207 protein-coding genes and 1 pseudogene (2 of these 208 running past the window's edge) are annotated in these 230,686 nt (G+C 51.7%); 67 read left to right on the plus strand and 141 right to left on the minus strand.

What is annotated here, in order from left to right:
* On the minus strand, positions 1-436 hold the 5' portion of the coding sequence (locus IMCC3135_RS30165; protein ID WP_088920960.1) for a cysteine hydrolase family protein. Its footprint begins 170 nt before the window's first position; only the first 436 of its 606 coding nucleotides appear in the window; it begins with the start codon at positions 434-436; its stop codon lies off the left edge, out of view.
* A 142-nt stretch (positions 437-578) separates the two neighbouring features.
* On the opposite strand from IMCC3135_RS30165, the gene IMCC3135_RS30170 reads away from it, so the two are divergent.
* The gene (locus tag IMCC3135_RS30170; protein WP_088920961.1) at positions 579-1,559 is read left to right on the plus strand and encodes a GlxA family transcriptional regulator; all 981 of its coding nucleotides are present in this window, start codon (positions 579-581) and stop codon (positions 1,557-1,559) included.
* 82 nt (positions 1,560-1,641) lie between these two features.
* On the opposite strand, the gene IMCC3135_RS30175 is transcribed toward IMCC3135_RS30170, so the two are convergent.
* Entirely contained in the window at positions 1,642-2,340 is a 699-nt protein-coding gene (locus IMCC3135_RS30175) for an NAD-dependent deacylase (protein ID WP_088920962.1), read from the minus strand.
* A 58-nt stretch (positions 2,341-2,398) separates the two neighbouring features.
* Positions 2,399-2,989, minus strand: coding sequence for a phosphotransferase enzyme family protein (locus IMCC3135_RS30180; RefSeq protein ID WP_088920963.1), 591 nt, complete (start codon positions 2,987-2,989; stop codon positions 2,399-2,401).
* A 302-nt stretch (positions 2,990-3,291) separates the two neighbouring features.
* Here IMCC3135_RS30180 and IMCC3135_RS30185 point away from each other — a divergent pair, with 302 nt between their 5' ends.
* A complete protein-coding gene (locus tag IMCC3135_RS30185; RefSeq protein ID WP_088920964.1) occupies positions 3,292-3,741 on the plus strand; it encodes a universal stress protein in 450 nt (149 codons plus the stop codon).
* A gap of 31 nt (positions 3,742-3,772) precedes the next feature.
* Here IMCC3135_RS30185 and IMCC3135_RS34840 read toward each other — a convergent pair whose 3' ends face one another.
* The 4 genes from IMCC3135_RS34840 to IMCC3135_RS30200 are packed head-to-tail and all read right to left on the minus strand — an operon-like array spanning position 3,773 to position 6,926.
* Positions 3,773-4,063, minus strand: coding sequence for a M24 family metallopeptidase (locus tag IMCC3135_RS34840; protein ID WP_205737783.1), 291 nt, complete (start codon positions 4,061-4,063; stop codon positions 3,773-3,775).
* Between the two features lies 1 nt (position 4,064).
* On the minus strand, positions 4,065-4,949 hold the full coding sequence (locus IMCC3135_RS30190; RefSeq protein WP_205737784.1) for a M24 family metallopeptidase: 885 nt from the start codon (positions 4,947-4,949) through the stop codon (positions 4,065-4,067).
* Positions 4,950-4,980: 31 nt separating this feature from the next.
* Complete coding sequence (locus tag IMCC3135_RS30195; RefSeq protein ID WP_088920965.1) at positions 4,981-5,673, minus strand: GntR family transcriptional regulator; 693 nt, start codon at positions 5,671-5,673, stop codon at positions 4,981-4,983.
* A complete protein-coding gene (locus IMCC3135_RS30200; protein WP_088920966.1) occupies positions 5,670-6,926 on the minus strand; it encodes an aromatic ring-hydroxylating oxygenase subunit alpha in 1,257 nt (418 codons plus the stop codon). Before IMCC3135_RS30200 ends, IMCC3135_RS30195 begins: the two co-directional genes overlap by 4 nt.
* A 240-nt stretch (positions 6,927-7,166) precedes the next feature.
* Between IMCC3135_RS30200 and IMCC3135_RS30205 the strand changes: the two genes are divergently transcribed.
* From IMCC3135_RS30205 to IMCC3135_RS30215, 3 genes are read left to right on the plus strand one after another with little or no spacing between them, the layout of a single operon-like run.
* Positions 7,167-8,072: a dihydrodipicolinate synthase family protein gene (locus IMCC3135_RS30205; protein WP_088920967.1), complete on the plus strand. Its 906-nt coding sequence runs from the start codon at positions 7,167-7,169 to the stop codon at positions 8,070-8,072.
* A gap of 3 nt (positions 8,073-8,075) precedes the next feature.
* Entirely contained in the window at positions 8,076-9,584 is a 1,509-nt protein-coding gene (locus IMCC3135_RS30210) for an aldehyde dehydrogenase (protein ID WP_088920968.1), read from the plus strand.
* Positions 9,581-10,924 carry an NAD(P)/FAD-dependent oxidoreductase gene (locus tag IMCC3135_RS30215; protein ID WP_088920969.1) on the plus strand — a complete coding sequence of 448 codons (1,344 nt, stop codon included), beginning with the start codon at positions 9,581-9,583 and terminating at the stop codon, positions 10,922-10,924. Before IMCC3135_RS30210 ends, IMCC3135_RS30215 begins: the two co-directional genes overlap by 4 nt.
* 130 nt (positions 10,925-11,054) lie before the next feature.
* On the opposite strand, the gene IMCC3135_RS30220 is transcribed toward IMCC3135_RS30215, so the two are convergent.
* The 8 genes from IMCC3135_RS30220 to IMCC3135_RS30255 all read right to left on the minus strand — a co-directional run bounded on the left by IMCC3135_RS30220 (position 11,055) and on the right by IMCC3135_RS30255 (position 21,292).
* Complete coding sequence (locus IMCC3135_RS30220) at positions 11,055-12,860, minus strand: BCCT family transporter (RefSeq protein WP_088920970.1); 1,806 nt, start codon at positions 12,858-12,860, stop codon at positions 11,055-11,057.
* Between the two features lie 344 nt (positions 12,861-13,204).
* Positions 13,205-14,149, minus strand: coding sequence for an ABC transporter ATP-binding protein (locus IMCC3135_RS30225; protein ID WP_088920971.1), 945 nt, complete (start codon positions 14,147-14,149; stop codon positions 13,205-13,207).
* Positions 14,146-15,114: an ABC transporter ATP-binding protein gene (locus IMCC3135_RS30230; protein WP_088920972.1), complete on the minus strand. Its 969-nt coding sequence runs from the start codon at positions 15,112-15,114 to the stop codon at positions 14,146-14,148. Before IMCC3135_RS30230 ends, IMCC3135_RS30225 begins: the two co-directional genes overlap by 4 nt.
* A 1-nt stretch (position 15,115) precedes the next feature.
* Positions 15,116-16,576, minus strand: coding sequence for a chlorohydrolase family protein (locus tag IMCC3135_RS30235; RefSeq protein ID WP_088920973.1), 1,461 nt, complete (start codon positions 16,574-16,576; stop codon positions 15,116-15,118).
* On the minus strand, positions 16,555-17,748 hold the full coding sequence (locus tag IMCC3135_RS30240; protein WP_088920974.1) for an amidohydrolase family protein: 1,194 nt from the start codon (positions 17,746-17,748) through the stop codon (positions 16,555-16,557). Before IMCC3135_RS30240 ends, IMCC3135_RS30235 begins: the two co-directional genes overlap by 22 nt.
* A gap of 9 nt (positions 17,749-17,757) precedes the next feature.
* Positions 17,758-18,681 carry an ABC transporter permease gene (locus IMCC3135_RS30245; protein ID WP_205737785.1) on the minus strand — a complete coding sequence of 308 codons (924 nt, stop codon included), beginning with the start codon at positions 18,679-18,681 and terminating at the stop codon, positions 17,758-17,760.
* The gene (locus tag IMCC3135_RS30250) at positions 18,671-19,669 is read right to left on the minus strand and encodes an ABC transporter permease (RefSeq protein WP_088920976.1); all 999 of its coding nucleotides are present in this window, start codon (positions 19,667-19,669) and stop codon (positions 18,671-18,673) included. The genes IMCC3135_RS30245 and IMCC3135_RS30250 overlap by 11 nt, the downstream gene beginning before the upstream one ends.
* Before the next feature lie 54 nt (positions 19,670-19,723).
* Positions 19,724-21,292, minus strand: coding sequence for an ABC transporter substrate-binding protein (locus IMCC3135_RS30255; RefSeq protein ID WP_088920977.1), 1,569 nt, complete (start codon positions 21,290-21,292; stop codon positions 19,724-19,726).
* Between the two features lie 148 nt (positions 21,293-21,440).
* Here IMCC3135_RS30255 and IMCC3135_RS30260 point away from each other — a divergent pair, with 148 nt between their 5' ends.
* Both IMCC3135_RS30260 and IMCC3135_RS30265 read left to right on the plus strand, forming a co-directional pair.
* Entirely contained in the window at positions 21,441-22,136 is a 696-nt protein-coding gene (locus IMCC3135_RS30260) for a GntR family transcriptional regulator (protein ID WP_088920978.1), read from the plus strand.
* Complete coding sequence (locus tag IMCC3135_RS30265) at positions 22,133-22,795, plus strand: flavin reductase family protein (RefSeq protein WP_088920979.1); 663 nt, start codon at positions 22,133-22,135, stop codon at positions 22,793-22,795. The genes IMCC3135_RS30260 and IMCC3135_RS30265 overlap by 4 nt, the downstream gene beginning before the upstream one ends.
* 268 nt (positions 22,796-23,063) lie before the next feature.
* Here IMCC3135_RS30265 and IMCC3135_RS30270 read toward each other — a convergent pair whose 3' ends face one another.
* The 7 genes from IMCC3135_RS30270 to IMCC3135_RS30300 all read right to left on the minus strand — a co-directional run bounded on the left by IMCC3135_RS30270 (position 23,064) and on the right by IMCC3135_RS30300 (position 32,497).
* Positions 23,064-23,696, minus strand: a complete 633-nt coding sequence (locus IMCC3135_RS30270) for a hypothetical protein (protein WP_088920980.1) — start codon at positions 23,694-23,696, stop codon at positions 23,064-23,066.
* 175 nt (positions 23,697-23,871) lie between these two features.
* Positions 23,872-25,047 (minus strand): VWA domain-containing protein, encoded by a 1,176-nt coding sequence (locus IMCC3135_RS30275; RefSeq protein WP_088920981.1) that lies wholly within the window; start codon positions 25,045-25,047, stop codon positions 23,872-23,874.
* Entirely contained in the window at positions 25,040-27,358 is a 2,319-nt protein-coding gene (locus IMCC3135_RS30280; protein WP_088920982.1) for a DUF5682 family protein, read from the minus strand. The genes IMCC3135_RS30275 and IMCC3135_RS30280 overlap by 8 nt, the downstream gene beginning before the upstream one ends.
* Positions 27,359-27,431: 73 nt before the next feature.
* On the minus strand, positions 27,432-28,511 hold the full coding sequence (locus IMCC3135_RS30285) for an ATP-binding protein (RefSeq protein ID WP_088920983.1): 1,080 nt from the start codon (positions 28,509-28,511) through the stop codon (positions 27,432-27,434).
* Between the two features lies 1 nt (position 28,512).
* Positions 28,513-30,018 carry a DUF5691 domain-containing protein gene (locus IMCC3135_RS30290; RefSeq protein ID WP_088920984.1) on the minus strand — a complete coding sequence of 502 codons (1,506 nt, stop codon included), beginning with the start codon at positions 30,016-30,018 and terminating at the stop codon, positions 28,513-28,515.
* A complete protein-coding gene (locus tag IMCC3135_RS30295) occupies positions 30,018-31,337 on the minus strand; it encodes an SWIM zinc finger family protein (protein ID WP_088920985.1) in 1,320 nt (439 codons plus the stop codon). The genes IMCC3135_RS30290 and IMCC3135_RS30295 overlap by 1 nt, the downstream gene beginning before the upstream one ends.
* 197 nt (positions 31,338-31,534) lie before the next feature.
* Positions 31,535-32,497, minus strand: coding sequence for a phosphotransferase enzyme family protein (locus IMCC3135_RS30300; RefSeq protein WP_088920986.1), 963 nt, complete (start codon positions 32,495-32,497; stop codon positions 31,535-31,537).
* 264 nt (positions 32,498-32,761) lie between these two features.
* On the opposite strand from IMCC3135_RS30300, the gene IMCC3135_RS30305 reads away from it, so the two are divergent.
* Positions 32,762-33,211, plus strand: a complete 450-nt coding sequence (locus IMCC3135_RS30305) for a universal stress protein (RefSeq protein ID WP_088920987.1) — start codon at positions 32,762-32,764, stop codon at positions 33,209-33,211.
* A 3-nt stretch (positions 33,212-33,214) separates the two neighbouring features.
* Here IMCC3135_RS30305 and IMCC3135_RS30310 read toward each other — a convergent pair whose 3' ends face one another.
* The 27 genes from IMCC3135_RS30310 to IMCC3135_RS30440 form a co-directional block, all read right to left on the minus strand.
* Positions 33,215-34,645 carry an L-serine ammonia-lyase gene (locus tag IMCC3135_RS30310; protein WP_088920988.1) on the minus strand — a complete coding sequence of 477 codons (1,431 nt, stop codon included), beginning with the start codon at positions 34,643-34,645 and terminating at the stop codon, positions 33,215-33,217.
* A 215-nt stretch (positions 34,646-34,860) separates the two neighbouring features.
* Positions 34,861-35,568: an SMI1/KNR4 family protein gene (locus IMCC3135_RS30315; RefSeq protein ID WP_157736373.1), complete on the minus strand. Its 708-nt coding sequence runs from the start codon at positions 35,566-35,568 to the stop codon at positions 34,861-34,863.
* A 291-nt stretch (positions 35,569-35,859) separates the two neighbouring features.
* Entirely contained in the window at positions 35,860-36,402 is a 543-nt protein-coding gene (locus IMCC3135_RS30320) for an HD domain-containing protein (RefSeq protein ID WP_088920990.1), read from the minus strand.
* A 94-nt stretch (positions 36,403-36,496) separates the two neighbouring features.
* Complete coding sequence (locus IMCC3135_RS30325) at positions 36,497-36,889, minus strand: DUF2750 domain-containing protein (RefSeq protein ID WP_088920991.1); 393 nt, start codon at positions 36,887-36,889, stop codon at positions 36,497-36,499.
* A gap of 85 nt (positions 36,890-36,974) precedes the next feature.
* Positions 36,975-37,301: a low molecular weight protein tyrosine phosphatase family protein gene (locus tag IMCC3135_RS30330; RefSeq protein WP_205737786.1), complete on the minus strand. Its 327-nt coding sequence runs from the start codon at positions 37,299-37,301 to the stop codon at positions 36,975-36,977.
* A 570-nt stretch (positions 37,302-37,871) separates the two neighbouring features.
* Entirely contained in the window at positions 37,872-39,182 is a 1,311-nt protein-coding gene (locus IMCC3135_RS30335) for a hypothetical protein (RefSeq protein ID WP_157736374.1), read from the minus strand.
* 179 nt (positions 39,183-39,361) lie between these two features.
* Positions 39,362-39,793, minus strand: a complete 432-nt coding sequence (locus tag IMCC3135_RS30340) for an SMI1/KNR4 family protein (protein WP_088920994.1) — start codon at positions 39,791-39,793, stop codon at positions 39,362-39,364.
* Between the two features lie 309 nt (positions 39,794-40,102).
* On the minus strand, positions 40,103-40,915 hold the full coding sequence (locus tag IMCC3135_RS30345) for a cyclase family protein (RefSeq protein ID WP_088920995.1): 813 nt from the start codon (positions 40,913-40,915) through the stop codon (positions 40,103-40,105).
* Between the two features lie 20 nt (positions 40,916-40,935).
* A complete protein-coding gene (locus IMCC3135_RS30350; RefSeq protein WP_088920996.1) occupies positions 40,936-41,343 on the minus strand; it encodes a carboxymuconolactone decarboxylase family protein in 408 nt (135 codons plus the stop codon).
* Entirely contained in the window at positions 41,343-41,654 is a 312-nt protein-coding gene (locus IMCC3135_RS30355) for an aminotransferase class IV (protein ID WP_088920997.1), read from the minus strand. The genes IMCC3135_RS30350 and IMCC3135_RS30355 overlap by 1 nt, the downstream gene beginning before the upstream one ends.
* 25 nt (positions 41,655-41,679) lie before the next feature.
* Entirely contained in the window at positions 41,680-42,654 is a 975-nt protein-coding gene (locus tag IMCC3135_RS30360) for a quinone oxidoreductase family protein (RefSeq protein ID WP_088920998.1), read from the minus strand.
* 687 nt (positions 42,655-43,341) lie between these two features.
* Complete coding sequence (locus tag IMCC3135_RS30365; RefSeq protein WP_088920999.1) at positions 43,342-43,590, minus strand: hypothetical protein; 249 nt, start codon at positions 43,588-43,590, stop codon at positions 43,342-43,344.
* A gap of 274 nt (positions 43,591-43,864) precedes the next feature.
* Positions 43,865-44,716, minus strand: coding sequence for a hypothetical protein (locus tag IMCC3135_RS30370; RefSeq protein WP_088921000.1), 852 nt, complete (start codon positions 44,714-44,716; stop codon positions 43,865-43,867).
* A 93-nt stretch (positions 44,717-44,809) separates the two neighbouring features.
* Positions 44,810-45,844, minus strand: a complete 1,035-nt coding sequence (locus IMCC3135_RS30375) for a HEPN domain-containing protein (protein ID WP_088921001.1) — start codon at positions 45,842-45,844, stop codon at positions 44,810-44,812.
* Positions 45,845-46,099: 255 nt separating this feature from the next.
* Positions 46,100-47,008, minus strand: coding sequence for a hypothetical protein (locus tag IMCC3135_RS30380; protein WP_157736375.1), 909 nt, complete (start codon positions 47,006-47,008; stop codon positions 46,100-46,102).
* Between the two features lie 419 nt (positions 47,009-47,427).
* On the minus strand, positions 47,428-49,338 hold the full coding sequence (locus IMCC3135_RS30385; protein WP_088921003.1) for a P-loop NTPase fold protein: 1,911 nt from the start codon (positions 49,336-49,338) through the stop codon (positions 47,428-47,430).
* Between the two features lie 148 nt (positions 49,339-49,486).
* On the minus strand, positions 49,487-50,353 hold the full coding sequence (locus IMCC3135_RS30390; protein ID WP_236994850.1) for an IS3 family transposase: 867 nt from the start codon (positions 50,351-50,353) through the stop codon (positions 49,487-49,489).
* The gene (locus IMCC3135_RS30395) at positions 50,299-50,652 is read right to left on the minus strand and encodes a transposase (protein ID WP_088921005.1); all 354 of its coding nucleotides are present in this window, start codon (positions 50,650-50,652) and stop codon (positions 50,299-50,301) included. The genes IMCC3135_RS30390 and IMCC3135_RS30395 overlap by 55 nt, the downstream gene beginning before the upstream one ends.
* A gap of 99 nt (positions 50,653-50,751) precedes the next feature.
* Positions 50,752-52,005, minus strand: a complete 1,254-nt coding sequence (locus IMCC3135_RS30400) for a hypothetical protein (RefSeq protein ID WP_157736377.1) — start codon at positions 52,003-52,005, stop codon at positions 50,752-50,754.
* 156 nt (positions 52,006-52,161) lie between these two features.
* Entirely contained in the window at positions 52,162-52,980 is an 819-nt protein-coding gene (locus IMCC3135_RS30405) for a DUF6602 domain-containing protein (protein ID WP_088921007.1), read from the minus strand.
* A gap of 110 nt (positions 52,981-53,090) precedes the next feature.
* On the minus strand, positions 53,091-53,564 hold the full coding sequence (locus tag IMCC3135_RS30410; RefSeq protein WP_088921008.1) for a PIN domain-containing protein: 474 nt from the start codon (positions 53,562-53,564) through the stop codon (positions 53,091-53,093).
* A gap of 135 nt (positions 53,565-53,699) precedes the next feature.
* On the minus strand, positions 53,700-54,413 hold the full coding sequence (locus IMCC3135_RS30415) for a class I SAM-dependent methyltransferase (protein WP_088921009.1): 714 nt from the start codon (positions 54,411-54,413) through the stop codon (positions 53,700-53,702).
* On the minus strand, positions 54,403-55,008 hold the full coding sequence (locus tag IMCC3135_RS30420; protein ID WP_088921010.1) for a hypothetical protein: 606 nt from the start codon (positions 55,006-55,008) through the stop codon (positions 54,403-54,405). The genes IMCC3135_RS30415 and IMCC3135_RS30420 overlap by 11 nt, the downstream gene beginning before the upstream one ends.
* 168 nt (positions 55,009-55,176) lie before the next feature.
* Complete coding sequence (locus tag IMCC3135_RS30425; RefSeq protein WP_088921011.1) at positions 55,177-55,833, minus strand: MAE_28990/MAE_18760 family HEPN-like nuclease; 657 nt, start codon at positions 55,831-55,833, stop codon at positions 55,177-55,179.
* Positions 55,830-56,939, minus strand: coding sequence for a DUF262 domain-containing protein (locus tag IMCC3135_RS30430; protein ID WP_088921012.1), 1,110 nt, complete (start codon positions 56,937-56,939; stop codon positions 55,830-55,832). Before IMCC3135_RS30430 ends, IMCC3135_RS30425 begins: the two co-directional genes overlap by 4 nt.
* A 152-nt stretch (positions 56,940-57,091) precedes the next feature.
* On the minus strand, positions 57,092-57,916 hold the full coding sequence (locus IMCC3135_RS30435; protein ID WP_088921013.1) for an HNH endonuclease: 825 nt from the start codon (positions 57,914-57,916) through the stop codon (positions 57,092-57,094).
* A gap of 584 nt (positions 57,917-58,500) precedes the next feature.
* Positions 58,501-59,202, minus strand: coding sequence for a DUF3891 family protein (locus tag IMCC3135_RS30440; RefSeq protein ID WP_088921014.1), 702 nt, complete (start codon positions 59,200-59,202; stop codon positions 58,501-58,503).
* Positions 59,203-59,316: 114 nt separating this feature from the next.
* Between IMCC3135_RS30440 and cls the strand changes: the two genes are divergently transcribed.
* A complete protein-coding gene (gene cls, locus IMCC3135_RS30445; protein WP_088921015.1) occupies positions 59,317-60,741 on the plus strand; it encodes a cardiolipin synthase in 1,425 nt (474 codons plus the stop codon).
* A gap of 20 nt (positions 60,742-60,761) precedes the next feature.
* Here the strand turns inward: cls and IMCC3135_RS30450 are convergent, their stop codons facing one another.
* On the minus strand, positions 60,762-61,973 hold the full coding sequence (locus tag IMCC3135_RS30450) for an aminopeptidase P family protein (protein WP_088921016.1): 1,212 nt from the start codon (positions 61,971-61,973) through the stop codon (positions 60,762-60,764).
* A gap of 246 nt (positions 61,974-62,219) precedes the next feature.
* On the opposite strand from IMCC3135_RS30450, the gene maiA reads away from it, so the two are divergent.
* Complete coding sequence (gene maiA / locus IMCC3135_RS30460; RefSeq protein ID WP_205737787.1) at positions 62,220-62,876, plus strand: maleylacetoacetate isomerase; 657 nt, start codon at positions 62,220-62,222, stop codon at positions 62,874-62,876.
* A gap of 60 nt (positions 62,877-62,936) precedes the next feature.
* Here the strand turns inward: maiA and IMCC3135_RS30465 are convergent, their stop codons facing one another.
* The 8 genes from IMCC3135_RS30465 to IMCC3135_RS30500 all read right to left on the minus strand — a co-directional run bounded on the left by IMCC3135_RS30465 (position 62,937) and on the right by IMCC3135_RS30500 (position 71,477).
* Entirely contained in the window at positions 62,937-63,335 is a 399-nt protein-coding gene (locus IMCC3135_RS30465; protein ID WP_088921018.1) for a GFA family protein, read from the minus strand.
* A 57-nt stretch (positions 63,336-63,392) separates the two neighbouring features.
* Complete coding sequence (locus IMCC3135_RS30470; RefSeq protein WP_088921019.1) at positions 63,393-64,121, minus strand: SDR family oxidoreductase; 729 nt, start codon at positions 64,119-64,121, stop codon at positions 63,393-63,395.
* Between the two features lie 147 nt (positions 64,122-64,268).
* Complete coding sequence (locus tag IMCC3135_RS30475; protein ID WP_088922172.1) at positions 64,269-65,417, minus strand: DSD1 family PLP-dependent enzyme; 1,149 nt, start codon at positions 65,415-65,417, stop codon at positions 64,269-64,271.
* A 78-nt stretch (positions 65,418-65,495) separates the two neighbouring features.
* Positions 65,496-66,428: a DMT family transporter gene (locus IMCC3135_RS30480; RefSeq protein WP_205737788.1), complete on the minus strand. Its 933-nt coding sequence runs from the start codon at positions 66,426-66,428 to the stop codon at positions 65,496-65,498.
* A gap of 117 nt (positions 66,429-66,545) precedes the next feature.
* Positions 66,546-67,736, minus strand: coding sequence for an MFS transporter (locus IMCC3135_RS30485; protein WP_088921021.1), 1,191 nt, complete (start codon positions 67,734-67,736; stop codon positions 66,546-66,548).
* A gap of 182 nt (positions 67,737-67,918) precedes the next feature.
* Positions 67,919-69,094, minus strand: a complete 1,176-nt coding sequence (locus IMCC3135_RS30490; protein ID WP_088921022.1) for an NnrS family protein — start codon at positions 69,092-69,094, stop codon at positions 67,919-67,921.
* Between the two features lie 12 nt (positions 69,095-69,106).
* Positions 69,107-70,624: an aldehyde dehydrogenase family protein gene (locus tag IMCC3135_RS30495; protein WP_088921023.1), complete on the minus strand. Its 1,518-nt coding sequence runs from the start codon at positions 70,622-70,624 to the stop codon at positions 69,107-69,109.
* Positions 70,617-71,477 (minus strand): NAD(P)-dependent oxidoreductase, encoded by an 861-nt coding sequence (locus IMCC3135_RS30500; protein ID WP_088921024.1) that lies wholly within the window; start codon positions 71,475-71,477, stop codon positions 70,617-70,619. Before IMCC3135_RS30500 ends, IMCC3135_RS30495 begins: the two co-directional genes overlap by 8 nt.
* A gap of 238 nt (positions 71,478-71,715) precedes the next feature.
* Between IMCC3135_RS30500 and IMCC3135_RS30505 the strand changes: the two genes are divergently transcribed.
* Positions 71,716-72,606 carry a VOC family protein gene (locus tag IMCC3135_RS30505; RefSeq protein ID WP_088921025.1) on the plus strand — a complete coding sequence of 297 codons (891 nt, stop codon included), beginning with the start codon at positions 71,716-71,718 and terminating at the stop codon, positions 72,604-72,606.
* 56 nt (positions 72,607-72,662) lie between these two features.
* Here IMCC3135_RS30505 and IMCC3135_RS30510 read toward each other — a convergent pair whose 3' ends face one another.
* The gene (locus IMCC3135_RS30510) at positions 72,663-73,862 is read right to left on the minus strand and encodes a DegT/DnrJ/EryC1/StrS family aminotransferase (protein WP_088921026.1); all 1,200 of its coding nucleotides are present in this window, start codon (positions 73,860-73,862) and stop codon (positions 72,663-72,665) included.
* A gap of 12 nt (positions 73,863-73,874) precedes the next feature.
* Positions 73,875-75,182: a histidinol dehydrogenase gene (gene hisD / locus IMCC3135_RS30515; protein ID WP_088921027.1), complete on the minus strand. Its 1,308-nt coding sequence runs from the start codon at positions 75,180-75,182 to the stop codon at positions 73,875-73,877.
* 157 nt (positions 75,183-75,339) lie between these two features.
* On the opposite strand from hisD, the gene IMCC3135_RS30520 reads away from it, so the two are divergent.
* The 4 genes from IMCC3135_RS30520 to IMCC3135_RS30535 all read left to right on the plus strand — a co-directional run bounded on the left by IMCC3135_RS30520 (position 75,340) and on the right by IMCC3135_RS30535 (position 79,715).
* Positions 75,340-76,260: a LysR family transcriptional regulator gene (locus IMCC3135_RS30520; RefSeq protein WP_088921028.1), complete on the plus strand. Its 921-nt coding sequence runs from the start codon at positions 75,340-75,342 to the stop codon at positions 76,258-76,260.
* 113 nt (positions 76,261-76,373) lie between these two features.
* Positions 76,374-77,792 (plus strand): pyridoxal phosphate-dependent decarboxylase family protein, encoded by a 1,419-nt coding sequence (locus IMCC3135_RS30525; RefSeq protein ID WP_088921029.1) that lies wholly within the window; start codon positions 76,374-76,376, stop codon positions 77,790-77,792.
* 132 nt (positions 77,793-77,924) lie between these two features.
* Positions 77,925-79,052 (plus strand): RelA/SpoT domain-containing protein, encoded by a 1,128-nt coding sequence (locus IMCC3135_RS30530; RefSeq protein ID WP_088921030.1) that lies wholly within the window; start codon positions 77,925-77,927, stop codon positions 79,050-79,052.
* Positions 79,053-79,241: 189 nt separating this feature from the next.
* Positions 79,242-79,715, plus strand: a complete 474-nt coding sequence (locus IMCC3135_RS30535; protein ID WP_088921031.1) for a Crp/Fnr family transcriptional regulator — start codon at positions 79,242-79,244, stop codon at positions 79,713-79,715.
* Positions 79,716-79,728: 13 nt separating this feature from the next.
* Here IMCC3135_RS30535 and IMCC3135_RS30540 read toward each other — a convergent pair whose 3' ends face one another.
* The 13 genes from IMCC3135_RS30540 to IMCC3135_RS30600 all read right to left on the minus strand — a co-directional run bounded on the left by IMCC3135_RS30540 (position 79,729) and on the right by IMCC3135_RS30600 (position 93,678).
* Positions 79,729-80,133 carry a DUF1801 domain-containing protein gene (locus tag IMCC3135_RS30540; protein ID WP_088921032.1) on the minus strand — a complete coding sequence of 135 codons (405 nt, stop codon included), beginning with the start codon at positions 80,131-80,133 and terminating at the stop codon, positions 79,729-79,731.
* A gap of 42 nt (positions 80,134-80,175) precedes the next feature.
* On the minus strand, positions 80,176-81,414 hold the full coding sequence (locus IMCC3135_RS30545) for an ABC transporter permease (RefSeq protein ID WP_088921033.1): 1,239 nt from the start codon (positions 81,412-81,414) through the stop codon (positions 80,176-80,178).
* On the minus strand, positions 81,411-82,106 hold the full coding sequence (locus IMCC3135_RS30550) for an ABC transporter ATP-binding protein (protein ID WP_236994696.1): 696 nt from the start codon (positions 82,104-82,106) through the stop codon (positions 81,411-81,413). Before IMCC3135_RS30550 ends, IMCC3135_RS30545 begins: the two co-directional genes overlap by 4 nt.
* 106 nt (positions 82,107-82,212) lie before the next feature.
* Positions 82,213-83,265, minus strand: coding sequence for an efflux RND transporter periplasmic adaptor subunit (locus IMCC3135_RS30555; RefSeq protein ID WP_157736382.1), 1,053 nt, complete (start codon positions 83,263-83,265; stop codon positions 82,213-82,215).
* A gap of 129 nt (positions 83,266-83,394) precedes the next feature.
* Positions 83,395-84,159 carry a type II secretion system protein gene (locus tag IMCC3135_RS30560; protein WP_088921036.1) on the minus strand — a complete coding sequence of 255 codons (765 nt, stop codon included), beginning with the start codon at positions 84,157-84,159 and terminating at the stop codon, positions 83,395-83,397.
* Positions 84,159-85,190 carry a hypothetical protein gene (locus IMCC3135_RS30565; protein ID WP_088921037.1) on the minus strand — a complete coding sequence of 344 codons (1,032 nt, stop codon included), beginning with the start codon at positions 85,188-85,190 and terminating at the stop codon, positions 84,159-84,161. Before IMCC3135_RS30565 ends, IMCC3135_RS30560 begins: the two co-directional genes overlap by 1 nt.
* Positions 85,184-85,903, minus strand: a complete 720-nt coding sequence (locus tag IMCC3135_RS30570; protein ID WP_088921038.1) for a hypothetical protein — start codon at positions 85,901-85,903, stop codon at positions 85,184-85,186. The genes IMCC3135_RS30565 and IMCC3135_RS30570 overlap by 7 nt, the downstream gene beginning before the upstream one ends.
* Complete coding sequence (locus tag IMCC3135_RS30575) at positions 85,900-86,484, minus strand: hypothetical protein (RefSeq protein ID WP_088921039.1); 585 nt, start codon at positions 86,482-86,484, stop codon at positions 85,900-85,902. Before IMCC3135_RS30575 ends, IMCC3135_RS30570 begins: the two co-directional genes overlap by 4 nt.
* Positions 86,484-88,235, minus strand: coding sequence for a hypothetical protein (locus IMCC3135_RS30580; protein WP_088921040.1), 1,752 nt, complete (start codon positions 88,233-88,235; stop codon positions 86,484-86,486). Before IMCC3135_RS30580 ends, IMCC3135_RS30575 begins: the two co-directional genes overlap by 1 nt.
* A complete protein-coding gene (locus IMCC3135_RS30585) occupies positions 88,232-89,326 on the minus strand; it encodes a type II secretion system F family protein (protein ID WP_088921041.1) in 1,095 nt (364 codons plus the stop codon). The genes IMCC3135_RS30580 and IMCC3135_RS30585 overlap by 4 nt, the downstream gene beginning before the upstream one ends.
* Before the next feature lie 40 nt (positions 89,327-89,366).
* Complete coding sequence (locus IMCC3135_RS30590; protein WP_157736387.1) at positions 89,367-90,821, minus strand: GspE/PulE family protein; 1,455 nt, start codon at positions 90,819-90,821, stop codon at positions 89,367-89,369.
* Positions 90,818-92,566, minus strand: coding sequence for a pilus (MSHA type) biogenesis protein MshL (gene mshL, locus IMCC3135_RS30595; protein WP_088921043.1), 1,749 nt, complete (start codon positions 92,564-92,566; stop codon positions 90,818-90,820). The genes IMCC3135_RS30590 and mshL overlap by 4 nt, the downstream gene beginning before the upstream one ends.
* A 128-nt stretch (positions 92,567-92,694) precedes the next feature.
* Positions 92,695-93,678, minus strand: a complete 984-nt coding sequence (locus tag IMCC3135_RS30600; protein ID WP_157736392.1) for a hypothetical protein — start codon at positions 93,676-93,678, stop codon at positions 92,695-92,697.
* Positions 93,679-93,895: 217 nt separating this feature from the next.
* On the opposite strand from IMCC3135_RS30600, the gene IMCC3135_RS30605 reads away from it, so the two are divergent.
* Entirely contained in the window at positions 93,896-94,387 is a 492-nt protein-coding gene (locus IMCC3135_RS30605) for a tRNA (cytidine(34)-2'-O)-methyltransferase (RefSeq protein WP_335589288.1), read from the plus strand.
* Between the two features lie 109 nt (positions 94,388-94,496).
* Here IMCC3135_RS30605 and secB read toward each other — a convergent pair whose 3' ends face one another.
* Genes secB through IMCC3135_RS30620 form a run of 3 tightly spaced genes read right to left on the minus strand, consistent with a single transcriptional unit; the run spans position 94,497 to position 95,745 of the window.
* On the minus strand, positions 94,497-95,006 hold the full coding sequence (gene secB, locus IMCC3135_RS30610; RefSeq protein ID WP_088921045.1) for a protein-export chaperone SecB: 510 nt from the start codon (positions 95,004-95,006) through the stop codon (positions 94,497-94,499).
* Between the two features lie 19 nt (positions 95,007-95,025).
* Positions 95,026-95,316, minus strand: coding sequence for a glutaredoxin 3 (grxC, locus tag IMCC3135_RS30615; protein WP_088921046.1), 291 nt, complete (start codon positions 95,314-95,316; stop codon positions 95,026-95,028).
* 3 nt (positions 95,317-95,319) lie between these two features.
* Positions 95,320-95,745, minus strand: a complete 426-nt coding sequence (locus tag IMCC3135_RS30620; RefSeq protein ID WP_088921047.1) for a rhodanese-like domain-containing protein — start codon at positions 95,743-95,745, stop codon at positions 95,320-95,322.
* A gap of 178 nt (positions 95,746-95,923) precedes the next feature.
* On the opposite strand from IMCC3135_RS30620, the gene IMCC3135_RS30625 reads away from it, so the two are divergent.
* Positions 95,924-97,093, plus strand: a complete 1,170-nt coding sequence (locus IMCC3135_RS30625) for a cation:proton antiporter (protein ID WP_088921048.1) — start codon at positions 95,924-95,926, stop codon at positions 97,091-97,093.
* 127 nt (positions 97,094-97,220) lie between these two features.
* Here the strand turns inward: IMCC3135_RS30625 and IMCC3135_RS30630 are convergent, their stop codons facing one another.
* The gene (locus tag IMCC3135_RS30630) at positions 97,221-98,144 is read right to left on the minus strand and encodes a c-type cytochrome (RefSeq protein WP_088921049.1); all 924 of its coding nucleotides are present in this window, start codon (positions 98,142-98,144) and stop codon (positions 97,221-97,223) included.
* Between the two features lie 89 nt (positions 98,145-98,233).
* Positions 98,234-98,743, minus strand: coding sequence for a cytochrome b/b6 domain-containing protein (locus IMCC3135_RS30635; protein WP_088921050.1), 510 nt, complete (start codon positions 98,741-98,743; stop codon positions 98,234-98,236).
* 110 nt (positions 98,744-98,853) lie between these two features.
* On the opposite strand from IMCC3135_RS30635, the gene IMCC3135_RS30640 reads away from it, so the two are divergent.
* The 6 genes from IMCC3135_RS30640 (at position 98,854) to IMCC3135_RS30665 (ending at position 103,658) form a co-directional block, all read left to right on the plus strand.
* On the plus strand, positions 98,854-99,309 hold the full coding sequence (locus IMCC3135_RS30640; protein WP_088921051.1) for a hypothetical protein: 456 nt from the start codon (positions 98,854-98,856) through the stop codon (positions 99,307-99,309).
* Between the two features lie 418 nt (positions 99,310-99,727).
* Entirely contained in the window at positions 99,728-99,988 is a 261-nt protein-coding gene (locus IMCC3135_RS30645; protein WP_088921052.1) for a hypothetical protein, read from the plus strand.
* 99 nt (positions 99,989-100,087) lie between these two features.
* Positions 100,088-101,353, plus strand: coding sequence for an MFS transporter (locus tag IMCC3135_RS30650; RefSeq protein ID WP_088921053.1), 1,266 nt, complete (start codon positions 100,088-100,090; stop codon positions 101,351-101,353).
* A gap of 30 nt (positions 101,354-101,383) precedes the next feature.
* A complete protein-coding gene (locus IMCC3135_RS30655) occupies positions 101,384-102,067 on the plus strand; it encodes a paraquat-inducible protein A (RefSeq protein WP_088921054.1) in 684 nt (227 codons plus the stop codon).
* A 12-nt stretch (positions 102,068-102,079) separates the two neighbouring features.
* Positions 102,080-102,991 (plus strand): AEC family transporter, encoded by a 912-nt coding sequence (locus IMCC3135_RS30660; protein WP_088921055.1) that lies wholly within the window; start codon positions 102,080-102,082, stop codon positions 102,989-102,991.
* Positions 102,992-103,034: 43 nt separating this feature from the next.
* Positions 103,035-103,658, plus strand: a complete 624-nt coding sequence (locus IMCC3135_RS30665) for a LysE family translocator (RefSeq protein WP_088921056.1) — start codon at positions 103,035-103,037, stop codon at positions 103,656-103,658.
* 96 nt (positions 103,659-103,754) lie between these two features.
* Here IMCC3135_RS30665 and IMCC3135_RS30670 read toward each other — a convergent pair whose 3' ends face one another.
* A complete protein-coding gene (locus tag IMCC3135_RS30670) occupies positions 103,755-104,213 on the minus strand; it encodes a hypothetical protein (protein WP_088921057.1) in 459 nt (152 codons plus the stop codon).
* A 189-nt stretch (positions 104,214-104,402) separates the two neighbouring features.
* Here IMCC3135_RS30670 and IMCC3135_RS34385 point away from each other — a divergent pair, with 189 nt between their 5' ends.
* Positions 104,403-104,549 carry a hypothetical protein gene (locus IMCC3135_RS34385; protein WP_157736398.1) on the plus strand — a complete coding sequence of 49 codons (147 nt, stop codon included), beginning with the start codon at positions 104,403-104,405 and terminating at the stop codon, positions 104,547-104,549.
* Positions 104,550-104,647: 98 nt separating this feature from the next.
* On the opposite strand, the gene IMCC3135_RS30680 is transcribed toward IMCC3135_RS34385, so the two are convergent.
* Complete coding sequence (locus IMCC3135_RS30680; RefSeq protein ID WP_088921059.1) at positions 104,648-105,085, minus strand: MarR family winged helix-turn-helix transcriptional regulator; 438 nt, start codon at positions 105,083-105,085, stop codon at positions 104,648-104,650.
* Positions 105,086-105,321: 236 nt separating this feature from the next.
* On the opposite strand from IMCC3135_RS30680, the gene IMCC3135_RS30685 reads away from it, so the two are divergent.
* A complete protein-coding gene (locus IMCC3135_RS30685) occupies positions 105,322-105,909 on the plus strand; it encodes a LysE family translocator (protein WP_088921060.1) in 588 nt (195 codons plus the stop codon).
* Positions 105,910-105,997: 88 nt separating this feature from the next.
* The gene (locus IMCC3135_RS30690; protein WP_088921061.1) at positions 105,998-106,564 is read left to right on the plus strand and encodes an NUDIX domain-containing protein; all 567 of its coding nucleotides are present in this window, start codon (positions 105,998-106,000) and stop codon (positions 106,562-106,564) included.
* 13 nt (positions 106,565-106,577) lie between these two features.
* On the opposite strand, the gene IMCC3135_RS30695 is transcribed toward IMCC3135_RS30690, so the two are convergent.
* Positions 106,578-107,843, minus strand: a complete 1,266-nt coding sequence (locus IMCC3135_RS30695) for an aminotransferase class V-fold PLP-dependent enzyme (protein ID WP_088921062.1) — start codon at positions 107,841-107,843, stop codon at positions 106,578-106,580.
* A gap of 88 nt (positions 107,844-107,931) precedes the next feature.
* A complete protein-coding gene (locus IMCC3135_RS30700) occupies positions 107,932-109,785 on the minus strand; it encodes an O-antigen ligase family protein (RefSeq protein WP_088921063.1) in 1,854 nt (617 codons plus the stop codon).
* A gap of 427 nt (positions 109,786-110,212) precedes the next feature.
* Between IMCC3135_RS30700 and IMCC3135_RS30705 the strand changes: the two genes are divergently transcribed.
* Complete coding sequence (locus IMCC3135_RS30705) at positions 110,213-111,139, plus strand: YfaP family protein (RefSeq protein ID WP_088921064.1); 927 nt, start codon at positions 110,213-110,215, stop codon at positions 111,137-111,139.
* Positions 111,140-111,249: 110 nt separating this feature from the next.
* On the opposite strand, the gene IMCC3135_RS30710 is transcribed toward IMCC3135_RS30705, so the two are convergent.
* Together IMCC3135_RS30710 and IMCC3135_RS30715 are read right to left on the minus strand one after the other, a co-directional pair.
* Complete coding sequence (locus tag IMCC3135_RS30710) at positions 111,250-112,785, minus strand: YifB family Mg chelatase-like AAA ATPase (RefSeq protein WP_088921065.1); 1,536 nt, start codon at positions 112,783-112,785, stop codon at positions 111,250-111,252.
* Positions 112,786-112,913: 128 nt separating this feature from the next.
* On the minus strand, positions 112,914-113,276 hold the full coding sequence (locus IMCC3135_RS30715; protein WP_088921066.1) for a DUF805 domain-containing protein: 363 nt from the start codon (positions 113,274-113,276) through the stop codon (positions 112,914-112,916).
* Positions 113,277-113,577: 301 nt separating this feature from the next.
* Here IMCC3135_RS30715 and IMCC3135_RS30720 point away from each other — a divergent pair, with 301 nt between their 5' ends.
* Positions 113,578-113,892: a BON domain-containing protein gene (locus IMCC3135_RS30720; RefSeq protein ID WP_088921067.1), complete on the plus strand. Its 315-nt coding sequence runs from the start codon at positions 113,578-113,580 to the stop codon at positions 113,890-113,892.
* A 321-nt stretch (positions 113,893-114,213) separates the two neighbouring features.
* Here the strand turns inward: IMCC3135_RS30720 and IMCC3135_RS30725 are convergent, their stop codons facing one another.
* The 12 genes from IMCC3135_RS30725 to IMCC3135_RS30785 all read right to left on the minus strand — a co-directional run bounded on the left by IMCC3135_RS30725 (position 114,214) and on the right by IMCC3135_RS30785 (position 131,876).
* On the minus strand, positions 114,214-115,365 hold the full coding sequence (locus IMCC3135_RS30725; protein ID WP_088921068.1) for a FlgD immunoglobulin-like domain containing protein: 1,152 nt from the start codon (positions 115,363-115,365) through the stop codon (positions 114,214-114,216).
* Positions 115,362-116,264 (minus strand): TolB family protein, encoded by a 903-nt coding sequence (locus IMCC3135_RS30730; protein ID WP_088921069.1) that lies wholly within the window; start codon positions 116,262-116,264, stop codon positions 115,362-115,364. Before IMCC3135_RS30730 ends, IMCC3135_RS30725 begins: the two co-directional genes overlap by 4 nt.
* Positions 116,265-116,267: 3 nt before the next feature.
* Complete coding sequence (locus IMCC3135_RS30735) at positions 116,268-116,963, minus strand: hypothetical protein (RefSeq protein WP_157736404.1); 696 nt, start codon at positions 116,961-116,963, stop codon at positions 116,268-116,270.
* 89 nt (positions 116,964-117,052) lie between these two features.
* A complete protein-coding gene (locus IMCC3135_RS30740) occupies positions 117,053-117,520 on the minus strand; it encodes a hypothetical protein (RefSeq protein ID WP_088921071.1) in 468 nt (155 codons plus the stop codon).
* Between the two features lie 72 nt (positions 117,521-117,592).
* The gene (locus tag IMCC3135_RS30745) at positions 117,593-121,084 is read right to left on the minus strand and encodes an RHS repeat-associated core domain-containing protein (RefSeq protein ID WP_088921072.1); all 3,492 of its coding nucleotides are present in this window, start codon (positions 121,082-121,084) and stop codon (positions 117,593-117,595) included.
* Between the two features lie 24 nt (positions 121,085-121,108).
* Positions 121,109-123,379 carry a hypothetical protein gene (locus tag IMCC3135_RS30750; RefSeq protein ID WP_157736411.1) on the minus strand — a complete coding sequence of 757 codons (2,271 nt, stop codon included), beginning with the start codon at positions 123,377-123,379 and terminating at the stop codon, positions 121,109-121,111.
* 246 nt (positions 123,380-123,625) lie between these two features.
* Entirely contained in the window at positions 123,626-124,687 is a 1,062-nt protein-coding gene (locus tag IMCC3135_RS30755; RefSeq protein WP_088921074.1) for a chromate resistance protein ChrB domain-containing protein, read from the minus strand.
* Between the two features lie 495 nt (positions 124,688-125,182).
* Positions 125,183-126,466, minus strand: a complete 1,284-nt coding sequence (locus tag IMCC3135_RS30760; protein WP_088921075.1) for an RNA-guided endonuclease InsQ/TnpB family protein — start codon at positions 126,464-126,466, stop codon at positions 125,183-125,185.
* 231 nt (positions 126,467-126,697) lie between these two features.
* Positions 126,698-128,068 (minus strand): group II intron reverse transcriptase/maturase, encoded by a 1,371-nt coding sequence (ltrA, locus tag IMCC3135_RS30765; RefSeq protein WP_088919225.1) that lies wholly within the window; start codon positions 128,066-128,068, stop codon positions 126,698-126,700.
* A gap of 591 nt (positions 128,069-128,659) precedes the next feature.
* A complete protein-coding gene (locus tag IMCC3135_RS30775; RefSeq protein WP_205737789.1) occupies positions 128,660-129,847 on the minus strand; it encodes a CaiB/BaiF CoA transferase family protein in 1,188 nt (395 codons plus the stop codon).
* A complete protein-coding gene (locus IMCC3135_RS30780) occupies positions 129,844-130,680 on the minus strand; it encodes an IclR family transcriptional regulator (RefSeq protein WP_088921076.1) in 837 nt (278 codons plus the stop codon). The genes IMCC3135_RS30775 and IMCC3135_RS30780 overlap by 4 nt, the downstream gene beginning before the upstream one ends.
* Positions 130,681-130,724: 44 nt before the next feature.
* Positions 130,725-131,876, minus strand: coding sequence for a CaiB/BaiF CoA transferase family protein (locus IMCC3135_RS30785; protein WP_088921077.1), 1,152 nt, complete (start codon positions 131,874-131,876; stop codon positions 130,725-130,727).
* A gap of 257 nt (positions 131,877-132,133) precedes the next feature.
* On the opposite strand from IMCC3135_RS30785, the gene IMCC3135_RS30790 reads away from it, so the two are divergent.
* The 7 genes from IMCC3135_RS30790 (at position 132,134) to IMCC3135_RS30820 (ending at position 138,812) form a co-directional block, all read left to right on the plus strand.
* Positions 132,134-132,853: an SDR family NAD(P)-dependent oxidoreductase gene (locus tag IMCC3135_RS30790; RefSeq protein ID WP_088921078.1), complete on the plus strand. Its 720-nt coding sequence runs from the start codon at positions 132,134-132,136 to the stop codon at positions 132,851-132,853.
* 9 nt (positions 132,854-132,862) lie between these two features.
* A complete protein-coding gene (locus IMCC3135_RS30795; RefSeq protein WP_088921079.1) occupies positions 132,863-133,912 on the plus strand; it encodes a zinc-dependent alcohol dehydrogenase in 1,050 nt (349 codons plus the stop codon).
* A gap of 71 nt (positions 133,913-133,983) precedes the next feature.
* Complete coding sequence (locus IMCC3135_RS30800) at positions 133,984-134,976, plus strand: C4-dicarboxylate TRAP transporter substrate-binding protein (RefSeq protein ID WP_088922175.1); 993 nt, start codon at positions 133,984-133,986, stop codon at positions 134,974-134,976.
* A 66-nt stretch (positions 134,977-135,042) separates the two neighbouring features.
* Positions 135,043-135,540: a TRAP transporter small permease gene (locus tag IMCC3135_RS30805; protein WP_157736422.1), complete on the plus strand. Its 498-nt coding sequence runs from the start codon at positions 135,043-135,045 to the stop codon at positions 135,538-135,540.
* Positions 135,537-136,817 carry a TRAP transporter large permease gene (locus tag IMCC3135_RS30810; RefSeq protein WP_088921081.1) on the plus strand — a complete coding sequence of 427 codons (1,281 nt, stop codon included), beginning with the start codon at positions 135,537-135,539 and terminating at the stop codon, positions 136,815-136,817. Before IMCC3135_RS30805 ends, IMCC3135_RS30810 begins: the two co-directional genes overlap by 4 nt.
* A gap of 55 nt (positions 136,818-136,872) precedes the next feature.
* Positions 136,873-137,625 carry an enoyl-CoA hydratase/isomerase family protein gene (locus tag IMCC3135_RS30815; RefSeq protein WP_157736427.1) on the plus strand — a complete coding sequence of 251 codons (753 nt, stop codon included), beginning with the start codon at positions 136,873-136,875 and terminating at the stop codon, positions 137,623-137,625.
* Positions 137,622-138,812, plus strand: coding sequence for an ABC transporter substrate-binding protein (locus tag IMCC3135_RS30820; RefSeq protein WP_088921083.1), 1,191 nt, complete (start codon positions 137,622-137,624; stop codon positions 138,810-138,812). The genes IMCC3135_RS30815 and IMCC3135_RS30820 overlap by 4 nt, the downstream gene beginning before the upstream one ends.
* Positions 138,813-138,827: 15 nt before the next feature.
* Here the strand turns inward: IMCC3135_RS30820 and IMCC3135_RS30825 are convergent, their stop codons facing one another.
* From IMCC3135_RS30825 to IMCC3135_RS30845, 5 genes are all read right to left on the minus strand, one after another.
* On the minus strand, positions 138,828-139,814 hold the full coding sequence (locus IMCC3135_RS30825; protein ID WP_088921084.1) for an ABC transporter permease: 987 nt from the start codon (positions 139,812-139,814) through the stop codon (positions 138,828-138,830).
* A gap of 4 nt (positions 139,815-139,818) precedes the next feature.
* Positions 139,819-141,324, minus strand: coding sequence for a sugar ABC transporter ATP-binding protein (locus IMCC3135_RS30830; protein WP_088921085.1), 1,506 nt, complete (start codon positions 141,322-141,324; stop codon positions 139,819-139,821).
* The gene (locus tag IMCC3135_RS30835; RefSeq protein ID WP_088921086.1) at positions 141,325-142,266 is read right to left on the minus strand and encodes an ABC transporter permease; all 942 of its coding nucleotides are present in this window, start codon (positions 142,264-142,266) and stop codon (positions 141,325-141,327) included. It lies immediately after the preceding gene.
* Positions 142,267-142,342: 76 nt separating this feature from the next.
* Positions 142,343-143,296: a sugar ABC transporter substrate-binding protein gene (locus IMCC3135_RS30840; RefSeq protein WP_157736432.1), complete on the minus strand. Its 954-nt coding sequence runs from the start codon at positions 143,294-143,296 to the stop codon at positions 142,343-142,345.
* Positions 143,297-143,766: 470 nt separating this feature from the next.
* Entirely contained in the window at positions 143,767-144,630 is an 864-nt protein-coding gene (locus tag IMCC3135_RS30845; protein WP_088921088.1) for an AraC family transcriptional regulator, read from the minus strand.
* Between the two features lie 215 nt (positions 144,631-144,845).
* Between IMCC3135_RS30845 and IMCC3135_RS30850 the strand changes: the two genes are divergently transcribed.
* A complete protein-coding gene (locus IMCC3135_RS30850) occupies positions 144,846-145,364 on the plus strand; it encodes a YkgB family protein (protein ID WP_205737790.1) in 519 nt (172 codons plus the stop codon).
* Positions 145,365-145,478: 114 nt separating this feature from the next.
* Here IMCC3135_RS30850 and IMCC3135_RS30855 read toward each other — a convergent pair whose 3' ends face one another.
* Positions 145,479-148,889: a BACON domain-containing protein gene (locus IMCC3135_RS30855; protein ID WP_088921089.1), complete on the minus strand. Its 3,411-nt coding sequence runs from the start codon at positions 148,887-148,889 to the stop codon at positions 145,479-145,481.
* A gap of 442 nt (positions 148,890-149,331) precedes the next feature.
* Between IMCC3135_RS30855 and IMCC3135_RS30860 the strand changes: the two genes are divergently transcribed.
* Both IMCC3135_RS30860 and IMCC3135_RS30865 read left to right on the plus strand, forming a co-directional pair.
* Positions 149,332-150,729, plus strand: coding sequence for an autotransporter outer membrane beta-barrel domain-containing protein (locus IMCC3135_RS30860; protein WP_157736443.1), 1,398 nt, complete (start codon positions 149,332-149,334; stop codon positions 150,727-150,729).
* 61 nt (positions 150,730-150,790) lie between these two features.
* On the plus strand, positions 150,791-151,603 hold the full coding sequence (locus IMCC3135_RS30865; RefSeq protein WP_088921091.1) for an alpha/beta fold hydrolase: 813 nt from the start codon (positions 150,791-150,793) through the stop codon (positions 151,601-151,603).
* On the opposite strand, the gene IMCC3135_RS30870 is transcribed toward IMCC3135_RS30865, so the two are convergent.
* Together IMCC3135_RS30870 and IMCC3135_RS30875 are read right to left on the minus strand one after the other, a co-directional pair.
* Complete coding sequence (locus IMCC3135_RS30870; RefSeq protein ID WP_088921092.1) at positions 151,600-152,433, minus strand: hypothetical protein; 834 nt, start codon at positions 152,431-152,433, stop codon at positions 151,600-151,602. The two genes, IMCC3135_RS30865 and IMCC3135_RS30870, sit on opposite strands and share 4 nt — an antisense overlap.
* Positions 152,434-152,475: 42 nt before the next feature.
* Positions 152,476-153,162 carry a LysE family translocator gene (locus tag IMCC3135_RS30875; RefSeq protein WP_088921093.1) on the minus strand — a complete coding sequence of 229 codons (687 nt, stop codon included), beginning with the start codon at positions 153,160-153,162 and terminating at the stop codon, positions 152,476-152,478.
* Positions 153,163-153,897: 735 nt separating this feature from the next.
* Here IMCC3135_RS30875 and grxC (IMCC3135_RS30880) point away from each other — a divergent pair.
* Positions 153,898-154,170, plus strand: coding sequence for a glutaredoxin 3 (gene grxC, locus IMCC3135_RS30880; RefSeq protein WP_088921094.1), 273 nt, complete (start codon positions 153,898-153,900; stop codon positions 154,168-154,170).
* Between the two features lie 46 nt (positions 154,171-154,216).
* Positions 154,217-154,735, plus strand: coding sequence for a YkgB family protein (locus tag IMCC3135_RS30885; protein ID WP_205737791.1), 519 nt, complete (start codon positions 154,217-154,219; stop codon positions 154,733-154,735).
* An 88-nt stretch (positions 154,736-154,823) separates the two neighbouring features.
* Here the strand turns inward: IMCC3135_RS30885 and IMCC3135_RS30890 are convergent, their stop codons facing one another.
* The gene (locus IMCC3135_RS30890) at positions 154,824-155,513 is read right to left on the minus strand and encodes a spermidine synthase (RefSeq protein WP_088921095.1); all 690 of its coding nucleotides are present in this window, start codon (positions 155,511-155,513) and stop codon (positions 154,824-154,826) included.
* A 435-nt stretch (positions 155,514-155,948) separates the two neighbouring features.
* Here IMCC3135_RS30890 and IMCC3135_RS30895 point away from each other — a divergent pair, with 435 nt between their 5' ends.
* Together IMCC3135_RS30895 and IMCC3135_RS30900 are read left to right on the plus strand one after the other, a co-directional pair.
* Positions 155,949-156,446 carry a putative pterin-binding protein gene (locus IMCC3135_RS30895; RefSeq protein ID WP_088921096.1) on the plus strand — a complete coding sequence of 166 codons (498 nt, stop codon included), beginning with the start codon at positions 155,949-155,951 and terminating at the stop codon, positions 156,444-156,446.
* Entirely contained in the window at positions 156,443-158,266 is a 1,824-nt protein-coding gene (locus tag IMCC3135_RS30900; protein WP_088921097.1) for a hybrid sensor histidine kinase/response regulator, read from the plus strand. The genes IMCC3135_RS30895 and IMCC3135_RS30900 overlap by 4 nt, the downstream gene beginning before the upstream one ends.
* 213 nt (positions 158,267-158,479) lie before the next feature.
* Here IMCC3135_RS30900 and IMCC3135_RS30905 read toward each other — a convergent pair whose 3' ends face one another.
* The 9 genes from IMCC3135_RS30905 to IMCC3135_RS30945 all read right to left on the minus strand — a co-directional run bounded on the left by IMCC3135_RS30905 (position 158,480) and on the right by IMCC3135_RS30945 (position 171,209).
* The gene (locus IMCC3135_RS30905; RefSeq protein ID WP_205737792.1) at positions 158,480-159,424 is read right to left on the minus strand and encodes an ABC transporter substrate-binding protein; all 945 of its coding nucleotides are present in this window, start codon (positions 159,422-159,424) and stop codon (positions 158,480-158,482) included.
* A 40-nt stretch (positions 159,425-159,464) separates the two neighbouring features.
* Positions 159,465-160,466, minus strand: a complete 1,002-nt coding sequence (locus IMCC3135_RS30910; RefSeq protein WP_169727549.1) for an ABC transporter permease — start codon at positions 160,464-160,466, stop codon at positions 159,465-159,467.
* Positions 160,463-162,007, minus strand: coding sequence for a sugar ABC transporter ATP-binding protein (locus IMCC3135_RS30915; protein WP_088921099.1), 1,545 nt, complete (start codon positions 162,005-162,007; stop codon positions 160,463-160,465). Before IMCC3135_RS30915 ends, IMCC3135_RS30910 begins: the two co-directional genes overlap by 4 nt.
* A complete protein-coding gene (locus IMCC3135_RS30920; protein WP_205737793.1) occupies positions 162,007-163,152 on the minus strand; it encodes a Gfo/Idh/MocA family protein in 1,146 nt (381 codons plus the stop codon). Before IMCC3135_RS30920 ends, IMCC3135_RS30915 begins: the two co-directional genes overlap by 1 nt.
* Positions 163,152-164,207: a sugar phosphate isomerase/epimerase family protein gene (locus tag IMCC3135_RS30925; protein WP_088921100.1), complete on the minus strand. Its 1,056-nt coding sequence runs from the start codon at positions 164,205-164,207 to the stop codon at positions 163,152-163,154. Before IMCC3135_RS30925 ends, IMCC3135_RS30920 begins: the two co-directional genes overlap by 1 nt.
* 36 nt (positions 164,208-164,243) lie before the next feature.
* Positions 164,244-165,539, minus strand: coding sequence for a xylose isomerase (xylA, locus tag IMCC3135_RS30930; RefSeq protein WP_088921101.1), 1,296 nt, complete (start codon positions 165,537-165,539; stop codon positions 164,244-164,246).
* On the minus strand, positions 165,532-166,587 hold the full coding sequence (locus tag IMCC3135_RS30935) for a LacI family DNA-binding transcriptional regulator (protein WP_205737794.1): 1,056 nt from the start codon (positions 166,585-166,587) through the stop codon (positions 165,532-165,534). The genes xylA and IMCC3135_RS30935 overlap by 8 nt, the downstream gene beginning before the upstream one ends.
* A 126-nt stretch (positions 166,588-166,713) precedes the next feature.
* A complete protein-coding gene (locus tag IMCC3135_RS30940) occupies positions 166,714-167,766 on the minus strand; it encodes a metal-dependent hydrolase (protein ID WP_088921103.1) in 1,053 nt (350 codons plus the stop codon).
* A 5-nt stretch (positions 167,767-167,771) separates the two neighbouring features.
* Positions 167,772-171,209, minus strand: a complete 3,438-nt coding sequence (locus IMCC3135_RS30945) for an indolepyruvate ferredoxin oxidoreductase family protein (protein WP_088921104.1) — start codon at positions 171,207-171,209, stop codon at positions 167,772-167,774.
* A 163-nt stretch (positions 171,210-171,372) separates the two neighbouring features.
* Between IMCC3135_RS30945 and IMCC3135_RS30950 the strand changes: the two genes are divergently transcribed.
* Positions 171,373-171,822 (plus strand): Lrp/AsnC family transcriptional regulator, encoded by a 450-nt coding sequence (locus tag IMCC3135_RS30950; protein ID WP_088921105.1) that lies wholly within the window; start codon positions 171,373-171,375, stop codon positions 171,820-171,822.
* 135 nt (positions 171,823-171,957) lie between these two features.
* Here IMCC3135_RS30950 and betT read toward each other — a convergent pair whose 3' ends face one another.
* The gene (betT, locus tag IMCC3135_RS30955; protein ID WP_088922180.1) at positions 171,958-174,003 is read right to left on the minus strand and encodes a choline BCCT transporter BetT; all 2,046 of its coding nucleotides are present in this window, start codon (positions 174,001-174,003) and stop codon (positions 171,958-171,960) included.
* Between the two features lie 34 nt (positions 174,004-174,037).
* On the minus strand, positions 174,038-175,510 hold the full coding sequence (gene betB, locus IMCC3135_RS30960) for a betaine-aldehyde dehydrogenase (RefSeq protein WP_088921106.1): 1,473 nt from the start codon (positions 175,508-175,510) through the stop codon (positions 174,038-174,040).
* A 323-nt stretch (positions 175,511-175,833) separates the two neighbouring features.
* On the opposite strand from betB, the gene IMCC3135_RS30965 reads away from it, so the two are divergent.
* The 6 genes from IMCC3135_RS30965 to IMCC3135_RS30990 all read left to right on the plus strand — a co-directional run bounded on the left by IMCC3135_RS30965 (position 175,834) and on the right by IMCC3135_RS30990 (position 185,919).
* Entirely contained in the window at positions 175,834-177,195 is a 1,362-nt protein-coding gene (locus IMCC3135_RS30965) for a M16 family metallopeptidase (protein ID WP_088921107.1), read from the plus strand.
* Positions 177,196-177,398: 203 nt separating this feature from the next.
* Positions 177,399-179,540, plus strand: a complete 2,142-nt coding sequence (locus tag IMCC3135_RS30970; RefSeq protein ID WP_088921108.1) for a putative bifunctional diguanylate cyclase/phosphodiesterase — start codon at positions 177,399-177,401, stop codon at positions 179,538-179,540.
* 280 nt (positions 179,541-179,820) lie between these two features.
* Complete coding sequence (locus IMCC3135_RS30975) at positions 179,821-180,774, plus strand: hypothetical protein (protein ID WP_088921109.1); 954 nt, start codon at positions 179,821-179,823, stop codon at positions 180,772-180,774.
* A 216-nt stretch (positions 180,775-180,990) separates the two neighbouring features.
* A complete protein-coding gene (locus IMCC3135_RS30980) occupies positions 180,991-182,841 on the plus strand; it encodes a methyl-accepting chemotaxis protein (RefSeq protein ID WP_169727550.1) in 1,851 nt (616 codons plus the stop codon).
* A gap of 99 nt (positions 182,842-182,940) precedes the next feature.
* On the plus strand, positions 182,941-185,301 hold the full coding sequence (locus IMCC3135_RS30985) for a methyl-accepting chemotaxis protein (protein WP_088921111.1): 2,361 nt from the start codon (positions 182,941-182,943) through the stop codon (positions 185,299-185,301).
* A gap of 96 nt (positions 185,302-185,397) precedes the next feature.
* On the plus strand, positions 185,398-185,919 hold the full coding sequence (locus IMCC3135_RS30990; RefSeq protein WP_088921112.1) for a M48 family metallopeptidase: 522 nt from the start codon (positions 185,398-185,400) through the stop codon (positions 185,917-185,919).
* Positions 185,920-185,944: 25 nt separating this feature from the next.
* Here the strand turns inward: IMCC3135_RS30990 and IMCC3135_RS30995 are convergent, their stop codons facing one another.
* The 4 genes from IMCC3135_RS30995 to IMCC3135_RS31010 form a co-directional block, all read right to left on the minus strand.
* A complete protein-coding gene (locus IMCC3135_RS30995; protein WP_088921113.1) occupies positions 185,945-186,208 on the minus strand; it encodes a hypothetical protein in 264 nt (87 codons plus the stop codon).
* A gap of 101 nt (positions 186,209-186,309) precedes the next feature.
* Positions 186,310-187,590 (minus strand): sensor histidine kinase, encoded by a 1,281-nt coding sequence (locus IMCC3135_RS31000; RefSeq protein ID WP_088921114.1) that lies wholly within the window; start codon positions 187,588-187,590, stop codon positions 186,310-186,312.
* On the minus strand, positions 187,587-188,243 hold the full coding sequence (locus tag IMCC3135_RS31005; protein WP_088921115.1) for a response regulator transcription factor: 657 nt from the start codon (positions 188,241-188,243) through the stop codon (positions 187,587-187,589). Before IMCC3135_RS31005 ends, IMCC3135_RS31000 begins: the two co-directional genes overlap by 4 nt.
* Before the next feature lie 206 nt (positions 188,244-188,449).
* Entirely contained in the window at positions 188,450-189,313 is an 864-nt protein-coding gene (locus IMCC3135_RS31010) for a phytanoyl-CoA dioxygenase family protein (protein WP_088921116.1), read from the minus strand.
* A gap of 108 nt (positions 189,314-189,421) precedes the next feature.
* Here IMCC3135_RS31010 and IMCC3135_RS31015 point away from each other — a divergent pair, with 108 nt between their 5' ends.
* Positions 189,422-190,324: a LysR family transcriptional regulator gene (locus IMCC3135_RS31015; RefSeq protein ID WP_088921117.1), complete on the plus strand. Its 903-nt coding sequence runs from the start codon at positions 189,422-189,424 to the stop codon at positions 190,322-190,324.
* Between the two features lie 57 nt (positions 190,325-190,381).
* Here the strand turns inward: IMCC3135_RS31015 and IMCC3135_RS31020 are convergent, their stop codons facing one another.
* The 9 genes from IMCC3135_RS31020 to IMCC3135_RS31060 all read right to left on the minus strand — a co-directional run bounded on the left by IMCC3135_RS31020 (position 190,382) and on the right by IMCC3135_RS31060 (position 198,880).
* Positions 190,382-190,981 carry a LysE/ArgO family amino acid transporter gene (locus tag IMCC3135_RS31020; RefSeq protein ID WP_088921118.1) on the minus strand — a complete coding sequence of 200 codons (600 nt, stop codon included), beginning with the start codon at positions 190,979-190,981 and terminating at the stop codon, positions 190,382-190,384.
* 124 nt (positions 190,982-191,105) lie between these two features.
* Positions 191,106-191,933 (minus strand): hypothetical protein, encoded by an 828-nt coding sequence (locus tag IMCC3135_RS31025; protein WP_157736445.1) that lies wholly within the window; start codon positions 191,931-191,933, stop codon positions 191,106-191,108.
* A complete protein-coding gene (locus IMCC3135_RS31030) occupies positions 191,884-192,558 on the minus strand; it encodes an IS630 family transposase (RefSeq protein ID WP_088916798.1) in 675 nt (224 codons plus the stop codon). The genes IMCC3135_RS31025 and IMCC3135_RS31030 overlap by 50 nt, the downstream gene beginning before the upstream one ends.
* Positions 192,539-192,991, minus strand: a complete 453-nt coding sequence (locus IMCC3135_RS31035) for a helix-turn-helix domain-containing protein (RefSeq protein ID WP_157736446.1) — start codon at positions 192,989-192,991, stop codon at positions 192,539-192,541. Before IMCC3135_RS31035 ends, IMCC3135_RS31030 begins: the two co-directional genes overlap by 20 nt.
* A 92-nt stretch (positions 192,992-193,083) precedes the next feature.
* The gene (locus IMCC3135_RS31040) at positions 193,084-193,593 is read right to left on the minus strand and encodes a hypothetical protein (RefSeq protein ID WP_088917073.1); all 510 of its coding nucleotides are present in this window, start codon (positions 193,591-193,593) and stop codon (positions 193,084-193,086) included.
* A complete protein-coding gene (gene istB, locus IMCC3135_RS31045; RefSeq protein WP_088917074.1) occupies positions 193,590-194,381 on the minus strand; it encodes an IS21-like element helper ATPase IstB in 792 nt (263 codons plus the stop codon). Before istB ends, IMCC3135_RS31040 begins: the two co-directional genes overlap by 4 nt.
* Positions 194,362-195,903 (minus strand): IS21 family transposase, encoded by a 1,542-nt coding sequence (gene istA / locus IMCC3135_RS31050; RefSeq protein WP_088917075.1) that lies wholly within the window; start codon positions 195,901-195,903, stop codon positions 194,362-194,364. The genes istB and istA overlap by 20 nt, the downstream gene beginning before the upstream one ends.
* Positions 195,904-196,814: 911 nt before the next feature.
* Positions 196,815-197,303 (minus strand): EF-hand domain-containing protein, encoded by a 489-nt coding sequence (locus tag IMCC3135_RS31055; RefSeq protein ID WP_157736447.1) that lies wholly within the window; start codon positions 197,301-197,303, stop codon positions 196,815-196,817.
* 632 nt (positions 197,304-197,935) lie between these two features.
* Entirely contained in the window at positions 197,936-198,880 is a 945-nt protein-coding gene (locus IMCC3135_RS31060) for an L-lactate dehydrogenase (protein ID WP_088921122.1), read from the minus strand.
* 766 nt (positions 198,881-199,646) lie between these two features.
* Here IMCC3135_RS31060 and IMCC3135_RS31070 point away from each other — a divergent pair.
* From IMCC3135_RS31070 to IMCC3135_RS31080, 3 genes are all read left to right on the plus strand, one after another.
* Positions 199,647-200,123, plus strand: a complete 477-nt coding sequence (locus tag IMCC3135_RS31070) for a hypothetical protein (protein ID WP_157736448.1) — start codon at positions 199,647-199,649, stop codon at positions 200,121-200,123.
* Between the two features lie 216 nt (positions 200,124-200,339).
* Positions 200,340-200,786, plus strand: a complete 447-nt coding sequence (locus IMCC3135_RS31075; RefSeq protein ID WP_088921125.1) for a phage holin family protein — start codon at positions 200,340-200,342, stop codon at positions 200,784-200,786.
* Positions 200,783-201,685: a DUF3618 domain-containing protein gene (locus IMCC3135_RS31080; protein ID WP_088921126.1), complete on the plus strand. Its 903-nt coding sequence runs from the start codon at positions 200,783-200,785 to the stop codon at positions 201,683-201,685. The genes IMCC3135_RS31075 and IMCC3135_RS31080 overlap by 4 nt, the downstream gene beginning before the upstream one ends.
* A gap of 238 nt (positions 201,686-201,923) precedes the next feature.
* Here the strand turns inward: IMCC3135_RS31080 and IMCC3135_RS31085 are convergent, their stop codons facing one another.
* The 4 genes and pseudogenes from IMCC3135_RS31085 to ltrA (IMCC3135_RS31095) form a co-directional block, all read right to left on the minus strand.
* Positions 201,924-202,268: a RidA family protein gene (locus tag IMCC3135_RS31085; RefSeq protein WP_088922181.1), complete on the minus strand. Its 345-nt coding sequence runs from the start codon at positions 202,266-202,268 to the stop codon at positions 201,924-201,926.
* Between the two features lie 125 nt (positions 202,269-202,393).
* Positions 202,394-203,176 carry an RNA-guided endonuclease InsQ/TnpB family protein gene (locus tag IMCC3135_RS35135; protein WP_335589303.1) on the minus strand — a complete coding sequence of 261 codons (783 nt, stop codon included), beginning with the start codon at positions 203,174-203,176 and terminating at the stop codon, positions 202,394-202,396.
* 53 nt (positions 203,177-203,229) lie between these two features.
* Positions 203,230-203,658: pseudogene (locus IMCC3135_RS35140) on the minus strand (RNA-guided endonuclease InsQ/TnpB family protein); the annotation flags it as partial.
* 231 nt (positions 203,659-203,889) lie between these two features.
* The gene (ltrA, locus tag IMCC3135_RS31095; protein ID WP_088921127.1) at positions 203,890-205,260 is read right to left on the minus strand and encodes a group II intron reverse transcriptase/maturase; all 1,371 of its coding nucleotides are present in this window, start codon (positions 205,258-205,260) and stop codon (positions 203,890-203,892) included.
* Positions 205,261-205,852: 592 nt separating this feature from the next.
* On the opposite strand from ltrA (IMCC3135_RS31095), the gene IMCC3135_RS31105 reads away from it, so the two are divergent.
* Positions 205,853-206,944: a nucleoside hydrolase gene (locus tag IMCC3135_RS31105; RefSeq protein ID WP_088921128.1), complete on the plus strand. Its 1,092-nt coding sequence runs from the start codon at positions 205,853-205,855 to the stop codon at positions 206,942-206,944.
* 116 nt (positions 206,945-207,060) lie between these two features.
* Here the strand turns inward: IMCC3135_RS31105 and IMCC3135_RS31110 are convergent, their stop codons facing one another.
* Positions 207,061-208,317: a D-amino acid dehydrogenase gene (locus IMCC3135_RS31110; RefSeq protein WP_088921129.1), complete on the minus strand. Its 1,257-nt coding sequence runs from the start codon at positions 208,315-208,317 to the stop codon at positions 207,061-207,063.
* Between the two features lie 7 nt (positions 208,318-208,324).
* Complete coding sequence (locus IMCC3135_RS35680; RefSeq protein ID WP_169727595.1) at positions 208,325-208,423, minus strand: hypothetical protein; 99 nt, start codon at positions 208,421-208,423, stop codon at positions 208,325-208,327.
* A gap of 136 nt (positions 208,424-208,559) precedes the next feature.
* Between IMCC3135_RS35680 and IMCC3135_RS35685 the strand changes: the two genes are divergently transcribed.
* Together IMCC3135_RS35685 and IMCC3135_RS31120 are read left to right on the plus strand one after the other, a co-directional pair.
* Positions 208,560-208,706, plus strand: coding sequence for a selenium-binding protein SBP56-related protein (locus IMCC3135_RS35685; protein WP_205737797.1), 147 nt, complete (start codon positions 208,560-208,562; stop codon positions 208,704-208,706).
* A 479-nt stretch (positions 208,707-209,185) separates the two neighbouring features.
* A complete protein-coding gene (locus IMCC3135_RS31120) occupies positions 209,186-210,940 on the plus strand; it encodes a fibronectin type III domain-containing protein (RefSeq protein ID WP_157736449.1) in 1,755 nt (584 codons plus the stop codon).
* Between the two features lie 195 nt (positions 210,941-211,135).
* Here the strand turns inward: IMCC3135_RS31120 and IMCC3135_RS34850 are convergent, their stop codons facing one another.
* Both IMCC3135_RS34850 and IMCC3135_RS31130 read right to left on the minus strand, forming a co-directional pair.
* Positions 211,136-213,910 (minus strand): methyl-accepting chemotaxis protein, encoded by a 2,775-nt coding sequence (locus tag IMCC3135_RS34850; protein WP_157736450.1) that lies wholly within the window; start codon positions 213,908-213,910, stop codon positions 211,136-211,138.
* Between the two features lie 132 nt (positions 213,911-214,042).
* Positions 214,043-214,987, minus strand: a complete 945-nt coding sequence (locus IMCC3135_RS31130) for a tripartite tricarboxylate transporter substrate binding protein (protein WP_205737798.1) — start codon at positions 214,985-214,987, stop codon at positions 214,043-214,045.
* 619 nt (positions 214,988-215,606) lie between these two features.
* On the opposite strand from IMCC3135_RS31130, the gene IMCC3135_RS31135 reads away from it, so the two are divergent.
* Positions 215,607-216,677: an extracellular catalytic domain type 1 short-chain-length polyhydroxyalkanoate depolymerase gene (locus IMCC3135_RS31135; protein WP_088921132.1), complete on the plus strand. Its 1,071-nt coding sequence runs from the start codon at positions 215,607-215,609 to the stop codon at positions 216,675-216,677.
* Positions 216,678-216,924: 247 nt separating this feature from the next.
* Positions 216,925-218,541, plus strand: a complete 1,617-nt coding sequence (locus tag IMCC3135_RS31140) for a CotH kinase family protein (RefSeq protein ID WP_088921133.1) — start codon at positions 216,925-216,927, stop codon at positions 218,539-218,541.
* 14 nt (positions 218,542-218,555) lie between these two features.
* On the opposite strand, the gene IMCC3135_RS31145 is transcribed toward IMCC3135_RS31140, so the two are convergent.
* Both IMCC3135_RS31145 and IMCC3135_RS31150 read right to left on the minus strand, forming a co-directional pair.
* On the minus strand, positions 218,556-219,284 hold the full coding sequence (locus tag IMCC3135_RS31145) for a YczE/YyaS/YitT family protein (RefSeq protein WP_088921134.1): 729 nt from the start codon (positions 219,282-219,284) through the stop codon (positions 218,556-218,558).
* Positions 219,285-219,633: 349 nt separating this feature from the next.
* Positions 219,634-220,551: a LysR family transcriptional regulator gene (locus tag IMCC3135_RS31150; RefSeq protein WP_088921135.1), complete on the minus strand. Its 918-nt coding sequence runs from the start codon at positions 220,549-220,551 to the stop codon at positions 219,634-219,636.
* Here IMCC3135_RS31150 and IMCC3135_RS34395 point away from each other — a divergent pair.
* Together IMCC3135_RS34395 and IMCC3135_RS34400 are read left to right on the plus strand one after the other, a co-directional pair.
* Positions 220,485-220,832 carry a hypothetical protein gene (locus tag IMCC3135_RS34395; RefSeq protein WP_157736452.1) on the plus strand — a complete coding sequence of 116 codons (348 nt, stop codon included), beginning with the start codon at positions 220,485-220,487 and terminating at the stop codon, positions 220,830-220,832. The two genes, IMCC3135_RS31150 and IMCC3135_RS34395, sit on opposite strands and share 67 nt — an antisense overlap.
* Entirely contained in the window at positions 220,829-220,981 is a 153-nt protein-coding gene (locus tag IMCC3135_RS34400; protein WP_157736453.1) for a hypothetical protein, read from the plus strand. Before IMCC3135_RS34395 ends, IMCC3135_RS34400 begins: the two co-directional genes overlap by 4 nt.
* Before the next feature lie 40 nt (positions 220,982-221,021).
* Here the strand turns inward: IMCC3135_RS34400 and IMCC3135_RS31160 are convergent, their stop codons facing one another.
* Positions 221,022-222,614, minus strand: a complete 1,593-nt coding sequence (locus IMCC3135_RS31160; protein WP_088921137.1) for an FMN-binding glutamate synthase family protein — start codon at positions 222,612-222,614, stop codon at positions 221,022-221,024.
* 274 nt (positions 222,615-222,888) lie between these two features.
* Between IMCC3135_RS31160 and IMCC3135_RS31165 the strand changes: the two genes are divergently transcribed.
* The 5 genes from IMCC3135_RS31165 to IMCC3135_RS31185 are packed head-to-tail and all read left to right on the plus strand — an operon-like array spanning position 222,889 to position 226,238.
* On the plus strand, positions 222,889-223,062 hold the full coding sequence (locus tag IMCC3135_RS31165) for a hypothetical protein (protein ID WP_205737799.1): 174 nt from the start codon (positions 222,889-222,891) through the stop codon (positions 223,060-223,062).
* On the plus strand, positions 223,059-224,579 hold the full coding sequence (locus IMCC3135_RS31170) for a CHAD domain-containing protein (RefSeq protein WP_088921139.1): 1,521 nt from the start codon (positions 223,059-223,061) through the stop codon (positions 224,577-224,579). Before IMCC3135_RS31165 ends, IMCC3135_RS31170 begins: the two co-directional genes overlap by 4 nt.
* Positions 224,576-225,319 (plus strand): ParA family protein, encoded by a 744-nt coding sequence (locus IMCC3135_RS31175; RefSeq protein ID WP_088921140.1) that lies wholly within the window; start codon positions 224,576-224,578, stop codon positions 225,317-225,319. The genes IMCC3135_RS31170 and IMCC3135_RS31175 overlap by 4 nt, the downstream gene beginning before the upstream one ends.
* A 30-nt stretch (positions 225,320-225,349) precedes the next feature.
* A complete protein-coding gene (locus IMCC3135_RS31180) occupies positions 225,350-225,823 on the plus strand; it encodes a CYTH domain-containing protein (protein ID WP_088921141.1) in 474 nt (157 codons plus the stop codon).
* Complete coding sequence (locus tag IMCC3135_RS31185; protein WP_088921142.1) at positions 225,816-226,238, plus strand: NUDIX hydrolase; 423 nt, start codon at positions 225,816-225,818, stop codon at positions 226,236-226,238. The genes IMCC3135_RS31180 and IMCC3135_RS31185 overlap by 8 nt, the downstream gene beginning before the upstream one ends.
* 46 nt (positions 226,239-226,284) lie before the next feature.
* Here the strand turns inward: IMCC3135_RS31185 and IMCC3135_RS31190 are convergent, their stop codons facing one another.
* Positions 226,285-226,869 carry a hypothetical protein gene (locus tag IMCC3135_RS31190; RefSeq protein ID WP_205737800.1) on the minus strand — a complete coding sequence of 195 codons (585 nt, stop codon included), beginning with the start codon at positions 226,867-226,869 and terminating at the stop codon, positions 226,285-226,287.
* A gap of 233 nt (positions 226,870-227,102) precedes the next feature.
* Between IMCC3135_RS31190 and IMCC3135_RS31195 the strand changes: the two genes are divergently transcribed.
* Entirely contained in the window at positions 227,103-229,139 is a 2,037-nt protein-coding gene (locus IMCC3135_RS31195) for a putative bifunctional diguanylate cyclase/phosphodiesterase (RefSeq protein ID WP_088921144.1), read from the plus strand.
* Between the two features lie 284 nt (positions 229,140-229,423).
* Positions 229,424-230,686, plus strand: the 5' portion of a protein-coding gene (locus tag IMCC3135_RS31200; protein WP_088921145.1) for an MATE family efflux transporter. Its footprint extends 183 nt past the window's final position; 1,263 of the gene's 1,446 nt are visible here — the first part of the coding sequence; the start codon lies at positions 229,424-229,426; its stop codon lies off the right edge, out of view.

Raw genomic sequence — 230,686 nt, forward strand, 5'->3', positions numbered from 1 at the left:
GCACCGCATCACGGCTTGCACCAGCAACACAGGCGTGAGTCATCAAACCGCTGACAATTAGTGTCTTTATGCCTTTTGCCTTCAGCTGCGCGTCGATATCCGTCGTGGGAAATACACTGATTGAAGATTTACGTACAACCACATGATTGGTAGCGGGTTGAATATCGGGATGAAAAGCCACCGTCTGCCCATCCTCTGCAAAGATCGGCGCGCCCGCCGGGGTTACATGCTGTATATGAAACACGGGTATGCCCAAACCATCAGCCATATCGATCAACCGTTTTGCATTAGCAAGCGCCGTCTTGCCATTGGGAATAGGTAGCTTGCCAGTAAAATACTCGTTCTGAAAATCGATTACGAGCAATGCCGTGCTGTTGCGATCGATACTCTTGGCACTGGCAGCACCCAATAAAGCTCTGATGGTTGGATGAGTCATCCTATGTCCCCTGTCTCGTGTTGAATGGTGAAAAAACGAGAGCTTGATGCCGTACGGCCCTCGTTGTGTGTCACTACTCTATGGCTTATGCTTTGCCTGCAACAGCGTCCCAGAAGACAAGCTTCGATGAGATCGGGCCAAAATGACATCCACCGGTGAACACCGTATCGCCATCGTCGCATTTGATGGCATCAGCCCCTTTCATCTAGCCGTTCCCTGCACCGTTTTTGGTGACGATCTGGCGCGACTTGATGTACCACGCTACGACCTTGTCGTATGTGCTGAGAAGCTGGGAACCATCCCCACACAGTCGGTGTTTTCGATTGAAGTTTGTCATGATCTATCCGTGCTGGACACGGCTGACACCGTGATCATACCGACCTGGTGTGATTCAGACATACGTCCATCAGATGCGCTGCTTGATGCTTTACGCGGTGCCCATGCCAGAGGTGCTCGCATGGTGGGCCTATGCCTTGGCGCGTTCGTTCTGGCAGAGGCTGGTTTGCTTGATGGCCGCACTGCCTCCACGCATTGGGTGTGGGCGGATGAATTTGCCCGTAAATACCCCAGGGTCAGTCTCGACGTTGACGTGCTCTATGTTGATGAAGGCGATATCCTGACCTCAGCCGGCACCGCTGCGGCTATTGACTGCTGCATTCATCTGGTTCGATGTGATCACGGCGCCGAGGTGGCAAACCGTCTTGCTCGTCGTTTGGTGACAGCCCCGCACCGAAGCGGTGGGCAAGCTCAGTATATCGAGCAACCGCTTCCCAAGCCCATTGATAACGATCGAATTGCACGCGCTATTGTCTGGGCATCAGAGAACATTTCCACTTCGATCAGCCTGGATACGATGGCAGAGCATGCAGCCATGAGCCGTCGTAACTTCTCCCGACAATTCCGCAAGGCAACCGGCACGACGGTATCCCACTGGCTGCTGGCACAACGGCTGACACTGGCTCAGCGCCTGCTGGAGACCAGCGATCAGACTATCGACAACATCGCCTGCGATTCAGGGTTCACATCGACCGTCAGTCTCAGGCAGCATTTTTCCAATACGTTCTCGATTTCACCCAGTGCCTATAGAAAGCAGTTCAAAAACCAGGAGCCAACCGGTTGTTAGCGAGTTAGGGCTCGTGAAATAATCAAGTTTCACGATCCCTAAGGTAATACTCACCTTGTTTTCCAATCGGCCCACCAGGGGCTCAATCCGCTGGATTCAGAATCGATTCGACCCAGTCAGGCACCGTCTTGCTGGCTGGGCCTTCCAGGCTTTGCTTGAACATATTCGAACGGGTAGGCTTCAAATTCAGTTCAAGTGTGTGGGCGCCACAGGTATTGGCAATCTCACCAAACCCCGCTGCTGGGTACACCTCACCCGAGGTGCCAATGGCGGCAAAGATATCGGCTTCCATCAATGCCTGCTCTATTTCTTCCATGAACAAGGGCATCTCACCGAACCAGACTATATGAGGTCTGAGGGTGTTTTTGCTCTTGCAGTTCATGCAGACAGACTCGGTGGTGATGTCATGCGGCCAGGGCTGCACAGCGCCACAATCAGTACAACGTGCCTTGATCAGCTCACCGTGCATATGGATGACCTCTGCCCCCGCGCGTTCGTGCAGATCATCGATGTTCTGCGTAACCAAGGTTACTGCCCCCTTGTGCAAGCGCTGCAGACGTGCCAGAGCCTCGTGAGCCACATTGGGCACCACTGAGACAAGGCCTGCGCGTCGCTGATTATAGAAATTTTGCACCAGAGCCGGATTGCGTTCAAAGGCTTCAGGTGTTGCCACATCCTCGACGCGATGCTTCGCCCACAGCCCGTCTTCATCACGAAACGTGGCTATACCGGATTCTGCAGAAATACCGGCACCGGTGAGAATGAAGATGGAAGGTGTCATAACTTGTTATCCAAAAGATTGCGTTCTGGTCGGATCAATTATACGGACCGGAGTGGGACTACAAAACTGAATGTCGCTTCATCAGCTTGCCAATTCTTCCAAGCTGATGATCAATGAACTCATCGCTTGTCGCACGATGTCCAAAATCCCTGGCATTGCCCATGATCAGGGCCATCCACCAGATATGACGAATGACCACAAAGGTATCAATCAAAGAAAAATCTTCGTCGCCAATTTCGCGCTCAGAACGATACCCGTCCAGAAATGATGACCAGAGCTCACTTTGATTATCATCTCCGAAAATACCCCATTTGAAAGTCGCCAGTTCAAACACGCGAAAGCCAAAACCACAACAGTCAAAATCAAAATGCGTCAGCAGGCCTTCGCTTTCATGTACGTTGCAGCCGTGACAGTCACCATGGCAGAAGCCGACATCAAGACTCTTTATCGCAATGCTGTTCACCGCCCGTCGAAGCTCGTCCGCCGTTTCCTCAAGAAACGTCAGATCGTCCTTTTTGTTGCGTAGAAAAGGCTTGATGATGTTCACTGATTCATCCAGAAGATATTCGACTTCAAGTCTGGAACGTACATGCTCAGTCTCAAACCCATCGGAAAGATGATGCAGCTCAGCAACGGACGCCCCGAACAGTCGCCCGTTTGTAAGTGTCGTTTATTCCACGCTGCCAGAATTGACATGTCTGTGGATCTTCTATCAGATACTGTGGGACCAGCCTGGATAAAAGTTCACTTTCACAGGCTGTAGAATAACTAGCTCGAATTTCCATGCTCGCCGACCATCACGCATCGCTGACCGTATCTGATCAATCAAAGCCAATTGTTGCACAAAACTGATAGCGAACCAATTCAAGGCTTTTTTGTTCTATCTCAATAATCAATCATGGTATTCGCGTTAACTTGATTACTACGTGATGCAAATATGGGAAAGCTGATATGTTCGAGAAAATCGTTGTAGGCGTCGACGGCTCACCAGAGTCAGAACACGCTTTGCGCCTGGCATGTGACCTTGCTCAGAAGTACAGTTCCGAACTACATCTTGTACATACACCGCAACCACAAACAGTTGCATTTGCAATGGGAGCGGTAGCGGGTTACCACGCAGCCATGGCGATGCCCTCTTCAGAGGAAGTCGAGGTAGCTTGCGAAAAAATAGTGAGTTCAGCCAAAGCCATTGCAGAAGAGTGCAATCAGAAAATCACTCAAACACATACAGAACCTGGTGATCCCGCTGATCATATAATCGCCTGTGCAGAAGGCTGTGGCGCGGATCTGATCATAACTGGCCGCCGTGGGTTAGGCAGTGTCAGCTCCCTTCTTCAGGGCAGCACCTCTCAACGGGTCAACCACTTGGCAAAATGTGCTTGCCTTTCGGTTGTCAAATAGCAATCGTCTGGCGCACCATCTCAGAGCTCGCTCATTCCAGAAATCGCTGATCAAAGGGGTAGTGCGTCAGGTTTTCATAACCATCTTCAGTGATGACAAGCTGATCCTCAAGCTTGATACCACATGAGCCGCCGACCTCCCCTACATAGGCTTCGACACACAGGCATTGCCCAACCTCCAGCACGCCATCGTAACCGGAGTCTTCCAGGTCCTCGGGGTAGCGTATGGACGGGTACTCGTCACACAGGCCTACACCATGAAAGACCACGCCATAACGTTGATGACGATAGGGCTGATCCAGTCGATGTGCCGTTGCTGTCAACTCACGTTCGTGGGCCTGCCTCCTGGAACCACGGATTGGTACGCGGCCCCGAGCTTAGAATTCGGGTTTCAATCCATTCACCACCGCGAATATGGTTACCGCGTTGCAGCTCGGCCCACAACTCCACTTCACTCTTGCCCGGCTGAAGTATGGCCTGCATCTCGGCAATGCCCGCTTCACAACTGGCAATGGCGCAGCGCATGGCATTGATCTCATTTGAATTTTTTATCTTTCTGGCATGTTCGCTCACTTCCTGACCACTGCGCACCTCAATGCCCAGCTTCTCCAGTGCTCGCACGCCAATGAAATCCATGCGATCAACCGCGAGACGACGATTGTCGCCTGCGTGCTGGCGCATCAGATCGTCAACAACGTCAGCAAATTGCGCGGCATGTTCCTCTGAGCGATCACCCGACTCAAAATAGAAGAATGACGCGCCATGACGCACTTCCTTAACCAGAGGCAAGTGGGCGCTCAAATGCTCGCAGGTATGAAAATCCCACAACACCATGTAGCCACTGGCAGAAACGAAGCAGGCACGACAAGGATTATGGGTGGCCCATAGCTGCATATTAGTGCTGTCAGTCGCGTAACGAATGTTGAGCGGATCAAACATCAACAGTCCTGCGTAGTCACGAGCCTGTAACTCACCAACCAGCCTGGACAGACGGTATTCGCGCAGCTCAACCAGATTGGGTGGCTGGAGTCCCAATGCTGCCCATTCCTCAAAGGCAATATCAGAGGGGCCCGTCTCGACACGATCGGCGAGGTTGGGCGATCCATCCGGCAGTAGATCGTTCACAGTGACACGGCGCCGGGTGGGGTCTATCTTACGAATGAGGGGTGAGTATGGCGCACTGGCTACTGTCGGGATAACAAATGTCATGACCCTGGTCTCAAGAAGGATAGATGCGAGTTCAACTCGCCATATCACTCAACGGAATGGGCTCGGCATTGACGAACAGTTCTGCCTGCGAGCGTGATAACTCCCAATGGTCAAGCGTGACAGCCACGGCCTGCTCGGCATCTCCCTTATCGATGGCTTCCAGCATTTGATCATGTTGCTCAACAGCCAGCTTCAGTCGATTTCCTACCTTTGCGTTTTTTCTGTCATAGAAGGTATGCGCAATTCGTGCATGATCGACGAGCAGGCGCTGGAGGCTGATGGACAGATAACGGTTGTCAGCCATCTCACCGACCAGTGAATGAAAGCGATCGTTGAAATAAACCAGATCCTTGACCACGATCTTGTTCGCAGCCTGACGAAATCGCCCCTGCACCAATTTGAGTTCCTTCAACTGTACCGAAGTTGCGTTTTCCACAGCGAGCCTGGATATAGCAGAATAGATCATGGGAGCCGTCTGGAAGAATTCCTTCAGAGTCTTGTGATCCATGGGTGAAACATGGGCTCCCCGGTTATCGACAATGTCGATATACCCCTCTCCGGCCAGTTGCCGGAAAACATCCCGTAAAGGGGTCCTGGAAAGCCCGTACTCCTTACTGATCGACACTTCATCGAGATCGATGCCAGGCGCCAGATCCAGAGTCAGAATTCTGCGTTTGAGATCCAGATACAGCTTTTCCTTGTTACTTGTGCTGACCTTGTTCAATTTGTTCTCCGCAACAAGGGGCTTGCCAACGTCTCCGGCTGCTCACTGACTCGATTCTTCAGAGTCGTCGTATACCACTCGACAAACTGGATGACGCCGCTCTCATGCATGGCAGAATAAGGACCAGGCTCGTAGGCGGTCGACAGCACACCCTCCTGGCAATTCTCCACAACACGCTTGTCTTCCGAATTGGTATCCATCCAGACCTTAGTCAGATTCTCAAGCGAATAGTCTCGCCCTTCCTCAGCGTCCTTGTGCACCAGCCATTTGGTAGAGACTTCGGTTTGCGTTGGGCTGATCGGCGTCACCCGGAACAGTATGGTGTGATCCGACAGGAAGTGATTCCAGGTTGCCGGGTAATGGAACATCAGCAATGCTCCGGCATTTTTAAAAGAAAAATTACTCAGAGGCGGAGTCACGGCAACCTTGCCAGACATGGTGTAACTTTCCGCATCCCCAACCAGTGGTGTACGAACGTAGCGCCATGTGCCTGTATCATCAACCATATACTTCGAAGGTGCACCCGCCGCTTCACAACGAGCGATGTACTCAAGCGTCTCTGCATCCAGCCCCGTGTCATCACTGTTACCAATCACCGCCGGGTTGTCCAGAAAGGTGCGACACAGCGATGGGTGATTGCCGGAACAGTGGTAGCACTCCCGATTGTTTTCGAGCACCAATTTCCAGTTTCCCTCCTCAATGATCGTGCTTTCATGGGCGACCTTGGCATCAGCCAGACCATGAGGCGCCAGATACCGCGCAGACTGCTCGGCGAACTGATCAAAGTCCGGAGCTTGTGCGGCAAGGCAGATGAACACAAGGCCGCTGGCTTCACGACAATGAACGGGTTTCAGTCCATGTTGTGACGGATCAAAATCATCCCCCATGTCCCGGGCGAACAGCAGGCGACCGTCCAGTTCGTAGGTCCACTGGTGATAGGCACAAACCAGCTTGGGCGACGTTCCTTTTGCAGCGCTGCACAACGTAGAGCCGCGATGCCGACAAACATTATGAAACGCCCTGATCTCGCCATCAGCTCCCCGCACGATGATGACTGAAGTGCGCCCTATCTTGTGAGTGACATAGTTGCCGGTCTCGGGTATTTCGCACGCCGGTATTGCAAACAACCAATCCCTGTGAAAGATCATCTGCATATCCAGGTCAAAGAAAGCTGGATCGTTATAGAACTCCTGCGGCAGTGAATAGCCTGGCACCGAGGACTCTAATAGAGCAAGTATGTCAGTACGTAACATGAGTGAAAAACTCCACAAATTTAAAAAACAGGTTTAAAGAAAGATCCGCTAAGGGCTCGTATCCTTCTATCAGCATGAGATATCTCTTTTCATCGCATGACTACATACTATATGTATAATATATGTATACATCATTTTTTCAAATATCTCAAGAAACGTAAACCCCTACCCGGCCGATCAATATTCTTGTGGACGGCCGATCCAGCTCCTGAGCCCTCAATAAAGAGTGTCTGAACGCCGATGAAATTTGAAGGTATCTACACGCCGGTGATAACGCCGAGCGACACATTGGGACGTATCGACTATCCCGCATTGGAGAAACTCCTCGAACACCTGATCGCCAGTGGTGTACACGGTGTGATTTCCGGAGGGTCAACGGGTGAGAACTACTCACAGACCGTCGAGGAGAGGCTCAGTCTGGCCAGGTTTACACGCGAAGTACTGGGAGACAGAATCCCGTTGATCGTTGGCACCGGCACTATGCGCACGCCAGACTCGATAGCGCTTGCCGAAGGTGCAGCCGAAATGGGTGCCGACGCGATTCTTCTGGGAACGCCTCCGTATTCGGTACCAACGGAGCGCGAGAATGCATTGAATGCACTAGCCATTGACCGTGCTGCCAATCTTCCCATTGTTCTCTATAACTACCCGGGCAGAATGGGCGTGAGCATGGGCGAGGAATTTCTCGACCGTGTTGGCAGCTCCAGCAATGTGTGTGCAATCAAGGAAAGCTCCGGTGACATCAATCGCGTGCACCTGCTGGCACGTGACTATCCGCATATCCAGATGTCATGCGGCATGGACGATCAGGCATTGGAATTCTTTGCCTGGGGAGCTCGTAGCTGGATTTGCGCAGGCTCCAACTTCCTGCCCAAAGAGCACATCGCTCTGTATGAAATCTGTGCAAATCAGGGTGACTTCACCACTGGACGAAAAATCATGAGCGCAATGATGCCCCTGATGCGCGTCCTGGAGCAAGGCGGTAAATTCATTCAGTGCGTCAAATACGGCGTGGAAATGGCAGGCTTTCATACCGGCCCCATGCAGCCACCTTTAAAAGGTTTGAACAAGGATGAAAAGCGCCAGATGGAACAGGTAGTACGCGTGCTCAAAAACACCATTAACAACATCCAGGCGGGGGAATAAACCATGTCGACTCTATTGACACACTCCGAGTACGTAGCAATTGCCAAGTCGCTGACGCTGCCACAGAACGCCTTTATCAACAACGGCTATCGCCCTGCCATCTCCGGCAAAACGTTTGACACCACCAACCCTGCAACTGGCGACCTACTGACGCAGGTGGCGGCCTGCAACACAGAAGATGTGGATCTTGCGGTGGAAAAAGCCCGAGAAGCTTTCGATGATGGGCGCTGGTCCAGACTGGCGCCAGCGCAGCGTAAGGAAATCCTGATTCGACTGAGCAAACTGCTGGCCGACAACATCCATGAGCTGGCTGTGCTGGAAAGTCTCGACAGTGGCAAAACCATTCAGGATTGCGAGATGGTCGATCTGCCTGACACCATCGCCTGCATCAAGTGGCATGCCGAAGCCATCGACAAGCTCTATGATCAGGTCAGCCCTGCTTCGGATGATCATATAGCGATGATCGTGCGACAAGCGATAGGCGTAGTCGGACTTGTATTACCCTGGAACTTCCCCCTGTTGATGCTGGCATGGAAAATAGGCCCAGCTCTGGCAGCTGGTTGTTCAGTGGTCATCAAACCCGCTGAGGAAACATCATTGAGTGCCTTGCGTGTTGCCGAGCTGGCTCGTGATGCAGGCCTGCCCGCTGGTGTCTTGAATATTGTCACGGGAACGGGCGTCGATGTCGGTGAGCCTATCGGACGGCATCCTGACATCGATATGGTCTCGTTTACCGGCTCAACGGAGACTGGCAGACGCTTCCTGAAATATTCGGCAGAGTCGAACCTGAAGGAAGTCGTATTGGAGATGGGCGGCAAGAACCCTTGCATTGTCATGGATGATGCCGAAGATCTGGATGTTGTAGCCTCGCATGTTGTCAATGGCGCTTTCTGGAACATGGGTGAAAACTGCTCAGCCTCCTCACGTCTTATCGTACACAAGGACATCAAGGACTCCTTACTGGACAAAATCAAGGCGCATTTGCGTGAATGGAAAGTAGGAGATCCACTGAACCCTGACACGCGTGTTGGACCTCTGGTATCGAAAGAGCATTACAGCAAGGTGTCAGGCTATGTGCAGCAGGCAGCATCCGACAATATTCTGGTTGGCGGAAAAAGCAGCAACGGCACCCATATAGAACCCACCATTGTCGAATCAAGCGGTAGTGACGACCCTCTTTGCAACGAAGAGATCTTTGGCCCGGTACTCAGCGTCATCACGATCAGCAGTTTCGATGAGGCTATCAGTATTGCCAACAACACACCCTATGGTTTATCTGCGGCATTGTTCACCGCCAATGGCAAACGTGCATTGCGTGGCGCACGTGCACTGAACGCCGGCACCGTCACCATCAACAGCTTTGGTGAAGGCGATGTCAGCACACCCTTTGGTGGGTTCAAGCAATCTGGATTCGGTGGACGCGACAAATCGATCCATGCACATGATCAGTACACCCAGTTGAAAACCATCTGGATCGATCTGTCTGACAATGAAATAGAGTCGGTCAGTTGACCAGCTTCACCGCCAGTCGCCTTCCTAACCAGCCGGGACCCGCCGGCTGGAACTGCTTGCTGCCAGAAGCTCTGGCAGCACGGATACTGGAGCAAAGCGTCACGGCGGATGTAGCCATCATAGGCGCCGGCTTTGCCGGGCTTTCGGCAGCTCGTCGTTTGCTGCAGATCGACCCCTGCCTGAAAGTTGTCGTGCTGGAAGCTGGCCGCGTCGCACAAGGGCCGGCCGGGCGCAACTCAGGCTTCATGATCGATCTTCCCCATGATCTTTCATCAGATACCTATGTTGCAGAAGGCACTGCTGACGACACTCGTCAGATTTCTCAGAATCGTCAAGCGATCCGGTTTGCAGCCAGTGCTGCTGAAGAATACGCTCTTACAGCTGATACCTTCAATCCCTGTGGAAAGATCAACGCTGCGGCTACCCTCAAAGGTGAGAAACTCAATCAAGACTACGCCCGTCATCTGGCAGTCTTGAATGAGCCACACGAATGGCTGGATACTGCAGCATTGGTAGATCTCACGGGTAGTCACTATTATCGATCAGGGCTGTTCACTCCAGGCACTGTCATGCTGCAACCTGCTGGCTACATTCGAGGCTTGGCCAACGGCTTGCAGTTCACACACCCGACAGCCTTCAGCCTTTTCGAAAATAGTCCGGTTATCCGCATCGTTGGCAATGAACCTGGCTGGACACTGGAATGCCCGACAGGCAAAGTCATTGCTGACAAGGTCATCCTGGCCAACAACGGTCATGCCGAAAGCTTCGGCTTCTTCCAGAATAGGCTCTTGCATGTATTCACCTATGCAACCATGACAAAGCCATTTGCGCGTAATGCACTAGCCGGTAATCAGCAATGGGGCATTATCCCGGCGGATCCAATGGGCACGACCGTGCGTAGAATCAATGACGGTGATGCCAGTCGACTGGTGATACGCACACGATTTACCTACAATCCATCCATGCAGGTCAGCCCTCGGGAAGTGGCAGACGCTGCACAGCTATGCCGGAAAAAATACGACGCTCGCTTTCCAGACCTGAAAACAGTTGACATGCAATATGAATGGGCTGGACATCTTTGCCTGAGCTGGAACGGCGTTCCTGCTCATGGAGAGATAGAAAAAGGTATTTTTTCAGCGGTTTGCCAGAACGGTCTTGGTACCGCAAAGGGCACAATATCCGGCATATCCGCCGCCGAAATGGCTTGCGGAGTCGACACCGAGATTACCCGCTCCCTGGCAACCATGGACGAACCTCGACGACTTCCGCCAGCACCATTGACAACCCTGGGGGCCCGAACCACCTTGAAATGGAAGGAATGGCGGGCAAGCAGGGAGTGATAGACAGACAGACAGACAGGCACCTTGCAGTAGAGAAGTGAAAAAGTAGAAACAAAAAATCCGCAGCCTGAAGAAGACTGCGGAAGTTTTAACGAGCAACGATCAGTAATACCGTTGTTACAGCAAGGCCCTACTTGTCCCGAAGACTATCTCGATACAAGGCCTTGGTCAGCGATATGACCATGAGCCCCATGATGACGGTGAATGGCAAGGCTGCGATGATCATCGCACTCTTCAGTGCATCCAACCCTCCACCACCGGCTATCAGCAAGGTACCAATGACAAATGTCAACAGGACACCCCAGATGATTCGGTGCTTGACGCCCGTCTCTGCGCTCCCGCCTGACATGATCGTGTTCATGACCAGGATGCCCGAATCTGCTGATGTCACCAGAAATGTCAAGATCAACACCACGCACATGATAGTGATACCGGACAACAGGCCTCCCGACAGCATCACTTCAAGTGTTGCAAACAGTTTGGCGGTTACTGAGGCTGCAATGATTGACCCCTGAGCGACACCTGACAATTCAAGATCAATTGCCGTTCCACCCAGTATGGTCATCCAGGCAAAACAGACCAGCGATGGTGCAATCACGGCACCGAGGATAAACTCCCGTACTGAGCGCCCCTTGGAAATGCGCGCCAGGAACAGGCCAACGAACGGTGAAAACGCAATCCACCACGCCCAGTAGAATGTGGTCCAACCAGATTGCCAGCCAAACAGCCGCCCATCTGCGCCTGCCGCATAGAGACCTGCCGCCAATTCATCAGGACTTTCCAGCGCACTAACCGACTCCGGCAAAGCCTCACTGAAACTTGCAAGAGAACCCCAGGGATCGATACTGGCCGCAAACACAGCCGCCTGATCAGCCGCAGGCAAAGAGCCGATGGCCGACGGTGCTGTCGCCAGAAATCCCTCAAGCGTCTCAGGCCCGTACGATTCAAAAGACAAAGACAGGAAATGCAGAATGTAATCGAATAGTGCAGTGGCGTACGTTGTCATGGCAAACACGAAGGAGCCGAACACCACGAACACAAGCAACAAGACCAGCGACAGAACCAGATTGAGATTGGACAAGTACTTGACGCCACGCCCCACACCAGAAACAGCAGAGAGTATGGACAGCGTCATGACGACACAGAGTGCGGCGATCAAACCAACCTTGCTTGGTGCCGGCGTCTCTTCACCATTCATCAACCACTCCATGCCACTGATGGCATATATCCCGTCGACCAACTGGCTCACGCCAAAACCTATAGTGACTGACACCCCCAGGATGGTGGCCAGAACACCCAGAACATCGATGATATGACCTATAAAACCGTTGGCAAAACGTCCCAGAACAGGCGTCAGAGCAGAACGGATGGTCAAGGGCATGTCTCGCGTATAGGCATAGTAGGCCAGTGCCAGACCTGTAACGACATAGATTGCCCAGGCGTGAAACCCATAATGCAGGAAGGTGTAACGATAGGCCGAGGTCAGGGCGGCCTCTGTATTGCCTTCAACACCCCCGGCGACCGTGATGGGGTTCGATCCCCACAAACCCATCGGCTCTGCCGTGGCATAAACCATCAGCCCCACACCCAGGCCAGCACCGAACATCATCGAGAACCACGAGAAGTTGCTGAACTCCGGAGGCTCTCCTTCAGGCCCGAGCAACCGCTTGCCCGAAGAGGGAATAATGGCAACAGCAAAAAGAAACAAGGCAAAAATTCCGACAGAAATAATATAGAAGCTATTGAAGCCTTTCAGAAGGTACCAGTTCAGATCGGATAGCGTGCCGCTCGCGCTCAGGGGCCAGACCAGTGCCCAGATCACTAGAAGAGTAATGCTGATCTTGCTGATCAGCGCAATGGGCAAACTGTAGCCTTCATAGAACCCTGAGGGCGCCTTGTGAATAACGACGTCGGTAAACGGTGGTTTTACAGCCATGCTTCGACCTCCCTTGTTTCAAAGAGTATACATATTGTATTATGACGGCCAATTCCGCAAGAACTATCAGTGGAGAGATCCCCGCCGCTATCAAGGTCACTACATCCTTGTATTCAGTGATACCTGCATACCACTCATTGATGCATTCAGATCCGCTGCGCGCCATCTCGAGCCAAACTGCCCCGATCCTCGACTATCCAGCCTGACCACGCAGGCCCATTGTCATGACGCGTGAATTCTTCACGAGTGAGGCACCTACCGAATCATCGCCTTCCGAGACAGGAATGAATTCGCTATGGATTTCGGTGTACGGCCTATCCGCACTGAAACGTCACCAACTTTACCTAAACTGCAAAACAAGCGATCCTGCCCGCAAACTGATGTCTGTTACGCTCCGGTGTTTCCTGTAAACAGCGTTCGTGAACCAACGGGCAGCGCGGATTAAAACTGCAACCTGCCGGTGGATCAATCGGACTCGGAATTTCACCGGTCATGGCGGGACGATCCCGTACCGGGTTTGCCAGGTTGGGAATAGTGTCCAACAACAGGCGGGTATAAGGATGCAAGGGATTGTCGAATAGCTCCTGCTTGGGCGCAATTTCCACTATCTTGCCCAGATACATGACTGCAATAACATCAGCCATATGCCTGACAACCGACAGATCATGACTGATAAACAGATACGTCAAGCCATACTCTTTCTGCAGATTTTTCATCAAATTGAGAATCTGGGCCTGAACGGACACATCCAGCGCAGACGTCGGCTCATCACACACAAGAAACTCGGGCTCTCCTGACAGCGCTCTGGCAATCGAAATACGCTGACGCTGCCCACCCGAGAATTCATGCGGGTATTTGGAACCATCACCACTGCTCAGCCCCACCGTCTCAAGCAGTTCATTAACCCGGCGAGCAACATCGGGTCTGGACATGCCCGGCTTGAGCGTTCTCAATGGTTCAGCAATGATGCGCGACACCCGCCATCTGGGATTCAGGCTTGCATAGGGATCCTGAAAAATCATCTGCACTCGTGACAAATCCCCTCGATACACAATCTGCCCATCAGTCGGTGTCTGCAACCCGGTCGCCAGTTTGGCCACCGTGGACTTCCCACAACCACTTTCCCCTACTAACGCCAGGGTCTGACCTTTTTCAATAGAAAAATCCACACCTGCAACAGCATTCAGAAACTGTCGCGGCCGACGCTCCAGCACGCGATTAAGCCAGGGGGCTGAGACGTCGTAACTTCTTCTCAGCTCAACAGCTTCAATGAGCGGTAGTTCGTTCATGGCTTACTCTCATTATCGACGGACCAACAGGCAACCCCTGAGCGTGACAACTCAGGAACTTCAACAAGACAACGATCCATGCGCCGGTTGCAGCGTGGATTGAAAGAGCATCCGTCGGGTATATCAGTTAATCGCGGCATATTGCCTGGAATCTGGGAGAGCTCTTGCACATCACCGATCAGACTGGGTATTGCGCCCATTAACCCTACGGTGTAAGGATGCCGTGGCGCCTTGATCACAGCCTCGACCTGTCCGATTTCTGCAAGTCTGCCGGCATACATGACGGCCACCCGATCGGCGGTCTCGGCAATGACCCCCATATCGTGCGTGACCAGCATGACTGCCATGCCACGCTCCTTGCACAGGCGCTTGAGCAAACCGGTAATCTGCGCCTGTATGGACACATCCAATGCAGTTGTCGGTTCATCGGCAATGATCAAATCGGGTTCGGCACACAAGGCCAGAGCAATAACGACGCGCTGGCGCATGCCACCAGAGAACTGATGTGGGTAATGATCTATCCTCACCTGTGGCGCGGGTATTCCCACCTCATGCATCAGATCCAGTGCACGCTGACGGGCACCGTTTTTATCGATCGTCAGGTGCTGCCTGATGGTCTCAACCAACTGATCTCCGACAGTAAACAACGGGTTCAGGCTAGTCAGCGGATCCTGAAAGATCGCGGCCATGCGACGGCCCCGCAAGACACGTAGCTCGTCCTCGGCCATTTGGTCAATACGCTGGCCTGATAACCATATCTCGCCCTGAGCAATCCGACCCGGCGGCTCCAACAGCCCCAGAACCGCCATGCCTGTCATGGATTTTCCTGCACCGCTTTCGCCGACGATTCCCAGTATCTCGCCGCGCCTGATGGACAGCGAGACGCCATCAACGGCCGTCAGCACTCCCTTTCTCGTCGGAAACTCGACTCGCAAGTCCTCGACGACCAGAACGTTGTCAGTCATGCTATTCAGCTCGCGGGTAGCTTGTCGAAAATATGTCATCCACCGGCGGATGGTTCAGTGTCCGTTCCGGGTAGAGTGAAATGATCTTGTCGAACTGCTGCTGTGCCTGCACCCAGTCCGCATCGTTATCCACACCCGGAATCTCCCCGTCAACCAGAACATGTCGGCCATGGATGAAGACATTGCTGACATCCCGACCACTGCAGCCGGTCATCAGGCTTTGTACCGGGTCAGGCCCGCATAAACTGCGGTCCAGCTTGATGACAATGATATCGGCGCACGCTCCTGACTCAAGCTTGCCCAAATCAGGGCGTTTCAAAGCCGTAGCACCTCCCAGAGTAGCCGCATCGAACAGACTCTCACTTCGACAGCTTTCAACACCTGCGCTGTCTGCGGCACGATTCATGATGACGCCTTGTTGCAGATTCTGAATCATGTCAGGTGGCCAGGTATCGGTTCCCATGGCCAGCTTCATGCCACGGGCCTTGTAACTCATGAAGGAGTCAAGTGTGCTGCCATGTCGAGCCGATACCAGTGGACAATGCACAACTGTTACGCCGGCCTCCACGGCCAGCTCAATATCCGTATCGGTCATATGCACCCCGTGTGGCAGCAAGCAACCATCGGATAGAAAATTCAGCTTATCCAGCCACTCGATGGGTGTACTACCATGCATCTGCTGAATTAGCGCCAGCTCCGTCGATGACTGACAACAGTGCAACCTCACCGGTACGTTCAAGCGTTTGGCAGTCTCTGAGGTTCTTTTCAGAAGCTCAGCGGTACAGGTCTCAATACGATCCGGAGCCAACATGCCTCTGAGCAGCGGGCTGTCATTGTCCTCCATACGCTGGGCAAAGGCTGCAGCCGCCTCAAGCTCTGCCAGGCCTCGCTCTTCATCAAACTCGGCTACTACCTGGCCATTACTTTCCACCACCTGATTGCCGGTCCGATAAGCAGGCCCCAGATAAACGCGCAAGCCCAGAGCATCTGCCGAACGGGCCGCACTTTCAAACTCTGCCACCGTCTCGCCCCACGCTCTATAAAACAATGAGGCAATGGGCAGTGCGGTGGTAATGCCGTTACGAATCAGTTGAGAAAAGGCAAAGTGCTTCTGGAATGCCAGCTCCTCGGCTGAGTACATTTCGAACGGGCCTTTTTCGACATAGCTGCGCGGCCATACTCTGCCAGTGGAGGCAGGCGATGCATTGTCGTAGGATAAAATGGTGGTATCCAGATCCGACAACGCATCCAGATCGATAAATCCCGGGGATATGATCGCTTCACCATAGTCAAGGCGCTTATCCACAGGCCCTGTATAACCATGGCCCACATGCACAATGTGGTTGCCGCAAAAAACCACCTCAGCATGCTCATACACACAATGCTCGCCATTCGCATGCCCGATAACCCATCGAGCGCTCAGTAGCGTGTGCGTGGAGTTCACCGCGCCAGAAGCAGACATTCGCCATTCTCCGCTATCGTTTTACCCGCCTTTAAAACACGCTTGCGGGCCGGGCTGCTGACGATCATGTCTGTCAGGCTTTCACCATCCACCAATACGCAATCAGCATCGCAACCCGGTGCAATGCCGTAGTTATCAATATCCATGGAAATAGCACCACCATAGGTGCACACATCCAGCGCAATTTCCACTTCATCATCACGCCTGAAGTTATTTCTCTGCGCCAGGAACATGGCTCGATCCAGCATGCAGGCATTGCCAAAGGGCCCCCAGGTATCCCGAATACCATCAGAACCGGAGCAGACCACAACACCTGCATCACGCAGTTCTTGAATAGCCGGCGCCGTCACCGCAGCAGGGCCGGTGGTCATGATGCGAATACCGCTCTTGGCCAGCTGCTCGGTCAATTGCGCCACGTACTTGCGATCAGGCTGTCCCAGACAAAAAGCGTGGCTCACCACTACCTGATTCTGCATGCCCAAAGCTTGTGTGCGCTCAATGATCATCTCCATCGAAAAGCAGCCCATTTCACCGCGTTCATGCAGATGAATGTCGATCGGTTTGCCATAACGCTCGGCCAACGAAAACAGGGTGTCCAGATGCCCCTTGGGGTCACGATCAATGGCACACGGATCCAGGCCGCCCACCACTTCACAACCCAGCTTCATGGCCTCATCCATCAACTCCACCGTGCCGGGGCGCGTCATCATTCCTGACTGAGGAAAGGCAACCAGCTCGATATCGATCCAGCCACGCATTTTGTCCCGCGTTGCCATCACGCCTTCAATACCTTTCAAGCCGTGTACGGTATCTACATCCACATGGCTACGAATATGGGTACTGCCCTTGGCCATGGACACAATGGCCTGCCGTTCGCTTTGCACCTGCGGGTCCATCCCCAGAGGGATTTTTGACTCGCGTTCGTTGGTGATCTTGTCAACCAGCAGCGGGCCCACCTCATTGCGATACCAGGGCAAACCCAAGAGCGACTTGTCCAGATGCGTATGTGCTTCTATCAAACCGGGTATCAGAATGGCATTCTCACCATCGATAATCTCTATACCCTCCACAGGCGACTGCCCTGCCGCGGCAAATTTGCCATCGACGATCAGTACATCGGTGGCAGGGCCTGCCATGGGTCTAACGTTCTTCAATAATACAGAGTGTGTCATTACATTTACCTATCGAAGTTTGGGGTTCAAGGCGTCGCGCAACCAATCGCCGATCATGTTCACCGACAGCACGATGAGGCACAGTTGTATTGATGGAAACAGAACCACCCACCAAAGACCTGAAAAAAGAAACTGATTGCCAATGCGAATCAAGGTACCCAGAGAAGGCTGATCAGAGGGCATGCCTACACCCAGAAAACTCAGCGTGGCTTCCGACAGAATGGCCAGACCAAAATTGAGGGTGGCCGCTACCATGATGGGCGTCAGTGTATTGGGCAGGATGTGGTTCAGCAGAATTCGCCAGGGCCGCACCCTGATCAATCGCGCTGCCTGCACGTATTCTTTACTTTTCTCAACCATGGCAGAGGCACGCACCGTTCTGGCGTACTGAACCCAGGAAGGCACCGCAATCGCTACCACCAGGATCATGCTGGTCAGGGAATCTCTGACGCCTACCGGCAAGGTCTGGGCAGCCATGGCACTGATCAGAATGGCGATTAAAATAAACGGCATGGACAGCAACACATCACCCAGGCGCATCAATACATTATCAACCCAGCCCCCGTAGTAACCAGCGATGAGGCCCAGTGTCAGACCCACGCTCAATGCCAGTAGCACCGATAAAGCCCCGATAATCAACGAGGTTCGTGACCCATACAAAATGGCCGAATACAGATCTCGTCCCTGCACATCGGTACCCATAACATAGGGCATTGACCCGCCTTCCAGCCAGATAGGGGGCAGTTCCGAATTCATCAGATCCAGCGAGGCAAGATCGTACGGATTCTGCGGCGTTATCCACGGAGCAAAGACACTGGAGAGCACCACGATAGCCAGTAGAATAACGGCGAAGATAGCCGACGGACGCTGTGTAAAGCTCCACCAGAGCTCACTGTTTCGCCAGCGATTAATGGCAACCATCTCAATGGCCATTGGACGCTCCTCCTTTGACTGAGGCGTCATTACGCAGACGCGGATCAACGTACGCATAGGTAATATCCACCAGCGTATTGATAAGAACAAAAATGAATGCGACCACCATCAGATAGGCTGCCATCACGGGAATATCTACAAAAGTCACCGCTTGAATAAACAGTAAGCCCATACCCGGCCACTGGAAGACGGTTTCGGTCACCAGTGCAAAGGCAATCAAATTACCGATCTGCATACCGGTGAGTGTAATAACCGGCATCAGACAGTTGCGTAGCGCGTGTCGCCAATGCACCACACTCAATGGCAAGCCGCGCGCCCGGGCAAACTTGATGAAGTCCGAGCGGAGCACTTCCAGCATTTCTGCCCTGACCAGGCGCATTACCAGTGTGATCTGAAACAGTGACAAGGAGATGGAGGGCAGCACTAATGCCGCACGCCCGCTGGAGGTAAAAAAGCCGCTGCTCCACCAACCAATATCAACGGTATCTCCCCGCCCGAACGCCGGTAGCCAGCCCAGGGTCACCGAGAACACCAGTATCAACAAGATACCCACAACAAAGCTGGGCAAGGAGACACCGATAATCGAACCTAGCTGCAATCCATCAGCCAGTTTGCGCTCCTGATACACCGCAGTCAGCACCCCAAAAGGAATGCCGATAACCAGCGACAAAACCGTGGCCACAATGACCAGCTCGAAGGTGGCTGGAAACCGGTCTGCCAACAACACCATCACATCCTGTTGGTTGCGGTAGGAGATACCAAAATCCCCCTGTACCGCATTACCTACAAACCGGGCATATTGAGTCATCAAGCCATCGTTCAAGCCGAGCCGCTCACGCAGCTCGGCTCTGTCCGACTGGGTTGCCTGCTCATTGACCATCATCTCGACAGGGTCGCCGAAGAAGCGGAATATCATGAAGGCCAGAAAGGCGACGGCCAACATGACAAAAGCCGCGTTCAACAAACGTTTTAACAAGAATGCAAGCATGGTAGGAAGCAGGCTATTAGATGAAGAGCACGAGGATGTGTTTTAGATGCGGTACTACTTCATCGATGCGTACCAGAGGCGAGGCTTGTTATCCGGAAACAACGGCATGTCAGAGACATTCTTGGTTGTTGCCCAAACCATTGGCTGCTGATGCAAGGGAATCATGATGACTTCATCCTTGACGATTTGCAGTGCCTGGGTCTCCAGCGCAATGCGTTTTTCCAGGTCCAGCTCCGAACCGGCACTTTGCACTAACTTGTCCAGCTCCGGGTAGGACCAGTCGCCCCAGTTGAACACTCCTGAATTACCCTCTTTGCTGTGGAAAATCTGCAGCAAGGGGCTGTAGGCATCCAGCATCGGCAATGTTGCCCAACCCAGGGTGTAGACGTCGGCCTTGCCCGTGGTGCGCTTTGGGGTCTGTACCGCCTGTGGTGCAACATCCAGATTCGGTTTCAGACCAATTCGGCTCCACATGGCTGCGATGGCCTGACAGATCTGTTCCTCATTCACCAGACCGTCTTGCAGACAGTTGAAATCAAACTCCAGACCTTCTGGCACACCGGCTTCTGCCAGCAGTGCCTTGGCTGCATCCACATCAAAGGCAAAACGCTCATCCAGTGCTTCGGTATAACCGGGAATGGGCGGAGCTATGACGGCACCGGCATTACGGGACTTTTCGCGCATGACTTTCTTGCGCAGCTGTTCCATATCAATCGCCTGATACAGCGCCTTTCTGGCTCTGACATCCTTGAAGGGATTATCCAAACCACTCACCAGCTTGTCCCTAAAGCTCATACCCAGCATAACCGTACGCAAGTCCACGCCTTCTAGAACGTTCACATCAGGTGCGGCTGCCAATCTGGGCAAATCCTGAACCGGTGCATCATTGGTAAAGTTGATTTCACCTGACAACATGGCGGCCACTCGAGTAGCTGCAGAATTGACCGGCAACAACTCAAAGCCTGTCAGGTTATGTTCAGGGGTATCCCACCAGTCAGGGTTGACTACAAAGACGGTCTTGGCGTCAGGCTGACGACTCTCGACAATAAACGGCCCGGTGCCATTGGCGTTATAGGTGGCATAGCCTTCGGTGCCCGCTCCAATATCGGTAGGCAGCTCGGCATCATTCTCAACCATCCATTGTTTATCAAAGATATGGATGTTGGTCAGATCGTTCAGCAGTAGCGGATAAGGACCAGTGAGCACCACATCCACGGTCAGATCATCAACTACTTTCGAGCTCACATAGGCTGGAAGATTACCTTTCAGTGGAGAGGTTTCGTGACTGACCCGTTGCAATGAAGCAACCACATCTTCAGCGGTAAAGGTATTGCCGTTGTGGAATGTCACATCGGGTCGCAACTTGAAACGCCAGGTGATCTGATCGTCCAGAATCTCCCAGGACTCAGCTAGTGCTGGCTCTATTTTCAGGTTCTTGTCGTAACGAACCAGACCTTCATAGGTGTGGTTCAGCACATTGATGGTGAAGCTATCACCATAGGAATATGGGTCGAGTGAACCGATATCACGGCTCGCTCCCCACTTCAGAACATCGGCCTGGGCCGTAGAACATGCCAGCAATAGTGCTGCTGAGGTAAGGATGAATTTCGGTTTAAGTCGCATGGACGTCTCTCGTTTCCTGCACATCAGAAGTTCGGAGTAATTATCCTAGCAGGATCGTATACAAAATGGATTATTTTTTGTATACGTTTTTTTCTTATATAGTATCCTATCATCACAGACTCGCCTCACTCCCCCATCGCAAAGCAAGATGACGTCAGCTAAACAACCTTTTAACGGCATGATCGTCTATCAACGACTGCGCCGAGCTATCCTGGAACAGGCACTGCTACCGGGCACGCGACTCAGAGAAGATGCTATTGGAGAGCAGTTCGGCGTTAGTCGAACCATCGTGCGCCAGGCACTGGTCAGGCTCGAAACCGAACATCTGGTAGAAACTCAGCGCAATCGCGGATCGTGCGTGGCAGAACCATCTCTTGACGAGGCCGAGCAGATATTCGAGATCCGGCACTGCTTAGAGGGCGAAGTCATCCGTCGACTGGTTGATCGCATATCGGTAATTGGCCTGGAGTCGCTGGATTCACATGTAGCCCATGAGGCCCGTGTGCAAGGCAAGAATGGTCCGGCATCCATACGTCTGGCAGGCGAGTTTCATATCCTGCTGGCCGAACTCACTGGCAACAAGATTCTGGCCAACTACGTCTCAGAGCTTGTTACCCGCTGCTCACTGATACTGGCGATGTACAGCAGAAGCCACTCAAGTGACTGCGCGGTTAATGAGCACCGCAGCATCATTCAAGCTATTCGTGACAAGGACATCAAGAGCGCCATGACCATCATGGATCACCATCTGGGCGCAGTACAGGGTCGTGCTGATTTGTCCGGCGATGAAAAAGACAACCTTCAGTCAGTACTGGCTCGATACGCAGAGGACCCACCTGCATGACCCACACTCAATTCAATTTCGACAGCCTTAATCCGAAAGACATCTACAAACTGCTTATCGGTACGGTTGTTCCCCGCCCTATTGCCTGGGTCACCACAATCAGCACCGATGGCGTGCCGAATGCGGCACCTTACAGCTTCTTCAATTGCTTATCCTCTGACCCACCCATTCTTGCACTGGGAATAGAGAACAGAGTTGACCGCACATTCAAGGATACGGCCGCCAATATACGAAGCACCGAAGAGTTTACCGTCAACATCGTCGGGCGCTCGAACATCGATGCGATGAACATCACCGCAACCTCATTCCCGGAAGAGGTCAACGAGATGGAAAAAGCGGGCCTCACCATGATCGATGGTAGCTCGGTCGCCTGCCCACGAATTGCTGAAGCTCCCGTATCGTTTGAATGCAAACGTCACGTGGGGATTGAAGTCGGCAGCTCTCGCGAGATTGTTCTTGGCCTTGTTCTTCGAGCCTTCATTCGCTCGGATATCGTCAACCCGCAGAATCACCATACCGACCATGAAAGACTTGATGCCGTTGGCAGAATGGGTGGCCAGGGTTATGCGTTCTCGCAAGACTACTTCGATCTACCCGGCATGAGTGTTGAGCAGTTCGACTCCGGTCACTACCCGCGTTTCTCAGGAACGGAATCCTAGATTCGTTCGAAGCGACTAAACATTTGATTAAAGCCTTAGGGATCGTGAAACAATCCCTTTTGCCCTGCAATCCTATGTGTGCGCTCAGCGGCTGGATGAAGGTGTTGGTAGCTCCGCCTGAGGTGACTGTGATTTCAAATGTCACTTCTCTGCAAAGAGCAAAAGGTATTATGGTCAGAACCCCAACTTTGAACGCCACTTGTAGAGCTGGGCCGCACTCATGCCGTGTTAAAAGAACTCCATAACTCATTGATACCCAGCTGGGTTTTTACTGGTTGGAAACCACTGTGCCAAATACATCGTTGAGTGTGACCTGAACCTGCAGGGGTGTGCCTGAAGTATCGCTGCCAGGAAGAGCATCAAGAGTAAATGTCAATGGTTCGGAGGTCGAGTAATGATAGACATCGTCGCCCACAATCGTGGCAGACACGGTGCCCGTCGCAGAGTTCCACGTAGCATTACCACCGTCTATGGAGTCCACGACAACCGCGATGTGGGCAACGGGTGAACCTGGACTATTTCGTAGGGCCTCGATGAGCTCTTGGAGCGATCCAACAAGCGTGTAATCGCCAGCGCCTGATTCATTAGCTGCAATATTAATTACAGATCCCACATCAACGTTGGACCCAAAATTAAAACCGGTCGTAGAATTCGATGTTGATAGATACTCGGTTAGCGCGATTTGCTGCGATCGCTCAACATCGCCTGTAAAAGCAACCCCATCAACAGTCCAGCTTAGTCCAGAGGTAACGTCACCGGTTTCAGTCGTACTCTCAGCTTCGTTCTCAGTCGGGTTGAGCGGATTCGTGGTATCTGCAGGTTCACTGGATGAGCTACTACAGCCCAGTAACCCTCCAACCAATAATGCGGATACGACAATTTTTGAGATTCTGGCGATCATTCTACAATTCCATTCAGTAAAATTTTACTAGCTGAATTCAGCTTATCACTAACGGCAAGAGCCAAACGGATAGGCTCCACTAGCAATTATGCTAGTGCTTATGCTCATCAACTTTAAACATATCGCTATTACAGTCAGTAACAAAAGCTCTTTTGGAGTGGCATCCGATACTTGTTTATCGATCACCCCGTTCCGGCCGGGTCAGCTTCACCCCATTTGCTCGCGCCCAGAGCTGCAAATCCCGACGCGACAGACAGGCGGCCATCAGCTCTGGAAACTGATCTGGCGTACAGGCAAACACAGGGATACCGAGCGCGGCGAACTTGGCTGCATTGGTTTTACTGTAGTAGGGCTCACCCTCATCGCTCAATGCCAACAAGACGATCAGCTGCGCACCGCTGTCGATAATACGAGCCGCCGATTTAAGCATCTCGGCGGGGCTACCGCCCTCCTCCAGATCGGAAATAAGCACCATGGTGGTATCACCGGGCCGCGTTATATGACCGGCGCAGTATTCAATGGCTTTACGAATATCCGTACCACCACCCAGCTGTGTACCAAACAGAATATCAACCGGATCGCTGAGCTGGTCGGTCAAGTCGACGACCGCGGTATCGAACAGGACGAAGCGCGTACTCATGGCGGGCAAGGATGCCATGACGGCCCCGAATATCGATGAGTAGATTATGGACGCTGCCATTGATCCGCTTTGATCAATACACAGCACAACATCTTTCAACGATTGTCGTTTGCGACCATAACCCACCAGGGTCTCCGGGATAACGGTCTTGTATTCTGGCTGGTAGTGACGCAGGTTCTTCTTGATAGTGCGATGCCAATCAATCTCGCGCTGACGCGGGCGCGGGTTGCGCACATTTCGGGCAAGTGCCCCGGTGACAGCAGAACGCGTGGGCTGTTCCAGTTTGCGCAGCAGTTGATCAACCAGTCGGCGCACCACATGTCGTGCAGTTTCTCGGGTCTGTTCGGGGATCATGTGGTTCAACGACAGAATGGTTGAGACCAGATGCACGTCAGGTTCGGCGGCGGCCAGGGTTTCAGGCTCCAGTAGCAACTGCTTCATGTCCAGACGCTCGATCGCATCTTTTTGCATAACCTGTACAACACTTGAGGGGAAGTACTTGCGTATATCACCCAGCCAACGGGTCAACCGGGGGCTGGAGGCACCCAGACCCCCTCGGCGTGAGCTACTACCGCCTTGACTGGGATCGGTGTCATACAGTGCTTCCAGCGCCTGATCCATACGCTGGTCATCATCAGACAGACTGGGCTGTAGAGCACTGGCCGGTTCGCCCAGCATCAGGCGCCAACGTCGTTCGCGAGAATCAGTCATGGGCGGGAGGTGGCAAGTTCAATAGCGTGGTGACAGTGGTTAGTGCAGGCAAGGCCTGCTCAAAATCAATATCGAACGAAGGTGCCGTGACCGAACCGGCAACGGGGCTGGCATGCAAGCCTTTGGACTGAACCACCTGTCCTATCTGGCTTCGCTCGGGTCTGGAGAACTGACCAAAGGTGCGACGCAGCAGTGGCAGTATTTGCACAAAGCCCGACTCTGTCAGTGTTGGCAACCAGTCATCAACCAGCGCCAACAGGGCCGTATCGTGAACCAGTATGGCACCGCTGGCAGACAAAAAACCTTCCAGCCAGGCGGCAGAGTCTGCAGGCTCGTTGCCGCTTGACAAGGCGTAGCTGAACAGCGTGGCAATGGCCGGCTTTTCCAGCTCATTCGCATCACTCAGTAACCGTGTGGCGCAGCCCTTGGGTTCCGGACTGCTCGCCTCACTGTTGGCAACCGCTTGCAGACTACGCATGAAGGCTTGAGTCATGTCGTTGTCTTGCAGGGTATTCAAGGCCTCGGCATAGCGGCGCAGCAGTGCGACCAATGCACTGGCCTTGTCATCAGCCAGGCTGGCACTGGTCGGCACCAAGGCCACGTGAATACGTGTCGTCAGTTGCCCAAGCACATGCCACAAGGCTGTGCTGTCTGTCTTGCGAACATCACCGTAGCGCACAATGCGCACCAGGGCGGGTACCGCCCGCATCAACTCGACCGCATCGCTGGTGGAGGCCGCACTCTGGTTCAACTGATTAACCAGTATCGGCGCGATATCAGGTAAATCGGCTAATAAAGCGAGATCAAGGCGCTCGGTGATGGTTTCGATGCTGGCGTCACCGCCCTCGCTCAGCAGAGCCTGACCTGCCGCAAATTCAAGGGTATTGCCATAGCGCGAGGCATCCACAATATCCAACACAAATCCTGGCTGCCACTCCAGACGCCAGCTTTCCTTGAAGGTACCTTGTGTACGCGAATGGGTTTTCCTGCCATAGCGAATGGACAATGCCTGCAGTCGATGCAGGAAGGCACTGCGGTTGCGGCCTGATTCTTCACGCAGATCAAGTACCAGCTCACGCATTTCAGCGACAGGCTTTAAACGCAGGCGCTTCTGCGTTGCTTCAATATCTCGCTGCAAGGGCAGATTGGTAATACCCTCTGGCACCGTGCCCATCTTCTTGCCAATCAGCAGCGGCTTCTTCAGTAAAGCCAGTGGAGCCTGCTCTCCTGCACAGAATACGGTGCGAATGGCCTCCAGAGACTCGTCCAGACCCGGCTTGGGCCGACCACGCATACCCGCCAGAGACTCAGCCAGACGAGTGGCTTCGATGATAGAGGCCGGCGAACCTTCCAGATCCGCCTGACGAAGCACACGGGCCGCTTTGGTCATCCAGGTGGTAAAGGGATAGCGACGGCAGGACCACAGATGATCGTACCAACCCGGCGATCGAACACCTGCGCCGTAGCCACTCTCCGCCGCCAGCCGCTCATAGGTCCAGGGCGTCCAGGTGGCGGATACCTTGACCTTGGGCAACCCTTTGAGCAAGGCGTTGTCTTCACTGACCTTGGGCACGTTGGCCAGAACCGGGGCATGCCATGCGCCGCAAACAACGGCAATATTAGTAAAGCCATCCTTTTTCGCGGCACGAATCTGCCGTCGCATCCAGGCCTCGCGCTGCAAGGTGCGATCGGACTCGACGTTGGCAAGCTCGGCACGCAATGCCGTCACCGCTTCAAGAATGGCATCGAAAAAACTGGCCGAATCACTGCGCTCCTCCAACTTGTCATTCCACCAACGTTCGCCATCGGCATATCCGTCGGCGCGAGCAAAATACCCTAATGGGTCACCGGTTGGATCAACCCTCATGTCAGCAGTGGAATCCGTATTCGCCGCACTCGCCGCACCGGCCTCTTCAGCAGCAAAAGCATCCTCTGGCGATGACTCAACCCGCAACTCTGCCTCACGCTGCAATTCAGCAGCGACCTTATCGGCGGCTTGCAAGGCAAAACTGTGTGCAGCCGGCAAGTCCATGCTGCGCACCGGACAGTTGTTTTCCTGCGCCCATTGCAGCGCCTGCCATTCCGGTGAAAAACGGGCGTAAGGGTAGAAGGCTGCAATCTGCGGAGAATCCGCCTGATACAACAGCGCCGCAAAGGGCGGTTTCATCTCCGGGTTTGCCGCATCTGCCAGCAGGCTATCAACCTCCGCTGGTGCCTCTACCAGAATGGCATCAGGTTGTTGAGCTTCGAGTGCCAGCAACAGGCTGCGTGCGCATCCCGGCCCGTGATGACGGATACCATAGATTTTCATAGCGGAGCCCTAAGCAACTAAATGTCGCAGACTGCTTTCCGACGTTTCCAGATATGACATCGCCAACCTCCCTTCACAGTTGATCCCGGCAGGCGCGATAAAGATCACTCCAACCATTACGCTCCTTGATCACCGTCTCCAGATACTCTCGAAACACGGTAGGATCTTGTGAAGGATCTTTAACTACAGCTCCTATCATGCCGGTCGCCAGGTCATGCGCATTCATCTTGCCATCACCAAAATGACCCGCCAGACACAGACCATTGGTTACTACAGAAATAGCCTCGGCGGTGGACAAGGTGCCACTGGGGGATTTGATCTTGGCCTTGCCATCTTCTGTCATCCCCGATCGCAACTCGCGAAAGATGGTGACCACACGACGAATCTCTTCCAGTGCGGCAGGTTCGGCTGGCAGGGCCAATGCACTGGCCATCGACTCGACCCGCGACTGGACGATGCTGACTTCGATATCAAGACTACGCGGTAGTGGCAAGACCACGGTGTTGAATCGTCTTTGCAGGGCTGACGAGAGCTCGTTAACGCCACGATCTCGCGAGTTGGCGGTAGCAATCACGTTGAAGCCTGCCGTGGCCTGAACCTCTTGGCTGAGTTCGGGAATCGGCAGAATCTTCTCGGAGAGAATCGTGATAAGCGTATCTTGCACATCAGATGGAATGCGCGTGAGCTCTTCAATGCGGCACAACTTGCCATCGCGCATGGCATGCATCATTGGCGAGGGAACCAGAGCATCCATGGAAGGGCCTTTGGCCAATAGCTGCGCATAATTCCAGTTATAGCGTAATGCCTCTTCACCGATACCCGAGGTGCCTTGTATCAGCAACGTCGAGTCGCCGGTCACAGCAGCCGTCAGATGCTCCGAGACCCAGGACTTGGCAGTACCCGGCACGCCCAGTAGCAGCAAGGCCCGGTCGGTGGCAAGCGTGGCAACGGCCACCTCCATCAATCGCCGGTCACCAATGTATTTGGGCGATACCACGGTGCCATCTTCCAGGGTTGTGCCCAGTAGATAGTCAGTGACAGCCCAGGGTGACAGTTTCCACTGCGCAGGCCTGGGCCGCGTGTCGAACTTCTCCAGGGCAGTCAGTTCTTCGGCGTACAGCGATTCGGCGTGTTCACGCAAGACAGTCGTCATGTCATCTGGACTCGTTCGGTTCAACAAAATGCTTGAGATAGTTGTGGCGATATTCCAACGCTCGGGCAAACTCTTCACCAGAGGCTGATAAATCAGTAAACGTGCTTATTCTTTCCAGCAATGTCGCTATCTGCTGTCGATCACAGCAACCGGCCAAGGCAATGGCATCGGCTTTTGAAACGTTGCGCGATGCAGCAGTGCCGGGCCATTCACTGGCAACCCTATGCAGAACCAGATGCCGGTTGGCATTCAGGCTTGGCAAGAATTGTCGTAGCAACATCAGTCGCTGCTCATCAGACAACTTGAGAGGCTCGAGAAGATCTGCCACCTCGTTCGGCTCTAACGGGCTCAGCAGAGGCTCAAGCGCTTGATACAAGGAATTGACAGTGTCATGCTTTGCCAGGCGTTTGAGCAACAGCGCCAGAGTGCCAGCATGCGGATACAAGGAGGCTGCCTGCTGCCAACCCGCCACGATGGTATCCGCCCAGTCTGGATCAATGGTCAGTGAAAACGGATCATCATGCTCTAGTAGTGATGACCAAGCTTGAAGTGGAATCGCAGCAATCATCTGCGTCGCCCAAAATGCTTTGGCGCCTGTACCCGTGGGCGGTTTCTCACGAATCCCGTCTTCGAGCCATTGTGAATCAAAGTGATCTGGCGGATTGAAGAGCAGCTGTGTACGGCCCAGCAATTTGCTTTTCACCGTCAGCAAGGAGAGCGCTCGCTGCTCAGCTCGCACTCGAAAATCCGAACCGGGTATCTGCATCAGGGCTTTGGTTGCAAACCGGCGAGTGGCTTGACGGCGATCTTTCAAGGCACGTTGCTGCAACCAGTCTTCGTGTGCCGCATGCGGGTAATCTGCGACCAGCTCAGCAAAGCTTTCGCGCATGTCAGGTGAGTCCCCTGGCCAGGATTGCCCGATTGACTCGGCTGCCTGCTGCGGATCAAGCTTGAGTTGCTGCTCTAACCAGGCACGACGCTGACTAGGGGTACCCGTCTGCCACCACGCCCCATCCACCTGCATGTCCGCGTGTGAATCCAGCCAGGCCCATGTCTCGGACTGTGCGGCCAGCCAACGACCTCGAGACCCGACAATATCGGCAACAGCGAGGCGCATATTGACATTGGCACGGCCGAATTCCAGCATGGCCGGCAACAACCTGGGGGTGACGATATATCCACCGGCACGAGCAACATTAATCCATTCAATCAGCAACTGAGAAAATGGTCCTCGCATCAGATCCCAGGCTGCACGTGCAGCCGCCACCGGTATATAGGGTTGAGTCTCTGCCTGACAGGCTGATGGCAGTTCAACTGATGTCGCACGCCTACCCGCCCGCAAAGCCATGTCTTCCAATGCGGCGGCTTGCAACAAGGCAGCCGAGCGATCCGGCTGCTCGGCCAAAGCCTTCCAGGTGGCTTCCAACTGTGCATGCGGCGCTATCGAAAAGTCGTCGCAACGTTGTGTTCCAAGCAGTGCAGCTTTCAACAAAACGGACTGGCTCATTAAAATTGTTCTCGTAATGCAAACCAGGTCCCTTGATCATCAGCAGCATGCAAACGAATAACATGGCCATCCCACTCGCCCGCCAGCATGATTGCCTGACCACCTGAGATAGCCGTTACCATGAGCTGCTCTTCACGGGAGGCTTGCCAAGGCAGAGCCTGCGCCTCGTCATCCACCAGCATAAGCCTGCCACCGTCCATCACCGGTTGCACCTGGATCAGGCAGGGGAACCGGGTTTGCCAGGGGTTTGCTGCCAATGAGACCGATACCCGATGCAATAATTGCCTGATCGATTCGGCCGGCGCCGTAAGCTTTGTGTCCATGGCCACCTGTGCCGACTCATTGACCGCAATGGCTCGCTCAAGACCTGCCCCCGGGTAGAACGCCAGCTCGGTACTGACAAGACTGCCAACCGGCCAGAGTGAGACAGGTGCCGATCCGGGTGTACCGAATGACAACATCAAGGCCCACTGCTGATGGTTTCTACCGTAAAGCCAGTTTGAGAAAACAGTTAGCTTGTCAGCATGGGTGATGGTGCGATAAGCAACAAACCAGTCGTCCTGTAGACAGTGCCCCTTGAGTATGTCTTCTTTGGCGAGCTGCCAGCCTATACGCTGCTCAACCTCTGCCCGCAAGTCATCTGATAAGGATTCACGTTGCCGGTAACCATGTAGTAACAGGTAAAGCGAACCCATCTCATGTAAAAGACGTTGCTCCCAGTTCGTGCTGGCATGGGCAATTTCATCGAAGCGACGAACATGGCTGGCCAGACCCGGCGCCTGACAATCAACCAGTCGACGTGCCACATCATCCCAGATTGCGCCATCACTCAGACTGGCTTGCCCCAGGCCCTGACTCATCAGATCGAGCAGGAAACTACTTAGAAGATCAATACCTTCATCTATTCTTGCCCCACGCTTCTGTCGGCTGCGCGCTGCGGTTTCTTCGTTCTTGGGTTTGGCAGTGCTCTTCTTTTTCTCGGCTTTTTCCTTTCGCTCGGTGCGCGACTCCAACCAATCCCTGGCCCAATCGGGCATATCACCGGTCGTCAGTTTTGATAGATCCTCTGCAGCAATAAACATGAGACCCAAGGCATGCTTGCAAGGGAACTTGCGACTGGGGCAACTACATTTACTGGCAAAGTCAGCGACAGACACTTGGGTCTTGTACGGGTTCTTGCCAGAGCCCTTTGCCAAGCCCCACAACATGGTTTCGTTATGGCCAAGATCAGTCCACTTACTGGCAACCGCCAGCGCCTTGCCAGCTTTGAAGGAGGCAGCATCAGGCGCGAGCGCCGTTACTTGATCGGGTGAAATCATCTGAACTGGTTCAATAACTGTTGCCGAGCCGAGCCATATGAGGCAGCCTCAAACAGGAGTCATCGCCGATCATTTCAGTTTTCTTCACGCGTCCAGCTCCGCATAGGCAAGATAAAGGCTAACGGAAATGCCTGACCACGACAAGAGGTTTCCAATCATAGTCCCTTGAGCTTGCGACAAGGGCGAGTCTGCCAACTCTACCTTGCCTGCATCAGCTTTCTGACTTTTCCAAGCTGACGAACAATAAACTCATCGCTTGTCGCACGATGTCCAAAATCCCTGGCATTGCCCATGATCAGGGCCATCCACCAGATATGACGAATGACCACAAAGGTATCAATCAAAGAAAAATCCTCGTCGCCAATTTCGCGCTCAGAACGATACCCGTCCAGAAATGATGACCAGAGCTCACTTTGATTATCATCTCCGAAAATACCCCATTTGAAAGTCGCCAGTTCAAACACGCGAAAGCCAAAACCACAACAATCAAAATCAAAGTGCGTCAGCAAGCCTTCGCTTTCATGAACGTTGCAACCATGACAGTCACCATGGCAGAAGCCGACATCCAGACTCTCTATCGCAACGCTATTCACCGCCCGTCGAAGTTCGTTCGCCGTCTCCTCAAGATAAGTCAGATCGTCCTTTTTGTTGTTTAGAAAAGGCTTGATGATGTTCAGTGATTCATCCAGAAGATAATCGACTTCAAGCCTGGAACGTACATGCTCAGTCTCAAACCCATCGGAAAGATGATGCAGCTCAGCAACGGACGCCCCGAACAGTCGCCCGTTTTCCACATCATCATAATCCGGCTCTGAGCCCAGTGCGTGCGTTGTCACAACCGCATATCGCAAGCCTTCTGGCAAATAGACTTGTGAGACATACTCACCGTTGCGCCTGGCAATCGGACGAGCCACTTTCGCGCCACGCTTGCTCAGATAATTCAAAGCCGCGATTTCGAAGTCTATATCTTCTCTGGAACGCAGGCCGTGCCGGTAGAGGCGCAAAGAATAGATATCATCCGTGCAACAGACTCTGTACGTATCATTTATTCCACGCTGCCAGAATCGACATGTCTGTGGATCTTCTATCAGATACTCAGGGACCAGCCTGGATAGGAGCTCACTTTCGCTGGCTGTAGAATAACTAGCTGCAATTTCCATATTCGTCGACCATCGCTGTCAGGCAACTTCGGGGAAAATCACTGTAGCACCGTGCAACAGATTCCCCTATGACAAACTGGATCGATGAAAGGCACGTTTCGTGGAACAACCATCGACTGCAACCTCAATTGCCTGTTGATTCCCCGCAAAAAACTGTCGGGTTCAAGCCAATCGATTCAGACCTTTCTTGCTCTATCTCAATAATCAGCTGCGACATTCGCGTTAACTTTATTGTTACTTGATGCACATACGAGGAAAGCAGATATGTTCGAGAAAATCGTTGTAGGCATTGACGGCTCACCACAGTCTGAACACGCTTTGCGCATGGCATGTGATCTTGCTCAGAAGTACAGTTCTGAACTACATCTTGTACATACACCGCAACCACAAACAGTTGCCTTTGCAATGGGAGCAGTAGCGGGTTATCACGCGGCCATGGCGATGCCCTCTTTAGAGGAAGTCGAGGTAGCTTGCGAAAAGATAGTGAGTTCAGCCAAAGCCATTGCAGAGGAGTGTAATCAGAAAATCACTCAAACTCATACAGAACCTGGTGACCCTGCTGACCATATAATCGCCTGCGCAGAAAGTTGTGGCGCGGATCTGATCATCACGGGTCGCCGTGGGTTAGGCAGTATCGGCTCCCTTCTTCAGGGCAGCACCTCTCAACGGGTCAACCATCTGGCGAAATGCGCTTGCCTGTCGGTTGTTGAATAACCGTCAACACGCCGGAAAGTTTACCGCGATGCCACCCAGCGAGGTCTCTTTGTACTTGTGATTCATATCCAGACCTGTCTGGCGCATCGTCTCGATACAATTGTCCAGTGGCATGAAATGACTGCCATCTCCCCGTAGTGCCAGGGAGGCTGCAGAAACGGCCTTGACCGCCCCCAGCGCGTTGCGCTCTATACACGGTACCTGAACAAGGCCACCGGCCGGATCACAGGTCATGCCCAGATGATGTTCCAGTGCAATTTCAGCTGCATTCTCGATTTGTTCGTTGCTACCACCCAGCGCCGCACAGAGCCCGGCTGCAGCCATGGCAGAAGCTGACCCGACTTCACCCTGACAACCGACTTCGGCACCCGAGATGGATGCGTTGTGTTTGATCAGCCCTCCGATAGCTGCGGCGGTCAACAAGCAAACGATGACACCCTCGTCGTTAGCACCCACGCAATGGTCACGGTAATAACGCATGACAGCCGGCACAACACCGGCAGCACCGTTGGTTGGGGAGGTGACGACTCGCCCGCCGGCCGCGTTTTCCTCGTTCACGGCCATGGCATAGACAGCTAACCAGTCAGTCTCTGCATGCGGCTGCACCATGTTTTTGCCGCGTTCCGCCAGCAACTGCTGATGAATGGCACGCGCGCGGCGCTTGACGCCGAGACCACCGGGCAAAACGCCTTCCATCTGCAAGCCACGGTCAATACAGCCGTTCATGGCCTGACAAAGCGTGTCGAGTCGTTCGCTGAGTTTTTCACTACCCGAATGTGCAATCTCATTGGCCCGTTTCATTTCGGCAATGCGCAGCCCGGACTCCTTGCCCATGCGCAGCATCTCCTTGGCCGATCCGAACGGATAGGGATACCCCTGCTCCTCCTTCACCGCTTGCAGATCAGGACTACCACCCTTCAGTGAATCAGACAGTTCCGCATGCGTGACAACAAAGCCGCCACCTATCGAATAGAACGTTTCTGTCATCACCAGTGCCCCGCCGGCATCCAGGGCTTTGAACACCAGTCCATTGGCATGCCCCGGCAAGGCAGGTCCGTAGTCAAAGACAAGATCGGTAGCCGGATCAAAATCAAGATCATCCATGCCATCGACTGATATACGCCGGCTCTGCCGCACCTCGTTTTCCAGTCGCTCGGCGTCGTCCGGATCCAGGGTATCGGGCAGCAGACCTGTCAGACCGAGAATCACCGCCCTGTCTGTTGCATGACCTTTACCTGTAAAGGCCAGTGAGCCGTGCAAGGTCACTTCAATACGGGCAGGTTTGAGGGGCACAAGGTTCGGATCTTCTACCGATGCGTTCACCAGCTCGCGCAGGGCATCCATAAACCGCACAGCACCGGTCATGGGCCCCATCGTATGGGAGCTTGAAGGTCCGATGCCGATTTTGAAAATATCGAAAACGCTTAGAAACATATTTGCCCATGCCCGTTGTTGAAGTAGAGATCAGCACTTCAGAGTGCTCTTGTAACACAGGAGGCAGCCTCCCGGTGTTGGTTCGGCCCCGAAAGAATCAAACAGATTAGGGAAGCCATGGATGAGACATTAGTCTCCTCGATTTTCAAAGAGGGTGATGCAGCCCTCTCCCGCCAATTGACCAGAAAACAATTTCCTTATTATTTGTATCGAAGCTATTCCCTACCCCTTGCCTTGGCCAGTGCAATCTCCTCAGCCGATGGGGGTGTCGGCGGCTCCCAATTCCAATCCATATTGAATTCAACGTAGTCAGGCTGATCGAGAGCGTCATGCTTATCCCATGCAAATCGACCGGGCTGATTCGGGGGTATTTTCAATGCCGCCTGCGACATGAGCTCGGTCAGTGACTCAGCAATCAAGTGACGCTCGAAATCAGGCCCGACCTGGATGATTTGCCCAATGTGTCCACCGCTGGGAGGCGCTGTATCAACAGCGTAACCGTTGCCCTCGTCTGCTGAGGCGAACGCAAACCATGCAGGCCTCCAGTCGACAGCGGCAATGGGGTCTTCTGGTCGCAAGCCCCACGGCTCGAACGTACCCTCCTCCTCGAATATCGCGAGCCGCTCCTGGTGCTCGGCAAGCGCTTCCTGCAGCGACAGAAATCGAAAATGGCCAAACATGGCAGCCAAATTCTTGCCTGCATGAAATTGCGCCTGGGCCACTGGCGCCTCCCAAGGATTAATCTGCCCATCTGCAATGCGATAAAGCGCTTTTAGATCCGCTGGCAGATCGAACCCGAGGCGGCTCTCAACAGCCAGGATGTCTGCCTCTGATGCTCCCGGGTACAGTAACGCTTTCAGATCAACACCGATCTGATCATGGAATGAAATCCATGCTGCCAGTGCCTTGGTCAGATTATCCATAGTTTTCACAAAACTGGTTTCTATTGCGTGTAACAACATCAGCCCCCACTACGTCCAACCCGGAGTAGCGTGGCGATGGGTAATCAGGCAACAGGATACAGACTGCGACGGCAAAAAGCCTACGTTCAAGCTACCGGTATTCGCAGCCTGCACGTGACTGCCCGGTTCAGTCCCCTGGGCGAGACCAACGCCGCTATAGGATAGATATTATCTCCAAGCAGCACGTGATGGCCAAGAACTGGCACCTACCCATCAAGTGACTCCTGCAAGGGGAGCAGATCCTGAAAGGCTTCATAGATACTGGTGGTAATTGTCAATTTTGTTACTTAATCTTTGCGCCAGAAAGGAGCTTGCGCCCCCCAGTTGCTCCAGTATGAACTGTGCTTCAGCTTGATATGCAGCTGCTTTTTCCTTATCCCAATGTCTTGGAGGTGGTTGTAGATTGGTAATTCGATCGCACAACTTCACCATCCATACCTCTTTTGGTTGACGCCTGATCCTGCTAACACTGTCTTGCATTTGAGCTGATTTTGACGGCAACTCAAAATTTTTGGTCAGCGACAGAACCCCATCAGCAACTTCATGGCCAAATCTCATTTGAATGTCTTTGTATGTTGCCGAGGTGTCTTCGATTGAATCATGCAACAGTGCACACAAAACAAGAATATCCGGATGGTCTATACCCCCATTGGCGACTGCTGCGGCAGCCTCCATTGCTACCAGACCCAGATGATTTATATAGGGAATGCTACTTCCTGGCAGCTGTTGCGCACTATGAATTTGCGACGCAAAGTTCCATGCTTCCACATATTTTTCTTGATCCCATATATTCATATGTTCTACCTTTTACGCCTGAAAGCCATACTCACCTGCAATGCGATAACGTAACAAGATCAACAACCCCAGGCTGAATCATATTTTCTATCCACTATTCATGGTTGCTAATTTCAGCCTCCAGCACCTCAGCAAGCTCTTCGGGTTCAATACACCAGAATGTCCAGTTGTGATCAGGAAATATCGCAACTCTGACTGAGTCGTCTTTAAAGAGCGGCAACCAGTATTCAAGTAGTTCGTCGAGAGAAATTTCTGTTGCGGTGTAGCCTTGGAAGTTATTGTCCGCGATGTCTTGTGCATACTTTGGATGTGGCCATAGTGGAAAATATTCGAAACCCTCCGGGGCTTCTGGGACTAACCATCCTTCGTCATTTTTAACACCCCAAAGTTGCTGCCACTCTGCAACCTTACCAATGAAGTACTTGAATCTATCGTTGCTTTCCAGTGCAACAACAGACTCATACTCTTGTTCATCTATCGTGTACATGCCGCTCACTCCGTATCAGTATAAAACCCGACCCCATCTCTCGCCTCGCATGCTTGGCAAGAAAGAATGCCTTCATTCTCTCATTCTACTGAGTCTTGAGTATTCTGCCGACCTTGTCCTCCAATTCACTGACCAGCTCTTGATCCATATATTTATATTCGTCGGGGATATCCAGAATATGTATGGCTTTGTGATCAAGCATTCTCGTGAACTTGGCAGTCAGAATATTCTTGTGCTTTTTCTCCATAACGAAAACGATATCGGCCCAGCGGATATCCTCAGCACTGACCGTTCTTTTTGCACTTGGACTTGTACCGGCAGACCTTGCGTTGTAACCAGCTTCCCTCCTCCAGGTTTCTTCAGCGGTTGGGCTTCTCCACTTGTTACGGCTGCAGATGAACAGCAAATTCATGTTTTTAGTCATTTTTATCCGATTAATGAGTGCTTTGCGCGATGGTCCAACAACTCATCGCTCTCCCCCTGCGTTTCCAAACAGCTATCACACACCCAACATTAAGCATCAACAAATAGCTACCAAGCTCTACAACAGATCTGCGCGCATCGCCTACCTCCACAACCATACTGTCGAACAAGCCTCGAATACGTCGCTCCAGCATCCAAGGTTAGGATGCCACCGGCCGGTTGTCATACGCTCCCTGCAGATCTCGACAACGGGGTTCTGGTACAAGCCGTCGCCCTGTCGGAAAGCTGATATCAGCGGCAACACCGTGAGCACGGTTTCGCTAATGGAAGATTCACTACGCGTCACTGACAAAAACCTGTATGAGGCCAAGAGCACGGGGCGCAACAAGGTTGTTTTAGCTGCCGCCTAGCAGCTACACTTCCTGCGGTATCATTTGATACCTCTGTGTCAAGACGTCAGCTTTATCCACCAACATGTCGATGATCATCGACCGCCTGAACTAATCGTTCTCAGCCTCACACATGCTGATTACACAAGGGCTTGCGACCAGGGTATGCGTTACAAGTCAGCAAATTCACAATAGAACTGCGCTTTGATATCGTCATAGTTGTTGAGTTCGTAATCGGCAAATACCACACCGTTTCTGGTGGTTTTCACCCGCCATTTAGAGCTCCTTAGGGCATTCGCTCTTGTATAACTGGTGGTAGTTGTCGGTACTTGCGTAGAGATATCCGTTCGCTTGCTTGTTATAGAGCCGTAGCTAACGTTGCAGAATCCATCAACGTCTGGCGTACTGCCTATAACGCTGTATTCCACCTCTGTCTCTCCCGGTAAACAGCAAGGACTCGTATTGGTATTAGTGAAATTCCCTGACTGACCATAGTCTCGCTCACTGTAGCGCAGCGTCTCTGACGTGAATGTCGCTGTGGTGTTGTCCTCAGGAAATGTCACGCGTGAAAACTGGCCGTCCCAAATGACAGCATCATCTATTACCGCACGGGTTGCGGAGCCTTCGGATTTGACATCACTTGATAGATTTCCACCCGAGGAAATGTGTCGATACTCACCGTTTCCAGAAATATCAATATCGACGACTACCGATCGTGAAGCACCTCCATCACCTTCACTATCTCTTGGTACTTCTACTATGCGTTCTGTCCAGGGGCGTTCTGCCGGCACCGCTATCTCATAACTTGCGGTAACCCCTCGCAATGCTCTGAGCACATCGTTCTCCTGCCAGCTAACTCCTACTGGAGTAACGCCACTATCAGCAATCAGCGGATCAGTTCCAAGTTGGAGTTCTGTGATGTTATCAGTACCGTCGTTATCATAGTCAAGCAAGGTAAATTCAACTCGCCCAATAACCGCTTCTTGACTGGCCATACTGGTTTTTGGTATCCAACGTTGCCTTGATCCAGCCAGCGCAAGGTCACCAAAACGATCGAAGAAAATCACATGCGCATTACGACCTATGTTTGGCAAATTCATTGTTGCAGACCATAACTGTCCAGACACATAATCGGCTGCCACCGACTGCTCGCCTGAATAGACCACCACGATCAGCTCGTTTGATAGATACGCTGGCACAGTAATATCAAATGTGACCGCTACGGTCTCAGGGATTGTTTCAACGTCAGCGGATTCACCGCCTGATTCGGCATCAAAAACATCCTCACCATCTACAGGCGACTCATCAGTTTGTGTCTCATCAGTTTGTGTTTCCACAGACTCGTTAACAGGTACAGAGCCATTCGTGATTGAAGAATCAGAACCCGACTGACCGCTACAGGCACCCAGCAACATCGCTATAGCAACGCAACTGATACGTAATATGAGATGTACGGCAGTGCGTGGGCTAACGTTAAACATAGGCAAAGCCTTGATCAAAGAATCTTCAATCTTTCAGTGTACTGTTCTGCATTGGCTTGTTCAGGCCCGAACCAAGCATTTGGTCATATTACCGGGAGCGATTGAGCTGAAAGCGAGAACACTATCGCAGTTACGTCATCGCATGTGAATAGCAGTTTCTCATCATTTGATCGAAGAGCTTACTTTTGCCATGAAGCATTCCCCTGAAAACTATGTTTATCTGGGCCTGTGAAATCTACTGCAAGTTCAGCGATTATTCTTTTGAAAAACACGCTGCCACTACTTACCTCCTCGATACCTTCAGGATCATGGGACCAAAGCTCAACTAGATCATCTTCGGTGTGAGTGGCATGCAAAAAGTAGAAATTTCCACAACCATCTCCAATGCCAAAATCGAAGTATTCCAGCTCCCATTCAGGTTCTGCATCGAACAGCTTTTCTCTAAGTATTTTGTTTCCTTTTAGTATGCTTTCTGTGCTGTCGTATATTCCGTAGCTCGCCAATTGATAGTTTTCTGTATTGACAGATTCTATGAAATTACGATATACGTTTGGAACTACCAAACCTAGCTCCTTTTCTATGGCTTCAAAGTCAATATTTATCATAGTCATTAATATTTCAGGAATTCAGGTAAGCGGTTTTATTGCTGCCTCAGCAGTTCCCGGCCAACTCTCACTGTAAATAAAGAAAGAGCTAATACCGGCGCTTACTTGCAATAGAGTTTTCATGACCGGAGCGCCAGCGCAGAGGGAACATGCCAACCCCATATAGACACCTATTTAGTCGTTAATGTGCATTTGACCGATAGCCAACAACATATAGCGTGATACAAAACAAGTAAAAACAGCCCTGCAAGCACACTCCAAATCGACTTGGAACGACGACAGGCATGGGAAATTTCACACCTGTCATCAAACAGATTAGATCATTGCAAATATACGAGCTGGGCCGCCTGTGCCGCCGCGATGCTTGGGTGCACCGATTACAAGGGTCGCGCCCGATGCAGGTACCTTATCGAGGTTCGCCAAGCATTCGATACCGAAACGCCCTGATGGCAGCCACGCGTAATGTGTTGCGAAATCAGGAGACATCCCATGATCCAATGACAGTGTGTCAACCGCAATTGACTGTGCGCCAGTTTCCAAAAGCATCGCGGCCGCCTCGGCATGGAAGCCCGGATAGTGCTGCACTTTGCCATCAAAATTACGGAAACCATCGGTGTCGACCTTGGGCCCCCAGCCAGAGTGCATTGCCACACATGCACCATCAGGGATGTCGCCGTTGACTGCAATCCATGCGGCAATATCATCTGGCGTGACCTGTGTGTCGGCATCCTTGGATGCGCGGGCGGCAATATCAATGACACAAAGTGGTGCGATCAGGGAAGAGACAGGGATTTCATCAACGGATGCGCCATCAGCGGAAAAGTGAAGCGGCGCATCGACATGCGTGCCCGTGTGCTCGTTCACTGTGAACTGCTGGAGATTGAATGAATGTTCGGCGTAGTTGAAGATTTGCTCACGTGAGAACTGGCTTTCACCAAAGAACGTTGGAAAATCTTCGTGCAAGGTATGGGTCATGTCTTCAACCGTACCGTGGCCAGCAGCCATGGCAGGCGTCCCGATGGCGGCTCCCGCAACGGTGGCTGCCGCCCCCACAGCGCCAGTCTTCAAGAAACTGCGACGCGACAGCATCTTGTTCTTCACAGAATTTATTACGCAAATATCACACATGCTTGTGCTCTCTCTGTTGCCTAGTTAACTTCAAACTCTGGATCGACCGGAACTTGCAGGGCCGTCACCAGATGATTGGTTGACGCGGCAAGAGCCACGATCTGCATCAGCTCACCATGTTCGGCGTCGCTCATGCCTTTGGCCTTGGCGGCGGCGGTGTGGGAATGCACGCAATAGCTGCATCCATTGGCCACAGATACCGCGATATAAATCATCTCGCGAGTTTTGGGATCAAGCGCGCCGGGCACGGCCATCAGGGACTTGACGTTCTCCCATGTGCGTTTCAATCCTGGCGGATCAGCGGCCAAGGCGCGCCAAATATTGTTGATAAAGTCTGATCCACGGGTTTCTCGGATGTCGGCAAAAACCGCTTTGACGATAGGGTCAGCGTCTGCCTCAACGTCGGTCATCAGATGTGTTGTCGCCATTACGCGCGCTCCTCTGCATGAACCCAACCCCGATAAAGACTGCGCGCTTTCCTTGCAATCGCTCCAGCCGGAATATCGCAACCTTCGATCCCGATAACGGGTACGACCTTTAAGATATTTCCGCTTGAGAAAATCTCGTCTACTTCGTGGAAGTCATCTGCTGTCAGACTGCTCCCATGCGCCGAGATACCCGTCTCACAGATCAGACCGGTGGCAAACTGCCGTGTGGTCCCATTAAAAAATGTACCGTTGGGCTCAGAGGTGAAAACCTGATCGCCGCACCAATCGGTCCAAATGTTCTTCCCACTCATACACTGAGCACTCCTCTGTTTTATTCTATGGGATCAAGATCAACGAACCACCGCCTGTCATGCTCTCTAGGGTGTCATGTGCTTTTGCCGCATCTTTCAAAGGAATTGGCGTTTGTATCCCCGCATTTAGAACACCCGATTGGAACTTGTCGAAAACACGCGCTGCCATTGCCTGATACTGCACAGGATCACGCAGGTAGTGGAACAAAATGGGCCGTGACACAGTCAACGATTTTGCCGCTAGTGTCGCAATCGCCAGTGGAGCAACAGGGCCTGAGGATTGACCAAAATTAACCAGATGTCCGCACATTTTGAGCACCTCCAGCGAGCCTGCAAAGGTGTCCGCCCCCACGGAATCGTAGACGACATCAACGCCGGCACCACTGGTGATATCAGAAACGGCATCCTGAAACGCGACCGTGCGGTAGAGGATCGTATGGGGGCAACCATTTTCCTGGGCGATCTGTGCCTTCTCGCTTGAGCCGACCGTACCGATCACCGTCGCTCCAAGACTGGCCAGCACCTGACACAGCATTTTGCCGACGCCACCCGCTGCAGCATGGACGAGCACGGTCATCCCGGCCTCGATCTGGCAGACTTGATCGGTCAACATTTCGACTGTCATGGCACGTAACAGATTGGACGCCACCACCTCGTCAGTGACTCCGTCAGGAAGTGGCATCGCCAATGAGGCAGGCAGCATGCGGTGCGATGCGTAGGCACCATAGCTGCCTGTCACATAAGCAATGCGATCACCCATCTGAAACCCACTCACATCAGCGCCCACGGATTCAATCACACCCGTCGCTTCACAGCCTGGAATGCCGGGCAAGCCCAGGGTTTTATACAGACCCGAACGCACATAAACGTCGTGATAATTCACCCCAATCGCAGTGTGACGCACACGCAAAGAACCGGGCTCTGGCGCTCCCAACTCGATCGGTTCCAGTTTCAGTACATCCGATCCGCCGTAGTCTCGGATGATGATCGCTTCGGTCAAAAGGTGGCTCCTTGTTTATTCTAAAGCTTCGCGTCTAGCGCTCTCGTGAGTGACATTCACTATAGATTAAACTACGTTGAGAATTAATGTAAGCCCTTGATATATGCCATGCATTTTGACTATCTAGTGGCCAAGCTCACTGATGACATGGGTAGGGCCTGACCCGCGCGGCGCTCGATCCGTGCAACACGGATGCAAACTGAAGGCTGAGATTACTCGCTATCTAATGGTCGTTACTTTCACAGCGTGCCAATCAAGTTTCGTGCGATAGCGCTGTTAGGATCAAGTAATGCTTGTAGAACGCTAGAGTGATTTGCAACCCGCCTGCGATGCAATCTACTGGCAGCAGCACCTCAACGGCCGTCATCAGCCAACTGCCAACCAATTGTGGCCGGCGCGCGTTCTGAGGTACTCATGGTTGCGTGCCGGCCGCAAGTGACAAGTCCATCGTTTTGTTAGCTGTACCATTAATGAACATTCGCCCCCCATATTTGCTTGTAGTCGAATTATATTCTAGATTATTTGTTCGCCCACAAGCCATGTCTAAGCAATTTTAATTTTATCGATCTATCTAAGTTGACATTTTTATTTGCTATTTATTCGACATCTCAAATATACAGAATGTTCTTCTTTATCTTTACCGCCCCCGTAAGCTTACTTAATCTTGACAAGATTGAAATAGTCGTCCTACGCTTTGTTATTTACTTTGACGCTAAAGGTGCCACGTACTAGTGCGATGACTATCAGAGCTGCGTAGGATCCTACGATTACCAAAACACCTTCCGCGGTAAAGCTAAATACAACTGCCAAAATAATTGACCCTATAACTAGGGTGCTGAAAAACTTCATCCAATTGATAGATTTAAATTTTTCTTTCAATTTTTCTAACAATGCAAAAACTACAAGTACAGCGATGAATCCAATTAGTAACTCCATTTAGGTATCGTCCTCATATTTATCTCATTCATAACTTTAGCATTCATTTTTTATTCCTGCCAAACCCCGTAATTTCCAAAGAAATAATTTTTCATGTCCCTTCAGCCTTAGAATGTTTTGCCTGAATAGAAATGTAAATGATAGGTACGGCTAACAATCACAATAAGGTGAGCTTGAGGCTGACGCGACGGAGCGGCAGCGCAGGAGTCGCAGGGTCAAGCTACAGCTTCATTGTCTGGTTAGGCCACATTTTTTTGCACGATCTCAGCCTCTTCTATGCCAGTACTTCCCCATCTGGTCTGAGCACGAGAAACCAATTCTTCAACTTGATTTCTTTCGTCGCGAAAGAACCCTGGAGTACACCTTGGACAAGATACTCTAGGTCTATCATATCGTGTTCGAATTTCGTGTATGTCTTCGTCGACATCGGTTTTGGCATTGAACCCTGATATCTCACACCTGCATCCAGAGCAAAGAGAAGTTTCGCTTGAACCCATCTATATAACGCCCAATGCGAGTCTATTGTATCCGCCCGAGGCCAAGGTGGTTTAGATTTTTCCGGCTGCCAGATAGCGTCATAAAGCAGTCGAATCACATCTTCGTCGCCAACTATTTTTGCTTCTATTTCTTTATGCTTCAGGCTGCGCTGCTCCGTGCTTCCCTCTTTTAGTTTTGGAAAGTTCACGTACAAATTTTCCATCCAGCCGCTCAGGAGCTTCACTTGCTCCGCGAAATATTTTTCCCATTCACCTAAGAGACGTGTCTCTGTATCGGTGAAGTCATAGGCCGACTGTTCCTTGAACTTTGGATTGAAAAAATACGGTGCATCCACTGAATAGTCTTCTAAAACGCCAAATGGCTCTTGAGTTTCAATCTCCGCGTGCAAGATATTGTCTATGTCAGTTATTACATCGAACGGATTTTCCATTTCTGGGATTTTCGCGAAACATCTCGATCGTCCAGGCTCAGATGTAGACATCAACTCATAGAACAATACGCTTGGCATGAGAAAGCGTCGTTTTTTGAGCATATCTCGAAACGGTATTGCGCCGGTTGCTTGCAGATAGCTCTTGTCCAGCACGATGGATTGACACATAGGTAGCTCTTCGATATCTCTTCTTGCCATCTAGAAGGTGGGCTTGTGGTCTAACAACAGCGCTGACGTGAGCTGGAAGCGTATGCGGGTTCTGGCGTAGCCAGGTTCCGTGGCCGGGTCCAGCTACAGGTCCAGCGTACTGTTATAATTCAATTTGCTTTCGCATGTACTCTGTGGTGAAGGCGGAGCACTAGGCAGGTCCAGCCAAGGCGGCTTCTTGAACGTAAATTTCGCATTCTTCACGCCGTAAGTTCGATCTAGACTGTCAGCGTAGAATGATGTTATGGCTAGACTAGACATATAGAAATTGAATATGTAATCGCTAGACATTTCGTCGCCTTGACAGTATCTGCGCTTAACAGCTTCCGATCCGGATATCATGTTTCCAAAATACTCATCAAGCGAAGTCGAGTCAAAATCGGAGGGAGCCAAATCCCGCAGTTTACGAACATCATGGGTCTTGGTATAGCCAATAGACCTCTGTTCCAAAAATAGCTTTATGCTTTTCTCCACTGCCATGTGAAGCTCCCATATCGATACAGATTGACCTTCGGTATTGTTGCTTAATATTAGACAGATTGCGGTACGTATGTGTCCAACAATGCTGCCAGCAAATTCATTCAGAGAAGGACTTTCGAGCTTAGCGGTCATCAACCCTAAGTTTAGTGTTCTAGTATTCAACACTATTGTTCTAATTTCTGTGTCTAGTTTGTCGTGACCCTCTGCAGGAATCATTGAGGTGTTTGGTGGTGACAAAAACCAATCAGTGAGTTTATCTTCTGGTCGAACTTCAACAGGGAAAACCATGTTTGAGGAGACACCTTCTTCCACTACTTCCGAAACCGTTATCGCCATCCGTAGTTCAAACGGCGTATGGTTTATGAATACGACACCCGGAAGCTCGTCCGTTGGCTGATTTAGTTGGTCCCCATAAAAATCTTCGTACCATTTTCGGACATGCCAGTAGACAATAGCGAACCATGGTTTTTCGTGATAGTCCTCTTTCGTATCGCCTCTGACCTCTACGATCACGTCGTCTACAAAATGCAGCGCTGCGCTTAAAACGCGACCACGAATCGGTTTCTGCTGTTTGGCTAAGTACGCGTCTATGAGTGGAATCCACTCGCGAACGTAGTCTCCAAATTTATCTTCGATCACTTAGTATCTATCCTTGAGTTATAACTGCTGCGTTAACTTGCATTTGATACAAGCTGACCAGAGCGTCAGCGTCGGGAGGTTTGTGTCAAATGACAGGTTCGACGCTTTGTTCGGTCAGTACTGAAGACTTACTTCTACTTGCGAGCTCCACTGCCTAACTTGTGACGGATTACTTTACCGTTTTGTCCAACCTGCTGTGGTTCGTAACGAGAATGTTGGCCACTTGAATTATTTGACTACATCTTAATTTTCAGGCTAGTCTTTGCTGCGGTCAATCACCTTAATCCTAATGATTGAGATAAAAGGCACATTCTCGGCAGGTTCTTCATGTCCATTTAAACTATTCGAAAATCTCAACATATCACCTTGCTCATCCATGGCTATAAACAGGGAACTATTAACTCTTTTCTGACCACCATAACCGTTCATTGTAACTCCCAAGTACCCTTTTTCTAAATCCGTAACTAATCGTGACCATTCGCAGGTTTTAGGGTCTACAACTGGTTTGCCAATTTCATTTGCAACAAGCATATTTAAAGTAGCTTCATCCAAACTAACACCAATTTTCATGTCTGCAGTTTTTTCGCTTTTAGTCCACGTCACATGAAAGGGAAATAAATGCGCTGACTTGCTTTCCCAAAACTTACTTTTTGGCATAAGTAAAAACTTAGCACAATCTGATAACCCCTCAGATAGTGTGCCACCTAAAACATATGATCCGATTTTTCTTGAAGAGTCACTAACTCCAGACTTTAACACCAGCTCCCTTTTTCTATCCAGCTTTTCAAATAGTGCTCGTTCCTTTTTAGTCGATGAACCACCATCAATTTTATTGAATTTTCGAGTGTTTTTCCCTTGAAGTAAAAGCGCCTTTTTGTTTATTACATTCTTATCGGCATCACACTCTTCAATGATGTACAGCAGATCAGCTAGCTCGCATTTCACACTTTTTGTCCTTGCGACTCCGTGCGCTTGTGGCGTCCCATCAATCCAAATAGAGCTTATTTCCAAAGAGTATTTCGTGCCAGTGAGTATTTTAATTCCTAGTGCTAACCGATGCAAGTTACATGCAGAGTGCAGATAACGCAAAGCCCATCGTTCTAGTGAACGACCTTTTTTTCCTTCGTAAATATAATGCCACAAATCCCAGTCAAATAAAAACACCAATAACTCCAATTTTTTGTAAGCCAGGCACCGCCAAAAACGAACCACGAAGGATATTTATTTATGCCAAAATATTATTGCTTTTCAGATTATATTTTAAGCAAACACCACCAATAGATGCTATTTATTGTGCTGACAAAATATTCCAAAAACACTTTTTTCACTTATCCTGAAGTTAAAGAGAAATCAGCTCCTCAATAAAATATTCGCTTTGCAGACCGAACACCAGCGCTAACCGGCATTTTACAAGGCGTAAGGTTGTGCGCGGAACGCGCGTTCTTTCGCCTTGTAAAATGACCGGTTCAGCGTATTGTCAGCATGATTTTCAATTTGCGGCGCGCATTATTTACACAGCAAAAACTTAAATTGCAGGTCTTATTCAGAACAGAAATACTGAAAAAGTATAGCTTCACAAGTTGCTAATTATTACCACTTGATTCATCTGTAGTAGATGTATGGTTCTCAAGCATTTCTAAAGCTGCTTTAAAGTAGTTTTCGATATACGATTGCAATTGATACCCACTGATTTTACCCATCAACTCTTGTCTTTTCTTTTCCAACAGATCAATGACACGTCCTAACCAATCTAACTCAGAAATCAATGACTCACAAAAATTTCTATATTCGTATCTTTTTTTAAGTGCAAAGCACACGCTGTCCTTCGCGTCAGGCGAGGCTTCTAAGAAGGAAGAAACAAAATCCTCAGGATTAATATGATTTAATATTGGCACTTCATAGTAGATATTCTCAGCATCATTGCTAAGCACTATCCTTCTATAAAACAAATTAGGGTCTGTAGCAATGAGACCAAGTAGCTCACGGCCAATATCAGGATATTTATCAACTATAGCTATCTCAGTTTGCTTTTCGATATACGCGATAAACGCTACAAATTCTTCAGAACCTCTCTCATGGAAACCAAGTCCACCCCATGATTCATTGATCCTAAACTGCGCATCAATAGAGCGATCCTTTGCTAACAGATCTCTATCTTTCAAATGATCAATATATAGCTGGGCTTCTAGCAATATTTCCTCTGGTTTCTTTTCATACATATTTGCCTTCGATAGCCAAAGAAATATTCCAACTATATGCTTAACAACACCTAGTTCCTCATACCTTCTTTCTTGATAATCATTGGCAACGAGTTCTAGTGCGACGCAAAACTCCTCGTCACTCAATGACATTGAATGCCACAACTTGCTCCATTCGGGTGTAGTTTCATTCCTGAAGTAGACTGATTTTTCGAGTGACTGTTGCATATTATCAGCTGAGCAATAACCACGATCGATAAAATCCACCCATATAGATTCCTCAAGAAGCAAATCAGAAAAATCTATGTTTCCATATTTTTTACTCATACGAGAAAAATTACTTTCTTTTTTCTCTTCTCCAGCTATTTTCATGATTCCAGATATGTATTCATCTCTAAGATCCATTACTTCAGCAGGCAACATTTTTCCACTTTTTATTTCAAATGATAAAGCAAGATATATTTTTAGTACGTGCAAAAGCAGACCGTCTTTTGCAGAAGCCTCTTCGCTAATAAATTCTGCAAGCCTTTCAAAATCCCAAAGCGCTTGCTTTAAATGTCGAAGATTCTCATAAGTCGAACTTTTGTATATATCAGATATCACATCTGTACTAGACTCATACAAATTTTTGATGCGCTCCTTCCGTATTTCGGAACAAAAATCCAACAATGCACCCTGCAAATCAGCTTTTATTTCAAATGTCTTTCCAATTAGTTTTTCTTTAGTCCTTTTATACGAATTTATGAGATTTTCATCATTATTCTGCTGCTCAAGAATCTCATCCTCATTTGCAACAATAATCACTCTGTAACCTTGATACTCTACGAAATGATTTATATACCCAAGGATTCGATCCAAACTCATAGATATTCTTTCGAGATCATCAAAAACAATCACAAAATTTTCAGTGTTTTTTAGATAATCAGGAAGATCAATTTCTGGAGTCTGCACTGAAACGCTACCGTCTGATTTTCCATCGCCATCAAGATCGACTTTCAAAGTCGCTTTCAACAGTCCTTTCGCGATTTTACCGACAAATGCCATGCTTTTTGAGGACAACAACGGATGTAATTGTTTAAAGAATTCATCTTCAATCTCTTCGAATGATGTCACACCGTACAGACTCACGTAGAGATGCTTTACTTGTTTTTCAGTTTGAGATTCGAGCATCTTGTTGATGAACCAAGTCTTTCCAGTGCCCCATTTTCCTTTCAATAAAACGGCATACCCCGGCTCCTTATGGTGCGAGAAATAGTAATTTAGGAACTCCTCAACATGTGAATTCGAATCGCTCATAAAACTTAGTTTTCATTGAACTTCAAGAATGCTAACAGCGACAATAAGGTGAACTTGAGACTGACGCGACGGAGCGGCAGCGCAGGCGTGGCAGGGTCAAGTTGAGAGCTCCTACGCTTTCGTTGACACCTGACAGTTAATAGATAATCTAAGCCGCTTGCTGCGCAGCAAATTCTCTTGGTGAAAGATAGTCTAGCGATGAATGTAAACGAACTTCGTTATAAAAATCAACGTAACTAGCGATAGCTCGTCGCAATGCCGCTTCGCTTCCAAAGTTTCGTCGATGATACATCTCTGATTTCATAGATTTGTTCCACGACTCCATGTGCGCATTGTCGGTCATGCGCTTCGGTCGATTAACGCTTTGAGTAATGCCAACGTTTTCAAGGTAACACTTAAACGAGCTTCCCAGATATTCTGATCCGCGATCACTATGGAATATCGGGTAGCAGGGTTCACCTCTGAATGATCTGGCTGCTGCCAGGGCTCGACGCGTTATTGAACAGGTGCGTCGCCGGCCAAGAGCCCAACCGAGCAGCTCACGTGTAAACCGATCCATCACTGTGGCTAAGTACCGGTTTTCACCATTAACGCGAACATAGGTAATATCTCCGACCCAGACCTGGTCGGGTGCTGTGATGTCAATTGACCTAACTGCATTGGATACGCTGACGTAATGCTTCTTTACACCTGGCATCGTTCGATGCAGTGTTGTTGCACACCCGACAAGCCCGTTTTCCCGCATCAGACGCTCGACACGACGCCGACCAATACCAGACTCGCCTTTACGCAGTAATTGTGCGTGTACACGCGGACTGCCGTATCGCTGTTTACTAGCGTCGTGCGTTTGTCGGATCTTAGCCAGCAAGCGCTCGTCCTCGACGTCACGTTTGCTGGGTGCTCTGTTTTTCCATGCGTAGTACCTGCCTCGAGTGACACCCAGACTCTTGCACATCGCGCTCACCGAGACTGACCCTTGCCCGGTGCTTTGTTCGTGCTCGATGAAGGCGAAGATGTCTCCCTTCGTGTCGAGGTGAACGCAACAGCTTTTTTTAACAGCCTGTGCTCGATTTTGAGGCGCTCGTACTGCCGTTTCACACGCCTGAGCTCTTTGAGCTCAGCCATCTCTTCCCTGTTCACCTCAATGCCCTCCGTATCGATAAGTCCTTCTCTGACTTCCTTTCTCCACCGAGAAAGCATAATTGGATGAATCACCAATGACTCGGCGACATCCATGACCGCAACGCCTTTTAGTTGGCTTAGCTTGACAGCTGTTGCCTTTAATTTATCACTATATATCTTCGGCCTACCCATATATCCTCTCTGACAGTTAGGTCAGAGTGTCAACTAAACCGTAGGAGTTCTAAACTTCGACTTCATCGTACCGTTCGGTTTCAATTTTAAGCATGTTAACTACTCGTCCACTTGGCTATCAGCTAGGCTTTGCTCAATTATTTGCCAGCTTCCCCTTCTTACCGGAAGCTCTCTTTTCATAACCATAGAATCTACATTATCAGATGAGAACTTTCCTGGCGCGGCTGTTTTCTTACCTTTAACCACTGCCTGCATTCGCTGACGAAGTTCTTCATTCTGCTTCGGTATTACTACACCTTCTATTGCAGACTCTCTCCACTGTGGAATTAAACGATCCCATATTTCTATAGCTGGATTATTTACAATTTGTGCGGGCGGCCTATGAGCAAAGGCAAATATTCCAAGTTTTTTAGTTTCTACGGGTAATTTGTTAAAATATTCGTTAATCTCTTTCAAACCATTCTTGACATCAATACCCCATGCAAACATTTGATCCTTTCTCAGAGCTCCCTCAGCAATAGTGCGATGCAACTTATCTGACGATACGAATGCATGGCAAAAAGGCAAATAATATAAATACGCTAAATCAACTTGATTTGATGCTCTCTGATCTGAAATCAATCCAGCTGCAAGCGCAATTCTGAAAAATAATTTTACGGTTCCTACATACGCACAATAAGGCGCATATTTGGATAATGGGGGATTATTCATCGTACGCCATATTTCCATAAATTCTCGAGCCGTTGCTCCATCAAGCCTCAACAGTGAGACTATTAGTCTTATCTGTTCATATTTATCACCGCCTGCTCGAAAGCCGTATTGTGCCTGACTCCATGCCTCGTCAATGTTTCGTGGTTTATTAGACTGGCCATACAAACTTCTCGATGCCTCGGCCAGTGAAGGAAGATCTACTGATTTCAATGCATCACGCCAATTTTTGGCTGATTCACGTTCAACTTGTTCGTATAATCCTTCTTTCCAACGAGTAAAAGCTTTCGCTTCAGGCGAAACGGGCACATAAACCCCATTACCGTCTTCATTTTTTACAAACTTGCCTTCAGCGATTATAATTTGTCCGGTTAGGGGAACTTTATGTCCTAATAATTCACTTTTGCAAAGTTGCTCGTGGTGAACATTTGGGGCACCTTGGATAGAAGGCGTTTTGGAAGCAATAATTGCGACTTCTCTCTCCGGACTTCTACCCTGCCGGGTTGATTTTTCTAAGTCAGCAAGAGTTTCTACAAAGAATAAAGGGCATACATTTGCAATAAAAAAATAATCAAACCATAGCGCCTCATCTTCCGAAAGCGATTGCAAAAATGATTTATCAAATAGAGTATTTGGTCCTGGCACAAGTCGTCTCTCATCTAATTCCAATAGATATATAATTTAGTCCGTCAATTCACAGTGAAGAGCATGAATTGAAAATTTCTCTTTCTGAAACCGAACACCGACGATAAGGTGAACTTGAGGCAGGCGCGACGGAGCGGCAGCGCAGGAGTGGCGGGGTCAAGTTGCAGCTTCATCGTTTTGTTCGATATCATTATTAAGCTGGCGCCATCCTTTCGACGAGCGAGTGGTATACATTTGCCAATCAATAGTGGGCCTCCTTGATTGTTCTCTATAAATAAAGTTCACCAAGTGGAGATAAAACTCCAAGAATATGTTTGAACTGTCTTCTGCTTCAGCTTTGCCAGCACTCTTGCCAGGTCGAATCATACCATTGCCCAGTACGCACAAAATATCTACGGCATCAGGCGCTGCATGTTCCAAGTTAGCGGCGGACAGTATTCTTTTAAATTCTTTATCTAGCCAATTTGTTTGTCCAATATTAGTTGAATAGCAAAAAACCACATACAAACACCTATGAGCACCGTCATTCGCTGGTGCGCCATCCATTCTTGCTGAAACAAACTTTCCTTTGTGTGGCCTTAATTTCTTTACTTTTTTAGCTGCTCGGTAGCATATTTTTAACTCATCCTGAGTCAGCACAGATTTTACTTCGATTACCGCCAATAAGCTCTCAGCGGGGACGAGGACGTTCTCAACGCCTGAACTGATTGGGGCAGCCATGCTTCTATCGTAAATAATAATATCTAGCTGACCGGTGCGATTTCCTAAACAATCAATAGCCTCGCCTTTAGAGACTGCGTATGTTTCAGGAAGGTGATCACTAAAGAAGTGCATTAGAGCAGCCGCGCGTTCGTCACCTCGAATTCCTGAATGATCAAAATCAGCTGATCGCTCTGACGATATCTCTAACTGGGCGCGAGCATCCTTCAAGACCTTTTGGAAAACCAAACTCGGGATTCTTGTGCCTCTGGGCATTTCACGGTGTCTCTATTTAGCGTTAGCCAATAATACCTTATGCATGTGGTGTAATGCATTCCACAGAACAGCTTTGACAACAAAGTACATGTTTTCTATGATGCGTATAATCAGAGATTTTCTTTCTCTACTGATTCTCGCATATGCTCTAGCATCTCAATTGCTGACAATGCAACGACTCCCTCCGACCGAGCTTTTGCTCTCAAATTACTGTCGTTTGTAACCAAAATGCAGCCTATTCGCTTGGTCGCTGCCAATATCATTGCGTCATGTCTTTTCTTTCTTGAGTAGCTTCCTTTCGATACACGGTCGGCAACGGTATCTGGTTCCTCACTCCATATCCCGTCATCGTCCCAACGCAAACTATCCATCCATGCATCTGTTTCTACGGGTATCTTTCTGCCACAAACACTTCGCAGTAACCTCAGTCTGCGATATCTCTCTTCAGTATTGGGATTGTCTTGTAATTCACTTTCCTGCACCCTTGTGTATACGAACTCGCAAGAACCTATTGAACAAGTAATGTCATCCTGACTCTCATCAATATACGAAAATACATTTGTATCCAACATGTAGATTTTCATAACCCAACATTCCAACTTATTTTAGACGAGCAGTAGAGCAATGAGATCGAACAAAGCGTTAACTTGCAATTGACGCAGACTACACGGAGCGTCAGCGCAGGAAGGTCTGAGTCAAATGACAAGTTCAACGTAATGTTAGACCGCACGTGCGTTGATTAGCATGAATCTGGGTAAATCGAAACCTTTTCCCATTAGCTCATCTACGGACTCTATCTTAAAGTTAGAAGCAAGAAGTTCAGATATGTAGCGATAAACAGGCCGATGAAAATGAGTTGTTGGGAATTCAACTATTTCTTCTTGAATTCTAAACTTGCTCTCAACTGCTAAAGTTTCCATGTAGTTAAAATCTGGATCAGACCCGTACCCCCAATAGATTGACCAGAAGCATGGGTGTGGAATTGAAAATATAAATAACGCACCCTCTTTCAACACTCGTCTCGTCGAAACAAAATATTCGCTCAAATCAGGTGCACTACTGGCTACCATGTTGGATATGCCCAAATCATATTTCTCCGTACTCTTAGAGTGCTCTTCTATGCTTTCTGCGAAGTAGCTTATCCGTGGCGCGCTATGTCGAGCTTTCGCCATTTCTATTGATTCTGAACTGGGGTCTACACCGACGGTCTCAACAGCAAAAACGCTAGCGCGTTCCGTTAGCCAACCAGTGCCACAACCGATATCAATTATAGAATCTACATATTTAAGGCTATTAAGTATAGCTGGAGCGAGCACGCAATTGGCACTATTATCTTTTCCAGAACTAATCTGCTCCTCTCTTATTGCAGCAACCGCATCCCATTCATCGACTATATTATTTAGATTTTTCACTTTCCCGATTTTAACCGTCATTTTTATCGCCAACCAAGGTTTTAATGGTACTTAATAAGTCAAGTGCCAATGAGTATGTTGGATGTGAAGAGTCTAGCTCTTCAATAACATGCGGCTCATTTGGTTTTTTTCTCCCGATAGCTAAAAATGATGACGCTCTGTTACCGGAGTTGACAATTGTGAATCGTGTTAACGGCTCAAATTTTTGATCTCCATAAATATACAGATCTGCGCCAAGTTCAGTTAACTGCATAATTTTATCTGTTTTCTGATGAAGGAAAAATACCAATTCTCCACGACTCGCCTTATTCTTGAGCATGTCAAATATTTTATCGTCTTCAATCCAGCTGGCATCACGAGAACATATTTCGCATCGCCCCCCATCAGCTAAAATTGAATACATATATTCGTTTATTTTCTTTTCGTTTCTATATTTTTTAGGTTTACTTTTATAGTTTTTCCACGCATCATAAATTGCAGAAATTCCAAAAACCAATATTACAACTATAAGCAATACCAACTTCCAACCGGACAGATTTTCAATAGGCGTTTGGAGGGCAACCCCTAGCCCTATAAATGATGCGACTGCAGATAACCAGCTAAGTACATATGCCATTATATTAATCTAATTCCATTTTTGCCTAACAAAGCGTTAACCTGCAATTGACACAGACCAGCCGGAGCGGCAGCGCAGGGTGGGATGTGTCAAGTTGACTGGTTCAACGCAATGTTAGGCGAGGGTATAACTGGGATGGCCTGTTCGCTCTCAAGTATCAGTTCACGCTCACAATACCGAAATAGATTTGTATTTCTCCAATGAGGCTTGATTGTCGAGTGCATCGCCAAAAGACCGCATTAATGCAACTGTATTATTTGTTATCTCATCTAGATCTGAAATGTCTATGAAAGTGTTTTCACCATGAGCGATTTCGTTTCTTCTCTTTAATAGTATTACGTCGATAAATGTCGAGAGCTTAGCCCACCCATCTGACGGAAGGCCACAAACCAGGCAAATATCTAGGAAAACGTCATAGTTTAGATTGGATTTCGTATTTACTAAATCTTCATCAATTCTGGTAAATCTTTTGTCAGATGAATCTAAAAGCTGATCTATGAATTCACATCTTTGCGATACACTCGCATTAGATTTTGACAACTGAGCGAGTCGAGGAAGAAAGAGATTCCGGATAAACTGACGATCAAGGTCGCCAACTTTGTACCTTCGAAGGCAGATATGCTCCATGTATTTACGGGCACTATATTTTACGCTGCCTTCCCAGTGCGCGTAGCATATAGCGACAATAGACCTAAGAAGTACTTTCTGAAGAATGGTGTCAGCACGCTCGACTGCTGACTTCAAGTCAGATATTTCCTTTATGCGCCATGTTCGATCCTCGATTATTTGGTTTGAGAAATCGGATGCAGTATAGGGCTTGCTCATGGTGTGAACCAATCTGCTCCAAATGGAATTGTTCTTGAAATTCTGACGGTTCCACGTAACCCAGGTGAGGTAAAAGAATCTGTACGCTCATCCATCCAAAGGTCATTGATCTTTCCTTCAATAAACTCAGTTGAATTCTTCAGATTTTTAATATTACTAAGATTTTTTGCAACGCCTACAGCGATTACTTCAAATCCAACGAGCCCAACTCGCCCAATAGGAGCGCCATCTACCCTTCTTCGTAGAACGTCGGCTCCCGCTATGGAGTTCAGTAGATCAAACGTACCGTTCACGAGTTCTGTTGCCTTTCTCGTATCACCAATTTCGGCCAGCTCTACAATTCCTTCATCTATATATTCTTCAACATCCAACTTTCCGTCGTAGTCCACACAGGTGTGGACCAGAAATCTTGACGCCATTTCTATGTGTTTTTGTCTTTCAAACTGATATTCATTTATACCTATTACGGACTTGAATACCTCTGATTCGGCTAACTCTTTAACCACTCGAAAGTAGTCGGCATTAACCATTAACATGATGCAGTTTCTAAGTTCTTGCGGGTTGGCTAAGGTGCCCCCTGCATTCAATCGTTGAAACAGATCATATTTAGTGTTGTTGTCGCTTGGTCTCTTTAGTATCTCAACACCCATTCGAGACCTTCGAATAGTGAGTTTTTGCGATTTAGCAAGTTCTTGCTGGTCGCAAAATTCGACCCCATCAATAACAGGTGATTTCTCCCATACCGCATTGTGTAGTGAGGGTAGGTACTTTGTTGCTTCTAAAACAGACGGGGCTACTATTTCCCTCTCAGGCGATCTTAAAATACCTATAAATTCGAGTATTGTTGACACTCTTTGTAGTCCGTCAATTAGCTCCCACTCTCCTGCTTCAGTTTCGAAAACGAAGATCGAAGGAATTGGAATGCCAAGCAAAAGTGACTCTATAAGTTTTGATTTCTGACCACTGTTCCAACGGAAAAGACGCTGAAATTCCGGATCAATAATTATCTCGCCCGTTTCGTACATGCTGACGATCTCGCCAATTGACATTTGGTACGCATCAGTTCGAACAAGGCGTTGAGCGCTCTCAATTTCTTCACTTAGCAAGTTATTGACTCCATGATTGGCTTGTCACTCAGTATACTATCCAGGTTCGTCTGTCGACGCGCCTAACAGTGGCGCTAAGGTGCAATGGACGCGACTGCGGAGCCCAGGTTCCGTTGACGGGTCCATTGACAGCTTCAGCGTAATGTTATATCTCATCTAAATACGTATTTCCTATGAAACTCTAAATAAGGAAGATGCTTGCTGTTCAATATTTTTATTCGAAGATCCAAGTCAAACGGCAGCATTTTATATTCTTTTTCGGAAATACCGCTAGATACCTTAATTTCACCACCATCCATAAATGTCACCAAACCAGCGTCAAACAGAGCATCTACATCAGCTCTAAGCAATAATCCATTGAACGAATCAAGCCGCTCAACATCAGTAGACTGGCTCCACGGCTTAATATGTGACCCAATTAGCAATTTCTCTATGGTGCAGCCAGTAAGAAAGCAGCACCCACAATGTTCTCTCAAGCTTTCTTTCCACGGTCCATGTCCACGCCTTGCCAGCACTAAAGCTTGAATATCAGTTGCACTTAATTTTTTACTATTATCATTTATCTCATCGAGATCTATCTGGAGTTCTGACTTACACAGAGTCGCACTTATAAACTCACAAAACGCCTCAACAGCACTTAACTTTTCAATTGATATCCCTATTCCATAATGACTAGGATATTTAATTTCTTTCTTTCTAAACCTTTTAGGGAATTCACTTAGCGAGGAGTCGTGATAAAAATATTCATCTTGTTCTGCCAAATGCAATTGATCATTCAGATCCAGCATACCGATGGCATATTTATAACCGGGGTGTATGATTGCAGTCTTGTTTTTCCGTTTTTTCGACTTAGCAAGATAGATGCTTTCACCAGTGCTTATTTGCTTAAAATGCACTGTGTAACTATTTTCATCTTTTCTCTCAAAACCAAACTCTACTAACGCTTCTGCGTATTCCTCATTAACTTTATAATCCATAAAATTCCCATTGAGATATAAAAAGTATTAGGTCGATTCAGCTATGCACGTCATATCTGAGTCATCCGCACCCTGTGTTCAGCGTCATCACCCGTATCCAATACAACCACACACCTGTATATCCTGAAATAAAGAGTCTGATATGGAAAATCATCTTCTCGCCTCCGTTTCAACCTCGATATTACTCCTTGCGATGATGAATGATCCGATTAACTTCAAGGAAGAATGTTATGTCAGATCAATCGAAATTCGACCATATTCCTGATGTACAGCCCCGTACTGCTTAAGAAAAATATCTTAAACAGGAGGGTGCACCCTCCAATCAATATCCCCATTATGTAGTCAGAGCAAATCAGTTTATCAGGGCCGATAACAGTCAGGCACCCCATAATCTGCTAGTTGGTGAAATTACCGGAAAACTGTAAGAACTGGGACGCGACGAAAAACTGGCGGATTGGCAGATTGCACCGCATGCTCCACTCCTTCAACTTGAGAATTTCGCTCGCTCCAAACGCAAGAAGATCATTCCAGTAGTCATGTCGCGTGCAGATGAGAGCCATGGAAGCTCTGACGCTACGGGTCAATTACTCGCTTCCCGCAAAAACCTCAAACTCCACCCTATGCGGATTCAGCACCTGAGGATAACCAGACCCTTCATAGGCCAATAAATACCCCCTGACGCTCTCGCAGGACAATGGCCAGGGCTCAAGACTGATCGTACCAACCGTGTAGCCCATGCCATCGGCGGACTCTGTGTGCTGAAAGTTGATCTCATAACGCACATCAATCCGATTACCGTCTGCATTGTCTGCCAGTACCGCTACGCTGCCTGTGGTCACTCTTTCAAAACAGAAATCGAACGCAACCGAGTCGCAGAGACGGGTGATCATATCGGCATCCTGAAAGACACTTTCTGGAATTCCGCTTTTGGCAATCAAGTCTTTCAACAACAGACGGCAGCGTTGTTCAAGCTCAGATAAGCCTGCCATGTTCATGAGTCTTGCCACATGAGTTTTCGCCACTATCTCGGCGATGTGATCAGAGAATCGCATCTGCATCAAGGCTTCAAAGGTGCGATGCCGCTCAGCGGCCTCCATTCCCAGAATGTCATGGGTATCCAGCAATCCGTATCCGAAGTCATGCAAGGCGACTCCTGTGCAGAATGCATTGAATGGTAGCTGTGGTTGCCTGAACTTCTCATTACCCCACAGCTGGGCGATGGTGCCGGCAAGCCTGGCATGTTCACTTTGTGGATAGACTACCGATCGGCTTTTGGACACGAACATGCGCCTGCACTCCCTCTATTGACTCGACAACATCTCAGACTGTCACTTACCCTACCTGACGAGCATAATGGCTGACTAGTGTTCTACGCCAAACAGCGGACTCGGAGGCCAGACTTGTACGTTCTACTATTCCATGCACTGATCGTGACCGGGCTCACCCTTCGGGTCCTGCTCAGAGATGATCTGGCCCCCTCCTCGAGGCTGGCCTGGTTCATGGTGATCTTCATTCTGCCGGTGGCAGGCGCCATCGTCTACTTCCTGTTCGGCGAGGCAAGTCTGGGACGAAGCGCCTCCAGACGCCGGGCCACCATCCGCTCGGTATGGGCTGAAAGCCCTGCCATTCTGGGTTCAGGCTCTGATCTGCTCGAATCAATCGATCCTGCCTATCAGCCAGCCTTCAGCTATGCCGCTTCCATCAACGGTTTTCAGGTAAAAACTGGCAACCGTGCCGAACTCATGGCCGATGGTCTTGAAGCCCGGCGCAGACTGCTCAGTGATATCGATGCTGCCAAGGTATCGGTCAACGTGCTGTACTACATCTGGCTTGACGATAATACCGGCACAGCGGTTGCCCAGGCACTGATGCGGGCCGTCGCACGTGGCGTTCAGTGCAGAGCGATGACTGATGGTCTGGGATCACGGCAACTGATCAAATCCAGGCTCTGGCGTCAGATGAGCGATGCCGGTGTCATGACAGAAATTGCCCTGCCCCTCAACCGCCCCTTGTTCACCATGTTGACAAGTCGAATCGATCTGAGAAACCACCGCAAGATAACCGTCATCGACGGCCAGATCACCTACTGTGGTAGCCAGAACTGCGCAGACCCGGAGTTTCTCGTAAAACCAAAGTTTGCCCCCTGGGTTGACATCATGCTGCGTATCGAAGGGCCTGTGGTTGCTCAGAACCAGCTGCTGTTTGCCAGCGACTGGATGGTGGCACGCAAAGGCAGCTTGCAGGAATTCCCCCTGTCTCCGGACACCCACGCTAACGGCTTTGCCGCCTCTATCATCGGCGATGGCCCCACCGAAAGAGCAGGTGCCACGGCACAGCTGTTTGCAAGCCTGATCGGTACGGCAACCAGAACACTGACGCTCTCAACCCCCTACTTCGTACCAAACACCACGGTGCTCAATGCCATTCAGGCAGCCGCCTATCGCGGTGTTCATGTCACCCTGATATTCCCCGAACGCAACGACTCTTGGGTTGTTGCCGCCGCCAGTCGCAGTTTCTACCAGGCTATTCTGGCCTCTGGTGCTTGCATCTTCGAGTACATCCCAGGCTTGCTGCATTCAAAAACCCTGACCATCGACGGGTGTATCACGTTCCTGGGGTCCAGCAATATGGATCTGCGAAGCTTTGATCTGAATTACGAAAACGACATCCTGCTACAGGATGTCGCGACAACCAAAGCGGTAGAACAAAGACAAGAGGACTATCTAAAGCAATCCAGAGAGGTCACTGTCGTGCAGGTGGAAAGCTGGTCTCTACCGACCAAGCTCTGGAACAATGCCATTGCCACTATCGGTCCGGTTCTCTAGCTTGCGGCTCTGCATCCTGCTTATGATGAAACAATCAGATGCTCAGCCCCATAAGGGAAGGCGGTGATGTTGTCATTACCCTGCTCATTTATCACCAGAATGTCATGCTCACGGTAACCACCAGCGCCGGGCAGATGATTCGGGATGGTAATCATCGGTTCCATCGAGATCACCATGCCAGGTTCCAGAACCGTATCGCAGTCTTCACGCAATTCCAGACCCGCTTCACGACCGTAGTAGTGACACAGCACACCAAAGGAATGGCCATAGCCAAACGAGCGATATTGCAACAGATCCTCAGAGGCGTAGATCTCGTTCAGCTCCCGTGCGATGTCCGAGCATTTGGCACCGGGCACCAGCAGTTCCTTGCCACGATCATGCACCTTGCAGTTGATATCCCACAAACGCATATGCTCATCGCTGGCCTCTTCGGCAAACAGGGTGCGCTCAAGCGCCACATAATAGCCTGCCACCATCGGAAAGCAGTTCAGCGACAAAATGTCCCCACGCTCGATCTTGCGGCTGGTGACCGGGTTATGAGCTCCATCGGTGTTGAGCCCTGACTGGAACCAGGTCCAGGTATCAAGCAGCTCACCCTCGGGCCAGCTCTTGGCTATTTCCCGCACCATGGTTGCGGTGGAATGCAGCGCCACTTCCCGTTCAGTGGTGCCCACAGCAATGGCTTCCACGCACGCAGCACCACCGATGTCAGCAATGCGAGTCATTTCAGTAATATGCGCGATTTCCTCAGCCGACTTGATCATGCGCAGCTTCATGGCTGGTGCTGCCACATCAACAAATTCGACGCCCGGGAACTCGGACTTCAACAGGTTCAGCAAATCGATATTCACGTGATCGAATTCGATACCGATGCGTTTGGCGGCACCCACCAGGTTTCTCACGGCATGAAAGTAGTTATCACGACTCCAGTCGGTGTAGGTGACATTCTCGCCAAAGGTTCTGCGCCAGGGCTGCCCACCATCAATACCGGCACTGATGCTGGTGGCATGTTCCGCAGTTATGACAAAGCCGTAGCGTCTGCCAAACTGGCAGAACAGGAAATCCGCATAGTAATTAATGTTGTGATATGAGGAAAACAGCACCGCATCGACATTATTGTCGGCCATGTGCTTGCGCATGGAATCCTGGCGGCGTTGCATCTCATTGGCGGAGAAGGTCTGTTGCGCCTTCTCACCGTTGTTCGAATAGTCCTGAAAACGTTCGCGTTGCATGATGCTCGAATCCTGTGCTGTGACAATTTAGATACTGCGGATAGCGGCACTGTGCACCTGGATTACACCTGGGTCAAAGGATCATTTCTCACAACGGCTTTAGTTTTTCTCATGTCGCCTGCCAATGAGAATCCTACCCTGTCAGGCGCCTGCATGCTGTTTCGTGTCATCGAGACTTTCCAACAACCGGCGCTCGTCAATAGAGTTATCAGGTAGGCTCCACGATCAATTCAGGCGTTGAACATCATGAATACACAGGCCCCCCTGTTAACCCTCCACTCCTTCTGGCTGTCTTTGGCAACCTACCGCGTGCGCATTGCCCTGCACCTGAAGGGCATCGAGTTCGAAGAGCGTGCCCATGACCTGAGCAAGGGCGAACATCACTCACCAGAGTTCAGGAAGCTTAATCCTGCCGAGGCGGTGCCGGCCTTGGAAGGTGGCACGCGTCAGCCACTCACGCAAAGTCTGGCCATTCTGGAATGGCTGGAGGAAAGCTATCCGAATCCACCGCTCTTGCCAACTGATGCGGAAGGGCGTGCCAGAGTACGCGCCCTTTTCCTGATCACCACCGCGGACACGCATCCTCTTGTGGTTCCACGTGTGCAAGCCAGACTGGTCAAACAATTCGGATCGGATGAAACTGCCGGAAAGGCTTGGTCAGCTCACTGGTTTCGTGAAGGTCTTGTCGCTTACGAGGCACAAATCGCACCGGACTCCACACGCTGCCACGACGAGATGCTCAGCATTGCTGATCTGGCGCTGGCCAGTCACCTGATTGGCGCGGCGCGTTTTGACGTTGAGCTAACGGATTTTCCACGCACGGCCGCTGTTGGCGAAAGTCTGTTCTCCATCCCTGAATTCGCTAATGCGCACCCGCGCTTGCAACTCGGTGCGCCCGGGTAGGTACAAATCGTTGGCAGGTCGTTGAGTTGCGCCAGTCAGATTATCCGCTGCATAAGCTACTCAGGCATCCTTACGCGTCTCATACTGAGGGTAGTCATCCGTAATTACCTCCCATGCTGCCTTTGAAGCTGTGAATATATGGTATCTATTCTCGCAACTGAGCGAGCTTTCCACCGTCCCCAGCCGTAGACGCATGATGTTGGGAATATCCTTGCGCAGGCTATACAGCGGACTACCACAACACTGGCAGAACGCTCTGACCTTGTTCTGATTACATTCGAATTCTGTCAGGTATTCCTGACCACTGAACCTCATCTTGCGTGCATCAACTGGACTGTTCGTGGCGAATGCACTCCCTTGAGCCTGTCGGCATTGCGAGCAATGACACAGAGCAATTTCGGTAATATCGCCCTCGTATTCGTAACGGACCTTGCCGCACAGACAACCGCCAGTGATCATCTTGTTTTCTCCGATAGTCTGTTAAAAACAGCTGTCAATCGTTAGCGTCACCAACACCTAAAGATCAAAATTACTGGGCATGATGATCATGTCGCGAATGGTCACATTGCGAGGTCGTGTCAGCATGTACATCACCGCATCGGCCACTTCACTGGTCTCCATCAGACTGCCGGACTCCTTGGCCTCTCGTAGTTTCTCCTCCGGCCAGTCAGACAGGAGCGCGCTGATGACAGGACCTGGCGACACCGAACCTACCCGAATGCCGTGCTTGAACACCTGACGGCGTACGGTCTGTACGAAACAGTTTATCGCCCACTTTGAGGATGCGTAAACCGGCTCCCACGGCGTCGGATAATGGGCAGCCAACGAGCTTGTCACCATGATGTCTCCGGTGCCGCGCTCGATCATATGCGGTAGAACATCATGAACGTTCTTCATCACCACGTTGACATTCAGGTTCATCATCCTGTCGATGGCGTCAGTCTCCGAATCAACCAGATCCCCACCGACATAGAGCCCCGCGTTGGCATGCAGGATATCAAGCTGACCTGCCTGTTCCAGAACGCGTGGCAGCAACGTTGCACAACTTTTCGGATCAAGCAGATCGATGACCAGCGGTATGACGGCATCCCCGTATTGCACATGCAGCTTGTTCAACGCCGCTTCATCCCGATCGATTAGCGCCACGCGAGCACCGGCCGCCAACATCGCCTCAGCGCTCGCCAGTCCAATGCCCGATGCCGCCCCGGTAATCGCGGCTACCTGACCTTTCAATGGTAGTGACATTGTCTGTATCCCTTTGGGTTGCATGAGAGGTGCTAACGTATAAATTATTGCACACCTGCTGGCCTCACCTCCCCATCAGATCAACTATCTGGATGACGGCAAAGCCAGATACCGACCAACAGCATCACAGACGGAGCTACCCTGTCTCTACCAGCCACCAAAGCGCGGCCATTCCATCAGTGGCGCATCCTCAGCAATGGGCAGAACATTATAGAATCCATGTTGTGCTGCCGTTGCGCAGGCGTGATTCGGCAGAAGGCGCAGCTGGGTACCAATGGCAAACTCCGGCAAGCGCCTGTTGCTTCCCGGGCGGCAGGCAATCACCCCATGCTCCTGATTGGCCTGCACGATAATCAGCTCATCCAGAACATTCCCATCGACATCACAGACCACCCCATAGCCTTGATCCAGCGCTTGTGCGGCGGTGCCTCTGTCTCGCGACAGGGCCATCCAGCCGGCGTCGACCATTATCCAACCGCGCTCCGACTGATGACCAATCACCGTGGTCAGGACAGACAGGGCAATGTCGTCAAGCGTACACACCTCAATGCCGGTCATCACCAGATCAAAGAAGGTATATACCCCGGCACGCAGTTCAGTAACACCCGTCAGATCCGTTGCCGCATGAGCGGTCGGGGTGGATCCCACACTCACCACAGGACACGGCAAACCGGCGGCACGCAGGGTTTGAGCCGCCGCCACAGTGGCGGCACGCTCCATCTCGGCGAACACGGCCTGCGCCTGCGCTCCCACTGCACCATAGCTTTCACCCGCATGCGTCAACACTCCTCGCAACTCGGCGCCGTTGTCATGCAGAATTCGCCCAATGATGATCAGGGCGGGATCGCCTGACAACAGACCGCCTCGATGACCGTCACTGTCTATCTCGATAAAGGCCGGAATGCACTGACCAGAGTCGCGTGATGCCGCCGCCACCGCTTCGGCCTGAGCAACTGAATCAAGCACAACCGCCAGATCGCAGCCACCCTGGCGAAGCGCCACCACCCTGTCAAGCTTGTTCGGAGCAATGCCAACCGCATAAGTAATGTCGTTCATACCGGCTGCGGCAAAGGTTTCGGCCTCTGCCAGTGTCGACACGGTTGCAGGACCATTTGCATCGGCCAACACGCGGCGCGCCACATCGACTGACTTACCGGTTTTCAGGTGCGGCCGCAGCGTAACTCCCAGACTGCGCGCACGATCGGCGAGACGATCGATATTGCGGGTCATCCTTGCCTCATCAAGCACCAGGCAAGGGGTAGAAAGAGTGGCAAGCTGAGCGCTATGTTTGGACATACAGGTCTCCATTAATGACGATGATGGTATTACCGAGTTCGTCGCACCACACTACCTTCAGACGTCGTAAAACAAGCACTACACAACCGGCGTAGGCACTTCAGCCCCTCGTCGCCGCGCACTGCGAAGCACGAATACGTTGCCAGTAAGAGCCAGTAATACGCCAAAAACGGCGAGTGAGGTCCACACGTACCCTTCCAGAACAGTCGATAAAAGCAGTGCAAAAACAGGAAACATCACCGTGGCATAGGCCGCTCGACCAGCACCGATGCTCTTGATCAGATTCAGGTACGCCCAGAACGCAAGAACTGTCGACACAAGCACCAGGTACAACAACGACCCTGTGTAGGCAGGGGCGGTATCATAGACGAAGGGAAAGCCTGCGCCGGCAGACAAGACAGCACTCCATAGCGCCCCATAGGCCATGCCCCAGGCTGAAGCGGACATGACAGGCACCGCGTACGTTTTCATGGACTGACTGATCTGATTGCCAATGCAGAAAGACAGCGTCCCACCAAGGCAGAGAAACAGCCCCAGAGTACCGGCCCCGCCCTCTTTTAGCGCCGGCCAGTAAAGCAATACAATCCCCACCGCACCGAGCGCGGCACCGAACCATCGGCGCGGCCCTGCCAGCTCACCACGCAGGGCACCAATCGCCAGATTGACCACCGAAGCCAGTGAAAAGACAACGGCCAGCAAGCCAGATACGAGCAGGGTTGATGCGTAGTAGAAAAAAATGAAATTCGTCGAGAATATGAAGACACCCATCAAGGCAAAAGCGCGATGCGCGCGCCAGCCAAATTTGAGCGGACCTTTGGAGATCACAACGATCATGAACATCAAGGCGGAAGCCAGCAGGAAACGCCAGCAAGTCGATACCGGTGGCGCCACGGCATAGCCGGTATTCACTTTCAGGGCATACCATGATCCAGACCAGGACACGACCGTGATGAGGTAGAGCAGCAAATCACGCGCTGTGAAGGGTGCTTCCTCGCTGTGTGAAGGTTTCACTCTCGGATTGTCCCTTTCCATCGAATTCAACGAATGCCCCTCGAATCACCGAGAAACTGATGACTATACAGCCGAGTGATTGCTACTTGTGCTTTTGGCTCGTATAGATGAGAGGCTCTAAGAAAGTGTTTCACCTTTCGGCAAGAACACGGTCAGAAAACCCAGCAATAAAAGCAGTGAGAAGTAGCTGAACACCTGCTGCATTCCGATATGGTCGGCCAGAGCTCCCAGTGCTGCCGCACCAATCGCACCAATTCCGAAAGCAAATCCGAAAACGAAGCCTGCAACCATACCTACTTTTTGGGGTAACAGCTCCTGCGCGTAGACAACGATCGCCGGGAAAGCCGAGGAGAGAATCAGGCCTACCAGGACGCTCAATGCCACGGTGCCAAACAGATTCACATGAGGCAGTAGCAACGCAAATGGCAGTGCCCCCAGAATGGACACCCAGATGACTTTCAGGCGGCCCAGACGATCACCAATGGGTCCACCGAAAAAGGTACCCACCGCCACCGCCCCCAAAAAGATGAACAGATAGGTTTGCGCCTCCCCGATCTCCAGCCCGAACTTCTCGATCAGGAAAAAGTTGTAATAGCTCTTGAAAGTTTCTATATAAACAAACTTGCTTAGTAGCAATGCGCCAATGACAGCAAAGGCGATAATCAGGCTTTTACGGGGGATTTCAGCGCGAATATTGGCGACCGTCCCTCTCGCACTGAGCATCCGCTGGTGTTCTGCAAACCATCGTGCAACCCAGATGAGCATGATGATCCCGACTACAGCCAGAAAACTGAACCAGAAAATACCAGACTGACCTAAAGGCAGGACAAGTAATACGACAGCCAAGGGCCCCAATGCGGTTCCGGTGTTGCCACCCACCTGGAAAGTGGATTGGGCAAACCCCAGCCTGCCACCAGATGCCATGCGAGAAACGCGCGATGCTTCAGGATGGAATAATGCTGAACCTACCCCCAGAACAGCCGCTGCAACCAATAACAAGGCGAAAGAATCGGCAGTGGCCAGCAACAGCACACCCAGTGCAACGATCACCAGTGATATTGCAAGCGCAAAGGGTTTGGGTTTCACATCGCCATACAGCCCCATGACGGGCTGCAGAATACAGGCCGTGATTTGCTGCGCCAACGTAATATAGCCGAGCTGCAAATAGCTCAGCTCGAAGTTATTCTTAAACAGCGGATAAAGCGCAGGCACCAGAAACTGGATCAAGTCGTTGATCAGGTGCGCACCGGCGACCACAAAAATGACGGAATAAGAGGTCGCTATTTTGGGACTGGCAATGCTGTTCATCAGGATTACTCATAATCGGTATGAGCTCGGTTTTGTGTCAACCGAAGCATGAGGCTCGTGAAACAGTAAACGCAAAATTAAGTGAACTATAGCGCTACCGTAGTCGACCGCCGAGCATACCTCTAATCGATGAGCTTTGGCCCGTTTTCAGAAAATATTCAGAAAAGCCAGATGTGATCGAATCAACCAGGCCGCCCATCAATACGGACACGTGTCAGCACCGGCCAGTAGCGTATCGCGTACAAACCGAACGCCGATGACCACAGAAAGGCGGAGACGATTACCGATGGCATCAGTAAATGCGGCACCCACAAAGGCAGGAATACACGCACCACCGCGGCTATCTGAATCAGCACATAACAACTGATATCAAAGCGATCCGCTTTCAGCGCCCTTCCCGTATGGCCACGAGCCGTGCGCGTCATCATGCCCATGATCAAGGTACCGATGGCTCCTACCGTCAATGCATGAGTTGCCGTTGAAGAGGTAATCCAGTCAAGCTCTGCCAGGCCGCGCAACAGCAGATGTAAAACGATCCAGCCATAAGCCAGATGCAGCACCCAGACCAGCGGTGTCTGCAAGGTCTTCCAGGGTTGCCACAGCGACAGCCGTTTGGCTTGTAGCAGAGCGGCAATCAATAACAGGACAGCCAGAACCTGGCCCTGAAGCGCGAGGGTATCCGCCAGCAGTACCACCAAAATAGCGCCAGGGGCCGCATATTCCAGCCATGCCAAGCGTTGTGGTTGTGTACCCGGCACACCCTTGCTGGTAAACAGCGGTACGACCCGACCCGCCATCACCACCATGATGAACAAGACGATATCCATCGAAAACTGCACCGCCAACCGGGCTGGCACATTCAGCATGCCCACACGCGTGGCATGCATGCCAAACGAGGCCGCTCCCAGCAATACCAGCAAGCCTACGAAGAAATAATTACGCCGCACCCCCTTGCGAACAAACGGTATAGCCAGCGCAATGGCCGCAGCCCAGGGAAACGCAGCATTAGCGGCCGCCGCCGCCCAGCCATACGGTGTCAAGGTCAATATCCGTGCGCATACCCACACCAGAGCCAGCAGCATCAGCGGATACCCGCTCAAGGTCTTGTGGCCCGTCCAGGTTTGACCGGCGGTGAGCAGAAAGCCTACGATCACCGGCAATACGAATCCAAACAGCATTTCGTGTGCATGCCAGACAGGCCCGGGCAGATAGCTCAGGGGTAGCCAGCCTGCAAATTGGGCAGCCCATAGCAGGATGGATGCGGCGGCATAAATACTGGCCAACAGATAGAAGGGCCGGAACCCTAGTTGCCACAAGGCAAACTGATTACCAGCAGAAGGGGTTTGAGCAGGTTCCATCAATGACTAATCTCAGGTATCAGGTGCATAGCCAAAAGCAATGCGAGAGGTGCTGGCAGTATCGATCCAGACACTCTTGGGGCTAGTGTATTCCATCAGTGCATCCGTGCCGCTGGATCGCCCGAATCCTGAAGAGCGGGAGCCGCCAAAGGGGGATGAGACATGGATGGCTTTGTAGCTATTGATCCAGAAAGTGCCGGCTCGCACAGCCGCGGCAATGCGGTGAGCTCGCCCCACATCGGCGGTCCAGACCGCCCCTGCCAACCCGAAGTCGGTACTGTTGGCAATCTGCACCGCATCGGCTTCATCATCAAAGGCCAGGCAGGTGACGACCGGACCAAAGATCTCCTCGCGTGCGGCAGCCGCATCCAGTGGTAAATCGGCCAGTATGGTCGGTGATACGAATAAACCTTCGCCTGCTGGAGGCTCGCCAGCAATCACGCGCCCGCCATCGCGTTGCTGTGCATCCTGCACCATGTCACGAACATGCCGGAATTGTCGGGCATTGCTGATAGGCCCGATTTCGGTCAACTCATCCAGGGGATCCCCCAGCGTCAGCTTTTTCATACCCGACTCCAGCATGGCCAGAAACTGTTCCTGAATATCCTTGTGAACCAGCAGGCGAGAGCCAGCGACACAGCTCTGACCGGCTGCCGAGAAGATGGCTGCCTGCGCACCTCGACAAGCGGCTTCCAGATTGGCATCCGGAAAAACGATGTTGGCAGACTTTCCGCCCAATTCCAGCACCACGGGTTTGAGCGCACGCCCGGCAGAGGTGGCAACGATTCGACCGGTTTCCGGCGAACCTACAAACACTACTTTACGAACTGCATCGTGTGCAATAGCCGCCTCACCTGCTGTCGGGCCCAGACCCGCCAATACATTCACCAAACCTTTCGGCAAGCCCGCCTGCTCGGCCAATCGCACTAGTGCCACGCTGGTCACTGGCGTCAGCTCACTGGGTTTGATAACAACACCGTTGCCCGTAGCGATGGCCGGTGCAATCTGCCATCCGGCGGTGAACGCTGGCGCATTCCAGGGGGTGATCTGGAAAACCACACCCAGGGGTTCGCGCAGCGTGTAGTTCAAATGGCCCGATGGTACGGGAATGACTTCGCCGTGCAGCTTGTCAGCCCATCCGGCATAGTAACGAAACATTTCCACCACCTTCGACACTTCCACCCGACAATCTCGCAGCGGCTTGCCCGCCACTAACGCCTCCAGCTTTGCCAGTGATTCGACATGCTGCTCAACCAGGGCGGCGATCGACTGCATGACATTGCCTCGTGCCGCAGCGCTGTAATCCTGTGCCCAGCTCTTCTGGGCCTGTTGTGCATAGTCGCAAGCCCGGTTGGCCAGACCGGCATCGCAGTCAGCGTACTCTGCCAGTGTCAACCGTGTGTAAGGATCTTCCAATGTAATCCGGGCACCCTGCCCATCATGCAGCTCTCCCCCAATCAGACTCTGTGGCACGGCACCCAGACCAAACTCTACCATCAGTGTTGCGAACAATTGCTTGCGATCAGACATCAGGGGTATTTCCGAGTTTGTAGATTTCATTAAAATCGGCGCTATCGGGCAGGCCATCACGACTCGCCTCCCAAATGGCGGCAATGGCGCGGGTAGCCGGCAGATCAAGCTCTGTACGCTCAGCCAGAGACACCGCCAGTCCGACATCCTTGCGCATTAAACCCATGGTAAAGCCTGAGTTATATTGTTCATTCAGAATCCACAACGGAAAGTTGACTTCACTGACCCCACTGCGTCCAGAGCCTGCATTGACGCCCTCCAGAAGCCTCTCCAGACTCACCCCTTGAGTCTCTGCCAAGCGTGCCATTTCACCCATCAGAGCCAGGTTGGCAGCACATAGCAGATTATTGGCAATTTTGGTCGCATGACCTGACCCTGACGCTCCGATGTGAACGGTTTTGGCTGTCAGCTGTGCCAGCAGAGGACGCAGACTCTCAATCGATTCTGCCGCTCCACCCAGGACCATGGTCATGGTGCCATTGCGCGCACCATTGGGGCCGCCACTGACCGGGCCATCAATGAACACATAACCAGCCTTTTCAGCCTGTGCTGCCAGCTCTCTCGTGGTATCGGGCTCTGAGGTCGAGGTGTCCAGAATCACAGTACCGGCTTGCAGTAATGGGCCAAGATCGCTCATCACGGCTCTGACAATATCGGCTTTAGGTAAAGACAGAATAATGGTTTTACAACGGCTGGCCACCGCAGCCAGATCATCCACCACCTCAGCACCGGTTGCGGCCATATGCCTCCGGGCCTCCGGGGTTGCGTCATGACAAACAAGCGATTGACCTTGCTCCAATAGCCTTTGCACCATGGCTCCACCCATGGCACCACACCCTACGATTCCGATCATGATTCAAGTCTCCACCTGGTTGGACTGACACGCTCTCGAAAGAACATCTGATCAATATAACGTCATAGACACAAAGCGAAAAGCGCCCTCTGGAAAACGTCGACCACTGCGACTATGAGGCAGCTCCGCGATAACCCAGTGAATGCCTTCTCCAAAGCGCGTAATATCGGCCCTGCCAAAGTCTGCTTCGTCTGAGGCCCGAGGCTTGTAAAACAATAACCTGATCCGGAATCTGACTATGAATGCATCCTTCGGCATCGACCATCCACTGGTTGCGGTACACGATATTGTCCAGCTGCGTGAGCGACTGATTGCCATGGGCTTCAACATGACGGCCATTGGCAAACACCCTTGGGGCACCAGCACCTCATTGGCCATGTTTGATGGTTGCCTGCTTGAAATCATGGGCATCTATGATGACACCCTGATTGATGAGGTGCCAGCCGGTGACTTTCGATTTGGCCGGCATGTCCATGCTCATCTGATGCAGCGAGAAGGTGTCGCCCTGACAGCCCTGCACAGCACCGACTCGCAGGTTGATGCACGCCAGGCACAGCAAGCAGGATTTACGCCTGCGGGGCATCTGGAGTTTGGCAGGGACGTGACCCTGCCCGATGGTCAGCAGGACAGAACTCGCACCACCCTTGCATTACTGCCAGATTCACGCTGGCCCAGGCTATCCTTCTTTCTTTGCCAGCAGCATCGACCCGAGCTTATCTATGTGCCGCAATGGCTGGAACATGCCAATTCGGTGTACGGCATCTGCGGTGTCACCATCATGGCCGAACCCGATAGTCAGGAGCAGCTTCTGGAGAAGTTCGGAGCACTGTATGGTGACAGTCTGGCTGTCAGTGGCGGCTTTCAGCTGGAAACAGCCAACGGTAGTCTCAAGATACTCTCAAGACACAGCATTGAGGCGGATCTAGGCAAAATACCGGCAGCGGTACTTGCCGACAACCAGCCTTGCATTGTCGGCATGGACTTTCGCTATGCAAACCCGGATGCCTTGAACCAACACCTTCTGGACAGTCGCATGGCATTCAAGGAACACAGCGGCACAATCACCCTGCAGCATCCGGAAAAGACTGGCAATACGTTTCTGCGTTTTCATCATCTGCCCAGGCAGTAGCTCGGCAGAAGTTCGACAAGAGTTCGCCCATTCAGGACGAACTTTTGCAGAGCCTGCTATTCAGCTCCCATCATCGAATCAACCACCTCAACAATCACTTCCCCGATCAGCTGACAATCCTCTTCAGAAAAAGTCAGCGGAATACGCATGTCCAGTAAGGTCGAGAGTATGGCCTCGGTTTTGGGCAGCTGCGGCATATCAGCGATATAGCGCCAGCTATCGTAGCGACTGGTATAGCCTTCAGGTTCGGCATCACCAAACCACTTGAGTGCCACACCCTGATTGGCGCAGTTTTTTACAAGCTGCCGCATGACATCAGCCGCGGTTCCGGGTAATGAAAACTGGATGGAACTGGCCACGAACTCTTCAGCCGCGGGACGCTCTGGGACAACAATATGTGAACACTTGCCAAGTGCTGCTTCCAGAATGCGATAGCGTTGATTCCAGCGCTGGCACTGCGTTTCAATATCGGCCAACTGAGGCCTGAGAATGGCAGCACGCAGGTTATCCATGCGACCACTGTAGTTAGGTGTGTCGTAGCGAATCTGTTCAAACGTCTCGACGGGCGGTGCGGCATGATGTTTGTCGAACAACATGTAAGAGCCGCTATACATGATGGCACGCGCCATGACATCAGCATGGCGAGTGGTCAGAAAGCCGCCTTCACCGGAGTTTATGTGCTTGTAGGTCTGCGTACTGAAACAGGCGACATCACCGAAGGTACCGCTTTTCACGCCATTCCAGCTGGCACCCATGGTATGGGCGCAATCTTCAATCAGAAAAAGCTGGTGACGATTACAGATATCGATGACCCGATCCATATCGACAATATGCCCACGCATGTGTGAGAGCATGAAATACCGGGCCTTGCTGCTGGCAGCCTTGGCGTCAAGATCATCCAGATCGATGCAGTAGTCCTCACCCACATCCACCAGCACCGGTACGGCACCACTATTGTGTATGGCGCCTGGTACCGGTGCCAGCGTGAAGGCATTACACAGAACCTTGTCGCCACGCTCCACCCCGGCGGCTTGCATGGCCACATGCAAGGCATACCCGCCCGAAGAACAGGCCAGCACGTAAGGTACGCCCAGGTATTCGGAAAATTCAATCTCCAGCAGATCTGTTTCGCCCTTCTCATCCGGCAAGGTATTGTAGCGATGCAAGCGACCCGATCGCATGACCTCAATGGCCGCCTCGATACCCGCTTCAGGAATCGCCTCTTGCTGAGTAAATGATTTTCCGAAAGTTTTCATCAGAGCGGCTGGCTACTCGTAGTGTTGTTGATCGTACACTGGAAAATCCCATTCCTTTTCAGGAAAATACTTGCGCAAGCGCCAGTCACAGGCACGTGCATGACCTTCCATGCCTTCCACTCTGGAGATTCGTGAACCCACTGCACTGAAATCCAGATTGGCCTCTTCACTGATTTCCTGATACGTCAGTATCTTCAGGAACTTGTGAACATTCAAGCCACCACTATAACGGGCAACCCGCTTGGTTGGAAGGATATGATTGGTACCAGAGCACTTGTCACCGTGGGTCACGGTTGCGCCCTCACCCAGAAATAGTGAGCCATAGTTCTTCAGATTCTCAAGCCACCAGTCGGTATCCTGTGTCAGAACCTGCAAGTGTTCGGAGGCATATTCATCGCTGATGCGAACACACTCTTCACGAGTTTCACAAAAGATGATTTCGCCGTGAACATCCCAGGCCGATTGCACCACTTCCTGGTTGGGCATATCAGCCGCCACCTTGGGCATCAGTTCAGCCACCTTCTCGCCAATGCGACGACTGGTGGTGAACAGCCAGACCGGTGAGTCGTAGCCATGTTCGGCTTGTGAGACCAGATCGACGGCAATGGTCATCGGGTCAGCGCTGTCGTCAGCAATGATGGCAGATTCGGTGGGACCAGCGAAGACATCAATACCGACTTCGCCGAACAACAAACGCTTGGCTTCGGCCACATAACCATTACCCGGGCCCACCAGGATATCGGCACTGACTCCCGTGAAAAGCCCCTTGGCCATGGTGGCCACCGCATGCACACCGCCCATTTCCAGAATGATATCGGCACCAGCAAGATCCATGGCGTAGACGATAGCCGGATTGATGCTGCCATCTTTGGGTGGAGAGCAGGCGACGATGGTTTCCACACCCGCCACCTTGGCGGTCGCAATACTCATCAGCGCAGAAGCGGCATGCGAGTAGCGGCCACCGGGCACATAACAGCCGGCACAATTGACCGGGATGATTTTCTGGCCCAGTTTGACACCTGGTGCCGATTCGACTTCAAACTCGGTCAGGCTGGCACGCTGTGCCTCGGCAAAGCCTTTGATCTGTCGATAGGCAAACTGGATATCCTGACGCGTCTGCTCTGGAACCCGGGCGATGAGTTCGGCACGCCTGGCATCGCTGAGAATGAAGTCACCTTGCCAGTTATCGAACTGCGCGGCGTACTCACGCACCGCACTTTCCCCATCGGCCTCGATGCGCGCCAGCATGGTCTTGACCGTTTCCTGTATACGCTCATCGTTGGCAGCAACGGGAGCATCCGATTTTTTCAAGTATTCCATGAGTCCACCTGGGTTGGGTTATCTGTTGAGCAGATAATAGATCTGCGCGATACCGATTGACCAATGCCATTTATGGAGCGTTCAGTTACTTTTCGGTATAGGCTGATCGAGGCGACCCGCGTGGCGCTTCCGGCACTCGGCATCTGAAAGGTAATGAATGGAACTGAAGTGGCTTGATGACTATATTGCCCTGATCGAACTGGGCAGCTTTTCCAAGGCGGCGGAAGCCCGCTTTGTCACTCAACCCGCTTTCAGCCGGCGCATTCGCTCACTGGAGAGCTGGCTGGGTGTCAGCCTGGTTGATCGCAATCAGCATCCCACCGCTCTGACACCGGCAGGACAAGCGTTTGCCGAGCAAGCGCGCTTGCTCTCAGGCCAGATTCTGGCGGTACGCCGTCAGATGCAGGACATCAGTGCCGCTCGTGCGCAGTTGGTGATCATATCCCAGCAGGCATTGGCGGTCTCCTTCTTCCCCTCCTGGATGCAAACCCTGCAGGCTTTGTCGGGTGGCGCTCTGATCAAGGTTGAAACCGGCCACCTGCAAGAGAACATTCAATCGTTTCTGGCAGGCGACGGGGATTTTCTGCTGTGCTATTCCTCGGCCGAGATCTCAGCGCAGCTGCACCGCGATGATGTGGAAAGCCTGCAAGTGGGCGTGGATCAGTTCGTTCCGGTAACAGCGTTGAACCCGCAGGGGCAACCCCGCTATGGCCACTCAAGCGATGAGCCTCTGAAGCTGGTTGCACACCCGGCGGAGAGCTTTTTTGGCGACATATTGCAACGCGACTGCCTGCCTCATCTCAACCAGGATCAGCCAATCGAGATTGCCTGTGAAAATGCCTTGTCAGAAGCCCTCAAAGCTCTGGTCCTGCAAGGCTATGGCATGGCCTGGCTACCCTTGAGCCTGATACGACGTGAACTGGACAACGCTGATCTGCAGCTGCTGAGTGAAGAATTCCCGCGGGTGGATCTGAGCATCCGACTGTATCGCCTGCGCCAGCCACGAAGCCAGTCAGCCGGACGCTTCTGGCAATACTTGCAGGACATGTACAACCAGAATCATTCACCGGTCGGCTAGCAGGCTATGCCCGAAAGTAACTGATACCCAATAAAACAGCATTGGTCGCTGCCAGGCGAAGCTCTCTATACTGACTCATCTTAAAAACACTGTTCGCTCGAGGCTGCTACACAATGCAAGATTATCTGGATGTGCTGACACGTGCTGTGCAGGAATGGGTTCCAGAAGATCGCCCCACTTCACAGGCTCCTTCCGCGGCTGAGCTCAAGCAAATTCTTGATGTCAGCCTGGCAGACGAGGGCTCTGACATGCAGTCTCTGGAGGATGCCGTCAAGGCTTACCTGCATTACAACCCCGCGGTCTACAAGAGCGATTTCTACAAGCTGCTGTACTCGGGACAGAACAAGCCGGCCCTGCTCGGTGACTGGATCACCAGCCTGAGCAATGCCACCATGCATACCTACCAGGTGGGCCCGGTAGCGACTCTGATGGAGCTGGAACTGATTCACCAGTGGAACAGGCTCGTCGGTTTTGACAAGGACGGCAATCAACCAGAAGGTGTCATGGTGGCCGGTGGCAGCCAGGCCAATCTGATCGGCATGATGCTGGCACGTCACCATGCCTGCCCCGACCTCAAGAGCCAAGGTCCATCCGGGCGCACGCTGGTGGCCTATGTCTCCGACCAGGCCCATTACTCGGGCCAGAAGGCTGCCAACGTGCTGGGCATTGGTACCGACAACCTGATTGCAGTGGCCTCGGATGATCAGGGCCGAATCTGCCCCGTCGCACTGCAACAGGAGATCGACAACAGCCTGTCCAAAGGCCACCTGCCCTTTTATATCGGACTCACCGCAGGCACAACGGTGACCGGTGCCTATGATCCGGTGGCCCCTTGCAGTGAGATTGCCCGCAAGCACAACATCTGGTTGCATATCGACGGCGCCTGGGGCGGCCCGATTCTGTTCTCCGAACAACATCGGCATTTGCTGGCAGACAGCCATCTGGCAGATTCATTTACCTGGGATGCCCACAAGCTGATGAACGTTCCCATTACAGCGGCGGTCATTCTGGTGAAGCAGGCCGGAGCGCTGAAGTCTTGCTGTTCGGGCGGTGGTGGCGAGTATCTGTTTCATGCTGACGAGAACGCTGATTACAATCTGGGAGAACGCTCCATCCAGTGTGGACGACGTGCCGATGCCCTGAAAGTCTGGCTCAGCTGGAAAGCGATCGGCAATCAGGGCTTTGCTGCCAAAATCGATCAACTACAGACAATGAAGAGCACCTGCGTCGAACTGATCAACAACAGCGACACGCTCGAGATGCTGGCACCTGCCGCCTACGTCAACATCCTGTTTCGATATCGCCCCGAAACCATGACAGACGAGGCTGAGCTGAAAGCACTGAACATTGGTATCTGCAAAGCCATGATGAATAACGGTGGGCCTTATGTGGACTATGCCCAATACAAGGGACGCTACGGCATTCGACTGATTCTGGCTAATGATGAAGTTGACGAAGCACAGCTGGCAGCCCTGCTAGAACTTTGCCAGCAGACAGGACGGGAGCTTGTTGACAAGAAGTCAGACTGCTAACGACAGTTAGAGCTTAGGGATTGTTTCACGATCCCTTAACGGTCGGGACAAGGATTGCCCCCGGCCGGACATCAGATAACGATCCACCCCCTGCTCGTATATACTCAGAAAAAACCCTGAGAAATCATATTCATGTCGAACACGGCATACTCCGGCAACCAGATCAACAAGGCAGGTAACAAGCTAGCCGAAACGGATGCTGATCTGGCCGACATTTCAACAGCCATGGATGTGCTTTCGTATTGGCGCCATTGTCATGAAAAACCTCTGGAGGCCGCCTTTGTTCCGCTGCAACGCGTCACCAAGGAAATTGATCGTGATGCCATCTTTGCAAGGCGCCTGAAGCGCACCGCATCCATCGTCTCCAAACTGCAGCGTAGTCAAGGACGAATGCAGCTGAACCGGATGCAGGATATCGGCGGCTGTCGAGCGATCATTTCTACCGAAAAGAAACTTCGCAAAATCGTTCGTGAGCTGAAGAAATCCCCGGAGTTTCGTGCCTCAGAAAGTGTCATTCGAGTCATGGACTATATCGAGTCGCCAAAAGAGGATGGTTATCGCAGCGTGCACCTGGTAGGAAAATTTCCAGACGGTACCGGCTTGTCTAGAAGTATAGAAATTCAGGTCCGCACACGCATACAGCACTATTGGGCAACCGCTGTCGAGATTGTCGACCTGTTCACGGGACAGGCATTGAAATCCAATCAGGGGGACCCTGAATGGAAAGACTTCTTCGCCTCAGTCAGTCGGCAATTCGCCCTGATGGAAAGTGTTCATATCTTCAGCCAGCTTGAATATCAGCGTCAATTTGACAGCTATATGAAAATCATTCAAGACGACGATGAGCTCTTGATCGATTGTCTGGAGACTCAACGACTGTCCAAGTCGGTTGATGCCGCAGGAAAACTGGAAGCGTTTTTCAATTCCCTGAAGATCATTGATGATCGATTGAGCGAGCTACCCGGAAGTGGCTATGTGCTTTTGAAGATAGACACCATCAATAGATCAGTCTCTGCAGTCATGTACCGATACCAGGACAGTGCCGCCGCGGAGAAAGCTTATATCGCACTAGAGAAGCAGACCATCGATAATCCTCGCACCGTTGTTGCGCTGGTTTCCAGTGCCGCCGTCGGTGGCATCAAAGCCGCCTATCCCAACTACTTTGCAAATTCGACCGAGTTTCTCAAATTGTTGAACATAGTCGAGAATGTGAGAAATCCGAGGCAGCGTGGCCTGTTTCAAAGGCTTATTGGCGTGTGATTCTTGCATGAATATCAGACACCCAGCGATGAGTGTCAAATAACCTTCGGGCATTATTACTATTTTGAGTGAAACCGGTCGCAACATACTGCCTGTGCAATACTAAGTGTGATCGTGTATACATGAATTTCAACAAGGCAATATTCAGAATCTGACATAAACCTGTAGAAAACAAGAGGCTGGTAAAACATGACTCAACAATCGATAGAAGACTATCTGAGCACTCATGCGTTCTTCTCCGAGCTGGATAAACAGAGCAAGAAATTTCTGTCCGACACAGCGGGTGTCGTAAATATCAAGCAAGGTGATGTTCTGTTCAAACTCGGAACCAGTGCCGACAAGTTCTACCTGCTGAAAAGTGGCGCGATCAGTGTCCAGGTTCCAGCTCTGGAGGGACCCTCTCTGGAAATACAGAAACTCAAGGCAGGCCAAATGCTCGGCTGGTCCTGGCTCATCCCACCCTACCGATGGAACTTCCAGGCGCGGGCACTGGAGGATTCAGAGCTACTCGAATTCGACGGCAGCATCATTCTGGCTCACTGCGAAGAAGAACCGGCTTTCGGCTATGCGGTGCTGAAACTGTTCGCAGGCCTGATGTCGGAAAGACTCGACAGAGCTCGTCAGAAAACGATGGATCAGTGGGAACCGGCAGGTTTTGCCTGATACCAGACTTGCGTTATTTCTTATCGTAATGATAATACAGGGCCATCCGTATACAGTCTTTAGCTAATGCCTCTGGCATGGGTTCAGACACATTGAACAGGACGGCCCTGTTTTTTGAATAGCGCAGATCATCAGAAAACAAGGTTCGAAAGTTTTCAACCAGCATGCTCTGACAGTTGAAGTACAAGGCTACGTCCTGATCATCGTAACGCCAGACTCTGAGCGTGCTGCCCACCTTAGGCTTTACAGGTAGATATCCCGGCTGCCCCCATTTCAAAGCTTCTTTGACGCCGCCCGTGGCATCAAGCCCGGCGGCAACCTCATGAACCCATTCACGCAACTGCAGTGCAGCGACCTGATGGGCATGAGGCAACGAAAAATAAGCTGCCTCAACGGACTCGTCGGTAAATGGCTTCATGGTTTCTCCGTGAGAATATATTGCTCTACTGTCATAGAGCGCTTATTGTGTATTCAACGCATCCACTGGTTTCATCTTCGCCGCTCTGCGAGCCGGCAAATAGCCAGACAGTACCCCCACCACGATCGACACAAGTAGAGCACCCACGATACTGATCAAGGAGGGCATGACTGGAAAGCCTGTAACCACAGCCAGTGCGACACTGGCCAGACCACCCAGCAGCAAACCGAGTAATCCGCCTGTGACACTGATCAAGCCGGCTTCAAGCAGGAATTGCATCAGGATGTCACGCTCAGTAGCACCAATGGCTTTCCTGACACCAATCTCGCGAGTACGCTCCAGTACCGAGGTACCCATCATGTTCATGATGCCCATGCCTCCGACCAGCAAAGAGATTGAGGCCGCCACGATACCAATGACCGCGACACCGCCAAGAATACGATTGGCGGTAACAATATAAGTCGACATAGTCCCCGAATCGTATTCAAAGCCATCCGGGTGACGTTGCTTCAGGCGTTGCCTGACTCGCTGTGCAACGGTTTCTGCCTCTTCAAAAACATCCACTTCCAATTGCAAACTGCCAATCTCCTTACTCCCCTTCATGAGCTGTAGAGTCGTGTAGGGGATGAGAATACGATCATTGGCATTTTGGCCACCGGCCGAGCCAATGCTCGACAAAAAGTCCCGACTCTTCGATGCCAAGACACCAATGACCAGAAACCTGCGCCCGGTGATGCGTATTGTCTGGCCCACCGGATCCTGGCTTGCATCCAGAACGCGTTCAACGATGGTGGGAGCGACAAGCGCTACCGGACGACGTTCCTGTATATCCAGCGAGTTGAAGAACCGGCCATCGAGTAGCTCATCATTGACGATGGACGGGTAATCACGCCCAACCCCCAGTACCTGCGCCTGACTACTACGTCGGGCCTGACTGGCCTGTTGTCGACCCGACAAGTTGATGACAGGTGACATGTTGCGGATACCCAGTACCTCACGCTCCTTCTGCAGACTGACAAAGTCACTACTCACAATACCGCTTCCCTGCCGTTGAGCGCGGCCATTGTTCTCCGTGCGCCTGTCTCTGTAGACCCATACCGAATTGAGACCGAAAGTCTCCAGTTCGGAATAGATGACATAGCTGCCACCCTTGCTGATCGTACTAACCGCCATGACAGCCGCAATACCAATAGTGATACCCAGAACGCTCAAAGCGGTACGCAGCTTGTGATCGAACAGTGCGTCCATGGCTTGCTGAAGACTATCCAGAAAACGATTCATGAGCGTTTTACCTGCTCGGTCTTCACATCAGCATCACTTGAATCTGCACTTGCCAGAACTCGAACATTACCGCCTGGACGATCATCAACAATACGTCCATCCTTGAGCCGAATGATCCGGCTGGCAAAATCTGCTATTTCCTGCTCGTGAGTGACCATGACAATCGTTTTACCCTGCGCGTGCAAAGTACAGAAAAGCTGCATGATCTCCAGCCCGGTTTCGCTATCCAGACTACCTGTCGGCTCATCGGCAATGATGACATCCGGCTCATTGACCAGTGCCCGGGCAATCGCAACCCGTTGCTGCTGACCGCCCGAGAGTTCTACCGGACGGTGTGATACCCGATCAGCCAGGCCGACATGACTCAATTTTTCCAGTGCTCTTGCGCGGCGCTCCACCCGATTGATACCCGCATAGATCAACGGCAACTCGACATTACGCAGCGCACTGAACTGGCCAATCAGGTTGAAGTTCTGGAACACAAAGCCGATACCTTGTCCGCGTAATTGTGCAAGTCCGTCACTATCGAGACTCTCTACCTTTTCGCCCGCAAAACGGTATTCACCGCTATCAAAAACATCCAGGCAGGCGATCAGATTTAGCAAGGTGCTCTTGCCCGAACCGGAGGGCCCCATGATGGCAACAAATTCACCGGCATCAATGCTCAGATCAACACCGTGTAATACGTCCACCGATACACTACCGCTCTGGAACGATTTGTTTATTCCCGTCAGACTGATCACAGTTGTCGCATACACTTGCAGTGGTTTGACAGGCCGTTACCCTGGCTGTTCTGTCTCACCGGCGTGGACTCACAACCAGGCCATCATGCAACTGTTGTCCGCCCGGAATGATGACCTCGTCGCCCTCGATCAATCCATCGACAACTTCAGCTTCACTCAAGCTGCTCAACCCGATGCTGACATTGCGTTGCTCTGCACGATCACCCTGGAGCACGAAAGCAATGAATTCACCAGAGGTCTCTTCTTGCAATGCCTGAAACGGTACCACCAGCACATCTTCTACCTGCTCCAGTGACAGATCTACATCCACCTCCTGTCCCAACAACAAGGCAGGAGCACCTTCTCCGGGCGGAAAACGGACAGCAACAACCTTGCCTTCCGTATCATCGTCGGTAACCGTAGGAGCAATCCAGTCAAGCATGCTGCTCCAGTGAATGTCAGAGTTGACCTCAGATGTCAGCTCAACCTTCTGTCCGACACTCAGCCTGGGCCAGTCAGTGGCGTTGACGGGGGTTTCGATCACCATTCCTTCTGTCGCCACGACCGTGAACAATGCTTGCCCGGCCTCCAGCCATTGGCCGGTCTCAGCGCTTTGCTGAATGACCGTGCCATCGTAGGGCGATCTGATCAAGGCATTATCCAGTCGTAACTGATTCAAGGTCAGGGTAGCCTGCGCCGCCTGCAGAGATGCCTCGGCAGCAAGTCTGGCATCCAGACTGTCATCCAGCGCCTGTTCCGAGGCGTTTTCCTCACGAAACAGGAGTTTGGTTCGCTCGTAGTTTCTGGAGCTTGCATCAACAGCTTGTTGCTGCAATACCAACTCGGCACTCGCCTTGTCCAGCAGCGCCTTGGCTTGGCGCGAGTCCAGCTCTGCCAGCACGCTACCGGCCTTCACCACATCGCCCTCCCGTGCCCGGATCGCCATGATTTCACCATCGAGCAGGGCGGTCAGAATAACAGTGCGGTCATTGATAACCTTGCCGGTCAATTGCAGTCGCGAGTCAATATTGCCGCGTGCAACACTTACCGTATCCACCATGATTGCCGAATCCCCCTTCTGCAATACATAGGTGCCTGCCACGGTTACCACAAGCAATAGAGCGAGCACGATCTTCCACACTGTTCATCACCGCCTTTGAGAATCCGATAGCCCACGGTACTGCAAATGCCGACTCCTGCCTAGCTCGTGAGAAAACCGTAAGTTACGGGCCTATGGTGTCGCCATCTCGCCAAGGCATCAAGGCAGCCAGCCTGCTCGCAACATCCAGTACAGTGTCTCGGATGCCGTACCCCATATCAGCAGATCATCAAAAGGGCTCTCGGCGCTTACCGATTGTTCCAGCAAAGTGAATACGGTATCGGCATCCTGATTCTCGGACTGTTCACCAGCAGATGAGGCATCCGCCCCTGTCGAAAACACAACGAACGTAAGTTGATTGGCACGCGTATCAGTGCCCGGGCAGCGCGCGCCGACAGCACGGTTGCACAAGACAAGATCTGCAACCATTTCGGCAATACCGACACTCGATACCTCTCCTACTGTCGTCCAGTCCGGTTGCGAGACAGAACCTCGCTCAGCATGACTGACCAGACTAACCGCCAACTGATAGGGTCGGTTCCATGGGTCGAGCAAGGCTCCGCTGGAAGACAACGACCCTGCAAGACCCAACTCTCGTGCTGGCACACCTCCTTGTGTAATCCGGCAGTGCCCTTGCCCTACAGACCCCTGTTGCAATGCCCCTACAGGCGTCATCGTTAACCCCACTGATACCGGCAGTTGATTCAGTGCAAGAGGACAAGGCAACACTCCGCTTGCAATGACATGTGCCCATATGCCCTCCTTGATTGTCTGCAACTGGTGTTCTGCGAGACGATAGTTCCGGTGCTTTTGCACAGCCGCCCAGGGCGTAATGGCTGCTCGGGTCAACACACCCAGTATTAATAGCACCAGCGCCATTTCAACCAGAGTCACTCCGCGCTGACGGAACTTGTGCTCAATCATCAAATGACTCGCCAGATAAAATGCAGGCGCTCATCAGACTTCCCCGTGCCAAGGCTATCCCCAGACTGCTCAAAATCAGCGCGATCCTCATCGAGCACTAGATTGCAAATACCGAGCACCTCGCCTCTACACGGCTCTGATGCGCTGATAACGATGCGCTCATACCACCGATTTCGCACAAACCAGTGGGAGTCCAGTGGCACACCTTCCAGCTCCCAACCCTCTTCGCTAGAATCAGGCGGCAAACGCTCCAGACACGGCTCGGACTCCTCACTCACAGATTCCGATGCAGGCTGATTAGTGACAACAGTCTCTCTTGTCGCAATGAGGCTTAACGGATCAAGCCCCTGCGCCCATTCCGAGGGCGAAGGTAGTGGCAAACACACATTCGCCGCGTGATGATTGACCTGCCAGACAAACCAGGCAGAGACCGATCGTTTGACTCCAGGCAAGAGCGACCGGCGCGTGATGGCGATCTTCGAGAAAGCCTTCTTCGACGGTCCCTGCTCGACGGGCGGTTGCCGCACCCATGCCAGGAACGGTGATGCTGTCGGTTCTCCTCGAATGATTTGATCATTGACGATACGATTCACCGGGTTGTTGATCACTCCGGATGACACGCTATATTCCAGCCGTTGAAATGGTTCGATATGAAATAGATATCGATGAGCCCCCAGGTTCACGTGTCTTGGCAGCTGCCCATTGGCAACAGAACCAGATCCACAAGGCGGGTTGGGACCGTCCCTGCCTGATGATTGCTCCCAAGGCGCCCCTCTCACAAAGTCAGTATCCGGACAAGGCAGATGACCCGGACCTGCACCACGAGCACCGTAGTGAAATGGATAGAGTGCGGCGTAGCTCAACAAGGATTGCCGAGCTGCTTGCAGTGCGTACTGGTCAGTAGTGAATGCCGAACCGGAGACCCGATGCAAACCCGACACTTGGCCCAAACCGGTGAGACCCACACCCAGCAAGACGAACACCATCAGCAATATGGCGAAACCGGATTGCTGACTGCGAACGCTCACCATTGTTCGCCCGGCACGAGCCGATGCACTCGTCCGCCTGCATCACTCACCATCAACACACCACTGCGTGGCAGCAGCGTCAAGACAAGAGCCTCATTTTTCACACCAGAGCAATCCAGCGACAAGGGCTCTGAGGCCGTCCTTTTCCATGCCGCAGATTCAAACTGACATGGCAAATCGTTGACCAGAACACCGGCTCCACGAAGCCCAACAACCAGTCCCGAAAAATAAACCTGGTAGTTATCGACAGTACCTCCCTGTGCCATTGCAGGGCTCTGAGCTTGACGAGAAACCGGCGATTCAGGCGAAGGGGCCTTGAGCGATTCATCGGTTTCCCCTGCCGCTATCGAATGAGCTTCTTTTCCGGCTGTCTCAAGCCCAGCTTCAGCATCCGATAGCTTGTATGAAGACTGTTCCGAGATCTGCTCTGTTACCTGTTTTCTTTGTGCTTCTGTGAAAAACAGGCGATGACCTTTAATGGCATCTTCCGAGTTTTCAGCATGGGCAAGGTTCATGGCAACCCATGAGAGCAGCAGTACGGGAAAGCTGGCACAAGTGAACACGAGCAATCTTGCACCAACACCCTCGATAACACACTCAACAACGCGGACGACAAAGCCTGTAAAAACGCGTGCAGTAACGCTCGCAGCTGAGATAAAACAAGTCAGTCCCGCATCGACTCTACAGACCACCTCCACTGTGCCTGCCCTGCTCATGCTACCGACCCGAATGGTGACTCGAACAACACAGGTGGCAATTGCGCCGCATCTCTTTCAGCACTGTCACTCCAATGATAAAAGTCGACAACGCACTGGGCACTCAGTCCCTGCTGTGTCAACCTGTGTAGCTCACAAGCTCGAGTTTCATAGGGCCACATACCGATTGAGCGATCAATGCGATCGAACATTTCCAGCAAGCCCATGGCATGCAGAACGGCCAGATCAAGCGTTAACCTCAGCACACTGATTGATTCGCCGTTGCCCTCTTCCAGCTTGTGGGGGAGCACGCTTTGCTCATACTCAACCTGCACCACACCGGTAGGCAAAGGTTGCTGTGTCATTACCTCAACCAGCCGGATCTGCAAAGCATCCATATCCTCCTGCAAAGTATTCAGTAAAGGCGTAATGCCTGGCGACTGCAACAGATTAAGTTGTTGTTCCAGAGTCTGGTATTGCGAACGGGTCAGTCTGACATCTTCAATCGTGTCACTGGTGGAGCTTGAGAACCAATAGTTGCCGCCCAACCCCACAGCGAGAAAACCCAGCACGATAGCCAGGGACAGGGACCACTGCAACATCAGTATGTCCTCAGCTGCAAAGAGAGGCGATAGCTTGAATCCTCATCATCGACACGTTCGCTGGAGCGAGCCGCATTGACCGGAGATTCCATGACGTTCACCTCAACCAGACTGGGCAGCGTCTGCAGGTGAACGACAAAGGAATCCAGCACTCGTTGCTGCTCTCGCAATCCCTGCGCCTCCACATCCATCACCGTGCCAGAAATCTCCACCTGCAATTTCTCAACCGTCGAATCTGCGTGCCAAAGCTGCTCACGCTGAGGAATCTGAGACATTGCGGTAAAGGCAAGATCGATCGGCTGGTTATCAGGCATAACCGACCAGGACAGGCTGTCGAGTACAATCGCCGGATAATCATTGATGGCACTGGCTACCGTGGCAAGCACTCCGACCGCATCCATCGGCCTGGCGCTTGCGTGATCCTCAATCCGTGCAACTGAACGCACCACAAACTCGGGTCTGTCGTTCAACTCTCTCACCGATTCTGACAGTACATCTATCTTCTGAGCCAGGTGCTGCTTCTGGTCTGTCAGTTGTGCTCTTTGCCGAGCACTTGTAATCCCGTGTACAGAAGCAATGGCAACACTCGCTGTTGCCATCCAGGCGCATATCAGCGTAGCCCGCTGTAGTTTCTGAATGCGCAGACGTTGAGCATTCTGAATGATGGAAGCCTGCAGAAAATGCCTGACAAAGCGAAATTCATTCGTCAACTGCCAGCGTCTCTGGCCCGCCTGTTGTCGGTGAAATCTGCCACACACCCATACAAGCAATCGTCTCAGAGCGAGCAACCACATACCCGTCTTTTTGGGTAAAACCGTTTCACCAGGCTGCAGCTCTGAGCTGCCACCTTCAACACCGTTCAAGGCCAGAGTGTCAAATTCGACAGGGTGACCTTGACTCAACGCCGCAAGCACACTGGCTGCGTGTAGACGCGACTCCAACTCAGGCCATGGTGCGAGCGGTACCGCTACTTGTACCGATAGCTGATTCTGCGTTATCTGCTCATTGACATGCTGCAAAGTCTCAAGCAAACCTGTCTCCACAACATCCGGACCGATAACATCAGCAGCACCTGCTGCACCTGCAACGAAAGCATCAGCAGCGCCCTCCTCACTCACCAAACGCATGAACATTGGCACACCGCCATCTAGCAGCAAATGCCTTCGCTCGGTATCAAGCAACAGACTGAAAAGAACAGGTCCGCCATATCTACCGCCCCGAGATTCCTGATGTGAACCTGCAAGACGTATCCCCTTGCCTGAACACTCACTCAACAACTGCAGACTGGTCGCGACATGAGTGATGCAGACATCCTGACTTTGCAGCTGAGTCAGCCATTCTTCCCAGCTGGTCGGAATGATGTGATGCACGATACTCAGCACATCAGGGGCTGCGTAAACGGGCAATTGATGAATGTTTGCCAGGGGATAATCACGTCGCAAACGACTGGCCATTCTGTGCCGCTGTATAGTCCTTTTCCAGCCATCGGACAAGTCTTCGACTTTCACGCGATCCACTTCATCCTGGCAGGTATCGAGTACCAGCTGTACCTTGCACTCAGCCTGATTCTCTCCGACTTCTATCCACGGACAATGTGATTGCTTGCTTAGTGAGTCAGCCGTCATCTGCTCTGTAAAAGTACCCTCCAGCCGTTGTCCGTGCCAGCGGAACCAATAAGCCTGATCCCCCTGAAGTACAACTACCAGCTGATGATCTGCAGGTTTGTTTCTGAAAATTTTGAATGGATTCATGATTGCATCACAGCGTTAATGGCTGAATCGTAGACAGGTCCCAGTACTGAAATCACAATCCACAGCAGATTGACGCCTACCACCATCAATGTCACCGGCCCCGCCAATCTTTCGATGCGTTCGACCAGGTGTTGAGCATGACGCTGTCGTTGATCACCTGCCTGCAGCATTGCCTGACCCAACGCACCTGCAGATTCCCCGGCAGCCAATAAACGCCGGAAAGAGGCGGGAATGAGGCTGATCCCGGACAAGGCCTCACCCAGGGAGGTACCTGCCATCATCAAGGTTCTGGCACGAATCAAACCTTGCCCAAGGGCTTTGTTGACCACCAGATCTTCGCTGATTTTCATTGATTGCTCCAGCTCAATACCACTGCGGTACAAGCGTCCACAGACGATTGCGTAGCGACTCAGTGACAGTTCACAAATCAACGCTCCGGCAACTGGTAACCTCAACAGACAGTGATCCGAGAAGAGTTTGAAATTCGCATTGCATTGCCTGAGAGCCATCGTGCAGACAACAAGACTCGTCAGGCAAACGATCAACGGCACATACAAGCGCCCCATCCAATCAGACAATGCCAGTAACCCACGCGTATGCCAGGCAAGATCTGCATTACCCGCAGCAAGAAAGTTTTCAAGTGAGGGCACCACGCTGATGAATAAAAAGGCAACGACTGCCAGCAGAACCAGCAAGGCAAACATCGGATAAAGCAGTACGGTGGCCATACGCGCTTTCGTCGCCCGATTCCATTCCAGTAACTCACGAGCATTGTCACAGGCTATTGCCAGCTGCCCGTTTATTTCACCCGATCGAATCAGTGCAATGACCAAGGCACTGAAGATACGAGGCTTTGAGGCCATGGCCTCGGACAGACTTTCGCCGGCCTCGACTCTGGATGTCACACCAAGCCAGACTTGTCGAATACGCCGGTTGGTTTCCATTTCACTCAACTCCGTCAGCGCCTCACCCAAGCCCACACCTGCAGCCAGCAAATGATGCAGGTGAAAAAGTGAAAGACTGATCGAGGCTTGTGACCCAGCAATACGCTCCTTGCTCTTTGTATTATTAATGCTAATAGATAAACTCATGCTCCGTACCTCCTTGTAGTGAGCGTGAAAAGCATTGGCCTCAGCTAGACTGACCAAATACCCGATCGAGTTCCTCGACCGTCGTAATCCCCTGCCTGACAAGCCTTATGCCTTGCTCCTGCAGTGGTATAAAACCTTCCAGAAGTGCACAATCCAGCAACTCCTGATGTGTTGCACTGCTTGCAATCAAGGCCGCTAACGCCGGTGTGATAATCAATAGCTCAAGCACTACCTGACGCCCAACATATCCGCTACCCAGGCAGTGTGAACATTGCTCGCCACCAGCTTCACAGTGCTGACAAACCTTCCTTACCAGCCTTTGTGAAGCGATGGCGACCAGGTTATTCGCCAGGATGCTCGACAGACTACCCAGTTCCCGCAAACGCGACAGGCCTGCCAGCACTGAACGGGCATGTACCGTGGTCAGCACTTGATGGCCTGACATCGCTGCCCGCAATGCCATCGCACAACTAGGCGCATCACGAATCTCGCCAATCAACAAGACATCCGGGTCTTGTCGCAGCAAGGCTCGTACCCCCTGGGAAAAATCCATGGCATGCTTCGCATCGATACTGGATTGACAAATGCCATCGACGGGACGCTCAACCGGGTCTTCCAGAGTCATGATATTCAACGAAAGTGCATCTCTCTCATTGAGCAATGCATGCAACGTCGTGCTCTTGCCAGAGCCTGTCGGCCCACAGACCAGCATTAGACCGTCTGGTTTCTGGATCAATGAAGCCAGAGCATCGTGCAACTCTACAGGAAGACTCAATTGCTCCAAGGTGTCTAGCTTGCATTGATCAGTCAACAATCGAAGCACCACATTCTGGCCACTAACGGTTGGAAAACAGGACACTCTGAAATCGATATCATGTGCGTCAACCAACTGACTGAACTGTCCGTCCTGAGGGCATCTGGTCTCGGCTATATCCATCGATGCCAGTATCTTTATGCGGACCAGCAAACCGCTGTGCAGACTCTTGCCGATCATGCAGAACTGACGCAACACCCCATCGACACGAAAACGAACCTGTACGCTCTGCTTTTGTGGTGATAAATGAATATCGGATGCCCCTTGGCGGCTTCCACAAAGCAGAATGCTGTCAAGCAGGCGGATAATGAAATCAGCTTGCTCCTGCATGAGGTGCAGACTTGATAACTCCAGGCGCCCCTGATTGATCAACTGCATCCACAGATCAGACTGTGCGTAACATTTGTCCAGGGCTGCAGCCATTTCATCGCTGCGACACACCACAGCCTTCACACTGACATCCTCTACCACCTGCCGGGCAAGCCTGCCGATAAGTGTGGTGTCCGATGGATTCTCACAGGCGACAAGCAGTGTTTGCTGCGCACACTCACAGCTTACTGCCAGCGGCACGACTCGTAGTCGACGAGCCACCGATTCATCAAGACAGGCGATTGCCTCAGGGCTGGGTATCAGGTGGTTCAGGCTAATCATTCCTACCGATGTATCTGCTTGAGCTATCACCGGCTAGCTATCACCTGTGTATCAGCGGCAATGACCGTCGGTCGCAATACAATAAGCAATTCGGTCTGACGTCGTTTGCGGCTCTTTTTGGAAAACAGGTGTTTGATGAGCGGCACATTTCCCAGACCCGGAAGCTGTGCATCATCACCCTCCGTGGTTTCCTGCATGAGACCACCAATGATTGCCATGTTGCCGCTTTGCACCCGAAGCATGGATTCCATTTCTCGCACCTGAATTTCTGGCACACCGTTTCTGACATTTGCCTCTGCCAGCTCCGGATTGGGGTCATTGACAAAGCCCAATATGCGCGACAACGTTGGTCGAATATTCAGCATGACAGCACCACTTTTACTGATCTGTGGCGTGACATTCATGACCAACCCCACAGGCACGGTATGTATCTCACTCTCAGTTACAATCTCGTCGCGTGTTTCTGTCTGTCGCCGTTCGATGTTTACCGTGAAATACACCCGGTTATCCACCACCTTCAACACAGACGACTGGTTATTCAGCGCAATGATGCGAGGTCGCGACAGAATACGTACATCGCCGAACTGCTCCAACAGTGACAGCGTTGCACTAACATCACCACGACTACCTGGCTGGACCATGCTGATCAGACCTGAGGGCGCCACGACTCGATCGATATTATCCCTGTCAACGAAAGGCGCACCCACCAGGGCCTGAATAGCGCTGACCCCGCTGACACCATTCGCCAGTAGCTGCCAGTCAACACCGGCTTCGAAACTGTCCGACAAAGCCACTTCAACCACGGTGGCCTCGATCAGCACCTGTCGCCGAGCGCTGTCATGCAATTGTTCAAGATAGCGCTTTACCGAACGGTGTATGGCTGGCGAGGCAAACAGATTCAACAGGCCCACTTCGCGGTTGATAGAGAATTCAGGACGTGGATCTGCCGATTCTGCGGGCCGGGAGGATGGACTGTCTGCACTTCCCAAAGGGCCTGATCGGGCTTGAAGTGCAGATGAGCGTTGCTGGCTGACAAGCTTTTCCACATCTGCCTGCAATGAGCCCCAGAACAGATGTTCACTTTTGTTTTCTACGCGTGTTTGCGAGCTGTTGGCGATGGAGCTGGTACCAGCCCCGTCAGAGGCGTTAATGGTGCCTACCTGTGTTGCCAGCCCGACACTGCTCTGGGTACTCCGATCGATATTGAGGTAATCAATGGCATAGCTGAAGACATAGGCCTTCCCGCTCCAGATGGTCAGCGTCTTGTTGACAAGCTCCCAGGAAAAACCGGCCTGATCGGCCATCTGCTCCAGCACTTCGGCAAGACTCTGCTGTTCCACTTTGAGGGAGATCCGCTCTTCCAGTGGACCAACAGCATGGAACTGTATCTGAGCCTCTGTTGCCAATGCATGCAGCAGGGCTCCCAGCGGCGCATTGACCGCATTGATATTGATCAACTCTGTCGCCGGATCTTCAGTCGATGTGTCTGATGTGCCTGCACCGACCTTACCTCCAACATAGCCGGTTTGCGGGTCAGGCTCAGCAATCAGTTGTGGCAGTTCTTCATCATCAGATGGAAAATGCTTACCCACTGACAAAGGGTTCTGCGCGAAAGCTTGCTGCGTTCGCAGCTCAAAAGGTTCGGAAGGCAGACGGGCAAGCGAGCTGGTGCAACCTGCCAGGTACAACGCCAGAAAGGGCATGCTGGCAAAGACTCGCAAGTGCTTTGCACGAGGCAGTTCGGGTTTGGGTATCGTCGAACGATAGTGGCTCACAGACAACTCCTTTGTCCTGCCTGCAGCGAAACCGCATCAGGCAATGTCGCCTTCCTGGCAACTCGGCTGGGCCCGGTGGGCCCTGGTACTGGGCAGAACCTGATTCTGGTTCGGCCGGAACTACAAAACTATTTGATAAAAAGTACGACTACTGCTGTCGATGCTACAACGCAAGTACCCAGCAGTGCAATGGCATGGCCACGATGTTTTGTCAGAAAACCTGATTCGATGGAAGGTTCTGAGCGTGGTGGAAGCCCGGCCATCAGTAAATGAGACATGGATAACTTGTCGGCACTTTCCAGATTGGCGATGGTAAAAGCATTTCTGGCCAGCGTATTGATTGATCGGAAAACACCTTCGGAACGATCTGCAATGAAGTAGGCCATCTCCCGCGTGAACAAATCACGGCGATTGAAATCAAACAGCATCATGTGATGATGCAGATATTCGTTGATTTCTGCCAGCGTCAGACGACGTAGCCAGTGATGATTGCTCTGTTGGTAGAACTCAGAATGTGCGTTGACTGAACGGGCAGTCTGATCGGATACGCGATGGAACAGCACACATTGGAAGATGGGATGACCATTAATCTTGATGCGACCCAGCGTCTCCAGAACGCGCAAACCATCAGCATGAATGTCAGCTTGCGAGTCCACCACCAGCAGGAACGGCTTGCCGGTTTTCGACTGTGGCGTACGCCTCAGCTGTTCCGAGAGCCCTTGCAATGCCTTGGTGATGGCATCTTGCGAGACACCTTTCTGGGCCTGCTCCACCGAGATCAGATCGGCCTGTTGTGGCAGCAATTCGATCAACAGATGCCTTAGTAGCAAGCCCACAGAGAAGTCGGGGATGTCATAGCGGATGATGTTATATCGTTGCTTCAAACGATCACTGATGACCAATGACAGCATGGTCTTGCCACTGCCACGCTCGCCATGCACATGAATCATCTGCTCATCACTGCGTAGTCCACGGATGATGCTTTCTACCGTCTTGCCACGCTCACCACCGCCATAAAACATGAAGATGTTATTTGCGTTGTAAAACGGTCCCTGAGAAGACGAGTAGTAGAGTCGTCTGCCAGTATCTACACTTGTTTCGCTATGGTTCATTCCAGACACATAATCGGTGGCGACGATGGACAACTCGACCAGTATTACCCAGCAACGAGAGTGCCATCTTCGAAAGCTTGTCCGTTACAACCATAATCTGGAACCCTACACTGGGCAAGTTACTATGACCGAATAGACATCCAAAACACCTTGCGACTATAAGATCTGTTGTTAAACGACAGATTAATGTCGTGTTATCACCTCATGGAATCCCTGCGTGCCTCAAAATCTGCCATTACAGATCGTTCTGTTCGAACCGGAAATCCCCCCCAACACCGGCAATCTGATTCGTCTTTGCGCCAATACCGGCACCGCCCTGCACCTGGTGGAGCCCTTGGGGTTTTCACTGGAGGAGAAGGCACTGCGACGAGCCGGGCTGGACTACCACGAAACGGCTCGTGTACAGGTGCATGCTTGTCTGGCAGATTGCCTTGAAGCCCTCGATATCACAAATTCGGGTGCGCGGATATTTGCGATAACAACAAAGGGATCAGTGTCTTACCATCAGGCTTCGTATCAGCCGGGGGATATCTTGTTGTTTGGACCTGAAACTCGCGGCCTGCCCAATGAGGTGCTGGAAGACCCACAGATCAGCGCGCGCATAAGAATTCCCATGCGCAAAGACAGCCGCAGCCTGAACCTATCGAATGCTGTTGCCATCATCACCTATGAAGCCCTCAGACAGATGGACTATCCAGATCTGGCATGAAGAGAGAGAGCCAAGATGGCCCTCGCCCGTCCGTCCTCAGACGATGGGGCGGCATCTGATGACAGGGTCTGTCTGGGCAAGACCCTGCCGTCAGGTTACATATTAAAAACTACTGTGCAGTTTCAGGAGCAGGTGCGTTCTGCTTGGCCGATTCGACGTGCTGTGCATACAGAGCATCGAAATTGACCGGATCCAGCAGCAACTGAGGAAAACCACCCTTCTGCACCAGAGAAGCGATTTCTTCGCGCGCAAATGGGAACAGCAGGTTAGGACAAAAGCTGCCCAGCATGGGCCCGAGACGCTGTTGCTCGAAGCCACGTATCAGGAACAGTCCTGCTTGCTTGATTTCGCACAGATAGGCGATCTCTTCGCCCAGCTTTACCGTTGCTGTCACCGTTAACACGCACTCGAACATGTCGTTTTCAAGCTTGGTGCTTTCGGTGTTCAGGTGCAGCGACACATTGGGCTGCCATGAAGTATTGCTGACAAAGACACCCGGTGTTTGTGGTGACTCGTAAGACACATCCTTCAGATATACACGCTGAATCTTGAACATCTGAGCAGGTGCCTCGGGGGCGGTGGCTGCTGTTTCTGCGTCCTTCTGGTTCTCGTCTGCCATTTCTGTACTGTATACCTAGTTATTTGATAGACGCGTATGCGTCATCGAGTTCACCATCACTTTCCAGAGCCGCCATATCGTCAAAACCACCGATGTGCTGGTCTCCAAAGAAAATCTGAGGCACCGACGTTCTGCCACTACGCTCCTGCATTTCACTTCTGAGCGCAGCATCGCCATCGACCATCCGGCTTTCATACTCCCAGCCCTTTGACTGGAGCAGACGACGTGCAGCCCGGCAAAACCCACACCAGTTCGACTCGTACATCACGATACCGGCTGCAGGGGCGTTGTTGTTGTCTGAGTCTGTCATCGCTTATTTACTCACGGTCGGCAGGTTGGCTTTTTCCCATTCTTTCAGGCCACCAGCCAGAGAAAACAGCTGTGTAAAGCCATTCTTCTTCAACTTGGCGAGAGCACGGGTGCTGCGCATACCGTTATCGCAATAAACGACAACATCCTTATCCTTGAATTTTTCAATCTCGTGCATTCGCTCGTCAAGCTTGTTGACGGGCATGCCGCGCGCATTGAGCAGATGCCCTGACTTGAACTCGGCATCATCACGGACATCCAGGAAGACGGACTCTCCGGCATTCATTTTCTGAGTCGCTTCAAACGGCGACAAGGCCGTATTGGCGGAGCTCATACGCATGTACTCGGTATAGACAAGCATGCCAAGGGTGGCGAGAAACGCCACAAACAGCAGAGTGTGGTTACCGATAAATTCTATTATTTGAGACATTACTTAGAGGTCGCTGGCGGGCAAGGGCAATACAACCCACAAGAATAACCCGCCTCGCTAAAAATGCAAATGATGTTGCTCTAAATAAATGAGATATCGCTCATTCCATTGCTCTCTCAAGTCCTGATCACAGTGTTACCGTGAGGGTGTAGCCATAATTTTCAGGACGAAGCAGCCCTTGCACGATACCTCAATCATTTTTTCGCTCTTCCTGGTCTTCAGTGGGGCTGCTGTCATCGCCACCCTTGCCCTGTTTGCCCGCCAGGCCCTCCTGATAGCCTATATCGCGCTTGGAGCCATCCTGGGGCCCTGGGCCCTGAATGTGGTCTCCAATCCCGCCCTGATCGCTGACATTGCCAATGTTGGCATCCTGTTTCTGCTGTTTCTACTCGGTTTGAACCTGGAACCGGGTGATCTCAAGAAACTGTTCCGCGAAGCCATCGTCATCACTGCTGTCAGCTCCATGGCGTTTGCCCTACTGGGCTTTTGCGTCGGTATCGCTTTTGGCTTCAATCTGCTGGACAGTCTGCTGGTGGCCGCTGGCATGATGTTCTCCAGCACCATCATCGCTCTCAAGCTGCTCCCCACCAGCGCACTGCACCATCAACGCATGGGTGAGCTGATCGTGAGTATTCTGCTGCTGCAGGACATGCTGGCCATCCTGGTGCTGCTGGCCCTGGAGGGGCTTGGCAATCAGGAAAGCCTGATATCCGAAACACTGGTTCTGGTGCTGGGCCTGCCAGCCTTGGCACTGATGGCCTGGTGGGTCTCCACACGGGTGCTGACCAAGTTGTTCATGCGTTTCGATCAGATCCACGAATATCTGTTCTTGCTGGCCATTGGCTGGTGCATGGGTATTGCTGAGCTGGCGACCGTTATCGGCTTGTCGCACGAAGTTGGCGCCTTTGTCGCCGGTGTAACACTGGCAACCAGCCCGATTGCGCGTTTCATCGCGGAAAGCCTGAAACCGTTACGTGATTTTTTTCTGGTGCTGTTCTTTTTCGCACTCGGGGCCGGCTTCAATATCGGTGCGCTGCCCAGTGTCTTGGTTCCAGCGCTGGTGCTGGCCGCGATATCCGTCGCCCTGAAACCCATCGTGTTCCGCATGCTGCTGCAACGTGAGCAGGAAAAAGCGCGCATGGCGGCTGAAACAGGCGCCAGGCTGGGTCAGATCAGTGAGTTTTCGCTGTTGATCGTCGTGGTTGCATCCGAGCTATCCGTCATGTCGGCCAAGGCCTCCATGCTGATGCAAAGTGCAACGATTCTGAGCTTTGTGGCCAGCTCGTTCTGGATAGTCAGGCGGTATCCAACACCGATCTCGATGGATAAGACCTTACGCAGGGACTGAGTCTTTACCAAGTCGCTGCAGGCTCCCGACAAACCGCATTCAAGAATGACGCTGCAGGAGCTTGGCCTCATGAAGAGGCAGGTCGTGCCCGGCCGGAGGTGTCCGGCCAGGCAGACAGGTAATACTGTTACTTGCTCATCAGGTACTGAATGGCAACAGGAATCTGCTCATCCGTCAGAGTCGATGCACCGCGTGGTGGCATGACACCCATACCGTTGATCACTGATGATGTCAGAGCCGCCAGACCTTTGTCTGCACGCTCCTGCCAGGCTGCCGTATCACCCACCTTCGGGGCACCACCAACACCTGCCAGGTGACAGGTTGTGCACATGGCATCAACCGAAGCCTTGACGTCATCTGTCAAACCATCAGGCACTTGACCGACAACCAGGGCCGCAGCGTCTGAACTGGCCTCGTCTGAGGCAGGCTCTTCGCTTGCAGCCGGAGCTTCTTCAGTCGTGGCTTCCTCAGCAGGAGCCTCTGTCGCTACTGCATCTGCAGCAGGTGCTTCTTCAGTGGCTGCTGCATCGCCTTCAGCAGCAGGAGCTGCTTCAGGAGCTGCTACAGGCTCTTCGACTTCAAACATGGCCAGGAACTGCACAGAGCGCTTGATTTCGTCATCGCTGTAGCTGGAGCCACCCTTGGGAGGCATATTGCCCTTGCCGTTGATTACGCTGGCAACCAGAGCGTCCAGTCCAGCCTCACGACGCACAGACCAGGCCGCCTCATCGCCTTCTTTAGGAGCACCGGCTACGCCAGCCAGGTGACAGGCCGCACAAGCACCCGCAACCAGCTCTTCGCCAGTCTTGGGCGCTGCATCAGCAGCATCCGCCACTTCAGTACCCGCGGGTAGATCATCGGCGGAGATTCGTACGGTAGCAACAGGACCAATTCGGTCCATGAGTGCATTGCGCTTTAATGGGTCATCCGGATCATCCGGACCACTACCCAGCATTCGAGCGGCCGCCATGATGACGACCAGCAGAACTGCCAGCGCACCCACGACCACACCCATTGTTTTGACCATGCCGCTATCTGTGGCACCACTCATGACACTCTTCTCCGTCGGCGCGATCGCACCTGTTCAACCCTAAATTCGTTGGCCGACCGACTAGCAAACGGTCGAATTCCAGCATTGTATCAGCGCAAGCTGTTGCGTCCCATCATGCGTTGTAAAACCTTGCGGCCATGCTTGCCATGAGACAACGCCCCCACAACATGCATCCCGACCAGAAAAGCCAGAAGCCACTTACCCCACTCATGCCATCGACCAGCCTGCTCAAAACCGAAGTAATAATGCAGCACACCCGTCATAGCCATCAACATGATGACTGCGTACAGGCTCTTATGATGCCATTCGACCCAGCGCTCGTGTGCAACTGACAACGTGCCGTCTGCCAACGGTACCCGACGAACACGTAACTGCCAGCGCCAGATCATGATGGCTGCCACTGATACTCCCGCCCAAGTATGCCAAGTAGTGACTATAAACTGAAAGAAGCTCAGCGTTTCCTGACTATCTATCGCTACCAGTGCATCCCGCATCGCACCTTGCAGTACATATTGACCGATCAGCAACAACAGCACCAGCCAGTGCAATCGTCGCTGCAGAAGAGTGTAGAAGATCGTGCTGTCAGCAGAACCACTCATGTGCGAAAAAGTGTCAGTTCGTGTCCAATGGTGGCCAATATTGGCCCGCGTTTCAATGATCGGGCCAGAGAGTTCGTATACTACGTAGTATCGCTACAGGCAGATGTCCTATGAACAGCTCAATTCCCGACCCGATTCGCCATGCAGCGCAGCTTATCGCTCCGGAGGCGCCAGATGCCCTGGAAGAGCGCATCAAACGCGACATTTTCCAGAGTATCGCCCGAATCAAGCCGGACGTGACCAAAGACATCGATTTCTCTGCCGAGGTGATGTCAGGCCAGTTTTTCGAACAACTATCACCACCGTTGCAGGGTATCGCAATTGCCCGTACCGAAGGCGTTCTGGCGTTCTACAACCGTGTCGGCTGGGCACCTGCCTATCTTGAAACGGCGTTGGAATCCTGTGTTCCGGCAGACGGGCTTGAACCCTTGCAGCAACGCTATCATGCAAACACGCTGCACGATCTTGCCTATGTCCACCCTAAACACTTTGTGAAGATGCTAGGCAAGGCCGAGGCCGCATCACTCTGGGAGACTCTCAAACGATTCACGGCGGATGCTAACTGACGAGGCGCCATTGCTGTCAACTATTTGTCAACAAAACTGTTTGAGCAATTGCACTTGAAGCTCTGCCCTGTCGCAAGTAACTCCGAATACTCACCGGAGTGAAAGCGCTTAATTGATTGATATCGCTGGCTCCGATACCGCATGGCAATTGCCGCAAGCTCGCCTTGCCGGGCAGCCTGACTCTGATGAGGCACGGCTTCTGCTCATACCCTCAGTAGAGAAAACGAATTCAGTAGAAGCCTGCCTTATGGCAGATGCATTTTTCTGCTGATTTCGAGAATAACTCCTCAGGCAGATTGCGACATGCCGAGCAAATTCGCACTTTACTTACGAAAAGATCGATCGTTGCAATGAGATTGTCATGTCGATGAGTTACAAATGTATCCAGGTTATCCATCGCAAGTAAGAGACCGCAGCCATGCAAGCCCCCGTTGATTACCCAGTATCTGACGACATTGCCAACAGTTCTTTAAGCGGCCCGATGACTTACGCCGCCTTGCTTGCGCGACATGACGCCGCTCAACACATCACCGTCGACATGATTCGTTCTGCCACCGTGAGTATGGAAGCAGCACAGCAATTACCCTTCGCCGCTCGCCCCGAAACCATTGATTCAAATTTTGCGGCACGCGCACGCTCCGAGGCTATTCTGTCACGGCTTCTGAAGGTCATTCGCTGAACTGAACCCTCTTTCAGACATGCTTTTACGAGCAGTCTGACCTTACACGCCCCCTAAACAAAGCTACCATCGGCATTCCAGTTTCCATTGCCTGATGCCATGCCGACGCACAACCGACGATCACAGCTTTCGTGGGCATTCTATGACTGGGCAAATTCTGCGTTTGCCACCACAGTCATGGCTGGCTTCTTCCCCTTGTTCTTCAAGCAGTACTGGAGCACAGGAACAGATGCCACCGTCAGTACCTTCTGGCTAGGCCTTGGCAACTCGGGAGCCAGTTTCCTGATCCTGATCATGGCCCCCATTCTGGGTGCTCTGGCAGATTCAGGTGGCATCCACAAACGCCTGCTGGCAGTATTTGCCACCATTGGCATCGTTGCCACCGCCGCCTTCTTTTTCGTCGCTCAAGGCGCATGGCCATGGGCCATCAGCATCTATGTCATTGCCATCATCGGCTTCTCGGGCGCAAATGTGTTCTACGATGCCATGCTGCCGTCACTGACCACGCATAGCGATTTCCATCGACTCTCAGCGCTCGGCTACGCATTGGGTTATCTGGGTGGTGGACTGCTGTTTCTGGTCAATGTGATGATGACCCTGCAGCCTTCCTGGTTTGGCCTGGCCGATGCAGCCGCAGCGGTGCGTGTCTCATTTTTAAGTGTCGCTGTGTGGTGGCTGATATTCTCCCTGCCTTTATTGCTGGGAATTCGGGAGCAAGCACCCACCTCTTCGTCCAGACCGGCTCTGGGCAAGGAATTCAGCAAGCTCTGGAATACCCTCAAGTCCATACGCCAGCAACGTAACCTGTGGATGTTTTTGTGTGCGTACTGGCTCTATATTGACGGGGTTGCCACCATCATTCGCATGGCCGTGGACTACGGCATGGCCATCGGGCTGCCTTCCGACAGTCTGATCATCGCTCTCTTGCTGGTGCAGTTCATCGGCTTTCCGGCCACCCTGGTGTTCGGCCGAATCGGCCAGCGCTACGGTGCCAAACGCGGGCTATGGATTGGTCTGTGGGCATACGTCATAGCCACAGCCTGCGCCTCTTTGATGAGTTCAAGCCTGGAGTTCTATGCTCTGGCGGTTGCTCTGGGCCTGGTGCAGGGCGGCGTACAATCACTCAGCCGCTCTTTGTTCGGTCAATTGATTCCGCCAGAACGCTCCGGGGAGTATTTCGGCTTTCTCAACATGCTCGGCAAGGCAGCCGCTGTACTAGGGCCCCTCATGGTGGGCATCGTTGCGGCCACCACTGGCAACTCACGCATAGGCTTGTTGTCTATACTCGTGCTCTTCCTGCTCGGCATGTGGTTTTTGCGCAAGGTGGACGACACACCTCTTGCCGCCAGCACTGCCCCGTCCTGACCCTTATACCCAGATTACACAGCACTCCTCATGAAAACGATCTTCGGCGTACTGCTGCTTGTCTGCGCATATTTTCTACTCCTGCCCGGCCTGACTCAACCCATGCTCAGCGTATCCGGCACGGTTGAGAAAACCAAACTGGTCGAGGTTGGCAAGGAGCTGATCAAGGAGAGCCCCAATACGCCTTCACTGGTCAATAACCTGGTGGACATGGTAGTTGAGGGGCTTGATGTGCAGGGAACTGTGCAGGCATTTGACAAGACGCGCAGCATTCTGGCCACCGCTCAGGAACTACAGGCCAACGGCCACCTGCCAGTGGCGATCCTCATCGTTATGTTCAGTGTCGTCGTCCCCCTGGTCAAGGCATTGCTATTGCTGGCCATGCTTCTACCCTTCAGCGTCGCCTTTCGCACAGGTTTGTTATCGCTCAGCAATGCCATCAGCAAGTGGTCGATGGCCGATGTCTTCGTCATCTCCATCTTCATCGCCTTCCTGGCCAGCAATGGCATTGAGGAGAGTCGTGGTCTGGTCGATTTCGAATCGAGCCTGGGTGACGGCTTCTGGTATTTTCTGGGGTATTGCCTGCTCTCGATACTGGGAACACAACTGCTGAGCTCCGGGCTCAAAGCCAGGCTCAAACGCGAGTCGAGCCAAACTGAGCAAACTCCCCAGCCAATAGTGCAGTCCCCCGCACCGACACCTGAATCCAACTGATAACCCACCACCATGTTTGATTCGTTTGTTTTTGCTTTCGGTATAACCGGACCGATACTGCTGTTGCTGATGGTCGGCTGGGGCATCTGCCGTATCAAGCTGGTAGACACCCACTTCATCGCTCAGGCCAATGCGCTGGTTTTCAATGTGACACTACCGGTCATGTTGTTTTTCGCGATTGCGGGACGCTCATTCAACGAAGCGCTCGATCTGCCGTTGACGTTGATCGGTCTGGGCGGCACCTTGATACTGGTAGCACTGTTGTTGCTCGTTGGTCGCCTGATCCCTCTTGATCAGAGAGGCGTGTTCGTCCAGGGATCCTATCGCGGTAATCTGGCCATCCTTGGTGTCGCGCTGGCAGTGGCAACCTACGGCGAGGAAGTGCTGCCACTGGTAGCGGTATACATCGCCCTGGTAACGACGGTCTACAACATCATTGCTGTCTGGGTTCTCAATTCAAGCGGCGTGCTGCGCAACCTGCTGAAGAACCCCATTCTCATCGGTATCATGGCGGGGGTGCTCGCCTCACTGATCAACCTGCCCGTGCCCGAGTTCTTGCGCAGCACCGGCAACTACCTGACAGGCATGACCTTGCCGCTGGCTCTGATCTGCATTGGTGCGACCCTGGATTTCAACAGTCTGTTCGGTAACGGTCGGACCATTCTGCTGGCGGTATTCTTCAAGCTGATTGTCTCCCCACTGATACTCGTGGGCCTGGGCTTGCTCTTCGGACTGGGCTCAGTCCAGATCGGTATTCTGTTTTTCCTGGCAGCCTCCCCCACGGCCACGGCCAGCTACATCATGGCGCGTCAGATGACAGCTCACGGCGCTCTGGCAGCCGAGATTGTTGCCGTAACGACCGCATTGGGCGTGCTCAGTTACACTGCCGGTATTGCATTGTTAAGGGCCTATGGCCTGATATAGAATCCAGCCAGAACCTCATTTTCTCGACTCAGAGATAGCCCCCATGATCAACCTTGCAGACGTTGCCGCCTACACCATGGCTTTGGGCATTGCTGCAGCCATACCCGGGCCCGGCATAACCGCTCTGGTGGCACGCAGCGTCGGCAGTGGAACGCGTGCAGGTTTTGCCCTGTTAACAGGCATCATCGTGGGGGATTTACTGTATCTGTCGTTCGCTGTTTTTGGCCTTGCTATCATTGCCCAGAGCTTCAGCACGGTCTTCACCTTCATTCGCTGGGCCTCCATTGCCTATCTGTTGTATCTGGCCTGGCAGTTCTGGACTGCTGAACGACACGATATGCAAAGCACAGAAACCAGCCGTAGCGATCTGGGAGCAGCATTGACGTCCGGCCTCGGCATCACCTTGGGCAACCCCAAGACCATTGCCTTTTATCTAGCACTGCTGCCACTGGTACTGGATCTGAATACGGTCACGGTTGGCAACTGGGCAATGGTACTGGTGCCAGCGACAATTGCCGTTCTACTGACAGTAGGTACTGTCTATATTCTGGGAGCCCTGGTCGTGCGACGTATTCTGGCGGGCAGCAAAGCGCAAAGAAATTTGCATCGCAGTGCCGCAGTTGCCATGGCAGGGGCTGCTGGAACCATGATTCTGCGCGAGCTTTGAAAAGCCGATAAAGACACCGCTTTGAGTGCGGCCAGCGACAATACGTGCGCTGTGGCACGGGCTGCGACACGGCCCATCAAAAACTGAGAATGAACCTCAGCGTGTACCGGTTGACGAGAATGTGAATATGGTGCGCGTCCAGGCAGACTTGCCGGCCATATTCGACGAACGAACTCGCCAGGCATGCCGATCTGAATCAGGTAGAGACACATTCAGATTAATGCTGCAGGTATCGCCACTGCAAACCTCATCAGGGTTCAGACCAACCATCATGTATTGATCGATTGCACTGTTTTCCGCATTGAAGATATGGAAATCATAGCTTTCAGTTTCAGCCGTTGCATCCCATACGAACAAGACGGATTTCTTCGACGAAACCAGAGTGCCTGGCGGCGGGCTTGCGTTGCCAGGCATGGGTGGCGGATTGTCATACCAGGGCGAACTGGCACAAGCCGACAACAATGTGCTCGCCATAACGGCAACACCCGTCAAAAGCGGTCGCAGACGTAATCGAGCCGCCAGCGTACTGGTTGAAATAACTGACAACTCTCTCATTGGATCTGTGACGAAACCATAGTGGATGAAACAACCCTGCCTGTAATTCTATCCCAGAGCACCCATAAACGACATCGCTCCGGCACGATTAGAGAATCAGCACCGCAATTGTGTGACCTATAGCAGGCTAATAGATGTAATCAATGCCTATTTGCCAGTGCTCGGTACAGCTGAGTCCCGAACCAGCACATGGCCAGAAACATGATTGGTACTATCACCATCGCCGTTGCCAGCCAACCGATTCCGACGTACAACACTCCTGACATTATCGATGCAAGCACCGATGCACTCTCTACCAACGCGTCGTTAAGCCCTTGTATCGACGCCTTCTCATGATTCTGAATAGCACTCTGCAGCAAATGAGTGCTATTGATAAATCCGAAATTCCAACCAACCCCCAATAGTGTCAATGCGACATGAAAGTGCGTCGCCTCTCAACTCAACTCGAGCAGACGGCTCTGGAACTCGGCTACTTTCTGCGGACTCAAGTTATTCAGTGGCAGCTCTCGAAGCGCATCACGCATGACACCCCGGGCATCATCCAGTAGCTCCTGCCCTGCCGCAGTCAGAATGGCACGACTCTGACGAGCATCTCGTTCGCCCTTCTCCGTCGTGACATAGCCGATTTTTTCAAGCGGCTTAAGGGCGCGAGTGACTGCCGAGGCCGTCACGCCAACTGAATCTGCCAGCACTATTCGCGGCATACCGCTTGCTGGCGCATCAGACAACGCTGACAGTAATCGATATTCGCTATAGCTGACACCTCTGGTGCAGGACAGGGCGCGATCCAAGCGTCGCTCCAGTCGTGTGGCTGTCTCCAGCAATTGTGTGATGGAAGATTCTGTATGGGGGGCGATATTTTCAGCATTCATTCTTGAATGATACTTGACCGATCAAGCTTTATGCAAGCATATTCACTCATCACCCACAACTGATTGCGACGCCATTAACAGCCTGCTCCCAGATCACAGGCAGTGAAAATGGCGATCGAATTGGAAGTCAAGCATTCCCTTGCAGCGAATGTCATGTTAAAAGATGCCTCTTTACCGGACAGGAACAGGGCGAATATGGCCTTACCCCGGTAGCAACAACGGAACTTTTATCAGCCATGGGTGTATTTCTGACCGCTGTTTTCTTCTTGCTCATCACGCCAGGACCGGGAGTTCTGTCCACCGCCGGAGTCGGATCTTCGTTCGGCGCATCCCCTGGTTATCGCTATGTCGCCGGGCTGTTCATTGGCACCAACCTCGTGGCGCTCGCCGTGGTAACGGGCCTGGCCGGGCTGGTACTGGCACAGCCGGCACTACGTACCATTCTGATGTACGCCTCCATCGCCTATCTGTGCTATCTGGCTTTTCGCATTGCCTTCGCAGGTTCGAAGATCAGATTCATCCAGAGTGCCAAGCCGCCAGGAATTCGTGATGCGGTGCTCTTGCAAGCCATCAACCCCAAGGCCTACGTCGTCAATACCGCATTGTTCACAGGCTTCCCATTCGCAGGCATGGCCTTGTGGCAGGAAACCACCTGGAAGTTTCTTCTGATGAATCTGATCTGGGTACCGATTCATTTGCTGTGGCTGGCTGCCGGCATCGGTCTGCAAAAACTTGACCTGCCTGATCACTGGCACCGAGCCATCAACATAGTGATGGCCCTGTCGCTGCTGATGGTGATCCTACTCGCCATCAAGATGGCATAACGTAAACTGAGTGACTGAAGCCATGCCTCTCGGACTACGATAGATGGCAACTCATTTCGCCACTAATCAATAAAACCAGGAACTCTCCATGACAAGCATCACGGACAAGCGCTGGCTCACCCATTCGACAGAAGAGATCTACGATAATCCGTGGATTACGCTAACCCACCGTCATGTCAGTGCACCTACTGGCAAGCAGGGTATTTATGGCGTGGTGCATTTCAAGAACACAGCCATTGGTGTAATACCCATCGATGCCGAGGGATATACCTGGTTGGTCGGCCAACATCGTTACACCTTGGACCAGTACGAATGGGAGATACCCGAAGGTGGCGCACTAATCGGTGAGTCCTCATTGGCAGCGGCTCAACGAGAATTGCGTGAAGAGACGGGTATCGTTGCCCGTCGCTGGACCAGCCTGCTCAAGCTGAACACATCCAATTCGGTAACCGATGAAGTTGCTCGTGTATTCCTCGCTCAGGACTTGAGCTTTGGTGAGACCGAGCCGGATGATACTGAATTACTGCAACTACGGCGCATTCCTCTCGATGATGCTATCAACATGGCACTGGATGGTTCCATCGCAGATAGCGTGGCTATGAGCGCCCTGTTGAAGCTTGGCCTGCTGCTGGACAGAGGTGTACTTTCGATCTGACTAGCTGCAGGACTCAGGTCAGAATGTCATCTAGTGCATCCAGCAACTGCTGCATATCTTCCTCATCCGTAAAATAACCGGGAGACAGACGGATGGTGCCACCGCCATCAACCGTATCGGCATCAACATGCACCAGCGGCGCACACTGCAGGCCAGCACGTGCACAGATCTGATGATCAGCATCCAGCTGATCGGCAATCCGCTCTGTTGGCATGCCATCGACCGTAAAACTCAACGTAGCCACCCGCGCATCGTGCCGTGCATTAGCAAGAATTCGTACGTTCTTGTGTTCACGCAGACAGGCTTCGATGCGCTCCAGATGAGTCAACTCAACCTGATGTATATGGCGTATAGCCAACTGGCAGAGCCCCGCATGAACTGGACTATTGCCCGTTGCAGAAACCTTGTGAGCAGACATCACCTCTTCGCCAGGCAAGATAGTCTCGCCCTTTTGCAGGCGCTCACCCAGTGCGCGAAACCATAACTGGGCAGCGTGTAATCCGGCAACACCAGGCAGGCAGATCGTGCCGGCTTCCAGATGATGTGGATAGACATCGGGCTGAAAACTCGACAATGAATCCACACCTGTTCCTCCGAATCGTTGCGCTGGCAGGTCAACGGACTCGGCCACGATCATGCCGCCGATGCCCATGGGCCCGAACAGACCCTTATGGCCCGGGAAGGTCAGCACACTGATACCCAGCTCATCCATCGCGATGGGCAATACACCGGCAGTCTGCGCAGCATCGACAATAAGCAGCACACCGGCAGCTTGGGCAATCGCAGCAACTTCTGCCAGAGGCTGCACCGTACCGATGACATTGGAGGCGTGATTGAAAACAATGGCGCGTGTATTGGGCCGCAAAGCCGACTTGATGGCCGCTGGATCGATATATCCATCAGCACCAGGGGCGACTCGTGTCACTTGCACTTGACGATCGCGCTCTAGATGATTAAGTGTGCGCAACACTGCGTTGTGCTCAAGACGCGTGCTGATGACGTGATCACCTGCAGTCACCAGCCCGGCAATACTCATATTGAGAGAGTCGGTGCCATTGAGTGTAAACACCACTCGATTGGCGGGCCCTGAGTAACCGAAAAATCGGGCCAGCATCCTTCGAGTAGCCGTAATCATCTGCTCGGCCTCTACGGCTAGCAGACTGCCACTTCGCCCCGGATTGACACCATGCGAGCGGAAGAAACTGTCCATGAACTGATAGACAGGCTCAGGCTTGGGCCAAGTGGTAGCCGCATTGTCGAAATAGGCGTTGTCTTTCATGGACTTGGGTTCAAATTATCAATGCACTGGTAACGTTGCAGAATACAGCATCCCTGACTGGGCAATTTTCTCAATCAACGGAAATCAGCTACGACTTCTTGTTCGACTTCTTGTTCGACTTCTTGTCCGAGTCCTGGGCCGGGTCTGGATCAACTTCTTCCCATTCGCCGGACACATCGAAATCCTTGTCATAACGATCAAGGTCCAGTGTATCGTCAATACCCAGATCGCCGGGTTCATCCAGCAAGACATCGACTTCTGTCATTGTTTCATTCAGCTCACCCAGATCAATGTCTGTCTCATCCAGCCATTGTGCATCTGCTGTGTCGTCTATATCCGTAGCAGAGGCAAGGGGATCCGTCGTCTCACCCATATTGACAGTGGAAGCCAGCGTATCCAGATCTGTCTCGCCATCCCCTGAGTCCGAAGAGAGTGTGCCCTCATCAGCATCGCCAGAGTGCTTTGTCAGCTCTACTGCGCCCGCAACGGCACCCGCGCTCGCAGCTGCACCCGTGACTGCATCTGCGTTCTCACCTGATGATGCTGCAGCTTGCTTACGCTCCAGCCTTTGTTGCGTCGCACCCAGCCATGGCTTGCCAGGCACAGTTCCATAGGGCGTGGCCCCATAGCGATGATCAGTACTCTCGGCATAGTCACGCGTCTCATCCAGTTGCTCGGCTTCGGCATCAGTCAACACCAGGTTGATCTGCCGCAGCATGCTGATCGGCAAGGCGAGAAAGAAGATCCAGAACAGCTCCCGGGTCACCAGAAAACGGGCTTCCGAGTAGTTGCTGACCAGGTAGGCGGCGACAAAACCGAGGACAAAGAGAACTCCGACCTGCTGCCGTTCGTATTGGCAGTAGAAGATTTCGATCAACTGCTGCGCCACCATCAGAAGGGCGATGACCGCCAGCGGCATGCCCACTTCGGAGGCAACCTGTAACAGACCATTGTGAGCGTGATAAACCACCCAGGTAAAGTCGAACAGACTTTGCTGAATCCAGATGGTGCCATCGGTCGGAAACCACAGGGAACCATAGCCGACACCTGTCAACGGATGCTGCAGAATCAGTTTCCACACCTGCCCCCAGACTTCACCGCGCCCTGTCAGGTCGCCAGTACGTCCGACCAGCTCTGCCGTATCGATATTGGCAATGGCCAGCGCAATGACTGCCGTAAACAGCACGGCCATGAATGCCATGCGGATAAATCCCAGATGAAAGCGACCGGCAATGAAGAAATACAGAGATAGAGCACCAGCAATCAACATTGCCAGTAACGAGGTGGCCGACTGACTCAACGCCAACGCCCCCAGACACAGACCCGCCAGCAGAAAACACAGCAGCTTCAGACTCGTGGCCTGAGTGGAATCACTGAGTGTGATGTAGAGCAACACACCCACTGCTGCCCAGAACCCCAGATCGTTCTTGGAGTTGAAAACACCACGCCAGACCTCAATCCCCTCATAGGCCTCGATCCCCAGACCCGGCACAGCGATCGCAGCTCCGATACTGGCCAGAATGCATAGACCCAGGACCACTGCGAATACCCGCAAGGTTGTCAGCAACGGTACGGTGAAACCGATATAGACCGCCAAAAGCGAGCTTCCCACCAGGTGCACCGTTCGTTCCGCGGATACCCGAGCGTCAATGGACCAGGATACTGACAGGATGCTGCCGAGCATCAGAACCACCAGCAGGATACGGTATCGGACCAGCCAGGAAATCCAGTTGATGCCGTGGTTGAACATGAGTCCAAGCAGCGCTGCCACATACAAAAGCAGCCAGAGCGGCGTCAGGATCTTTTCGAAAGGTCCACCCACAAAAACCATGATGGTCGGCATGACGCCGGTTCCCAACAATATGGTCATCACCAGCACGCTCAGAGCAACCAGTGATCCACGCGAAGGCGCACTCCGCTCGGTATAAGTTGCTACTCGCATGCCGCACCTGCGGGGTTGGTCGACACCCCGGAATAAGCCCAGATTTTCATCGCACAATGATAGCTGTTGACGTTGACGGCTGCTTGATCAACTGCGCCTCTATCGGCGCTAATGTCTTGGACTTTTGGGCAAAGCTGGGTACCTTGTCACGAATATTACTCAAAAGCTGCTTGAGAAGCGGTGCACACAGATACAACAGGCCCTCAGTCAGGTAGCTGCATGCTCTGCCCGGAACCCGCCTCAAGCTTGTCAATATAGTAGAGGATCACTGCCAGCAGACGATGCCCAGCAGAAAAAGCACTATATTTCATCTCGCAGATGCGCCATTCAAACTATACGTTCCGACAGTCTGTGGACATTGAATTTCGTTAGTGACGGGCACAGATGCTAGTCTGTAGCCAGACTCATTGAACACTGGACAGGACTCTTGAATATTTCAACTGGATTTGGAAGTGCAATAATTGCTTTGACGGTCCTTACGGCTTGCAGCAGTTCTGATGATAACGAACCGGTCAGCGATACGATTCCGCAAGCTGACGTCATCACTGATCCCGCCCCCTTGTTCGACGCCCCGGGCGAGTATGGCTGCGAAAATTGTCCGGATAGTGATGCCGAAAATTTTTCGATCGCCACATCTGACACGGCACTTAACTTCAGCAGCTCTGTCCTTGGTGCCGTCGGTGATGGTGAATTCTATATTCTGGGCGATGATGGCTCGGCTATCAGCGGTGTCATCCCCACCAGTAGCACAGGCAGCTTTGACTTCACTACACCGGTATTTTGTGGTGTACAGATCATCAAATGCGTCTGGTCAAACGAGGCTGGCAGCTATGTACTCATCACAGAGATCACACGCGATGACTGTACCAATGCTGAAATTCAATTAACGCTCAACTGGGACGACATCGGTGCAGATTACGAGCTACACCTTATAAAACAAGGTGGTCGAATCAATGACAACGATACCGACTGCACCTGGACCAGTTGTATCGGCGCAGGGCCTGACTGGGGATTGGCTGGCGACACCTCCGATAACCCACTCAAAGATGTCGATGATACGGGCTCTTTCGGGCCCGAGAATATTTTCCTTAACAATCCGGAAAACGAAACATATACCGTCATGGTCGAGCACTGGGGTTCGGGAGGCGCCGAATCTGCCGGCAACCTGATCTTCAATGTCGCTGGCGAAACCACATTGGCAGAAGTCACTAACCTGCCCTCACATTTCGTCTGGAATGTGGGCACCATCGAATGGCCATCAGCAACAGTCGTGCTGGACGGTCGCATTATTGATTGCACAGCGGACTGGTCAGGAGGCTGCACATTGGACCTGCCAGGCAATCCGCCTAACTGATCAGCCAGATTGATGGCCCAACGACAGGGCGGCTATCTCATAATTCAACACCACAGGCGGTAGGCATGAATGCCACACCGCTACCAGTGTCGATGGTTTTCGTACATTTCTCAAAAACTGTTGAGAAGCGGTGCACGTCGGTACGACAGGCTCTCAGCCAGGTGGCGGCATTCGACCTTAGCATCAGCCTCAAGATCAGCGATGGTACGAGCCACTCGTAACAAACGATGCTGAGCCCGCAAAGTCAGGTTCAGGCGTGTAGTGGCCTGCCGTAGCAAGTCGCTGGCAGACTTGTCGAGCTGTGCATGCTCATGCAGAACCCGTGGCGCTAACATGGCATTCGTCATGTGTTGCCGATCAAGCTGGCGATCGCGTGCCTGCACTACCCGCTGCCGGATCAACTCACTGCTCTCATTGTCGCCAACCACTGGCGCGCCCACCGCCAGATGCAGCTCGCGTTGCATATCCACATGCAGGTCTATGCGATCCAGAAATGGCCCTGAGATGCGTGACTGATAACGCATGATCACATCCGGTGTACAGTTACAACGCACCACGGCATCATTATAGTAGCCACAAGGACAGGGGTTCATCGCCGCTACCAACTGGAAGCGCGACGGAAACTCTGCTTGCCTGGCGGCTCTGGAAACCGTTATTCGGCCCGTTTCCATGGGTTCGCGTAAAACGTCGAGGACGGAGCGTGAGTACTCCGGCAATTCATCGAGGAATAAAACGCCATGATGGGCCAGTGAAATTTCTCCAGGCATGGGATTTGCGCCCCCTCCCACCAAAGCCACGCCAGATGCCGTGTGGTGAGGTGCACGAAATGGACGAATTCCCCAATGCTGCGCATCAAAGCCGGTGTAGCTGATAGAGGCCACCGATGCTGCCTCCATCGCCTCCATCTCGCTCATGGGTGGTTGTATACCCGGCAGTCGACTGGCCAGCATGGATTTACCAGTGCCGGGCGGACCTGCCATTAGTAAATTATGTGCCCCTGCCGCCGCTATTTCCAGTGCTCGCCGGGCCTTATGCTGGCCTACGACATCCGACAAATCGGGCACTGTCGGGCGACCTTGCAGACCCATCGTAGCGTTTTCACCAGAAACGCCATACAGCACCAACGGCTCCTTGTGACGATGCTTGAGCTGCCGGAATGCCTCTTGCAAACTATCAACCGCGTAGACTCGCGTGCGTCGACTGCGAATGGCTTCGGCAGCATTAGCCGTTGGAATGAAAAGACTGAAGCGCGATTCTGCGAAGGCATGCGAGGTAGGCAGAATGCCACTGACCGAGCGTAATTCTCCGGTCAGGCCAAGCTCTCCCAGCACCATCAACCCATCCAGCGCCTGTTCGGGCAACTGCCCTGTCGCCTGCAGAATGCCCAGTGCAATGGGAAGATCGAAACGGCCACCGCGCTTGGGCAGATCCGCCGGCGCCAGATTGACGATGATCTTCACCTGCGGAAAGGTCAACCCCATGTGCTGTATAGCGGCTTTAACCCGATCTTTGCTCTCACGCACCGCTGACTGCGGCAGACCGACAATTGACATACCCGGCAGACCGCCACCGATATGAATTTCAACGATTACGGGCAGAGCCTGAACTCCGCATAGCGTGCACGAATGAACCGTGGCGTAGGACATGGAACCTCCGTGTTCCAGTTGAGTAATGGCTAGAGCCTACCAGCACAGCCTGGTTGGCTGACAGGACGAGACCTGCTCAACTGTATATAAATACAGAGTCCAGATTAGGCGAGGATCCTGACAACAACTCAGGCAATCATCTTGCGGCCTGGTCCCATCTTGTGGCTTGGACCGTATTCATTATCACCATCACTCTCCTTGATCAGAAATATGATCAGGATGATAAAACCAACAAACGGAACAAGTGTGATCAATTGCCACCAACCTGACTTCCCAGTATCGTGAAGCCGCCGAGCCCCAATGCTGAGACTGGGAACAAACATGGCCAAACCAAATATCAAACCCAGGATCATTGTTCCCAGCAAGCCATCCAATATTGCCAATACAACAACAAAAATCATATAGAACAACATATACATCCAGAATTCTTTTCTTCCGGTTCGTCCTTCGAACTGCGCATATTGTCTAATTGCGTCGACAAAGTGTTCCATTGATCTCTCCTGGCTAATTCAATGCAATTTCAAGATAGCTAAATCTCGACAATCGCAGAGTTTAGTCCGATTTTCAGCATCAGTGTCTGCTTGCCGCAGGTACACCGTCCGCTCGTTGGCTTGCAATGGCGATTCTGCCTATGCGACCGCCAACTGCTCTAGTCAGCATGCAGCTTCGAGCAGATTCCCCGTGAACTCGACCAAGCTTGTCTTGCATGGGTATTTTTTGCAACCGAAGGTACCCAACCACTTAGTTCACTAACATCAAGCCTCAATCAAAACCCAAGACGACTACATAACCATGAAAAACATCTCGCGTTTACTGTGTGCTGTGACTATCAGCGCTTTTGTCGCTCTGACTGCCGGCTGCGCCAGCACCGCAACTCAGGAAAGTACTGGTCAGATAGTAGATAGCTCAATCATCACAACTAATGTCAAAGCTGCACTGGCAGGTGACGACTTGGGCACACTGACGAGTGTTGAAGTTGAGACATTCAAAGACATCGTGCAACTCAGCGGATTTGTCAACACTGAAGAAGAAAAAACCACAGCCGGCACCATTGCAGAAGCAGTGGACGGCGTGATGAAGGTCGAAAACAACCTCATCGTGAAATAGCCTCTCGATAGGAAGTTTCGTGAAGACATTCCCGATTTAGTAACACTTGGTACCGGTTAACAGGCAGAAAATTGTACTTTGACCTGACGGTTAACCGGTACCAATTTCGACATGACAAATATTCATCTGGAGGCACAATGCCACGCAATATCATTTATATCGTCGGAGTGGTAGTTATCGTAGTTGTAGTTTTGAAACTGGCTGGAATTTACTAACACAGCTTCTTCATCCCGCTCGCAAGGCCAGAAGAGAGATGGACAGGTTTGTCGTGATGATTACCTACAGGCTTGATCCATCCTCGATGCTGCCGATAAATCTCATTCAATCAGTACTACCATTGGCTTGCACGATCTCGAAAGCAATCGTAGCCGAGCTGATAAATCCGCCAAAGCCGAACAATTGCACGGTTGCTATATGACGACCTATAGGCAGATTACTGGCATCGTATTGCCAGATCATTGGTACAAAGCCTTGTTCCTCTTCAGATTGGAACTCATAGTTGACGTAAAAGCCTGTCTCGTAGAATGAACTGTCGAGAACCCATCGATCCTCTACAGGCACATTGATTTTGAAGATGGCCTCACCGCTCACTTGCGGTAGACCACTGACAGATGTCGTTTGCTGCTCAACAAATTCTATTGATACTCGCGGTTCAAAGCTACGCGGTAGAAAAAAGTCTCTTGATAGCCGTTGGCCGTTTCTCTGCAACTGGATAGCTGTCAGATTCACTTCTGGTTCTGGCAACTTTTTATGCACTCGGTACTGGCGATAGTCACGCTTATTGTTGCCTGTGCTGATGATGGTGAACTGTGGTAATTGATAGGCCATCACGACAAACCACCGATCATCACGATCGGCAAAATACTCCACCTGGTCAGCGTCATACCCGTCCCAGCGCACGACAACCTTGCCACTGGCCACAGGCTCCCACCGCCTTATTGCACGCATCATAGGTCCCTCATCCACTCCACTGCGCACGAGTACGCGTGATGCGTATGGCACATTGAATGACAGTTCAGTGCGACCACGAATTGTCCACGCAAGATCAGCAATTATCTCGCCGCCCGAGTAACGAGTGGGATCATCTATCACGACATCTTCATTGGCATAAGTGGCCTCGAATACGGGTGTCCACGCCTCATCAGGCACCACCACACCTTGATCGTCCTTACCATCCCAAGTCACCGCATAACGGCCGCTTTGATAAGGTTTTTCATCAAGCAGCCGTCTGATTACATCACCATCAGCACTTTTAATTACCAGTGACACTTGAGTATCGTTGTCGGTAGCGAAGGCAAAATCGTGCGTTTTCCTCAGTGATGGATTGAACTCTTCAACGTCACTCCATAACAATCCGATAGGCTTCATGGAGTTTTCTGGTGCTATCTCCAGGTATCGTATTTCGGCGTGAACGGTGTTTGCACACATGCACGCAACGACGACAAATACAAACCATCTGATACCTCGACTCATGGCTTGATCTCCAGGTTACGGATGTCCATGATCGTATCGGGTAGCGTTACTTGCACAGCCTCATCACCTTCCAGGCGCATCAGGGATGTTCCTGAAGGTGTTTTTCTGATGAAAAAAAGTGTTCCGTTCTGATCAGTCACCGGCTCACTGTCCCTGAATGAACCGAAGGTCAACTGTTCAACTGGCGCTCCTGGCTGTGGACGCATGCGCCAGATGTGATAGTACCTATCTGGTGCATTAGAAGAAAAATACAGCCAATTATCTGCACTGAGATGAGGCTGGTTAGACACATGATTCAACAAGGTCAGTTGAAATTGTTTTGCTGTGTCGTTCTCTCTTTGCCAGATCTCCCAGATCATGCCCTCACAATCATCAACACAGCTAGCAGTGGAGTAAAACAGATCATTGGTGTCTCGTGTGTAGGGTTCAAACTGAGCCGAGCGTTTACGCACTAAATAGTGCTTCCTGCCTGTGTCACCGGACACTGCCACAATATTAGTGGAGCGACTTTTACCATCGGGCATCTCCACCAGATACAGCCATTTTCCATCTTGTGAGTAGAATGGCTGGGTATAACGGAGAGTGCTATCCAAAGCTGCACCTGCGGTGTCAAACACGGGCGTTGTTGTTTGCGCGTTGAGATCGTATGTATACAACACACTATCAGAGCCGATAAACGCTACCCTCTGAGTGCTAGCACTGTAGCTCATGACCCTTGGGTTCCTAATAGCTTCAACCACGATCAACTCACCCTGCTTTTCCACCATGACCTGCCACTTGTCGGTGAGAGCGATCAAGGCCAATCCTGCGGGTACTGCCGCAGAGGCTAAGCTGGTGGTGCTAAACAACAGCAGCAAGAGAACACTCCACACGCTCACGAACTGTGTAAGCAACTTCATGATTTACTCCTCAGTTTTTCCGGACAGACTTAAGGCATGCATCGCCTGTCTGCGCCGACTTATAAGAGCATACACAACACCAACAATAAGGAATCCGTAGAACATCATCATAACTACTCCACGGGACTCACTACCGATACTGGCACTGTGCAAGACGATCAGCGCAATACAAGGGTATACCAAGAAGCGATGTATCCTTGCCCATTTGAAGGAAACTTGACGTGCCAACGAACCCATGACGATAACCATCATTATGAGATAGGCAGACACAACCCCTACCGAAACCATTGCATCGTAAAAACCTGAATTGAATCGAGGCAACAGCAGAAACCATGGGGCGTGCTCGGACCGCAACTGTACCGCTGTCATGAAACAACCCACATGTCCGACGATAGTTACCGCTATGAGAAGCGCTAGCGTCTGATGCCTATGTATCGGCCAACGGCTGCGTGCACCACGCACACCGGCAACCCCTATCATCAACATACTCAGTACTTGCAAGGCCACCAGAAAAACCGCATACAGCGCAAACAGCTTGGACAGCAGATAGAATTGCTGTCCGGCAGGAAGCTGTGCTTCCAGAATCCGTACAGGATGCCCCACAGACTGAACCCATAGAATAAAAGGCAGGAGTAGAACCACCAGAAACACAACGGCAGAAAACACCTTGACACGAACCTCCGATTGCTCCATTCGCATACTCGTGTCCCTACCAGCGTTGATTTCCTGCTCAAGACGATAGCATGCACTGATGTGCTTCACTAGCCTATTGAAGTCCAACTGCTTCCCTACACGCCCATTAAGGTATCCCAGAACGAAATTGTTCTTTCCGTGTACTGTTTTTGCAGTGTCATACTCACAGATACGGCGTTCTGATTTGGTCCACAACCTTCATTCATCAAGTAATTGAAGGACAGTTCATGGCCAGCATGGTCAAGGCTTAGGTTCTTCTGACTAATCCTAGCGGTATAGACCCCGTTGGATCTCTTTTTGAACAAGGCTATTGCTGACTCGGGAATTGCAACATCCTCGTCAGTTTGGATATTTTTCAGTGTCATCGCCTGTAGGACTACTTGGCAGGCTTCATGGATAGCACCACTTTCCGATTCAAACCAGAGCAACAATTCGTACGGAGGACCATTGACGCTGGTGTCATCGTTCAGATCCCGCATTGTACCTCGCAGCTTTGCATGCGCAACCAACGAGGTCAGTTGTAATTCTGGTTCAGTAAATTCATAATTTTTATGTACTTTCATACTACATCCAAAACACGCAGATAATACTACTGCGATAACAATCAGAGATCTGATGTAAGTCATGTCGACAGACTATTGAGTCAGATGATTATAGGTGACGATAAAGCGTTGTGGATTGAACATATCCACAGGAGAGGTGCCAAACACAAAATACGGAAGCACATCAGCAATGCCATGCGGAATACCACCCAGAAAACGTGGCCCGAAAAAGTTGTAGGTACCTCCGTTAGCAGCGGTGATCACCAGGTTATCATCGCAATCGAATACAGCCTCGCTACGACCATTAGGAGAGACGAATTTACGATTACCATCGTTGCCTTCTCCCATCCGATGATAGATAGACTCGTTGCGTGTTAACTGCGTCCAGCCATCCACATCTCCAATATCCGATACGTCATCGTTCCAATAGTTTCTTGTCCAGTTCACGATGGCAATACCTCCTACTACTATTCCGCCAATACAAACACCACCGCACGCAAACTCTCCAGTGGAATCAAAGTAAAGAAGGGGGTTGGCACTGGCGTAACTATAAGTATTGAGTCCATCCATCAGGCCCATGGGATCAGATTGGATATACCGACCATGCTTCGGTTCATAATACCGTTGGTTGTTGTAATGAAGATCAGTTTCGGCATCAAAATACTGGCCAGGAAACCTTACATTGAATTGCACTGTATTCTGCGGCGCTGTAGCAGCGTCCAGGGTCTCGCCATACGGGCCAGCATACGATTGCCAACCCAGCGAACCAGCGGAATCCACCAACGATGTCGGTGTCATCAAGTGATCCCCCACCACTTGGTAGTCTTCGGATAATTCAGAGTATTCCAGCGGCATCAATGCTGCGCCGTAGCGATAACGCTTGTCAGGTGCACCAGAAGAAGCACTAGTCTCACCAATGAGCATGTCGCCAGCCCATTGGAAGTTGGTAGTGATTGAGCTGGCAATTTTTCGAGTGCGTCTGTTCATACCATCATAGGTGTACCGGGATAGTTCAGTAGGCACCTCGTTTTGCACCTCAACTACGCTGCTTAAACGGTCTCGCGCGTTGTAATTGTACTGGGTTTCAATACCGGTCAGCTTATTGACCCGAGAGGTGAGATTACCGGCCGCGTCGTAGCCAAAACTGAACGTATTGTCTTCCAGCAATTTGTTGAATGCATCATACTGTTGATCGGATTCGGTGCGATTGTGTCGAGAATCGTACTGATAAGCGAAGGATTGGCCTGTGTTTGCAGTTACTAGCCTGCCAATGACGTCGTAGGTAAAACTCATAGGGCCATTCGGTGCACCTTCAATCTGGATGATTCGATCAAGCGTATCCCATGTGTACTGCAGTAAGTCACCACTGAGCGATGAATGGTCTAAAGCGAGTATTCTTCCCACCGCATCATAGGATTTGGTGGAGCTCCTGTTCCCGGGTCTGGTGTGAGTTACCTGCCTTCCCACTTTATCGTACGTAAAACCATGCGCACCTGATGGCGTTACCAACTCACTAATAAGCCCTCTCGCATCGTAACTGTAACTCACAGTCTCATCCGAATGTGTAGAGGAGAGCACCTCACCCTCATTATTGTAACTGTATGCTACCGTGCTGCGCCCTTGTCCCTCGGATAGTACCCTGCCTAAAGAGTCATAGGTGTAGTTGATAGTTGGACCCGCACTACTGATGCTCAGTACTCGCCCGAGCACATCATAGGTATATCTTCGTCTGTCGGCACCACCAACAGCGCTGTCACCAGATACATCTATACCAGTCATACGCTGACTGCGATCAAACGTGAACTGATAGACCCGCCCACGGCTATCTGTCATCGACGCCGGTAGATTGCTGGTCTGGTAGGTATAGCTCTTTGTGTATCCGTCGGGGCGTGTTTCGTTCAGCAAACGCCCGAAGCCGTCGTATTCGTACTCGTGCTCGAAACCAGCAGAATTACGCAGAGATAACACGCGACCCGCAGCATCGTATCTATAAGATGTCGTGTTACCCATCTCATCGGAAACACTTGTCTGGCGATCCAGAACATCATAGGAGAATGTTGATGTGTCGCCTGCCGGATTAACCATGATCTCCATATTCCCTCTGTCATCATAGGTAAACGTGCTGGTTCTTCCCAACGCATCTGTGGTTGATATCAGGTACCCCGGAGCGTCAGTAGCGGCAACCGTTCGATGCCCTTCAGCATCAGTGAAGGAGCTCAAGTCACCATTCATTGCGTAGCTAAGTGTCGACACATTCCCTGCGGCATCGACAAGCTGTGTTGGATTACCGAACATGTCATAGTTTGTCCGGTGGATGCGGCCTGATGGTGTAGTGAGAGTGATTACTCGGTCTGTATCACCCTGATACGTGAAGCTTGTAGTTCCGTCCGGCGAAGTTGTTGATGTCATTCTTCCTAGTGTGTCGTATGTACCCGTGAACTCAGTACCCAGCATGTCCACGAGTTTCACCATATTGCCATCCTCATCGTATTCACGAAAATACGCTGTACCTCGATTCACAGGTGGCATTACTTCTACGACATGACCTTGATCATCGACTTTATAGGCCCAGCGTGCACCGACAGAATCGGTTTTGTAAATGAATCCAGATTGCTCGGTGTAGGTCAGTATGTCGTCTGCTATTGAATAACTATCTACTACGCTGTGTAAGCCGTACACAACACTAATCATCAGCACATCGGACTCATCATAAACGGCGTTTAGTAACGAATACACTTGGGCGCTTGCCTCTCGCACACCGTTCTCATATTCGTACCGTCGCACGCCCCCAGCGGGATCTGTCACTGAAGCTAACGTGCCTTCCGCATTATATGCATACTCCCACTCACGCCCACTATGATCCGTGACGGAAGTCACATGACCTGTGGAATTGAATGCAAATTGCAGGAAACGGCCGTGTTCGTCGGCAATCCGGTTAAGCACACCATTGCTGTATGCGTAAAGAATGCTGTTGCCGTTTTTATCCTGATCCGACGTTATTTGTCCAAGGCTGTTGTAGATTTCCGAACTGCCATCAATGCGCGTCAATTGTGTGGTGTTATCAGCATTGGCCGTGAGGGTATAACCGGGCAGCCCTTCAGGGGCTGTGTATAGTCCAGTGGAGCTTTGGTCGAAATAGTAACGGCGCCCATTTGACAATCGATAGACATACTGTGCAACGACCTCCGCAACTCCATCCACATCTGTGGCCCGATACTGCAACACTTTAACCAGCGACTTTTCACACTCAGCCGTCCAACCTTTACCGAAAAAGCCTTCTCGTGCATCAAACGCACGATAGGTGCGTGTTAATGACAAATTACGTCTACCAGGGATAGATACGTCAGTATCCCTCCAGATGAACTCCCGATTCTGTAGCATGACTGGCGAGCCTGTCTTTGACTCATCACAAGGATCACCGGTCTCATCATCTTTTTCAGGCTGTTCTGGACCAGTGAATGCGTCATGTGTGTTCTGATCATTGGCATTGTCGGCTGCAAAGATACTTCCACTTACGATCGGTCCGCACAACAATAAGGTGAACAGTGTGGATCCAACAAGATGCACTATTTTTTCAATGTTCATGTTGTCGCCTCGATGATCTAATCATTAGTAACGAATTCTCTGCATCACATGCGCCGGTAGCGAGGTGCCGCCGTATGCATCCACTGCGACTAACTGCAAACGATAGCCATCAGGGGCAAGCAGATTGCCGGCGTTGTCACGCCCATTCCAGCTCACGGAAGTGTCACCTGGGGCAAGGTTCGGAAATGTTTTTCTAAACACCTCCGCGCCACTGTTGGTACTGGCAACAGTAAGTTCGATACTGGCAGGACGCGACAGATTGAAGCTGATCACACTTGGTACTAGCGCAACCGATCGTGTTGGAAAGTAAATAGGAAAATCGGCCTGCTGGTCAGAAATAACAGCATGGTGAGTTAGCAGAATTGCATTGTCAGCTACACTTTCAGCGATCACCCCCGGCACGTACGCGTCTCGTGTATCTACCACCGGCAATAACTTGCCAGTGGTGCCCTCACCATTCCATTCGATATGGTAGTCCCCGTCAGCAAAATACCGTGCACGAAAAAAACTGGAAGAAGTTTCGAGAACATCGTTGCCGCGCTGAGTTACATAAGCGGTTACTCGATTGATGCCATAGTTATTCAGCGTAATAGGATAAGAGACAGGCTGATTGTTGAACGGCTCAATACCAGCACGTAATACCTGAGTATCTACGCTAATACTTGGATAGTAATTCTTTACTGTTTGCGTATCCCGTAAATCCAACGTTTGCTCGGCACCTGCCACCTCAAAATTAAGCAAGGCATAGTACAAGCCTGGAGCAACGATCTGACCTGTAGCGTTCTTGCCATCCCATTCCAAAGTGTACTCACCTGTGGAGCGCGAACGCCTATCTCCCAGCGTTCTGACAGGATCGCCAGATTCATTGACAACCATGATCTCGGATACCGAATCACCACCAAGCGTTAACATCACCGATGCTGTTTCAGCCGCTAGCGGATCCATAATATTATCACTGATCGAGATACTGTGATTTGCATTCACGATCACCTCGACAAAACGTTTCCCTACTGTTCCATCAGCGGCTGTAACGAGAAATGTCAGGTAGTAGTTGCCGGGAACTTCATAGGTGTGATCCACAACTACCAATCCACCGGTTGTCGTTACCGGTACGCTGGCATCGAAGGTACCATCCCCATCGTAGTCAACATCGCCACTGACAATTCCGGTGCGCCCGGGATCAGTCACCTGAAACCGGATGCTGGCAGCATAGGGCGCATCACCTGATAGATTGCCTGGTGAGCTTATCAAGGGTATGGGACCACTAGCAGCCTCAACCCGGATCGAAGGAGCGCTGCCAATGGTGGCAAGTCCCAGAGTATCGGTAATTCGAACTGACGGAGTAAACGAACCCGCCGTTTCATAAACCATTCGCAACTCACTAACGAACTCCCCTCGCACCAATCTGGGCTCGGATGTTTGATCAAAGACCCCATCACCGTTAGTATCCCACTCAATGGATTGGATCTCTTCTGCATCATAGGCCACTAGCTCGAAGGTGACACTAAACGGCACTTCACCAGCTGAAAATCGACTTGAGATATACAGATCATTGATTTTTGGCGCTTCATTTTCAACCACAATGATACTGGTGGCTTCAGCCTGATTACCTCCGTCGTCCCAGACACGTATGCGGGCTGTATAGGTGCCTGGATTATCATAGGTATAATTCAGCGAACGACCTATCGTGTCAAACTCATCGAGCGTAAATCCACCGGTACGAATGCCAAGGTTGTCGAATCCCTGAGCGCCTACTCCGAGCCCACCATCATTGGGACCACCATCACCCTCAAAATCCCAGAAATAACGACTTATATTTGTGGTGGATGAAACAACCGGTGTGAACCTGACCGTCAAGGGTGAAAAACCCGAACTTATGTTACTTTGCAACATGACGGCGGCTACCGCGTTGACTGTTACAGTGATTCGCTGTCCAAAGCTACCTTCACGCCCGGTAACGGTTGCCAACAGCACGTATTCGGTAGTCTCTGTGGGGGTGACCAGAAGTTCACCGGATTCTGCCAGAATTGTATTGTCAGGTAACAGCTTTACCGAGCTTGCATTCGGCACTGTCCAACTGAGTGAGGTGCTGTCGCCCTCGACAATAGTTAATCGCGTGGCCACAAACTGAGCGCCATTAATATCGCTGAGTGGCGCAAAGCTTTGATCGTCCGGAGGAGGCTCAGCATTATTGCTGGAACCACCACCACATGATGACAAAGCAATAACGGCAAACAATGTAATCCATCGCGCAACAAACGGCAAAGAGTTCAAATGCGCCAAATATTTAAACATTACGGTACCTGCGCGGTGCGAGTTAATTACAATCTTACATAATTAACATATTTGGTAAAGCCTTTAGAAAACATCCAGGGCTCTTACCAGAGAATAGCGATCGTCACGAGGGCGTGATGTTTTCTGGCCAATTGAAGTGAATAGTTGTTCTATTCACATCAATTGAGGGTCAAAGTTGGCAAAATTATCGCGTCTGCAGTAGATCAGTTTATTCTTGGATAGGCTCATAGCAGCGTTACGGCGACGCTACTGGACACTCGACTTCTTTACTGCAATACGCAGTAGTTGCTCCATGGCTTCGTATTCCGTCATCGCCATAGCACCTGCAACCGGCAGCCCAGCGGTGTGCCAGCCTTTGATCCCATATGGCTTCATTATGACGGCATCGACACCGAGAATACGAAGTTTTCTGGCCGCCTCATACCCTCGGAAATCTTTCACGCAATACGCAATGACACGATCAGCGCGGCTGAACAATTGTGCACTATCACTATCAAGAGAGCGAAGTGTCATGTTGATTGCTCCGGGGATATGACCCTCCCGGTATTCACGTCGTTCTCGCGTATCCAGAAAAACAATTTCTTCCCTCCTGGCAATCGCCTGGAGCACTTCGCTAAGGTCCATTTCAGGAACTTTCGCACTATCCTCCATGGACTTTTTTTCCCTGCTCACAACGGTACTGCATCCCTTACGTGGCTGTAGTGTTTGTATGCCAGTGTCAATCGATAACGTCTGTGCGGCCAAGCCACTGGCCACGCGATTAAAGAATTCAAAATAACACGATTGCGTTACCTTATTTCTACCTATATCCAGCTGCATCTGACGAAACGCAGTCTCGACAAGCTGGCTGTACACCTCCTGATTCGGGTTCCACGCATTTATTTCGATGTCATGAATGATATCGCCTAGCTTTACGGCTATTTGATCAGAGATGTTATAGCTCTGCATCAACGCTGAATAAGTGGTGGCGGTTCCGGTTCGATTATACGACGCTCCCGGCATGTCAAACGTTGTAACACCAGATACCGCTGTGGGGTTTTCGACCAGACTCACTGGCAGTGGATTGATAAAGGTACGAATTAGCCACACCGACGCCCATTTATCAGGACCTTGGCCATCGGTTGTCTGGAATGTAGATCGCGCCCAGCCAAAGTTTATCGGCACAGTGAACAACAACAGCACCAGCACAAGAAAACGTAAAATCAACCTTCGAGTAATAACTTGCATGATGGCCACCGGACATTTCTGATATTGGTTTAACACTGAATATTGAGATGCACCCACAGGATGCATCTCATATTTATCCAATACTTTTGCACAGATCTTTTAACAGCCTCATTCAATGAGGACCAGTGTCAATCAGCCTAATTCCACACCCCTAGCTGAATGAAAAAATGGCATGACACAAACTGGATACTAGTAGTCCAACCGGAAGATATTTTCATGTTCAGAGCCTCAGTGTGCCTTCCCGACAAGACGCCTCGACGAAGGCGTACCGGGGTACGTCAAGGAGAGGCAACGCAGACGGCGAGGCACACTGCGGCTCCCTTCGGGCGAGCCAGACAGCCGCGCTGCCTGCGTTGTCCTTGCTCGACGTACCCCGGTACGCTTTCGCAATGGCGTCTTGTCATCACGGCTGTCTGGCTCGCTGAACATGAAAATATCTTCCGGTTGGACTACTAGTAATTGAAGTAAGCGACAAACCAAACCTTACTGGATCTACGCAACTTCGTGTGGGTCATTTACTGCGCTCAATAGTTGACGTCCTCCCCTCCCTGAAGAAAAAGGGGATTCCTACGGCGTTCAAGCACATGCCTGAATCGCTTCGACGGAAGGCCGCCCCGTGGGTTCCTGCTTCACTGGGGCTGCCTTAACTGCATGTTCGTGCAATTCAGGTCTAACGTCCCCTCCACCGGAATGCCGGACCAAGGCCATCACGGCGTGTCCCGCCGCTACGATATTCTTTGCCGCATTAACATCGGCGTTCTCTGCATGCCCACAAGAGACACAGCAGAAGCTCTCTTGAATTTTGCGGTTCTCTTGCGCTATATGGCCACAGCCTGAGCATTGCTGACTGGTGTACTGAGCCGGCACCACGATCAAATCACCACCCGCCCACTTGAGTTTGTAGCCCAACTGTCGACGGAATTCACCCCAACCTTGATCGAGAATTGCTCGATTGAGACCCGATTTGGCCTTGACGTTTTTTCCTGGAGCTTGTCGGGTGCCGGAAGCCGAACGAGACATATTGCTGACCTTCAGGCCTTCGATACACACCACCGCGTGATTTTGTGCGGGGCCGCCCAGGCAAATGAGGTGTGATTTCTGATGTAGGTAGTCGGCTCGGACATTGGTGATTCGAATATACAGGCGGGCAATTTTTGCTTTCTGTTTTTTCCAATTACGGGAATACTTGCACCGACGAGCCAGCGATCGCTGTGCGTGTGCCAATTGTCGTTGAAGTTGTGCAAAACTGTTCTTTGGCAAATGAATGACGCCGTCGCTTTGTGCGGCAAAAATAGCAATGCCCAAGTCGAGACCAATCGCTGTTGTGGATGGGTGTAGAGGAGTATCAACCTGTTGCGCAGTTTGAATTGAAAAGAACCATTTACCGCCTCGCTCACTGACGGTGATATTGCGTAGCGTGCCGATGACATTACGGCTGTTTCGGTAGCGCATCCAGCCTAACTTAGGTAGAAAAATACGATTATTGGTCTGATCAAGCTTGAACTGTTTGGGCTCGGGGAAGCGAAAGCTATTCCCACGGCCTTTCTTTTTGTACGAGGGGAAAGCAGCGCGTTTGGAAAAAAAGTTCTGATAGGCCCGATCAAGATCTTTCAGCGATTGCTGCAACGTTTGAGCGGGTGCGAGTTGAAGCCACAGTGTGTCTCGATCTTTACGCCAGGTTGTCAGGCTCTTGCACATCTGGACATAGCTGATGTACTTCAGTTCGGCCTTATGGTTCTCTTGCTGAAGTGCCAATGCCTTGTTGTAGACAAACCGGGAACAGCCTGCAAACTGCCACAGCTGGCGGGTTTGTTCACCATTGGGGCGTAGCTCGAACTTGAAGGCTTGTAGACGTTCCATGGACTGAATAATACACTGGACCGATAGAGAGTATGCCACAAATACCCATTAAACACTGTATTTATAAACAGCTGTTAGAGGGTGTATTATTACTATCGAATCAGGAAAATCTTCGAGCTAGACGAAAAAGAGGCTCCGCCTCTAGCGATCGGGATAGGGGCCGACCGAAGTCGGGCCCCTCCCACACCACCCGGCATGCGGGTCCGCACCGGGCGGTTCGAGAAGTTGAGGTCATGAGAGACGAGGTACACCGAGGCTATCGTAGTACTTTACCGATAGAATAAGGTGCAATCCCGAAAGGCTGTTGTGCCAACAACGTTTGCTAGAGCAAGCGATGAGCTTAGCCAACTCCTGCGAGGCACCGAGACGACGTAAAGCGTCATACGCCGTACGGCCGCGTCGCCAGTGCTTGAGCTGGATAGCCCGCAATCGGCGTCGTATCCAGCCATCCAGATCACGGAAGATTTTCGGCGTTTGTGCCAGATGAAAGTAAGCCTTCCATCCGGGAATGAAACTCCGAAGTTCTACCGCAACTTGGACAAGGCTGCGACCACCGACGCGACGTGTGATCTGCCGGATGCGCTGCTTGAACTTGACGATTGCCGAGGGCGATACCGCGATCTTGACCGTGTTCCCACTCCACCGCCGTAAGCAGTAGCCCAGAAATTTACGACCAAACACGGGCCCGACTGCAGTCTTTGCCTCGTTCACCCGAAGGTGCAGTTTTGCATACAGCTTCCGAAGAGAGCGCAGTACCCGTTCCCCCGCCCGTTGACTACGAACATACACATTGCAGTCATCGGCGTATCGGGCAAACTTGTGTCCGCGCCTCTCCAGAGCCTGATCCACTTCGTCCAACAGCACATTAGCCAGTAACGGTGAAAGAGGGGAGCCTTGTACGGTTCCCTCCAAGCGTTCCACCAATACGCCGTTGATCATGACGCCAGCTCGAAGAAATCGTCGAATCAACCGAAGAACGGCCTTATCGTCGATTCGCTTACTCAGCCGGTCCATGAGAACGTCGTGATTGACCCTGTCGAAAAATTTCTCAAGATCCAAATCAACCACCACCTGATAGCCTTGTTGCACACACTGCTGTGCATGGAGCACAGCGTCATGAGCACTTCGACCCGGGCGAAAGCCGTAGCTGAATTCCGAAAACGTCGGGTCAAGCAGGGGTTGCAGTACTTGCAACAGTGCCTGCTGGATCAGGCGATCAATGACGGTGGGTATCCCCAATTCCCTGGAGCCTCCACCCGGTTTCGGAATTTCCACGCGTCGCACGGCCGATGGCCGATAACTACCGCGCAGCAATTCATCCCGGATCACTGGCCACTGGGTTTGAAGATATTCAATCGTTTGAGTGATTGAAAGACCGTCTACGCCCGCACTACCTTTATTGGCTTTGACGCGTTTCCACGCCTCCACCATGTTCTCTCGCGAGAGCGCCTGCTCAAGCAGATTCTCCCGCCCCAAGCTTTCGGTTCGTTGAGGCACCGACACCGCTTCACCGCGTGCAGGAAACTTTCGGGCTTCACCCGTTCGTCTCTCACTGCGCCTCGATCTCCCGAGTTTCTGGTGCTTTGCTTTGTCGAGCGTCATCGTCTTCTAGCTCTCCTTCTCGTTTAGCCCTTCATCGCATGATGACGACTACTATGGCCTCTGCTGACTTCTCACTCCGACCAGACGATCGTCGCCCTTTCAGGCACAAGGTGAGATCTCCCCGGGTAAGACTGCAATCCTTCCCCACACAACCGCCGAATCTACATTATCTCCCTTTGACCACAAGAGCTTCGCGATGATAGGCCCGCTCGCCCTGGTTGATAACGCCTCAATATTCGGTTCTTGTTCATCGGCTCGTGGTTTCGCTAGACACTTCCTCCCCACGCTTGGTCGCCCTTGCGCAGTTGTGCTTCACTTCGGTCGCTATGGTCAGCTTCCGGGAGGACTTTCACCTCCAAGATTGCACCCATGCCGGGCGCACCTATCCATCCCCGCCCTGAAGGACGAGGCTTTCCGCGCGTTGGGGTAAACGCTTATTTAGCAGGTAGTATTTCGGCAAATATCGGAGGTCTGGAAAGCTGCTCAGGTGAGCTTCCAGCATGAGAAATTCCACCTCAATTCGGTCGCCCTGCCTCTTTCCAGGATTCACTGCCATGTCCGCATTGAAGGGCAGGATCCGAAGATTGATGACTACAGACCAAATTCTGCGATGATATCAGCCGAGTGCTGACCGATTTGCGGGGCTGCATGTCTTGATCGCGGACGGATACCATCCACCCTGATCGGACAACGCATCAATGACAACTCGCCACCGGCATGATCGTGGAGCTTCTGCACCATGTCCAAGGCTTTAAATCCCTCACTGCCCAGAAAATCGGACCAATCGGCAACCCGCGCGCACCAAATATCTTCGCGCTCGAGTATCTCCAGCCAGTGCGCCGTGGACTGGTGGCGTAATCGTTCCGAGAGTATGTTCTTGATGCCATCACGTTCCACAAACCAGGAATCAGGTCGTTCGGCATAGGGGATAAGTGCTTCAATTTCCAGTAAATCAGCCAACCTACCCAACGGTGTCATGGCGATAGCCAGAAATCCATCAGCAGTTTCATAGACCCCATAAGGTGCGGCCAGTCCCACATGAGCAGAGCGATAGCGGGCACGCCGTGGAGCCCGTCCTCCATCGTTCAGATAGGTTGCCAGTACTTCAAACTGGAAATCGCTCATGGCTTCGATAAGGCTGGTTTCGATATGACTACCCCGCCCGCGAATACCGCGTTTGACCAGCGCAGCAAGAATGCCCTGTGCGGTATTGGCCCCGGCAAACATGTCCGCCACCGCCAGACCGAAAGGAACCGGCCCGTCAGCGTCACTGCCGTTGAGCCACATGACGCCGGAACGCGCCTGCGCCAGCAGGTCCTGTCCAGGATATTTTACCCACGGCCCATGAGTGCCATACCCGCTGATTGAAGCATAGACGATGGAATCATTGACGCTCTTGATCGAGGCATAATCCAGCCCAAGACGCTCAATGACGCCGGGGCGAAAATTCTGCAAAAACACATCAGCCTGGCTGACCAGCGACAACAACTTCTGCTTGTCTTCAGGGCATTTCAGATCAAGAGCCAGACTCTCCTTGCCTCGATTGATGGCATGAAAGAGCGTGGACTCACCGTTGATCAGCGTATCGGACAAGTACAGTCGTCGTGTCAGATCGCCTCCATCCGGACGCTCTATCTTGATAACCCTTGCCCCCAGATCCTGCAATCGCAAGGAGGCATACGGTCCGGCCAGAAACTGACTCAGATCAATTACCAGCAAACCGGACAATGGCAAATCTTCAGCGGGCCTCGATTCTGATTCAGGCATCTTCTCGTTCACGAGCTGGACTGGTTTTTGGACACAGGACTCATCGCGGTGTTCATGACGCCACTTTCTACCGCGATCTGCAGAACGGTGTCGCATACGACATCGGCAATTCGGGTGACATCAGGGCCATCAGCATGACGCAAAGTCGACACCACCAGCGCAGCTTTGACTCTGGATGTGGCCGTCCCCACCAGTGCCCCGACATCCAGTCCTCCCACGAATCGTTCACCATCAGTGAGCTCGAACCCCCTCTCCCGGATGGAATGCAGCCGGGTGATGAAAATATCGCGTGACTCTTCAGAACGGGATGAGAAATCGCTTGAGTGTTCCAGGTACTGATTACGTTCGTCAGTACCCATCGAAGACAGCAGCACTCGCCCCGAGGTGGTATTGAGCAGTGAATGGCGCGAACCGACTTCGATAGACAGGCGAATAGGGTTAGGACTCTCAACCTGCGCCATGATCAGTACCTCACCGTCACGAATCATGCTCAGGTGACAGCTTTCCGACAAGGTTTCCGACAGTTCCCGCATGGCCGGCAAGGCTACTCGCAACAATTCTTCGTAGGGCGAATGTGTATGGCTAAGCTCAAACAGCTTGAGACTCAGACGAAATCGCCCACCGTCGGTACGCCTCAGGTAATTGCGTGCCGCCAGTGCATTCAGAATGCGGAACAACTCGTTCGGGTTGCGATCAAGCGCACGGGAAATTTCAGCCTGATTCATGGGCGATTTCGCAGCGGCCAGCAACTCGATGACATCCAGCGCTTTGTCCAGCGCAGGAACAGCATAGTTCGGCTCCTTCTTGCCAGCCTCACTGGCAACTGTGACAGTGGTAGACGTCATGGGTTCTCCTGTTCGACAGTATCGCGGGTACTGTACTCGATCGATCAGAGCGTACCAAAAAATGTATCAGTGTCCGCACCCAATGCGGGCGCACCTCGTGTGCAGCCCATGCGCATGCCATTGACCTTGATAGGGCAGGCGGTTGTACGTACACGCTGCCCCGCCTCGCCGATTTCCTGAACCGCATCAAGAGCCTTGAAAGCCTCGTTTTGTTCAAGCTCTGGCCATTGCAGCACCTCTGCACACCAGACACCGGCAGGTTCAAGCACCTCTAACCATGTCGCCGTTGGCGCTGTCACCAGATGTTCCACCAGCACCGCCTTGATTGGGTCGCGCTCCTCGAATGCCAGAGTAGGATCCACATAAGGTTCCAATGCCGCACAGTCGAGCAATTCCCTCAAGACTGCAATGGCTGTCATTGCCACCGCGATGTAGCCATCAGCCGTACGGTAGATGCCATAGGGCGCTGTGCCATTGACATTGGCATTATTAACGGCACTGCGCTTCGGCTGCACAGCGGCTCCGTTGAGATACCCGGTGAACTGTTCGAATTGCAAATCCATGGCTGAACTCATCAGGTTCACTTCAATCAATGAGCCCTTGCCACTCCCCGCACGATGCAGCAAGGCTGCCAGCACGCCCTGAACCAGGTGGGCACCGGTGAGCACATCGCTGACAGCCAAACCCACCGGCACCGGATCGTCGCCATCATTGCCAGAGAGCCAGGCCATGCCTGAGCGAGCCTGCACCAGCAGATCCTGCCCCGGCTTGTCACGCCAGGGCCCTTCAGTGCCGTAACCCGAAACGACGCCATACACCAGGCCCGGATTGAACTCTGCCACCTCGCCATACCCCAGCCCGATGCGCTCCATGACACCCGGCCGGAAATTATGAACCATCACATCGGCGGACTTGATCAACGTTTTAACGCGCGCCAGATCGTCGGCGTTCTTCAGATCAGCCGCAACGCTGAACTTGTTTCGGTTAATGGTGTGGAACAGCAACGAGTCATCACCACAGGCCTGATCCGCCACATAGAGCTGCCGACACGCATCACCACCTGCTGGTCGCTCAACTTTAATGACTTGCGCACCCAGATCAGCCAGACGCAAAGCGCAGGAAGGTCCTGCCAGAAATTGTGAAAAATCGAGCACTCGAATTCCGCTCAGAGGACGGTCAGCTGCAGGCATATCCATGGATAAGACCATTATTTCTATTTGAGCTTCAAGTTTATATATAAATCATATAATTTTCCATAAATAATTTCCAATTGATTCAAACAGCATAAACGCCATTTTCCATACTTAATGCACGAACACAGTGCAAACAGAACTTGACAAACAACGCTAATAAATTTCTAATTCATATATGAATTCTACATTTACAGCAAAATATTGCTCCTCATACTCATGCATAACCACACAAACTTACCAACTCTGAGCCTCAGCACACCATGAAAACCATTGTCATCACCGGCGGCAACAAAGGCCTGGGACTGGCTCAGACGCAACGTTTCCTATCCGATCACAGGGTGGTAGTGATTGCCCGCTCCAAAGGCGAACTAGACACACTCCCCCATCAGGAGAATCTTGAATTCGTCGAGCAGGACCTTTCGCAATGGCGCGATACCCAGTGGCTGGACAGCGTGTACGAAAAATGGGGCCCCATTGGCGGCCTGGTCAATAACGCCGGCATGCATCTGAAGAAGCCCGTCTGGGAGGTCTCAGGGGATGAACTCGAAAACGTGCTGGACCTGAACGTGAAGGCGATGTTCACCGCCTGCGGGCGCTACGTTGCCCTGCATGAAGAGCACGGCGGCGCCATCGTCAACCTCTCCTCCATGGGTGGGCTAATGGCTTTGGCAGGCGCCGCTGCCTATGTGACGGCTAAAACAGCGGTCATCGGCCTGACGCGCAGCATTGCCGTGGATGCTGCCAGCAGAAACATCCGCTGTAATGCGGTGTGTCCCGGCTTTATTGAAACCAACATGACGCGCGCCATTCTGGCTAAAGACCCGGCACGACGCGACAAGATCGAGGGCCGCATTCCTTCTGGTCAGTTTGGTACTCCGGCCGATATCGCCGATGCCATTCACTTCTTGCTTGGCGACAACGCCAGGTATGTCAACGGTATAGCCCTGCCTGTCGATGGCGGCTATTCCATAGGATTCTAGAGAAAACCCATGACTTATCAATCAACCTGCCTGATGGCTGCTGGTCAGATCGAACTTGCCGATGCTCAGATGCCATCAACTATCGAACCCGGCTTCGTGCGTCTCAAAATGGCAACGGCAAGCCTTTGCGGAACAGATTTGCATTATTACAGGCACTTCGCCAATGCAGGCTTTGAACTGGACAACCCCGTGACACTCGGCCATGAAGCCTGTGCCCATGTCGTGGATGCCAATGGCAGCGCACTTCTGCCAGACACCCTGGTTGCCCTCAACCCCATCATCAATTGCGGTCTCTGCGAACAATGTCTGATCGGTCAGATCAATCTCTGCACCGCCAAGCGTTTCCCCGGCTCGGCTACAACCAAGCCTCATATGGATGGATTCTTTCGCGAATATTTCGACTTCCCCGCCACCTGCTGTCGTCCAGTGGCCGCCGATGTAAACCCGGACCATCTGACGTTTGCAGAACCCCTGGCCTGTGCTATGCATTCGGTGAATGTAGGCCAGATAAAGGAAGGCAGCGAAGTACTAGTCACCGGTTGTGGGCCAATGGGTTTACTGGCCATCGTTGCCGCAGCCGCCAAAGGCGCCAGAGTCACTGCAACGGATATTCGTGCTGAAACTGTCGACCTGGCGAAACAGGTCGGCGCCAGCGAAGGTTTCATCAGTGGCACAACAGAAGCTGCCGAACGTACTGCTACTTTCGACACGGTTATTGAGGCCAGCGGTTCGGCCCATGCATTCAACCTGGCACTGAATCTTGTCAAGCGACAAGGCATCGTTTCGATTCTGTCGAATATTCAACTGAGCGATACCCGCATAGAGTTGCATCGCATCATGCTCAAAGAGGTGCGTGTGCTGGGCTCATTCCAGTTCAATCGAGAATTTGAAGAAGCCGTTCGGTTGATCGAATCCGGGACACTGCCGCTGGATCCTTTGATTGCTGCACAGTTTCCCTTGTCGCAGACCGCAGAAGCACTGGAGCTGATGCTCAGCGGAGGTGCTGCTGGCAAGATTCTGATCAAGAGTCTGGCCGCCAACGCCCCTTGCGCAGCCTGAACCACCGAGCCCGTCAACCATCCACTTGAAAACGAGGATATCACCACATGTCATATACGGACCGTTCACTCATGAAAAAAAACACAATCCCCTTTAGCGCAACTTTGACCCTAATCGCAGGACTACTGAGCGCAGGCACCATACAGGCTGCCGAATTTGAAATACGCCTGGGTCACGTCACATCCGACAAGGAGCCCGTACAGCAGGCTATTGAAGAGTTTGCCGCCAACGTCGAAGAGCGCAGTGAAGGTCGTGTCGATATCAAGATTTTCGCCAATGGCCTGTTGGGTACCAACCCCGAAGTCTATGAGCAGGTTCGCGCCGGTGCTCCCATCATCACGGTCTCCGACCCAGGCTACCTGAGTGACTTTGTCGCTGATTTCGGTGTGCTTGGCGGACCGTATCTGATGGATGATCCCATGCAGTTTGCCAAACTCGAAGGCACCGAACTGTATGACAACATGAAGTCACGCCTGCGAGACGAGGCCGATATCGAGTTGCTGGCAATGAACTGGCTGTTCGGCTCTCGTCATCTGATTGCGGACAAGCCCGTCAGCAACCCTGAGGACATTGCCGGCATGACAGTGCGTACACCGCCCAACGCCATGTGGGTCAAGACTTTCGAAGCCATGGGTGCACGCCCCACGCAACTACCATGGACAGAAGTGTATTCAGGACTGTCTGCAGGGGTTGTTGATGCAGCCGAGGCACCTCTGCCCTCAATCTACGGGGCCAAGCTCCACGAAGTCAAGAAGGTCATTTCTCTGACCGGACACTTCAAGGGCTTCACCGGACTCGTCATCAATGCCGACTATTTCAGTAACCTTCCTGAAGACATTCAGACCATTCTGAGTGAAGAGGCACTGGCTGCCGGCAAATTCATGACCAGTCTGATGATTGAATCTCAGGAAGAATGGATTGCCAAGCTTGAAGCCGAAGGCGTGACGTTCAACCGGGATGTGAATACTGCAGCATTTCAGAAAAAGACTGCATCCGTCTACAAGGAGTTTCCAGCCTGGTCTGACGGCCTCTACGACAACGTGCGCGCCATTCTGGACAACTAGATTCAAAGCCCTTCAAAGCCCTTCAAACCATCTTCGTCAAATCCTGTCTCATCGGTGATTATCCGCATGCAACGTCTCATACGCGTATTACTTACCTTGGAAACCACAGTGGCAGGTGTCGCTACTGCCGGTGTTGTGCTATGCGTGATATGGGGGGTATTCACTCGCTACATTACGGCCCAACCGGCAGTCTGGACGGCGGAGCTCTCGGGCATTCTATTCACCTGGATAGTCTTCCTGGGCGCTACCGCCGCCTTTCATGATGATCAACATATCCGTGTCAGCCTGCTGGTTGATATTTTGCCCATCAGGGCACGACGGGTCATACGCGTTCTGGTAGATCTACTCATGATCGCCTTCCTCATCTACGCCGCCTGGCTCAGCTACCTCATGATGCTCAAAGGTGCAACACGTCCTTCACCCATCCTGCGTATTCCCTTTTCTCTGGTCTATCTGGCACCTCTGCTCGGTTTCGGACTAATGGCCTTCAACGCCCTACTTCGACTGGTCGGCCTGGTTCCCGATATCAACAACTCTGACGCCGGCTCGGAAGGTGCACTATGAGCGAATTTTTTCCGATTTTTGCTCTATTACTGGGAATAGCCATCGGCATGCCGGTCGCATTTGCCATAGCGGCTGCCGGCTTGCTTTTCTTCGTATTCTCTGGCGCCATGCCCAGTGAAGTATTCGTGCAGCGCCTCGTTTCGGTCACTCATTCATTTCCCTTGCTGGCTGTTCCTCTATTTATCATGACCGGTGTTGTCATGAATTTTGCGGGAATCACACAACGCATGATGAACTTTGCCGAGTCTCTGACTGGACACTGGGTAGGTGGTCTTGCTCAAGTCAACGTCATGCTCAGCACACTACTGGGCGGTGTCGCTGGCTCGGCCAATGCCGACGCTGCCATGCAGTCCAAGATATTGGTACCCGAAATGACTCGCCGAGGTTACGACCCGGCATTCTCCTCTGCTGTCACAGCTGCATCATCGGTCATCAGTGTCATCATTCCTCCGGGCATCGGTCTGATCATCTATGGCTTTATGGGTGACGTATCCATCGGCCGTCTGTTTCTTGCCGGTATCGTGCCCGGATTGATGCTCTGCATGTTGATGATGCTGACCGTTGGCCTGATCGCCAAACGAGCGAAGCTTGAACCTGCCTACGCGCATCGTGCCACAGGCCGTGAGCGCCTGCGGGCTTTGCGTGGCGCCTCTCTGGCTTTGATGGTTCCTTTCGGCATTGTGATCGGTATCCGCTTCGGCTTTTTCACACCGACAGAAGCCGGCGCCATGGCCGTTCTGTTTTCGACCATCGTCGGCTTGATATACCGAGAACTTCACTGGCGCGACATTCAACCCATTTTGCAGCAGACCATCCAGGCAACAGCCATTGTGCTGCTCATCATCTGTGCCGCGAACGCCTTTGGCTTCTATATGACCTGGGAAGAAATACCCAAGCGAGTAGCCGATGGCATGCTGGCTCTGAGCCAGAACCCCTACATACTATTGCTATTGATCAACCTGTTGCTCATTGGCGTCGGCATGTTCGTCGAAGGTACCGCCGCACTGATCATACTGGCACCGATACTGGTACCTGTTGTCATTCAGGTGGGAATTGATCCCGTGCATTTTGGCATCGTCATGGTGCTGAACCTTACTATTGCAGGTGTGACCCCTCCTTTGGGAACCCTGATGTTCACAACCTGTGCCATAACCGGTGTCTCAATCGGCAATTTCATTCGAGCAGCCGTACCGTTTTATATCATGCTGTTTCTTGCCTTGATGATTCTGACCTTTGTACCTGCTGTCTCACTCTGGCTGCCCGATCTCTGGATGTGACAGTTCAACAAATAGTACGCCAGCACAGACCATTGTCACTTATGAGGAAACACGCTTGAATACTGAAGACGGTACCGTCCGTATCGAACGCCATGGCCCTGTCGCCGAGATCGTGATCGACAGACCGGCCAAGCACAATGCACTGACACCTGCCATGTATCGCGGCATCGGTGCCGCCTGCGATGAGGCGAATCAGAATGATGACATTCATGTCGTTGTATTCAGCGGCGCCGGTGAACGTGCATTCTGCGCAGGCTCCGACATCAGCGCGCTCGAAGGCTACGAAGATTTCTGGGCCTGGCGCAATCGCTACGATTACATTCCACCAATCAGGGCATTGCGCAAACCGGCGATTGCAGCAGTCAAGGGCTGGGCACTGGGTGGTGGTCTGGAAATCGCCCTGGCCTGCGATATTCGCGTGGTAGCTCGTAACTCGGTATTCTCGGCACCAGAAGTGACACTGGGCTGGAATGGCGCAGGCGGTGCAGCTCAACATCTCACCAGAATGTGCGGCTATGGCCAGGCCATGAAGATTCTGCTCACCGGCGATCGCTTCGATGCTGAAGAGGCTCACCGCATCGGTATGGTCGAATGGCTGGTTGAAGTCGGTGAAGAGCGTAACAAAGCCCTCGAAGTGGCCGCGCAAATTGCGGGCAATTCCAATATTGCTACCCAAGCTGTCAAAGCTGCCGTACGCAGTGCACTGGAAGGCGGTGTTGATGCCGGTCTTCGCATGGAGAACGAACTCATGTCACTGTGTTTCGCCAAGCGAGAACTGGCGAAAAAGAACCAGCAGGAGAACTCATGAGCGCACAATTTACCGGTTTGACCTGGGATCATCCGCGCGGCTACGATGCTCTGGCGCAATCTGCCGAGCGAGTCAATCATGGCCTCACAACCCCACTAATCCACTGGAACAAGCAACCTCTGGAAGGATTTGAAAGCGCGCCGATCGCAGAGCTGGCAGCAGCAAACGATCTATTGGTACTTGATCACCCGCACCTGGGAGAAGCTGTCGCCAGTGGCTGCCTCATACCGCTGGACGAACTCTACAGTGTCGAACAGATACAATCCTGGTCCAGTCACTGTGTCGGCAATTCTCTGAACTCCTATCAGATGGATGGAAAAACCTGGGCTTTGCCTCTGGACGTGGCAACTCAGGTTATTGCCCGACGAGCAGACCGGATTAGCGAAGCACCTCAGAACTGGGCCAGCATTGAAGCATTATCCAGGGATCTGCCGGTCGCACTGTCGCTGGCAGGCCCGCATGCCATTCTTAACGTGATGTCCATTGCCGCGGCCAGTGGAGCACTACCAGGTGGTGTACATTTTCTTCCCGATGACGCCCTCCGGCAGGGCCTGGAATTGATGCAACGCCTGTATGACAGACGCCCTGCAGGAAGTGAAACCCTTAACCCCATAGCGCTGCTGGACTCCATGTCACATTGCGATGACATTGCTCTGGTCCCGTTGATATTCGGTTATGTCACCTATTCGATACCTGATCGCTATCCGCATCATGTCGCATTTTCTGACTCTGTCCTCATGCCATCTGCAGAGACGAAAGCCGGTTCGAACAGCCGATTTCACGGTGTACTGGGCGGCACCGGCATTGGCTTCTCCACCCGCTCCATCCCCTCTGCGGCCCTGCTGAGCCATATTGCCGATCTGCTGTCCCCTGCCTGTCAGCAGGAGCTGTTTCCAGAATTTGGCGGACAACCCTCGCTGCGCAGCGCCTGGCAGAATGAAAACGTCAATCGCTCCATGGGCAATTTTTATCTGGACTGTCTGGCCAGCGCCGAGGCTCCCTTGCTCAGACCGCGATTCGACGGCTACATCGCCTTTCAGTCTGCAGCAGCACAGACTGTTCGAGACTGCCTGGCCGGCATTCATACCATCGATGATTCAATCAAAGGCATACGCCAACTCTGGACTCAAGCACGGTCCGAGGCACGGGGTAATCTTGATGATCGTTACATTATCAGGGAGAACTAGTTGTATTACGATCCCTTAGCCTTCCAGCCTGGCTGCATGCATCGACTGCAGCAGCTGACTCTGTCGTCTGGCGGAGACACGATCAACCACGACGGCCGCCAGTAGAACCGTGCCTCGCACAATGTCGTAGATATAGGGCGAGGCGTTGAGTAGATTCAGGCCATTGTCGATCAGCACCAGAAAGAATGCACCGAAAACACTACCCACAACCGTACCACTGCCCCCGGTAAGCTTAGTGCCACCTAGAATCACGGCGGCGATAACAGTAAACTCGATACCAATACCAATTCCGGACTGCAACCCTCCGACCCTGGCAAGAAGTATCAAGGCTGCTACGCCGGTGACGAAACCACCGATGGCATACACAAGAATTGTCACAGAGCTACTCGGCAGATTGGACTCACGCGCCGAACGTGCTGAACTACCCATGGCACGGGTATAGACACCCAGGCGTGTGTGGTTCAGAAGATACACACCAGCCACGAAGATGATGAACAGCAGGATGATGGGCACGGGCACACCGTATAGTCGGCCATTACCCAGAAAGCCCATTTCTCGCGGAACCGGAATATTTTGCGCACCGGTCATGTGAATGGCCATACCGCGATAGATCGAATAGGTTGCAAGTGTTGTTATCAATGGCGATATTCGGAAGCGGATGACCAACAGTCCGTTAATGCCTCCTAGCAGAGTTGCACAAGCGATGGCTGCGGAGAATGCCAGCAGATAGCTCTGTGTCTCCAACATGAGCTGTGCAAACAGCGCCGATGTAAAAAACAAGATGGCTCCCATCGAGATGTCGATGCCTGCCGTGATAATGATGAATGTCATGCCGATGGCCATGATCGCAGTCACTCCTGACTGGACAAGCATGGATTGGAAGTTCGACAGGCTGAGAAAGACTGGTGACACCAGCGCCAGCAATGCAGCGAACAGAATATTAGCAATGGCAATCGGAAGCCATTTTTGCCGGGTAAACAAGGTACGGATAGTATTGTTCATTGCTTCATGCTGCCTTGTCACCCGCGCTGGCCGCCAGGGAGATTATTTTCACTGAATCAAATTCTTCACGGCTGAACTGACCCACAATACGTCCCCTGCGCATCACCAGTATCCGGTGCGACAGATGCAACAGTTCCGGCAGATCAGAAGACACGACAACAACGGCAGCCCCTTTTCGAGCAAGATCCTTTACTCGGTTGTGAATATCAAATTTGGCACCGATATCAACACCCTTGGTCGGCTCATCGAGCACCAGGACTTCAGGCTCCGTTGCCATCCAGCGACTCAGCAAGACTTTCTGTTGATTACCACCACTAAGCGCATCCGTTCTGACATTGATATGGGGAATGGCTATGCCCATTTGCGCCACCATCGTCTGAGCCGATTTTCGCTCACCAGAAAAACCTAGCCTCAACAGTCCTCGTTTGATGAACTTATGAATGGCAGCCGCTGACAAATTTTCCCTCACGGGACGATTCAGAAACAATCCATTGGTGCGTCGATCTTCAGGCAGGTAACAGGCATGCAGTTGTTTCATGCTCGCCACCGACCTGTCGGGCACCGGCTTACCGTGTACAAAGACCTTGCCACTGGCAGAGCGCAATCCGAAGATAGCTTCAGCCACTTCAGTACGACCAGCGCCCATCAGGCCCGCAATGCCCAGTATCTCGCCCTGCTGCACGGCAAACGATATTTCCCTGAAATCCACCGAGGATAGATTTTCCACACGCAGTGCTTCAGACGCCCCGGAGAAGGGTTCGATGTCTTCATGGATGGCTTCGAACGAGCGCCCCACCATCAGCTCTTCCAGTTGGCGTTGCGACACCTCAGCCAGTTGACCGCTGGCCACCTGCTCACCATCGCGCAGTACAATATAGCTATCGCAGACTCGGTATATTTCCTCCAGAAAATGCGAAATGAATATGATGGCAATACCACGACTACGCAGCTTGTCCAGAATCACGAACAGCTTTTCGCGCTCCACCGCCGTCAGTGAGGTGGTTGGCTCGTCCAGAATCAGAACCCGGTCGGCGTGCAGCAATGCTTTGCCTATCTCAACGATCTGCTGTTTGCCCGCGCCCAACGAATCTACGCTTGCCTGAGGGTCTATTTCGATTCCCAGAAAATCCAGTTGCTCGCGCGCAATCTTTTCCATTTCCCGCCAGTCAATTCGCATTGCTGATCCTGGCAAGGCGCTGATGCACATGTTCTCTGCCACCGTCAGAGAACCAAACAGGCTCAGCTCCTGGTGGACGGCAGAAATACCATGGGCGTGCCCCTCGTTGCGTTCGACAAGCTGACCGTCCACGAAAATCTGACCGTCTGTTGGCTCCAGTAAGCCACACAGCATGTTCTTGGTCGTGGATTTACCTGCTCCATTTTCTCCAACCAGCCCCACAACCTGACCGGGAAACAGATCAAATGAGACTCCATCAACTACGGTTTTTCCGGAAAACGATTTCTTCAGCCCTCGAAACGATAGCAGTGGCGTTGCATTATCCTTGTTCAACTAGGACCTCCGGGCACTGAGTTTCATGGAAAGCCAGGTACCAAAGAATATCAATAGCCCCTGAATGATCAGCTGGTCATAAAATGGAATCCCCATCAGATTCAGGCCACTGATCAGCACTGCCAATAATGCAACTCCAAGCACCGTGCGGGCAATCGAACCATCGCCACCTTCCATGGTCGTACCTCCCAGCACCACAGCTCCGATGACAATCAGCAACAATGTATCGCCAACTCCCGGTATGGCATTGCCCAAGGTGGCAATACTGATGAAACCAGCGATACCACCCAGCAAACCTGACACCGCATAAACACTGACCTCGGTAAACCGGACATTAATACCCGAGTAGCGAGCCGCGTTACGATTACTACCAATCAGCATCACTCGTCGCCCCCAGTCAGTCTGGGTCATCGCCACTATGCAAACTCCCACGACCACCAGACCAACCCAGGTGACCGCAGGAATGCCGGCGATGGTCAGAAAACCAAAATCGATCATCGAATAAGGTGTTCCCTGCACAGCGATACCTTTGGACAGAACGAAAGCAATACCTCTGGCAATCAACTGAGTCGCCATGGTCGTGATGAAAGGCGTCAGTCCCAATACACCGATGAGAAGACCATTGACCAGACCAAAAACCAACCCCACTGCCAACGCTGCAAGTGCTCCCAGCGTGACGCTGCCGGTTGCAGCCATCACTAGACCAGAGGTGACCGCACTGACACTGATCACGGTAGAGATCGACAAATCGATACCCCCCATCAGGAAAACCAGGGTCATTCCAATTGACGCAATCAGCACGACCGAGTTTGCAGTCAGCAGGGCTTCGATATTCCCCGACGTCATGAAATAGGGAGAAAACAGGGAAAAAGCAACAAACAGTGCGATCAGCACTGGAGCCACGGGGTAGGAACGAACAGAATCTGACAGTGTCTTTATCATTTCAATTAGCTTCCGCTGCAACAGACCGGGAAGCGCCCAGCGCTACCCAGCCTGTTACACACTTGATGAGCAAAGACTATTTGGCGCCCCAGATCGTGGCTTTGTTCGCCTCGATGTCGTCAGTGGTATAAAAATTTCCGCTGATGACATTCACTCGATCCACGCTCTCGCCATTCATCAGGCGTGTTGCCAGATCAACAGCGGTTTGACCGGTTGCACTCAGATCCATGACAACAATGCCGTCAGCCGTACCATTGAGAACAGCTTGATATCCGTCATTGGAACCGTTGACGCCGGTTATGACCACATGGCCTTCTTCGCCAACCTTCGCAAGCTTGCCCAGATCAGTCAGTACGGTTTCCACTGAAGGGATATGCGTGTCTGTAGCGGCATAGACCGCATGCACCTCTGGATTGGCCTGAAAAGCATTCTGAGCACCTGAGAGAGCACGTGCAGAATCCCAATCGGTTGGCACTTCCACCAGCTTTACATTCTCCAGATCCGCAAGCTCCTCACGAAACCCCTTGCTTCGATCGATGCCGTTCTGGTCATTCAAGGCGCCAATCAGCTCGACAATGACTTTCTCACCAGCTACATCTTTTAGCTGTTCAGCAGTGTAAGCACCCGCCAGGCGACCATCAGATAGAGAGTCGGGCCCTACAAATGCTGCCACCACCCGGCTGTTTGGTAAATCGCGATCATAGGCGACGACCGGAATACCAGCACGTTCTGCGGCGATAAGCGCACGTTCGATCGTGTTCTGATCGACTGCGCAGACCAGAATGGCATCGACACCTTGCGTTATCAGCGACTGAATCTGCTGATTCTGTGTCTGGGCATCACCATCGGCAACCAGCTCGACAAGCTCATAGCCACGCTGTTGTGCTTCGGCCTTGATGGCATTGTTGACACCGACACGACTTTCAAACAACTGGTCGACAGAGAGCCCCAATGTGATTTTGTCCTGGGCCATAGCCCCGGAAACTACGGTCATTGCGAAGGCAAAGAACAAGGATAGTAAGACTTTCATGGCGATAGATTCCTTGGTTGTTGTATTTTCTGCGCGAACGCACCCGCAGCTCAAGTTCGCTGTATGCAGGCTTTGCCCGGCAGTTGATGACTGCGTGGTTATTGACATGCATTCCGCTGAGCAATTGTCCAGGTGACTGCATTCTGAAGTTTAGTTATACCAAACAATGCATAAAACTAAAAGCAGTTGTTTCACTGCTAGAACTATCAATCACATTGATTCACTATGATTAGGCTACTTATCCGACTATTATGAAGTTTTATTGTCAGCAGAAATCACACTGAATCAGTCAACCTCACAGATCGTCAAGCTATTTTCGTTATACCAAACAACACAAAAACATGGAAGACATTTTCCCACTCAAAATCACTCGATTATTTGCGGGCACCCGCAAACCACGCAAAACGATAGCGTTCGACCGAGACTGGTGCTTGCGGGGCTAGTGTCAGAAGCAGCGGTGGATTAATCCATCACTTGGAAATCTGCTTCCTGTACAACGTGGGCGTCACCCCAAGCCGCTTCTTGAAGGTCCGGGTAAACGCAAGATCTGATTCATAGCCAACCCGATTAGCCACTTCATACAATGGCAAATCTGTCTCAGCCAGCAGCTGACCCGCTTGCTGCATTCGCAGCTGTGTCAGGTAGTCAAACATGGGCTGCCCCACCAGAGTCTTGAAGCGTTTCGCAAATGCGGCGCGAGACAAGCCGACATCTGCAGCCAGCAACTCAAGCGACCATGACTTTTCAGGATGTTGATGCAAGCGTTGCAATGCCTTGCTGATGTACTTGTCAGCGAGTGCCTTTATCAAAGGTGCATCACCTTGCTGGCCGAAATTCATTCGTATCAGTTCAACAATCAACACTTCAGTCATCCGGTTGACCACAATCTCGGTACCGGGCCGCATGGAAAGATACTCACGACTTAGCTGATCAAGAATCGCTTTCAGCCAACCCAGTGACTGCAAGTGCTGGTCGCGGATGACAATGACTTCTGGAAACAACTCGGACAAGGGCGTTCCCAACATATTGTCGAACGTGCAGTAACCACATAACAGCAATGTATCTCCAGCGTGCCCGGAGGCATCAGAGGTTGTCGACTCACTTCTGAGCAGATGCGCTCGTCCCGGCGCCATGAACACCAGATCACCGGGGCCCAGGTGCTCCACCAGGCCATCAGATTCGAGTCGACAGCTACCGCGCCGAATCTGATGAAAGCTGGCTCCATCATCGCCTGAATATCGTTTCTCCCAGGGCGGATCAAGTTGATCGCAAAAATACACGGTTCCCGTAGCGCGCAAGGTACGCAGCACATCACTCAATACGTCTGTAGTCATGAAGTCTGTAAGACCAAGGAAATAATAGACGATCAGTGTATCAAATGTGGATTATCGAATACTGTTGTAACCAGGCTACATCCATATCATTACCCCCATTGAAGCACACACATCACGCTCCTGTTGCACCTCGCAACGACGGTCTGACCAAATATCGACTTCCTGAACATCACCTCATTCCTGTTCACCCTAACCTTATAAACGAGACATTTATCATGAGCGCAACCCTACAAAACGTTCAATCAAACATCCCTGCCAACTCAGCCAGCGCCACTAACGATCAATCCATGAGTCAGCAGATTTCACGACTCGGAGATCATGCCCTACTAGCCTCCACGGTCACGGTATTGGCCTGGATTGGCGCCATGAAGTTCACCGCTTATGAGGCTGGTGCAATCGAAGGTCTTGTGGCATCCAGCCCTCTGACGGCATGGCTCTACAGTGTCTTCAGCCTGCAGGGCGCCTCCAATCTGATAGGTTCGGTTGAAATTGTCATTGCACTGACGCTATTGATCGGTATTCGCTACAGACCAGCAGCCATTCTTGGTTCGTTAGCAGCTATTGCAACGTTTGCCGTCACATCAAGCTTTCTGTTGACAGCTCCCGGTTGGGAAGCAAGCCTGGGCGGCTTTCCTGCACTGTCGGTCGTGCCTGGTCAATTCTTGCTCAAAGACATTGTTCTGCTCGGTGCAGCTATCTCGTTGCTGGGCAAGGCATTGTCCAGAAAGAGCTGATAACAAACAGACTGGACAGGAGCCGGGCTGAGGAATGCTTCCAATTCCCCAGTCCCGTTGAATGTCCAAAACCGGATTCAGCTCAAGACTGGCTCTGTAAATATTGAAAAAGCCTCAAAATATTACGGAATAACAATAAAGGGACACAGACAATGTCCGCATGCCGCCATTGCTATCAATGCTCAGCGTGCCTACTAGTTCTTCTTGAATATCTCCACACTGCGCGGTTACCTCAACACTTTGACTTCCATCGGCGGCAACATCACCACTGACAGGTGTGGCCGTCAACCAGAAACTGCTACTGCTCACACTAAAGTTCAACACGGCATTACCGTCGTTACGGAAGCTGATAGAAGCGGAATCAATAGCTTCGCTTTCGCCTACAAAATCCCCCTGATTTCCATGATAGGCACTCAGTTCCAATGGGCCAGAATCAATCTCACTCTCTGGGTATGGATCGATCTCACTCAGGATGGCCTCTGGCCCTTGAGTACAGGCAATAGACACAGGCACTGTTTGTGTGCCGCCATTACTATCAACGAACAACGCACCCGTCCGTGTCTCTTCATCCTGCCCGCACTGTCCGGTCACCTCAATATTCTGAAATCCATCCACGGCAACATTGCCACTGACAGGCTTGACCGATAACCATGACTGGTCACTGGTGACGCTATAGCTCAACACGGCATTGCCACCGTTACTGAAGCTGAATGAACTCGTCGCACTCGTCGGACTTACATTTACAAAAGCGCTCAGATTCAACGCCTCCGGATCAACCCCTCTCAGTATCGCCTCCGGCTCTGGACTACAGACAATCGATACAGACACTGTCCGTGTACCGCCATTTCCACCAATAGTCAGTGTGCCCTTTCGTGTGTCTTCACCCTCACTGCACTGCGCAGCGACTTCAAGGCTTTCATTCCCATTCACCGCAACCGAACCACTGGCAGGTTCTGCCGTTAACCAGGCCTGGTCACTGGTGACGCTGTAGTTCAACACCGCATTACCGTCGTTACTGAAGCTGACGGAGGAGACATCACTCTGATTCACATCAGCACTCAGAACCAATGAAGCCGGATCAATCTCACTCAATATTGCCACTGGTTCTTGGCTACAGACTATGGATACAGCCACCGTCTGCGTGCCGCCATTCCCTCCTATGGTCAGTGTGCCCGTTCGCGTGTCTTCAATCTCTCCGCACTGAGCGGTGATCTGCACGCTTTCGTTCCCATTCACCGCAACCGAACCACTGGCAGGTTCTGTCGTTATCCAGGGTTGGTTGCTAGTGACGCTGTAGTTCAACACCGCATTACCGTCGTTACTGAAACTGACGGAGGAAGCATCACTCTGGTTCACATCGGCACTCAGGCTCAATGAGCTCGGATCAATCTCACTCAGTATCGGCACTGCTTCCTGACTACAGACAATGGACACAGACACCGTCCGTGTGCCGCCATCACCACCAATGCTCAGTGTGCCCGTTCGCGTGTCTTCAATCTCTCCGCACTGAGCGGTGATCTGTACGCTTTCGTTCCCATTCACTGCAACAGAACCACTGGAAGGTGTCGCCGCAATCCAGGACTGATCACTGGTGACGCTGTAGTTCAACAAAGCATTGCCAACATTACTAAAGCTCACGGAGGAAGAATCACTTTGATTTACATCGGCATTCAGACTTAATGAATTCGGACTGATGGCACCCAGAATGGCCACTACAGGTGCGTTTTGCGTGACGGTAAATGAACTGGAAACCGACTCTGTGATTCCATCAGTTGCCGAAACAGTTAATGAGTAAACACCAGCATTGGCCAATCGCCCCGTAATCAAGCCCGTAACCGGATTGATCTGCAGCGCCGATTCTGGACTACTCGTCAGAGTGAAGCGCAATGCAGCCCCCTCAGGATCGGAAAAACTCTCTGAGACATTGACAGAGATCAGCACTCCGCTCTCTACAGGTCCAACATCCTCAATTGAGCCAGCAATGGGCCTTTGATTCTCTCGAACTTCCAGGTCCAGTATCCCTGTGACTAATGATTCCAGATCTCGCGCTTCCACCTCTACACTGTAAGTTCCTTCGTCACCGGGCCGGGCTGCACCTGAGAGAATACCCAACTCGGTCACTATGACACCGCCTGATGGGGGCAGAGTACCTGCAGCAGTGTTGAATGATAGCTCACTACCTTCCGGATCTTCAAAAAACCGGGAGAGATCAAATGCCAGGCCCATACCGACAACAACAGACTGAGCGGGGATTGAAGAAATCAGAACAGGAGGTTGATCATCACTGACTATATTTAGTGTCACAGTAGCATTACTGACAAAACTGCCATCAGTAACCGAATACACAAAACTATCACTGACACCGTCGCTTCCAACACCCTCGGGGCCGGCATTATATAGATAGGTGAAACCGCCATCGGATCTTAGATCGAAACTTGCAGCCCGCGCCGGAGCTCTTTCTGGCGAGGTGCTTATCGATAAAGTTTGATTGCTTTCATCCACATCGTCGGTATCGTTGCTCAACAGATCCACACCTCCCCCAGCCGTTATCGTCAGCGGGATACCCGCAATGGCCGTAAAACTGTCGTCGACAGCCACCGGAGCTTCATTGATTGCAATCAGGCATAAATTGAATAGTCTGGCTGCTGTCTCTTGAGCGTTGTTGGTCGCTACCAGCTGATAGGACAAACTTACAGCTGCCTTGAGTGGCGGGACAGCCACCAAAAATTCGATATCGCTATCGACTTGAGTGTCCTGGATTACTTCATCAATCGTCACGCTGCAGTCTTCGGATGTCGTGCAAGCCTCATCCAGGGAAGTCTTTGCGCCGTCAATATTGAATCCTGCCAGCAAGCTGCACTCGCTACTATTTTCATCAGTGTGTGGCCGCAACTCCCAGCTAGTCTCAACGATAGGCAATCCTCCCAACTCCGCCAGAGAGACAAGGAGCGGGTACTCACCATCCTCTTCGTAGCGGACCAATGTCAGGTCATCGACTAAAGGCTCTTGAGTGTCCCCAGTAAATACGAAGGGATCGGTGCCGTTGTTACGCTCGTCAAGATTGGTAAAACTGTCGCCATCCTCATTGAATTCAGATGAATCGAAAGTCAGAAAATCGAACTCCAGCGTAAGCTGGCTGTTAGCAGCGCTGGCCGCTACGGCCTTTCTCACCGTTGTCAGATCAAGACGCTGGTTAGCATCCATCGTGTCATACCAGGTGACCACGATAGCGAAATCCGTGTTCGCAGGAACATCCAGTGCCACCGTCCACGCGTCCGAATTGCCGGTACGGGAAGCGATCGTTGGAGGTATGGTGACCGGCGCCGAATTGAAGAAATAGGACAAAGTGACTTCTGCAAACAACACTTCAGGGTCAACGGCTCGCGTTAGTGTTGCAGGCGGCGTCAGCTTTACCTGGGATGATTCGAACGAGGCTGTGGATGGACCGTTTCCAGAATCACAGGAAGTTAGAAAAGCGAAAATCGCGATGACCCGTAGCAATCGATATTGAATAGTCCATTTCATTTTGCAGCCTCCGAAGTAAGAGTAAAGCACTAACTCAGTGCAGAGCGAAAATAATTCCTGGCACAACCTGGAAACGGAGACCAGCTATGAATACAGATTGGGAAGCGACAGGCAAGCAAGACATACCAAACTATTCTTCATGCGCATTACCCAGCATCAGCTTTCCTGAAATAGTGCTCCATATTGAAGAATAATAATTGGTTTGAATATTATACTTATGGGTACGATTGGGCATTTTTCGGCTTAATTCAGTTGCTATATCTTCGACTTCTGTTAGCTTAACCACGAGTACAAAATCACTTGAACTCATTATTATGAAGAACCAGAATCAGTTCATCTGACGACCGAATCACTATCAGGAATACTTATGAAAAAGGACAATATTGGTATTTTTGAATTGTTGACTCAGAGTTCTTTCAATCCATACAACCAAGACCTCATAATGATGACTCAAGTCAGAAAGTACCGACTTGGGATTACTACAACATTGATCCTCTCATGCGTAACCACCTTTATTCCACAGCATGCCCAGGCTCAGCAACTGGTCGTAGATGTCAATGTATTCGGCTTTAACAGCAACCAGGAGAATGCAAGCCAGCAGCTAGCTGGCGCCTGCACTGCTGTCGCGGACGACACCAGCGAGGCGGCAATGGATTTACTGAATACTTGCCAACTAATTGATGACCTTGATCAGAACAATCCAGATGATGTTGTACGACTACAAGAGATCCTGAATACATTCGCACCTGAAGAGGCCTTTTCGGTCAATGATTCAATCGTCTATGTATCGGACTATCAGACAACCAATGTTCTTTCCCGTATCAACTCGTTGCGAAGAAGCCCCCCGACGACTGATGCCGATTCTGACTCTTCTGAATCGTACTGGCAGTCAGGATCTTCATCAACTCTGGCTTTTCTGGGAAAGGATTCAGCAACTGAACAGAGAGCAACAGGAGGCGGAGCGGCGGCTGTTGGTCCACTATCTCGCGTTGGACTTTTCTTCAGTGGTCAATTTTCCAGTGGAGATGTTGACGGATCAACTTACGAGCAAGATGCTGATATCAGCTCAAATAGTTTTACGACCGTTGCAGACTACCGACTTACAGACAGTATAGTTGCTGGCATTGGATTTGGAGTTCTGCAGAATGAAACCACGTTTTCCAATGTCGATGGTGGTACTGACTCAGAAGGCTTCAATCTGACCGCTTTTGGCTCTTGGTATAAGGAGTCTGCTGGGTACATTGATGTAGTGCTGGACTTCGGCACTAACAGCCATGATCTTGAACGCGGGATTGGCAATGATCCAAGTGCACCTGTACTAGCCCAATCCAGCACGGACTCATCAGCCTTTTCTTTCTCCATCGGGGCGGGACGATACTTCTCGATCAGCAATTGGGATTTGGGCGGCTATCTACGGCTATCTCTGACCAACGGCACAATCGATGGGTATACAGAAGAAGCCAGCAATAATAATGATGGCTCAGGCTCTGTATTTTCACTCGACTCTCAGAAGGCTGAATCGACAACAATGGTTATAGGTGTTGAAGCATCGCGAGTCATCAGTACCAGCAAGGCCATCTTGATTCCTGTGCTGAGAATCGAATACGAATCCGAAAACGAGGATAGGAAGGATGACTTGACTGCAACTCTGGTAACTTCGCAGATCTCAACGTCTTACCGTGGAACTGAGCGAGACACGGCCTACACGAACCTGGGGCTTGGAGGAAGTGCTGTCTTCAAGAACGGAAAGAGCGCCTACGCCTTTTATGAAACTCACCTGCAGCATGATTTCGTCACACAGAACTGGATAAAATTTGGCCTGAGACTTGAGTTTCAATGAGTCGGGATTTGATTGCTGTATTGTAGTGATCACATCAACAATACAGGCAAGCTGACCGATCATGCCTTTACAACCAGTTGATGGGATAGCAATTCACTACGAACAACATTCCTCGTCCGCAGACACTTCCGCTGCAACTATCCTGCTACTTCATGGCCTCGGTTCCAGCACTCTGGACTGGTCCGAGCAAATTCCGGCATTGCTGCCTGTTTACGACGTACTCGTCGTCGATCTGCGAGGACACGGTCAAAGCGACAAACCGACAGGACCCTATTCGATACGACAGATGGCTAACGATATTGCCAGAGCACTTGAACTCAGCAAGCTCCACGTCGTCGGCTTGTCTATGGGCGCACAAATCGCACTCCAGCTCGCTCTGGATCACCCTGACATTGTCGCGACGGTAACCGCCGTAAATTCACCTGCAGACATGAAGCCTCGGCGTGTACGCGACAAGTTGGCTGTGATGCAACGCAAACTACTGGTCAGACTATTGGGGATGCGACTCGTAGGCCAGGTTATCGCCGGTAGACTACTTCCCGGTGATGAATTTGCCGAGCGCAGACAGTTGTTTGCAAACCGTTGGGCCGACAACGACCCAGCCTCCTATCGGGCATCACTCAACGCTATTCTGGATTGGGACATCACACCTGAGCTGTCACATATCAGTCAGGCCATTCTAGTGATTGCAGCGAGCGATGACTACACACCTCTGGCCTGGAAACAACGCATCGTTGAGCTGGCACCGAATGCGCTGATGGTCGTTATCGAAAACAGTCGACATGCCATTCCGGTTGAACGCCCTCAGGCATTCAATGCCGCCTTGCTGGAATTTCTATCGAGAAACTCCAGACTCACCGCGCCCCATCTTTAGTATGTACTTCCAGCGGCTACAACAGCACCAAATGGGACAACGGAGCCGGGACGTATCACAGCTCCATCACCGATGGTCGCAGCCTCTCCTATCTGTGCATCCTGCCCCACCAGCACATCATCACCAATGACAACACCATAGCCAATAATGGCTCGCAGGCCGGTTTTCGAACATTTGCCAATCTCGATCTGACTGTCCAAATAGGCATTGGCTCTGATCATGGAGTCTTCTCCCAGCCTCAGTTCAGAGCTAATGAACACATCGTCTTCAATAATGGTGTTGGAACTCAGGTGATGAGCGGCACCAAGATCAACGCGTGAACCAATGTTCACATTATCCAGGATATCCCCACCAGGACGAATTTTCGTATCGCGCCCTACCGTGAAGTCTTCACCAATGAACTCATATCCGAAAACTTCCGTATTGTTTCCAATAACTACGTTTGGCAGTAACGATAGTGGTCCTAGAAGTTGCGCCCCCTCGCCAATCCTTGCACCTTCTTCGATAACTGTACTTCCTCGATAACTGCCATTGCCGAAAATTTCAGCCCCGCGATAAAGAATGACCCCTTCGCCCAACACAGCACCGACAACATTAGCCCCCGGAAGGATGACTGAGTCAGCGCCAACGAAAGATTCACTGATCAAGGCACCATAGATTCGTGCCCGCTCCCCGATAGTCGACTGACCATCAGCATAAGAACCATCCTGCAGGCGAGCACCTGCCTTGATCTCACTGTAATTTGATAGACCGGAGCTTTGTACACGCGCTCCTGATCGTACAATCGAACTGAAAACACTGGACCGACTGACGCGCGCTCCACTTTCCACTGTTGAATTGTAGATGACTTCAGAGCGGTTCAGCTCACCTTGTCAGATTGCCCGAGCAACTCCAGCCGCAAAAAACAGTGAGAAGCTGATCAAGACAACACCAGAGCCCCTACTGAGCATCTGCGTGTATTTGTCGCTACCCTCCGTCTCAAGCAGACGATCCAGCGCGATAGCGACTACGGAGAACCAGATGGCATTTGCCAGTATATGGACAACAATTAGTACAAATGATGTCAGCACAACATGTTGCGAATGTGCTGTCATTTGAGGAAATACCGCATAGTAGAAGAGCGATATTTTCGGATTCAGGCAATTGGTCAGCAATCCATTTGTAAAACCTTTGCAGTAAGCGCTCATTGATAGTTTTACGACCTTTTTACTAGAATCGTTCTTTACTACAAGTCCGTAATTCTTGGCCACTGGCTCTACTGCGCTCAACGGCAACTTCTTGATAGTGAAGGACTGTACTCCCAGATAGAGCAGGTAGAGCGCACCTGCAATTTGCATTGTCATCAACAATCCTGGCGATGCTGCAAGTAGTGCCGCTACTCCGAAAATCGATAACGTGCCATGCATCAAAAATGCTATGGCAAATCCGGAAATATTTGATAGTGCTTCGGCCTGGCCTCCACGTGCCACGCTTTTCGTGATTAGTGCAAAATTAGGCCCCGGAGAAACTTCTATGACGATTGCAATAAGGGCGAAGCTGATTATCTGTTGCCAATCCATGCTTTTCTATCCATAGTGAAAGCGAGTAGGTATTTCCAACGTGAACACAATTGGTCTTTGAAGTTGCAGAGAAGTTGATGATTCTGCATTGCACTAGCGAGATTTTGCAGCCATGCCCGGAGTTGTGGGGCAATCAGGCTCAAGGTAGAGTGCGAGAATTTATTGGCATCATTGACTGACTTTCTGTGCCGCAGCATTGATATCAGTCCGGACACCTATGTACTAACTGATTGGGCGAACTATCAGTCAATCACCCTGAACTGAAGCCGGCAAACCAACACGGATTCAACGCTTTCCATATCAAGATTTTGTGTGCGATTCCGACGTTTGTCAGCATCGATTCTCTGCTGTGAGAAGCGAGAATATTCATGGTTTGATTCCTTTCAGGTAGATAGTTCTGCCGTCATTGGCAAAATTCGATCGCAAGAGTAACACCGCATTGTTCCTTGAATGCTTTTGCAATATTTCAATATGGCAGGGAAAAGCTGCATGCCTCTTTATGTGTGAACCAACGCACAAAGCAAGGCCCTGGAACGAATAAGACATCGATCATAGAACATCGGCCGGCAACCAACGAATACAACGCACAGATAGACGTGACATCGACACTCTTCACGTCAAGTAGACGATCGGTATATGAAATATGGATTATCGAATACTGTTCGAGTCAAATTATATCCATATCATTAACCCCACTGAAGCACATCACATTCACATCTTCGTAAGGGCCGAACCATGATCAACGTCGAAATCTACACAAAAGGCTATTGCCCATATTGTCATCGCGCCAAAGCGCTGCTTGATGAGAAAGGCGTGAGCTACACAGAGTACGAAGTGTCCACCGATCAAGCACGTCAGCAGGAAATGCGCGAGCGCAGCGGTCGCAGAACCGTACCTCAGGTCTTTATCAACAACCGCCACATAGGCGGCAGTGATGACTTGATGGCAGCAAACCATAGTGGGCTGCTGGACGAACTACTCAGCTCACATGCCGCAAAGACTGCATAAGTAACATTTACGCCGTAATTCACAACTTTCAGACGAGATATCTATCATGAGCGCAACCCTACAAAACGTTCAATCAAACATCGCTGCCAACTCAGCCAGCGCCACTAACGATCAACCCATGAGTCAGCAGATTTCACGACTCGGTGACCATGCCCTGCTGGCCTCCACCGTCACGGTACTGGCCTGGATCGGGGCCATGAAGTTCACCGCTTATGAGGCCGGCGCAATCGAAGGTCTTGTGGCATCCAGCCCTCTGACGGCATGGCTCTACAGTGTGTTCAGCCTGCAGGGCGCCTCCAGCCTGATAGGTTCGGTTGAAATAGCCATTGCACTGACGCTGTTGATCGGCATTCGCTACAAATCAGCAGCCATTCTTGGTTCGCTAGCGGCTATCGCAACCTTTGCCGTCACATCAAGCTTTCTGTTGACCGCCCCGGGTTGGGAAGCAAGCCTGGGCGGCTTTCCTGCACTGTCGGTCGTGCCTGGTCAGTTCTTGCTCAAAGACATCGTTCTGCTCGGAGCTGCTATCTCGCTTCTGGGAAAGGCATTGTCCAGAAAGAATTAACAGGACTGAACTACGATGGCTTAGCTGGTTTCATGATAGATGACGGTAAATGGACTTACCGCCCCGGCTAACACCAACAGTGGCCAGCTTATTTACTTCCAGCAGTCAGGACTCGAGCAAGCCAAATGGTGTGTTTAGTGCCTTTGTGGCCATGCGCGAAAACAAATTTCTGAGCCACTCGTAACCCGGAATCTCGCAGTCGCTTGAGAAAAATCGGATCAGGTGTTGCCGACCAGTAAGCAAGCACACCATTTGAATTGAGACTGTCACGCGCACAGGCGATACCCGCGGCCGAGTACAGCCAGTCATTACCGCTTGAACTGAGCGCTTCAGGACCATTGTCAACATCAAGTGCGATGACATCGTAGCGCTGCTTCCGATCTTGCAACAGATCAATGACATCTCCCTGATAGACCGTCGTCCGGGTATCTGACAGCGGGTAGTTTGCATAACTGCCCAATGGGCCCCTATTCCACTCCACCACCTCAGGCACCAACTCGGCAACGACAACACGCGACTGAGACCCGGTAGCCGCCAAAACCGCAGCCAGCGTGAAGCCCATGCCCAAGCCACCAATCAGAACATGGGCTGTTTCAACCTGATCAAGTAACTGGCATGACAGTGTTCCCAGAGCATCCTCAGAGGCATGCTTTCGCGTGGACATCAGCTCGCCTTTGCCTGAGATCACAATGCTACAGTCGTCCTTGCCCTGATACAGTTTCAACACTCGGTCGCCACCGGGTACTGATGCCTCACCTAAAAGAGTTCGATTTTTCATTACATTATTCCAAACACGGTCAACAACTTACGAGCAACTCAGTGTTATACCGGAATGCTGCGACAGTCTGAGTTTTGATAAAAAGGCCATTTACGGCCATCGCTACCTGCTCGATAGCCTCCGGCAAGTGATGGAAAATGACGTCTAACGCCCCTTCTCAACAAAGACCACCGGCTGATTGTACCTATCAGCGAACCACTGCACTACCGGCACATCACCAATATGGCTTGTGCCTCATGACTTGAGCCGATCTTTGCAGATCAATGTGTTCACCCAGTGCTGATCCCGCTTTCCCGACAGCAGAACTGACTACCTGTCGCTTTGCTGGCTCATGACAGAGCGCTGTCCTTCTTCCACCCGCCACCAGTCAAATCAACGGCATAGGGCTAACGAAAGACGATAAACTCTGCTGTTAGTCATCGAAAATGTCTGTCTATGCGCTCCTTGATCCTGCTTTTTCTGATTTGCCTGTACGCTGGCAATAGTCTGGCAGCTGAACTTGCCTCCCCCAAGGGTGAGGTCATACTCACGATCTCCGGGAATATTGAACGGTCCAACAGCGTGCGTGGTGCCGAGTTTGACCTGGAGATGCTAGAGACAATGGGGGCTACTTCAATAACGACGGATACTCCCTGGACAGAATCAAAGACGACTTTTACCGGCGTCAGAATGAGTACTTTACTGGATTCTGTTGGTGCCAAATCATCATCATTCCGGGTCATTGCATTTGACGAATACTGGTATGACGTGTCCGATGTAGATTTCGAAGAATATCCGATCATCGTGGCCTACAAACGAGACGGTCGCTACATGGATACTCGTAGCCTGGGGCCGCTATGGGTGATGTATCCGTTTGATGATTTTCCAGAACTTTTGACAGAGAGAAACAAGGCTTCCTGCATCTGGAATTTTGAATCGCTGATTGTCCAATGAAAGGAAAATACTGGCTGTTTGTCCTGATAACAGCCTTGCTGATGTGCGTCGCCGTCTTGTTTTTGGTGATGACACGACTCAATGAGGCGCGAACGAACCTGGCTCTGTCTGGCCCGATTGCCTACAATTACCTTCTGCAGACCGATCATAATCTGAACTCCTTCGTTGATACCCTGCAAGACTTTCGAACTATCAAGGATGATGTCGAAAAAGAAGAAGAGTCACGCAGCCTGTACCGGAAGAGATTTGATGTCGTCTGGGCAGGCTTCTCGATCTTCGATATCAATTTCCGGATCCAGTCAGTACAGCAGGATCAGGTAACAGAATTCATTGAATACGCCACCGATTACCTGACTCGTAACGAACATCTGATGGCCGCTGACTATCACCTGTCGGATACCCAGGTAGCAGAACTGATTGTCGGTGCAAGATCGATATCACAAAAACTGGTCACTATCGGACATCAATATTTCATACACGCCGGTCATCTCAGCGATCTTTGGCGCGGCAAGATTCACCGCTTGTATTATTTCTTCTGGTTTAGCGTCGTGCTTCTACTGCTCACCGGCACACTGCTGACAACCATGCTTCTTCGTTCAAACAAACGATCTGCAGAGCTGGTAGAGAAATCCTTCAAAACACAACGTGAAATGAAAAGTCTGATTGAAGAGCTTCGCAGCGGAAAGCTTGAAAGCAAGGCCAAGGATAGTTTCATTGCAGCAGCCAGCCACGATTTACGTCAACCTCTACATGCATTAGGGCTTTTTCTGGGAGCAACCGAAAAGCATATAGTCAGCGAAACGGGCCAAAAGGCGCTGAACGAGGCAAAACATTGCGCAGCCGAGCTCAACAAGTTATTCAACAGTTTGCTGGACCTGTCCCGCCTGGACGCGGGCGTCGTCGAGATTGACAAAGTCGATTTCAAGCTGGACCGATTGCTTGGCGTTGTAGATCAGGAATATTCTGCACGGGCAAGACACAGCGAAATTTCCCTCAGCGTATGTAGTACGCTCGAGAACGTACATAGCGATGCTCTGCTACTGAATCGAATACTGAGAAATTTGCTGGAAAACTCGTTTACTCACAGCGGTGCCAGTGAAATAAAGATCGCTTGTGAAAGCAAGGCGCAGATTGTACGTTTGACACTATCTGACAATGGCTGTGGGATACCAGCCTCTGAACAGGCGCACGTATTCTCTGAGTATTATCAGTTAGGAAATCCCGAGAGAGATCGATCAAAAGGCCTGGGACTGGGGCTCTCTATTGTAAAACGCCTGTGCGAACTGCTGGATGTCGACATTTCACTGGAGTCTTCAGCTGGAAACGGTACACAGTTCCACCTGGACATACCCATGGGTGCAGCCTATTCAGCGATAGAAAATGATTCTGTTGCACTCTCGGACAACCGCATCCACTCTCCTACCGGAACGCTTGTCGCTGTCATTGACGACGATTCAAGCATTTGTCGCGGGATGGTGAGTGTACTGGAGAGCATGCACTTTGAAGTCGTTGCAGCCGAATCTGCTGAGTTGCTGATTGAAGAGTGCAAGTCATCGGTATTGACGCCCGATATACTGTTAGTGGACTACCGACTTCGTGATAATCAAACGGGTGACGCCGCCATACATTGTGTGCGATCTGCCTTGGGTATGGATTTTCCGGCAATCATCATCACGGGAGATACATCACCAGCGCGTATGAACAATGCAGCACAAAGTGGCTTTGAATTACTGCATAAACCTGTTGAACCAGCAGACTTGGTCGAACGAATCCGCGCACTTCTGGCAAGTAAGGAGCACCCTTCATCTGCGACGGGCTAAATAGTTAGCAGTGTTCTTTCTGAGAGAGGTTTTGTACAGTGCTTGTATTTTCGCGATCAAGCGTAGACAGACACTTGCGCCTCGCCCCCACGATGTCAGCCCGGATCAAAGCTATCCAGAACCTGAATCCATATGGCGCCCTCTTCAGACGCCACATGGATTTCAATAAACAGACAAACCATAGGCATTGTCTGATAACAGATGGCTCAATGCTTAGAACGGGCTATCGGGATAGTAGAATTCCATCGCATTTTCTTTCGTTACCAGAACAGAACCGATGGTGAAGGTGCCTGAAACCGGAGAACTGGATGTCATGCCCACGGCTGTCAGTTCAATCGCGGTAGCGATCATGCCAGGTGGATAGGTGACATTGGCCGGAATCATTTTGTCGCCGTCAGCCGTACGCTTGATCATCTCCTTCATCCCGGCACCACCCAGAACAAACTGGACATCGTCACGACCTGCCGCTTCGACGGCTGCCAGTATGCCGATTGCCATATCGTCGTCAGACGCCCAAACAGCATCAATTTTCGGATATTTCGACAAAAAGTCTTCCATCACAGTGAAGCTGTCGTCACGGTTCCAGTTGCCATGCTGCATGTCCAGCACATTGATACCAGAGCCATCGATAGCGGCAGTAAAGGCGTCTACGCGCTCGTTATCGATCGTGGTAGGAATGCCACGGAAAACGACGATATCACCGCCATCAGGCATATTTGAAACCATGAACTCACCCGCAACCTTGCCAAAGCCCGAGTTATCACCGGCAACATAGAGATCTTCAATACCGTCCACTGACAAACCACGATCAACAACGGTAACCCAGGCACCACTTTCTGCAACAGCTTGTATAGGTGGTGTCAGTGGGTCGGATTCGAAGGGCAGAACCACGAGAGCATCAATACCACGTGTGGCAACCATATCTTCGATATCGTTGACCTGCTTGCCCGCATTGGGCGCTGTTGCCAATACGAAGTCCAAGTCTTCGTACACTGCTTCCAGACGTTCGATCGCTTGCTTGGCGTGAAAGTTCATGCCGCCCGCCCAACCGTGCGTTGCTGCGGGAATCGATACACCGATGACTTTGGTTTCCGCCATCGCGGAACCTGCGAACAGGCTTGCAGCAATGGCTGCGGATAACAAGGTGGTGTTTTTCACTTTATCTTCTCCAAGGTTATAAACGAGGCGACTCTGGTTTTTAGGTGGCCGCTTTTGATTCGCGCTGAAGGATGACAGCTAGAATAATGATGACTCCCTGAATCGCACCGTTCAGGTAGGGCGATACGAAGTCGGTAAGGTTCAGAATGTTATCAATAAGACTCAGGATTAGAACACCAATGACGGTGCCCCACACACGACCGAAGCCGCCTTTCAACACAGTACCGCCAATGATCACCGCAGCAATGGCCTCAAGCTCCCACAAGACACCGGTGGAAGATGAAGCTGAACCCAGGCGAGGCACATACATGATGGTGGCAATACCGACCAGCATCCCCAATGCGGCATACGTGATCAGTCGAGTACGATTGACGTTGACGTTGGAATAATGCGCCACGTGCTCACTAGAACCGGTAGCCGCACAATGACGGCCGAAAACCGAACGAGACATGAGGATCTGGCCAATGATGACCACTAATCCGAAGACGATAATCGGCCAGCTCACACCCAGAATGCCATCGAAGTAGACCGGTCGATAGAAGGTTCGGAGCGAAAAATCCAGCGACAAGGTGCCACCGTCAGCCAGCCACGTGACCAGACTGCGATAAATCCCCATGGAACCGAGCGTAACGATGAATGCCTCAATTCCCAGAGAGGTAATCAGGAAACCATTGAGCAGACCCGCTGCAATGCCTGCCAGTAGCGCGACTACCATGCCAAGCAGAATAATAGGTATGCCCACACCCAGACTGGGCAAGGCGGCATTCATGACCAGGATCATCAAGCCTGCGATAAAGGCTGCCATGGAGCCCACAGACAAATCCAGCCCACCTGCAGTGATAACGAATGTCATGCCAACGGCGATGATGCCGATGAATGCTGAGCGAGCGAGTACATTGGTGATGTTCGCAGCACTGAGGAAATTCGAATTCATCATCGCACCGACTGCGACCAGAACAATCAGTGCGAGAACCGGGCCGATCACAGCCATGGATGGCAATTTGAATCTGGCAGATGAATGTGAAGTAGTCGCGTCGCTCATAGTGATCTGTCTTGAGCCAACGGTGAAACCGCAGCTGTATTTGATGAGGTTGCCTCAAGACCCATGGAGAGGCGAACGATTGAATCTTCGGAAATGTCTTGCCCTGTCAAGCTACCTTCGATCCGGCCCAGTCGCATCACCATGATGCGATCCGCCAGACCAATCAATTCTGGCATTTCAGAGGTGATCACGATGATGGCGTGCCCTTGTGCGGCCAACTTGCGCAAGAAGACATAAATCTGTTGCTTGGTACCTATGTCGATACCTCGAGTAGGCTCATCAACAATCAGTATGCGAGGCTCGGATAACATTACTTTAGCCAGCAATAATTTTTGCTGATTCCCGCCGGACAGATTCCCTACCCGAACCGTGCGGCTGCCAGAACGAATGTCGAACTCGGCAATAGCATCGCTCAAGGCGGCCTCTTCGGCCCGACGGTCTACCAGAAACGCGCCAAACTTGAACAAGGTTTGCAACGTCAGGTTCTCCCGCATCCCCCAATCAAGCACCAGCCCTCGCAGCTTTCGATCTTCAGTCAGGTAGCAAAGACCACGGCGTTGTGCATCTCCGGGTGTTTTCATTCGCACCTGCTCACCAAATAGCTTAATCGATGCAGCGGTGGCGGCGCGCAATCCACACAAGCCTTCCATCGCCTCGGTTCGACCCGAACCAACCAATCCACCGATACCCAGGATTTCACCCTTTTTCAATTCAAACGACAAATCCTGTGCATAGCCGGGAACCGTCAGATCCTTCACTGACAGAACAGTCTCAGCCTCATCGGGAACACCGGGCTTCGCCGGATACAGGTCCGAGACGTCACGTCCCACCATCGTCGTTGCCATGCCGTCCTCGTCAATTTCTGCACTCGGCCCTGAATACACCACAGCACCATCACGCATAACCGTGACTTGATCGGAGACGTCCGCTACTTCATCGAGCTTGTGTGAGGTAAACAGGATTGCCGCTCCGGCAGCTCGCAATAGACGAACCTGTTCAAACAACACTTTGGTTTCCCGGTTGGTCAACACAGCGGTGGGCTCATCCATGATCAACAAACGCGCATCACGCGACAAGGCCTTGGCAATCTCTACCATCTGTTTTTCAGAGTTCGACAGCTCAGACACCAGAGCGTCCGGATCAACCGAGCACTCGACTCGATCCAGATAGCTTCGTGTCAAACGCCGCATCTGTGATTTGTCCAGCAACCAGCCTTTCCTGATCTCACGACCCAGGAAAATATTCTGCTCCACGGTGAGTTGCTCCGCCAGATTGAACTCCTGGTGAATCATGACGACACCAGCATTTTCACCATCATGCAGACTGTCGAAGACAACAGGCTTGCCATCCAGCAAAATGACACCATCGCTTGCGCTCTGATAGCCTGCAAGGATTTTCATGGCCGTTGATTTGCCAGCTCCGTTCTCGCCAATCAACGCGTGCACTTCACCGGCGTGCAGTGTCAGGTTGATACTGTGCAGCACTTCGATCGGACCAAAGGACTTGCTGACGTTTTGAAGGCAGAGAACGGGGCTCGACATTACAGACTCACCCAGGCCGAATCTTTTGCGGAAGACTCAACGCAAGCATTGATGAATGCCATACCAGCCATGCCCTGCTCAATACCTGGTAACAAACCCATGGCCTGTTCGCGTGATGCTCCAGCTTGTACAGCACGAATCGCATCAGCGGCTTCGCTGTACAGATTGGCAAAGCCTTCCAGATAGCCTTCTGGATGACCTGCTGGAACACGAGACAAGGCGTTAGCAGCCTCACTTGCCCCAGCCCCGGATCGAGTCACCAGCTGCCTGGGCTTTCCTTGTGAGGTGAACCACAAGTAGTTCGGATCTTCCTGACTCCACTCAAGGCCACCTTTACTGCCGTAGACCCGGAGCTTTAAGCCATTCTCGTTGCCCGGTGCCACCTGACTACACCACAACATACCGCGCGCACCACCTGCAAAGCGCAACATCATATGCGCGTTGTCATCCAGCTTGCGCCCGGCACCAAAACATTGCAGATCAGCTGCCAGCTTCTCAACGCTCAAGCCGGTTACAAAACACGCCAGGTTGTGCGCATGAGTGCCGATGTCGCCTATCGAACCACCGGCACCAGAGCGCATCGGATCGGTTCGCCATTCAGCCTGTTTCAGCCCTTCGTTTTCCAAAGACTCGGTCAGCCAGTCTTGTGGATACTCGGCCTGTACAGTGCGAAGCTCCCCCAGCTCTCCCGCTTCAATCATGGCTTTGGCCTGACGAATCATGGGATAAGCTGTGTAATTATGAGTCAGCACGAACAAGGCTTTCGAGCTCTCTACAGCCTTGGCCATCTCGGCGGCCTGCTCCATCGTGGAGGTCAAAGGCTTGTCGCAAATGACATGAATACCACGTGCCAGGAATTCTTTCGCCACAGCGAAATGCATATGGTTTGGCGTCACGATAGAGACCGCTTCAATGCCTTTATCCAGCTCGGCCTCCGCCGCCGCCATCTGCTGGAAGTCATCATAGACCCGTGGCAAACCCAGGGCCTCACCTGAAGCTTGCGACTTCTCTGGCGTCGAGGAAAGTGCACCTGCCACCAACTCGAAGCGATCATCGATACGCGATGCAATACGGTGTACGCCACCAATGAAGGCATCGTTACCACCACCGACCATCCCGAGCTGAACCCGAGCCACGTATGACATCAGTCAATCCCCAGCATCTTGCGATTGGCGGCCTCATCGGTACCGCTGTCCGCGAAATCATCAAATGCTCGCTCTGTGACACGAATAATATGATCTGCAACGAATTGCGCGCCTTCGCGTGCACCGTCTTCCGGATGCTTCAAGCAGCATTCCCATTCGACAACGGCCCAACCGTCAAAGTCGTTGGCAGCCATCTTTGAAAAGATGGAAACAAAATCCACCTGACCATCGCCCAGCGAACGGAAACGTCCCGCACGATCTACCCAGGGTTGATAGCCTGAATACACGCCCTGCCGCCCGGTTGGGTTGAACTCGGCATCCTTGACGTGAAACATCTTGATGCGATCCTTGTAGATATCGATGTTGTCGAGGTAGTCCAGGCATTGCAGAACGTAATGCGACGGGTCATACAACATATTGCAACGCGGGTGATTGTCGACACGCTCCAGGAACATCTCGAATGTCACACCGTCGTGCAGATCTTCACCCGGATGAATTTCATAGCAGATGTTCACATCGCTCTCATCGGCATGATCGAGAATCGGACGCCAGCGTGCAGCCAGTTCGTCAAAGGCGGTTTCTACCAGACCTGCCGGACGCTGTGGCCACGGATACATATAGGGCCAGGCCAGCGCTCCGGAAAACGAGGCGTGGTTCTTGATACCCATGTTGGCTGAAGCAGAAACAGCTTTCATGACCTGATCCACAGCCCAGGCCTGACGCGCCTTGGGATTACCACGTACAGAAGGATCTGCAAATCCGTCAAATGCATCGTCATAAGCCGGGTGCACCGCAACCAGCTGACCTTGCAAGTGTGTGGACAGTTCGGTGACTTCCACACCATTTGCCAAAGCCTGACCTTTGAACTCGTCGCAGTAGGTTTTGCTCGTTGCCGCCTTTTCCAGGTCAAACAGACGAGCATCCCAACTCGGTACTTGCACGCCTTTGTAGCCGCAGTCTGCGGCCCACTTGGTAATGCTGTCCCAACTATTGAACGGGGCTTCATCACCCGCAAATTGCGCCAAAAACAGCGCAGGGCCTTTTAGGTTTTTCATGACTCTCCCCTCCGATACACAGATTAAATAGACAGATCAAACAAAACGATTGACGATATTTTCCAGCACTTCCTGCTGCCCGGATTTTGGCTGCGGATTCATGCCACTGGACTCAACCGTCTGTGCAATGCTGGCAAGATCACTGTTCATCAGGGACTTGCCCTCTTCGCTGTCCCAGTTGGCATAGCGTGCGTTGCGCTTGTTCTCAAGCGTGCCATCTTCCAGCATTGCCGCTGCTGCTTTAAACCCACGGGCACACACATCCATTGCCCCAGCATGCCCGGCAATCAGATCGACAGGATCGAGTGACTGACGACGCAGTTTTGCATCGAAGTTTGTACCACCTTTGCTAAAACCACCGGCACGCAGAACTTCGTAGTACGCCATTGCCACTTCGGGCACGTTGTTGGGAAACTGATCGGTATCCCAACCCGACTGATAATCGTTGCGGTTCATGTCTATCGATCCCAGAATGCCCAGCGATGCTGCCAATGCCAGTTCATGTTCAAACGAATGGCCGGCCAGAATGGCATGGCCCTGTTCGATGTTCATCTGCACCTCGCCCTCCAGACCGAACTCTTTCAAGAAGCCATAAACCGTGGCAACGTCAAAGTCGTACTGGTGCTTGGAAGGCTCTTGCGGCTTTGGCTCAACCAGGATGGCACCTTCAAAACCGATCTTGTGTTTGTAGTCGACCACCATTTGCAGAAAACGTCCTGCCTGAGCTCTTTCGCGCTTCAGGTCGGTATTGAGAAGCGTCTCATAACCTTCACGACCGCCCCACAAGACGTAATTCTGACCACCCAGTTTATGAGTGGCATCCAGGCATAATTTCACCGTGGCCGCTGACCAGGCGAAAATTTCCGGATCCGGATTTGTTGCCGCCCCTGACATGAAACGACGGTGACTGAACATGTTGGCCGTACCCCACAGAAGGCGAGTCTTGTTACTTTCCATTTTCGCCGCAAAGTATTCGATGATTTCTTCAAAGTTCCTGCGGCTTTCCTTGAAGGTGGCTCCTTCTGGACGAATGTCAGCGTCATGCCAGCAGAAGAATGGCGCACCCAGGATATCGAACATCTCGAAGGCTACATCTGCCTTCAATCGAGCCTTGTCCATTGTGTCACCTGCCCACGGACGCTCAAAGGTCGCATCACCAAATGGATCACCACCAGGCCATGCAAAACTGTGCCAGTACGCTACGGCAAAGCGCAGCTGATCTTCCATCCGCTTGCCGAGTACCACCTCATCGGGGTTGTAGTGCCGGAAGGCCAGCTCTGTTGCGTCAGGGTTGTATTGTAGTTTTTCAATGCCAGAAAAGAAATCAGTCATGGTCTTGGGTATGTCTCAACGTAGTATCTGGAATATGGGATGGCAGGTTGTCACGAACATAAATTGTCGGCACCAGATCCTGCATCGGTGGTATCTCTCGACCATCAATCAATGCCTTCAGAATAGTGATAGAGCGATTTATCTCTACATCCGGGCGTTGATCGATCACAAGATCGATGTGTTTGTTCAACAGTGCCTTGTGCGTATGCGCTACCAGCTCATGCACAATGCAAAAAAATCGTTTGGGACGGGTGCATTGCTCCAGCGCCGCAACCAGCCCGCTGTTGCCGGCACCCACGTTGTACACTGCGCTCACTTTGGGCTCGGCAACCAATGCCTCTTTCACCACAGCAGCCACTTTTTCGGCATCATCACGCGTCATGATGGGATCGAGCAATTCTATGTTGGGATAATCTTCGCTGATGACCTCACGAAAACCGCTTAACCGATCTGCGTGGTCACGCGCATCAAGCGAGCCTACGATCATTTGAACACACCCCTTGCGACCGGCATGTGACAAGCCCAGTAAACGGCCTGCTGTGCGCCCAGCGGCAACATTATTGATACCGACATAGGCGGCACGATGATCGACGGGAAGATCCGAGACAAGGCCAATGATGGATGTTCCTTGCTCTTGCAGCTTTCTGAGAGGTTCTGCAATCTCCTCGCTCTGCAAACCCACAACAGCTATTCCATCATAGGATGCATCCACGATGGACAGTAGACTGTGTTTCAGACCCTCGACGTCAAACGCATCGATTTCACTCACATCGACACTGATCTGATCGACCACCAGGTGCTCCACCAAACTGTCCAGATGTGCACGCACACGCGAAAAGAATGCGTTGCGCCCTTTTGGCAACAAAAAAGCCAGACGGTAGGTTCGCTGACGCGACAGATTGGCCGCCGCCACGTTGCGGATATAGCCCAGCTCCGACATCGCGTCGTGCACTTTGCGAACCGATTTCTCGGCAACGTTACCTCGGTCGTTGATGACACGATCGGCGGTTGCGTAGCTGACTCCCGCCACACGCGCAACATCGCTCAAAGTGGGGTTCTTACCCGTCTCTCTAGTTGCGGATGTATTGCTCGCGTTCATGAACAGCAGTATGTCGCGAGAAATGATAGGCGTCAATCAATAAATGATTGCCGTCTATCATTTTGAGAATCAAGACTAGTCAAGCTGCTGAACGCACTCCCCTTCTGCCATTGCATGTGAGGGTGTCAATGGCGTCAGATCGACATTCGGATCAACGATTCGAGCTAACAATAACTTCATTCTGTCAGCATCGATTTCCACTGGCATCTGGCGAGTGACAATCGGCTGCCATGCACCTGCCTGTCTCTCGGCAACAGCAAATTCGAACACATAATCATCCTCGACCCCCATACGAAGATCTGATAATACGAGCACATCATCTTTTACCGACAGTGCAAAGGCGCCGTGTGTGAACCAGTCCATTCGCTGCACCGGCCAGTGGTCAAGCCATTCACTACAGGCCTGCTTTCCATTGCTGTAGCTTTGCATGGATATCTCTGAGTCGCCATCCAATAAAGAGCTGTAGCCCTCAAAGTAGCGATCATCGGCTACCACAACGACACGCCACAGCACGGAAAACGGGAACGGTGCTATCAACACATGATTGGCCTCAACCGCACTATGTGCAAGTGTGGCTGACACCTTCTGACGCGTAATATGCTGAGCAACAAGCGTCCAGCCAAGATAGGTGCTGCTGATCAACAGCCCTGCAATAACCATTGGTCTGGCACGTAACCACTGACGTCGCCAGGCCATGACAACCCCGACAAGCAACGGCAGGGTGTAGGCCGGATCGATAATGAACACCGAGCCCCAGGCTGTTGGTGGTGTACTCAGTGGCCACCATATCTGTGTGCCATAGACGGTAAAGCCATCAAGCAATGGATGTGTAACCAGCACCAACCAAAGTGCCAGCCACCAGCGACAAAAAGGCAACTCAGCCTTGGGCATGAGACGCTTGCACAACACTGCTAATGGGAAGCTGAACAATGTCAGCATGAACAACGAGTGGCTCCAGCTCCGATGGTAGGTGAAACTTTCAATGGCATCCGCATAGGGAACCAGGACATCAAGGTCGGGCAATGTGCCCACCACGGCGCCCACCAGCAAAGCGCGCCTGCCCAGCTTCTCACCTAATACGACATGCGCAATTGAGGCACCAAGAACGATCTGCGAGATAGAGTCCATGCTTACTACATCGACAAACCAGCATTAACCTGAGCCTGAACCTTCTCAACCGCCTCGTGTTTCACCATCCCGTAACCCCGTATATCCATCGGCATGGCCAACACCTTCGCCATCGCTGCGTGATTGTCTGTATTCAGCTGCTCTACCGAGCGTTCAATCACAGACAGATACCAGTCAATCAATCCGCGTTCCATTTTGCGCTCGGCCGTGTACGAGAACAGATCCAGCTTACTGCCACGCAATTTCTTCATCTTGGCCAACTGCTGGAAAACAGGTGTCATCCAACCACCAAATTCGCGTTTCATCGGTCGGCCCCGACCATCTTTCTTCAAGCTGATCAGAGGTGGGGCTAAATGATACTTCAAGGTGAAATCACCGCTGAATTGCTCATCAATCTGCTGCTTGAATACGCTACCGGTGTGCAGGCGTGCCACTTCGTATTCATCTTTATAGGCCATCAGCTTGAACAAGGAGCGCGCAACGGCTGTGGCCATGGCCTGCGAGCCACAAGACTGCTCTGCGACTTTTACGCGTTCAACTGCTTGTGCATAGCGTGCAGCATAAGCAGTGTCTTGATAGTCAGTCAGAAAGGCCACGCGTCGCTCGATCATTTTGTCCAGGGGTTCTTCGATTTTCACCGCTGGTTTCAACAGCGCATTCAGACGCTCCGGATCAGACTGCAGCAATCGACCGCAGGCAAAAGCGGTATGGTTTTTTTCTATCGCCACACCATTAAGCTCGATGGCGCGGTGTAGAGCCGCCAAAGAGACGGGAATCAAGCCTGCCTGCCATGCCAGACCCAGCATGATGATATTGGCAAACACGGTGTCACCCAACAAGGTTTCAGCGAGCTTGTTGGCATCGATACAGGGGACGTCATATTGCCCAATCGCCTGCTGAATCGTAGCTAGTCGCTCCTCCGTTCTCAGGCTTGCATCACGAATTCGTACAATATCACCGGTCGGCATCTCAGCCATGTTCAATACAGCCTGCATACCTTGCCGATAGCTGGCCGATGCTTTAGGCGAGGAACTGACCACGATATCGCAACCAATCAAGGCGTCCGCCGACAAGTTGTCGATACGTACCTGGTGAATGCTGTCAGGGTTTTCGCCTAGACGGATATAGCTGAGTACTGGGCCGAACTTCTGTGCAAAGCCGGTAAAATCCAGTACCGAGGCCCCCTTGTTTTCAAGGTGAGCAGCCACGGTAATCAGGGCACCCACCGTGACGACACCGGTACCCCCCACACCTGTGATCAGCAGATCGTAGGGCTCGGCCAGATCTGGCATGTCCGGTTCAGGCAACTCCCTGGCCCAGGCATCAAAATCTTGTTGCACACCTGCCTGCTTGCGCCGCTCACCACCCTCAATGGTCACAAAACTAGGGCAAAAGCCATTCAGACAACTGAAGTCCTTGTTGCAGCTGGACAGATTGATCTTGCGTTTGCGGCCAAAAACGGTCTCCTTCGGCTCAACGCTCAAGCAGTTGGACTCCACCGAGCAGTCCCCACATCCCTCACACACAAGATCATTGATCACCACGTGCCTGGCCGGATCTTCCAGCAGGCCGCGCTTGCGACGGCGGCGCTTTTCGGTGGCACAAGCCTGCTCGTATATCAAGACTGAAACACCTTGTACTTCACGAATGGCGCGTTGCACTTTTTCCAGATCCCGACGGTGATGAATGCTCACCCCACTGGGCAATTCACTGGCACGAAACTTTGCTGGATCATCAGAGACCAGGTCAATATGCTTAACGCCTTCGGCACGAACCTCATGCGCGATCGCCTGCACACTGATTGGCCCGTCCACCGGCTGCCCGCCGGTCATCGCCACGGCATCGTTGAACAAAATCTTGTAAGTAATGGTGGCCTTGGCGGCAACCGCCTGACGGATAGCCATCGAACCGGAATGATAATACGTGCCTTCGCCCAGGTTCTGGAATACATGCTTGCGCTTGGTAAAGCGCGAAGATGCAGCCCAGTTCACGCCCTCACCGCCCATCTGAATCAATGAGGTCGTTTCGCGATCCATCCAGCTAGCCATGAAGTGACAACCAATACCTGCCATGGCCTGGGATCCTTCAGGCACTTTTGTCGAGCTGTTATGCGGGCAGCCTGAGCAGAAATAAGGCGTGCGTGTCGCACCTGCCACTTGCAATGCAATTACCTGACAGCTGCTCAATGCCTGTGCCCGCTCGACAAAACCCTGATCGGGGAATAGCTTGGCTAAACGACGCGCAACAATAGGTACCAGCAAGCGCGGCGACAGCTCTCCCGTCCAGGGTACCAGGCGCTCACCTTGCTCATCGCGCTTGCCCACCATGCGCTCAGGCTTATCGCCTGGGTAGTCATAAAAGTATTCCTTGAACTGACTCTCGATGATCCCGCGCTTCTCTTCGATCACCAACACCTCGCGCTTGCCACGGACAAAATCCAAAGCATCTTCACGCGCCAGTGGCCAAACCATGCCCACCTTGTAGATATCAATACCTAAATCATGGCAAACCGCTTCATCCACACCTAACAGGCGCAATGCTTCCATCAGATCAAGATGGCCCTTACCGGTACTGACAATGCCAAAGACTGCGTCATCGAGTTTGTAGACATGCCGGTCAATCGGGTTGGCCTGCGCAAAGGCCAGCACCGCCTCTTTCTTGGCTTCCAGGCGCTCTTCGATCTGTGGTCCGGGCAAGTCGGGCCAGCGATAATGCAAGCCGCCCACAGGCACTGTGAACACCGGTTGAGCAAACTGGCGATCGGACTGGATCTCAACCGACGAGGCGGACTCGACAGTCTCGGAAATTGCCTTCATGCCGACCCACATGCCACTGAATCGACTCAGTGCATAACCGTACTCGCCAAACGCCTGATACTCGGCAATGCTGGCAGGGTTCAGCACCGGCATGAACCAGGACATCAAAGCCACGTCGGACTGATGCGGCATTGAGGAGGACACACAGCCATGATCATCCCCAACCACGACCAGCACGCCACCGGTGGGCGATGAACCGTAAGCGTTACCATGCTTCAGCGCATCTCCGGAGCGATCAACCCCGGGGCCTTTGCCATACCACAGACCAAAGACACCATCGACTTCTTTGTCTGGATAGCCTTCAACCTGCTGCGAGCCCAATACTGCTGTCGCTGCCAGATCTTCATTGACCGCCGGTAGAAATTCGACCCTGGCCGCCTCGAGAAGCTTCTTGGCGCGCCACAGCTCCATATCCACAGCACCCAAGGGCGAACCACGATAGCCCGAGACAAAACCTGCCGTATTGAGTCCAGCGGCTCGATCACGCCGTGCCTGATCGAGAATCACCCTGACCAATGCCTGCGTGCCCGTCATGTATACACGCCCCGAAGGTTGCGCATAACGATCAGCAAGCTCGTATTGCAGATTGACAGCTGGCAGTGGACTGTTGCTGGACGGATCAGACATGGCGCACTCTCATCGATCGTTAGAACGTACCGGGGATGTTATATCCAACTACTTGAACAATCTTTTCTATTTCATCGAAAAATACAGCCATATCGAAATATCTATTCACACAAGGATGATAATGTGGTTATTCGAACCATTTACCCTGTCCTGAAATGAACCTATGAATATTTCGGAGCAAGATCGGAAGCTCTTGGCCATTTTGCAACAGGATGGTCAAATATCCAACCAGGCATTAGCCGAGAAAGCGGGTATGTCTGCCTCGGCCTGTTGGAGGCGGGTTCGCGCTCTGGAAGAATCCGGAGTCATCAAACGCTACGCAGCCCTGGTTGATCATCGCAAGGCCGGAATCGAATTTCACGCTATCGTCCTGATCTCTCTGGAACGTCAGAACCGCAAGCAAGTCACACAGTTCATCGAAGCCATAACCGCTAAAGAAGAAATCATCGAATGCCTGGCTGCCACCGGTGATGCCGACTTCCATCTGCGTGTTGCCTGCACTGATCAACAAGCCTTCAACCACTTGCTGGACGACTTCCTCTTTGAGCTGCCTAGCGTCTCACGCATTCACACGCATCTGATACTGAAGGAAATCAAACAGGGGCTATTTTAAGAGGCTTGCAACGAGCAGATCGATAATGGCCCAAAGCAAGTAACCGGCCTTAGGGATCGTGGAATAGGTTTTACGACCCCTTACATCACCCGCCTGTAGGAAAAACACCCTACAGGCAAGTTCAGGCATCAATTGTCAGCTAATACGTAGAAACTCCAGATGTCGCTCGTACCGGTCCAGACAATCGTGAATCAGCTGTGCTCCGGTGTAGCCCATGACATCGTAATCCTGACCACCGTCGCCAGAGAAGATCTCGAGGCGCGCGTACTTATCGTGATCGCCCACCATTCGTCCGCCGTAGCCCGGAACTGGAGATTCACTCACCTGCACCCGGTAGATAAAGGGATATTCACTGGAAAGCGTCCGTAGTTCAACGTAAGGCAGTTGCTTACCCTTGCCGGCGTCAACCACTCCACTGAGCACCTCGGCTTCGACTTGCCCTGCAGCAAACTCCGCTACGATTTCATTGAGCGCTGGCCTGATCACTCGCTCCTGATAACTGGTGGCTGAAGCGATATCGACAAAATTCACGGCCCTTGCAAGACGCGTCTGCCAGGACATGGCCATATCATCCTCTGCACTCTCAGCACGTGCCGAAAGCATCAGAGGTAGAGAGTGCGCTCCTGAGGCGGTCCTGCGTCCCTCGACCCGCAACGCTTTCATCAACCCGAACATCACCAACACCACGACAAATGCGAACGGCAGTCCGAAGATCACCGTAGCGTACTGCAGAGCATAGATGCCACCAACGGCGAGCACCGCGATCGTCAGAAGACCCGTTGCCGCAGCCCATAGAATCCGGAGCCATGGCGCAGCATCATCCTGAGGCGAACGCAGTTTCGACGACAGATTGGCCATTACCAGTGCACCGGAGTCAGCTGATGTGACATAGAACAGCAAGCCTACGAATACTGATAAAGCAACGACAACCCCACCCAGAGGGTAGCTTTCGAGCAATGCATAGAAACCGGATTCAGGTGAGCCCAGAGCCAGCTCAGCGAAGGCCTGATCACCGGACAGAATTCTCTCGATTGCCGCATTGCCAAAGATCGAGATCCACATGACGACATAACTGAAGGGAATGATCATGGTACCGGCGACAAACTGTCGAATAGTCCTACCGCGCGAGATGCGCGCCAGAAACAGGCCGACAAACGAGGCCCAGGCAATCCACCAGGCCCAGAAAAACAGCGTCCAGAATGACATCCATTCACTGGCACCTTCGAATGCGAAAGTTTCCATGCTCCTGCTGGGAAAAGTCTGCACGTAGTCGCCGACGTTCATCACGATGGCGTTCAGAATGAAACCGGTCTTGCCGGTGATCAGCACCCAGCCAGCAAGGCTCAGGGCCAGGATCACGTTGAGCTGAGAGAGCAACCGGATACCCTTGTCGACGCCGGTTGTCGCCGATATGGCAGCGATCACGACAGCAAGCACGATCAGTGCAATCTGCGCACCCAGACCGACCGGTACATCAAACAGAATGTTCAGCCCCTGGTTGAGAAAAACCACGCCAATGCCCAGACTGGTGGCTACGCCGAAAATCGTGCCCAGCACAGCTGCGGTATCCACAGTATGACCAAGCGCGCCATCAATACGGCGGCCGAAAATCGGATAGAGCGCCGAACGCACAGCCAATGGAAGATTGGCACGATAAGTAAAATAGCCCAGCGCCATGCCCATCAAGGCATACAAGCCCCATCCGGAGATGCCGTAATGGAACAAGGTCCAGACAGTGGCCTCCCTGGCAGCCGCAATTGACTCAGGTGCACCTGTCGGAGGCAGCATGTACTGACTCACCGGCTCGGCAACGGCGAAGAACATGACGTCGGTTCCGATACCGGCAGCAAACAGCATTGATGCCCAGGCAAATGTTGAAAACTCTGGCTTGGAGTGATCCGGGCCGAGCTTGATCGAACCGTAGCGTGAGACGGCCAGGTAGAGTACGAAGAGTAGTACGACAGTCGTTAACAGAATATAGAACCAACCAAACCAGTCCACGACATAGCCCACTGCGGTGCCAATGACAGCCTCGGCCTGCTGGGGTGCGACAATCGCCCAGGTGGCCATTACAAGTACCCCGATCACCGATGTCACGAAAACGGGAAGACGGACGCTGGGGTTTCCGACCAGAGCGCGATCCTCCACGGAAAACTCATCATTATTCGGCACGGTACTCATTGCAGCTTCCTCAATGTTCTTCCAGGGCGAGTCATCATTCGAACGAAGACTCCACATCACCCAACTCAACGTAGACACTCTTGATCTGGGTGTAATGACTCAGAGTGACAAGGCCATTTTCACGCCCCACCCCTGACTGCTTGTAGCCTCCCACGGGCATTTCTACCGGCGACAGGTTGTAGTTGTTAATCCAGCATATACCGGCTTCCAGCTGCTGTACAACTCGATGAGCACGACGCAACCCTTCGGTAAACACCCCGGCTGCCAAGCCATAGTGAGTGGCATTGGCACGACGGATGACTTCTGCCTCTCCGGAGAAACTCAGAATAGCCATCACCGGACCGAAGATTTCCTCGCGCACAATCTTCATGTCGTCCGTGCAATCAGTGAATACGGTGGGGGCAACAAAGGCGCCACTGGCAAACGCGGCCCCATTCATGCGTTCACCGCCAATCAGCAAACGAGCGCCTTCCGCCTTGCCGGCATCCAGGTAACCGAGCACCTTTTCCATATGTTGGAAACTGACCAATGGTCCGAAATTGGTCTCAGGGTCAAGTGGGTCACCCGCACGAATGTTCCTGACTCGTTCAATCAGTCTCTGCTCGAATGCCTCTTTGATATCTTCGTGCACGAACACTCTGGTGCCATTCGTGCAAATCTGGCCGGAACTGTAGAAGTTAGCCATCAACGCTGCTGAGACAGCCTTCTCCAGATCAGCATCTTCGAAAATGATCAACGGCGACTTGCCACCAAGCTCCACCGTGACATCCTTGAGTGTGGAGGTTGCAGAAGCTGCCGCCACTTTTTTACCCGTACCCACCTCTCCTGTGAAAGAGACCTTGTCGATACCTTCGTGCCTGGTCAGCATGGCACCGACGCTACCGTCCCCCTGAACGACGTTGAACACGCCATCGGGAAGACCCGCCTCGGTAAAGATCTCGGCAAGCTTCAATGTCGTAAGCGGAGTCACCTCGCTTGGCTTGAATACCATGGCGTTGCCACAGGCCAGTGCAGGAGCGGACTTCCAGCAGGCGATCTGTATCGGGTAGTTCCAGGCACCGATGCCAGCACAGACCCCGAGCGGCTCACGACGGGTGTAGGCAAAGGCGGTTTCACTGATCGGAATCTGCTCACCTTCCACCGCCTGTGCAAGGCCTGCATAGTATTCCAGTGCATCAGCACCGGAGGCGATATCAACGGCGATGGTCTCGGACAAGGGCTTGCCGGTGTCCAATGTCTCCAGCCGGGCCAATTCATCGTTATGCTCTCGCAGCAACGCTACGGCCTGACGCATGATACGCGAGCGCTCTACACCGCTCATCGCAGCCCAGATCTTCTGTCCCGCACGAGCCGCGGCCACGGCACTGTCAACATCCGCCTCTGCGGCTTGCTGCACACGGCATATCACCTCACCCGTCGCCGGGTTGACAGTGTCGAACGTCTCACCTGACGTGGCATCAACGTAACGACCATTGATATAGAGAGTCTGCTCAGCTAGTGGCTGCATTCTTCATCCTGGTACGATTTTCAAGTCCACCAGTCTACGTTGGAAAACTGGAAAATGTTTTCTTTTATCAGCCATATAAAGGCAGAACCATGGCTCCGCTCTTGAAATTCGACGCAGCACCAATCTGCCTTCAATCGTGTAGTTTCTTCAATAACTGCACTATGCCTCAATAGACATCTCAACAAGCGTGTCGAGACCGATTCCCAGAACAGAGAAAATACAATAATGTACCTTACCCCTGCTTTACTACCATGGTATTTTCCTCTCTCGGTTTTCACTCTCTACTGAGCTTTGAGGTGAGGGAACAATAATGGAGAAAGTCTTTGATTCGTAATATAGGTATATTTCTGGCTATATTTTTCCTGTGCTCTGCTCATGCTCATGCCTCGTCTATCAGTGATGAGGTAAGCGACAGTGGATTGGCATATTCGCTTGTAAAGATGCCAGACAACCCGCGCGTATCAGTGCAGATTGCATGGCCCAGTCATTGGGCATTCGACGAGAAACTCAATCAGGCCGTTCCCTATATTGGAGCGCAATTACTGCTATCCGGAGGTGCCGGGGACTATTCAGCCGGTGAAGCCCTGGAACGTTTTGAGGGTATGAATTCAGAAGGCCACTTGATGCCAACGACTGACTACCTGTTCGGAACTCTGAACTTCTCTCCGGAACACCAGGATGAAATGCTCAAGATCGTCAATGCGCATTTGCGAAACCCCGCACTGGATGAACGCTGGCTTGAGCGTGCTCGTGGCCAATTTGCCTCTCATATCAAAGAAATACGATTAAACGCAGACACAAAAGGGTTTGAAGCTATGCGTTGGGCGGTGTTTGGCGAACAGCCCATACGTACGGCAATTTCATTGGATGAACCCAATATGATAGAAGAGGTAACACAGGATGAAGTTGCCACTTGGGCTAAATCCGCATTCAACCGCAATGGTGTTTCAATCGTTGTTGCAGGTGACCTGGATACGGAAATGGCAAATACCATTGTAGATGCATTGTTTAAAGACATTCCTGAGGGAGAGCAGCTCAGCGAGGTAGCCGTAGCTACCGACTTTTCACCAAAACGCATACTGATGCATGTCCCTGATGCCAAAGCAAGCACCCTGACTTTCATTGGCAAACTACCGCCTTCGCGAGAAGGATCAGAGCTCGAAGATATCCTGTTGGCAACATCCTTGGGTAATGGTCCACAGAGTGTCTTGTTTGAAGCCGTCAGTACCAAGCTACAAGCCCGTTATGGCTATGGAGCTGGCATAGTCAGCTTTACACGAGATACCAGGCTTCTTGTCTTGTCCGGACCGATGGAAGCCAGCAAAATCAACGAAGCAGAACAAGTCATACGCCAGGCCTACACTGAATTCCGTGCAGATGGCCCGAGTGGAGACCTTCAACAGCTCAAGCAGCCTTTAAAGGAAAACCTGACGGTATCCCAGGAAGATGCAAGTTCTATGTCTTATGCCGTTTTGATGGCAAAGCTTGACGAACGAGATATCGCTAAAGGGTTTTCTCTGCAGGAAGAACTCGAAGCGGTATCAGAGAAAAGCCTGAAACAACGATTGACTTCTTCATTTCCCACTGCAGACGATTTTATCGTTGTGGTCAGCTCTCCAGACGCAAGTGTTCTGAAAGATGCCTGTGTGATCACGGAACAGAGGCAGGCCATGAATTGCAAGTGAGCATTCAGGGAGTTACAAACAATGGAAATGAGAGGTCTTCACCTAAAGATTCAGGCTAAATAATACGCAGCGGCGGTCGTTAACTGAGTTACACGACATTCAACATCGAGATAAGTCTTGTTGCCTGTAGCCAGTCTCCCGTGACGAAATATCTGACGAGCCATAAGAGGCACCTGCTTCAGGAATATCTGGCCAGGTTTTCTGTGCGTACGCAAATCATCGCGATGTGCGGTCTGTTCGTTGTGGTTGTCTCTCTGGTTACCTGGATGGTTGTATCCAGGAGTCAGGAGCAGGTCATTCAGTTCGAAGCATTGAAATTGGCTGAGGTGGTTGCCAATCAAGCTGCTGTCGCTCGATCTGCCTATTCCCGCCTGGCCGTCACCAAGTTGAAGCGTGATGGATTCGGCGCGTCTGAATTTTCGGATGACTTAGCGGGGCATATACCTTTACCGGCACAGTTTCTGAAGGAACTCTCCCGTAGCAGCCTTCAGGATACCGATGGTCTCTTCCGCTTCAGACCAATCAGCAAATGGAACCTGGCGCCAGAACAAGGCATTACAGACAGTTTCCAGGAGTGGGCCTGGTCACAGCTTGAGTCCCAGAATGTGGGAGAAAAAGGTGCGCTGGTAGACTGGAAGCCTGTCTGGCAGATCAAAGATTCCAATGGCGCTCGGACACTGCGATATCTGAGTGCTGACCCTGCGGCATCAGCCTCCTGTGTGAACTGTCACAACCAACTGGAGAAACGCCCGGACATCATTGCTCGTCGCATTGCCGATGGTGTAGAGCCAGGCCATCAATGGTCGTTGAATGAGCTACTGGGTGCCATCGAGATTACGATACCCCTGGATCGTGTTGTGTCGCTGGCCAAGGAACAGACGCGTGACGGACTTCTAATTGTGGCAGGTATCAGCACGATTGGTGTCTTCGGCGTCTTTCTGATCGTCTTTTTCGATTCTGCCAGTACCTACGCATCAACTGAAAAACTGTCATTTCAAGCGAACCATGATTCATTGACTGGATTACCCAACCGACTTGCTCTCGAGACCTTGCTTAACAAATCAACGTCAGAAAGCAACAGCCCGGCAATCAGCGTTAACCTACTGTTTCTTGACCTGGATAATTTCAAACAAATCAATGACACGCTAGGGCATGAATCAGGGGATCAAGTTCTGTGTATGGCTGCGGCAAGAATTGCCGAATCAATTCCGGCAGATGGGTTTGTAGCAAGACTGGGCGGTGACGAATTCGCAGTAGTGCTTCATGACAAAAGCGCACAGTTTGTCGAGCGAGTCGCCAGGGATATCGCTCACTCAATTGACCAGACGTACAAGGTAGATAACTACAAGCTGGCTATTGGCGTAAGCATAGGCGCCGCTATATACCCGGTGAATGCCACGACTACCTATGAATTGATACGCTGCGCTGATGTTGCCATGTATACAGCGAAAAATGGCAAATTGACATACGCCAACTACGACCCCAAACTTGACAAGAACGCCCTGTCACAACTTGTCATGAAGGAAGAACTCAGAGAAGCCATTGCCAGCGGCAAACTGGATATCCATTATCAGCCAAAATACTCGCTAATTGACGGGAAAATGACAGGATTGGAAGCCCTTGCCAGATGGACAAGCCCCTCGGCAGGATTCGTACCACCAGATGTATTCATTCCATTGGCAGAGCGCGTCGGCTTGATCGATGAATTAACTGCCTTGGTTTTAAAAGGCGCCACTCAGCAATGCCAGAGCTGGCGCAAAATGGGCTATGAACTCAGCATATCTGTGAACCTGTCAGCCATCAACCTCCACGATGGAACACTTGTCCAGCTCATACAGCATACCCTCGCCGATACCGGTCTGCCGCCATCAGCATTGATACTGGAGGTCACCGAAGGCGCGGTCATGGAGAACGCCTCGCAAGCTTGTGAAGTGCTGTCTGAAGTCCGTGCTCTGGGAGTCAGGTTTTCTGTCGATGATTACGGTGCAGGGTATAGTTCTCTTTCCTACCTGAACCGGCTTCCCATCAGTGAGTTGAAACTTGACCGTGCATTTATCAAGGATGTCTGTACCAGCAAGAAGGATGCGGTCATAGTCGCCGCGACACTTGAGCTGGCACGAAACCTGGGACTTGTCATGGTTGCCGAAGGTGTGGAGGATGCCGCATCGCTGGACTTTCTGACGTCAATACGCTGTGATCAGGTTCAGGGCTACTTTCTGTGCCGTCCACTGCCAGCCCTGGAACTTGAACGCAGATTGCCATTCATTTTTCGCTTCAATCCCGTTCCCACAGGGAGCGCTGCAAATGATAGTGAATCAATGTCTTCACACCGCAGAGCGGCTTGAGCTCTTCTGCCTCGCTCGGCTCCCCATTACAAGTACCGACGCTCTGAATACACGCCAGTTGATTCGAGTCTGTCTTGAATTCGATGGACGCCAGCGGACAGCAACTGTATCGTCAGTACAGCGACTGATCCAGGGGCATTGCCAAAATGAACGATTAACGGCAAAAGGCACTCTTCTATGAGGGCACATCCAGCTTTTCTGTACTTTCAGGACGTGCTTGTTCAGTAGAACGCCAGATTCTGCCGCCTCAATGGTCCACCCCCTATCAGGAGTACTGTCCATGATTGCACGTATCATTGCCGCTGCCGTGCTTTGCGCCAGTACCAGCGTCTCCAGTCTGTACGCCCAGGAAGCCTCATTCAGCACCGGTCTGGCCAGTCAGATCAAACCCGGATTGATAGATTGCGGCCCTGGCTCTCGGCTCAGTGCGGTCGGTGAAATCAGATCCAACGAGAATACGATGAGGACGGTTCCGGCTGCGACAAACTTTGAATCAGCACCCAAAGCATCTGACCTGTTCAACGAATGTGGTGGCACTCGACTATTGTCGATCTCGCAACTCGACCTTCAGAGCGTGCCTGTGCTGGACGCCGGCGGTGTTGAAGAATTCGTGATGTATCTCTTTGCAGATAATTACTTCGAGCTCTATATCAATGGTCAGTTACTTGCGGTTGACCCGGTTCCGTTCACACCGCTCAACTCCAGCGTGGTTCGCTTCAAGGCTGATCGTCCGCTTACAATCGCTGTCATGGCAGTCGACTGGGAAGAGAATCTTGGCCTGGGCTCAGAGAACGATGGTGACAAGGCCTTCCAGCCCGGCAATGGCGGCTTTGTCGCTCACCTGCAAGACTTGGCAAAAAACACTGTCACGATCACAAACAGGCGCTGGCGTGCACAGACCTTCTACACCTCGCCTTTGCAAAATCGTGATTGCCTGGTCGCATCTCGTCAAATCCGACGGAGTACCCCCTGCGATGACAGAGGAGTCGACAACGCGGACGGCTTCTCTGCTGCATACTGGGATTTGCCACTCGATTGGATGATGCCCTCTTTCGACGACCGAAGCTGGCCTTCAGCATCGAGTTACTCCAACAAGGCTGTAGGTGTTGAGAGCAAGAAAGCATTCACTAACTTCCGCGATGTGTTCGATACTGAAGGGGCGGATGCTGACTTCATCTGGACCTCAAACCTGATTCTGGACAATCTGGTTATTCTGCGCAAAACCGTAGAGTAAGGGATCGTTGCAGGCACCAGTCCCACCTGTAACAGCAGATCTCTGGAAAAGAAGGCACCTCACAGTTTTTACTCTGTAACTGTAATTCACCGCTAAAGCATCAGCATTGTCGCCCCTTGGCCGATCAATAACAATGGTTATGGCGGTTGATGGAATACGTGCATGGTAAAGTGGGGTTTAGGCACACGAATTCAGCTCGTGTTGCTGGCTTGCACAATGGCAGTACTAGTGCTGGTTGGCATGCAAGTCGATGGCGCAAGAAAATCCAACATCAAGGCTGTCGGAATCCTGGCTGAAGTTCAGGCGACCCAACTATCACTGCGCGATGTTCAGACAGGCGTTGAGCAGTTGGCACGAGAAGGTAGAGAGGTGCTGCTTAGAGATAATGACGCCAGCGCTGAAAACTTTCGTGCCGCATTCCAGTCGCACAAAGAATTGCTCCAGGTCAAGACTCAAGATCTGCAAAGTCGCTCCCTGGAGCCGTCCATGAGCAATGAATTGCAACGAACGCTTGATTCGATTGCACAGCTAACAGACAAGTATGAGACTGCCATGCAAGCTCTCTTGTCCGGCAGCAGTGGCGACCCGATTCGGTTGTTGCGTAATGTTGGTGAGACAAGCCGCACTACCGTCACCATGATTGATGGCATCGTGAATGACTATTCACGACAACTCAAGGAGTTGCAGCTGCGGCAAGAATCGATAACCAACAAGAAAAATCGTCTGTTTGCCTTTACGGTCGTTCTGATACTACTTGGCGTATCAACAATTTTGTGGGCTTTCATACGATGGCATCTGATCAAGCCTCTGAAAACGCTGCTGGATGTAGCCATCAGACTAAGCGAGGATGAAGTCGACATTTCAATCCAGCATTCGGAGCGCACCGACGAGTTGGGCCTTCTGGCCAGAGCATTGAAAATATTCAAGCGTAATCGCATCTCGGAGCTGGAGCTTCTACACGCTAACGAACAGAATACAGTGCAGCGAGAGCAGCGTATCAAGGAGGAATTCGAGGACCGTCGTCATGCTGGAGAAAACGAGCTGCGTGAACGAGAGAAACAGCAAGCCATGCAGCGAGCAGATGAGTCTGCTGCCAGCGAACAACTGTTACAGCTGCGAATCGATCGTCTATCCATGGGGGTCAGCGCGGCGGCAGGCGGAGACCTGTCCTACCTGGCGAAGAACCCATGTGAGAATCTGCATTTGAATGATGCACTGGCGCATATGACCCTGGAACTGGAAAGCCTCTTCTCACAGTTCGGTCAGGACTTCGGCAGAATCAAGCTGGATGCGCAGAACGTCAACCTTTCAGCACTCCAGCTCGAAGAATTAGGCAAGTCTATCGATGAGGGTGCCAACCTGAACAACACCCAGACTCTGCAAGTCCTCCAGGGGGCTCAAACGGTTCGTGACGTACTGCTGGAAGTATCGCAGAGTGTCGATCGGATGGAGACAGGCATAAGAGGCATATCTGACAATGCCTCGCAGGCATCCAGCGTAGCCTCGCAAGCAGTCGAACTTGCCAGAAGTACAGATGGCACTATGCGGACCCTGTCGGAATCTTCACAGGATATTGGCAAGGTCATAAAATTGATTACCTCGGTCGCTGAGCAGACTAATCTGCTGGCACTCAACGCCACCATAGAAGCCGCCCGTGCAGGTGACGCCGGTAAAGGCTTTGCGGTCGTGGCCAATGAGGTCAAGGAACTGGCCAAGGAGACCAACAAGGCGACAGATGAGATTCAGGCTCGTATCGCCGCCATCAGAAAGGATACTGACCAGGCGGTTGAAGCTATTGGCAGTATCAACGAGATCGTCTCAGAGATCGATGGCCTGCAGACCAGTATTTCAGAATCAGTAAAGGTGCAATCTGATACAGCGCATCGCATAACAACACTGGTGGGTAATGCAACCGGTGATAACCAGAGCGTCACGACCATACTGGACGAGGTGGTTGAGCGGCAGCACAGTACACAACAAGCGGCAGCCAAAGTACGGCAATCATCGGAAGAGCTGCGCAGCAGTGCCGAAGGCAACGTCAAACTGACAGCGCGGTATCGGATATAGGAACAATACTCAGGCGCAGCGTATGCCACGCACATTCAGCATTCGCCGATCGCCCAGACCTATGCTTTCGAACTCCAGAACCCGTATTTTCTTGAAACCATGAATACACTCAAGCTGGGTATCAAACCAAAACTGCTCATCGCCTTTGGCCTGATACTGACAACAACGCTCGTTGCAAGCACCATTGCCTTGTATGCATTTACACGGTTTTCGGACGCGATAGCGGAGATCAACCAGGAAAGCGTCCCTCTCATGGTTGAAGCCATAGAGCGCACACAAATGGGCATAGGGATCAGTATAAAACTGCCAGAGCTGACCGACTCGAAAACTCTGCAAGAGGCCAGGACGCACTACGAGAGTCTGAGCATGAGCATCAAGGATGTCAGCCAACTGGTTATCGATAGTGCTATCACCCGTGGGGAGCCTACTGACTCGCTTGCAATGACAAACAAGCTCAAATCGATTGCTCAGTTCCAGTCCGATGTCACAGCACTCTATGAGGCAGTTGAGATTGAACTGACGAATGAACTCGACGTTGAACGATCCATGAAGTTGTTAGACGAGGAACTGCAATCCGTCAATGATGCGTTAATGGCCGCTGTCGATACCACTTCCGGTAATTATGAGATATTGACTGAAAAAGTCTTGAATCATGACGCCGAGCCTATTAACTCACTGACGCAACTGCATATGAGCACTACGCTCATGATGAAAGAAAGCGTAGCAAGACTTATCCATTTACTGCAGTTAAGAGCCGAACTCAATACTGTAAGTGGCATTCTCCACCATGTTGTACAGGCTTCAGATATTAATGAAATTCAACCTCAGATAGATGGCTACCTCGCCTCACTTGCTCAAATTACCATCGATATGAAATTTATCGGTGCGGATGAGAAAGACAGATATATAGCGAATGGCATTAATCGCATACTGGAACTGGCAGCGATTGACACCGGCATTTTCGACCAGAAGCGCAAAGCACTGGCCGCCTACGAACACGTTCAGGAAATGGAAGATAAACGGAAGACAAACCAGCAGGTTTTTCTCTCAAAACTAACGGAAAAGGTTCGCATCAGCGCCGCTGAGGTAGACGATGCCGGCGATGGCGTCATTTCATTGATAAGCAGCAGCCGAGCCCAACTGCTCATCGTATTCCTTCTAAGCATTCTCATCACCGCGCTTATTTTCTGGCTGCTGATTTCCAAGAACATCCTTGCCCGCTTGTTAGATACCATAACGGCTCTGCGTTCAGTGGCTGATGGCAACTACGATGTTTCAGTCAACTGCACCGGTAGCGATGAGCTGACCGACCTGGCCCATACCGTGGAAGTGTTCAGACACAATGCCCTTGAAGCCCGAACGATGCAGGAAGAACGCGCACAACTGGCAGAAAAACAGCAAGAGCAAGAACTCAGGGAAACCGAACGCGAACGCAGGTCTCGCGAAGATGAGTCGATTCGGCACAAGGCGGAACAAGCTCAGGCTGCACGAGAGAAAGACACTGCGGATCTGCTTCAACAGCGCGTTGATCAGTTACTGGCAGCCGTCAGTGCAGCGGCAGAAGGAAATCTTTCCTACCCGATAGATACCCATGGCGATGATCTGGCAGGCCAGATGGCCAGAGCCCTGGAAACGCTGTTTGCAGACGTGCGAAACAGCATGCGCAGCATCAATGACAACGCATCACAACTGACCCGGGCCTCGGCAAGCATGACCACGCTGTCAGTCGATATGAATCGCATGGCGTCATCCAACACCGAAAGCGCGTTGGAGGCCTCGGCACTGACATCAGATGTCGGACTGAGCGTGGATAGCGTGGCCGGGGCGACCGAAGAAATGAGCTCATCCATTGAGAAAATTGCGCGTAATACCAAAGAGGCTGAGACGGTGGCAGCCGAAGCTGTCAATCTGGCCAAGACCACTGATTGCACGGTCCGGAAGCTTGCCGAAAGCAGTATCAGCATCGGTCACGTGATCAAAGTCATCAATACCATTGCCGAACAGACCAACCTGCTCGCCTTGAACGCAACCATTGAAGCGGCGCGTGCCGGTGAGGCCGGCAAGGGATTTGCGGTTGTCGCAACCGAGGTGAAAGAACTGGCAAAAGAGACTGCCCGTGCTACCGAACAGATTGAATCACGCATCAGCGATATTCAGTCTGATACGGACTCCGCCGTGGCCGCCATCGAATCCATCGGATTGATCATCGACAAAATCAGCTCGATACAATCATCAATTACTGTGGCTGTATCCGAACAATTCAATGTGACTCAGGATATCAACCGATCAATTCTGCAAACAGCCGACGGTGGTCAGGCAATAGCCTCACTCATCGAAGGTGTTGCCACCAAGGCGAAGATGAACCAACAGGCCTCCGATCATGTCAGCATGGCTGCAGAGGAGCTATCGGACATGGCAGCTCAGCTTCAGGGGCTGGTGCGTCGCTATGCAACTGATTAGGACAAGTATTCTGCTCTGGTAGAAAACAAGGAATTCATTCCACGAGTCGCGGTTGTTCAAACGACTAATCTGGGATACGCTGAACAAGTTTTCACCATGAACAGACAATCTCCAGAAGATGTAAATATACGTACTATTGCCCACTACCCTGCGGCCATTGTTCAGCAAGTCAGAAACCTGATCAGTGAAGGTCGCCTGAGAGAGTACCTGCGAACCAAATATCCGGAACGGCACCAATACAATAGTGACGACACACTCTACAGTTTCACTCTGGAGCTCAAAGATCGCTACCTGAAGCGAAGCAAACCTCTAAGTAAAGCCCGTTATGATGATCACCTGGATACTGTTAAAAACGCACTAGGCACTCATACTCGTATCAGCCGCACTCACGGTGGCAAGCTTAAAAGCAAGAACGAGATTCATATAGCCTCCGTTTTCAAGAACACCCCTGCTGAGTTCCTGCGCATGATAGTGGTCCACGAACTCGCCCACTTCAAAGAACAGGACCACAACAAAGCCTTCTATCAACTCTGCTGTCACATGGATTCCGACTACCATCAGCTGGAACTTGATGTTCGCTTGTACTTGTTATTGCTGGACTCTGGGCAAAGTTTGTAGCCTGATCTCCGGCAGTTTGCAGCGATTACGATTCCGCCTTTACGACATCACTGTACTCTTCAGCGTCTACTCTGGTTTCAACACGTCTCTTACGCTTTCCAGCCAATGCGCCATACACCATCATCACCAGCGCGCCAAACAAGGCAGCTCCTGCCAGAAACACACTCGCCACAAGGCTGGCACCGATCAGGGCTACAGCAACAATGCCTCCAGCCACTTTGGCGCCCAAAGGCATTTCACTCCAGAATTTGTCCGCGTTGGTTTCCATATTGATCGTTGTGTAAGTCATTTTTTTTTCCTGTTCAGATTAGTGATTGATTTTTCCGGAAAGGCATGCCCTTCCGACACCCACTAATCTACGCCTGGAAAATTAGGCAAGAATTAGGAAAGCTACGATGCGTTCGCCACCCTGTGCTGACGATACTCATACCTGAGCCCTCGCCCTTCCAGATTCTCGACAATCAACACACCACCAGACCTGAGAGCTACCTGCTTTGCGATCGCCAAACCAAGACCGTTGCCTTCATTACCTGCCCGTGAGCCTCGATCGAAGGGTTCGAATACAGACTTCAGAGCAGCAGGGTCTATACCCGGACCAGTGTCATCGATGCGAAACACCATCTCCTCGCCTTCGGCAAACAAACTGACATTGATCTGCCCATCTACCGGGATATAACGAATGGCATTACTCAAGCCATTACGAAATATCTTCGACAAGCCATAATCCAGATCTGCGACTCTGATATTTTCAATGCGTAGCACCCCCAGATCAACCGATCGCTCTATTGCCAATGGGTAGACACTGGCGATGAGCTCACGCAATAGCACGTCGGCCTCCACCACTTGAGTATGGGTCTGATAGTTAAACTGCAGCCGGGCCAGATCAAGCAACTGGGTGACCAACGATTCCAGACGCTTCAGGCCCTGTCGCATCAACATCTGGTTTTCTTGTGTCTCATCGCGACACACGCTATCGGCCAGCAGGTTCAAGCCGGCAACCGGGGTACGCATTTCATGAGCGGCATCGGCAATGAACCTCTGTTGTCTTTGAATATCATTGCGGGTACGGCTCAGCAAACGATTGATCGCCCGGGTAAAGGGCAATATTTCCTCTGCAATGCCGGCATCGGAAAGTGGCTCAAGAGACAGGGATTCGCGCGAATCAATCTCTGCTGCCAGTTTGCGTACGGGTTTCAAACCACGCGCCAGAACCCAACGCGCAATCAGAAAAAATCCGATTGCCAGTACTACAACAGGTAACAAGGCGTACAACGCATTATTGCCTGCCAGTTCTGCTCTTAGCTCGGTTTGCTGAGCCACGGCATAAGGCACAGCGCCATCCATTGGCCTTACCACAAGGACACGCCAGAAATTACCTCGTGCCTCAATGTCATGAAAACCTGGCTTCAACTTCTCGGAGAGTCTGAGAAAACCGCGCTTGCCCAGTGCTTGTACCAGCACTTGCTCATCATGCCGTTCGCGACTCCAGAAGTTATCGTATCGTTCGCCATCCGGAACCCAACGAGCGACCTCTAGCAGCATGGAGTCCTGCATATCCTCCGCGCTAAGGTAGGCCAGACCCGCAGACAGCAATCCTCCAACAACGGCACAGGCCAGACTGGCAGCAAAGAGCCAACGATTGAGCTCACGCTGCAGCGAGCCTCGCCTCATTTTTCCACCATCCAGCCCAGGCCGCGTATGTTCCTGATCGCCTGTTTGCCAAGCTTTTTGCGTAGGCCATGAATCACGACCTCAAGAGCATTGCTCGCAACCTCTTCGCCTTGACTGTACACATGGGATTCCAGCTGTTCACGTGAAAACACCTGACCGGGTCGGTACATCATGGCTTGCAACAAGGCCATTTCACGAGCCGACAGGGAGACATCGCCAAACTCTCCTCTGGCGGATGCCGCGGCGGGATCAAGCTGTAGATTCGCTGTCACCAGCTGTGGGCTGCCTGATCCCACGTGTCGACGAGCAACAGCTCGCAGACGTGCCTGCAACTCACCCAGTGAAAAGGGTTTGACCAGATAGTCATCAGCTCCCAGATCCAGGCCCTGGATGCGATCCTGCTCGCCATCACGAGCTGTGATGATGATGACCGGTATATCCTTGCCACGCTCTCGCATTTGCCTTAGAACCGATGTGCCATCCATTCCCGGAAGGCCGAGGTCCAACAGGACCGCATCGAAAGTATCACCCTCGAGCGCGGGCATGACAGCCTTGCCATCCTTGACCCACTGACACGTATGGTTAGCCTCGAGCAAGGATTGCGAAACCCCATGACCAATCAACGGATCATCTTCAACCAGCAAAATGCGCACAGTGCTTCCCAGCTAATCCTGCAATTCAAAGACAGCCCGTGTTACCACGGGCTGAGCTGTTGATCAGGGCTGCAACACCAGCGACCCTTTCTCGTTCACAGGCAAGGTTACCTACTTGTGCCGACCATGGCCACGATTTCCGCCCGGCTCGCTGTCAAGAAGCTCACCACTGCGGTGTCATAAACAGGCAACCAAGACACCTTTCATCAAGCAACCTTATGCTTATCCTGCTGATCAAAGAAGGAGGCTGTCGTAGGCTTTTGAGGCAACTTCATTTCAAACTGTTTTGACCTGACCGAGTTGGTTCGCTCGCCGCGTACCAACATCCCTTCATGTTCAGTCGGCATCGGGTTTGCCGCATACGGCACAGCATCTTCGGCTGAATACACACAGATAAACAGGTTTCTGGAATTGCTTGACATATTGGGTGCCGAACCATGCAGCAAACGTGTGTGCATCAGGCAAACCGAACCTGCAGGACCAATACATCGGATTGCTTTTGATTGGCACTTTTCGGCTAGTTCATTATCTACCGAACCGGTAAACACGCCATCGTGCCAGAGATCGTGGATAGGGCCTGTGTGAGATCCCGGTATGACTTCAAGGGGTCCATTCTCTTCGGTGACCTCATCAACCATCAGCAGTGCCGTGATCAGATCATCGTTGGAGTGTGGCGTAAACGGAAAATCCTGATGCCATTTGACAGCCGTTGTGCCACCCGGCAACTTGGCGTTGATTTTCGAATGATGAAATTTTACGTTCGGGCCGATCAAGCCTGCAATCGCATCAGTCATTCCACTGTCAGCCATGGCATCGAAATAGGCAGCAGACACCTCAATAGGAGCATTCACCCGACGTAGACCGGGTTTCTCGGCTGTGTGTCCTGGCTCGACATCATAGCGGGGACGACCATCGAGAGTGTCGCCATAGGGCTCGGTGTGCTCCCGACTCTCCTCCACCCAGCCGGCGAAAGACTCTTTCATGGCCTGCAGGCTTTCCTGGCTAACCACGTTTTCAACCAGCAGATATCCATCTTTCCAGAACTGCTCTTTCTGTTGTTCGTTCAGCATGTGTTGCTCCGTTGAATGGGATGTGAGGGCGCTTGCTTCTGTGTCGACAGTAGCAATGCAGTAAGATAGTTTCAAATTGTTTTATGTTGTCATTAAGCAAAGAAAAACATGGTCAGACTCACGTTGAAGCAATGCGAATACTTTGCCGCTGTGGCGCAGCAGGGCGGTATTGCCCAAGCCGCACGCGTACTCAACATTTCCCAGCCAGCAGTCTCACAAGCCATTGAAAAGCTGGAAGACATCTGCGGCTTGCAGCTGTTGTTGCGCCACCACGCCAGAGGCACAGAGCTGACACCACAGGGCCGCGCTTTCCTGGGCTCGGCGCTGAAGCTGATTGAGTCTGCCCAGCAAACCGAGTTGCATGCAAAGGCCATTTCATCACATCTTGCCGGCACCATTCGATTCGGTTGTTTTCACACGCTGGCGCCCTACTATCTTGCCAGTCTGATCGGCGAACATCGGCGCATACGAGCCGATATCCACATCGTTCCCTCTGAGTTGCTACAGGATGAGCTTATCTTGCAGATCTACAACGGCGAGCTGGACCTGGCACTCACCTACGACATGTCTTTGCCCACAGAAGGGTTACGGGCAGAGCCTTTGCATCAGCTGACACCGTTTGTCTTACTCGACAAGAAACATCCGCTGGCAAAACGCAAAAAACTGGCTCTGCATGAATTGGCCGAGGATCCCTATGTGATGTTCGAAGGCCCGTCCAGTCGACATTATTTCGAGCAGATTCTAAGCTCACAAGGTATTCATCCTGATATCGCTTTTGTTGCCAATTCGATGGAATCTGTACGCAGTGCGGTTGCCAATGGTTTCGGGTATTCATTGGCGGTAATGCCCACCACTCAAGCCGACACCCACGGTGGCGGCAAGGTCGTCAGCATTGCACTGAGTGATGATATAGCGGCCTTGCCTGTGGTGTTGATCAGCAAACACAGCTCGGGGGAATCAACATTGATTGAAAACTTCATCGACTTCTGCAAAACCAGATTGAGGCATTGACATGACAATGACAGCACTTTACCTGAAGCCTTATTGAACTCAAACGAGTCTCACTCGTTAGCGCAGGAGACTTGCTGCAATCAACAACATCACCACGCCAATCACCACGTCCAGAATACGCCAGGCCATCGGACGAGCAAACAGCGGTTGTAGCAAGCGCGCACCATACCCGAGTGAAAAGAAGAACAGGAACGAGGCGCACACCGCTCCGATGGCAAAAGCACTCGGGAAGGCCTCGTACTTCACCGAGGCGGCTCCCAGCAATACCAGAGTATCCAGGTAGACGTGAGGGTTTAGCCAGGTCAGCGCCAGACAGGTCAGCAGTGCAACCTTCCAGGATGGGGCCGCCCGCTCGGCAGCCTCCAGCGTGCCGCCGCCGCGCCAGGCAGAAACAAACGCCAGCAGCGCATAACCCAAGAGAAAGGCGGCACCCCCATAGCGGGCGACAGGAGCGATCCAGGGAGAGTGCTCAACCAGCTCACCAAAACCGAAAACGCCTGCAGTAATCAGCAAGGCATCGCTGAACGCGCAGGTCAGACAGATGAGCGCGACATGCTCGCCACGCAGCCCCTGACGTAATACAAAGGCGTTTTGAGAGCCGATGGCAATGATGAGACTAGCCCCCAGAAAGAAGCCAGCGGTAAGGGCTGCAAGCATGAGCAAAGGTTATCCAGAAAATGTAGAAAGTGATTCTTACCCATCTATTCACATTAGCCAAACGATATCTTCTTCACCTGATAGCGGCTCGTAGCATCCCGTTGTCTGGCTATAGCACTCGATTTTAATACTTGACCCCCAAGCCCAGCGTCCAGAAATGCTCATCTTCGAGCTTGGCAGAACTGTCACCATTGACATATTTCACTTGCAAGGCAAGATGTCCGGTGCCGTCCAGCGCAAGTGACAATGATGCTTCGACACTCTTTCGACTGCGCGATTCAGGCCGGAGACTGAATAGATGCTGGGCCGACAGGGCGGCACGTAGTTGTTGAAAATTTCGCAGCCAGAATTCTATTTCCAAACGCGGGCCAATGCGGAAAAATCGCGACTGTTCTTCGTCATCATTCTCCTGTCGTAATACGCGCCCGTATTCCGAGAAAAGATTTGGCAGCCAGTTGAATTGAAACGCCTTGGCTGGAATGGTCTTGCCGATACCCAGATGGGTCGCAGAGGGTTGTAGCTGAAACTCGGCGGAAACAATGGCAGTCTCGAACTGTGTATCCGTGATGTAGGCAGGATTGAAGCGAAAGTTCAGACTTTCCACCGACTCGAGCTTGGGCAATGGGTAAAGGCGATCAACTGCAGCACGCAAAATCAGGGTATCAGTGCCTTTGGCGGTTGATTCGGTGTAGTGAGTGCGGTTAAGTGCCACGCTGGGTATGAAGATGACGTTAGGCTCGGTGTCAAATTTCACCGGACGCATGAGCACACCCTTGACAGTAGACCAGGATTTACCGTCATTGAAATCACGAGAAAAAGACAGGGATGCGGCACTCGCTGCGCTCAATGGCTTTGCATCGGCAAACAGACTGAGCGACTCCAGGTTGCCACGTACTAGTAGGTTAACTGCATGATACTTTCGGGTAAAGCCTTTTGAGTTTGATACGAGCATCGTCGGTTGTAAAGCGCCAGTCGGCAGGCTTGGCGTTCTCGTTGCGATGGGTCTGCCATGCGGCTATCTCCTTGGTCAGCGTAGGCACGTCGGCAATGCGTCGATCCAAACATTGCCTGGCCAGAACGCTGAACTCACATTCAGCCATATTCAACCAACTGCCATGCTTGGGTGTAAAGACAAACTCAAGCTTCTGCATAAGCGCATGTGCCACGGCGGGTTCGAACGTTCTGTATAGGGAGGCTCCGCTATGAGTGCTCAGGTTGTCCATAACCAGCGTGATCTTTTTCGCGTGGGGGTATTGATTCTCCACCAGGTCACGGACGCCTTCGGCCCATTCGCCCGACGCATGATTGTCGGCAATACGCACCGTGCGTCGACTCTCCAATGGCGTATAGAACACCATCAGGTGGGCAACTCCATTGCGCTCGTACTCTCCGTCGTAGCGCTCACTTTGGCCAGGCGATGCCGGGATCGGTTTTTGTACCTCACGCGTGCATTGTTTGGTTGTCTCGTCCATACAAACCACAGGATACTCTGCATCAAAAGGTCTTTTATACACATCCAGTACAGCCTCCATCTGGCAGACAAACCCCGCGTCCTCTTTAGGCGCTATGCACCACATGCGTTTCTGCCAAGGTTTTATGATGTTTTTTTAAAACTTGACGCACCGTTTCATAAGCCACGCTTTCGACAATTTCCAGCTCAATCAGACGCTCGCTCAACAGCTTCAACGTCCAACGCACCTGGCCTTCTGGCGCATCACTGCAAGCCAGGCTTACTAGCCTGGCCTCCGCATCGCCATCCAATCTTGCCGTTCGCTCTCGACTGCGTCTCTTACGCTGCAGCGCCAGTTCCAATCCTTCTTCCACACATCGCTGGCGTGTCTTTGCGATGCAACGGGTGGTCAGTTCCATTCGCTCAGCAACCTCGGCATCGGTCATCGAAGGACCATGCTCTCCTTGATCAACCAGTAACAAAATCTGTGCATGTCGTCGCTTCTGCGCCGCTATGCGTCCCGTTTTACAGATCTGCTCCAGATGTCTTTGCTGGATCAAAAGCGCGGCTATTTGCCGGAGAGTTTTTCAATAAATGAGACTGCCTGACACTGGACCCCGCAGGATCCAGATGCTAGAAAAGCATGTCTTTGTTAGAAGTCCTCGTCGTCCCAGTTGGGCATTGACGATCGGGACAGGCCACGCTTCCACGGGGGGTGAAGTTCTTGATGTCTTTGTTCGCCCATGCGCCTTATCGGATCCTTGTAGAGTTCTTCGCAGGCGTGCAATAGCGCACGGAGCAAATTATGCATTTCACCGATATCCTCGTCACTCAGTGAGGACAGAGCGTCGATTGATGGCAGTGCGTCCCATAGTTTGGTTTTGTCGTTCATCACACCCGGCTCTTGTGAGGTTCTACCGGACTGGTTACATGAGGTCGATTCCTGTTTATCATCCCCTGCCATTCGGTCTATTTCATCGTCAAAACAAAGATGCCGCTGGCGTGGATCACATTGCTCATCAAGCTCCGGCGTGCGGCACTCTATGATGTCCTCGCTGTAGAGCTCCCAAACCGTATCGCGCAAACGGTCAAGATAATCAACAATGGCGGCAGCTTCCTCTGGCGTCCAGTAGAAGGCCACATCAACACAACGTGAGTTCATGAGTCTTTGCCTTTTGGTTTGGGCGTTCTTGTCACTTTGGCTCGGGTCCCTTTCTTTGAAGCTGCTCTTTTTTTGGCCTCATGGACTCGATACGATTCACCCTTGATCACCAGTATTTCTGAATGATGCACCAGTCGATCAACAATGGAGACCACACTGCCGTTGTTGGGGAACATGGATGCCCATTCGCTAAACGGTTTGTTGGTAGTAACAATGATCGGCTTCTTCTCGTAGCGACGGTTGACGATCTCAAATAGAAGATCCGCATGTCGATCGCCATAGGACAGATAGCCCAACTCATCAATGACCAGCAATGAGGGGTGAGCGTAATATCTGAGCCGGCGTCGCAACGCGTTATCACCATCCTGTGATGCCAGATCTCCAAGCATTTCGGCAGCATTGACATACAACGCGGTATGACCTTGCATCACCGCTTCATGCGTGATGTTTTGAGCCACAGTGGATTTGCCCAAGCCATTTGAACCGATCAGTATGATATTGCTTGTCTCGTGAATAAACTCCAGATTCATCAGCTCCGAGATGGCGCCTTTGTCGCATTGTTCAGGCCATTGCCAGTCGAAGTCTGCCAGTGGCTTGAAGCGCCCAATGTGAGCGCTGCTTAGACGTCGTTCAAGGCCGCGCTGTGTTCGTTCTACCTCTTCCCACTGCAGCAAAGAGGGGATCCAGGCAATCTGATCCTTTGAGAGTTCATCCCAATGTGCTAGAAGGCCATGAAGTTTCAAGGCCAGGGCGCGTTGTTGTAATTCACTATTTAATGGAGTCGTCATCTGTCTCTCCCGGCACGCTATTGTCGTTGTCGTTGTCGTTGTCGTTGTCGCTCAACTGGTCATAGCAATCCAATGAGCCCGGGCGCACGACAATGTGATTAGCGCGTGCGTTAGCTGGCAAGGGTACGATCAGTGGTGGTGGACGGTTGTGCTCATCACGCCGTCGTTCAAGCACAATGCGCACAGCATTGGGATGTGGAACCTGTTGTCTCAATGCCTCTGCAATGGCGTGTTCAAGCTCCTGTGCCCCGTAGCTGTCCAGCAGGTTCAGTAGCTGGGCAACCACCTGGCTAGGCCGGTAGCCACGCTTGGCGCCTTGTGTCAGTAGTGCAGTACTGCTCGGTGCAGACTGCGAAAGCCGATCCTGGCCGCGGTGTGCACGCCCCCGACGCTTGTAGTTAACGAGTGCCTGCAGATGCGCAGGATCTTCAATCTGTTCGCCTTTACCATAACTGCGAACATGGCTGGCAATCACCTTGGCACCATCAGTGATTCGCACCGTGCCCATCGAGGCAAGTACTGTCAGCACGCGACGCACATGAGTGTGTGGCAAGCTATAATCGTTGAGATCGTAGCGTGCGTACGGTGTTTTTCCGATGGACACACTGACCCGATCATCGGCTGGATACGGATTGTCCGGTAATGCAATCAGGTGCTCCTTCTCCTTTTCAAACGCTTCACCGACCGTGATTGATGTATCCGCCTGGCAAGGGCGTTGGGTACTGTGCTCAGTGCACCATTGGTCGGCCTGTCTATTCAGATCATCCAGATCACGGAAGTCACGGGCCGCAAAGAAATTCTCGCGTATAAAACGAACTCCTCTTTCAACTCGGCCCTTCTCATTCCCCCTGTACGGTGCGCAGGGGCGCGGTTCGAAACGATAGTGTGCCGAGAGTTTTAGCAGTTCGGGATTGAATGTGATCGCATCACCGTGGCGTTGAATGACAGCCGATTTCAGGTTGTCGTACAATACAACTCGAGCAACGCCGAGATGCTCGAAGGCAGCAACATGTCCCCGCAGAAAACTCTCCATGCGTGCGTTAAGATAGAAGCGTACGAAGATCATGCGGCTCCAGGAAAGCACCATCACAAAGGCCATCAACGGACGCTTGGCCCGGCCGATTTGCAGATGACCGAATGAGCCCCAGTCACATTGCATTTGTTCTCCTGGAAAAGTCTTGAGACGCTGGAAGGCCTCCGGATTTTTCCGGGGACGCAGCTCCGCCACGCGAGCACGAAAGTGACTGGAACACCCGTTATACCCGCGATTACATGCCATCACATATAGGCGAGTAGCGGTCAGATCGGGGAACTTGTCCAGCGTGGCTACGATGAAGTCGTTGTAGGGATCGCGTATCGATCGTGACTCGGTTCGCTCAGATTGTGGCACACCAACCTGGCTCAGTACACGTTCAACCACGCTGTGATGAATATGCAGCTGGCGGGCGATGGTATTGACACCCCAGTGCTCGACAAAGTGAAGCCGTAGAATCTGGCTATGCAACTCAGCATGAATCGTCATGGTGGTGTCCCTTTGTAATTCCGATGTCGAGAGTGATGTCGTGTTGTTCGCAGGAAATCGATTCTCATAGCCTCATTGCAGGCACGTTGACACCCGTTGCAGTAAACAAAACGAGACTGTGTTGGCCTGGATATCAGTGGAGCACTGCCGGACTCCTCGACGGAACCCCGGTGCGTTACTATGGGTGAATCGCAGGGTGTTGCACTCGGTTCTGAGTCAGGTGGCTTTAGCGTGAGCGGGGGTTGTTTGCTCGACTCGAGATCCGATTCAAGCATTGCTTTACGCAACCGGTTACGACGTTGACGGGCGGCAGTGCTACGCCTGCCTTTAGGACTGCGTCGGTAGCGTTTTGCGTTTCGTTTGCAGCGTTCTTTATTTGCAGCCTGGGCGCATCCATCGAAGCAGTAGATATTGCCTCGATCACAGTGGCGGCAGATAATGACCGGTTGGTGGCAACGAGCGCAGTGGTAGCGCCGTGCAGTGTCCAGGTCGTCCATCGGCAATCCCTGCCGGGTAGCTCTGGATTGAAACCTAATGAAGTGCGATACTTCACTTGGCTGTGTGAAAACACGGTTGGGGATGCGGCGTCAGATCGGACCGTCAAATCAGGACTGGCGTCGCGTCTTTCTACACGGCCATTCCTTCCTATCAGTTGATTGAGTCTGTGTCACGCGAATCAGAGGATCGGTAACAAACTAACCTGGAACCCTGAACAGAAGTGATGAGCAGGGTTGTTTTATAATGCACTAGCTCCCCGGCAACTATGCGCGGGTATTGAGCGTCGTATACACCAGAGCATGGCGCTCTTCTTCGGACAACTTAACCACATGACGCTTAGGCATTCTCAATCACTTCAACAGGTTGCAAAGTACTATTATGAAGTTAGACTATAACTGGAATTTATCAAGCGGTTACACCACTAGTATGCCCCGGCGTTCCAGCCAGCTCGCCGGAGGCTCCTGGGTTTCCTCTCTCAGCCCTTCCTGCTCTGCGAAAGCATACAGATCCAGCCCACCAGGCGCATCAATCTCGTAGCTGTCAACTCGCTCATTGGTACTTTGCAGAAGCTTTGCCAGTGCCTCGATCTCTTCGGGTGATATTTCATCATTGCCGTCACGATCCAGCACGCTCATCGGTATGCGAAGCTGACGTAGAAGGAATTCGCGATATTCGGCCGGGCTGATCAGACCGTCACGATCGGTATCGTAGTAGCGAAGATTGACTGCCGCGTGGGTCAGAGTCATCGACCACGGGTTCGCCATCAATACAAGCAGCCATAGCAAGCTACTGCACAGGCTAACCTGGATCTGAGTGGTGACCGACTTCCCGGGAGGCATCAGCGTCTGTTGTGTCAGTTGAAAAGGCTTATCGAGTTGGCTATCAGGCAACTCAGCGATCAATTGTACAACTCCAGTACAGATCAAAAACTCTACACTCCGCTTGGCTCAACTTATGTTGCAATTGAGGAAGTCTTATGAATACCGATATCAGCTTGTAAAATATACATTTATCCGATTTTCCGCATGTCTTTACACGACATTACGCTCCAGAATAGTGCTGGGCGCACGCAGGAGATGCTCGAACCTGCAAACCATGCCTGTACTTTCAAGACATGGCTTCTTGTCGGCAACAAGAGCCCGGCATGCTTCATTATTCAAGGCCATGCACTATTTTCACATCTACTCCTGGAAGCACATACTTGGCACCTCACTAGCAGTAACATCACAATCTCTAAGTGTATTTATGCTCTCTGGAAGAGCACTTTTCAGACACATGCCAGCCATTGCTGATCATCTGGCCTGAGTTTAACGTCCTTCTTTCACATGTAAACGAGCTCAAATTGAGTATTCTAATAACTCGAAAGTGTGGTGACTTTCGTTATTCCTCCTCCAAGTGGTATTGAGGCATGGAGCCCACAGAGGCCAAGGACGGCCACCTTTTTTCTTCACAAGCAACAAAATTGAAGACAAAAGGGATGCAGGCGCCGTTGAGCCACTGCTAGTTCAATAAACCCAATCTTGCGTATTCTACGCTATACACCGCCTACCTCCCCCAACGCATCAGTCGTCTCCTTCAGCATTCTTGCCGAGGCACCCAACGCCTGCATCTCAGTCTCTGTCATCGCAGGCATCAGTGTGTCCTCGATCCCTCCCGCGCCAATGATTCGTGGCAGTGACAGACACACATCCTGAACGCCCGCAACATCGTCAGTCATGGAAGACACTGTCAAGACTTCGTGCTGGTTGAGCGCAATCACGCGCACGATCCGGGCTAACCCTGCTCCGATTCCAAACCAGGTTGCGCCCTTCCCGGCGATGATCACCTGTGCAGCCTGTCTGACACTCGCTTCAACCTGTGCACGCAACACATCAGTCAGAGGGCAACCGCGCTGCCGTGCGAAGCTCTCCAGTTGCATCGCACCACATTCCGCTGAAGACCAGATCAATACTTCACTATCGCCGTGCTCACCCAGCACGTGAGCGTGCACGGATTGCGGCGAGACACCCAGATGCCTACTCAGATTCTTGCGAAACCTTGCTGTATCGAGAATGGTACCGGTACCGATCACTCTGGCTGGATCAAGCCCCGAGAGCCTCGTTGTAACCGCCGTCATGATATCGACCGGGTTGGTCGCCACCAGTAGAATGGCATCGGGGGCAACAGCCAGCACCTTCGCGATAACATCAGCAAAGATGTCGGCATTTCGGCCTAGCAGCTGTAAGCGTGATTCACCCGATTTCTGAGCGACGCCTGCAGCTATAACGACAATGGACGCACCGTCAAGATCAGCATAATCGCCCGCCTGAACCGATACCGCTCCTATGAAGGGCAACGCATCGGCGATATCAGCCGCTTGTGCCGAGGCAAGCTCAGGATTGTGGTCAATCAACACCAGCGAGGACACCACACCAGTACAGGCGATAGCATAAGCCGCTGCACTACCAACCATTCCAGTCCCGATGATACCCAGTTTCATAAATCACTCCAATGCAGTCAACGATATCAAGTAGTGGCTTTTCCACAGAGCAGGTCTCTTGGAAGAGAGATCCGACACCACTACAGCTATAGATAGTACGTCGGTCTTTGAGCGCATGGGGAGAAGTAAACTTTCAGTTCAATACTTCATTGGTGTGCATGGCTCTCTCTCACACCAACTCAGAATACGAAAAACTGAAGAAAGGCGGCTTCGGTCAGGACAGCGCTCCGCGAGAGATGCCCTCGGGCCAAGGACTTGGTCGAAGTGGATTTGACAAGCAATTGTTCTCCATAACAGAGCGCTCAATGCCAGCCTCGAACAGAGCCCTTCAGGAGTATCCGAGCGCCCGGCTCAAGCAATATCAGTCGCTACCAGAAGCTGCTCCAAACCACCGCCATATTGAAAATATGATCTGTTACAAAATTGTCAGATGTTGACTGCTTCATCTGAACAAATCAGGCTAGCAACAGACACTTCAAATGCCACTGTGTAAACGTAGAATTTTTCTATCATGGTTTTTTAACCCTAAATACTCGTGTTTAATATGAACCACGTCGACGGCATGACCTACTTCGACTTGATTGAATCGATGTAATTACTATTTTCTGAAGTTTTTACAAAACACCAGCTGTTGTATTAATGGTCTTTGATTTAACAAGCAAAGCCACGATGGTATCGAAAACCTGACAACTGTTCCGAGCAGGTACATTGATCGATGAACAAGCAGCTCATCTTTCACGCCGCTGAACTATTTAGAGGAAATGACATGAGCACAGTAGACAAACAGGGCATGAACTCCAAGGACAATGCCTCAGAAACAATCAACGAGGTGAAAGATGAGGTTTCTCAAGTGTCAGAAGCCGGCACCGAGGCTGCAAAGAAAGTGGCAGATACTCACTTCGAGCAAGGACGAGAAGCAACAACAGAACAGCTGGATAACGCCAGTGACGCGATGAGCGACGTTGCACAGAAGCTTCAGGATAATGACAGCCCCTTCGCAAGCTATGCCTCGGAGCTTTCCGACCAGCTTTCATCATTTTCCAACAAGCTATCGACCAGCTCCATTGACGATCTGGTTGGCGGAGCCCGTTCGCTTGCTCGTGACAATCCCGCAGCGTTCATGCTCGGCAGTATGGCTATCGGCCTTGCCGCATCACGTTTTTTCAAGGCAACGGGTGAACAGGTCTCTCATCAGGCAAACGAATCAAACACCCCTTCAGACCCTCACTACAAAGTGATATAGCAGTGAACAACGAAGTTGGTACGATTCTGCTGCAATGCGCAACACTGGACAATCGGTCGATACACAACGCGCAGACAACACAAACATCGATCACGCGAATTCGGTGACTCCACCGACCGGTAATTCCACTATTGGCCAGACAAATACCAATAGCCCGGACCAGCACGACAAAATCCCCGGGCACGCTGGTCGAGTAACTCGAGAGGAGGCGTAAGCATGAGCATCCAAACCCCTGACAGAAATGTCGGTTCAGCGCCCGGCGTGACGAGCGATAACGAAGACTTGCACAACGTCGGCTCCCTGCTATCGCAGCTAGGTCATGATGTCGGAAGCCTGGTCAGCACTGAAGTCAGCTTGGCAAAGGCTGAGATCAGCGAGTCATTGGATGATGTAAAAAAAGGCGCCATTAGCCTGGTGAGTGCAGCCGTAGTCTTGTTTGCAGGACTTATCATTCTGCTCAATGGCTTGGCACGCACCTTGGCAGCAGTTGCCGACATGCAAGCCTGGGTCAGCTTCCTTATCGTAGGCGGACTAGTCAGCATCATTGGCGGTGTGTTACTGGCCAATGGTAAATCCAAACTATCTACCGACAATCTTTCCATCAAACGGACCGAAGCATCTCTTCGCAAAGATCAACAAGTTGCCAAGGAGCAATTGCCATGAATAACTCAGAACATAATTCTCAATCGCAGCATTCCGATGACGTGGACTCTCTTGCGCACGATGCCGACAGACGCCGTGACCGGATTGAAAAGACGTTGGACCTTCTGGGAGGCAAACTCTCTCCCGAGCACTTGAAGGACCAGGCGTTTGATTTGTTCAGAGAACACGGCAGCGAACTGGCATCAGGATTACAGCGCTCTGCGAAAAACAATCCGGTGCCGCTACTGCTGACAGGGGTAGGCATCGCGTGGATGATGATGAGTCAACGTAATGAGCGAGAGCACAGTGAGCACTACAGACAGTATCCCGAGTTCAAGCAACCGCCAATGGATACCCGATACATTCCTGATAGCAAAGCGTTTTCAGACAGGAACCATTCCGCCGACTCCTCAGGTGATAGCTTGTCGGAAAAGTTCACAGAAGCCAGAGACGCTGTGACAGACACTGCCAGCAGTAGCTGGGACTCGGTGAGTGAAACTGCTCAAGATGCCCGCGACGCAACGGGTGAACGGCTGCATTCCATGCGTGAACAATCGGCAGCAATGTCCAATCGACTTCAGCAACAATATCGATCCTCAGCTCAAGGGCTTAGTCGGACAACCGATGACTGGGCTAACGATGCCTCACGATTCATGCGAGAGCAGCCGCTGGTCGCCGGAGCTCTGGGGATAGCCTTGGGAGCACTACTGGGTGGACTGATGCCCACCAGTGACAAAGAACGTCAACTTGCCCGTCAGGCAGTAAATAGTGATGCGGGCAAGGCGGCTGTTGATCGCTCATCAGATATACTGAAAACAGCCAAGGACGAAGCCAGTGAACATATTGCAAAAGCGGGTGAAGTTGTCCGAGAGAAAGTAGAGGAAGTCAAGCAGAGCACAACGTCTACCACTGAGGCATGAAGTACTGATCCTGACCGGGCAGAGAGTAAAGTAACTGTCTGAGAAATCAGGCTTGCTCGAGTTTATCGAGCAGGCCTGACTAATAATTCGGACCTGAATGGTGAGCAGATCCGGTTCGATATCAGAGCATCGATGCGGTGAATGTCACTGGCAAACCGGTAACAAGCAACAGCCTCTATTCTTGATTCATCAAGACGATCTGAACTTCTGATATACACACGCGCCATTTAGACGCATGTCAGTCGTACGCAGCCGTTACAATTATTTCTACCTTGAGGATCTCCCGAGCAAGCTTGACCTCGCCGCAGGCTCTGGCAGGGGCATGGCCGCTGGGCACCCAGGCATTCCAGATTTCATTGAATTCTGCGAAATACGCCATGTCCGACAGCCAGACAGTGGCTCGCAACATTTGCTCGCGCGACGACCCCGCCTCTTTGAGCAAAGCATCCACACGCCCGAGACAATCGTTAGCCTGCTCCGCGATCGTATCTCCGCTTCCTACCTGACCGGTCAGATACACAATACCATTGTGCTTGACGATTTTGCTACTGCGCTCATCGGTCTTCTGTCGCTCAATAGACATGATTTTATTCCTCGATTCCGTTTTTCCAATCGCCGAGTTTAACGCAGATGGCCTTCTTCTCACCAGCATTGAGCCGACATTGACGTCCTCCCCTCCCTGAAGAAGAAAGGGGATTCCTACGGCGTTCAAGCACATGCCTGAATCGCTTCAGTGGGTTCCTGCTTCACTGGGGCTGCCTTAACTGCATGTTCGTGCAATTCAGGCCTGACGTCCCCTCCACAGGCCATCACGGCGTGTCCCGCCGCTACGATATTCTTTGCCGCATTGACATCGGCGTTCTCTGCATGCCCACAAGAGACACAGCAGAAGCTCTCTTGAATTTTGCGGTTCTCTTGCGCTATATGGCCACAGCCTGAGCATTGCTGACTGGTGTACTGAGCCGGCACCACGATCAAATCACCACCCGCCCACTTGAGTTTGTAGCCCAACTGTCGACGGAATTCACCCCAACCTTGATCGAGAATTGCTCGATTGAGACCCGATTTGGCCTTGACGTTTTTTCCTGGAGCTTGTCGGGTGCCGGAAGCCGAACGAGACATATTGCTGACCTTCAGGTCTTCGATACACACCACCGCGTGATTTTGTGCGGGGCCGCCCAGGCAAATGAGGTGTGATTTCTGATGTAGGTAGTCGGCTCGGACATTGGCGATTCGAATATACAGGCGGGCAATTTTTGCTTTCTGTTTTTTCCAATTACGGGAATACTTGCACCGACGAGCCAGCGATCGCTGTGCGTGTGCCAATTGTCGTTGAAGTTGTGTAAAGCTGTTCTTTGGCAAATGAATGACACCGTCGCTTTGTGCTGCAAAAACGGTGATGCCCAAGTCGAGACCAATCGCTGTTGTGGATGGGTGTAGAGGAGTCTCAACCTGTTGTGCAGTCTGGACAGAAAAGAACCGCGTACGCAGTACTTACCCCCTCGCTCACTGACGGTGATATTACGTAGCGTGCCGATGACATTACGGCTGTTTCGGTAGCGCATCCAGCCTAACTTGGGTAGAAAAATACGATTGTTGGCCTGATCAAGCTTGAACTGTTTGGGTTCCGGAAAGCGAAAGCTATTCCCGCGGCCTTTCTTTTTGTACGAGGGGAAAGCAGCGCGTTTGGAAAAGAAGTTCTGATAGGCCCGATCAAGATCTTTCAGCGATTGCTGCAACGTTTGAGCGGGTGCTAGTTGAAGCCACAGTGTGGCTTGATCTTTACGCCAGGTTGTCAGGCTCTTGCACATCTGGACATAGCTGATGTACTTCAGTTCGGCCTTATGGTTCTCTTGCTGAAGTGCCAATGCCTTGTTGTAGACAAACCGGGAACAGCCTGCAAACTGCCACAGCTGGCGGGTTTGTTCACCATTGGGGCGTAGCTCGAACTTGAAGGCTTGTAGACGTTCCATGGACTGAATAATACACTGGACCGATAGAGAGTATGCCACAGATACCCATTAAATACTGTATTTATAAACAGCTATTAGAGGATGTATTATTACTATCGAATCAGGAAAATCTTCGAGCTAGACGAAAAAGAGGCTCCGCCTCTAGCGATCGGGATAGGGGCCGACCGAAGACGGGCCCCTCCCACACCACCCGGCATGCGGGTCCGCACCGGGCGGTTCGAGAAGTTGAGGTCATGAGAGACGAGGTACATCTAAGCCATCGTAGTATTTGACTGATAGAATAAAGTGCAATCCCGAAAGGCTGTTGTGCCAACAACGTTTGCTAGAACAAGCGATGAGCTTAGCCAACTCCTGCGAGGCACCGAGACGACGTAAAGCGTCAAACGTCGTACGGCCACGTCGCCAGTGCTTGAGCTGGATGGCCCGCAATCGGCGTCGTATCCAGCCGTCCAAATCACGGAAGATTTTCGGAGTACGTGCCAGATGAAAGTAGGCCTTCCAACCGGGAATGAAACTTCGAAGTTCTACCGCGACCTGAACAAGGCTGCGACCACCGACGCGACGTGTGATTTGCCGGATGCGCTGCTTGAACTTGACGATTGCCGAAGGTGATACCGCAATTTTAACCGTGTTCCCACTCCACCGCCGTAAGCAGTAGCCCAGAAGCTTACGACCAAACACGGGCCCGACTGCAGTCTTTGCCTCGTTCACCCGAAGGTGCAGTTTTGCATACAGCTTCCGAAGAGAGCGCAGTACCCGTTCCCCCGCCCGTTGACTACGAACATACACATTGCAGTCATCGGCGTATCGGGCAAACTTGTGTCCGCGCCTCTCCAGAGCCTGATCCACTTCGTCCAACAGCACATTAGCCAGTAACGGTGAAAGAGGGGAGCCTTGTACGGTTCCCTCCAAGCGTTCCACCAATACGCCGTTGATCATGACGCCAGCTCGAAGAAATCGTCGAATCAACCGAAGAACGGCCTTATCGTCGATTCGCTTACTCAGCCGGTCCATGAGAACGTCGTGATTGACCCTGTCGAAAAATTTCTCAAGATCCAAATCAACCACCACCTGATAGCCTTGTTGCACACACTGCTGTGCATGGAGCACAGCGTCATGAGCACTTCGACCCGGGCGAAAGCCGTAGCTGAATTCCGAAAACGTCGGGTCAAGCAGGGGTTGCAGTACTTGCAACAGTGCCTGCTGGATCAGGCGATCAATGACGGTGGGTATCCCCAATTCCCTGGAGCCTCCACCCGGTTTCGGAATTTCCACGCGTCGCACGGCCGATGGCCGATAACTACCGCGCAGCAATTCATCCCGGATCACTGGCCACTGGGTTTGAAGATATTCAATCGTTTGAGTGATTGAAAGACCGTCTACGCCCGCACTACCTTTATTGGCTTTGACGCGTTTCCACGCCTCCACCATGTTCTCTCGCGAGAGCGCCTGCTCAAGCAGATTCTCCCGCCCCAAGCTTTCGGTTCGTTGAGGCACCGACACCGCTTCACCGCGTGCAGGAAACTTTCGGGCTTCACCCGTTCGTCTCTCACTGCGCCTCGATCTCCCGAGTTTCTGGTGCTTTGCTTTGTCGAGCGTCATCGTCTTCTAGCTCTCCTTCTCGTTTAGCCCTTCATCGCATGATGACGACTACTATGGCCTCTGCTGACTTCTCACTCCGACCAGACGATCGTCGCCCTTTCAGGCACAAGGTGAGATCTCCCCGGGTAAGACTGCAATCCTTCCCCACACAACCGCCGAATCTACATTATCTCCCTTTGACCACAAGAGCTTCGCGATGATAGGCCCGCTCGCCCTGGTTGATAACGCCTCAATATTCGGTTCTTGTTCATCGGCTCGTGGTTTCGCTAGACACTTCCTCCCCACGCTTGGTCGCCCTTGCGCAGTTGTGCTTCACTTCGGTCGCTATGGTCAGCTTCCGGGAGGACTTTCACCTCCAAGATTGCACCCATGCCGGGCGCACCTATCCATCCCCGCCCTGAAGGACGAGGCTTTCCGCGCGTTGGGGTAAAAGCGAAGGCTATTCACGCATGGGATTGCGTCGCTGATACCCTGTATGTTTGCGCGAAGCAACCTATGTCCTGAAATTGTTCGTTCACTTGTGTCGGTGTTAGCATTGCTTGCATCGTCCCGGTCGGACTGTTTCCGCCCGGAACCAACAGGGAATAAAATCATGAACAAAAAGATTCTAGCCATGGGCATTGTGGCAACCGCACTATCCTGGGGCACCGCCCAGGCCGCCGGTGAGAAGGTCATCATGGACACCGACTTCAGCACGATAGGCGATGACGGCCAAGTGCTGATCATGGCGTCTCAATTGCACGCCGAAGGCGCGATTGACCTGCTCGGCGTCACGGTTGTTACCGGCAATAACTGGATGGAACAGGAACTGGCGGAAGCCTTACGCGCTGTCGAACGGCTCGGTGTGCAGGATGAGATCGGTGTCTGGGCAGGCTCTATCTATCCGCTAGTACACGATGCCAAAGGCTTCCAGAGCGAACAAGCGCTGTTTGGCTTCGGCGAAAGCTGGCAGACCGCCTTGCACCGTCCCCGTCCAACTGCGGACAATCTTGTGGCACCCGCAGACGGATTTGCCAAGAGCACTGAACCACAGCCCGGCCACGCCGTCGACTTCATTATCGACACCGTGAAGGCCAACCCGGGGGAAGTAACATTACTGGTCATCGGGCCGGTCACCAACATTGCCATGGCAGTGCGCAAGGCACCTGAGATTGTGCCGATGATCAAGCGTATTGTTTACATGGGCGGAGCGGTGGATGTACGCGGCAACACGACACCTGCGGCGGAAATGAACATCTGGATTGACCCCGAGGCTGCTCGCATCGTCATGCGCGAGCCGATCGAACAAGCGCTGATCCCACTTGACGTTACCAACATCACCCCTTTCACCAAGGCCGAATATGACCGTATTGTGGCAACAGACGGCCCCGTACAGGACTTGTTCCGCGCAAGCTGGATGGGCGGCATGTTCGAAAGCGATCCCGATGCCACCACTAGCGTCTATGACACTCTGGCGCTAGGCTACCTGGTGGACCCGAGTTTCGCCACCCTGACAGAGGAACTGGCAGTCGATGTCGACACCAATTTCGGACCCGGTTATGGTCGCACCCTAGCCTACTGGCAGGATCAACCAACCAATCAACTACAGACAATGACCGTTATCAAGGAATTCGATACTGCACGCTTCTTTGATTTCTACATTGATCTGATGACGCGACCAGTGCCGGTGGTCATGCAGGACTAGAGCTGTCCAACGACAAGCTGAGAGTCAAGTCTTCAAGATACCAATGGTGTGCGAATTGCGCTTAGGAATCGCACACTCATTGTTGGCTCAATGCTCAAGCATTGTCGCTATCACGCTCAGCTAAGCGCCACATCAAAAGGACGATCTGCGATCAGATCAGCCATCATTTTTCCCGTACCACAGGCCTGTGTCCACCCGCTGGACCCATGGCCTATGTTGAGATACAAATTTTCGTATCGGCTACGGCTGACCTGGCTCGGGCCATCCGCTGTCATGGGACGAAACCCGTGCCACCATTGCACATCATCATAGTCCGCAGCATCCGGAAAAAGCGCTTTAACCCGTTCATTGATGCCCCGCAGCACAGCTTCGGGCATAGAGGAGTTGAAACCTGCCAATTCTGCAACACCCGCCGCACGAATACGATTACCCAGACGCGTTATCATCACTTTTGAATGTTCATCCATGACCGAGGAGCGCGGCGCTGCAGCTTCGTTCTTGATCTCAGTGGTCATGGAATAACCTTTGACAGGATAGACCGGCACATTCAGTCCAAGCGCGTGCAAAAGCTCCATTTGCGGTCCTGTGGCCAGAACAATGGCATCTGCCTCTATTTCCCTTTTGGTCGCCTCGCCTTCCCCGCCCTGCCCATGCGTGACTTCGATGGTAGAGACGCGACCACCATCGGTCTGTAAGCCGGTCACGCGCGCTCCAAAACTAAAACTCACACCCACGCCACGACACAACTTTTCCAGCTCACGACAAAACAAGTGACAGTCACCGGTTTCATCATCGATCAGCTGAAGACCTCCCATAATTGGAACCTGGGATCCTGCCAAGCCCACCTCCACTTCACAGGCCTCAGCAGCAGACAACAACCGGTGCGGAATCCCGAGCGAGGATAGAACCTGTGCATTGCGACGCCCACCTTCGACTTCATCCTTTGTTTGAAAAAGTTGCAGGACACCGCCGGTTCCGTGATCATACTGGATGCCAGTCTCTTCTCGCAGAAGCTTGAGTTGCGCTTTAGAGTAATGTGCGACCTTCTGCATCCGCGTTTTGTTCACGGTATAGCGCTCAGCAGTACAATTCATGACGAAGCGCATGAGCCATGTCCATTGAGCAAGAGAAAAAGCCGGCCTGATTTTCAATGGAGCAGCAGGGCTGAACATCCATTTCAATGCTTTAAAAGGCATACCAGGGGCCGCCCACGGCCCCGCAAAGCCAGGGCACACGCCACCTGCGTTGCCAAAAGAGGTCTCTAATGCAACTCCGTCACGTGCCTCAAGCACACTCACTTCGTGACCATCCTTTGCCAGGTACCACGCCGTGGTTATTCCAACGACCCCTGCCCCAATGACAACAATACGCATATAACTCTCAATATATTCCCGGGTAGCTACCACCGTCTACCAACAGATTTTGTGTCGTCACAAAACCTGTATGATCAGAACACAGAAACGAAATATAAGCTCCAATTTCTTCCGATCAAGCATACTCGCCCGCAAGGTTTTTGCTCTGTTCCAACTCAGCCTGCAGTTGAATTGGCATAAGGGATCGTGAAACAATTAACTATCAGTTCTGGCACATGCTGTTCACGCCCTGATTCCGTATCTTGGACATTGATTTGAGTCTTGATGATCGATTTCCATACGTTGCATGCTGGGGCACCGGTGAGATGCTTCAGTACGATGTCCCAGACCCGATGAATCCCGTACTCGCTTCATTCAACTTGGGACGATCAGTTCTATCCGGACGATGAAGGTGGACAGATGGTGATAGAGCCAAGTTCCAATCGAGAACCTGGTTCAATCTCGATATCGTCTGGGCGCTAAGATTCTGGTTGGGGCCCTTGGTATTTACGGCGCAACTATTCCACATTGACTCGATGTGGCGAACCCGGATCAACTGACAACGTATATCGCTCAGCACCCAAAAACCAGCAGTCACTTGATGCACCGGCTACTTGCTTGTTCAGGTAATTTTACTGCTTACTGTTATTTCAAGGCTACAGTCATACCTTTCAACGAAGGATTGCTGTAATCATATCTTTGGCTATTGCTCGGAGGCGGATGATCCAGATCAATGTTGATATCTGGTATTACCGCATAATCAAAAGTATCGACAAGATGTTCTATCCAGTTCACTCGACTCTGTGAACTCGATTGCCAGCGATGAGCGCACCACAGAATTTACCTCGTTTCAGATTAAGATTTCAGAATGGCTTGCAAGGAGAAGATCATGTCATTGAAAATGTATTCACAAACCGCAATTACGTTGCTATTTCTATCATCCACAGCCCTGAGCCTGCCAGTCAGTGCACAGTCGGCAACCCAGACACAAACCATTTCACCGCCAGACGGTGTTACCGCGCAACGTTATTCAACGACAGCCGCCGAAATTTCCTGGGCTCGACCGGCAACGTTTGGATTGCGCTATGAAGTTAGCCGCGATGGGACACTATTGACAAATACAGACGGCGTCAGCTATTACGACCAGACGCTTGCTGCCCTCAGCTCCCCCACCTATGCAATCGTTGCCATCGACAGGCAAGGAAACCGATCTTCACCCTCATCCATCACGGTACCCATACGCAACGTACCCAGTGAAACACTTGCTCCACCTGCAAGTGTCACTGCAAAGCGTTATTCAGATACCGCCGCAGAGCTATTCTGGTTGCGATCAGCAACGTTCGGTATACGCTATGAAGTCAGCCGCGATGGCACCCTCCTGAACAACATCAGCGGCATCAGTTATTACGACAGCTCACTTGGTGCGAATAGCTCACCGACTTACGACATTGTTGCGATAGATCCGCAGGGACATCGTTCCCTGGCCTCCTCCATAACGGTTCCTGCAAACAATCCATCCACTGTCACGCTTGCAGCGCCCTCGGATGTCATCGCACAACGGTACTCCAGTACGTCGGCAGAGATCTTCTGGGCACGCCCGGCAACTTTCGGCCTAAGTTATGAGATCAACCGCAATGGCACTCTTCTGGGCAACACCAATGGTGTCAGCTATTATGACGACGCACTTGATAGTGGCGAATCGGCAACCTACTCCATTATTGCGATTGACAGACAAGGACAGCGTTCCCCAGCTTCGTCCATTGAAGTTCCAGCCAATGGCACTTCAAATCCAAACCCTGTCGATCCTCTGATTACATTGGACAGCTACGAGGTAATACTGAAAGAACTGATTACGCTGATCAACGCTACACCACTGTATGACGTTTTGAGTAACCAGCCTGACATCAGCGATGCCGGCATCACATTCATATCGATCGGCGCTGAGCCTGAAGAGGATGAAGTGTACGGACTTGGCTTCGTATCCGACTATTCCTGCGATGCCGGGGGCAGTATCGAAGCCTTCAACTTCCCCGAACCTGGTAGTCAAAAATATGCTTTCACGGATTGCGCGCTGGAAGCAGGCAGGTTGAATGGTGTCTTGAAGGAGTTCGCATCTGGCTCGGACAGCTCCGGAAACACCGCGACCAGTTTTTCTGTAGACACAGACGAGCAAACAAAAACTTTATCAGGCACTAACGGCATCCAATATTACCGTGGCGTTGCAGGTATCAAGCGCTATTGGGTAGAAACCAGTTTCAAGGTGCAGGCCAGTGAGAGCACTGTCACACTGAACTCATACGAGCTGGATGCCAGCTCCGCATACGATCCGGGTGACTCGGTCAATAATAGCTATTTAATCGTCTCTTTTGATGTAACGGCACCCTGGACAAAAGACCAGAACGTTCATGTGGACGTCACTCTAGAGGCGAGTCTTGAGCCTGACACCGCATTTACCTGGCAGACAGGCGAGGTAGTGGCTCAGGCTGACGATGGCAGCCAGTTGACACTGACACCTGCTGACGCTGTGCAACGCACATTCAATTTAACCATCTCTGGAGACGACAACTTGATGAGTCGACAATGGTCTGATGGGTTCGAAATTCTCTGCGCTTACAGGAACATAGATCAGTGTGGCAGCTTCTGAAGCCTCTGGAATTTTAGCCCCATCTGACGGGGTTAAACTGGTAGTGAAGTAGCTTTGAGCTCCGTGCAGCAATCAAGCCGTACGGAGTTTTTCGCAGCGAATGTCGGCAACGTGCCAACCAGGTCAATTCTGGAACATATTCAGATGATCCATAGGGTACTGGCCCAGCAGCATGAATAGCCGAACCACAGCTATCTATATATCAGTTAACGTAAATCGCCCAACCAGATGTTCCAGCTTTATTGCCATATCCGCAAGCTCTTTGGCCGCATCTTTGGTCTCGCCGGCACTGGCTGCTGTTTCATTAGCAGCATCGGCAACGCTGCTCAAACCGCTTGATATATCATCACTGCTTACTGACACCCATTGCACTGTCGAGCTGATCTCACCAGTAGCCTTCGTCTGCTCCTCAACAGAAGTGGCGATGGTTTTCTGGATACGGTTAATGCTACTGATAATTTCATTGATTGATGTTATCGACTCAACAGCTTTGCCGCTGTCAGTCTGAATCGTGGAAATCTGCAGGCTTATATCCTCTGTGGCTTTGGCCGTGTCCTTGGCAAGTTCCTTGACTTCGTTGGCTACGACAGCAAAACCTTTACCGGCTTCGCCCGCACGAGCAGCCTCTATCGTTGCATTCAATGCCAACAGATTTGTCTGCTCCGCAATGGATGTAATAACCTTGACTACATTACCAATTGTTTCACTACTTTTTGACAACTGTCTAACAGATTGACTTGCAGTATCAGCAAGCTTCACAGCGTTACCAGCCACATTAGCGGCGTCCGTGGCATTTTTGGCAATTTGACCAATGCTTGTACGCATCTCTTCTGTTGCAGCAGCTACTGTGCTGACATTATTACTCACACCATCAACTTTGCCAGAAGCCTCCAGTAATTGATCAGAGGTATGGTCTGCATTGGTAGCCATCTTTTGACTGATACGCGACAAGTTGGTGGATGCCTCCGACAAGAATAATGAATAACGCCCAATATCCGACATGCTTTCCCGAAGCACACGGAACAACTCATACAAAGCTTCTCCCATATGCCCGATTGCGTCATCACCTTCAACCGGCACATTATGAGTCAGATCTCCTCTTGCTGCTGCATTGACAACCACCAACAACGCATCAACACGGCGCCGCAGGTCGTCCGCTTGTGCACGTTCTCGCTCTGTTGCTGTTTGAGCTTCTTCGCGTGCGCGTTGCTCAATCAAGCGATTGCTGGCCTCCAACTCCAATTGTTTCTTGCGATCCGCCTCTCGTTCAGCAGCCGCATATTCCCGTTGCGCCTGAAGGTCCTGATTCTCAAGCGCATTGGCGCGGAACACCTCGACGATTTCAGCCATTTTTGCCAACTCGTCACTACCTTGCACGGCAATTCTGCTAGATAGATCTCCTTCGGCAAGTTTGCTCATACCCTCCATTATTCTGACCAATCTGGCTATCAGATATCGTGAGACATATAACCAGGCAACCAATACAGTGGATACTAAACTCAAGCCTGCCACAACCAGCAACTGCCATCTCCCGCTATTAATAGCTCTCTCGGCCTGGATCGAACTAGTCGTTACTGATTGATTGCTTGTTTCAACACGCTTGCTAACGAGTGCCAGCAGCTCATCGATCAAGGCGTTGTCCTGTGATTGTAGCTCCAATGCTTGCTGTGAGGCATCCAGGACATTGGATTTCAAGACAAAGATCCCATCGTCATCGTTACCTAAATCAACAAAACCACGCACCTCTTCAGCAATACTGACAACTGTCTCAAATGAGGCCCCGCTATCCAGCACTGTGTCAAGCATTTCACTCGACTGAACATGCTTTGATCGCAAGCTCAACAACGCAGCTTCGTCAGCAAGCTGCGAGGCGACGGAGAGATTTCCTAAAACAAGATTTATGGTTGCCCGCACCTCAAGCAACAGTCGAACTTGCTGAACACCGTTGGCCATCAGTTTAGGTATTGCTTCTCCACTGATCATCTTGAGTTCATCAGCGTTGCTCACAACATCGACATAGGCACGATCAACCACTGGCTCTAGCAGCGTTAGCAAGGTGGATACGGTTTCACGAATCAGCAAAGCGTTATCCAGATCTATTCTCGCCGTCTCACCTTCTGCGAGTGAAGAAAGATACTTACTACGGGAAACAAAAATGCTCCCCTCCCCCTCGCCCAGTGACAGTAAATTTTCAACAGTCTGATCAACCTGGTCACTTTGATGCGATTTATGGAGTGCCTCTAGCGTGATGCCTAATTGATCAGCCTCATCGCCGTACCAAAATTCAGCCATTTCCACGTTATCCACATCATCAGCAATGACTATCTCGCTGAGCATGTTTGCAACAGTAATGACTTTAGTCTGCAACTTGAGTGCATTGAACATGGTGTTGACTGAACGATTCAATACGGTATCGAGCACCGTCATACTGCGCTCCTTCGCATCGTAAGCATTCTGGTCCAGTTCATAGGTCGCGATGCTGATTTTTTCCAGCAAGAGCTCGTCTAGCACACTGTGCTCATCGTAAAGCGTAACAATACGTGCATTCAGCTTCGCATCCTCTTTTAGCCGGCTGACTACGGTGTCATTGAGTGTTGGCAGCTGTGAATACATGCGTTCCAGTAGCATCGATATCTCATTGGAACCCTCTGATTCCCCCTGCGCGGATTCTGCTAGCAGACTATCCGTCTCCATACGGATCCGCTGAAGAGACTCAAGAGACTTTGCGCGAGCGGTTTCGTCCATAGCCATCGCAAACGCAGCAAGTGTGGTTTCCATCCGTCCTGCATTTTCAGCCAGCAGCATAGCCTGAGTCATCGCGGGTACGCTGTACTGAGTGATATTATCCAAGGTGTTGTCAAACGTGGAAAATGCCTTTATTCCAACCATTCCTGCGACAAGCGTAGTCGCTGCAACAAACGCAAAGGCAAGCGATAGCTTAAACTGAATACCCGCTTTTTCTAGGTTCACTTGTAACTGGCCTTCTATCTGGAGTCCATTTATAGGGATTGGCAGGACTGTTTGGCGTCTATGTCAAAAAGGCCTGAGGCCCGATGACAAAATAAACTCTTATTCATCTATAAGTTGAATGCATACCCGACGCTATGGTGCAATTCCAAGCTCTTGCAGTAGGGATGTATAGCGATCCGTCATTTGCGCCATATATGCTGACATATCAGCTTTTTCGATATTTATCAAAGCAAACCCAGCTTCTACCATTTGCCTCCTGAACTCTGGATCATTATTGATTTCCGCGAGACGATCGGACAACTTCTGACTTATTGCATCAGGAGTTGCTTTAGGTACTGCAGCACCTCGATAGGCGCCGCCTACCCAGTCGTAGCCTAACTCCTTGAATGTGGGCGTATCAGGAAATGCTGGATGCCGCTCTTCCATCGCAACAGCCAGCATCCGAACGTCATCACCATAAGTGACAGCGGAAGTTGTATAGCTCCATGCTGCATCCACCTGACCTCCCAGCAACCCAACCATGGCAGCCGAAGACCCTTTGTATCCGGTGTAATTGGTCTTAATGCCTGCCTTTTTATCGAGTGCCAATTGCGCGATGTTATTAGCTGAATATTTTCCGGAGCCCGATACTTTCAAAGCCCCAGGTTTAGCCTTGGCAGCAGCAACAAAGTCAGCGAATGTCTTCAGAGGGCTGTTTTTCTTCACTAAGATTGCATCGGGCGTATAGTGAAAAAAATGTACCGGATTCAAGTCATCTGTTGCATAACCGACTTTACCGAGCAGTGGCTGTGTAATGATATGAGGCAGGTTGATAGTAACAACTGTGTGTCCGTCAGCAGGAAATCGGTTGAGCATGGACCAGCTTTTTGCCCCCCCACCTCCTGGCGCATACTTGAACTTCATAGGCTGACCGGTTAGCGCCTCAAAAAAAGGTGCTTGCATTTGAGCTGTCGTATCCGATTCGCCACCGGGGCTGAACGGGATAACATACGTCACAGGCTTGTCAGGATAAGCAAACGCAGACGCGGCCATTGCAATGGTCAACAAGAACGTCGAGACAGACAGCTTTTTATTCAATGTAGACTTCCTCTTTTAACTTAGCCTCTGAGCCTGGAAATACGACTCAGGAAAGCAGGAAATTTCGATCGTATGACTTGGATCGAAAATCTGGCGTAGCTTACCTTCTGCGTATGTATCGGCAGAAGTGGAAAATACGCTGCACCTGTATGGGGCGCACAAGTTACATAAGTAACGGTGTCACTACTAACGATGCTGCTGCGAGTAAAAGCGTGCACATCCAGCGGACATGCCAGATAGCTCTTTGCAGGCTACATGAGAGGACGGTAGTGATGGCCAGGCACCTTCGCTACTACTCGTGCCACGATTGTTTTACGCTTATCAGCGATATCAACAGTGCTCGATTCCAAGGATGAATCATACCTTTCACTTGATAATAATCATTATTGAAATACATAAAATGTATGCACTGCAACACAAAGATAAAAGCTTCACCTTTGGTAACATTTGATCAGCGAGCAACAACAAACCACTGATATAAATAGACATAACCTCATTACACAAATTGGATTCAAACTACATGGCATAAATAATGATGCAATGCGGTAGTTGCATTCCATTCCTACAGGTCCTAGGCTAAATTCCGGTTGAATGCAAACTGTCATAAAGCATCCGCCGCATGGAAGCGAACCTGCAAGAAGCCTGGACACGAGTAGACAACAGCAATAGAGGCAGTACCATGAATCTGAAACCGACAGCCAGCAATTTGTCTGGCTTACTGGATGAACACCCAGAAAAGCCCCCTCAAGGAATCAATGTGGATTCGAAACTGCGGGCGGGGTTGAATCTGTATTCACGCGAACGAACCTACCGACTGTATGTGCCTGAAGGCTACGATGGCAGCAAGCCCTCGGCCTTGCTCGTTGTTTTACACGGATGTCATCAGACCTATGAGGATATCCAGCAGATCTCTGGATTCGATGCGCTGGCAGATCGTGAACAATTCCTGGTGCTCTACCCTTACGTCACCAGCTACCTGGGATACCGTGCACGCCAGTGCTGGGGTTGGTGGGTCAAGGCACACCGCACACGCGGTCGAGGAGAAGTGGAAGACATCTCACGCATTGTTGAACAGGTTCAACAAGAATATTCTGTAGATCCATCGCGACGCTATATCTGCGGTTTATCATCGGGTGGTGCTATGGCAGTTAACTGCCTCGTTGCCTATCCCGACAAGTTTGCAGGCGGCGCTAGTGTGGCAGGACTCGCTTACGGCGAGACCCCGTCTGCGGTGAAAGGCTCAGCCTTTTCGATTCCCCGTTACCACTCACTACCGCGTCTATGCGCAGTCATGAGAAAAAATCTTGCTGGTGCCACACCTCCCAACCTGCTTATCATCCACTCTGATGGTGATCAGGTCGTATCCGAGAAAGCAACAGACAACCTTGAACAAAGCTGGAAGCAAGTGGCTGAACTGGATACAGATGCAAGTGAATGGCACATTGACGGCGAGACATCCGGCACTCCCTGGAGCTTGCATGGCTACACCAGTCACGACCAGCAACGGCTGGTCAGACTACGCACCTCTGAATTCCCACATAGCTGGTTAGGTGGCCCTGAAGGGCAACATAGCAGCCCTGATGCTCCTTGTATTTCGGAGCTGATCTGGTGGCATCTGAATGCCTCTGCCACAAGAGAACTTGGTGAGGTTACACCTCGAAAGGACACTCTATTGCAAGAAGCCAGCTAAGACTAAACAGGACTGGCGAACAGGTTCGAACTGATGAAGATGTGAATCGGCATTGTGGATACGGGAGGAATATCTGGCTACCCCTTACGCATCATTGGAAATGAGGAAACAATGTGTAAAGTTCCTATGAGCTGCAAAGAAGGCTGAGTCCCGGCATACCTTATGCCTCACCTTTCCCTGTTCTTTCAAACAACGATCGTCTCGGCACGCGCCGGCTTTACACTCTCCAGACACTGCAATGATATTAATGAAGACACCCCCTCCAGACACCGGTTACTCGAGCCTGCGCAAATACACATTTCCAGCGTTAGTTCTGAGCTCACTGCTACTGCTGAGCGCTTGTAGCGACAGTGACAGCAGCAACGCCTCTGATGAAATTACCGAAGACACTGACACATCTATCCTGGCGGAGCCAGGCGACAGTACCGATGAGGTAAGCGATGCTGTTTTTGATACGCCTGACTGGACTGAGGAAAGCCATAGCAACGATGTCGATCCAAACTTCAGCGAAGTGTTTGACGACACTCAGGTAAAGCGTCTGGATTTTGTCGTCAGTGAAGAGCGATGGCAGAGCATGCTGGATGATATGACTGCCAACTACGGCGAGTTCGGAGGCAGCTCTGCAGGAGGTGGCGGTGGCGCTCCACCTGCTGGTGGCCAGGCTGGCGGTGGCGTACCTCCTGATGGAATTCAGCCAGACAGCGGCACACCACCTGATGAATTTCAAGCTGGTGGACCTCGTCAGGAAGACGAAACGAACACATTGACAGAAATCGATGAAGATCCCATTTTCGTACCTGCCGATGTTTATTACAACAGCAAACAGTGGTATCGCGTTGGTATCCGATTCAAGGGCAACTCGTCACTGAAAAACAGTTGGCAAGCAGGCATCCTCAAACTCTCATTCAAGATGGACTTTGACGAGTATGAGGATGATTACCCACAAATCGACAACCAGCGCTTCTACGGGTTCAAGAAATTCAGCCTGAAGAATAACTATGACGATAAATCGGAGCTACGAGAAAAGGTGGCCACCGATGTTTTCAGAGCTGCTGGCGTTCCCGTCTCACACACCTCATTTTATGAATTGCATATCGACCATGGCAATGGGCCTGAGTATTTCGGCTTGTACACACTGGTTGAAGAGGTCGATGGACCCGTCCTGGATACGCAGTTCTCCAGTGATGATGGCAATCTGTACAAACCTGAAGATGGCAGTGCAAACTTCGTGGAAGGCACATTCAACCCTGAAAACTTCGAGAAGAAGACCAATGAAGATGATGAAGACTGGTCAGATATTGAAGCCTTGTTCAGCGCCCTGCACGACGAGACGGCAACAACAGACCCTGCTACATGGCGAACCAACCTGGAAGCTGTGTTTGACGTAGATGGCTTCCTCAAGTATCTGGCTGTCAACGGCATTATCCAGAACTGGGACACCTACGGTCGAATGATTCATAACTACTATCTTTACAACAACCCGGAAAATGGCAAGCTGACCTGGATTCCGTGGGATAACAATGAATCTTTGCAGGACGGCAAACAAGGTGGCTCATTAGCGCTGGATTTTTCCGATCTGGATTCTGCCCAATGGCCATTGATCGCCAAAATTTACGCAGACGATGTCTACAAGGCACGCTACGACCTGCTTCTATCCGAAGTCATGTCCTTAGCCTTTGAAACCAGTAGTATCCGGGCTAAATATGACAACTATTCGTCGCTGGTTTCCCCTTACGTGACCGCAGAACTTCCTGGCTACTCCTTTCTGAGCAATAGCAGTGATTTCACTCCGGCAATCGATGCGCTCAAATCACATGCCACAAGTCGCGCAACAGCGGTTGAAAGCTATTTGAACAGTCAGTAGTAGATGATTCAGAATCAAGGACGTACAACGCTGCGACGAAGCCAAGGCAGAAGCCACTGAATCAACAGCGGGACTGCAAACAATCCAATGACAGTGGCAGGGCCATAGTGCCCGCCTAGTAGTATCCCAACACAGATTGCCGCACTGTTCCACAGAAAGTTAGCCTTTGGCACCGGCAGAGCATGCCGTTTCTCGGCAGCCAGAGACAAGGCGGTAACACCGTCTGGTCCGAGTGCCGCAGCCGCTGCTAATGAAATACCCAACGCAAACAGGCTCAGACCTGCAGCAAACGCCAGCACATGTCCAGCAACAGGCAATGTAACAGGTGTCAATGTGGCGCCCAGGCTAATCGCCGGACCAATCAACAACAAGGTTGGCAATGTTCCCATGCCCAACGGAATCTTTGCCCACTTCCAGGCTATCAGGTAGAACAGCAAGGTAAGTAGCAATTGTGACAACCACAGTGAAACCCCAAACGATTCGTACAATCCATTGAGCAACACTGAAAAACCAAGCGGTCCAAAGCCTGCTGAGACAGAAATCCCAGAGCCGACACCAAGTAGCAACGGCCCCAGAAAGCCGGCAATCATCCTGCTGCGAGAAGCCTGAAAGCAGAAGACCTTGTCAAGCCCAAAGCGTGTGGAGCGTGTGGGACTATTCTGTTGCAAGGCACTGAACTGTGACAAACCTGCACTGTCCGGCGGATGATTAACACCCCGGGTATCGTTCGAGTGAATGGCCAAGTATGTGCCTCCCTATTCATGATCTCTGCTTTCAGAATCCATCGGGTATGACAACATCACAACATCAAACACATGTTCAATCGTCAAAAAATGGACTGTACATGGAACTGACTTGATAGGTTCGCGTACAAGTTGCCTGCCTCCAAATTAACGAATACAGTGCATGCGCGCAACTGTCTATAAGGAGAGTGCAACACTACAAGGGCGGGGTAACTTCGTATCTTAAAAATTGCTTGTAATAAGAAAAAAGGCAAAAAACTTCATCATGACTTGATGAATTTCCCCTTGCTTCCCTGCGCTGCCTGAAGAAGAGGAGACATCACCCAATAATATCTGATGAGCATATTGCCTACTTGCCACTCAACATTGACAGAGAGTCGGCTAACACCTCAAACACTGCCCGAATACGATTACTGCTCTTCAACTGCTGATGGGCAACCAGCCAGATGGGAAATTGAAGACTCGCAGAGTCTGCCTGAACTCGTTCGACCAAGGACTCCTCGTCACCCACACTCTCCATCATCATGCCCAAAGCCCCTCCCAATTTGACAAGCTCCCATTGAACGAGAATATTCTCTGACACTACAGGGAATTGTTGTGCCTTCAACGGCAAACCCAAGCCACGAAAGGTATCGATCATGTCATCGCTTCGAGCAAAACCAGTGTAATCAGCTTGGCTGAGAATCTGCTTCGTTATAGGTCGACCCAACCGATCAAGGTAGACTGAGGCACCGTAGAGCCGAGCAGATACGTCGCAAATCTTTCTAGCGATCAGGTCCGGCTGCGTGGGCCTGATATTTCTTACGGCAATATCCGCCTCTCGACGACTTAAATTACTCAGCCTATCGGAGGCAAGAACTTCGATCGAAATGGCTGGGAATGCTTGTCTGATCTTGTTGATGATCGGCGACAGCAAAAAGACGGAGAAAGCCTCAGTCGCTGTAATACAGACCTCCCCGTCCAGCTCTTGAGATTGCCCACTGGCAACCATGGAAATCCGATCAGCGGCATCAGACATTTGCCGGACATGGTCGACCAATTCAAGACCGCTGGGTGTCAGCACCAGCCGCTTGCCAACCCGATCAAACAGGGCGACACCCAACTCTTTTTCCAATGCGGAAACTTGCCGCCCCAACGTCGGTTGAGTCAAACCAAGAACCCGGCCGGCGGCAGACAGCAGAATGAAGAGACACTTGAAGTATGTCGTTAATCTCAATATTGCATTCACTGATGGGCACCCTTGTCGTTTGCAGCGGAGGGACAGCACTCCTGTCGCACAAGGGTTCTTCGCTGCACAGGCTCTCAGGCCTTGTTTTCATAGTCTCCATGCTGATGATGGGTTTGATTGTTGCAGCAGGGGCGAGGCTGGAATCCGGTAGCATCTCCTCATTGGGAATTCACGCTAATGAAAATCATGCTCCCCAAGGGAATGTTCCTCCCAGAGAGGCCTATTTTGTTTTCGCAGCATTGGCACTGATTGCCATGATTCTGGATATCAATCAAAGACCGCAAGATCCTGTTGCCTCTCAAACCAAGCGAACCTCATGATGATGAAAACCACTCTGATACTACTCGTAGGTACACTGCTGGCCAGTTGCGGCAATCTGGTCAAAAATGGCGCCATTATCGAGGCACAGCAGGCATTGAATAGACAGGCCTATGCAGCGCCTACGCCGAACTATCCCGCCAAGTGCTAGCGGGAAATTGACGCATGCAATTCAAGTACCTATGGCAGGTTCAGAGCACTGCAGCAAAACTAGTCGAACTCGCCATGTCCCAGAATTTTCTGAAGGCCGGATGGTCGTTAACCTCTTCCAGCAAATCCCCACTCTCCAACCACTCATACTGACTGGCGGCTGATCGCACCTCGCGACTGTTGATACGAATCATCAGATGGTGAGCTGTGAATTGTCCGGGCTGCATAAGACCACAGGCCTCTGTGGTCTCCTTCAATGCAGTCAATGTATTGCCATGAAAACTAGCCACTCGCTGATATTTCCTGTCGACATTCAACGCTTTGTATCGCCCCGGATCTTGAGAGGTTACGCCGGTTGGACATTTACCGGTATGACAGGCTTGAGCCTGAATACAACCGATGGCAAACATGAAACCACGTGCCATATTGCAGGCGTCAGCCCCCAATGCCATGACACGGGCAATATCAAAAGCACTGACCAGTTTGCCCGATGCCACAATGGTTACCTTGTCCCTGATCCCGAGCCCCTTCAGGGTGTTGTGCACCAGCATCAGCCCTTCACGCAACGGTGCGCCAATATGATCGGCAAACTCGACGGGGGCCGCTCCGGTGCCGCCTTCAGCGCCATCGACGGTGATGAAATCAGGGTGAGTACCGGTTTCAAGCATGGCTTTAGCAATCGCAAAAAACTCCCAGGGGTGCCCGACACACAACTTGATACCAACGGGCTTGCCCCCGGAAAGCTCCCGAAGCTCTGTGAGGAACTCCATGAGCTCAATGGGTGTACTGAATGCGCTATGACTGGCTGGACTGACGCAATCAACTCCGATTGGAACCCCGCGAGCCTCAGCGATAGCCATGGTGACCTTGGAGGCTGGCAGTATTCCACCATGACCAGGTTTGGCTCCCTGCGACAATTTGATTTCGATCATTCGCACACTACTCTGCGAGGCGTTCAGCTTGAAGTTTTCAGCAGAAAAACGACCTTGCTGATCACGGCAACCGAAGTAACCACTACCAATCTGCCAGATCAGATCGCCACCGTGTTGCAAATGGTAGCGTGAGATAGAGCCTTCTCCGGTTGTATGTGCAAAACCGCCTTTATGGGCGCCCCGATTCAATGCCTCTATGGCAGTGGGGGACAAGGCGCCAAAAGACATACCTGAAATATTCAACAAGGAACTTGAATAAGGTTTACTGCACTGACCACCACCGATAGTGACTCTGAAATCACTACTGTCGATATGCGTTGGTGCTATCGAGTGGTTGATCCACTCATGCCCCACCAGGTTTACGTTCTTCAGCGTACCAAAGGGACGTAACCCTTCAATTCCCTTGGCCCGTCGGTAAACCAACGCACGCTGCTCTCTGGAATAGGGAACTTCGTCATGATCGCTTTCGAGAAAATACTGCCGGATCTCAGGCCGAATACCTTCAAGCAGAAATCGCATGCGGGCAACCAGGGGGTAATTCTTCAACACTGCTCGATTGGTCTGCAGCAGATCATATACCCCGACAATGGAGGCGAGCAACGCACCTCCAAACAAGATACCTCCGGCAAACGGATAGACCGTACCCAGCAAACGCCCGACAGGGACAGCCAGCATGACCAGTATCAGAGGAAGGTAGCGCATGGGGATTCTCAACGTCAATGAGGTAGGCCCCTGTGATTATGGACCTATGTTGTTACTTTTCGATATAGGGCTGATAGTGCACATTTCCTGCCGATTTTCGTATAAATCAGCAAAGTTGGCTGCAACATACGACTCTCATCGCAGCTTGTACTCTTTGGCAGCGAAAAAAATACCCCCTCGATTCACTGAGTCATTTGCCTGAATCGATTTGACGTCTTGACGTCATGATGTAACTACGTCACGATAGAAACTGATACTGATGAAGGTCTACTCCATGGGTAAAGAACAATCCGATAAGAAAAACACGTCCTTACGCCTGGAGAGCAGTATGTTGAAGGCGTTAAAAATCAGAGCAATCGAAGAGGATACGAGTGTACAAGTCATTCTCGAACATCTCGTCGAAGAGTATTTGAATAATTCCAAAAAGCAAAAAAAATCAAAGAAATGAATCCAGTATTGGAAACGACCTGGTTACTGAAAAGTGTCATTGAAAATAATGACCTCATCATGACGATAGGCAAGGATTTTGTCGTCGAGATTGATGCACCGATCAGTTCAGAAATGACGGTATACGACGATTTTGACGCCAACCTGTGGAACGCCAATCACATACTTTGCCGTCTCGATAAACAAATATTTCAGCTGCACAAGAATTCTAGCTGCATTGCTGAAGTTCGCGCAGCAGCCAAAACCAGATTCTGGTGGGATCTGCCAGATAGTGATGTTAAAGACACACTGAAAAAAATAATCAGATTGCGCGCTGTCATGCCAGTGGCATCTCTGCGGCTATATAGCAGCCATTTTTCTCTACGCAACAGTGATGATAAAATTGTCGCTAAGGGTCAGTTAAGTCAATCGATAGTAGGTGAGCATAGCCTGCACTACCTGACTCTCAAGGAAATGCGCGGCTACAACAAGTGCTTTTCTCAAGCAAAGAAGCGGCTGAAAACTTTACTGGATCGAGAAGTACCTGACTTTTGCCTCAAAACGATGCTGATTGAGCAGAAGCTGATGGGAACTGCAAAGCAGGGGCCGCCACCGGTCCACCTCACACCACAGATGCCAGCAGAGATCGCTGTCCGTACTATGGCTGTCGCCATGATTGCCCAGGCCATACTCAATGTCGATGGAGTTGTCTCTGATACCGACACGGTATTCCTGCATCAGTTTCGTGTCAGCGTGCGAAAATTGCGCTCTTTGACCAGCCTGTTGAAAAAATCCTTGCCGCCCTCCACGCTCGAAATCGTCGCACCGAAACTGTCTGACATTGCAGGCAAGACCAGCAGATTAAGAGACCTGGATGTCTTCCTCCTCGAAAAGGACAGCTACCGAACCTTATTGCCTGAGCTCCATGAAGATGGCCTGAACGTACTGTATACCTTGGTTGAAAAACAGCGGCAGCAGGAAAATATCCGACTGGCCCGCTATTTTTTGTCAAGCAAGTTCCAACAGGACATCGCTGAGTGCAAAGCCGAGCTAGCAGCAGAACCTGCCTTCAGCACTCCCATGTCGAAAGAGCCTGTGCTGTCTGTAGCTAAATCTCTGCTGATCAGGCGTTACCGGAAAATCCTGTCAATGAGTATGCAACTCAACGCCACTTCAGATGATGAAGACGTGCACGACATTCGAAAGGAGTTCAAGAAATTTCGTTATCTGATCGAATTTTTCATCGAGCTACTTCCCAAAAAGCGTACCTCAAGACTACTGGCTCAGTTGAAAAGACTGCAGCTGACACTGGGCCAGTTCAATGATTATTGCGTCCAGATAGAATTTCTGCACGGCTTTGACGATGATAGCCAGATTGAAATGACAAAAGCTCTGAGCGGATTGACGGCAATACTGCACCACAAACAGATAGAAACACGCAATCAGGTGGAAGCCGCGCTTGCGCGATTTTTCACAGATGAAATGGCCATGGAAATTGAACTGGCTTTTGGCGCGAAGAGCATCGGAGATAAAACATGAAGGTAGTGGCCTGCTACAGCATGAAGGGCGGCGTCGGAAAGACAGCGACGGCTGTCAACCTGGCCTACTTCGCAGCGAAATCAGGGCAACGAACCTTGCTGATCGATCTGGATCCGCAAGGTGCTTCATCGTTCTATTTTCGCGTAAAGCCTTCGTCCAAGAAATGGGGGGATCGTTTTTTCAAGGCTTATAAGACCCTTGTCAAAAACATCAAGGCCAGCGATTTCGAGAATCTGGATATTATTCCAGCTCATCTGAGCTTTCGAAATTTCGATGCCATGCTGGGCGACCTGAAAAGGCGGGAGAATCGTCTGAAACGCGTTTTGAAGGGTTTCAAGCACGAATATGACTTGGTGATACTCGACTGCCCGCCTTCCATTGGCTATCTGTCTGAATCAATATTCATTGCCTCAGATGTCGTTCTGGTCCCGGTTATTCCAACAACACTTTCAGAAAGAACTTTCGAACAACTGGTCCTTTTCTTCAAAGACAAGAAATACCCACTGAAGAAAATCGTACCGTTCTTCTCCATGGTGCAGGCTCAGAAGTCTCTGCATAAAGCGACGATGGAAGCCATGTCGACGCGTAGAAAGGTGTTTCTGAAAACCACAATTCCGTATTCGTCAGACATCGAAAAAATGGGCCAGCACAAGGCGCCCGTTGATCTCTTCGCCAGGTCGACTCGTGCCAACGCAGCCTATATCAAGCTGTGGGCAGAGATATCAAAAAAACACCTGTAAATTTGCATAATCAGCTCAAGAGGGCTTACCGTGGCAATAGAAATAGAGCGTAAATTTCTGGTTGAAGAACTGCCTGTGATTGAATTGCAGAACGCAGTACTGGAAGAAATTCAACAAGGCTATCTGATACGCGAAGCGGATCGAGAAGTGAGGATAAGACGCAAGGGTGAGCTGTTTTTTCTAACTGAAAAGAAGGGTGCAGGCCTGAGCCGAGAAGAACATGAGATCAGCATCAATGAACAGATGTTCGACGCCCTATGGCCTCTGAGCAAAGGCATGCGGCTGGAGAAGGCCCGCAGCACATTTATGCTGGATGGCTACCAACTGGAACTTGACGTATACCACGGCGAACTGAAACCATTGATGGTGCTCGAGACTGAGTTCACATCAGAGGAAGAGGCACTCGCCTGGTCGCCCCCGGAGTTTGCAGGCTTGGAGGTAACGGGCGATAAACGTTACAAGAACGCGCAGTTGGCCAAAACCGGAAAGCCAGACAATGGGTAAGAAACATCAGAAGCTGAAAAAACGAGTCGCCGTACTCCCCGTTCTGATGAAAAAATGTAAAAGCAAAAAGAAGAAGTGCAAGATCTACCTGATCACCAGTCGTGAACAAGGACAATGGATTATTCCAACCGGCAAGCTGGAGAAAAATCTAAGTAACCGACAAGTTGCGCGACTGGAGGCTTTCGAAGAGGCCGGCATTCTGGGCAAGCTGGATGAGCAATTCAAGGTGCAGGTTCAACTACAAAGCCCGCGTGGCAAAAAGAAGCGCAAAACCACCGTATTCCTTCTTCATGTAAAACGCATACTGAATCAATGGCCAGAAAAGGATGAACGAAAACGCAAATCCATCAGTATCGAAAGTTACGTAAAAACGCTTTCTGACAAGAAACTGAAACGAAAACTGCGGGCCATTTAAGAGCTCGTAAAATAGTTGATAATTTCACGAGCCCTTAAACTCAATCCTACTGAGTAAAAACCATACGTACGGAAACAGGTGAGACCCGCGTGATACTGGACAAACCAGCCAGCTTCATCAACTGATCAACACCGGCATCAATGCCGATATTAGCGGTAGGTAGCATGATGAAATCCGACGTGGTGACAAGCAAACGCTCATCTGAAAGACGAGCGACCAGCATCGAAGCATCGATAGTGGTCTCAACAGTGCCAAAGCTCAATGTTCCCTCGACATCCATCAGAGTCGTCGCACCGACCTCAAGTGCATTGAGAGCCTCCATGTCGACCTGCCCTGTCAGGCTCGCCTCGGGCTGACCTTCCGGGAACAACAATTCGATCATCCGCTCATTACGGATGTCGATCTGAGTGTTGACAGACAGAAGTTCGATTTTCACTACCAGCTCACCTGTTTCGCTGACAGTGCCTGACACCTGTTCAAAGTGGTGTACTTCACCGTTGCTGTCGTTCTTGATAGAACCGAACGCAACACTGGATTCACTATCTACCGACGTCCAGCTTGCATGCCCGTCTGCGAAAGCGGACGTTGCGGCAAAGGCTGCCGCGAATACCATACCGATTACTACTTTCACTTTCTTTTCTCCAGTTCGCTTGGGTTTTCTATCATTCCATCTCTACAGACAGGTGAATGCAGGAAACTATCCGACGATATGTCAACTTATTTTCTGCACAATACATCACTATACTGCTTCAACAGTCAGGTACACATTTCTACTTCAGACAAACCATGATTTCGAACGATATCCCAGCCACGGAACACTGAGTTCTCACTAAAGCTGCCTTTGCAGCCGTCGCTATCCCTCTGATGCGGAATAGAACACGTGCGATGATTGCCAGTCTGTACGGAGCTGGCAAGTCACTGAGGGCCAGCAATCAATCCCGATCCTTGTGGTGGTCCATACCGCTGTGGGTAGGAGCAGGAACTCTGTTACTGACGATAGCCAACTTTGGCATGGAGCGGACAGAGAAGCACCTTCTTGCACAAGATGCCGAGCAAACAGCTCTCAAATACGCTGAATTCATTGCGCGAACAGTGCCCGATCTTGAACACTTGTTCACCCGACGCGAACTGAGCGAACAGGCACAAATAGAGTTGCAGCGATCCAGTCAATTGGGAGATGTGTTTCGCTTCAAGTTATTTGATGCCAATGGACAACTGTTACTGACATCCGACCAGATTGTCTCAATGGCGCCTCTTTCGGCTGCAGGAACATCGCAGCTCGGCTCTCACCACGGTGATACCAATTCCTATGTCAGTGACATCGTATTAGGTGGCAAAAACTACATCGAACTGTCTGATGGTCGAAAAAAGCCAGATCGACCAGACCTGTACTCAGAAGCTTATGTACCCCTGATGGGTGACAACGGTATTCAAGGTGTCATTGAGGTCTACGTAGATCAGAGCGCAAGGCAACGGCTTATCGCTGCGGCATTTACCGAAGTTGCACTTATTGCCGCCACCCTGCTGCTGCTAGGTGGGACCGGCCTCGGCTGGCAAACCTGGCAGCGTTCGTCGGATCGGCGGCAGGGCGAAGAGCGAATCCGCTATCTGGCCGAACACGACGTCTTGTCTGGCGCTCTGAATCGAGCCAGCTTCCAAAGCGTACTCATATCAGCAGCACAGGCAGCAACCGCCTCCGGGGAGAGCTTTGCTATCCATTGTATTGATCTTGATCGATTCAAAGAGATAAATGATACCCAAGGTCATGCGACCGGCGACCAAGTGCTGTGCGAAGTGGCTGACAGACTCACCGCACTGCACCGCCCGGGGGATGTGCTGGCACGACTCGGAGGCGATGAATTCGCGATTCTGCAGGCTACACAGTCGGATCCACGTGATGTGGAATCCTATGGACAGCTGATCGTTAAATCCCTTGCAAGCCCCATCGAGATCGATGGAAGCAGAATACCTTGCGGTGCTAGCGTCGGTGCCGCCTGCTTCGGCACTGATGCCACCGAAATCAGTGATTTGCTGCACAAGGCTGATCTGGCGATGTATCGGTCGAAAACCTCAGGCCGCGGACGCTTCAGTTTCTATGATGAAACACTCGATCACGAACTGGAAGAACGTCGACTATTGGCTATCGATTTGAGAACTGCGCTAGCCGACCGGACACTTTGCCTGCATTATCAGCCGTTGTTCGAAGCCGAGGATCGTGATACGGCAACTGGATTTGAGGCATTGATGCGTTGGAATCACCCCACACGTGGCAATGTGCCGCCTTCGATTTTCATTCCTCTGGCGGAGGAATGTGGAGAGATCGAAGCCCTTGGCACTTGGGCAATAGAACAGGCCTGCAATGACGCCACTCTATGGAAAGATTGCGCCCGCGTGGCGGTCAACCTCTCTGCAGCCCAGTTCCGGGCGGAGGCCACCGATGTGGTCTCGGTTGTATCCCATGCCCTTGAGAAAACTGGACTCGCACCTGAACGCCTCGAACTGGAAATAACCGAATCTTTACTGATTAGCAATCCGGAGCAGGTACTGGACAGCCTTAATCGACTGTCGAACCTGGGAGTTCGAATCGCAATGGATGATTTTGGTACCGGCTACTCCAGCCTCGCCTATCTTTGGCGTTTTCCGTTCAACAAGGTCAAGATCGATCGAGCCTTCGTAAAAGAGCTGGAAGACGAGGGCAAGGTCTCATTGATCATTGGATCCATAGTCTCACTGGCCCACTCGCTCGGTATGCGTGTTAACGCCGAAGGTGTAGAAACAGAGTTACAACGCGATGCCCTTAGACAACTGGGTTGTGATGAGCTGCAGGGATTCCTGCTTGGACGCCCCGCACCTAATGAGTCGCACGAGCCTCATGTGGACATTGATCGACGAGCGGCCTGACAGCCGGGACGCTTACCGACGCATAACACATGAAACCTCAACTCACCACGCCAGAGCACAGCCGACAAGGTTCATGATGGATACTTTGAATTTGAATTATCAATTTCATGTATATCAAAGTATCATCCTGACACACCAGATGGTCGTACCAACTATTTCACGAACAAACCGAGCCGCATAGTCAAGTCCGCTCAGGTATTGCCATCAGCCTTATCATCCCGACCGTTGCTATTGACGACAACCTGGATCAAAGCTGTTTGACGACCAAAGAAAGAGGCATTGCGATGGCTGTCCAATGCTATCGCTATATCTGCAGACCTCTGCTCGGCCAACCCTTGAGCAAAACCGGCAGTTCGAGCGCTGACACAGAGCACAGCGTCAGGAATCCAACGGAGCTACCTCTACCAGGCAGCCGTAACGTTCTCTCTCTCGCATGGCCTTTGGCTATCAATGCCATCATGCTCAACGGCATTGTCATTGTTGATACTTTCCTGGTCTCCAGCCTGGGAGAAGGCGCACTGGCCTCAATGGGACTGGCAACCGCGATCATAAGCTTGTTGCTTGGAACACTTTTCGCTCTCTCTACTGCCACTCAGATTCTGGTGGCCCAGGGGCAAGGTGCCAACGACCCGGTACGGCTCAAAAGTGCTTTCTGGTGCGGTCTCGTGCTGAACTCTGTCGCATCAATGCTCTGCTTGATGTTGACCTGGACCATCGGCGACGAGATCATTTCCTACTTTGCCCACACACCCCAAATTGCTGCCGATGCAATCAGCTATCTGCATGTTTTCACGGCAGTCATCATCGGGGAAATGTTGAGTCAGAGCGTTTCCTGCTACTTCAATGGAACCGGCAGGACCAAGCTGCCCTTCTTTAGCCACCTGGTGACGATCCCTGTCAACATCGGCTTGAGTGTCGTACTGATTTATGGCTTGTACGGATTCCCTGAACTTGGATTGACAGGTGCAGCCATTGGAAGTGCCGCAGCGGCTATCGTGCGAATGTTATTCCTGATGTACTGCATACTCCAGAGGGATCGCGCAATCATCTTCGTCGCTGGCTGGTCGCAGACAACCTTGGCGCGCTCCAGCATCAGGCATCTCATTCTGGCACTGCCCATTGCCGCAACTTTCTTCAGCCAGAGTGTTGCCACTGTTTTGTGCACGCTACTCTACGCTCGTATGAGTGTCAGCCAGTTTGCCGCGATTACTCTGATCATGCCGTGGATACAGATCTTCGGCCAGTTCATGACTTCCTGGGCCCAGGCGACCGGCATTTTTGTAGGCCAACTCCTTGGAAAAAAAACCTCGGCAAGCAGCCTCGATGAATTTCTCAGTCGCGTCTGGCGTATTACTTTCGCGCTCGCCGCCCTGGTCTCGCTATTACACCTGGTGACATCCCTGTCTTTTGGCTGGATCTATGGAGATCTTCTTGAAGACACACAGGATGCCCTGTGGAGCTTCTTGCCGGTGCTCTTGATTCTCTCGTTCCCGAAATCATCGAACGCCATATGCGGACATACCTTGCGAGCCGGTGGAGACACTGTC

The sequence above is a fragment of the Granulosicoccus antarcticus IMCC3135 genome (assembly GCF_002215215.1).
Lineage (GTDB): Bacteria > Pseudomonadota > Gammaproteobacteria > Granulosicoccales > Granulosicoccaceae > Granulosicoccus > Granulosicoccus antarcticus.

Coding starts and splice junctions, on each gene's coding strand:
- IMCC3135_RS30170 (WP_088920961.1), top strand. CDS start 579: ATGACATCCACCGGTGAACACCGTATCGCCATCGTCGCATTTGATGGC.
- IMCC3135_RS30175 (WP_088920962.1), bottom strand. CDS start 2,340: ATGACACCTTCCATCTTCATTCTCACCGGTGCCGGTATTTCTGCAGAA.
- IMCC3135_RS30185 (WP_088920964.1), top strand. CDS start 3,292: ATGTTCGAGAAAATCGTTGTAGGCGTCGACGGCTCACCAGAGTCAGAA.
- IMCC3135_RS30190 (WP_205737784.1), bottom strand. CDS start 4,949: ATGACATTTGTTATCCCGACAGTAGCCAGTGCGCCATACTCACCCCTC.
- IMCC3135_RS30200 (WP_088920966.1), bottom strand. CDS start 6,926: ATGTTACGTACTGACATACTTGCTCTATTAGAGTCCTCGGTGCCAGGC.
- IMCC3135_RS30205 (WP_088920967.1), top strand. CDS start 7,167: ATGAAATTTGAAGGTATCTACACGCCGGTGATAACGCCGAGCGACACA.
- IMCC3135_RS30210 (WP_088920968.1), top strand. CDS start 8,076: ATGTCGACTCTATTGACACACTCCGAGTACGTAGCAATTGCCAAGTCG.
- IMCC3135_RS30220 (WP_088920970.1), bottom strand. CDS start 12,860: ATGGCTGTAAAACCACCGTTTACCGACGTCGTTATTCACAAGGCGCCC.
- IMCC3135_RS30225 (WP_088920971.1), bottom strand. CDS start 14,149: ATGAACGAACTACCGCTCATTGAAGCTGTTGAGCTGAGAAGAAGTTAC.
- IMCC3135_RS30230 (WP_088920972.1), bottom strand. CDS start 15,114: ATGACTGACAACGTTCTGGTCGTCGAGGACTTGCGAGTCGAGTTTCCG.
- IMCC3135_RS30235 (WP_088920973.1), bottom strand. CDS start 16,576: ATGTCTGCTTCTGGCGCGGTGAACTCCACGCACACGCTACTGAGCGCT.
- IMCC3135_RS30240 (WP_088920974.1), bottom strand. CDS start 17,748: ATGACACACTCTGTATTATTGAAGAACGTTAGACCCATGGCAGGCCCT.
- IMCC3135_RS30245 (WP_205737785.1), bottom strand. CDS start 18,681: ATGGCCATTGAGATGGTTGCCATTAATCGCTGGCGAAACAGTGAGCTC.
- IMCC3135_RS30250 (WP_088920976.1), bottom strand. CDS start 19,669: ATGCTTGCATTCTTGTTAAAACGTTTGTTGAACGCGGCTTTTGTCATG.
- IMCC3135_RS30255 (WP_088920977.1), bottom strand. CDS start 21,292: ATGCGACTTAAACCGAAATTCATCCTTACCTCAGCAGCACTATTGCTG.
- IMCC3135_RS30260 (WP_088920978.1), top strand. CDS start 21,441: ATGACGTCAGCTAAACAACCTTTTAACGGCATGATCGTCTATCAACGA.
- IMCC3135_RS30265 (WP_088920979.1), top strand. CDS start 22,133: ATGACCCACACTCAATTCAATTTCGACAGCCTTAATCCGAAAGACATC.
- IMCC3135_RS30270 (WP_088920980.1), bottom strand. CDS start 23,696: ATGATCGCCAGAATCTCAAAAATTGTCGTATCCGCATTATTGGTTGGA.
- IMCC3135_RS30275 (WP_088920981.1), bottom strand. CDS start 25,047: ATGACTGATTCTCGCGAACGACGTTGGCGCCTGATGCTGGGCGAACCG.
- IMCC3135_RS30280 (WP_088920982.1), bottom strand. CDS start 27,358: ATGAAAATCTATGGTATCCGTCATCACGGGCCGGGATGCGCACGCAGC.
- IMCC3135_RS30285 (WP_088920983.1), bottom strand. CDS start 28,511: ATGACGACTGTCTTGCGTGAACACGCCGAATCGCTGTACGCCGAAGAA.
- IMCC3135_RS30290 (WP_088920984.1), bottom strand. CDS start 30,018: ATGAGCCAGTCCGTTTTGTTGAAAGCTGCACTGCTTGGAACACAACGT.
- IMCC3135_RS30295 (WP_088920985.1), bottom strand. CDS start 31,337: ATGATTTCACCCGATCAAGTAACGGCGCTCGCGCCTGATGCTGCCTCC.
- IMCC3135_RS30300 (WP_088920986.1), bottom strand. CDS start 32,497: ATGGAAATTGCAGCTAGTTATTCTACAGCCAGCGAAAGTGAGCTCCTA.
- IMCC3135_RS30305 (WP_088920987.1), top strand. CDS start 32,762: ATGTTCGAGAAAATCGTTGTAGGCATTGACGGCTCACCACAGTCTGAA.
- IMCC3135_RS30310 (WP_088920988.1), bottom strand. CDS start 34,645: ATGTTTCTAAGCGTTTTCGATATTTTCAAAATCGGCATCGGACCTTCA.
- IMCC3135_RS30315 (WP_157736373.1), bottom strand. CDS start 35,568: ATGGATAATCTGACCAAGGCACTGGCAGCATGGATTTCATTCCATGAT.
- IMCC3135_RS30320 (WP_088920990.1), bottom strand. CDS start 36,402: ATGAATATATGGGATCAAGAAAAATATGTGGAAGCATGGAACTTTGCG.
- IMCC3135_RS30325 (WP_088920991.1), bottom strand. CDS start 36,889: ATGTACACGATAGATGAACAAGAGTATGAGTCTGTTGTTGCACTGGAA.
- IMCC3135_RS30330 (WP_205737786.1), bottom strand. CDS start 37,301: ATGAATTTGCTGTTCATCTGCAGCCGTAACAAGTGGAGAAGCCCAACC.
- IMCC3135_RS30335 (WP_157736374.1), bottom strand. CDS start 39,182: ATGTTTAACGTTAGCCCACGCACTGCCGTACATCTCATATTACGTATC.
- IMCC3135_RS30340 (WP_088920994.1), bottom strand. CDS start 39,793: ATGACTATGATAAATATTGACTTTGAAGCCATAGAAAAGGAGCTAGGT.
- IMCC3135_RS30345 (WP_088920995.1), bottom strand. CDS start 40,915: ATGTGTGATATTTGCGTAATAAATTCTGTGAAGAACAAGATGCTGTCG.
- IMCC3135_RS30350 (WP_088920996.1), bottom strand. CDS start 41,343: ATGGCGACAACACATCTGATGACCGACGTTGAGGCAGACGCTGACCCT.
- IMCC3135_RS30355 (WP_088920997.1), bottom strand. CDS start 41,654: ATGAGTGGGAAGAACATTTGGACCGATTGGTGCGGCGATCAGGTTTTC.
- IMCC3135_RS30365 (WP_088920999.1), bottom strand. CDS start 43,590: ATGGAGTTACTAATTGGATTCATCGCTGTACTTGTAGTTTTTGCATTG.
- IMCC3135_RS30370 (WP_088921000.1), bottom strand. CDS start 44,716: ATGGCAAGAAGAGATATCGAAGAGCTACCTATGTGTCAATCCATCGTG.
- IMCC3135_RS30385 (WP_088921003.1), bottom strand. CDS start 49,338: ATGAGCGATTCGAATTCACATGTTGAGGAGTTCCTAAATTACTATTTC.
- IMCC3135_RS30395 (WP_088921005.1), bottom strand. CDS start 50,652: ATGGGTAGGCCGAAGATATATAGTGATAAATTAAAGGCAACAGCTGTC.
- IMCC3135_RS30405 (WP_088921007.1), bottom strand. CDS start 52,980: ATGCCCAGAGGCACAAGAATCCCGAGTTTGGTTTTCCAAAAGGTCTTG.
- IMCC3135_RS30410 (WP_088921008.1), bottom strand. CDS start 53,564: ATGAAAATCTACATGTTGGATACAAATGTATTTTCGTATATTGATGAG.
- IMCC3135_RS30415 (WP_088921009.1), bottom strand. CDS start 54,413: ATGACGGTTAAAATCGGGAAAGTGAAAAATCTAAATAATATAGTCGAT.
- IMCC3135_RS30420 (WP_088921010.1), bottom strand. CDS start 55,008: ATGGCATATGTACTTAGCTGGTTATCTGCAGTCGCATCATTTATAGGG.
- IMCC3135_RS30425 (WP_088921011.1), bottom strand. CDS start 55,833: ATGAGCAAGCCCTATACTGCATCCGATTTCTCAAACCAAATAATCGAG.
- IMCC3135_RS30435 (WP_088921013.1), bottom strand. CDS start 57,916: ATGGATTATAAAGTTAATGAGGAATACGCAGAAGCGTTAGTAGAGTTT.
- IMCC3135_RS30440 (WP_088921014.1), bottom strand. CDS start 59,202: ATGTTCGTGTCCAAAAGCCGATCGGTAGTCTATCCACAAAGTGAACAT.
- IMCC3135_RS30450 (WP_088921016.1), bottom strand. CDS start 61,973: ATGCAACGCGAACGTTTTCAGGACTATTCGAACAACGGTGAGAAGGCG.
- maiA (WP_205737787.1), top strand. CDS start 62,220: ATGAATACACAGGCCCCCCTGTTAACCCTCCACTCCTTCTGGCTGTCT.
- IMCC3135_RS30465 (WP_088921018.1), bottom strand. CDS start 63,335: ATGATCACTGGCGGTTGTCTGTGCGGCAAGGTCCGTTACGAATACGAG.
- IMCC3135_RS30470 (WP_088921019.1), bottom strand. CDS start 64,121: ATGTCACTACCATTGAAAGGTCAGGTAGCCGCGATTACCGGGGCGGCA.
- IMCC3135_RS30475 (WP_088922172.1), bottom strand. CDS start 65,417: ATGTCCAAACATAGCGCTCAGCTTGCCACTCTTTCTACCCCTTGCCTG.
- IMCC3135_RS30485 (WP_088921021.1), bottom strand. CDS start 67,736: ATGAACAGCATTGCCAGTCCCAAAATAGCGACCTCTTATTCCGTCATT.
- IMCC3135_RS30490 (WP_088921022.1), bottom strand. CDS start 69,094: ATGGAACCTGCTCAAACCCCTTCTGCTGGTAATCAGTTTGCCTTGTGG.
- IMCC3135_RS30495 (WP_088921023.1), bottom strand. CDS start 70,624: ATGTCTGATCGCAAGCAATTGTTCGCAACACTGATGGTAGAGTTTGGT.
- IMCC3135_RS30500 (WP_088921024.1), bottom strand. CDS start 71,477: ATGATCGGAATCGTAGGGTGTGGTGCCATGGGTGGAGCCATGGTGCAA.
- IMCC3135_RS30505 (WP_088921025.1), top strand. CDS start 71,716: ATGAATGCATCCTTCGGCATCGACCATCCACTGGTTGCGGTACACGAT.
- IMCC3135_RS30510 (WP_088921026.1), bottom strand. CDS start 73,862: ATGAAAACTTTCGGAAAATCATTTACTCAGCAAGAGGCGATTCCTGAA.
- hisD (WP_088921027.1), bottom strand. CDS start 75,182: ATGGAATACTTGAAAAAATCGGATGCTCCCGTTGCTGCCAACGATGAG.
- IMCC3135_RS30520 (WP_088921028.1), top strand. CDS start 75,340: ATGGAACTGAAGTGGCTTGATGACTATATTGCCCTGATCGAACTGGGC.
- IMCC3135_RS30525 (WP_088921029.1), top strand. CDS start 76,374: ATGCAAGATTATCTGGATGTGCTGACACGTGCTGTGCAGGAATGGGTT.
- IMCC3135_RS30530 (WP_088921030.1), top strand. CDS start 77,925: ATGTCGAACACGGCATACTCCGGCAACCAGATCAACAAGGCAGGTAAC.
- IMCC3135_RS30535 (WP_088921031.1), top strand. CDS start 79,242: ATGACTCAACAATCGATAGAAGACTATCTGAGCACTCATGCGTTCTTC.
- IMCC3135_RS30540 (WP_088921032.1), bottom strand. CDS start 80,133: ATGAAGCCATTTACCGACGAGTCCGTTGAGGCAGCTTATTTTTCGTTG.
- IMCC3135_RS30545 (WP_088921033.1), bottom strand. CDS start 81,414: ATGAATCGTTTTCTGGATAGTCTTCAGCAAGCCATGGACGCACTGTTC.
- IMCC3135_RS30560 (WP_088921036.1), bottom strand. CDS start 84,159: ATGATTGAGCACAAGTTCCGTCAGCGCGGAGTGACTCTGGTTGAAATG.
- IMCC3135_RS30565 (WP_088921037.1), bottom strand. CDS start 85,190: ATGGTGAGCGTTCGCAGTCAGCAATCCGGTTTCGCCATATTGCTGATG.
- IMCC3135_RS30570 (WP_088921038.1), bottom strand. CDS start 85,903: ATGAGCAGGGCAGGCACAGTGGAGGTGGTCTGTAGAGTCGATGCGGGA.
- IMCC3135_RS30575 (WP_088921039.1), bottom strand. CDS start 86,484: ATGTTGCAGTGGTCCCTGTCCCTGGCTATCGTGCTGGGTTTTCTCGCT.
- IMCC3135_RS30580 (WP_088921040.1), bottom strand. CDS start 88,235: ATGAATCCATTCAAAATTTTCAGAAACAAACCTGCAGATCATCAGCTG.
- IMCC3135_RS30585 (WP_088921041.1), bottom strand. CDS start 89,326: ATGAGTTTATCTATTAGCATTAATAATACAAAGAGCAAGGAGCGTATT.
- IMCC3135_RS30600 (WP_157736392.1), bottom strand. CDS start 93,678: ATGAACCATAGCGAAACAAGTGTAGATACTGGCAGACGACTCTACTAC.
- secB (WP_088921045.1), bottom strand. CDS start 95,006: ATGGCAGACGAGAACCAGAAGGACGCAGAAACAGCAGCCACCGCCCCC.
- grxC (WP_088921046.1), bottom strand. CDS start 95,316: ATGACAGACTCAGACAACAACAACGCCCCTGCAGCCGGTATCGTGATG.
- IMCC3135_RS30620 (WP_088921047.1), bottom strand. CDS start 95,745: ATGTCTCAAATAATAGAATTTATCGGTAACCACACTCTGCTGTTTGTG.
- IMCC3135_RS30630 (WP_088921049.1), bottom strand. CDS start 98,144: ATGAGTGGTGCCACAGATAGCGGCATGGTCAAAACAATGGGTGTGGTC.
- IMCC3135_RS30635 (WP_088921050.1), bottom strand. CDS start 98,743: ATGAGTGGTTCTGCTGACAGCACGATCTTCTACACTCTTCTGCAGCGA.
- IMCC3135_RS30640 (WP_088921051.1), top strand. CDS start 98,854: ATGAACAGCTCAATTCCCGACCCGATTCGCCATGCAGCGCAGCTTATC.
- IMCC3135_RS30645 (WP_088921052.1), top strand. CDS start 99,728: ATGCAAGCCCCCGTTGATTACCCAGTATCTGACGACATTGCCAACAGT.
- IMCC3135_RS30650 (WP_088921053.1), top strand. CDS start 100,088: ATGCCGACGCACAACCGACGATCACAGCTTTCGTGGGCATTCTATGAC.
- IMCC3135_RS30655 (WP_088921054.1), top strand. CDS start 101,384: ATGAAAACGATCTTCGGCGTACTGCTGCTTGTCTGCGCATATTTTCTA.
- IMCC3135_RS30660 (WP_088921055.1), top strand. CDS start 102,080: ATGTTTGATTCGTTTGTTTTTGCTTTCGGTATAACCGGACCGATACTG.
- IMCC3135_RS30665 (WP_088921056.1), top strand. CDS start 103,035: ATGATCAACCTTGCAGACGTTGCCGCCTACACCATGGCTTTGGGCATT.
- IMCC3135_RS30670 (WP_088921057.1), bottom strand. CDS start 104,213: ATGAGAGAGTTGTCAGTTATTTCAACCAGTACGCTGGCGGCTCGATTA.
- IMCC3135_RS34385 (WP_157736398.1), top strand. CDS start 104,403: ATGGCCAGAAACATGATTGGTACTATCACCATCGCCGTTGCCAGCCAA.
- IMCC3135_RS30680 (WP_088921059.1), bottom strand. CDS start 105,085: ATGAATGCTGAAAATATCGCCCCCCATACAGAATCTTCCATCACACAA.
- IMCC3135_RS30685 (WP_088921060.1), top strand. CDS start 105,322: ATGGGTGTATTTCTGACCGCTGTTTTCTTCTTGCTCATCACGCCAGGA.
- IMCC3135_RS30690 (WP_088921061.1), top strand. CDS start 105,998: ATGACAAGCATCACGGACAAGCGCTGGCTCACCCATTCGACAGAAGAG.
- IMCC3135_RS30695 (WP_088921062.1), bottom strand. CDS start 107,843: ATGAAAGACAACGCCTATTTCGACAATGCGGCTACCACTTGGCCCAAG.
- IMCC3135_RS30700 (WP_088921063.1), bottom strand. CDS start 109,785: ATGCGAGTAGCAACTTATACCGAGCGGAGTGCGCCTTCGCGTGGATCA.
- IMCC3135_RS30710 (WP_088921065.1), bottom strand. CDS start 112,785: ATGTCCTACGCCACGGTTCATTCGTGCACGCTATGCGGAGTTCAGGCT.
- IMCC3135_RS30715 (WP_088921066.1), bottom strand. CDS start 113,276: ATGGAACACTTTGTCGACGCAATTAGACAATATGCGCAGTTCGAAGGA.
- IMCC3135_RS30720 (WP_088921067.1), top strand. CDS start 113,578: ATGAAAAACATCTCGCGTTTACTGTGTGCTGTGACTATCAGCGCTTTT.
- IMCC3135_RS30725 (WP_088921068.1), bottom strand. CDS start 115,365: ATGAGTCGAGGTATCAGATGGTTTGTATTTGTCGTCGTTGCGTGCATG.
- IMCC3135_RS30730 (WP_088921069.1), bottom strand. CDS start 116,264: ATGAAGTTGCTTACACAGTTCGTGAGCGTGTGGAGTGTTCTCTTGCTG.
- IMCC3135_RS30735 (WP_157736404.1), bottom strand. CDS start 116,963: ATGCGAATGGAGCAATCGGAGGTTCGTGTCAAGGTGTTTTCTGCCGTT.
- IMCC3135_RS30740 (WP_088921071.1), bottom strand. CDS start 117,520: ATGAAAGTACATAAAAATTATGAATTTACTGAACCAGAATTACAACTG.
- IMCC3135_RS30745 (WP_088921072.1), bottom strand. CDS start 121,084: ATGAACATTGAAAAAATAGTGCATCTTGTTGGATCCACACTGTTCACC.
- IMCC3135_RS30750 (WP_157736411.1), bottom strand. CDS start 123,379: ATGTTTAAATATTTGGCGCATTTGAACTCTTTGCCGTTTGTTGCGCGA.
- IMCC3135_RS30760 (WP_088921075.1), bottom strand. CDS start 126,466: ATGGAACGTCTACAAGCCTTCAAGTTCGAGCTACGCCCCAATGGTGAA.
- ltrA (WP_088919225.1), bottom strand. CDS start 128,068: ATGACGCTCGACAAAGCAAAGCACCAGAAACTCGGGAGATCGAGGCGC.
- IMCC3135_RS30780 (WP_088921076.1), bottom strand. CDS start 130,680: ATGACGTCTACCACTGTCACAGTTGCCAGTGAGGCTGGCAAGAAGGAG.
- IMCC3135_RS30785 (WP_088921077.1), bottom strand. CDS start 131,876: ATGGATATGCCTGCAGCTGACCGTCCTCTGAGCGGAATTCGAGTGCTC.
- IMCC3135_RS30790 (WP_088921078.1), top strand. CDS start 132,134: ATGAAAACCATTGTCATCACCGGCGGCAACAAAGGCCTGGGACTGGCT.
- IMCC3135_RS30795 (WP_088921079.1), top strand. CDS start 132,863: ATGACTTATCAATCAACCTGCCTGATGGCTGCTGGTCAGATCGAACTT.
- IMCC3135_RS30800 (WP_088922175.1), top strand. CDS start 133,984: ATGAAAAAAAACACAATCCCCTTTAGCGCAACTTTGACCCTAATCGCA.
- IMCC3135_RS30805 (WP_157736422.1), top strand. CDS start 135,043: ATGCAACGTCTCATACGCGTATTACTTACCTTGGAAACCACAGTGGCA.
- IMCC3135_RS30810 (WP_088921081.1), top strand. CDS start 135,537: ATGAGCGAATTTTTTCCGATTTTTGCTCTATTACTGGGAATAGCCATC.
- IMCC3135_RS30820 (WP_088921083.1), top strand. CDS start 137,622: ATGAGCGCACAATTTACCGGTTTGACCTGGGATCATCCGCGCGGCTAC.
- IMCC3135_RS30825 (WP_088921084.1), bottom strand. CDS start 139,814: ATGAACAATACTATCCGTACCTTGTTTACCCGGCAAAAATGGCTTCCG.
- IMCC3135_RS30835 (WP_088921086.1), bottom strand. CDS start 142,266: ATGATAAAGACACTGTCAGATTCTGTTCGTTCCTACCCCGTGGCTCCA.
- IMCC3135_RS30840 (WP_157736432.1), bottom strand. CDS start 143,296: ATGAAAGTCTTACTATCCTTGTTCTTTGCCTTCGCAATGACCGTAGTT.
- IMCC3135_RS30845 (WP_088921088.1), bottom strand. CDS start 144,630: ATGACTACAGACGTATTGAGTGATGTGCTGCGTACCTTGCGCGCTACG.
- IMCC3135_RS30850 (WP_205737790.1), top strand. CDS start 144,846: ATGAGCGCAACCCTACAAAACGTTCAATCAAACATCCCTGCCAACTCA.
- IMCC3135_RS30855 (WP_088921089.1), bottom strand. CDS start 148,889: ATGAAATGGACTATTCAATATCGATTGCTACGGGTCATCGCGATTTTC.
- IMCC3135_RS30860 (WP_157736443.1), top strand. CDS start 149,332: ATGATGACTCAAGTCAGAAAGTACCGACTTGGGATTACTACAACATTG.
- IMCC3135_RS30865 (WP_088921091.1), top strand. CDS start 150,791: ATGCCTTTACAACCAGTTGATGGGATAGCAATTCACTACGAACAACAT.
- IMCC3135_RS30875 (WP_088921093.1), bottom strand. CDS start 153,162: ATGGATTGGCAACAGATAATCAGCTTCGCCCTTATTGCAATCGTCATA.
- grxC (WP_088921094.1), top strand. CDS start 153,898: ATGATCAACGTCGAAATCTACACAAAAGGCTATTGCCCATATTGTCAT.
- IMCC3135_RS30885 (WP_205737791.1), top strand. CDS start 154,217: ATGAGCGCAACCCTACAAAACGTTCAATCAAACATCGCTGCCAACTCA.
- IMCC3135_RS30890 (WP_088921095.1), bottom strand. CDS start 155,513: ATGAAAAATCGAACTCTTTTAGGTGAGGCATCAGTACCCGGTGGCGAC.
- IMCC3135_RS30895 (WP_088921096.1), top strand. CDS start 155,949: ATGCGCTCCTTGATCCTGCTTTTTCTGATTTGCCTGTACGCTGGCAAT.
- IMCC3135_RS30900 (WP_088921097.1), top strand. CDS start 156,443: ATGAAAGGAAAATACTGGCTGTTTGTCCTGATAACAGCCTTGCTGATG.
- IMCC3135_RS30910 (WP_169727549.1), bottom strand. CDS start 160,466: ATGAGCGACGCGACTACTTCACATTCATCTGCCAGATTCAAATTGCCA.
- IMCC3135_RS30915 (WP_088921099.1), bottom strand. CDS start 162,007: ATGTCGAGCCCCGTTCTCTGCCTTCAAAACGTCAGCAAGTCCTTTGGT.
- IMCC3135_RS30920 (WP_205737793.1), bottom strand. CDS start 163,152: ATGTCATACGTGGCTCGGGTTCAGCTCGGGATGGTCGGTGGTGGTAAC.
- IMCC3135_RS30925 (WP_088921100.1), bottom strand. CDS start 164,207: ATGAAAAACCTAAAAGGCCCTGCGCTGTTTTTGGCGCAATTTGCGGGT.
- xylA (WP_088921101.1), bottom strand. CDS start 165,539: ATGACTGATTTCTTTTCTGGCATTGAAAAACTACAATACAACCCTGAC.
- IMCC3135_RS30940 (WP_088921103.1), bottom strand. CDS start 167,766: ATGGACTCTATCTCGCAGATCGTTCTTGGTGCCTCAATTGCGCATGTC.
- IMCC3135_RS30945 (WP_088921104.1), bottom strand. CDS start 171,209: ATGTCTGATCCGTCCAGCAACAGTCCACTGCCAGCTGTCAATCTGCAA.
- IMCC3135_RS30950 (WP_088921105.1), top strand. CDS start 171,373: ATGAATATTTCGGAGCAAGATCGGAAGCTCTTGGCCATTTTGCAACAG.
- betT (WP_088922180.1), bottom strand. CDS start 174,003: ATGAGTACCGTGCCGAATAATGATGAGTTTTCCGTGGAGGATCGCGCT.
- betB (WP_088921106.1), bottom strand. CDS start 175,510: ATGCAGCCACTAGCTGAGCAGACTCTCTATATCAATGGTCGTTACGTT.
- IMCC3135_RS30975 (WP_088921109.1), top strand. CDS start 179,821: ATGATTGCACGTATCATTGCCGCTGCCGTGCTTTGCGCCAGTACCAGC.
- IMCC3135_RS30980 (WP_169727550.1), top strand. CDS start 180,991: ATGGCAGTACTAGTGCTGGTTGGCATGCAAGTCGATGGCGCAAGAAAA.
- IMCC3135_RS30985 (WP_088921111.1), top strand. CDS start 182,941: ATGAATACACTCAAGCTGGGTATCAAACCAAAACTGCTCATCGCCTTT.
- IMCC3135_RS30990 (WP_088921112.1), top strand. CDS start 185,398: ATGAACAGACAATCTCCAGAAGATGTAAATATACGTACTATTGCCCAC.
- IMCC3135_RS30995 (WP_088921113.1), bottom strand. CDS start 186,208: ATGACTTACACAACGATCAATATGGAAACCAACGCGGACAAATTCTGG.
- IMCC3135_RS31000 (WP_088921114.1), bottom strand. CDS start 187,590: ATGAGGCGAGGCTCGCTGCAGCGTGAGCTCAATCGTTGGCTCTTTGCT.
- IMCC3135_RS31010 (WP_088921116.1), bottom strand. CDS start 189,313: ATGCTGAACGAACAACAGAAAGAGCAGTTCTGGAAAGATGGATATCTG.
- IMCC3135_RS31015 (WP_088921117.1), top strand. CDS start 189,422: ATGGTCAGACTCACGTTGAAGCAATGCGAATACTTTGCCGCTGTGGCG.
- IMCC3135_RS31020 (WP_088921118.1), bottom strand. CDS start 190,981: ATGCTTGCAGCCCTTACCGCTGGCTTCTTTCTGGGGGCTAGTCTCATC.
- IMCC3135_RS31025 (WP_157736445.1), bottom strand. CDS start 191,933: ATGCTCGTATCAAACTCAAAAGGCTTTACCCGAAAGTATCATGCAGTT.
- IMCC3135_RS31030 (WP_088916798.1), bottom strand. CDS start 192,558: ATGTGGTGCATAGCGCCTAAAGAGGACGCGGGGTTTGTCTGCCAGATG.
- IMCC3135_RS31040 (WP_088917073.1), bottom strand. CDS start 193,593: ATGAACTCACGTTGTGTTGATGTGGCCTTCTACTGGACGCCAGAGGAA.
- istB (WP_088917074.1), bottom strand. CDS start 194,381: ATGACGACTCCATTAAATAGTGAATTACAACAACGCGCCCTGGCCTTG.
- istA (WP_088917075.1), bottom strand. CDS start 195,903: ATGACGATTCATGCTGAGTTGCATAGCCAGATTCTACGGCTTCACTTT.
- IMCC3135_RS31060 (WP_088921122.1), bottom strand. CDS start 198,880: ATGAAACTGGGTATCATCGGGACTGGAATGGTTGGTAGTGCAGCGGCT.
- IMCC3135_RS31070 (WP_157736448.1), top strand. CDS start 199,647: ATGAGCACAGTAGACAAACAGGGCATGAACTCCAAGGACAATGCCTCA.
- IMCC3135_RS31075 (WP_088921125.1), top strand. CDS start 200,340: ATGAGCATCCAAACCCCTGACAGAAATGTCGGTTCAGCGCCCGGCGTG.
- IMCC3135_RS31080 (WP_088921126.1), top strand. CDS start 200,783: ATGAATAACTCAGAACATAATTCTCAATCGCAGCATTCCGATGACGTG.
- IMCC3135_RS31085 (WP_088922181.1), bottom strand. CDS start 202,268: ATGTCTATTGAGCGACAGAAGACCGATGAGCGCAGTAGCAAAATCGTC.
- ltrA (WP_088921127.1), bottom strand. CDS start 205,260: ATGACGCTCGACAAAGCAAAGCACCAGAAACTCGGGAGATCGAGGCGC.
- IMCC3135_RS31105 (WP_088921128.1), top strand. CDS start 205,853: ATGAACAAAAAGATTCTAGCCATGGGCATTGTGGCAACCGCACTATCC.
- IMCC3135_RS31110 (WP_088921129.1), bottom strand. CDS start 208,317: ATGCGTATTGTTGTCATTGGGGCAGGGGTCGTTGGAATAACCACGGCG.
- IMCC3135_RS31120 (WP_157736449.1), top strand. CDS start 209,186: ATGTCATTGAAAATGTATTCACAAACCGCAATTACGTTGCTATTTCTA.
- IMCC3135_RS31135 (WP_088921132.1), top strand. CDS start 215,607: ATGGAAGCGAACCTGCAAGAAGCCTGGACACGAGTAGACAACAGCAAT.
- IMCC3135_RS31140 (WP_088921133.1), top strand. CDS start 216,925: ATGAAGACACCCCCTCCAGACACCGGTTACTCGAGCCTGCGCAAATAC.
- IMCC3135_RS34395 (WP_157736452.1), top strand. CDS start 220,485: ATGTCGTTAATCTCAATATTGCATTCACTGATGGGCACCCTTGTCGTT.
- IMCC3135_RS34400 (WP_157736453.1), top strand. CDS start 220,829: ATGATGATGAAAACCACTCTGATACTACTCGTAGGTACACTGCTGGCC.
- IMCC3135_RS31160 (WP_088921137.1), bottom strand. CDS start 222,614: ATGCGCTACCTTCCTCTGATACTGGTCATGCTGGCTGTCCCTGTCGGG.
- IMCC3135_RS31165 (WP_205737799.1), top strand. CDS start 222,889: ATGGGTAAAGAACAATCCGATAAGAAAAACACGTCCTTACGCCTGGAG.
- IMCC3135_RS31170 (WP_088921139.1), top strand. CDS start 223,059: ATGAATCCAGTATTGGAAACGACCTGGTTACTGAAAAGTGTCATTGAA.
- IMCC3135_RS31175 (WP_088921140.1), top strand. CDS start 224,576: ATGAAGGTAGTGGCCTGCTACAGCATGAAGGGCGGCGTCGGAAAGACA.
- IMCC3135_RS31185 (WP_088921142.1), top strand. CDS start 225,816: ATGGGTAAGAAACATCAGAAGCTGAAAAAACGAGTCGCCGTACTCCCC.
- IMCC3135_RS31195 (WP_088921144.1), top strand. CDS start 227,103: ATGCGGAATAGAACACGTGCGATGATTGCCAGTCTGTACGGAGCTGGC.